The following is a 230686-nucleotide window of genomic DNA, read 5'->3' as shown; positions in this document are numbered from 1 at the left end:
CAAAACCTACTTGAAAGGTATGTGAAATAGATCCAGTTTTCAAATCTTCACCAACCAAATCGAATTGTAATACGCTATTATCATCCTGTCTTTCAGAAATTGCATACCCACGTTTACGTTCGTTATAAATTGGATTATCCAATTCATCTTCAATAACACCTCCTAAGCTGGCACCTTTATCGTCTAAATCTAAATTAGATTTATAAAAAGCTCCTACTAAATTCAATTTATCAGTTAATTCACGATTAAATCTAATAGCATAAGTGGTGTTTTTTGTCAATGATCTGTCATTTTCAAAACCTAGAAACTGGTTATAAGGCAAATCATAAATTGCATTAACATCATTATCGGCAAGATTAACAGTACCTACATCTGGAGTTCTACTATCGTCAAAATAATCCATTTCAAGGGTTATAGTTGTTTTATCATCTACTTGCCATTCTAAAGATGGATTAATATAAAATCGATTCATAGAAATACCAGATCTGTAACTATCGGACCGTTCAATGGCACCATTAATTCTAAAAGCTACATTTCCTTTTTCGGTTAAAGGACCGAAAACGTCGAAAGCCGTACGCAGTTGTCCATAAGAGCCAGCACGCACATAGGCATTTCCTCCAAAATAATATTTAGGCGTTTTAGTTACAATATTAATAATTCCACCAGGACTCCCTAAATCGGTAGCAACACCCTGAGTTATGGCAGCAGAGCCTTTTAACACTTGGATATTATCTACACCTTGCATATCTGTTAAAACTCCTACTCCTCTAAAATCTGAATGAATACGAACCCCATTCTTCAAAATAGGAATTCCTCTAAAACCACGAGAAGACATACTTTCTCTTTTGTTTCCATAAGTCGCAAAGGTATAAACACCAGGAACGTTTTTAGTAGCATCAGAAATGGTAAGATTTCCTTGTTGGGTAATTAATTTTTCTGAAACAATAGATATACTTTGAATTTGCTCATAAGGAGCTAGTGGCAATCTGGTAATCGCTTCTATTTTATCTGGATGTTTATAACGATTTCCAAAAAGCTCCACTTCATCCAAATATAAATCGCTTTCCATATTAAAATTTAAGTTTACAACTTCATTCTCCAATAATTGAACGGTTTTACTTGACGTTATATAACCCACGCTTGAGACTTGAATTATATAGGTTCCAGCACTCAGATTAGAAAACTCAAAATACCCATTTTCATTGGCTGTTGTTCCAATATTGGTACCCACAAGCAACACATTTGAAAACGATATTTCTTCACTATTATGACTCTGTATTTGTCCGGTAATTTTTGATTGTGAAAATGACATTTGAACTGCCAATACAAAAAGTAAAGTAAGTTTATGATACATGATTTTATTTAGATTGGTTTTAAATTGAGTGCAAATATAAAACCCAAAAGCACATCCACAAAGCTTATTTAGACTAAATTTAAATAGTATTTCATAAAATACTCAAACAGTGAAAAGTACCTTTCTAAAAAACCATATAAAGAAAGATGAAGTTGCAGATAATGTCAAAAAAAAGGTGGAGAAACCAAAAAACTTGTAAAGGGATTTTATCCCTCAGAAAAGAAGAACAATAATTATTTGAAGGGAAAAGTTGATAGATATTTAAATGGGTTTGCAACTAACTTATGATTTTAAATTACCTGCTAAAACAACTTAAGCATTTAGTGATATATAATCTGCAAAGAAAATAAATAAGAAATTTATTTATAAAAAAATAAAATCCAAATGTTTTACAACATTTGGATTTATGATATATCTATTTTTTTTTTAAATTAAGACTATAATAAAAAACGGTAATTCAATGATAGTAAAAAAGATTTTCTATTACCTAAAATTCCAGCTTCACTTCTTAACATCCAATGTTTATTATACTGAAATTGGGCCCCAATAACACCATTCCATTTTTGCTGTACTTGTTTATCTATGCCATATTTAATGATCGCATTTCCATCAGCTGCTTCAAGTCTATCTATAATTGGAGTTAAAACACGGTCTGCAACAACCTTTTCAGCTATTGTAGCTTCATTATCATACCAATTATTATAATTGGCTACTACTTCGTCTCTTTTAGTTCCATCGGCACCTGGTAAAGCTTCACTTAAAGAAATTTGTCCAACGGTATTACTACCTGTTTCCATAAAGAATCCCCCACCCCAAACAGCAATATTTCTTTCTGGTTTATTTTTAAAAACAAAACTATGTCCTGCACGAATTCCAACAACTCTAACTGGGACCGCCTCATCTAACAATTCGGGTTTGTTCCAAGTAAAATTAGCATCCACAGAGAAAAATATAGGTCCTACTGCTCCTGCCGCCATGATTCCAATTCCATAAGTAGACACATTTTGTTCTACCACTGATGTCAAACTAATTGGGTAAACCAAATTCACCTCTGTTTTAGAGTGTGCATAACCTAAGATTCCATAAACATTTAAAAAAGGAAAAACCCAAACATCTGGTCGAAAATTAACCGAGTATGAGGTATTAACATTTTCACCAAACTGTATTAAATCGACAGGTGTTAAGCCAATATTAACATCACTTGTTTCCAAACCTAATTGAAGATTAGTAATAGAAATATTTTGTTCCATCCAAACATAATTACCCATGACACCTATAGGATAAGGAATATCGAATCCTTTGGCATAAGCTTTTTGACCCCAAATAGGAAAAACCTGGTCATATTTCACCTGTTTTAAACTATCTCTATAAGCTTCAAATCTTGGACTAAATTCTTTTGTTGGCACTTGAGCCGAGATGGTCTGCCCAAAAAAGCTCGCCATTAAGCATATAATAATAAGTTGTTGTAATTTCATTTTTTTAACTTTTTAAATCAGACGTAGTTGGTATTTTTACCGCTTCCTTGCTCTCACGTTCTTTCAAACTTTTCTTAGCACCTATTGGTAAAGTTACGGCCAAAAATAAGGAATTATTTTTAGTACTTGAATTCCCTTTGTAAACATTTACAAAACCTTGAAAATATTTAACTGCAAAACTCATTCCCCCAATTTTATCCATTTTATAACCAGCACCAGCTCCTACTCCCGCTTCAATTGGATTAATTGAATTCTTGTTATATTGTTTTATAGTAGTATCTATATGGTCTCCATCGTTATCATATTCTACCCATGCTTTATATCGTAATCCAAATTCAGGACCTGCTTCAACAAAAACATTTTTAGTTATCATATATCTAGCGAAAACGGGTACCAAAAAGTAATTAATTTTTTGACTATAAATTCCTTCAGAGTCTACATAAGTTCCATCTGGGGTGATTAAATCAACTCCTGCTGCTTCCAAATCGGATTCACTTAATTCATTAACTCCTAATTTCGATTTCACAAGTACCCCTGTATAAATATGGAACTTTTCTTTTACTGTAAAATCAAAATAAAACCCAAGATTGAAAGTAGAGAATCTATTAGAAGCGTCCAATCCAGAAATAGAAGGCCAGTTAACACCACCTTCAATACCAAACTCTAAGTCTGGAGAATTTAATTTATCTCCAAATATCAAGGATAAAAGGACTTGAGAATTCACCGTATTAATGGCAAATAAAAGAACCAGACTACATAGTATTTTTTTCATGATTATTATTTTTAAGGAACCTAATGGGGTTAATATTTTTAAAGTTTAAACAAAAAAAACCATTCAACAAATGAATGGTTTTTTTATTTAATAGAAAATATTATTTTTCAATTTTATTGAGTTTTTTACTCATTTCCATAGAAATTGCAGATTTATCAAATTTGATTTTACCAGCTAATGTTTCAATAACACAACTGCTATCAGTCTCGTTTAATTCTACAATTTTACCATGCATGCCACTTTTGGTAATTACTTTATCGCCTCTTTTTAATTCTAAAGCGAATTTTTTTTCTTGCTTTTGACGTTTCATTTGTGGTGCAATCATAAAGAAATAGACAACTACAAACATTAATATAAACGGCAAAAAACTAGTGATTCCTTCTCCCATGTGGTAAATTAATCGTGGTTATGTCCTTCGTGTCCTGGTTGCGTACTAGATTTAACAGGAGCCCCTGCAGCTGGTGTTGCCATAGCTCCACTTATTGGTGTTTGAGCTTGTACTGGCTTCAATGGTGCATTTGGATCTGGCTTAACAAAAGCAGAAATTTTTACTACTTCTTTACCTGTTTCTGTATTTGCAGTTACCGTTACTGTTTTAGATACTTTATTAGCACCTGTTCCATTAAACTTTACTGTAAAATGACCTTTTTCACCTGGGTTTAAAGGCTCTTTACTCCAATCTTGAGGAACTGTACATCCACATGAGCTTTTAATATCTGTAATAACCAGTGGAGAATCTCCAGTGTTTGTGTAATTAAAAACTGTTTCCACATTTTGTTTTGATTCAATTTCACCAAAATCGTGATCTGTTTTGTCAAAAGTTAATACAGGAAATTTTGAAGAATTTGCATCTCTTTCTGCTGCTACTACAACATTCTCTTCATTAATTTTTTTTGAAGCATCATCCTTACAAGATGAAAATGCTATTAAACATAGAGCTGAAAGCCCTAAAATCGCTTTTTTCATAATAAATTGTTTTTTTTATTTAATTTGTAAAAGTAATAATAATTTCTAATTACATCAAGCCTCTACCTGTTTTATTTAAAGTATCGCTTTCTTGATATTCCTTAATAAGTTTATCTAAAATACCGTTTATAAAAATACTACTCTTAGGTGTGGAGTATTCCTTGGCAATTTCTAAATATTCATTGATGGTAACTTTAACTGGAATTGATGGAAATTTTTGAATTTCACAAATGGCCATTTTCAATAAAACAGTATCCAAAGTTGCTATTCTATCTGCATCCCAATTTTGAGTTTTATCTTTTATGATTTCTGTGATTTTCGATTGGTTTAATAGTGTTTTTTTAAACAATTCTACCGCATATTCTTTATCTTCTATATCTTTATATAGTTTTGGTAAAAAGTGGATCGAGAGAGATTGCTGCTTCACTTTGCGCAAAAGTTTTAAGATGGCTGTATTTACAACTGGTAAATCGTCAATCCATGTTAAATTCTTATCTTCTAAATAATCGTAAAGCTTATTATTAGGTGCGATAATATCAGTAAAAACATCGACAACAAAGTCCCTGTCTTCACTAAAACTAGTAGTTTTGGTTTGCATATATTGCTCATACAAATCGCTTGCAAGAATTTCTCGGAAAATAATATCAACATATTCAGAATCTAATTCCCAATTGTTAATATGCCTTTGTTCTAATTCGTCTTGAAGTAAAACATTGTTTTTTAGCATTAAAAGCACTTCATTATTAATCAGCTTTTTATTAGGATTTTTTTCCTCTTTAGTTGCTAAGTGTTTTTTGCTGGATTTATCTAAATGATCTTCAGACCTTTTTTGAACTTCAATAAGTAAAGAAATTAATAATAAATACAGGTTATAAATATTATCTAAACTGTGTAATAAGAACTTTTGTTCTTTATCGAAACTATCACTTTCTCCACCTTTAAAGGAGTAAATAGTTTGCATGACTTTTATTCTAATGTGTCTTCTATTAAGCATATGTACAAAGAACTTTAATATGTTTTTTTTTACATCCCTTTTTCGGGAAATAACAACCTGTTTAAATTAAAAAAGGCGAAAGTTATGCAACTCTCGCCTGGCAAAAATAATATTATTTTAAAGAATTATCTCTTATTCTCTTTTTTTCTTATGTCAATTCTGTTTTGAGCAATATTTAATGCGGCATGATTGGTAGTAATATTATGTGTTTTCGCATTCGTTAATATTTCCAAAGTTGTATTGTAAATATTTTCGGTTTTACGCATAATTTCTTTTTTATCGTAACCTTCTAATTCTGCATAAACATTAATAATACCTCCAGCATTAATTAAAAAATCTGGTGCATAAACAATATCTCTTTCTTGAAGAATTTTTCCATGTTTTGCTTCAATAGCCAATTGGTTGTTTGCTGCTCCAGCAATAACTTTAGCTTTTAATTTATAAATGGTATCGTCGTTTATAGTTGCTCCAAGTGCGCAAGGTGCATAAATATCCATATTCTCTGAATACAAATCGCTACCGCCGTATATTGTTACACCATATTTATTTCTGATGGCTTCCAAACGTTCTTGATTAATATCTGTGATAGTCACTTTTGCACCTTCATCAACTAAATGTTCTACTAATGCTTCACCAACATTACCAATACCTTGAACAAAAATGGTTTTATCTTCTAAAACATCTGAACCAAATTTAAATTTAGCAGCCGCTTTCATTCCCATAAAAACACCGTAAGCAGTAATTGGAGATGGATTTCCAGCACCTCCTAAAGACTCAGAAATTCCAGTAACATAAGGAGTTACTTCTCTAACTAAATCCATATCTGAAGTTTGCATTCCTACATCTTCTGCAGTAATATATCTTCCACTTAAAGAATGAACAAATTCACCGAATTTCTTCATTAATTCAGGAGTTTTCTGAGTTTTAGCATCACCAATAATAACAGCTTTTCCTCCACCAAGATTTAATCCTGTGATTGCCGATTTAAAGGTCATTCCTCTAGAAAGACGAAGAACATCGTTTAAAGCTTCCCATTCATTGCTATAATTCCACATTCTAGTTCCACCAAGTGCTGGACCTAATACCGTATTATGGATTCCAATTATTGCTTTTAATCCTGTATCTTTGTCGTTGCAAAACACAACTTGTTCATGATTATCGAATGAAAGTTGTCCAAAAACTGGATCAACTTTGTGAAGTTCATTTGCGTTAATAACGTCTGTAACCATTATATTTTAAATTTTAAGTTATCGGTTGTTTTTTGTATATATTTAAAAACAACGTGCAAAATTAGTCCATTATTAAAGTATACACAAATTAATAATGAAAAAATGCGAAAATGTTAAAAACTTTATCTATTTCAATTAGTTAAATGAAAGAATTACAACACCTTAATAAGTATTTTTTTAAGTATAAATGGCAATTGATTGTTGGTGTATCCATGACCATAGTCTCAAAAATATTTTTATTGTTCACACCAGAACTTATAGGTTCTTCTATTGACATTGTAAATGAATATCTGGAAGGACAAGTAACAGACATTGCAGTAGTAAAAAAAGAATTGTTGATTAACATTATTTATATCATTGGTGCGGCCCTAATTACTGGGGTTTTAACTTTTTTTATGAGACAAACCATCATTAATGTCTCTAGATATATTGAATACGACTTAAAAAATGAAGTCTATAAGCAATACCAAATTTTACCTTTAAAGTTCTATAAAAACAATAGAACAGGAGATTTAATGAATCGGATTAGTGAAGATGTTGGTCGCGTACGTATGTATGTTGGACCTGCCCTTATGTACAGCATCAACACCATTACTTTATTTGTAATCTCTATTGGATTTATGTATAAACAAGCGCCATTATTAACGCTTTACACCATTATCCCTTTGCCAATTCTCTCTTTTATAATTTATAAATTAAGTAAAGAAATACATAAAAGAAGTACGGTTGTTCAACAATATTTATCTCATTTATCGTCGTCAACCCAAGAGTCTTTTAGTGGTATTTCTATTATTAAAGCCTATGGTCTAGAAGCTATTACTTCAAAGAATTTTAACGATTTGTCAGAAACAAGCAAACAAAAACAACTAAGCCTTGTTAAGATAAATGCCTTTTTCTTCCCTATGATGATTTTACTTATTGGTATCAGTAATCTAATTGTTATTTATGTAGGTGGACTACAATATATTAATGGTGAAATTAGTTTAGGGGTTATTACAAAATTTATTATTTATGTAAACATGCTTACTTGGCCAGTCGCTACTGTAGGTTGGGTTACTTCCATGGTTCAACAAGCAGAAGCATCTCAAAAACGTATCAACGAGTTTCTAAAAATTATACCTGAAATAAAGAATACTGCTCAAGAACCTTCACTTATTAATGGAGATATTGAATTTAAAAACGTTCATTTTACTTATAACGATACCAACATTGAGGCTTTAAAAGGGGTTTCATTTAAATTAAAACATGGAAAAACTTTAGCGATCATTGGAAAAACAGGCTCTGGAAAATCTACTATTTTGGATTTAATAGGCAGGCTATACGATATTGACAAAGGAGACATTCTTATAGATAATATACCCATTAAAAATATTAATCTAACAAGTTTAAGAGATAGCATTGGGTATGTACCTCAAGATGCTTTTTTGTTTTCAGACACGATAAACAATAATATTAAGTTTGGTAAAGAAGACGCTACGCAGGACGAAGTTATTCAAGCAGCAAAATACGCCCAAGTTCATAAAAACATCATGGGTTTCAATAAAACCTATGATACGGTATTAGGAGAAAGAGGCATCACGCTTTCCGGTGGACAAAAACAGCGTATCTCCATAGCCAGAGCTATTATTAAAGATCCTAAAATATTATTATTGGATGATTCCCTATCTGCTGTAGATACAGAAACTGAAGAAAAAATTCTGAAACATTTACAAAACGTAGCAAAAGATAAAACCACCATTATTGTAAGTCATAGAGTTTCTTCAGCAAAAAATGCAGATCAGATTATTGTGCTTGACGATGGAAAAATAATGCAATCTGGAAGTCATGAAACTTTAATAGATACAGATGGTTATTATAAAAACCTTTATTTAAAACAATTAAGCGAATCGGCTAAATAATCATTAAATTTCAGAGGGTTATAAATTAGGAGTAGAAATATTCATCATATAATTAGAATCAGCTTGAAATATTTAACTGAAAATGTTGGTTGGTAACTGTTTTTTTTAGATTTTTGGAAAACTATAATAAACAACAATACGATTATGAGTAATAATGACATGATGGAGAAAGAAGAGATTTTTTCTAAAGTATTAAGAGCAGGAAGAAGAACTTATTTCTTTGATGTTAGATCGACAAAGGCAGAAGATTATTACCTAACTGTAACTGAAAGTAAAAAATTTACAAACGATGATGGATCGTTTCATTATAAAAAACATAAAATCTATTTATATAAAGAAGATTTTACCGAGTTTAATGCTATTTTAAATGAAATGACAGATTATATCATTAATGAGAAAGGAGATGAAGTGATAAGTGAACGTCACCAAAAAGACTTTAAAAAAGAATATGATTCTGACCAAAATGAAGTTGACAGCTCTATTGAAAACACTTCTACAGAAAAATTTACTGATATTGATTTCGACGATATCTAATAGAAATACACCTTTAAAAAAGCCATTACTTAGTAGTGGCTTTTTTTTATGTTTTAAAGTTAAAGTTTAACACTCAATAAAGCTATGAGTAAAACACACATAACATAGGCTAACCCAAATACGAATCCAAAGCTAAACCCTATAATTAAACAGCAAATTAATATCCAAAAAGGAACCAAAGTTATGGCTATTGCAAATCTAGCAGTTGCTACAAATTCCACTTCTTTAATTGTTGGCTTAACATAATATTTCCAAACTATAAAAGGTACAAACAAGTTTAAAATTAACAATCCAATAAAAAACTTTTTAAACAAATTTTTAGTTTGTTTAGGTTTGCTTTCACAGAGCTCAAAATTTGATTGGATACATTTATTAACTTCTTTCGGATTCAAAAAATCAACATTTAAAGCATTTAGTTTTTCTATGGTTTCTGGATAAACATCAAAATCAATATGTGTAGTTAATCCTTTTATTTTTTCCTGAATAGACTGTCTTAATGAAACAATCTCTTCATTTGAAAAATCGGAAACTAATGATTTTGCAGGAATAGGTTTTCCATAATACAAAGACACGCTATCCCCAAAAGCACTAATTTCCTTATAGTTTATTCCAATAGGAACTAACTCTAAATCTAAATCTGGATAGGCACTTAAGGTTTCGAAAATAATTCTTGTGAATCCTTTACTTAAAGACCTAACCGAACGGTTCTTATGATGATTCCCTTCAGGAAAAAGTGCAACAACCTCATTGTTCTTAAGCTCCTCCGTACATCTTTTAAAAATGGCATTGTTATTACTAATGGTGTTCCAACCATCTCTAACTCTATATACAGGCAACATATTTACACTATGCAACAATTTTGACACTAATGGTTTATTAAACACACTGGCACGTGTTAAAAAATAAGAGAATCTCCCAGAAGTTGTAGCTATTAATAAGGCATCAATCAAAGCATTCTGGTGATTGGACAAAAAGATAAGAGGCTTGTTTTTAGGCATCTTACTCTCCTTAACAACAACCAATTTTTTATAATAAAAAAACAATCCTATTGTTAAATAAATTCTAACCGTATGTAACCAAATTTTTTTCAAGAGACTTCGCGTGTTTTACTTTTTTTATTAGACCAATAATATGAAATAACCAAGCCAGAAATAATGTGCCAGATTCCCCAAAAGGCGGCCATCATTGCCATACCACCTAAGCCATTAAAAAAGGTGAAAATTAATAATAAGCCCAAGCCAGAATTCTGAATTCCAGTTTCTATGGCCAAAGTTTTCTGATTTTCGAATGATAATTTAAAAGCTTTAGCAACACTAAATCCGAGTAATATAGCTAAGAAATTATGAAATATCCCAATACCTATTACATGATGTACATAGACTTTGAACACATCCATATTATTAGAAAATGCAATAATAACAATCGCAACAAAAACAATAATAGATAGTGGCTTTAGACGTTTTGATACCAATATGGCTAGTTTTTCGTTTTTTGCACGAACTAACATACCAAGAAGTAAGGGAATTCCTAAAATGAACACCACAATCTTCAATAGTTCCAACGGATTTAGTTGAACCTCTTTTAATAAATTAGATGTTGGCTCGTATAAATATCCATAGAACTGAAAATTGAAAGGTGTCATGAACATAGCTAAAAAAGTTCCAAAAGCTGTTAGACTAACGGAAAGTGCCGTGTTACCCTTTGCCAGATGTGTCATAAAATTAGAAATATTACCTCCAGGACAGGCTGCAATCATCATCATTCCAAGCGCGATACTCGGTTGTGGCTTTAAAATCAAAATAATTAGAAAAGTCATAAAAGGTAATAGAACAAATTGTAATAAAATTCCAATTAAAACGATCTTGGGTTGCTTAAAAACACGCTTAAAATCTGCTTGTTCCATTCCAAGAGCAACTCCAAACATAATAAAGGCAAGTGCTATGTTTAAAACCCAGAGACTTTGGCTATCGAAATTAATTATTACTTTGTCAAGTTCCTGCATAAATTATGAGACAGTTGAGCCATTTAAAACTTTATTTTCAGGATTTAAAAGAATGACATCTTTTCCATTTACAGCTCCTAAAACCAAACATTCACTCATAAAAGAAGCTATCTGCTTTCTAGGAAAATTTACAACGGCAACAATTTGTTTGTTCAACAAATCTTCTTTTTTATAAAGTGTTGTTATTTGCGCTGATGTCTTTTTTATACCCAAATCTCCAAAATCGATTATTAATTGATAGGCAGGATTTCTGGCTTTAGGAAAATCTAATACTTCTAAAATGGTTCCTACCCGTAAATCTATTTTTACAAAATCTTCAAACTGAATTATATCACTCATTTTTAATGAATAGTTGGTTTTTCTTATTACCAAAAATAGTTATTTTGACTAATAATATCGCAATATAAGTATATCCAACTTAATCTAATCTATTTGGAATACTGATTATAAAATTGTAATTTAATTTTTTAAATAAAAAATATAATAATGGCCAATACACCTTCAAATATGATTCCTTTAGGGACTCAAGCTCCAGATTTTAATTTAATTGATACAGTTTCAGAAAACCAATATTCTTTAAACGAATTAAAAGGAATAAACGCAACAGTCATCATGTTTTTATCCAATCATTGTCCTTTTGTAAAGCATGTATCTAAGGAAATAAGCGATATAGCAAAAAACTATAAAAGTGGAGGTGTTAATTTTATTGCTATCTCGAGTAACGATGTCGAGAATTATCCTGAAGATTCACCAGAAAAGATGAAGCAAAATGCTATCGATGAAGGATTTATTTTTCCGTATTTGTACGATAAATCTCAGAAAATAGCAAAAGCTTATGATGCTGCTTGCACACCAGATTTCTATGTGTTCGACCAGGACTTAAAATTAGTTTACCGAGGACAATTAGACGATTCAAGGCCAGGAAATAAAATTCCTTCAACTGGAACAGATTTACGACATGCCATACTTTGTTTAATTGATAAAAAGGAAAATACACGAACTCAAAAACCTAGTATTGGTTGTAATATTAAATGGAGAAGTTAATTACTTATTCTTCTCTTCTATCCATTTGCTCATGTATTTGGTACTCTGCAATGTTTGATGCATTAGCATTTGACCAATAACATTTTGCTGTCTATGATGTTTCAAGTTTGTAATAGTGGCATTTATATGAGTAATCACTTCTAATTGTATGGTTTCCTTATTGAATCTGCCATTAAAGGTTTTGAATCCATTTTCCTGCTTTTCTTTCCAAATTAGGTCATTAGTATATAAACTAACAGCTTGATTGGCAAATTCTTCTGGATCATCAATTATAAACCCATTAGCATCAAAATCGCCAAACATGCCTTCTCCTGCTATATTGGACATAATGCAGGGTGTACCACTTTCCATAGCATCAATTAATTTACCCTTTAATCCAGCTCCAAATTGTAAAGGCGCTAAACAAACTCTTGCTTTTTGCATAACATCTTTAACCTGCTCTGCAAATCCTTTTATAAGAAATCCGTCTTTTTCATTATGTAATTGTGTTACTTTTTGAGATGCATAAGCGCCATAAATATGTAATTCAGCCTTTGGAAGTTGTTTTCTAATTTTAGGCCAAATGGTTTCTTTTAAATATAAAACCGATTGATAATTCGGTGCATGTAAAAAATTTCCGATTGTTATAAAATGCTGTCTTTCCTCAAATTCAGGAAGAGTTTCAATTGTCAATTCCGTCAATTTATCCTGCATAAAAGGCACATAGGCAAGCAGGGAAGAATTCACTTTTAAATCAGACGTTAATAACTGCATCTCGTATTCTGAAATAATAATACTTAAATCACTTCTGTAAATACTTGCTAATTCACGTTTAAAAGTATCATTAAGTAAATACCCTTTATCGAATGGCATATTATCCTTAAAAGCTTGATATCTTCCTTTCCTTAAACCATGCAAATCTTCAGTATCGATTAATCGCAAGGCATTCGGGCAATTTTCTGCAACGCGCCATCCAAACTGTTCTTCCATCATAAATCTATCGAACAGAACCACATTGGGGTTTAGTTCTTTAACAAATTCATCAAAACTGGAATTATTAAGGACTATGTGAATCTGTTTAACACCAATAGATTCAAGATTGAAGGCATTATCACTTTTTGCACACGGACTTGCAAAGGTAACATGATAATTATCGGATTGAAACATCTCAATTAATTGTAACATCCTGCTTCCTGCAGCCGAACTTTTGGGCTCTGGCCAAACAAAACCAATAATTAAGAGCCCTCTCTGTCCGTTGGACATCTCTCCCAAAGGGAGAGAATTTATGTTGTTAGAATCTATCAAATATTATGAAGAATTATATAAATATATTTATGCATTAACTTTTTTTGATTTTTGTTTTCCCCTTTGGGGAAATGTCTGAAAGACAATGGGGCTTTTATTCAGGTTTAGGTAATAAACTATACTTAAAACGTACTTGTTGTGCCCATTCAACTATTTCATCTATTTGTGCATCTGATAGTTTAGCTTCTGTATGTGTCCAAGTATATGAAGGCAGAGGCATTTCTCTTTCATCAACCATTTCAATTAATTCTTCAAACTTATGATCTTTTTTCTTTACAGATAAACCTTCCCAATTAGAAAAATTAAAATGTTTTTTCCCATCTTTAACATGGTCAGCCATCCAGTAATTTACTGGAGTAATATTATTGTACCAAGGATATCGCGTTACATTTGAATGACAATCATAGCAACTTTCCTTTAAAATAACTTTTACGCTTTCTGGAGGATTCGTTTCAGCTAGAAAAGGTTCAATAGAAACTAGATCTCCTTGATTTTTATCTGGCCCGAAAAACTGAGCCACAACAAATACAATAAGTAAAAGCAGTAATATTTTTTTAATGATTTTCATTTTGATTAATTTTAAAAAATAAAAGTAAGAATTTATAGTGACTAAAGAACAACTTTACAACGAATTAAATTATGTCAACCACACCCGTGAAAAACGTTCCTATTATGCGAATCTTATAATTAACAATCCAGAATTTCTGCCAGATTTAATTGAGATTCTCTTTATGGTTGACGATAAAATCTCATGTCGAGCCGCTTGGGTTTTAGAGTTTGTTTTTAATGAGAATTTAGACCTCCTCCTTCCTTACTTAGATGTTTTTACGGAGAATATCAACAAAGTTCATTTAGATCCCGCTGTGAGACCAGTTGCTAAAATATGTGAATATGTGGCTAAAGCTTATTTTTCAAAACAAGAAAACAATATGCAAGTAAAGTTGAAAACCATTCATAAGGAACGCATTATTGAAACATGTTTTGACTATATGATTAACGATGAAAAAATAGCACCAAAAGCCTATTCCATGAATACACTTTACCTATTTGGAAAGGAATTTGACTGGATCCATCGGGAATTAGTAACCATTATAGATCGTGATTTCCAAATGCAAAGTTCCGGATTTAAAGCAAGAGCCAAGCAGATTCTCAAGAATATTAAGAAGCAATAGAATTACTTCAAAATTCATAAATCATAAATCGTCTATCGCAAATCATTTCATTATCTTTGCATCTTTAAAAAACCACACAAAACATGTCTTTAACATCTCTTAATGCTATTTCTCCAATCGATGGTCGTTACAGAAATAAAGTAAACGAATTAGCGCCTTATTTTTCAGAAGAAGCTCTAATAAAATATCGCGTTCAAGTAGAAATAGAATATTTTATTGCACTTTGCGAGCAACCTCTACCTCAACTTGAAAGCTTTAATTCTAATTTATTTGAAGAGTTACGCGCTATTTATAAGAATTTTACAACGATAGATGCATCGGCTATTAAAGAGATTGAGAAAGTAACCAATCATGATGTAAAAGCTGTTGAGTATTTTATAAAAGATAAGTTTGAAGCTTTAGGTATTTCAGAATATAAAGAATTTATTCATTTCGGTTTAACATCTCAAGATATCAATAATACAGCTATTCCTTTAAGTATTAAGGAAGCTATGAATGATGTTTATGTGCCTGAATTTTATATTCTTCACAATAAATTAAAAGACTTGTCTAAAGACTGGGAAAATATTCCAATGTTAGCCAGAACTCATGGACAACCAGCCTCTCCTACGCGATTAGGAAAAGAAATCGAGGTGTTTGTAGTTCGTCTAGAAGAACAATTCAATTTACTAAACGACATTCCAAGTGCTTCCAAATTTGGTGGAGCAACTGGAAATTTCAATGCACATAAAGTAGCTTATCCAAATATAGATTGGAGAGCTTTTGGAAAGAATTTTGTTCAAGGAAAGCTTGGTTTACAACATTCGTTTCCTACAACTCAAATTGAGCATTACGACCATATGGCCGCTTTATTTGATTGTTTAAAACGTATCAATACTATTTTAATAGATTTAAATAGAGATGTCTGGACCTATGTGTCCATGGAGTATTTTAAACAAAAAATTAAAGCTGGGGAAGTAGGTAGTTCTGCGATGCCACATAAAGTAAACCCAATTGACTTTGAAAATAGCGAAGGAAACTTAGGCATTGCAAATGCTATATTTGAACATTTGTCGGCTAAACTCCCAATTTCAAGATTGCAAAGAGATTTAACAGACAGTACTGTTTTACGTAATGTTGGAGTTCCTTTTGGACATACGCTTATTGGATTTAAATCTATTTTAAAAGGTTTGAATAAATTACTTTTAAACGAAAGTAAATTTGCTGAAGATTTAGAAAATAATTGGGCTGTAGTGGCAGAAGCTATTCAAACTATTTTACGTCGTGAAGCCTATCCTAATCCATATGAAGCCTTAAAAGGTTTGACTAGAACCAATGAGAAAATCAACCAAGCGTCTATTTCTAATTTTATAGACACTTTAGAAGTTTCAGAACTTATTAAAAAAGAGCTTAAAGCAATAACTCCAAGTAATTATACTGGAATATGATCTTTACAGACAAACAATCCTTAATTCTTTGTGTCATCGTAGCTTTAGGGTTTTCTATATCTGGAATTATAGGGATTTTAGATAATTTTGTAATTGTAGCAGTACTCATTATATTGTTTTTATTGGTTGTATTCAATTTATTTAGAAACAAGCATTTCTTTGATAAAGATGAAGTTGATGCCTCTAATAAACCAGATTCATAGAAATAACACTCGAACAAGACGACATGTTATAAAACAAAAAGGCTCCTAAGTTATTTAGGAGCCATTTTACTTTAATCTACGAATCTCTTTTATTTAAAAAAACCAGTAATACTTTCAAATTGAGAACTATCTATATCTGCATTTTGAATTGCACTTACAAGGGTTGCCATTTTTTCTGGACGCATATCGTTTCCTAAAATTCTAACAATACCAAAACCCATATTTTTAGAGCTAGTAAACACGATAAACTCGTCGGCTATATCATCGTCACCAATATATTTAACAATTATTTTTGCTGCAGGATCATTAACTTCCATAAGTTCAATGTACTTCTCGTTATTTAAAATGGCATTTACTTTAGAAAGTTCTTGAGCATAAGTCTCTTGATTAGTTTCTGTAAGCTTAAAACCTAAAAAGTTTAATTTTTTTACCGAATTATAGGCTTCCATTTGATCTTCTGATAAACTAGCTTCATCAAGATTTACAATTGTCGTTGGAATATCTACAGAAATAAAATCTGTTTTTTCCTGATTGTCTACAAAATACGTTTGTAAAGATTCGCCATTATTACAGCTTACTAGCATAACACATGTTAGTAAACCGAAGATATATTTTTTGATTGATTGATTCATGGGGCTTATTTTTTATTTTTTTTCTCTAAATGCTCAGCACCTTGGATGTTCATTTTTTGAGTAAGCTTTGAAATCTGGTTTAAATCGATATCACCTGTTAAAGACACAACAACTGTTTCGAACTCGCGTTTTTCGCCATTCATGTTTACATCCATATCTTTAGTAACAGCACTTAAACCGTCAACAAACATTAAGAATTCACTTACGTGGTCTTCATCTTTACCTTGTTTCACATAAAATGTCATGTTAACACCATTATCTTTTACTACCATCAATTCTTCAAGGGCATTTTTATGAGATTGAACCCATTTGGTAACATCTCCAGAAATAGCTTTATTACCTGTTGTAATAACTTTAAAACTGGTAATACTGTTTACCATATCAAGATACTCTTGTGCTTCTGGATCATCCGAATTGATATCCATTTTAGCTAACATTTGAAACATTTTAGGTTTAATAGACACATAAGTTACTTCTGGATTATCGCTGTATTTAGCAAAAATATCCTGTGCCATGGAGGTTAATGGTAATAACATAATTGCCATTAAAAAAAGGATTGCTTTATTTTTCATTGTATTTGTTTTTAATTTATTTATTGTTTTCATTTTATTCTTTTTTATTATTTAAAAATTATTTTACTCTTAGTTTCCATTTCGCTTAAGTAACTAATCTTAGAAATACCAGAATCCAACTGATCGAGGTAACTAATTTTTCCAGTTCCTTTATTTAAACTATTAGAAATTAATTCTAAAGATTTAACTACTTCGTTATAAGCCATCATGGGATCATCATAAGTTCCTAAATCATCTTCTTGTTGAAACATAGGCTTACCAAAATAGAAACCTAACATAAGAACCGCTACTGCTGCTACCGAAATCCATTTATAATCGAAGATTTTTCTAGTTTTTAATGGAACGCCTTTGGTAAACGTTTCTTTTTTACTAATTGAAAAATAAGCAAACATGGGCTTATACATTTCTAAATGTGGTGCAATAGTTTCCTGAGAAAAATAGTTTTTTAACTCTTGCTCTTCTTTTAGGCTTGTTTCACCGTTTTCGTACTTTTCAAGTAACTTTTCTATATTATTTAGTACCATAACTATGCGTATTGGTTAATTGTTCTCTTATTGATTTTCTTGCTCTGGATAAAGCCACTCTAACTGCTGTATTATTCATATCTAACATTTTCGCTATTTCATCCAAATCGTATTGTTCTATATCTCTTAATTGAATCACCATTTTTTGTTGTTCTGGCAAATTCTCTATAATTTTTGCTACCCAATTAACACTATCATTTAATTCTATCTGCTTTTGTAAAGACGTATTATGGTCTTGATAATTACTATGTACAATTTTTAAATTCTGTGCATGTTTGGATTTTAATTTATCCAAACAAAAATTCTTAGTCATTGTCATAGAAAATGCTTCCACATTTTTATACTCTCCAATTTTTGTCTTATTATTCCACAATTTCAACAAAATCTCTTGAGTAGCATCTTCAGCTTCTTCTCTCGAAACCAATAAGCGTTTCGCTAAACGAAAGACCTTATCTTTAAACGGCATGACAATATTTAAAAATTCTGCCTGTGTCATAGTTTTGTTTGGTTTGTAACAAGTTGGTTTATGCCTGCTTATTATTACGACGATGTACTTCTTGTTTTGTTACAAAAAATTTTTAGTCTAAGATAAAGTAAGTACTTTTATTCCTATTTCCATGAAAGAAAAGTCGCTATATCAATATGAAACCTAAAAAATTATTTATTTTACTATTCTCAATTTCTTTTTTAACCGTTGGATGTTTTGAAGATCTGGACGACAATCCCGTTTCTACTACAGATTTAAACGACTTTGTTTGGAAGGGCTTAAATGCTTATTATGTATATAAAGACGACGTTCCCAATTTAGCCAACAATAGGTTTAATGATTCTGAATATGACACTTTCATAAATAGTTTTTCTTCCCCTGAAGCATGTTTTGAAAGCCTCTTATACCAAAGACAAACTATTGATAGATTTAGCTGGATTACCGATAATTATATTGAACTACAACAGCAACTTAATGGAACTACTTATAATAATGGGATGGAATTTGGCTTGGTTAGGTTTTCCAGTACAAGCTCTGAAGTATTTGGTTATATACGTTATGTGTTACCCAATACGGATGCTGAAAGTAAAGGCTTGCAAAGAGGAATGATCTTTCATGCCATTGATGGTGTTTCTATAAATGTAAGTAATTACATAAATTTATTAAGTCCGAATAATTATACCATCAACCTAGCTACTTATAACGATAATGGAACTCCTGAAACAGATGATGATTCCATTGATCCAATAAATCAAAGTGTAAACTTATCGAAAGCGCCTTATACAGAGAATCCTATTTTTATTTCAGAAGTACTTCAAGTAGCAAACCAAAATGTGGGTTATTTAATGTACAATGGCTTTACAAGAGATTTCGACACGCAATTAAATGACAACTTTAATTATTTTAAATCTCAGAACATTCAGAATCTAGTTTTAGATTTAAGGTATAATTCTGGAGGCTCTGTAAATACAGCTATTTTGTTGTCTAGTATGATTACAGGACAATTTACTGGACAGGTTTTTAATACAAATCAGTGGAATAGTGAGATTCAAGCGCAATTAGACCCAAGTGATTTAATCAATAATTTTACAGATAATGACGATGGAAGCACATTAAACAGTTTAAATCTTGGAAAGGTTTATATTCTAACATCTTTAAGTACAGCTTCGGCTAGCGAATTGGTAATTAATTGCCTGAACCCTTATATCAATGTGGTTCAAATTGGAACCACAACCACTGGAAAATATCAAGCGTCCATCACTTTGTATGATTCCCCCGATTTTAGTAGTAGCGATGTTAATCCTATTCACACCTATGCCATGCAACCCTTGGTTTTAAAAACCTTAAACTCGGTTGGTAATACAGATTATATTGATGGCCTTGAGCCGGATTTTACAGCAAAAGAAAATTATGGAAATTTAGGTGTTTTAGGAAATCCTGAAGAAACTCTTTTAGCTATTGCTCTACAACACATTCTTGAAAATGGCAGAATCTCCTTGCCTCCTTACAGTTCTCAAGAAATAGTTGGAGACAGTAAAGATTTTACTTTAACAAAAAATAGGATGTATGTTGATTAGAAATAAAAAGACCTGCCAGGTTTTAAAAACCTGGCAGGTCTAACATCTTTAATTTAATTGACTTTAATTAAAATATATTTTTGAAGCAATTTTTCCAACTTCAAAAGTATGGACTAAAGCATTTGAGGTTAAATCGTAAACAAGCAAATCACTTAAAGATGCATAATCTTTAGCATCTGTTATATATAACATGTTATTATTCACGGCCATTCCATAAGTTGTAATGACTCCTAAATTAATAATTGAAGACATTGGTAATGAAGTAGCAGTTTCATTCATAACAAAAACTTCATTATTAGATTGATAATACACATTTCCATTATCATAACTCATTTGACTAGGGTGAACACCACTTGCGAAAGTCATATTATCAGTTACTGTATTTGTTGACATATCGATTTTAGCTATCGAGGCCGTAGTTTCATCTCCTGTCCAAGCTGGTTTTCCTTCACATAAAACCATTAATTCTCCCATGTTGTTCACAATCATTTCATCTGGAACATCATTAACAGTAATTGTAGAAACAGCATTTGTTGATGCATTTATTACTGAAATAATATTGTTAGAATTATAACCCCCTTTATGAGAAACATACAATTCATTTCCATTAGCAATTATTTGTTCTGGTCCTTCTCCAACAGGAATCGTTGTTTCAACTGAATTGGTCGATAAATTTATCACGGCAATATAGTCGTCGCTTGTATCAGTTCCATCTCCCCAATTGCTTACATAACCTTTGCCATTTAAAAAGGCCATATATCTTGGTGTATGCAAACCAGCCGTTATAGAACCTTCTTTTACAAAGGTATAACGATCAACAATATTGATAATATTTACGTTATCTGAAACAATATATGCTTGGCCTCCATTAAAACCTATAGATTGCAAATAAACTCCTAATTGCTCATTATTTACATTAAAATAAATATCATTTTCTGTTGTAGAAAAATCATTAGAAATATAAGATACGGAAGCTGGACCTCCTTCTGCACTTACTAAAATACCGTTTTCATAATCCCCTAAAGGAGCAATTTCAGGTGAATCGATAAAATCGTCATCATCACTACAAGAAGTGGCTAAAAATCCACATAAAAAGATTAAAGTTAAAAGTTTAAATACGTTTTTCATTTTTTTAAAAATTAAGGTTTATATAAAAATTATAATTAACACCAGGCATATAGCGGTCTGCTACACTCTGATAGTTTTCGTTAAAAATATTATTGACTTGAGCTCCAAAAGTATATTGAAAGTTTTTCCCTAAAGCATATTCTACACCAACATTAGATAATAAATAAGGATCTAATACATACTTCGGATTGTTATCTGACAAAGTAAACACCTCTCCAACATAGATCGTTTGGTAATAAGCAGACAACCGTTTGTACTGATAATTCAAGATGGCTGTAGCCTTATTGTATGGCACATAAATAAGTTGTTTTTTGGTTTCTTGATTCTCTGAAACCGTATAAGCGTAGGTTCCTGACAATGTTAGGATATGAGATTGAAATTGTTGCTCGACCTGCAATTCAGCTTCTACTCCATAACTTATTACATGATCCGTATTTACAGGTTTCCAGACACTTCCTGATGGAAGCCAACGTATCATATTCTCGATATCGTTATAAAAACCAACAACTGAAAAAGAGAATTTATTGAATTCTAATTCATTCCCTAATTCGTATTGATTTGCAGTTTCAGGGTTTAAATCGAGATTCCCACTTCCAAACCAAAACAAATCGTTGTAAGTAGGAATTCTAAAATTCTTAGATCCATTAATATTTACGGTGTAAAAAGGCGTTATTCTATATTGTAGTCCTAGACTATACAACAACGGACTTTCGTAATTAGTTGTAATTTCTTTTCTTAAGCTTCCTTCAAATAAAAACTTTTTGAAAGTCTGCTTATACAATAAGCTAAAACCAGAAATAGTACGATTATTTTCGGCAATATCCGAACCTTCTCCATTTGTATAATTAATATCTAAAACACCTTGTACATTGGCTTTCTTAAAAATTTGATAATCTAACTGATACTTTCCAATATATGATGTTGCTTCCCCAAAACTAAAGGTGTTCTTATCTATATTTGAAAAATACTTATACTTTTCAGTAATATTTGCGACTCTTAATGTGGAAATAAACTTTCCGTAAAAACCTTGCCATTCTAAAAGCGCTCTCGTATTAAAATCTTGATATTTTGTAGGTGTTTCCGAAGGGAATATTAAAGAAAAATGACGTTCAGAATCGAACACATAACTGTAGAGCTTAAGAACATTCTTATCATTTATTTTATAACCAATGTTTGCTGAAAATGTAGCATTCCTAAATTCCCCGTTCAAATTGGTTTTTTCGCTATCTACATAAGGATAATTATTAGAAGAACTCGTTCGGCTTAAACCAACTTCAACAGAAAAATTTTCGGAAGACATACTTCCGTTATATCCAACATCCCAAGTATTAAAACTTCCATATCCAACGTAAAGACTATTTTCTAATCCAGCATTAAATATTAAATCGTTATTTAAATGAATAGTCCCACCAATGGCGCCACTTCCGTAAAGCACACTTCCTCCTCCACTTCTAACGGTTATGTTATCGAAATTCCGGATGTTAATCGTATTAAAATCCGTCTGCCCATTAAATTGAGAATTGATATTAATCCCATTCCAAATAACTGCTGTTTGTTGTGCTGTAGTTCCTCTAAAAGAAGGTGAAGAAACCATACCAAAACCATTCTCTTTAAAATAAATGGAGGCATTATTATTAAGCAATTGTGTTAAAGATGAAGCGCTTCTAACTAAGACACTATCATTAAAAACTTGAGTTAGTTGTGTATCTGAAAATGTTTCTAAATACCTATCGGATTTTAAAACAACTTCGTCCAGATTCTGTATAGAATCTAATGGTGCTTGAGACCAAACACTTACCTGACAAAAAAGAAAAAAAATTAAAACCTGTTTCATATCCTTAAAGTTCTTTTCCCGAAAACTTTTAAATTAAGTTGATGAAAATGGCAGGTCTCCTGACTTGCGTCTTCATGTTGGTCTTCCCACCCAAAATTGGACAGTGACTTGAAGTTTAACATGAAGCGTTGTAGCTTACAGTTGCGGGAACAGTACTGGAATGGATTATAAAAATCGCACCAGATTCCCTTTTAATCCCTCAAATAAATTTGATAGGAACCAAAATTCTCTGCAAAAGTAATTTAATTAAAATGTATATCTAATTAAAAGTTACTTTTTCTTAGTAAGCTTATAGATGAGATAAATAAACCCAATTAAAAAATGGAATATTATGATTCCACCTACTATATATATTGTTAAATTTGAACCGTCTCTCATGGTTTTATTTTTTGCAAAATTAGAAACCTTAGTTTCAATATACAGTTACAAATGTTACATAAATTATGATTTCTAGATATCTTTTAATTAGTCTTTGTCTCCTTTTATATAATTGCAAGAACAAAGATTCTATTCCTGTTATTGAATTAGATTCGACCCCGGTAACTTTATCCTATGCAGAAGGATTTGAAATAACACACCATGAAAATTTCACAACTTTAACTATTAATAGTCCTTGGCCAAAAGCTGAGAAGACCTATAAGTATGCTTTAATTGATAAAAACATGGCTCCTAAAATCACTTTAAACAAAGCTGATTTTGATGGAATTATCACCATTCCTATTGAAAAAATGGTTGTAACATCAACCACACACATTCCAGCATTGGAACTTTTAGGCGTTGAAGAAACCTTAGTTGGATTCCCCGGAACAGATTATATTTCATCTGAAAAAACAAGAGTAAGAATTGATAATGGCACTATTAGAGAATTAGGTAAAAACGAAGGTATTAACACCGAAGTTCTACTTGAAATACAACCAGACGTTGTTATTGGCTTTGGAATTGACGGAAATAATAAATCCTTCGAAACCATTAAAAAATCAGGTATTCCAGTGGTTTTTAATGGGGACTGGGTAGAACATTCTCCTTTAGCAAAAGCAGAGTGGATCAAGTTTTTTGGTGTTCTTTATAACAAACAAAAAGAAGCTGATTCCGTTTTTAAATCGATTGAAAAAAATTATTTAGAAGCTAAATCCCTGGCTTCAAATGCTAAAAACTATCCAACCATTCTAAGTGGCGCCATGTATAAAGATATTTGGTATTTACCTAATGGTACTAGTACAGAAGCACAAATTTTAAAAGATGCCAACGTAAATTATTTATGGAAGGAAACTGAAGGAAGTGGAAGTTTATCCCTAAATTTTGAGGTTGTTTATGATAAAGCTAAAAACGCCGATATTTGGATCAATCCATCTTATTACACATCTTACGAAGCTTTAGAAAAAGCCAACGAACATTACACTAATTTTGATGCCTTTCAAAATAAAACCATTTACAATTCAGCAAATACAACTGGAGCAACTGGAGGTGTTTTATATTATGAATTAGGAATAGCCAGACCCGACTTGGTACTAAAAGACATTATTAAAATCTGTCATCCAGAATTATTACCAGGCTACCAACCATTTTTCTTTAAACAATTAGACTAATTGCAAAAAACCAGCACATATAAAATTCCTTTTTTAGTTTTGATACTTGTATTAATTATCTGCTTTTTTGCAAATATTAGTTTGGGTTCCGTTTCTATTCCTTTTAAAACAATTTTTGAAAGTTTAATTGGTACCACAGATAACTATATTATTCAAAACTATAGATTACCAAAAGCTTTTACTGCCATTTTGGTAGGTTCTGGATTAGGAATCTCCGGACTATTAATGCAAACGCTTTTTAGAAATCCCTTAGCTGGACCGTTTGTTCTTGGTATTACTTCTGGAGCAAGTTTAGGTGTTGCCTTGGTTATTTTAGGTTCAGGAATTTTTGGAGGAATTTTCGCAACCCTATTAATCTCCAAATGGAGTATTGTAATAGCCGCAAGTTTAGGAAGTTTTCTAGTTTTATTGGCTGTATTAATAGTGTCTTCTAGAGTAAGAGACACGATGGCTATTTTAATTATTGGATTGATGTTTGGGAGCATAACATCTGCTGTTGTTAGTGTTCTCTCCTACTTTAGTTCTGCAGAACAATTACAACAATACATTTTTTGGGGATTTGGAAGTTTAGGAAACTTATCTTGGAGTGAACTTGGTGTTTTCTTTATTATTTATTGCATCGGAATTATTCTAAGCATCATTTCTATTAAAGGCTTAAACACCTTACTACTTGGAGAAAACTACGCTAAAAGTTTGGGATTAAACATTAAACAAAGTCGTTTATTAATAATCATTGCAACAAGTTTTTTAGCTGGAACGATTACTGCTTTTGCTGGCCCAATCGCATTTATTGGTTTAGCCATTCCGCATTTAACTAGACAGATTTTTAATACTTCTAATCATAAAATATTATTACCAGCAGTTTTCTTATTTGGCGCTATTGTGATGCTAATTTGTGATAGTATTGCACAACTACCAACAAGCGATTACACATTACCAATTAATGCTATTACCTCTCTAATTGGTGCTCCAGTGGTTATTTGGTTGTTGGTAAGGAAACGGAAAATGATTTTTTAATGACTGAACAAAACCAACATATCATTTTACAAACAGAACACCTTTCTATAGGTTATAAATCTAAAAAGAAAGAATCTGTTATTGCTTCCAACATCAATATTCACCTTGAAAAAGGAGAGCTTATTGGTTTGGTTGGTGGGAATGGTATTGGAAAATCAACTTTATTACGAACCCTTACAAATGTTCAAAATAGTTTAAGTGGTGAGATTTTTATTAATAACAAGCTACTTTCTGAACATACACCTGAAGATTTAGCAAAAACCATGAGCCTTGTTCTCACGGAACCTATTGCCTCAAAAAACCTAACCGTTTTTGAGTTGGTGGCTTTGGGAAGGCATCCTTATACCAATTGGGTTGGGAATTTATCTTCTGAAGATATCCATATAGTAAATCAAGCCTTAGAGCTTACAAATATTGAAGCATTAAAACATAAAAGGTGTTTCGAATTAAGCGATGGACAACTTCAAAAAACATTAATTGCACGTGCTTTAGCTCAAGATACCGATTTAATTATTCTGGACGAACCTACCACCCATTTAGACATGTATCATAAAGCCTATATTTTAAAATTGCTTCAGAAATTGGTAAAAGATACAGGGAAAACCATTTTATTTTCTTCACATGAAATAGATTTAGCCATTCAACTATGCGATAAAATGATAGTTATGACTAAAGATAATGTGGTTACAGATTCTCCTTGCAACCTTATTTCAAAAGGAACTTTCGAAACCCTCTTCCCAAAAGATTTAATTGTTTTCGATGAAAAAACAGGCAGTTTTAGGGTGAAGAAATAGTATTCAGTCTTTCATTAGCTGTCTCAATTCTATAAATCTAAGTTTTTAATCTCATTTACAAATCTTCTGTATTTAGTAATCTGACTTACATCCAATTTTTTTTATCTTTGATGAAATTCAATTTCCTTACATGACCAACAACCTTATTCTTATTCTAGCCATTCTTGTTTCTGGTGGCCTTGGTACCTATATTGGCATGGCTTTTAACAAGCTAAAGAGTAAAAGTGAAAGGAGCACACTTGAAGAACGTCAGAATCAATTAAATAATTCTATTCTTGATTTAAAAAATAATATTTCTAAAGTGGAAGATGAGCGAAACGATATTCGCAATGATAGATATTTCCTAAATTCTCAGCTAACCAGACGCAATACGGAATTCGATAATCTTCAAGAGAAATTACAAGAACAAAAAGCCGAAGTAGAAAAGCTACAAGAAAAATTTTCTAAGGAATTTGAAAATCTAGCCAATAGAATTTTAGAAGAAAAGTCGAAGAAATTCACCACTCAAAACAAAGACAATTTAGATGCTATTTTAAAACCACTTGAAGAAAAAATAAAGCATTTTGAAAAACGTGTTGAAGAAACCAATAAGGAAGATATTACCAGAAGTGCCGATTTACGTAGACAAATTCTAGGTTTAAAAGAGCTCAACGAACAGATGAGTAAAGAAACCAATAATTTAACCAAAGCTTTGAAAGGCGATTCTAAAATGCAAGGAAATTGGGGGGAATTGGTTTTAGAGCGTGTTTTAGAACGCAGTGGATTAACAAAAGACAGCGAATATTTTGTGCAACAAAGTTTTACTACAGAAACTGGAAAGCGTGTCATGCCAGATGTTATAATTTCCTTACCAGGAGATAAAAAATTGATTGTAGATTCTAAAGTGTCTTTGGTTGCTTATGAACGTTATATAAACGAAGTAGAAGACTTAGAAAAAGGAACCCATTTAAAAAACCACATTCTCTCTGTAAGAAAACGTGTCAGTGAATTGGGGGAGAAAAACTACCATCAAATTTACGAGATGGATAGTCCTGATTTTGTTTTACTATTTATCCCAATAGAATCGGCTTTTGCAATTGCTTCTATAGAATATCCTGCATTATATTCCGATGCTTTCGAAAAAAATATTATTATTGTTACACCAACCACTTTGCTTGCCGTATTAAAAACAATTGATAGCATGTGGCAAAATGAAAAACAAAAAGCCAATGCTATTGAAATTGCAACCCAGGCTGGAAGATTATACGATTCTTTTGTAAATTTAACCGAAGAACTTATCAAGGTTGGAAACCAAATAGGAACGGTTCAGAAATCTTACGAAAACGCCATGATTAAACTTACTGGAAAAGGAAATCTAATTAAGCGTGTTGAAACGTTAAAGACCTTAGGTGCCAAAGCCAGTAAACAACAAAACGAAAAACTATTAAAACGCGCTGAAAACACAGACGATTAAACACTAAATCTCATGAAAAAATTTCTAATAAAATTCTCAATTGTCCTTATACTGGTTTTAGCTTGCTATTCTGCTTTTATCTATTTTGCCACGTATAGCGAAGGGATTCGTGCGGGCGAATTGGTTAAATTTAGTAGTAAAGGTGTTTTAATAAAAACTTGGGAAGGCGAAATTAGTCAAGGAGTTTCTGAAGGACAATTATTTGAGTTCTCAGTTCAAGATAAGGAAAAAGAGGTCATTCAAAATTTAAACGATTTTCAAGGAAAATATGTAAAACTTCATTATTTTGAACGTTATAAAAGCATCTTTTGGCTAGGAGATACTAAGTTTTTTATTACTAAAGTTGAAGAAGACACCCAACGCAATAACAGACGCTTTTAAATGAAAACATCTTTCAAACCATCCTCAGATTCCCGTATTTCAATTTCCGAATTAATGAAACCTTCGCATTCCAATTTTAATGGAAAAATTCATGGGGGTTACATTCTCAATTTAATGGATCAAATTGCTTTTGCTTGTGCCTCAAAACACTCAGAAGCCTATTGCGTTACTGCCTCTGTTGATACGGTCGACTTTTTAAATCCTATTGAAATTGGAGAACTAATAACCATGAAAGCATCAGTAAATTTTGTAGGAAACACCTCTATGGTTGTTGGGATTCGTGTTATTTCCGAAAATATTATAACTGGAACTATAAAACATTGTAATTCCTCCTATTTTACAATGGTTGCAAAAAACGACGTCAATGAGTCTGTTGTTGTTCCTGGTTTAATTTTGAGGAGTCAAATTGAGGTTAGACGCTTTTTAAAAGCCATCGAGCTTATTAAAACAAAAAGAACCAGACATAAAGAATTTAATGATAAAGACTTTTCTGCTGAAAATTACCTGCATACCTTAGAAGCTTTCAAGGTTAAAGTAGAATTCTAATTTACTTATAAAACTGATTATCAGATAAAATAATTTATTTCCTTCAAAATTTATTTGATAATGTCTCAAAACATACTATCTTTAATATCACGTATTAAAAGGATAATTTATATTATCACGCAATTAAAGGATAATTTGTATTATCACGTAATTAAAGGATATTTATAAATATCACTTTATAGAACCATATATTCCAACAGTAATAAATTATGACTAGCGTAATAACAGGAGATATTATAAAATCTAGAACTATAAACAATCCCAAATTGTGGTTGGAGACTTTAAAGGACGCACTTTCAACCTTAGAAGAAGACAACTCTTTATGGGAAATATATAGAGGTGATGGTTTTCAAATAGAAATTAAAAATGTTCAGAAAAGTTTTGAAGCCGCCCTGTATCTTAAAGCGTGTATAAAAACTATTAAAGGTTTGGATGTAAGACTTTCAATAGGAATTGGTTCTAAAACATACCAAGGTGAAAACGTGACAGAATCTCAAGGGGAAGCTTTTCAAAACTCTGGTGAGACTTTAGAAACCCTTAAAAAAAGCAAGCAGAATCTTAAAATAACTACTTCTAATAAACTTTTAGATGAAGAACTGAATCTCTATTTTAAATTAGCGATTTGGATCATGGATCGTTGGACCGTAAACCAAGCTGAGATGGTTAAGTTAAGTTTAGAAAACCCTAAAGCTCTTCAAGAGGATTTGGGTAAAATACTAGGCATTAATCAGAATACGGTTAGCAGAAGACAGAAACGAGCTAATTTAGACGACATTCTAGACTTAAATACAATGTATCAACAAAAAATAAAACAGGTAATATGATTCTTTTGATAAAACTTTTTTTAGCCCATTTAATTGGGGATTTTGTTTTTCAATCTAAAAATTCAATAAAGCAAAAAGAGAAGAACAAATTAAAATCTCCTGAACTTTACATTCATATAGCTATACATGTTGCCTTATTATTCTTGATATTATGGAATTTATCTCTTTGGCCAATAATTCTAATCATTGGTGTTTCTCATTTCCTTATAGATGCTTCTAAAATCGTATTTCAAAAGAAGAAAACTAAAAGACGCTGGTTTTTCATAGATCAACTACTTCATATTATCATGATTTTCTTGGCCTATTTTTTATTTACGGAAAATCAATTTGACTTCTCATCCATTATTACCGAAAACTCTTTATTACTAATAACCTGTGTGCTATTTTTAACTCGTCCCGTATCGATACTCATGATGATCATTTTTAGCAAATGGGATATTAAAAAACTAACTGCAGGAAATGAGTCACTTGAAGATGCAGGTAAATACATTGGAATGCTTGAACGCCTATTGGTCTTTGTATTTATTATTACAGATCATTGGGAAGCTGTTGGATTTTTAATAACAGCCAAATCTGTGTTTCGATTTGGAGATTTAAAGGAAAGCAAACACCGAAAACTAACAGAATATATTCTAATAGGAACTCTTATTAGCTTTGGGATAGCCATACTAACGGGGATTCTATATTTGTATTTGGTATAAAAAAAAATACCATCAGAAATTATCTGATGGTATTAAATATGTTGCTTTTAAAAAGAGTCTATTTACTCAAATACATCTTTCTTCTTGCGTATAAATTGTAAAAATCATCGTCTTTTAAACTATCTATAAAGAGAATACTTTCCCCAGTACTTTTCATTTCTGGACCAAGTTTCTTATTCACATTATGAAATTTATTAAAAGAGAAAACGGGTTGCTTGATAGCATACCCTTTTAATTCTGGCTTGAAGTCAAAATCTGTGACCTTCTTCTCACCTAGCATCACTTTTGTGGCATAATTAACATAAGGTTCTCCATAGGCTTTAGAAATAAAAGGAACGGTTCTAGAAGCTCTTGGATTGGCTTCGATAATATAAACAATATCATCTTTTATGGCAAATTGAACATTTATTAGTCCTACGGTATTTAGAGCTAATGCAATATTCTTTGTATGATCTTTAATTTGTTGCATTACAAATTCCCCTAAATTAAAAGGAGGCAACGTCGCATTACTATCACCAGAGTGAATACCACATGGCTCAATATGCTCCATAATTCCGATGATGTACACATTTTCACCATCGCAAATAGCATCTGCTTCAGCTTCAATGGCTCCATCTAAATAATGATCTAATAATAATTTATTTCCAGGCATTTGTCTTAATAAACTAACAACATGCTCTTCTAGTTCTTGTTTATTAATAACAATCTTCATGCCTTGACCTCCTAACACATAAGATGGTCTTACTAAAATAGGGAAGTCTAAAACATCAGCAATTGCTGCAGCTTCATCTGCTGTTGTTGCTATATCAAATTCAGGATAAGGAATATTAAGCTCTTTAAGTAGGTTTGAAAACAAGCCTCTATCTTCAGCTAAATCTAAAGCTTGATACGTTGTTCCAATTATTTTAATACCATATCTATCTAACTTCTCAGCAAGCTTTAAAGCCGTTTGTCCACCAAGTTGCACGATAACGCCTTCTGGTTTTTCATGCTTAATAATATCGTAAATATGTTCCCAGAAAACGGGTTCAAAATACAACTTATCTGCTGTATCAAAATCGGTTGAAACCGTTTCAGGATTACAGTTTATCATAATGGTTTCGTAACCACATTCCGCAGCAGCTAAAACACCATGAACGCAACAATAATCGAACTCGATACCTTGTCCAATTCTATTTGGGCCAGAACCTAATACTATAATTTTCTTTTTATCTGAAACAACGCTTTCATTATCTGCAAAACGTTTTCCATCTGTGGTTTCTACATCACTTTCAAACGTAGAATAATAATAAGGCGTTTTTGCTTTAAACTCCGCGGCACATGTATCTACTAACTTAAACACACGATTGACACCTAATTCTTCTCTTTTATTATAAACCTGACTTTCTAGACAACCTAGCATGTGTGCAATTTGTCTATCTCCATAACCTTTTTGCTTGGCTTCAAGCAATAAATCTTTTTGAATGGTGTCTATTTTGAATGTAGAAATTTCTTTTTGAAGCAAATATAATTCCTCATACTGCTTTAAAAACCACATATCAATTTTAGTGATTTCGTGAATTCTACTTAACGGAATTCCCATTGAGATAGCATCATAAATAATGAAAACACGATCCCAAGAAGCATACGTTAATTTCTCTATAATTTGGTTGTAATCTTTATTTTCTTTTCCGTCGGCACCTAAACCATTTCGTTTAATTTCAAGAGATTGTGTTGCTTTATGCAAGGCTTCTTGAAAAGAACGTCCAATTCCCATAACTTCACCAACAGATTTCATTTGAAGTCCTAAAGTTCTATCACTGCCTTCAAATTTATCGAAATTCCAACGAGGAATTTTAACAATCACATAATCTAACGTTGGTTCAAATAAAGCTGAAGTAGATTTTGTAATCTGATTTTGTAATTCATCTAAATGATATCCAATAGCCAATTTAGCAGCTATTTTTGCAATAGGATAACCAGTAGCTTTACTTGCTAAAGCTGAAGAACGAGATACACGCGGATTAATTTCAATAGCAATAATATCTTCATTTTCATCTGGACTTACAGCAAATTGCACATTACAACCTCCTGCAAAATCTCCAATACTTCGCATCATATGGATGGCCATATCACGCATTTTCTGATAAGTTCTATCACTTAATGTCATTGCTGGAGCAACAGTAATGGAGTCTCCAGTATGGATTCCCATAGGATCCATATTTTCAATAGAACAAATAATTACAACGTTATCATTTGAATCTCTTAAAAGCTCCAGTTCATATTCTTTCCAACCAATAAGTGCTTTATCAATCATTACTTCATGAATTGGAGAAATTTCTAATCCACGAGTTAACAATTCATCAAATTCATCTTCCGTATGCACAAAAGAAGCTCCTGCGCCACCTAATGTAAAGGATGCTCTAATAACCAAGGGAAAACCAAATCTCTGAGCAATTTCTTTTCCTTTAAGATAAGAAGTAGCCGTTGCTTGTGGAGCCATTGGAATGCCAATTTTCAGCATTAACTCTCTAAACTTCTCTCTATCTTCAGTAATATTTATCGCGTCTATATCAACCCCAATAATATCTACATTAAAATCTTTCCAAATACCTTTTTCGTCTGCTTCAATACATAAATTTAAAGCCGTTTGCCCACCCATTGTTGGCAAAACTGCATCAATTTGAGGATGCTCCTTTAAAATTTGAACTATGGATTTTGTAGTAAGAGGCAACAAATATACATGATCTGCCATAGAAGGATCTGTCATGATAGTTGCTGGATTAGAATTGATTAAAACAGTTTCAATTCCATCTTCTCTTAAGGATCTCAATGCTTGTGTTCCAGAATAATCAAATTCGCATGCTTGCCCGATGACTATTGGACCAGAACCAATAATTAGAATAGATTTAAGGTTTGAATTTTTAGGCATTTTGTATAGTAATATATTGTTATCGTTGTGTTTGCAAAATTACTGAAAATTAGATATAAAAAAAGGCGTTACCGTTAAGTAACACCTTTTATATATTAACAATTGTTAATCATTATTTTTTATGTCTTGCTTCAGAAGAAACAGAAATTTTCTTTCTTCCTTTAGCTCTTCTACGTGCAAGAACTTTTCTACCATTGGCAGAAGCCATTCTTTCTCTAAAACCATGTTTGTTTTTTCTCTTTCTCTTTGACGGCTGAAACGTTCTTTTTGGCATTGTCTTATTTTTTTAAAATCTCTATATAACTAAATAATCTGTTTTATCTCTTTGTCTAAAACTGAGCGCAAATATACAAACCCTTTTTTATTTGACAAACCTTATTTTAAAAATATTTTTTCAATAAAAATTTAGTTTCTTTGCACTTCCAAAACAAAGCATATATAATGAACCCTTTTGTTGTTAAAATAACAGTCTTTTTTCTAGCTGTTTCTAATTTTGTTTTTTCACAAAACACATTAGAATACAAACTTAATATAGGTGATAATCTGTCTATTACACAGGTTTCGACGCAACAAATAATTCAAGACATTACAGATTCAAACCATGAAATGTCTAACAATATAGAATGTGATTTTAATTTAATTGTAACTGCTAAAACAGATAGTTCTTATCTAATAAATTTTAGGTTTATGCGATTTAAATTACAAACTACATCCAATATTTATGGTGATTTAATGAATATAGACACAAATTTGGAGATCAAAGATGACGATTTTGAGTCAAAAATGTTCTCTGGCTTAACAAATTCTGTCTTAAAAATTGAAATGCTCAAAAACGGCAAAATCCGAAACGTATCAGGAACAGATGCTATGATTCAAAAAATGGTTTATAATGCCGGAATTGAAGATGAATTTACCAAAGAACTTACCATTGAAGCTCTAAAAAAAGAATATGGTAATGAAAGTCTTTCTAAAAGTTTTGAGCAAGTGACTTATTTTTATCCTAAAAAGAAAGTTTTGGTTGGAGATCAATGGACTAACAAATATACAGGCGATCTTTTAGCAAACAACACTTGGACTTTAATAGACTTAAGTAAAAACATTACTTTAAATGCTAAAAGTAATGTAACTATGGCTTCTGAAGAAGGATCCTACGTTATGAATTTAAAAGGAACTCAGGAAACTCAAATTATTGCTAATAAACTATCCGGTTTCCCCGAGTCAATAACTGTAAATTCTACTACCAAAGGAACTACTGTTATGAACCAAATGGAAAACATAGAAATACCGACAACAATTATTTCGAAAACAACTTATAAAACAAAAAAAAATGTACAATAAAATATTTAAATTAATTATCGCAGGATTGATAATCGCTTATGCTATTTTCCAATTTACTGAAGGCCTTATAGGAAATGGTATTATGTTTCTATTACTATCTACCATATTCATTTTCTTATATTTTAAAAATGAAATTATATTATTAGCCTTTTTACGTCTTCGAAAACAAGATTTTGTTGGTGCACAAAAATGGTTGAATAGAATTAAAAACCCTGAAACTGCTTTAATTAAAAAGCAACAAGGTTATTATAATTTTCTTAACGGAATTATGGTTTCTCAAGACAATATGAATGAAGCTGAAAAGTATTTCAAAAAAGCCATTACTTTAGGTTTATCTATGGATCATGATATGGCTATGGCTAAATTGAATTTAGCTGGAATTGCCTTCAGCAAAAGAAGAAAACAGGAAGCACATTTACTTTTAAAGGAGGCTGAAAAATTAGATAAACGCGACATGCTAAAGGAGCAGATTAAAATGATGAAAGATAACATGAAGCGTGCTCAAGCACCTACACAACATTATGGTCAAGGTGGCTCTATGCGTGCTCAAAAAAGACGAAGTAACTAACCGTTATTTCATCTTTTAATTTGTTTAAATTAAATTTCAGATTTTTGAATTATTGAATTTGAAGAATTAAAGGTTATAAAAAGCATAACACTTATAAATAAGAGAAGCAAGTACCACGTATTTCCAACTAAATCAAAATAACCAATTTGACCGTTGGAAAAACTTAAAATCATTAAAACTTGTGCTCCATAAGGTAATAAGCCTTGAGTTATACAAGCAAAAACATCTAATACTGAAGCTGTTTTTTTATTATTTAAGGAGTATTCATCATTGATTGTTTTTGCCATAGTACCTGCTATAATTATAGATACGGTATTATTAGCTATTGCTAAATTAATAGAACCGACCAAAGCTGCTATCCCAAACTGAGCCGATTTCTTACTTTTAATTAAAGTTTTAATTTTATTTAAAACATAATCTATGCCCCCGTTTTTTTCAACAAGAGCGGCTAAACCACCCGTTAGTAAAGACAATAAAAAGATCTCAGTCATATTTGTAAAGCCAGAATATACAATTTTGGTAGATTCAATAATCGAATAATCTCCATACATAACACCTAAAAATCCTCCAGAAATAATACCCAAAAAGAGAGTAACAAATACGTTTACCCCGCTAACAGAAAGTAAAACAACTAAAATATAAGGTAGTATTTTTATAATCGAATAGCTGTAAACCACATTTTCTGGAAAATCAGATTCTAAACCGAATCCTTGATAAACTAAAATAACCAAAGTTAAAATTGCTGCGGGAAGGGCAATTTTTATATTTTCTTTAAATTTATCACTCATTTTACAATCTAGAGACTGTGTTGCCGCAATAGTTGTATCTGATATTACAGATAAATTATCTCCAAACATGGAGCCACCTAGCAAGGCGCCACAAAGCACTGCTAAGGAGATTTCACCTTGACCGGCAAACCCAACAACAATTGGAGCTAAAGTAACAATAGCACCAACAGAAGTACCAGTAGAAATTGATAGAAAGGCTGCTATAACAAATACCCCAAAGTAGATATATTGGATTGCAATAAAATCTAAACCAAGATTTACTATAGAATCGACACTTCCAGTAGCCTTAGTAACAGCCGCAAAGGCACCCGCTAATAAATAGATTAAGCACATGGTTAGGATCTTACTGTCTCCGCAACCCTTTAAAAGTGTTTCAATTTTAGAATTAACCGACTGCTTAAACATGATAAAAGCAACCACAATGCCTAATATAACCGCTATTGGAGCTGGCAATAGGTAAAAATCATTGTTGTAGATACCTATTCCTAAAAAAGTAAAAACAAATACGAATAATGGAATTAGGGCTTTAAAACCTGATGATGCTTGCTTAATTTCTGTCATTTAGACTTTTATTTTAGAAAGAAGACAAAAAGCAAATAGTATAGGAAGTGTGTTAACATTTTTTCCAAAATATTGGCTTATCGCTTTAGCACCTTGCTTGTTATTGCAGGTTGCTATCTCCTTTCGAGATTCTTGATAATTATTTTAAGTCGGCAAATATAAAGTAATAAATAACTATTAAACCTCTTAGATGTGTTAATTTTTAAGACACTTTTTATTAGGCTAAATACTAGTGGCGTATTCAATCAAAAAAAACAGCTCTAAAATTAGAGCTGTTTTTTTTTGTGATTTTCGGAATAAAAAAGACTCCTTAAGATTTTGTTTTATAATATCCTTCTTTAGGGATTTCTATAAAATATTGTTTTCTAGATTTATTATCTAGTTTAGGTTCTCTTAGCCAAGGATTATGGATTTTTAATATCTTATAGTTGATATCGAATCCTTTAGCAAAAGAAGCGAAATTCGTTACAGCTGTGTCCACTTCCACTTTGTAAGTTGGGATTTCGGTATAAAGATCTTTTTCTCTAAAATTGAAACCATATCTATCTGGGTTCGACATAATTTCTTTTAAAGCTACAATTCTAAATAAGTATCTACCAGTTTCTTCACCTAACAATAAGTCGTAATAATCTGTAACATCTTGTTCTGACAACCTCTTAGAAACACCATAATTTCCAGCATTATATGCCGCAGCCGCTAAAGTCCAAGAGCCTAATTGTTCCTTCGATTTCTTTAAATATTCGCAAGCTACTTCTGTAGATTTCTCTAAATTGTAACGCTCGTCAACATTATCGTTTATCTCCAAACCATATTCTTTACCAGTGGCAGGCATAATTTGCCAAACGCCTCTAGCACCAGCCGGAGAAACAGCGTTCACTAAACCACTTTCAATAACTGCTAGATATTTAAAATCGTCTGGTACACCATGCTTTTTCAAAATAGGTTCAATAACAGGGAAATACTTATATGCTCTTTTAAACATTAACAAACCGTTGGATTGCCAATAGGTATTTACCAATAATTCTCTGTCCATACGTTCATAAATATCTGGATCATCTAATGGAATATCCTCTCCAGCAAAATTTAAATGATCTGGAATTTGTAGCGCATAAACATTATAGTCGTTAATTATTTTTTTTTCAAAATTCTCGTCCGTTGGTGCATCTTGCATCGCATAAACAAAAAGCATCATCATACTAGACAATCCTATGAAAGCTAATATATTCTTACCCCATTTCATCATAAAAAGTTTTTATAAATTTAATAAATATACAGCAAATTTCAAGCCAATTATTCATCTAAAATTAATTTTGGTAAATTTTCGTTAAACCATTTATATTTATTGATAATCATTATATGAGTTCCTCCTTTTACGGTTATACATTCGCCTAAACAACGATGTGGAAATACCATATCTTTATCACCTTGAATATGAATGGCATTCTCAAGAGGTTTGTCTTGATTCCAGCAAACTACTTGCTTAATTGACCAATCTAAATATTGCTTATTGGTAATAGAAAGGTATCTTCTATATAAAGCAACTCTTTTCTTAACGGATTTTCCAAATGTATATTTTGCCAAGGCATCAATATTATTTACTAAACTTGTTGGCATAATTTTATATGCCTTCGTAAATTTGGCCAGTTTCATTCGTTTTGGCAGTTCGTGTTTTGTCTTGACACTTGAAATTACAATTAATTTTCTTAGACTAAGATACTTACTCATTTCTTGAACCAAAATACCACCAAAAGACACACCAATTAACACCACATTGTCATGAATAATATTCTCGTTCATTCGCTTGGCATAGTGCTCAATCGTCTCATTTACAGAAGGAATCAACCATTCTAGCATATGCATTTCAAATTGATTTTTAGGCAATTCTATGTTCTCATATATCAATGAGCTGGCGGCCATCCCTGGCACAAAATAAACATGTATTATATCTTGAGTCATAAGCTTTTATGTAGGTTTAAAACGAATTTATCTAATAAATTTTCGTAAATTTGCATTACAAAACTATTGAAAAATAGCACTGTCTCCTAAAATTCCTTTTAAATAAAAAACATTCTTATTATGATAGAAGCATCTGAACTGGTGGATAATGACTTTTTACGTCAGTATGAATTAAAAATTGATGACCATTTGGCCAAAATTGAGTATTCATTACAAGAAAGAAAGATTTTTTTAACGAAATTAATCATACCTGATGAAATTAATTCAGAGGAATTTCAAAATGAATTTTTAATTACAGTCTTTCACGATATTGAAGAACGTAATTTAAGCGTGGTACCTACAAGTCCTGAAATAGCTAAATTTGTTAGAAAAAATAGAAAATACAAACGCATGCTTCCTGTAGGATTAAGAATTTAGATATCCTTTCATGAAATGTCATAAAAAAATCCGAAACTAAAAATAGTTTCGGATTTTTTTATTGAATTCAATACTATAATTAAGATCTAATAAATGTGTATGTTATATTTTGGTTTATGGTCACTACATTAGTATCCATATCTTTGGCTATAAAACCATTTTCTATAGTTAATAACAAGGTGTTACCATTGATTAAAAATGAAGATTCAACATTGTCTAAAGAAATAGCTCCTATCCCACCACTTAATGTGTAAGTAATTGGATCAAAATCTCTTTCGTCTCTAGTTGAGCTTGATACCATCATGATTAAATTTCCATCCTCCATTCTAGTGTTATAGGTAATCTCTTCACTAAAAAAGATTGTTCCGTTAGAATCATCCAAAATTTCTATATTAGAATGAGCTAAAAAACCTGGTGCTTCAAATAAAACATCGCTAAAAACGCCATCATTATTAACATCGATAGGCGTTTCCAAAGTTACCTTAGTCAATCCCCAAACACCTTGAATAGTTGAAGATTCATTTTCAGACATTTCATTATCATCACTAGAACATGCTGAAAAAGATAAAACCAATACTATTACAGATATTTTTAATAGGATATTTTTCATAATCACTTTAATTTCTCTCAAAAATAGATTACAAAAATAAATAGGACAATTAAATTAGGTATACAACCCACAAACTCGTTAAGGCACGCATAGCTAAGGGAAAAATCAATTATAACTGATTTCGTTCACAAATTCTAACCTTACCAAACCGTCTTCGCCAATTTCTGTTAATTCAACTTCATGTAACGTATTTACCAATTCTGGATTCCAGGGCGCTTTTACTTTAACATAATTCCCGGTAAACCCTTGTATATACCCCTCCTTGTTCTCACTTTCAAACAAAACTTTTCTTGTTGTATTTAGTTGACTCTCATAAAAAGCACGACGTTTTTTTGCAGATAAACCTCTTAGCATCTTACTTCTTTTAGCTCTAACCTTTTTAGGAACTACTTCGTCCATGTTTGCCGCTAAGGTATTATCTCTTTCGGAATATGTGAAAACATGTAAATAAGAAACATCCAGCTCATTTAAAAAATTGTAAGTCTCTAAAAATAATTCATCAGTTTCACCTGGAAACCCAACAATTACATCTACTCCAATACAAGCATGAGGCATTAACTCTTTAATTTTGGTAACACGATCTACATACAATTCTTTCAGGTATCTTCTTCGCATAAGTTTTAGTATTTCATTACTACCACTTTGTAAAGGAATATGAAAATGAGGGACGAAGGTTTGGCTTTTAGAAACAAAATCTATCGTTTCGTTTTTCAATAAATTAGGTTCAATTGAAGAAATTCTTAATCTCTCTATACCTTCAACCTGATCTAATTTTTTTACTAAATCTAGAAAGGTATGTTCGTGTTTTTTATTTCCAAACTCACCTTTTCCATAATCTCCAATATTAACACCAGTAAGTACAATTTCCTTAATATCCTTTTTGGAAATTTCTATAGCATTATCTATAACATTCTGTAAAGTATCACTTCTAGAAATCCCTCTAGCTAAAGGAATGGTACAGTAAGTACATTTATAATCGCATCCATCCTGTACTTTTAAAAAAGCTCTAGTTCTGTCTCCAAAAGAATAACTGCCTACATAGAAATCGGCATCTTCTATTTCGCAAGAATGAATTTCGCCTAAATCGTTTTTAGTTAAATCGTTAATATAACTGGTAATCTTAAATTTTTCAGTAGCACCAAGAACCAAATCAACACCATCTACATCTGCAAGTTCTTGAGGTTTTAATTGGGCATAACAACCTATTGCTGCCACAAAGGCCTCGGGATTTAATTTTTGAGCTTGTTTTACAATGCTTTTAAAACGCTTATCGGCATTTTCCGTTACAGAACATGTATTTATAACATAAATATCTGCCACTTCATTAAACTCGACACGATCGAACCCTTCATCTTGAAAATTCCTGGCAATAGTTGACGTTTCGGAAAAATTAAGTTTACAACCTAAAGTATAAAATGCGACTTTTTTTCTCATAAATATTTTGATTCTTTCCGTAAAACAAACATGAATGCAAAATTAATAAAAAAGAGCGCCTTAAATAATTAAAGCGCTCTTTTTTTAAAACTATTTATACCTTAAACCTAGTTTTTAACCATCTTTTTAGTAATACTTCCTTCGTCGGTTTCTATTTTTAATACATAAATTCCAGGATTTAATTTAGAAACATCCAATTTTGATTTGTTCTCTACTTTTAAAACCTCTTGTCCAGTGATGGAATAAATGGTAACCCTGTTTACCTGTAATGAATTGTGTAAATTAATATTAACCTCATTGCTCATAGGGTTTGGATAAATAGACACATTGGATAATGCATATTCATCAACACCTAAAGAACATGTCCCATTAAAGGTATAAATTCCATCAACTCCACTAGTTGTAACAGCCCAAATGCCACTAGTGTTGTTATTTTTGAATGCATAAGCGTTCCCAACAACCGAACTCGTTCCTCCACCAATCCCAGTTTCAGATCCAGCCACATTACCCATATTAAACCCAACCCAAAAAGTTGCTCCTGAAGTACCAGCCGTATTATCTAATACAACAGGAGAAGTAAAAGTAAAGGTTACATTAAACATAGTGTAAGTGGAAATGACTCCTGTTTGAGTAACTGCCGTTGGCGCCATTGTCTCTGTAGTAATAATGGTTCCCGGACCAGGCGTTCCAGAAGCGTTATAAACACTAACTGTTCCAGTTGAATTAAGAGCGGCACCATTATTAGAAAGGAATAAAACAGTAACACTCTCTAAATTAAATTGGGTCCCTGCCTCCACAAGAAGGTCTAAGGCAACACTTTGGTTAACTCCTTCTGGATTGGTATTTATAACCGTAGTTAAAGTTGGAGCATTGCTTTGCGAACAATCAGTTTGAGCGTTTATTTGCAAAAAAAATATTCCAAAAAATAAAAATAGAATGTAATTTTTTTTCATGATTTTAAATTTAAGATTTATAGGTCATAAAATTACTAATTCATTACTAGTAAATAAAATTTAGTATCACAATATTTTGATTTTTCCCACAGGAAAAATAGGATTGTTATATCAACAAAAAAGAGCGCTTTAATTGAATAAAGCGCTCTTTTAAAAAATAAATTATTTAGAAAATAATACTAGTTTTTGATAATTTTTCTAGTAATACTTCCATTATCGGTTTCAATTTTTAATAAATAAATTCCAGAATTTAAATTAGAAACATCTAGTTTCGTTCTGTTTTGAACTTCTAAAACTACTTGACCAGTAATAGAATAAATTATAGCGTTGTTAACTTTTATAGCATTAGGTGATTCAATGTTAATCACATTGTTTACAGGATTTGGAAAAATAGATAAGCTATTTAAACCAAATTCTTCAATTCCTAAAATATCACCAGAAACTACGATATAAAAAAACGCACCTGGAAAATCCCCAAGATCAGCTGGATTACCGTAAGTATCCAAACTACATGCATCCGATTTAAGATATGCAATAGAAGTTTGTTCTGCAGTAGCCCCAATATATAGTGCAGTAGCGTCAGTAACACCTTGAACTAATTCTACTACAATATACGTTTCTGTTGTTGCTAATGTTATTGGCGTAGTAAAACTATAACTGATAACTGACGCAGCAGGAGTAGTTGCAGGAACATTTACAACTTGAGTACCTAATAAAGCACCTGGTAAGCTTGTTGGAAAATTCCCATCAGAACTATATACATTTACTGTAATGTTTCTTTCTATACCATTAATAGTTTCAATACCAAATTCTCCACTAGTTAGCTGAAATTCTCCTGTAACTCCAAAATCAGCTAATGTAAATTGTCTTGCAAAGTGATTATCACCACCAGGACAAGAAACACTTGCTCCAGGTATTATTGTACTACCTACATTATTTGATAAAGTTATTTGTGCATTGGTTGTGTAGACAAACAAAATGCTTAATAATAATAATAGAATGTAATTTTTTTTCATAATTTTAAAGTTTTATATTAATAATTTTATAAATATAATATATTTAATTAATAAATGAAATATTGCGTAATACTTTTCCTCTTCTTTTTTAACTGTACCAAAACTAAAAAACAAACTCAAAACGTGTTTCGTTATAACGAACATAAAAATATAGGTTCTTTAGATCCTGCATTTGCAAAAGACAATGCAGATATTTGGGCTGTCAATCAATTATTCAATGGTTTAGTACAAATGGATGAAGCATTAAATGTAGAACCAGCCATTGCAAAAAGCTGGAATATCTCTGATGACGCACTTACCTATACTTTTACTCTTAAAAATGATATTCTTTTCCACAAACATCATTTATTTGGTATAGACTCCACTAGAACTGTAAAAGCATCAGATTTTGAATATAGCTTTAATCGCTTATTAGACCAACAAATTGCATCTCCAGGGAGTTGGGTTTTAAATAAAGTTGAAAAATTTGAAGCGATAAACGATACTACTTTTCAAATTCAATTAAAACAAGCATTCCCTGCTTTTTTAGGCCTTCTTACAATGAAATATTGCTCGGTTGTTCCACATGAAATTGTGGAACATTATAAAGGTGATTTCCGCTCCAACCCAATAGGCACTGGTCCATTTAAGTTTAAACGATGGGAAGAAAACATTAAATTGGTTTTTAGAAAAAATGAAACTTACTTTGAAATAGATGAAAAGGGAAATCAATTGCCTTATTTAGAAGCCGTTGCTATAACTTTTTTACCCGATAAGCAAAGTGAATTTTTACAATTTGCTCAAGGCAATTTAGATTATGTTTCAGGTTTGGATGCTTCATATAAAGATGAAATATTAACAGCAAAAGGAGATCTAAGAGAGCAATATGTTAATGATGTTAATATGATTAGAGGCCCCTATTTAAACACTGAATATTTAGCTTTTTATATGGATTCTAGTCTTCCTGAAATTCAATCCTCAGTTTTAAGAAAAGCGGTAAATTATGGTTTCGATAGACAAAAGATGATGATTTATCTTAGGAATGGTATTGGAATTCCTGCAAATGGAGGTTTTATTCCTAAAGGATTACCTGGCTATAACGAAACAATAGGTTTTACTTATAACCCTGAAAAAGCAAAACAACTAATTGAACAGTTTAAAACGGAAACAGGTATCAATAATCCAGAGATAACTATTACAACTACAAGTAATTATTTGAGTTTTTGCGAATTTATTCAACGCGAATTACAAAAAATTGGACTTACTGTTCAAGTTGATGTTATTCCTGCAGCAACCTTAAAGGATGCAAAAGCAAATGGTAAATTAGATATGTTTAGAGCTAGTTGGGTAGCCGATTATCCAGATGCTGAAAACTACCTATCTTTATATTACAGTAAAAATTTTGCTCCAAACGGACCAAATTACACCCATTTTAAAAATGAACAATTCGATTTGTGGTTCGAACAATCATTTACCGAAACAAATATTACAGAAAGAGAAAAGCTTTATTCAAAAATGGATAGCTTGGTTATGGACAACACACCCATTGTCCCACTTTTTTATGATGAAGTAGTTCGATTTACAAGAAAAGATATTAAAGGCTTGGGCATAAATCCTATTAATCTATTGGATTTAAAACGAGTCCAAAAAGTAAAATAAATTTCCATCTAGAAAAACAGATTACCCTTAATTTTCAATAATTCCAATTCATTTTATACAGGTAACTTTAATTTAACCTACATAACTTTTAAATAAGCTTCTTGTAGCTTTTTGGTAATAATCACTTAATCCTTATCCTCTTTTCTTAAGATAGTTTTACATAAAAATAAAACTCTCTCATGAAACTAATTTACTCCTTACTTTTTTTGATGTGCTACTCAACATTCACAAGCGCTCAAAATCTTGACCCTTACCTTCAATCTGTAACACCTACATCTATTTATGTTAGCTGGAAAACAGACTCAAACACAGAAACCATTGTAGAATATGGTATTGAAGAAAATAATTTAAATACAACTGTTACTGGTAACACAAATGCTTTTACGGATAGTGGATACACTGGCAACTATCTATATCACAATGCTAAACTTATTAACTTATCACCAAACACAAAGTATTATTACAAAATTAAAACTGGAAGTTTAGAATCTGAAACTTTCTCTTTTAAAACCCTTCCAAACCCTGGTGAAGCTGCCACCGAAGATGGTCATATCCGTTTTTTAATTATGGGCGATAATCAATTAACTGCTTCTAGATACGACTCGTTAGTTTCAGCGGCTCACAGAAAGATTAAGCAAAAATGGGGTACCAATTTGGATCCTGAAGATAATGTTGCCTTAACTTTTATGGTTGGGGATCAAGTTGATATAGGAAACTTAAATCAATACGAAAACATTCATTTTAAAAAGAACACCAAATTATCTTCAAATCTTCCTATTCATACTACTGTAGGGAATCATGAAACTTATGGCTCTTTAGGCATGGAGGCTTACTATGATCATTTTTATTTAGATGGCTATACATATCAAGGTATTTCATCTGGAACAGAAAATTATTATGCCATGCAGGCTGGAAATGTTTTGTTTATCAGTTTAAGTTCAGAACATACAAGTTCGCAGCAATTAAGTTGGTTACAACAAATAGTTAGCGCTGCAAATACAGATTCTACAGTCGATTGGATTATTTCATTAAGTCACAGACCTTATCAAGCAGAACAATATGTTGGAGATATTTCACCTTGGGTAAGAAATTCGGCTGTACCACTTCTTACATCTTCCTCTAAATTTATTTTACATATTGGGGCACATCATCATTTATACCACAGGGGCCAATTAAAAGATTCACCAGCTTACAACATTATTTCTGGTGGAACTGCTTGGGACCAATATTGGGGAATGGCAACCGAACAAGATTTTGAAGATGTTCAAAAAACCATTAACAATTGGATGTATCAAATTATTGATATTGATGTAGAAAATGGTACCATGGATGTAGAAAGCTATTCCATTGGGAGTATTTACAAATGGAAAAACAATCAACTCATGGATGAATTCCATAGATACAAAAATACGGCGACTCCAAACCAACCTATAATTGAAAATGAATTTACCGCTGAAGAAACCCTTCCTTTAACAATTGCAGGTTCTGATTATCAAACCTCAACCAATGAATTACTAAATACATCGCAATTTTTAATCTCAAAAACTGCCGATTTTAATGTCATTGAAAAAGAAGTATACCGAGATTATGAAAACCTGTTTGGTATGTTTGAAACACAAAGTGACTCCACCGTAGATATTAATTTGGGTCTCAATATTAAAGTTATGACTATCGCCGAAAACGAAATCCCTAATGGTGATTATCATGTAAAAGTTCGCTATAGAGATAGAAACCTAGAATGGTCTTCTTGGAGCGAATCGAAATTATTTACTATAACCGGTAGCTCATTTGCTAACACAAGTATTACTCTCGATGCAGAAACGTATGATGTCAATAACACTATAACTATTCAATATGCAGATGCACCACAATCTACTAGCACATGGATTGGACTATATCTTGATACCCAAACACCTAGTGGCTCAAGCCCATCTCAAACTTGGAGTTATACAGATGGAACGGCAAACGGAAGTCTAACTTTTACGCTTCCAAACTCTAGTAGATATTACGCAGCAATTTTTGAAAATGGGGGCTACACAGAAATTGCCGATAGACAATATTTCTATGTTGGGGCTGTACCAGAATTAATTACAGATGCGGAAGAATATAGTATTGATGACACCATCAACATTTCATTTACAAATGGACCACAATTAACCAATGACTGGATTGGAATATATAAAATGGGACAGACTGCAGGAGAAAATACTTCCGCAAGTTTTCAATATGTAAGTTCATCAACCGAAAACATGAGCTTTACAGGTATTCCAAAAGGCTATTATTTTGCTGAATATTACATTCAGGACAGTTATAATGCAATTGGTAACAAGGTTTTCTTTAAAGTTGGTGATATTGTAACTGAGTTATGGATAAACAAACCCGTTTATGATTTAGGAGAAGATATTGTTGCTACTTGGACCGATGCTCCTGGAATTGTAAAAGATTGGTTAGGTATTTATCCAGAAAACACAGATCCTAATGTAGACCCTTTAATAAGCTACACTTATTTTGATGGCTTAGCAGATGGAACTATAGGCGTTACAAGTCCAGAATTACCAACGGATGAAGGTAATTACTTTCTAGTTATGTTTACAAATGACTCATATAATGAAGTTTCTAATAGAGTTGATTTTCAAGTTGTAGAGCAAACATTAGGTACAGATGAATATTCTATTGACGAAGGTATACAACTTTATCCTAACCCTGCTTCAAGCAATAAACCAAGTGTTATTTCTTCTAAATATCCAATCGATAAAATTGATATTTACAACACTACTGGACAATTAGTTTATTCTACTAAAAACGTAAATAACAATAAATATTCGTTAATTACTCAAGATTTACCTACAGGTGTCTATATTTTAAAAATTCACTCTAGAAAAGTATATACAACCAAATTAATTGTAAAGTAATTAAATAAAGATTGACACAAAAAAAGCGACTCTTGTAATAGGAGTCGCTTTTTTTTATAGCTTCTAATCTTCTATGTTTTATTTTACACATAGTCTTCAATAGCTACAAATTGATCTGTATATTCTATATTTCTTATAGAAGCAACTACATTATCTACTTCTATTTTTTTACTGGCCTGGTTGTAAATAAATAATTATTCCATTACAAAAAACGCATCAAACACCTAATATACATTGTTTTATGATGAAGTGGCTAGGTATTAAACTTATTAGATTTAAAACGCGTTATGAAAAATTGATTTCCTCCTCTTCTTTTTCTAACAACTCATGTTCTTCCTCTTTTTCATTTACTACACCATAAACTATAAAATACAGCCCTACCCCATAAAAGAACATAATAGCAAAATCTTGGAATGGTAAATCAAATTTAAAGGTTTTAATGGCCATTAAACCCTCACTAAATGAATATAATAAGACTCCAAAGAGAACACAAAAATAACTTTTTTTATTAAAAACATCCTTTCTTAAATACGCAAACTGAAACATCAATAATGTTAAGAAAAAGGTGATTAAAGCTGGGAAAAAGAAGTTATTGAGATTATTTAAGAGAATTGCCGTAAAAAAAATAATATAGCAAAATAATATAATAGTTAACGGAACTAATCTTGAAATTTTAAAATCCCTTTTATGAGAAAATTTAAAGCAGAAAAATATTTTACCAATTGAAAAAACAAGTAAACTCAAACCTATAAAAATAATATCTACACTATTAATTATAAGTAAATCTCCCACAAAAAAACTAAGAATCGCTAAGGACATCCACAATTGCTTTCTTTTATTATTCCCAGTTCTATTAAAAATAAAATATCCAAACAAGAGCAATAATAAAAAGGGCTTAGAAATTAGCCTATATGGAAATGGAGGTAAATTTAATTTTACAAGTATGTCAATTAAAAGCATTGTAAAATACAACAATGCAAATTGTTTATGATTAGAAAAGAGTTGCTTAATCATCACCGAGTATTTGAAAATATCGGTAAAAGTAACAAAATTATCGATTAAACGTCATTTTGCCCTAGGAATTCGTACTTAATAAAGTGTTAAAAGAGCGCATCCATTAAAACCTACATAAGATTTTTTGTTCTATTTAATTAATAAATAGCCATAACTAGTTATTTTTTAGAATATTAAAAATTAGTCCGACTAAAATATTTTTTAATAACGGTTAATTATTGCCTACGATATTTACTTGTTTCTTCAAATACGTGTTCTAAAATAGCCGCATCCTCCGTAGTAAATTCAATATCTCTTCGAGACATAACTACTTGGGCTACTTCAAAAGCTTTCTTAGTTAAATAAGTAGTAAACCCAGAACTTCCTCCCCAAGAAAAACTAGGAACAAAATTTCTTGGAAATCCGCTCCCAAAAATATTAGCACTAACACCAACAACAGTTCCTGTATTAAACATGGTATTGATACCACATTTGCTATGATCTCCCATCATTAATCCGCAAAACTGCAACCCAGTTCTAGAAAAGCTTTCAGTTTCATAATCCCAAAGCCTCACTTCAGCATAATTATTCTTTAAATTGGAATTATTGGTATCTGCACCAAGATTACACCATTCTCCTATGACAGAATTTCCTAAAAATCCATCGTGACCTTTATTTGAATAGCTAAAAATAACTGAATTATTAATTTCACCTCCTACTTTACTATATGGACCCACTGTTGTGGGACCATATATTTTAGCTCCCATTTTTACAGTTGCATGTTCGCACAAAGCAAAAGGACCACGAATAATGCTTCCTTCCATAATTTCGGCATCTTTACCTATATAAATAGGTCCATTTGTAGCATTAAGAGTTACAAAATCTAATTTTGCTCCTTCTTCAATAAAAATAGACTCGGCGTTTATGGTATTTACTGTTGCTGGGATAAGTTGAGATTTTCGATTATTAGTTAATAATTCAAAATCTTCCAGAATGGCTTCTCCATTTTTTGAAAAAATATCCCAAGAGTATTCAATCTTTATAATATCGTCAACATATTCTATAGCTTCATAAGATTCTAAGTCAATATCATCTTGCGTGTCTTTAGTATAAAAAGCAATTACATCTTCGTTATTGAAAATAGCTTGATTTTCCTCCAGGTTTCTAATCATTTCAACCAAGGCTTGGTTTGGCAAGAAAGAGGCGTTGATCATGATGTTTTCATCCATTTCCACCATGGGAAATTTGTCAGACAAATAATCTTCAGTAACTGTGGTAGTGGTGAATTCAAGATAAGCTTCCCATTTTTCTCTAATGGTTAAAATACCTATTCTTATATCTGCAACTGGGCGTGTAAAAGTAAATGGCAACAAATTATTGCGCGAAGGACCATCAAAAAGAATATAGTTCATGAGAAGGATAAATTTTAAAGTTTCTGCATATCAAACAGTAAACTCGCATTAATTAAATCAAAAGTAACTTAAAATTAGAAAACAAAAAAAGCCTTAAAGAAAATTCTTAAGGCTTTTATAAATATGCTGCGACTAAGTTTATTTTTTAAACTTAGCGTATTTGTTTTTAAATTTATCGATACGTCCAGCTGTATCAATTAATTTAGATTTTCCAGTGTAAAATGGATGAGATGTTCTTGAAATCTCCATTTTTATTAATGGATATTCAACACCTTCTACTTCTAATGTTTCACTTGTATTAGCAGTTGATTTTGTTAAAAACACATCTTCATTTGACATATCTTTAAATGCTACTAATCTATAATTTTCTGGATGTATACCTTTTTTCATCGCTAATCGCTTTAATTGTATTCTATTTTCGAGGTGCAAATTTAAGTAATTTTTACTAATGAACAATACTTTTGATTTTATTTTTTCAAGTTTTATTGTTTTTCAAAAATAAGCTGTAACGTTTTGCTATATTTGTTTACTAACTAACTGTAAAAATAACTAACTTATAATTAATATGGAAACTTCAATTAAATCGAATGGAATTAACTACGGTCTTTACTTAGGAGGGGCTTTATCTTTACTAACTGTATTTGCTTATGCTGTAAACATAGGCTTATTTACCCAATGGTGGTATGGTGTAGGATTAATGATTTTGGTAATTATCTTTGGTATCATCTCTGCAATGACCTCCAAAAAATTGTCAGGAGGATTTATTAATTTCAAAGATGCATTTTCATCTTATTTTTTTACTGTAGCCATTGGTATTATAATAAGTTCTCTTGTTAGCTATATTATATTTAATGTTATTGATCCAGAAGCGGCAAATATTCTAAAAGATAAATTATTAGATACACAAGTAGAAATGATGCGTAGTTTTGGTGCTCCTCAAGAAACTATTGCCGAAGTAGTTGAAGAAATGGAAAAACAAGAAAATATGTTTTCTTTAACCAAAGTATTGCAGTCTATCGCTTTTCAGCTTTTAGGTTTTAGCGTTGTAGGACTTATTGTTGCCCTAGTAGTAAAAAAAGAAGACCCTCAAGCTTAAATAATTTCTTTACTTTTGAGCTTTCAATCTTGAAACACGATACATGAATATATCTGTAGTTATACCACTACTTAATGAACAAGACTCATTAAACGAATTACATGATTGGATTGCAAAGGTTATGCAAACCAATCATTTTTCTTATGAAATCATTTTTATTGACGATGGTAGCACAGACGATTCTTGGAAAATCATAAAACAATTAGCAGAAAAAGATGTTAATGTTAAAGGCATTCGGTTTTTAAAGAATTTTGGGAAATCGCAAGCGCTTCACGCTGGTTTCAATAAAGCTCAAGGCGACGTTATCATTACTATGGATGCAGATCTTCAAGATAATCCTGAAGAAATCCCAGAACTTTACAACATGATTGTTGTAGAAAAGTACGACATGGTATCTGGCTGGAAAAAGAAACGTTACGATTCTGTAATATCTAAAAACCTTCCTTCAAAATTATTTAATTACGCCGCTCGTAAAACTTCTGGTGTAAAACTTCATGATTTTAACTGTGGGTTAAAATCTTACCATAAAGATGTTGTTAAAAACATTGATGTTAATGGCGAAATGCATCGATACATTCCTGTTTTGGCCAAGAATGCAGGTTTTACTAATATTGGTGAGAAAGTTGTACAACACCAAGCCAGAAAATATGGGGTAACAAAATTTGGCATGGACAGGTTTATCCATGGTTTCTTAGATTTAATTACTATCTGGTTTTTATCGCGTTTTGGAAAAAGGCCTATGCATCTATTCGGAGCTTTAGGCTTTATCATGTTTGCAATTGGATTTGCATTTGCAATCTATATTGGAATCGATAAACTTTTCTTTCATATAGATGGAAGATTAATTACTCAACGTCCACAATTCTATATTGCTTTGGCAACCATGATTATTGGAACCCAATTTTTTGTGGCTGGTTTTTTAGGAGAAATACTTCTAAGAACCAAAGAAGAAAAAAATCGCTATTTAATTAAGGATGAACTAAATATCTAGGCTTTTAGATAATTTAGATAGCATTTTACTTTTATCTTTTTTGAAATCCTTATTTTTGCATCACATTTTTTTAATATGATATACATTGAACCTGAATTGTTAGAAAGAGTAAATACGTGGTTAACCCCAGCTTTTGATACCGATACACAAGACTATATAAAAAACTTAATCGCAACCAACCCTGAAGAACTTAAAGAGAGTTTTTATAAAAATCTTGAGTTTGGAACTGGTGGCATGCGTGGGGTTATGGGAATTGGCACCAACAGAATCAATAAATACACTCTTGGAAAAAATACTCAAGGATTAAGTAATTACTTACATCAATCCTTTCCAAACGAACCTATAAAAGTAGCTATTGCTTTCGATTGCAGACATAACAGTCAGTCCTTGGCAAAACTAGTAGCTAATGTTTTTTCTGCAAATAACATTCAAGTATTTTTATTTGAAGACTTACGTCCTACTCCAGAATTATCCTTTGCTTTAAAGCATTTAGGTTGCCATTGTGGCATCGTGCTTACGGCATCGCATAATCCGCCAGAATACAATGGGTACAAAGTATATTGGCAAGATGGTGGCCAATTGGTACCACCTCAAGATGCTGAAATAATAAACGAAATAAACAATTTAGATTATTCTGAAATTAAGTTTGAAGCCAACGAAACTTTAATTGAATATATAGGAAAAGAAGTTGACGATGTCTTTATTAAAGCGTCTATAAAAAACGGAAGTTTTAATACACCTCAACAAGCTAAAGACAATTTAAATGTTGTTTTCACCTCGTTACATGGAACGTCTATTACTATTATTCCAGAAACTTTAAAACAAGCAGGATACAACAACGTAAGTATTGTTGAAGAACAAGCTAAACCAAATGGCGATTTCCCAACAGTCAAATCTCCTAATCCTGAAGAGCCTGAAGCTTTAAAAATGGCTTTAGCCTTAGCGGATAAAGTGCATGGAGATATTGTTATAGGAACAGATCCTGACAGTGATAGAATTGGAATAGCTGTAAGAGATTTAAATGGAAATATGACCTTGCTTAATGGAAATCAAGCCATGGTAATGATGACAGATTTCTTATTAAAACAATGGCAAACAAAAGGAAAAATTAATGGTAACCAATTTATAGGGTCTACCATTGTTTCCACTCCAATGATGAAAGTGTTGGCAAAAGCCTTTGATGTTGAATGCAAAATTGGCTTAACAGGATTCAAGTGGATTGCTAAAATGATTAAAGACTTCCCTGAACTCGATTTTGTTGGTGGTGGCGAAGAAAGTTTTGGTTTTATGGTTGGCGATTTTGTTAGAGACAAAGATGCCGTAACCGCTACTTTACTTGCTTGTGAAATTGCTGCTCAAGCAAAAGCTAAAGGCAGTTCGATGTATAAAGAATTAATTCAATTATACGTTGCACATGGGCTTTATAAAGAACGCTTAATTTCAATCACTAAAAAAGGAATTGAAGGCGCTCAAGAAATCAAGCAAATGATGATTGATTTTCGTAAAAAACCACTTACAGTTATTAATAATTCGAAAGTTATTAGAATTGAAGACTACCAAAGCTCTATAATTAAAAATCTCCTTTCTGGTAAGGAAGAAACCATTTCTATTCCAAAATCCAATGTGTTAATTTATTACACAGAAGATGGCAGTCAGATTGCTTTGCGTCCAAGTGGAACAGAACCAAAAATTAAATTCTATATTAGTGCAAATACAACGTTAAGCAAAGTCGCAGATTTTGAAATTACGGAACAAAAATTGGAAACCAAGATTGATGCTATCATTAAGGATATGCAACTTAATTAAATGAAGAAAATAATAAGTCAACTTGCACCTTATATTAAGAAGTTTAAAAAACATGTTTTTTTAAATGTCTTCTTTAATTTATTATATGCTTTGTTTAGTGCACTAGCTTTTATCTCTTTAATGCCCATGTTAAATGTTTTATTCGATAAAACATCTGTGGTCACAGAAGCTCCTATATGGAGTGGTATTTCAGGTATAAAAACATATGGTGAGCAACTTTTAAACTATAGAGTTAGCAGTTATTTAGTGGAAGGAAATGCACAAATGGCTTTATTCATTGTTATTTCATTAGTTATTTCAACATTTTTACTTAAAAATCTGTTTGGTTATTTGTCCATGCAACATATGATGTATCTTAAAAACGGGGTTCTTAATAACCTAAGAAAAGATATGTACAACAAAATTATTGAGCTTCCTTTAAGTTTTTATTCAAAAAGACAAAAAGGCGATGTTATGGCTAGAATTCTAGGTGATATTAGCGAAATGCAAAATTCATTCTTTATTGTACTAGAGCTTGTTGTAAGAGAGCCAGCCACCATTATATTTTCTTTAATTTTTATGTTTGCTTTTAGCTGGAAATTAACCCTATTTGTGTTACTATTTATACCTATTGCTGGACTTTTAATTTCTAGATTGGGAAAAAGCTTAAAGAGTAATTCATTAAAAGCACAACAAGAATCTGGAAAATTAATATCCATTGTTGAAGAAACTTTAACCGGTTTAAAAATTGTTAAAAGTTATAATGCAGAACCTATCTTCAGAAATATTTTTGTCAAATCATCTGATGAAATACTTAGATTATCTAATAAAATAGGTTTAAAAAATAATCTAGCTGGACCTGTTAGTGAAGTCTTGGGCATTACTACTATTGCTGTTTTATTATGGTATGGTGGGCAACTGGTGCTTGTAGATAAAGTAATTGAAGGTACCGATTTTTTAGTGTTTATGGGACTGTCTTATGCCATACTAACTCCTGCAAAAGCGATAAGTAAAGCTTCTTATAAAGTGAAAAATGGTATGGCAGCAGCCGATCGTGTTTTCGAAATTTTACACGAAGACGATAATTTGGCCGATATCCCAAATGCGACTATATTAAATGGTTTTAACAACGAGTTAGCTGTTAATAATATTTCATTTAAATACGATAACGAGCTGGTTCTTAAAAACTTTAGTATAAAGGTTCCAAAAGGAAAAACCATTGCTCTTGTTGGGCAATCGGGTTCTGGAAAAAGTACTATTGCTAACCTAGTTACCAGGTTTTACGACATTAACGCCGGAAGCATTACCGTAGATGGGAATGATATTAAAAATGTCACTAAAAAGTCATTAAGAGGTTTAATGGGTTTGGTAACACAAGACTCCATTTTATTTAATGATACCATAAAAAACAATATTTTAATAGGTAAACCAAATGCTACTGATGAAGAAGTAATGGATGCCTTAAAAATTGCCAATGCCTGGGAATTTGTAAAAGATCTACCAAAAGGTATTGAAACCAATGTGGGAGATGCTGGAAATAATTTCTCTGGAGGACAAAAGCAACGTTTAAGTATTGCAAGAGCAGTACTTAAAAACCCTCCAATTATGATATTAGATGAAGCTACTTCTGCTCTAGATACAGAAAGTGAACGTTTGGTACAAATTGCTTTAGAGAATATGATGAAAAACAGAACCTCTATTGTTATAGCTCACAGATTATCGACTATCCAGAATGCGGATGAAATTATCGTGATGTTAAAAGGGGAAATTGTAGAACAAGGCGCTCATCAGGAATTGTTAGACAAAAATGGAATGTACAAGAAGCTTGTGGACATGCAAAGCTTCGAATAACACGTTTATAAAAAGGAAATTAGAAAAAAGGACTATATTTTCATATAGTCCTTTTTTGTTCTTGTTAGGTTTGGGGAAAACTAACAAATAAGTAGGTTGATTCCTGTAAACATAAAACAAATTGCGATACTAACCAAATAAAAAACACAGTTAATCCTTGTAAAAATGCTTTTTGTCGATGTTTTTTAAATTAATTTACTGATTAACAATATTTTAACTTTTTCAATGTTTTTCACATTAAACTTTTATTACTTTGTAAAGTCTAATTTAAAATCATCAGGTGATAGACGAATCTAAATTATTAGAACAACTTCAATCCAACCAAAATAAAGAAGCTGCTTTCAGGGAGTTAATGACCCTTTATAAAGAGCGATTATATTGGCATATAAGACATATAGTAAAATCTCATGATGATTCAGACGATGTCCTTCAAAATACTTTTATAAAGGTTTATAAAAACATACAAAGCTTTAAAGGCGAAAGTAAACTCTATTCTTGGATGTACAGAATTGCAACCAACGAATCTTTAACCTTTATAAAGAAGAGAGCAAAACAATCTCAAATTTCAAACCAAGAAATGCAACAATTAGCTATAGATAACCTGAAGGCCGATGTTTATTTTGAAGGAGACGACATTCAATACAAATTACAAGAAGCCATAGCAAAATTGCCCGAGAAACAGCAACTAGTATTTAATATGAAGTATTTTCAAGACATCAAATATAAAGACATGTCCTTAATACTTGAAACAAGTGAAGGAGCTCTAAAAGCATCCTACCACATTGCCACCAAAAAAATACAAGACTATTTAACTAATCATTAAACTATTAACCTTTTAAATAGTCTAAACGATAAGATGAAAAAGAATAAGATACATAACATAGAGCATTCAGGGCTTAAAACACCTGAAAATTATTTTTCCAATTTGGAAGATACTATTATGGCACAAATTCATCTAGATGAAAAAATAAACAAATCAGTTTTTAAAACCCCTGAAATTTATTTTGAAACTCTTGAGGATCGCGTGCTTCAACAAATTTCGAATAATAAAGAAACTAAAGTAAGGTCTTTAATTTCGACACGCACTTTTATTACCGTATCAAGTATTGCGGCAACCATTATATTATTATTTAATCTCCAAGTTTTTGATAACAACATAACCTTCGACTCCATAGAAAATGAGGCGTTAGAGAATTATGTTTCTAACCAAGAATTTGAAACTTCCAATATGGAAGCCGAAATAATTGAAGATATTGACATTTCAACTTTTATTTTAGGAGAATCCATAAGTGATGCCTCACTTGAAAACTATTTATACAACTCATCAGATTTTGAAGATTACATATCTGAATAACATTATAAACTAAATGAAAAAAAGTATCCTATTATTGTTGTTTATACTCCTAAGTCTAACAGGTTTTTCTCAGGATAAACACGAAAAAATTAAAGCACTTAAAATCGCTTACATTACAGAGCAATTAGATCTTTCTAAATCTGAAGCTGAAAAATTTTGGCCTATTTATAATAAGTTCGATGAAAGCAAAAGTGCTTTGAGAGAAGAAGCTCATAAAGACAAAAGCGATATTGATTATACTAATTTAACTGAAGTGGAAGCCAACGCTATGCTTGTTGAAATGAAAACCTTCAATAATAAAAGAAGTCAGCTTTATAACAATCTTATAACCGATTTACAAAAAGTTATTTCGGCAAAAAAAATTGTGCTTTTAAAAAAGGCTGAAGACGATTTCAATAAAAAAATGTTTGAAGAATACAGAAAAAGGCAACATTCTGAACATAAAAATAAACCATAAAAAAAGGAAGCCCAATGGCTTCCTTTTTTTATCTAAAATTTAATTTACTAATTCTTCCTTGGCCTGCAGCGTAAGCTACGCTATCGTTTAGGAAGCGAATTGTATAAAAACCTTCTTTACTTAAATTTTTCCAAGTATTACCTCCATCATTACTATAGTCTATTCCTTTAAAGCCTACAGTTACAAGCTCCTTTCCTTCTCTATTTGGAATATACTGTACGCAACTTCTATAGCCTGGATTTTGCCCCTCTGCAATTAAGCTCCAAGTCTTACCGCCATCTATTGTACTTATCTTGTTAGCCTTATTGTTGTCAGGATTGGTGTAATCTCCTCCAATGGCATAACCGTTAAGTTCATCATAGAAATCTAAAGAATAAATTCCTTCTGTTTCCTTTTCGTGAATTATAGGAGTTTGTACCACATCCCAAGACACTCCTTTATCTTTTGAAGAATAAATTCTTCCTGCTGTAGTTGCTATCCAAGTGTTATCTCCAACTATAGAAATGTTTGTATTACTAGCTGCGAAGGCACCTTCTCCTTCAATTCCTTTTGGAAGGTTACTACATGGAATTTTATTCCATGTTTTGCCACCATCTCTAGTTACAATAATACTTAAACATGAATCTGTAGTATCTCCAATAGCAATTCCTTCTTGATCGTTCCAGAAAGCCATGGCATCATAAAACACCTTTGGATGCTCTTCTAGATAAACTAAATTCATATTACCTTGATCTCCCGTTTTAAATAATAAAGCAGGATCACCAACGCTTAGCATGAAAAAATCTGTAGTGGTATGGGCAATCGATCTAAATTCCAATTGTACTGAATCGATAGTAGACTCTTGTTTGGATATTTGCCAATTTCTTTTAATTGGACTGTAAAGACCATAAGCACCATTATTGGAAGCAAAAACCAGACTTTTATCATCTAAAATATCAATGGCTCTAATACTTAATAACGAATCTTCGAGGAAGTCACTAATTTGAACTTCACTTATAGTTCTAGGAACAAATATGGGTTTTTCGTCTTGTTTACAGGATACAAAAAATAGGAGCCCTATAAAAACAAAGAATGCTTGTTTCATGTTGATTTATGTTTCCATAAAAGTAAAAAAAAGCTTAGCCATTACAGCTAAGCTTTCAAAAAAAAATAAACCAAACTTAATTTCTTATAATCTTTAATGTTGTTGTATTATTAACATGAACCATATAAACTCCTTTTGAGTAAGAGGAAAAATCTAATTCTATACGATTACTGTTATTATATTTATTTTGAAATAATAGTTGCCCTTGCATGTTATAAACTGTAATACTTTCTATACTATCTGAGGTATTCTGAATAGTTAAAAGATTGTTTGTAGGGTTAGGAAACACTTTTAAAGTGTCTAATAAGCTATAGTTTTCTACAGATAATGTTTCATTATTGGCTCCAAAAGTTGGCGCTTGGATAACAAAACTTCCTGTTCCATTTGGAATTCTGGCGTAGCCCATATCATCTTCTTGTTCTCCAAAAGTAATATCTTCGATAATGGTACCATCTGCATAAGATAGAATAGCACTCTCTCCTCCTGCAGAAAATTTGATATCTGCATGTAAACCATCTTGATCATCATCTTTATCACACCAAACTATTAAATAGCTATTTGGGGCAATAGTTATTCCTGAAGGAAATTGCCAAGCTAATAAGTCTGTTGGATCATCAGACAAGTATAAATTATCTAAACTCAAGGTTTCAGAACTATTATTATACAGTTCTAACCAATCGTCATACTCACCATCTTGATCTGTAACAGTTGTTTCATTGGAAGCCATAATTTCATTGATAACCAAATCTCCAATTGTTAAAGTTTGGTAAGTAGCATTTATCGTATAAAACTCATGTTCCGCTCTCGCAGGAGAAAAAGCTCCAATATTGTTGTTTTCAGCATAAATATAATACTGTGTGTATTCCTCTGAAATTGTTAAATCAAGACCATAAACACCGTCGTTGGCATTGCCATCGTTATGTGCTCCATCATCGTACATTAAAGTTTTTGTAAAAGGTGCATTTTGATTGGTTCTATATCCTAAAAATACGGCGTCTGAATTTGTATTAACAACATTACTAGTAATATTTATTACAGAACCAATTTCAGGATTAGAATTATCTTCCATTATATCACTAATAGTTGGTTGAGTAACTGTAAAATCTGACAAGGCAGAAAGGTAAGTTCCTCTTGCATTCATTAAGAGTGTTAAGCCACTAGCAGTGTTCGTTCCTAAATTAACATCAGAATTGATATTACTATTAAATTGTGCATATGTATAAAATTTATTTACATCTGCCTGCACTGATGCATCAATAATACTTTGATAATCATTAGCTAATGTTAAGTAATTTGAATTTGTTATTTGCTCAGTTAATATGGTTTTATAATGAGCTAAATACATTTTTTTATAACGAGGGATTGCCAATAATTCAGAAACTAATGGGAAATCGCTACTCGTGTCATGCAATAAATGGTCCAATTGCGCCTTTTCAGTAGTTGAATTTAATCCACTTCCTGGGCCACCTGGACCTCCTGGCCCACCACTACTTTCTCCAGTTTGACTAAATGTTCCGAAGGACATATTTAAATCCCAAACTACAGCATTAAATCTATCAGAATCATCTTTATATAAGTAATAATTTTGTTTGAATTGTCCGATGTAACTATCTAAATTTACCATAACATTATCGAAAGCAAGCATCCAAATAGCTCTATCTACATCCAACACTGTTTCAATATCAGTCACATTATTATTCAATGTATTTGTTAGTGTTATTAAATCATCCCAATGAGCTTCGGCAACAGTTGGATCGTCATCATCATCTGATTTTATTTCATAAGCATCATCATAACTTGAACTACTGGTTCCTAAATAAGACAAGTTGGGCAAATTTGTAGATTGTGGCCCTGCACCATCTGGAGGACTACAACTAAAAAAAGCATTCTCATTTGATCCAAAATGATTATTGACAAACTTTTTAGAAATTGACTCTACATTTGTATACAACCCAATTAAAGTACCATTAACATAAATATTGGCATAATTAGCTTGTGGTGCATCCATATAATTACGAACTATATTATAGGCTACTGCTTCTCTTACAAATGAAGGATCAAAAATAACATTGGACAGTTTGATATCCGTATATCCTCCATAATTTTGATCTACATAGGTATCTAATTCAATATGAAATGGATTTTTAGTCTGATTGGCATTATAAGAACTATTCCCTTTATATTTAACGCCTACTTGATTAAAAGTAGTTCCGTTAATTGTTACAGAAACAGCTTCTGTATAATTATTATCTCCGGCCTTCTCTGCATCTAGTAAGGCATCCCAGTTGCTTTCTGCGAAAACTATTTCGATGGTTTGAACCGTTTCTGCGTCATAAAAATCTTGCGAATACATATTTGTAAAAGCGAGTAAAAGCAATAGTAGAGTAGTTATTTTTTTCATGTTTTTAATTATAATTAATTTTCTAATTTAAGCGATTTAATATCTGTAATTAATTGTGCAACCGAAGCTCTATTTAAACCATTATAAATACCTCTAATATGTTTGTTTTTATCTATTAGTAAAAAGTTTTCGGTATGCAGAAAATCGTCAATATTTTTTGGTTCTCCTAAATCATTTTCCACAAAATATTGATCTCTTCCTAAACTGTAAATTTCATTTTTATCCCCAGTAACCAAATGCCATTTATGGTCCATAACATTATAGGTTTTAGCATACGTTTTTAAAACAGACACAGAGTCTGTAGTTGGCATAACGGAATGTGACAGCAACAAAACATCCTCATCGTCTTTAAAGGCTTCCTGTATTTTAAACATGTTATCAGTCATTTTCGGACAAATACCAGGGCAACTAGTAAAAAAGAAATCGGTTATGTAAATTTTATTCTCAAACGTATTTTGATTAACTGTTTCACCTAATTGATTTGTTAGTGAAAAGTCTGGAATTTTATGAAATGCTTTTTCTTCCGTCGAATTTGGTGTCATCCAATTTGGAGTAAAAGATTCCTCATTATAATATGGCAAATAATCAACTCGGCTGTCTTCCACAACAACCATATTTTCTTTTTTCACATCCTTATTACAGCTTATGAAAAATAGAACCAAAAGAATACTTAGATATTTCATAAAATTAAATTTCTTTTCTTATTACAACTTCATCTTTTAATTGATAGCAGGAATTAGCTCGTCGCATGCCAAAAATACGTCCATCTTTTGCTTCGTAGTTTACATAAAGTTTTCCGTTTTCCAGCCAAGCTTGTTGTAGGCCATCCTCTTGGTTATTTAATAAATTTCTTATTTTAGAAATCTTACCAGTAGAAAACCAATGGCGTTCTTCACCTTGCTTTTTTCCTTCTACATAATTAGTTTCAGAAGCCAAAACACCATTAATCCACCAAGATTTGTAAGATCCTTCCAGTGAGTTTTGATTATAATTGGATTCTAATTTAAGTTCTCCGTTATCGAACCAAACATGGTAAACGCCTTCTTTTTTACCATTAAAAAAGCCTGTCTTTTCTTTTAAAGAATTATTGGCATAAAACTGAACCGCAAAACCAGTAAAAGGTGTTTGATTATAAGTCCAAACTCCAGTATTTCCATTTAAAATTAAACTATCCTTATTAATAATTCGAGTTGTATCTATTTGTACTTTATTAAAATTACTAGTAGCAGTATTCTTCTTATGCGTTGTAGAATTACAACCCATAAGAAAAACTGAATAAAATAATAAAGATAGTTTAAATGCTTTCATTTAGTAACCTTGGTAAGGTCCAGCAAATGCTATGTATGAACCAGTATTAGAATATAATTCGTTAATTATATGATAGTGATACTCTTCAACACCATCTGTATATTGAGTTGCCGTTGTATGACCACCAGAAGCATCTAAATCTGTAGGATAAGTTCCAGTTTCGATACATTTTCTTCCATAAAGAAAAACACCGTCTAGTAATACTCCTACTAAGTTTTCATCGTCGTCAGTGAATGCTTTTGGCTCTAAATGATAATGATACACTCCTGGACCAATATGAGCTCCTGTCCAATCTAAACTAGCTGCTGCAGCATCCAAAGCTCCACCACCTTCTTGATCATTAAATATCGAAGCGCCACTAACAGCAATACCTATGGTATCGAAATTTGTGCTTACTGTACTCCCTATTAAATTTGGCACGGCATCTACTGTAATAGTTACAGCATTGTTATTACTCGACATAATAGAAGGTGTTAATGCTACATCAGGCTCGTCTCTATACAACTCATTACCAACACCCCAGTATACTGTTTCATGATCTGGTAACCCCGTTGTTTCTATGGTTACTGTTGCTCCATTATTAGATAAATAAATATCTGTAGCTTCTGTATTAAATGCGGCATAAGCAGCATGTAATTGTGTTACAACTTCATTTTCTTCATTCTCTTCATTTACTTCTTCCGTTGAGGAAACGTCATCATCACTAGAACAAGCGATAAATCCTGTTATTAAAAACAGAGTAAGAAACGTTAATTTAAATAGGTTTTTCATAAGTTATATTTTTAGGTATGTAGTTTTAGATGATATATTTTGAAATAACTTGCGCTATTTTAAAAATTAAATTCTTCCACCTTTTGGTTGTTGTTTATTTTGTTTTTGAATATTTTCTAATTCTTCTTTAGAAATAAAACCATCAGTATTTACATCAATTTTTGTAAAATCCTGTTTTATTGACCCTTTAACCTCATTAGCTGAAAGTTTTCCGTCTTTATTGGAATCCATTTCATTTAGAAGGTATTTAAAGCTTGGTTTTCCTCCCTGAGCTTGTCCGTTTCTAGGCCCTTGCTGTTGTTGCTCAACTTCCCCCATAACACAACGGCCTATATAAGGAAACTCATTAGTCACTAAATACATATATTTTCCATCTATTGTAATTCCATTACATTCATCTAAATCACCAGAACCATTTACATATTCGTAATCAGAACCATAAGTACCATCATGATGTCCTCCAACCGAGATATCTATAGTTAGATGTGTTGTATAGGTGCAATCCTCTCCTTCTCTATTTCCATCTAACAATTTAAAACTTGGTTTATATTTTCCACTTTTTGAATAATACATAGGAAAACCATCGTGTGCAAAACCAATATGTACTAAATCTTCTCCTGTATCAAAGGTTTCTATAATGGAAGTTGGTGTACCATGATAATGATATTCTCCAGTTGGTTGCACATGTGCGTGATTAAAGTCTAAACCTAAATCGATAACATTTTGTATGGCTTCAACACGGTAATTTTCTCCTGTTTCGCATTCAACAACCTCTGCTGTTCCAGGTTCAAATTTAATACCGTTTAATGCTATTCCTGGCTCTCGCATCCATTGTGCTTTTCCTGTGTATTTTGCATTTAAAGGAAATGTATAGGTTTTATTTTGTGCCGAAATTGTATTGGGATTACCTTGATTTGGAAATTCTCCAGTTTTATGGTTTGGGATAGAATTGGTAACCATAATTCGTGTTTTTGCAGTAATAGTCACTCTAGTTTTGGTTCCAAAAGCTACATCTTCTAAATCGTAATCATCAAAATAATTAGTCACATTTCTAGAAACATCTTTGCTTTCATGAGAATGATTTTGTAAACCATCATGACTGTGGGCGTCCACTTTACTTTTGCAACCAAAAGTGACACCTAATAAAAGAACCGATATAATTATATAATATGTTTTCATTTTAAATTATCTATCTCTTTTTTTACGTTTTGGTTGCTCCTCGTTTTCTTCAAAGAATCCTTTTAATTCTTCTATATCAAGTTCACGATCTTGATTTGTATCTATAACAGTAAAATTATTTGATAATTCTAACTCTCCTTTAGCTGCTATTTCTAGTTCGTTTAAGGTACCATCGCCATTATCGTCAATATCCTTAATTAGATTTTTGGCTGATATCTGTTTAGGCTTCCCTTCATTTATAAAGGCTTCTAATTCTTCTAAATCGATATATTCATCATCATTAGAATCAATCTCATTAAAATTTTCTGCTATTTTGCCTCTTTCATCTTTAGAAACTTCATCCATATCAATAAGCTTATCATTATTAACATCTAACATTGTAAATATTTTGTAAGCGTCTGGTTTTCCTCCACCTTCAGGAGCTTGACCTTTACCTTTGCCTCATCTTCCTCCTCCTCCTCCCCCTGGAGGTCCTTGAGCACAGATGCCGATAGTTAGTAGTAATGTAAAAATGGTGATGGTAACTTTTAAATAGTTATTTTTCATTTTAGTTTTTATGATTTTAAATTAAGTTATAATTTTAAAAAAAGCTTCGTCAGTAATAACGAAGCTTTTAATAAGACTAATTCAAACTATTTTTACTTCATATATTTCAATTATTTATTTACTTGCTTTTTCTTTTTGGTTTTGGCGCATTATCTAATTCTTCTTCTGATAAGTACCCATCCTCATTTTTATCAATAGTATCAAAGCTATCTTTAAGTGGCCCTTTTACTTCTTTTTCTGATAATTGCCCATCTTCATCAGAATCCATCTGTTTTAATAATTCACTGGTTGATGGTGGCGATTTTTGTTGTTTGTTTTGAGATTGCGCATTTGTGTCAATTGACATAAAAACGGTTAATCCAAAAACTAATACGATTGTTTTAAATGTGTTGCGGTTCATCTCTTTAAATTTTTATTTGTTATATACCTTTAGATGGCAATAGATTAAATTACTTGTGGTCGTTCTTGTTAAATAAAAGCCAAAAAAAAAGACCCTCAAGAAATTGAGAGTCTAAAATGGTTTTATAAATAATTAACCTTTTGGAGGTGGCATTTTCCCGCCTTGTTCTGAAGGTGGAGGTGGCCTATGACCATCTGGACCTTTTCCTTGCGGAGGTCTATTTTCACTGTCTCCTCGACGAAGCGCATCTTTTATTATTTCTTCAAATTTTTGTTTTTGCTTATCATCACATAATTCTTGAATGCTTCTAAAATGAGAAAAGGCCTCAATTTCTTTAGCTTTTTGCTTTTTGCCTATTAAGGTCGCAATAGAATCTACAGTTTTGTTATCAATAATAACATCAGAAAGATTATTAAATAAAGCATCTTTTAATTCCTTTAAATCATCATTAATACGCATCATTTTTTGGTGATGCTTCTTATTGACACCTTCCATTTCCTCTAATTGTAACGCATTAAAATTTAATTGCTTCATGACAAAGCTCATTGGATCTCCACCTCCTCTTTCAACAGTATCATTGGTGTTTCCTAAGAAATAAAAAAGAAAAAATCCATTAAAGACAATTAAAAAAGCTAATAAAATATATAAAATTGTATTTTTTTTCATAATCATTAATTTAATAAATAGGTGTCGTTATCTGTTGATAAGCCATATGTTTCTGCAAAATCTTGCACATTGCTATTATAGGTGTTTGAATTTATTTTAACATAAGCAAACACATTTAAAAGCACAAAACAAACTAAAGTAGCAAATTGCAGTTTTGGTGAAAACCAAGAAAATACAAAGGACTCTTTTTCTTCTTTTTCAGAAAACAGAAGTTGCATGGTTTTATCTTTAAAAAAAGGTGAAACCTTAGTGTCGGTAATAGAATCAAAACTCTTTAATGTGTTTTGAACTTTTTGATTTATGTCGTTATTTGTTTCCATAGTTAAAATTTAGATGTGATTTTAATTAAAAACTTGCGCTTAACTTTCATTTTTATAATAATTATAGAGTAATTTTTTCAAATTATTTTTTGCCCTAAACATTAAGGATTCTACCGAAGACACACTTTTATCTATAACATCGCTAATTTCTTGATAGCTTAAACAATCTATTTTATGTAACGTATAAACCACTTTTTGAGTTTCTGGAAGTTTGTTAATAGCATAATATAAGGTTTCACTAGTTTCTTTATTTTCTAATTGAATTCCTGGGTGATTCATTTCCGTAAAGTAATTTGTTTTGTCTAGTGGCATGCCATTACCAGTAATGGACTGTAAAAAAGCAAAGCGTTTTTTAGTATTTCTTTTTCTTATAAACTCTAAACATTTGTTTGTAGTTATCTTATAAATCCATGTAGACAATTTAGAATCGCCTTTAAATTTATGGATGGAATTAAAAACTTCTATAAAAACCTCCTGAGCTATATCTTCAGCATCTTCTCTATTTGGCACAAAAGACAAACATGTTGCAAATACTTTATTTTGAAAGTTTTCTATAAGCATGCCATAAGCATCTTGCCTTTTATTCTTTAAGTTTTCTATAAAGTCGTTTTCAGTCAAAAATTAATTTTTTAATTAGCCATCACGTTTTAGATGCGATTAAAATAAAAAACTTGCGGTAAGTAGTAAATTATTTTAAAAATATACTCTTTAAAAGTCTAATACAAAAAATATTCGTGTATTCATCTCAATTAACGTAACTTTGCAAGCTTATAAAATTAAAATGAGATTACACAGGAATTTATGTTTTGCAACCATTGATGGATTAACATTAATCTTCAATGAAGGTAAATATGCAGACAAAGTTATTCAACAATTATTAAAACGTGATAAACGTTGGGGAGCTCGAGATCGTGCTTTTGTTGCTGAAACCACTTACGAAATAGTTAGATGGAAGCGTTTGTATTCTGAAATTGCTGAAGTAAAAGAACCATACAGCCGTGAAGATTTATGGCGTGTTTTTGCTGTTTGGGCAACTTTAAGAGGTATCAAACTACCAGATTGGAAATATTTTGAAAATACACCTTCTAGAAAAATTAAAGGGCGTTTTGACGAACTTTCAAAAATTAGAAAATTCAAGGAATCTATCCCAGATTGGTTAGACGAAGCTGGCGAAAAAGAACTTGGAAAAGCTGTTTGGACTAAAGAAATTGAAGCTTTAAACCAACAAGCAGATGTTATTTTAAGAGTCAACACTCTTAAAACTACAAAGGAAAAACTGCAAGCTGAATTATTCGATTTAGAAATAGATACCGAATTTATTAAAGACCATCCTAGCGCTTTAAAGTTGAAAGAACGTGCTAATGTTTTTACTACTGAAGCCTTTAAGAATGGACATTTTGAAGTTCAAGATGCGTCTTCTCAATTAGTGGCTGAGTTTTTAAATGTAGAACCAGGAATGCGTGTTGTTGACGCGTGTGCTGGTGCAGGTGGAAAAGCTTTGCATTTAGCTTCTCTTATGGAAAACAAGGGTCAGATTATTGCTATGGACATCTACGATCATAAATTAAAAGAATTAAAACGTAGAGCCAAACGTGATGGAGCTCATAATATAGAACCTAGACATATAGATTCTACCAAAGTTATTAAAAAACTATATGATAAAGCAGATCGTGTTCTTATAGATGCACCTTGTTCAGGACTTGGTATTTTAAGAAGAAATCCGGATGCTAAATGGAAATTACAACCAGAATTTATTGAAAATATTAAAAAAACGCAACAAGAGATTCTTCAACAATATTCAAGAATGGTAAAACCTGGGGGTCAAATGGTATATGCAACCTGCTCTATTTTACCTTCGGAAAACAAAAATCAAGTAGATACTTTTTTAGCATCTGAAATGGGAGAAGTTTTTACTTTTGTTAAAGATAAAAGTATCTTAGCTCACAAATCAGGATTCGATGGATTCTACATGGCCTTATTAGAAAAGAAAAAATAAAAACACATGAAGCACTTTTACTCCTTACTATTATTATTAGTCTCAGTTACAGCTTTTGCGCAAATCCCAAATGGATATTACGATACGGCAACGGGATCTGGATATACATTAAAAACGCAGTTATATAATATTATTGATAATCATAACGATCAAGGCTATAGCGCCATGAATGGATTTATTTCTACCTACGATCGTGATAACTATTATGATGCTAATGGAAGTACAACTATTTTAGATGTGTATTCTGAAATCCCTAATCCAACTAGTAACACTCCTAACGATCCATATAATTATACACCTGTTACTAATGAATGTGGGAATTATAATAGCGAAGGAGATTGTTATAACAAAGAACATATTATTCCACAATCGGCATTTGGTGCTGCGACTCCAATGAGAAGTGATGCACATCAATTATTACCAACAGATGGTCGTGTTAATGGTTTTAGAAGTAGCTACCCTTTTGGTCGTGTGGACGATAACAGTTTAGTATCACAAAGTAGTATTTCAAATCCAACATCTAATGGTTCAAAATTAGGTGGGAATATCAATTCTGGATATTCTGCAGGGTATACAGGAATAGTTTTTGAACCTATCGATGAATTTAAAGGCGATATTGCTCGAATTTATTTCTATTTCGTTACGCGTTACCAGAATCAAGTTGATAATTGGGATGCCTATGCTATGTTTGATGGTAGTAATGACCAAGTACTTTCAGATCCATTTTTAAATATTCTAATAACTTGGCATAATGCAGATCCTGTTTCTCAAAAAGAAATAGATAGAAATAATAACATATACTATCACCATCAAGATAACAGAAATCCATTTGTTGACCATCCAGAATGGGTAGCACAAATTTGGGATCCAACTCCAGATACTGAGGCTCCAACAAATCCAACAAATTTAATAGCTTCTAATCCAACAGACGTTTCAATAGATTTAAATTGGACAGCCTCTACAGATAATACAGCAGTTACTTCTTACGATATTTATGTAGATGGAACTAATAGTTTTAGTTCTTCTACCAATTCTTTTTCAGCAACTGGTCTAAGTCCTGATACTGAATATTGTTTTACAATTAAAGCAAAAGATGCTACTGGAAATGAATCAGAATTCAGCAATCAAGCTTGTGAAACAACTACAGATAATGGAGTTGGGGTGAATTGTCTAGTTGAAACTTTTCAAAATATTCCAGCAAATGCAGGTGGTTACGCAACAAGAGACTGGACTGGCGACAATGGTGGTGCTTGGATCGCTACAGACGCTAGAACAGATCAAACTTTAACTGATAGAGCTATAACAATTAGAAACGGAAGCCTTACTGCTCCAACTATCTCTGGAGGAATTGGAAGCCTTACGGTCTCTACAAAACGTGTTTTTGGAGGTTCATCTGGAACTTTCAATTTAACTGTAAATGGAGATTATGTGAATACTATCGCATATGGCGCTCAAGATGTTGTTGAGACTATTACCATTTCAAATATTAATATTGAAGGTCCTGTTTCCATTGTAATCGATGGAAATAGTGTAACATCTAATAGAGTTGTTTTTGATGATTTATCATGGACTTGTTTCACAGAATTAAACGTAATGGGTTATCAACTTAATGATATTTCTATCTATCCAAACCCTGTTTCTAACACTTTGAATATTCAATTAAACAAATCTGAAGAAACACAAATTGATATCTTCAACATTCTTGGAAAAAGAGTTCTGACTAAAACAATAAGGCAATCTCAAAGTATAAACGTTGAAAATTTAAATTCAGGAATATATATCTTGAAGATAAAACAAGGTGATGCAACCATAAGTAAAAAGCTTATCAAGCAATAAATTTTAAAAGCGACTTTAACGAGTCGCTTTTTTTTTGCATTATATCGTCGTAAATATCACAAAACTTTCAATAATTTAAATAGTAATTATTACACCGAAAAAAAGTAAATTTGCACTTTTAAACAACGCGCCTACCGAATAGGTAGACAACTCTAACTCATACAAAATGATTCATTTCTTCGGAAACCAAAACAGTAAAATCTTTGCTGTTCAAGCAACAAAAGAATTATCAACCGAAACCATCGCTAAATTAGTGTGGTTATTTGGCAACCAGCCAAAAATAGAACAAGCATCTCTCGATGCTTTTTTTGTTGGGCCTCGCGCTGCCATGATTACACCTTGGAGCACCAATGCTGTTGAAATAACCCAAAACATGGGGATTGAAGACCTCATTCGTATAGAAGAATTTCAAGTTTCTTCAGAAGATTCCAATGATTTCGACCCGATGATTTCTGAAAAGTACAAGGGATTAAATCAAGATTCATTCACCATACAGATTCAGCCAGAAGCCATACTTAATATAGAAGATATTGCAGCTTATAATCAAGAAGAAGGCTTGTCTTTAAACGATGAAGAAATCGAATACTTAGAAGGCGTATCTAGAAAAATAGGTAGAAAACTGACAGATTCTGAAGTTTTCGGATTTTCTCAAGTTAATTCAGAACACTGTCGTCATAAAATATTCAATGGCACATTTGTAATTGATGGAGTAGAAAAACCTACCTCTCTTTTCAAATTAATTAAAGAAACTGCTAAACAACATCCAAACGATATTGTTTCAGCTTATAAAGATAATGTGGCTTTTGTAAAAGGACCACGAGTAGAACAATTTGCTCCAAAAACAGCAGATAAACCAGATTTTTACCAAATAACAGATTTCGATTCTGTCATTTCCTTGAAAGCAGAGACTCATAATTTCCCAACAACTGTTGAGCCTTTTAATGGTGCTGCAACCGGTTCTGGGGGAGAAATTAGAGATAGACTTGCTGGAGGAAAAGGTTCTTTGCCTTTAGCCGGAACAGCTGTTTATATGACGTCTTATTCCAGATTGGAAGAGAAACGTCCTTGGGAACAAAAAATGGAAGCACGTCCTTGGTTATACCAAACACCTATGGATATTTTAATAAAAGCCAGTAATGGCGCATCAGACTTTGGGAATAAATTTGGACAACCGCTTATTTGTGGTTCTGTTTTAACTTTCGAGCACGAAGAAAATTCGTCATCAAGCACTTCTAAAGCCAGAAAATTAGGCTACGATAAAGTGATTATGCAAGCTGGAGGAATTGGTTACGGTAAAGCAGATCAAGCTTTAAAGGACACGCCAAAAGTAGGTGATAAAATAGTTATTCTTGGGGGTGAAAATTACCGTATTGGAATGGGTGGCGCAGCAGTTTCATCGGCAGATACAGGTGAATTTGCTTCAGGAATCGAATTAAATGCCGTGCAACGTTCTAATCCAGAAATGCAAAAACGTGCTGCAAATGCCGTTCGTGGGATGGTGGAAAGTGAAGAAAACTTCATTGTATCCATTCACGATCATGGTGCTGGTGGACATTTAAATTGTTTATCCGAATTAGTAGAAGATACTGGTGGTAAAATCGATTTAGATAAATTACCTGTAGGTGATCCAACTTTATCAGCAAAAGAAATTATTGGTAACGAATCTCAAGAACGTATGGGATTGGTTATTGCAGAAAAACACATAGATACTTTACAAAAAATTGCCGCACGTGAACGCTCTCCAATGTTTACGGTTGGAGAAGTTACAGGAAACGACCGTTTTACTTTTGAATCTAAAACTACTGGAGAAAAACCAATGGATTTAGCCTTAAAAGACATGTTTGGTTCTTCGCCTAAAACAATTCTAACAGATAACACTGTTGTTAGAAATTATAAGAATCCGCGTTATAAAACCAAGAATTTAAAAATTTATTTAGAGCAAGTTCTACAATTGGAAGCTGTTGCCTGTAAAGATTGGTTAACAAATAAAGTAGACCGTTGTGTTGGCGGTAAAGTTGCCAAACAACAATGTGTTGGTCCATTGCAAATACCGCTGAATAACGTAGGTGTCATGGCCTTAGATTATAAAGGAAAAGAAGGGATTGCTACTTCAATTGGGCACTCGCCTATTTCAGCATTGATAAACCCTCAGGCTGGAAGTAGAAATGCCATTACAGAATCTCTTACTAACATTATTTGGGCACCTTTAAAAGAAAATTTAAAAAGTGTTTCTCTTTCTGCAAATTGGATGTGGCCTTGTAAAAATGAAGGTGAAGATGCACGTTTGTATCAAGCTGTGGAAGCTATTTCAGAGTTTTCAATTGCTTTAGGAATTAATGTGCCAACAGGAAAAGATTCCCTTTCCATGAAACAGAAATACCCAAATGAAGACGTTATTTCTCCAGGAACGGTTATTATTTCTGCTGCTGGAAATTGTAATGATATCACTAAAGTGGTGGAACCTGTTTTACATGTGGATGGTGGAAACATTTATTACATCAACATATCTCAAGACGACTTTAAATTAGGGGGAAGTTCTTTCAATCAGTCATTAAATGCTATTGGAAATGAAGCTCCAGATGTTACCAATGCCGATTTTGTAAAAACAGTATTTAATACCATTCAAGAATTAATTAAAGCTGATAAAATCAAGGCAGGACACGATGTTGCTTCAGGTGGAATGATTACAACTTTATTAGAAATGTGTTTTGCTAATGTCAATTTAGGTGCAGATTTCGATGTTTCTACTTTAAATGAAGAAGATTCTATAAAAGTATTGTTTTCTGAAAACTCAGGAATTGTTTTTCAAGCAGATGCATCCGTAGAAACTATTTTATCAGAAAACAATATTGAATTTTTTAATATTGGATCAGCAAATAATTCAGGAATAGTAACTATTAAAAACCGGGAAGACAATGTCACTTTTAATGTTTCTGAAATGAGAGATGTTTGGTATAAAACGTCTTTCTTACTCGATCAAAAACAAACAGCAAACGGCTTAGCTAAAAACCGTTTCGATAATTATAAAAATCAACCTTTAGAATATGTTTTTCCTAAAGATTTCACAGGTAAGGTTCAGTCTCGACTTGACCCAACACGACGTCCGAAAGCCGCCATCCTCCGTGAAAAAGGTTCAAACTCTGAACGTGAAATGGCCAACGCCATGTATTTAGCAGGTTTTGATGTAAAAGACGTGCACATGACAGACTTAATTTCTGGGCGCGAAACTTTGGAAGATATCCAATTTATTGGAGCTGTGGGCGGATTTTCAAATTCTGATGTCTTAGGCTCTGCAAAAGGTTGGGCTGGTGCTTTTTTATATAATGAAAAAGCCAATACAGCTTTAAAGAATTTCTTTAAAAGAGAAGACACACTTTCTGTAGGTATTTGTAATGGCGCACAACTTTGGATGGAATTAGAATTAGTAAATCCAGACCATAAAACTCATGGTAAATTAACATATAACGATTCTCATAAACATGAAAGCTCCTTTACATCGGTAGCCATTCAGAAAAATAATTCTGTGATGCTTTCATCTTTAGAAGGCAGTAAATTAGGGGTTTGGATTTCTCATGGAGAAGGTAAATTCAGTTTACCAGAAAAAGAGACGAAATATAACATTGTTGCAAAATATGGTTATGATGAATATCCAGCAAATCCAAATGGATCGGATTATAACACTGCAATGATGTGTGATAAAACTGGAAGACATTTGGTTACAATGCCACATATTGAGAGATCTACTTTTCAATGGAACTGGGCTAATTACCCAAAAGGAAGAAAAGACGACGTTTCTCCTTGGCTTGAAGCCTTTGAAAATGCAAGAAAATGGATTGAAAATAAAAAATAATTTCTGTTATATAATTATAAATCAAGGAGCTTACATCTATTAAGCTCCTTTTTTTTATGGTGCCATTTGGATATTACTTTTATTTCCCTAATTTGCAAACTCCTAACTTCATATACAAATGGCTGAAATTTCAAGAATATTCGATTTTCCTTATCATCAACTAAAAACTTATAATTTAGAAAAAGCATTGACTTCTAAATTAAATGGAGAATGGCATTCCATATCTTCTCAAGAATACGTTGATCAAGCAAATGCTATAAGTAGAGGCTTATTGAGATTAGGAATAAAGCCTAATGATAAAATTGCAGTTATTTCTACAACCAATCGAACCGAATGGAATGTTTTAGATATTGGCGTTTTACAAACAGGTGCACAAAATGTACCCATTTATCCAACAATCTCTAAGGAAGACTACGAATACATATTAAATCATTCTGAAGCAATTTATTGTTTTGTCTCTGATGCTGAAATTTTAGAAAAACTAAATGCTATTAAAGACAAAACTAAATTAAAAGGGATTTACTCTTTTGATGACGTTTCCAATGAAAAAAATTGGAAAGAAATATTAGAATTAGGAAAAGACACCAGCAATCAGGCCGAAGTTGAAGAAAGAAAAACAAATGTCACACCAGACGATTTGGCTACATTAATATATACTTCAGGAACCACAGGGAGACCTAAAGGAGTTATGTTAACCCATAACAATTTAGTTTCTAATGTACTTGATAGTGAAAAACGTGTGCCATTTGATTATGGACAGTCAAAAGCCTTAAGTTTTCTACCTGTTTGTCACGTTTTTGAACGTATGATTCTCTATTTATACCAACATTGTGGTGTGGAAATATATTTTGCAGAATCCATCGAAAAAATGGGTGATAACTTAAAAGAGATTCAACCTAATGTCATGACAGCCGTTCCTAGGCTGTACGAAAAAGTTTATGATAAAATTGTTGCGAAAGGAAGTGATCTTTCAGGCATTAAAAAAGCGCTTTTCTTTTGGGCTGTAGATTTAGGTTTAAAATATGAGCCTTATGGTGCCAATGGATGGTGGTATGAAACACAACTTAAATTAGCAAGAAAACTTATTTTCAGCAAATGGAAAGAAGGTCTAGGTGGGAAATTAGATCTAATGGTTTCTGGAAGTGCTGCCTTACAACCAAGGCTTACTAGAGTTTTTGCTGCGGCCGAAATGCCAATTATGGAAGGCTATGGTTTAACTGAAACCTCCCCAGTAATTTCGGTAAACGATTTAAGAAATGGAGGTTTTAGAGTAGGAACTGTTGGACGAGTTATAGACCACGTTGATATTAAGATAGCTAAAGACGGCGAAATCATGGTAAAAGGCCCAAACGTTATGAAAGGGTATTTTAAAGATCCTGAAAAAACGGCTGAAGTTATGACCGACGGATATTTTCATACAGGAGATATTGGAGAAGTAGACAAAGATGGTTTCTTAAAAATTACAGACAGAAAAAAGGAAATGTTTAAAACCTCTGGAGGAAAATATGTGGCTCCTGCCCTATTGGAAAATCAATTTAAACAATCCCGATTTATAGAACAGATTATGGTTATTGGCGAAGGCGAAAAAATGCCGGCCGCCTTAATCCAAGTCAATTATGAATTTGTTGACGAATGGGCAAAAAGACATAAGCTTACATTTAATTCTAAACAAGAAATTGTATCTAACCAAAAACTTAGAGATCGTATCCAAGAGGAAGTAGACGAAGCTAACCAAAAATTTGGGCATTGGGAACAAATTAAAAAATTTGAAATCACTCCGGATGTTTGGTCTATTGAAGGTGGACACCTTACTCCAACCATGAAAATGAAACGAAAGGTTATTAAAGAAATCTACAAAGACCTCATCGAAAAAATATATCGCCCTTAAAATTTAAACTCCTTATTCTAATAAGGAGTTTTTTTATATCCTTATGTTAATTTTTTGCAATTTATTATGCACGCATAATAAATTTTTATATCTTTGGTAATATCAAAGATATATCAATGAAGGATAAAACTATAGATTATGTACTAAGAACCACTTGGTTAGCTGTACAAAAAATGTATAACGAAGAAGCCACGAAATTCGAAAGTACCATGGCTACAGGTTTTACATTACTAAGTATCGATCCAGAAGAAGGTACTCCTTCTACCTCACTTGGACCAAAAATGGGTATGGAAGCTACAAGTCTTTCCAGAATTTTAAAAACAATGGAAACTCGTGGTTTAATAGAAAGAAAACCAAATCCAGAAGATGGAAGAGGTGTTCTTATTTATTTAACCGATTTTGGTAAAGAAAAAAGAGGCTACTCTAGAGATCGTGTTTTAAAATTTAACGAAGCCATTAGAAAAAACATTCCGTTAGAAAAGCTAATAACCTTTTATGAAGTAGCAGATACAATTAATGAATTGGTTTCAAATAAAAAAATCTACACCAACGAAGTAAACAACATAAATATTAATAGATAAATCATTTAGAATAAAATGAGTACAAGACGCATAAAAAAAATAGCAATTATTGGTTCCGGAATCATGGGATCTGGTATTGCATGTCATTTCGCCAATATTGGTGTAGATGTGCTTTTACTAGATATTGTTCCTAGAGAACTTAACGATGCAGAAAAAGCTAAAGGTTTAACTTTAGAAGACAAAGCAGTTAGAAATAGAATTGTAAACGATTCTTTAACGGCTTCTTTAAAATCCAAACCCTCTCCTATCTATGATCTATCTTTTGCTAGTAGAATTACTACTGGTAACTTAGATGATGATATCGCCAAGGTAAAAGATGTCGATTGGATTATGGAAGTTGTTGTTGAAAGACTAGATATTAAAAAACAAGTATTCGAAAAACTTGAAAAATATAGAACGCCAGGAACTTTAATTACAAGTAATACGTCTGGTATTCCTATTCATTTTATGAGTGAAGGGAGAAGTGAAGATTTTCAGAAACATTTCTGTGGAACACACTTTTTCAATCCAGCTCGTTACTTAAAATTATTTGAAATCATTCCTGGACCAAAAACAGATGCTTCTGTTCTTGATTTCTTAAATGAATATGGCGAAAAATTCTTAGGAAAAACTTCAGTTATAGCTAAAGACACTCCTGCTTTTATTGGGAATAGAATTGGAATTTTCGGAATCCAAAGTTTATTTCACCAAGTAAAAGAAATGGATTTAACTATTGAAGAAGTCGATAAATTGACTGGCCCTGTTATTGGACGACCTAAATCGGCAACTTTTAGAACGGTTGACGTAGTTGGTTTAGATACCTTGGTACATGTTGCTAACGGTATATACGACAACTGCCCAAACGACGAAGCTCACGAACTTTTTAAATTACCAGGTTTCATCAATACCATGATGGAAAATAAATGGTTAGGAAGTAAAACTGGACAAGGTTTCTACAAAAAAGAAGGGAAAGACATTAAAACTTTAGATTTAAACACCCTTGAATATAGAGAGAAAAAATCGGCAAGATTTGCCACATTGGAATTAACAAAAACAATCGATAAGGTTGTTGATCGTTTTCCTGTTCTAGTATCAGGAAAAGATAAAGCTGGCGAATTCTACAGAAAAAACTTCGCCGCAATGTTTCAATATGTGTCAAATAGAATTCCTGAAATCACAGACGAATTTTATAAAATTGATGATGCCATGAAAGCTGGATTTGGTTGGGAACATGGTCCTTTCCAAATTTGGGATGCTATTGGTGTTGAAAAAGGTATCGCTTTAATGAAAGCTGAAGGTTTAGAGCCAAATGCTTGGGTTAATGAAATGATTGACTCGGGAAATAAATCTTTCTATTCAGTAAAAGAAGGCTCAACTTATTTCTACAACATTCCTACAAAATCACAAGAAAAAATTCCAGGACAAGATGCATTCATCATTTTAGATAACATTAGAAAATCTAAAGAAGTCTTTAAAAACTCTGGTGTTGTAATTGAAGATTTAGGAGATGGCATTTTAAACTGCGAATTCCAATCTAAAATGAACAGTATTGGTGGCGACGTTCTTGCTGGATTAAACAAAGCAGTAGATTTAGCTGAAAAAGATTTCGCTGGATTAGTTATTGGTAATCAAGCCGCTAATTTTTCAGTAGGAGCTAATATTGGAATGATTTTCATGATGGCTGCCGAACAAGAATACGACGAGCTTAACATGGCTATCAAATATTTCCAAGACACCATGATGCGTATGCGTTATTCTTCTATCCCAACTGTTGCTGCACCTCACGGTATGGCTCTTGGTGGTGGATGCGAACTTTCAATGCATTCAGATATGGTCGTTGCAGCTGCTGAAACTTATATCGGACTTGTAGAGTTTGGTGTTGGTGTGATTCCTGGTGGAGGAGGTTCTAAAGAAATGGCTTTAAGAGCATCTGATACTTTTAGAAAAGGTGATGTTGAACTAAACGTTTTACAAGATTATTTCTTAACCATCGGAATGGCAAAAGTAGCAACTTCTGCATACGAAGCGTTCGATTTAGGAATTCTTCAAAAAGGAAAAGATGTGGTGGTTGTTAACAAAGACAGACAAATTGCAACAGCAAAAGCATATGCAAAAATTATGGCAGATGCAGGTTACACACAACCGGTTAAACGTACAGATGTAAGAGTACTTGGAAAACAAGCCTTAGGGATGTTCTTAGTGGGAACAGATTCTATGGAAGACAGCAACTACATTAGCGAACACGACAAAAAAATAGCTAATAAATTAGCTTACGTTATGGCTGGAGGCGATTTATCTGAACCAACACTAGTAAGTGAGCAATATTTATTAGATCTAGAGCGCGAAGCTTTCTTATCACTTTGTACTGAAAGAAAAACTTTGGAGCGTATTCAACATATGTTGAAAACTGGTAAACCTTTAAGAAACTAGAAAAAAGAATAAAGAGAAAAGATAAGAGAGTCATTTAAAGTCTTTTTTCTCTATTCTATATTCTCTTCTCTTAATCAAAAAACAAAAGATATGAGCAAACAAGCATATATAGTAAAAGCATACAGAACAGCAGTTGGGAAAGCTCCTAAAGGCGTGTTCCGTTTTAAAAGAACTGATGAATTGGCAGCTGAAACCATCAAACACATGATGAAAGAATTGCCTCAATTAGATGTCAAAAGAATAGACGACGTTATAGTTGGTAACGCCATGCCTGAAGGTTCACAAGGATTGAATATGGCACGATTTATTTCGTTAATTGGTTTAGATAGTGTTGATGTTCCAGGCGTAACAGTCAATCGTTTTTGTGCTTCTGGCATCGAGACCATTGGAATAGCTACAGCAAAAATTCAAGCTGGTATGGCAGATTGTATTATTGCAGGTGGAGCAGAAAGTATGAGTTCTGTACCAATGACAGGTTTTAAACCAGAATTAAATTACGATACAGTAAAAGCTGGTCACGAAAACTATTACTGGGGAATGGGAAATACGGCTGAAGCTGTTGCAAAACAATTCAACGTATCTCGTGAAGACCAAGATGAATTTGCATACAACTCTCATATGAAAGCTTTAAGAGCTCAAGCAGAGAATCGTTTTCAAGATCAAATTGTTCCAATTGAAGTAGAAGAAACTTATGTGGATGCTAACGGAAAAAAAGCAACAAAAAAATATATTGTAACTAAAGACGAAGGTCCTCGTGCTGGAACTAGCAAAGAAGCTTTAGCAAAACTAAGAGCTGTATTTGCTGCTGGCGGAAGTGTAACTGCTGGTAACTCTTCTCAAATGAGTGATGGAGCGGCGTTTGTAATGATTATGAGTGAAGACATGGTTAAAGAATTAGGACTTGAACCAATTGCTCGTTTAGTAAATTATGCTGCTGCAGGTGTTGAACCTCGTATCATGGGAATTGGACCTGTAAAGGCTATTCCAAAAGCTTTAAAATTAGCAGGTTTAAAACAAGATGATTTATCGCTTATTGAATTAAACGAAGCTTTTGCTTCACAATCTTTAGCTGTTATTCGTGAATTAAACTTAAACCCAGACATCATTAATGTGAATGGTGGAGCTATTGCACTTGGTCATCCACTTGGTTGTACAGGAGCAAAACTTTCAGTTCAATTATTTGATGAAATGCGTAAACAGAATATGGTTGGCAAATATGGCGCTGTAACCATGTGTGTTGGTACTGGACAAGGTGCTTGCGGGATATTTGAATTTCTTAAATAAGAAAAAAGATAATTGAATAGAGATAAAAGACTAATTACAGAAATTTAAAAATTTGGAAACTCGGTTTAGAGATTACAAACGATGTTTCTGATATGTTATTAGACTTTCCAAAGCACGAAAGATATGATTTAAGTTCTCAAATTATGAGATGTTCAGTTTCAATGCTAAGTAACATTGCTGAAGGTTCTCCAAGAATTGATAAACCATTTAGTCATTTTCTGGATATATCACTTGGATCTTCTTTCGAATTAGGAACTCAATTATTAGTAGCAAAACATAGACAATATATAAATAACGAATTATTAAAAAAACTTGAAGATAAAATAGAAGAATTCCAAAGAATGACTATGGGATTCCAAAATGGACTTAGTTGAGTCTATTTTCTATATTCTATTTTCTATAATCTATTTAAAAAAATAATGGAAACAACAGAAAAAGACATACTAAGAGGAGGACAATTCTTAGTGAAAGAAACAAAATGTGAAGATGTTTTTACTCCTGAAGATTTTTCAGAAGAGCAAAAAATGATGAAAGAAGCTGTCATGGAGTTTAACGACCGTGAAATAATTCCACATAAACCTAGATTCGAAGCTAAAGATTACGCGCTTACAGAAGAGGTTATGCGTAAAGCTGGGGAACTTGGGTTTTTAGGGGTCGCTGTTCCTGAAGCTTACGGTGGATTAGGAATGGGATTTGTGTCTACAGTTTTAACTTGTGACTATATCTCTTCCGGAACAGGTTCATTTAGTACGGCATTTGGTGCTCATACAGGAATTGGAACGATGCCAATTACTTTATATGGTACGGAAGAGCAGAAACAAAAATATGTTCCAAAATTAGCTACTGGTGAATGGTTTGGTTCTTATTGTTTAACAGAACCAGGAGCAGGTAGTGATGCCAATTCTGGAAAAACTACAGCGACACTATCTGAAGATGGTAAAAGCTACAAAATTAATGGTCAGAAAATGTGGATTTCAAACGCAGGTTTCTGTCATTTAATGATTGTTTTTGCACGTATTGAAAACGATAAAAACATTACTGGATTTATTGTTGAATATGATAAAGCCAATCCAAATGGAATTACTTTAGGTGAAGAAGAACACAAATTAGGTATTCGCGCCTCTTCAACTCGTCAGGTGTTTTACAGCGACACAGTTGTTCCTGTAGAAAATATGCTTGCTGGACGTGGTGAAGGTTTTAAAATTGCCATGAATGCTCTTAATGTTGGACGTATTAAACTTGCGGCAGCTTGTTTAGATTCTCAAAGACGTATTTTATCAATTGCAGTACAATATGCAAATGAACGTAAACAATTTAATACACCAATTGCAGACTTTGGTGCCATTAAGTACAAATTAGCTGAAATGGCTGCCAGTGCTTATGCTGGAGAAGCTGCAACCTATAGAGCTGCAAAAAATATTGAAGATAGAATTGCCATGCGTCAAGCTGCAGGACTCTCTCATCATGAAGCAGAGCTTAAAGGTGTTGAAGAATACGCTATAGAATGTTCTATCTTAAAAGTAGCGGTATCCGAGGATGTCCAAAACAGTGCAGACGAAGGAATCCAAATTTTTGGTGGTATGGGATTCTCTGAAGAGACGCCAATGGAAGCTGCTTGGAGAGATGCTAGAATTGCTCGTATTTACGAAGGAACAAACGAAATTAACAGAATGTTATCTGTTGGAATGCTTGTTAAAAAGGCAATGAAAGGTCATGTAGATTTATTAGGTCCTGCTTCAAAAGTTCAAGAGGAACTTATGGGAATACCATCTTTTGATACACCGGATTATTCAGAATTATTTGCTGAAGAAAAAGAAATGATTGCAAAACTTAAGAAAGTATTCTTAATGGTTGCTGGATCTGCTGTTCAAAAATTTGGACCAGATTTAGATAGTCATCAACAATTATTAATTGCAGCTTCAGATATCTTGATTGAAATATATATGGCTGAATCTGCTTTATTAAGAACTGAGAAAAACGTGAAACGTTTTGGGGAAGCGTCTCAAACTGTGCAAATTGCAATGGCTAAATTATACTTGTATAACGCTGTTTCAATTGTAGAGAAAAACGGAAAAGAAAGTATTATTTCTTTTGCTGAAGGAGACGAACAACGTATGCTACTTATGGGACTGAAACGTTTTGTAAAATATGCAAATTATCCAGATATCGTGGATTTACGTATTGCCATCGCAGAAAAAGTAAAAGCTGAAAATAAATATTGCTTTTAAAAAATAAGTTTAGTTAGAAGGAAAAAAGTCGTTTTTAATAGAAACGGCTTTTTTTATTTCCTTAATTTAGTGGAAAATTTTTTACATGAAAAATGCCTTCCCACTTTTTGCCTTTATATTCTTATTTTCGTTCACCATAAAAGGACAAGAACTCCTTACTGAAAAAAATAATTTCACCCATCAAGATACCTTAAGAGGCAGTATCACTCCAGAACGTGAATGGTGGGATTTAACTTATTATCATTTGGATATAAAAATATTACCGGAAACAAAATCTATTTCTGGTAAAAACACCGTTCAATATAAGGTCTTGAAGCCCTATTCTTTAATGCAAATTGACTTACAAGAGCCTTTAATAATCACTAAAGTCGTCCAAAATGGTGAAGAATTAGATGTTAGACATGATGGAAATGCACATTTTATTACTATAGTTGAAGAGCAACAAAAAGGAAGTATCCATTCTCTTGATGTGTATTACGAAGGAATCCCTAAAGAAGCTGTTAAGGCTCCTTGGGATGGTGGTTTTACTTGGTCTGAAGATAAAAATGGTTTCCCATTTATTGCAACTTCTTGTCAAGGTTTGGGAGCCAGTGTTTGGTGGCCAAACAAAGACCATATGTACGACGAGGTTGACAGCATGTTAATTAGCGTAAATGTTCCTAAAAACCTAACAAATATTTCCAATGGAAAGTTGAGAAGTATCGAAAAACATAATGACAATACAGTGACTTCCAATTGGTTTGTAAGCAACCCAATAAATAATTATGGTGTTAATGTAAATATTGGAGAATACGAGCATTTTTCTGAAGTGTACCAAGGCGAAAATGGACCTTTGGATATGGATTATTATGTATTACCATATAATTTAGTTCGAGCAAGAAATCACTTTAAAGATGCTCCAAGAATGATGAAAGCTTTTGAGCATTGGTTTGGACCTTATCCATTTTACGAAGATGGTTATAAATTAGTTGAAGTTCCTTATTTAGGAATGGAACACCAAAGTTCTGTAACTTATGGAAATCAATACAAAAATGGATACTTAGGTAATGATGTTTCAGGAAGTGGTTGGGGATTAAAATTCGATTTCATTATCATACATGAATCTGGACACGAATGGTTTGCAAATAATATTACCTATAAAGATATTGCAGATATGTGGATTCATGAAAGTTTCACTTCATATTCAGAAAACCTATTTGTAGATTATTACTATGGAAAAGAAGCCTCTTCAGAATACGTTATTGGAATAAGAAAAAACATTACAAACGACAGCCCTATTATTGGCCCTTACAATGTAAATAAAGAAGGTTCTGGAGACATGTACTATAAAGGTGCCAATATGTTGCATACGTTAAGACAACTTATTGATAACGATGAAAAATGGCGTGAAATGTTACGCGGTTTAAATAAAACTTTTTATCATCAAACCGTTACTACCCAACAAATTGAAAATTATTTAAGTGAACAAAGTGGTATTGATTTAACAGCATTTTTTAACCAGTATTTAAGAGATATTAAAATTCCAACTCTTGAGTATACTATTGAAAACAATCAATTAAAATACAGATGGACCAATATTGTTAAAAACTTCGATATGCCAGTTCAAGTAACCATAGACGAAAAAGAACAATGGATTTATCCAAATGCAGAATGGAAAACAATAGAAATTGAAGGAACTACATTAGAAGTAGACCCAGATTTTTATGTTGAAGTTATAAACCCATAATTACCATGTCCCTTCCTGAGTTTTACTTTAAATCGGATAAAGAATGGCGAGATTGGTTACATATAAACCATGATGTCTTTGATGGCATTCATCTTATTTTTTATAAAGTAGAACATGAAAACGAAAGTATGCGTTGGGAGGAAGCCGTAAGGGTAGCCCTTTGTTATGGTTGGATAGATTCTACAGTTAAAAGTTTAGGGAATGGAAAAAGGCGACAATATTTCACGCCTAGAAATCCAAAAAGTGTGTGGAGTGCTTTAAATAAAAAACACATTCTGGATCTTGAAAAAGCTAAATTAATGCATAAAAGTGGTTTAAATTCTATAAAAACAGCCAAACAAAATGGATCTTGGGAAGCTTTAGATGAGGTTGAGAAAGGAATTATTCCAGAAGATTTACAACTTGAATTCAACAATAATCAAGAAGCCTTTTCAAACTACTCTAACTTTGCTCCTTCTTATAGAAAAAACTATTTATATTGGTTAAATCAAGCAAAAAGAGAAACTACCAGACAAAAGCGCATTATAGAAATTATTAAATTATGTGAAGCAAATATTAAAAGTAAAGGTGCTAGATAACTTATTCAACACGTTTTAAACCTTCCATATCTTCAATTTTAATTTGTTTTCCAGAAGTAGAAATTAAACCATCTTTCTTAAATTGAGATAAAACTCTAATGGCAGACTCTGTAGCTGTACCAACCACACTTGCATAATCTTCTCTTGAAAGAACGACATTTAAAACACCCTCTTTATCAACTCCAAAACTATGATGGATATAAAGAAGTGCTTCTGCTAAACGTTGTTTTACAGATTTTTGAGCCATGTTAACAATCACGTTGTCCGACTCTTTTAAATCCAGAGCCATTTGTTTTAACATGTCCATCGAGAAATTAGAATTGTTTTTTAAGTTTCCAAAAATTTCAACTTTTGGAATAAAACAAACTTCCATATTGTTTAAGGCAACAGCGCTTAAATTTACTGCCTCATCACTAATTAAAGAGCGTTGCCCAAGTAAATCACCTTTAACAACCAATTTTACAATTTGGTCTTTTCCATTGGCACTTAATTTGGTAAGTTTGCAGATACCGTCTTTTACACAATAAACGCCATTTAGGGTTTCGCCTTCTTCGAAGATAACTTCTCCCTTCTTAATAAATTTAGAAGTTTTACACCCTGAAATGCCTAACAATTCCTCCTTAGACAAAGACTTTAAAGAACTAAATTCCCTAACAATACACTGTTCGCACTTACTCATACCAATTATATTAAGTTTTGTAAAATTAATGAAAACATGACAATTATCATGTCTATATTCTTAGTATCTTTTAACCTTTGTAACGGGTAAAAAGAGCAAATTATTTATGGAGCAAAAGTCGTGTTTCCACTGTGGAGATTCATGTGAAAGTCATGCTATTATTTTTCAAGAGAAACCTTTCTGTTGTAATGGTTGTAAAACCGTGTACGAGATTTTTTCTGAAAACGATTTAACATGTTATTACGATTTACAAAACTCTCCAGGAGCTATTCCTAAAGAAATTCAAGGGAAATACGATTTTTTAGACCAGCAGAATATTATTGATAAGCTGTTAGAATTTAATGACGACCATACTCAAATTGTTACTTTATACATTCCACACATTCACTGTAGTTCCTGTATTTGGATTTTAGAAAACCTCAACAAATTAAATCCTGGTATTTCCGCTTCCCAAGTTAATTTTGGAAAGAAAAACGTACGCATTACTTTCAATTCAACTAAATGCTCCTTAAAAGATGTGGTTTTATTGGTTAGCTCCATTGGTTATGAACCTTACATTAGTTTAGAAGACTTTAAAACAGGAAAAGACAACATAAACAGGTCATTAATTTATAAATTAGGGATTGCCGGTTTTGCTTTTGGAAACGTCATGTTTTTATCGTTCCCAGAATATTTCGAAGTTGGCGAATTCTGGTTAGAACAATACAAGCACTTGTTTCGCTGGCTCATGTTTGCATTTTCACTTCCAGTAATTTTTTATTCGGCTCAAGACTATTTTATTTCAGCCTATAAAGGACTTCGCTCAAGGATTTTAAACATTGATGTGCCAATTGCGCTTGGGGCAGCTGTTTTATTTATTAGAAGTACCGTTGAAATTATCTTCGATTATGGTTCAGGATTTTTCGACAGCTTAACCGGCTTAATATTCTTCTTATTATTAGGAAGATTTTTTCAGCAGAAAACCTATGCCTTTTTATCTTTTGAACGTGATTACAAATCGTATTTCCCAATTGCAGTTACTAAAATAACTTCCGATGGAAAGGAAACACCCATTCAAGTTTACGACATTGAAAAAGGAGACAGGTTACTTATTAGAAATGAAGAATTAATTCCTGTAGATGGCATTTTAATTAACGGAAATGCATCTATTGATTACAGTTTTGTTACTGGAGAATCTGAAACGGTTTCCAAGCAATCTGGCGATAAACTATTTGCTGGAGGGAAGCAAACATCGGGAGTTATCGAGATGGAGGTTTTAAAATCTGTAGAGCAAAGTTATTTAACGCAACTTTGGAGCAACGATGTGTTTAGTAAAAACAAAGAAGATGGTTTTACAACCTTAACCAATAAAATTAGTAAGAAATTTACCATTGCTGTTTTAAGTATTGCTTTTATTTCCACAACATATTGGTTGTTTGTTGATGCGTCTAAAGCCATTAACGTTTTTACAGCTGTTTTAATTATTGCTTGTCCTTGTGCCATTGCCCTCTCTGCTCCTTTTACCTTTGGAAACCTGCTCCGCATTTTTGGGAAGCTGAAATTTTATGTGAAAAATGCTTCCGTTATTGAACAATTAGCCGAAGTAAACACCATTATTTTCGATAAAACCGGAACTATTACCACTAATAAAAAAAGCACAGCTACTTATGATGGAGACATATTAAGTGCCTCAGAAGAAATGCTTTTAAAAAATACGCTTCGTGGCTCAAATCATCCATTAAGTAGATCTTTGTATGATATTTTAGAGGAACATAACATTATTACCTTAGATCATTTTGAAGAGCATGTAGGTAAAGGCATTGAAGCCTCACATAATAACAATAACATTAAAATTGGTTCTGCCAGTTTTGTTGGAAGCATTGCTGACTCAACTGTTTTAAACACCTCTGTTCACATTAGCACAAATAATATTTATAAAGGAAAATATACTTTTTACAATAATTACAGAACAGGATTGTCCAAACTTTTTAATAAATTGAAAAAAAATTACGATTTAGTAATTTTATCGGGAGATAATGAAGGAGAACTAGAAAATTTAAAAAAATTATTACCTTCAAAAACAAAGATGATATTTAATCAAAAACCAGATGATAAATTAGATTATATAAAATATCATCAAACAGAAGGAGCCAAAGTACTTATGATTGGTGATGGACTTAACGATGCTGGAGCATTAGCACAAAGTAATGTTGGTATTTCTATTTCTGAAAACGTGAATGTATTCTCTCCCGCTTGTGATGCTATTTTAGATGCTTCAAAATTTAATCAATTATTTATGTATATTAAGGCTTCCAAAAGTGCCATAAAAATAATTAAATGGAGTTTTGTTTTATCATTTTGTTATAATGTCATTGGCCTTTATTTTGCCGTTACTGGACAATTAGCTCCTGTAATTGCTGCCATTTTAATGCCTTTAAGTTCTATAAGTATAGTGATATTTACAACCATTGCAACAAATGTTATAGGACGAAAGTTAGAATGATTACAAATTAATTGAACATGACAATTATCATGTTTTTTAAGCAGGCTCAAATGTATTTTTGAACCCTAACTTCAATTAGGTATGAGTGTTATTTACATCTTATTAAGTATCAGTATTATAGTTGCTGTATTCTTTTTCATTGCTTTCATATTAGCAGTGAAAAGTGGACAGTTTGATGATAGTTACACACCATCTGTAAGAATGTTGTTTGAAGATGAACTAGTAAAAGAACCAAAACAATCAATAAATAAAGAACCAAAAAAGACTAATTAACTATTATGGAAGTACAACAATTCTATTACGATAATAAAATCGTAAAAAATTTCCTTTACGCTACAATCCTTTGGGGAGTCGTGGGAATGTTGGTAGGTTTATTACTAGCATTTATGTTTATATTCCCAAATATGACAAGTGGCATTTCATGGTTAAGTTTTGGTCGTTTAAGACCTTTACATACCAATGCTGTTATTTTTGCCTTTGTAGGAAATGCTATATTTGCCGGTGTTTACTATTCGACTCAACGATTACTTAAAGCTAGAATGTTTAGTGATGTTTTAAGTAAAATCAACTTTTGGGGTTGGCAATTAATTATTGTGGGAGCTGCTATTACACTTCCTTTAGGATATACCTCTTCTAAAGAATATGCCGAATTAGAATGGCCATTCGATATTGCAATAGCTGTTATTTGGGTTGTGTTCGGTGCCAATTTAATTGGAACCATGATTAAAAGAAGACAGCGTCATTTATACGTGGCACTATGGTTTTACTTAGCAACATTTGTTACAGTAGCGGTACTTCATATTTTTAATAGTTTAGAACTTCCTGTAAGTGCTTTTAAAAGTTATTCTGTTTACGCAGGTGTTCAAGACGCCTTAGTGCAATGGTGGTATGGACACAATGCGGTTGCCTTTTTCTTAACAACTCCTTTCTTAGGGTTAATGTATTATTTTGTGCCTAAAGCGGCTAACAGACCTGTTTATTCTTATAGACTTTCTATCATTCACTTCTGGTCATTAATCTTTATTTACATTTGGGCAGGACCTCACCATTTATTATATACAGCTTTACCAGAGTGGGCTCAAAATTTAGGAGTTGCATTTTCTATTATGTTATTAATGCCTTCTTGGGGTGGAATGATAAACGGCTTGTTAACCCTTCGTGGTGCTTGGGATAAAGTTCGTACAGATCCTGTTTTAAAATTTATGGTTGTAGCTATTACCGGATATGGTATGGCAACGTTTGAAGGGCCTTTATTATCCCTTAAAAACGTGAATGCTATTGGTCATTACACCGACTGGATTATTGCGCACGTTCACGTTGGAGCTTTAGCTTGGAACGGATTTTTAACCTTTGGTATGATTTATTACTTAGTACCAAAACTATTTAAAACAAAACTATATTCGATTGCATTAGCTAATGTCCATTTCTGGATTGGTACCTTAGGAATCATCATGTATGCATTACCTTTATATGTAGCTGGGTTTACTCAAGCTAGTATGTGGAAACAATTTAATCCTGATGGAACTTTAGTTTATGGTAACTTTTTAGAAACTGTTACTGAAATTATGCCAATGTACTGGATGCGTGCCATTGGTGGTACTTTATTCTTAACAGGGATGTTAATTCTAGTTTACAACGTCATTGCTACCATTAGAAATGGTAATGCGGTAACTGACGAATTAGCAGAAGCTCCAGCTTTAGAACATGTTTCTAAAAAACGTGTTGCTGGCGAAGGATGGCATACTTGGATTGAGCGTAAGCCAATTAAACTTACTATATATGCTACAATAGCAATTTTAATAGGTGGAGTTGTACAAATTGTTCCAACTATTATGATAAAATCAAATATTCCAACCATATCAAGTGTTAAACCATATACGCCTTTAGAATTAGAAGGAAGAGATATTTATATACGTGAAGGATGTGTTGGTTGTCACTCTCAAATGATTCGTCCGTTTAGAAGCGAAGTAGAACGTTATGGAGAATACTCCAAAGCTGGAGAATATGTTTACGATCATCCATTTCTTTGGGGATCCAAACGTACAGGACCAGATTTACATCGTATAGGTGGAAAATATTCAGACAACTGGCATTTAAACCACATGTACGACCCACAAAGTACGTCTTCAGGTTCTATCATGCCATCATACCAATGGTTAGTTAGAAATGAATTAGATAAATCGATTACTGAAACCAAAATGAGAGCTATGGTAACCTTAGGTGTTCCATATACAGATGAAGAAATAGAAAATGCCCAACAGCACATGTTGGAACAAGGAACTCAAATAGAGAAAAACCTTTATGCAGATCCAGATTTTGCTGAAACTTATGAAGTAGACAAACAAGCTGGTGGTGCTGATTTTATTGAAATGCGTAATCGAGAAATTGTAGCAATGATTGCTTATTTACAGAGATTAGGTACAGATATAAAAGCAACAGACATAGAAGTTATAACCACACAAAATTAATAAGTCATGTTAAAATTTGTAAAAAACTACATGGATAGCATTGCTGGAATAGAGATATATCCAATCATATCCTTACTGATATTTTTTACTTTTTTTGTTGTACTCTTTTGGTGGGTTTTCACTGCCAAAAAAGATTATATCAACGAAGTAAGTAACATCCCATTAGATAACCAAAAAGACCAAATATCATGAGAAATTTAATCCCTTCATGGGTAAGAGTACCAGTCTTATTCTTTATCATTTTCGGACTAGTAGAGTATTTTGTGAATTCAGGGAAACAACCTGCATTTATAGAGTATCCCATGGTACTTTTATTCTTAATATTAATTCTCTTTGTTATTATAGCTATTGAAGCTATAGTAAGCTCTTTAGGGAATATTCTATATCAAAGTTTAGATGAAGAAGGCAAAGCACGTTTTGATGCAAAAGTAGACAAAACACCTAAGTTCATTACATGGATACAAAACACGTATAAAAAATCTTTAGGTCAGAAGCCACTTCAAAAAGAGCACGAAATTATCCTAGATCATAGTTACGATGGTATTCGTGAATTAGATAACGATCTTCCACCTTGGTGGACCTATGCTTTTATTGCATCTATTATTTTTGCTGTTATCTACTTAGTAAGATTTGAAGTTTTTGATGGGTATACCCAATACGATGAGTTGGATACTGAATATGCAGAAGCTAAAATAGCCCTTGAGGAATACAAAAAAACAGCTAAAGATTTAGTAGATTTTAATACTGTGGAATTACTAACAAGTGCTTCCGATTTAAGTAATGGGAAAACTATTTTTGAAACCAACTGTGTTGCCTGTCATATGGCAGATGGTGGAGGCGGAATTGGACCAAACCTTACCGATGAAAATTGGATTTTAGGAGGTGGTATTAGTCATGTTTTTAAAACAGTCTCTGAAGGTGGTAGAAACGGAAAAGGTATGATTGCCTGGAAACAAAGTTTAAAACCATCAGAAATTGCTCAAGTTGCTAGTTACGTTTTACAATTTCAAGGTACAACTCCTGCTAAACCAAAAGATGCAGAAGGTGATATCTGGGTTGAAACAATCGAATAATAAATTACATATTAGAATCAAGAATTAAGACTTCATCTTCCAACCAAAGGTCTTAATTCTTGACTCTTTAATCTCAAATCATGGAAATTCCAGAAAACGAATCTTTTAGAGACTCCATTGGCACGCTAACTGAAGATGGAAAACGTGCTTGGGTGTATCCTAAAAAACCAAGTGGAAAATTTTACGAGTATCGTAAAATAGTTAGTTATGTATTATTACTATTTTTAATTGGAGCTCCCTTTATTAAAATAAATGGCAACCAATTTTTAATGTTTAATATATTAGAAAGGCGATTTAATATATTCGGATTTCCATTTTGGCCACAAGACTTTCACCTCTTTGTAATTTCAATGATTATTGGAGTTATTTTTATTGCACTATTTACTGTTAGTTTTGGTAGAATTTTCTGTGGTTGGATCTGTCCACAAACCATATTTCTAGAAATGGTTTTCAGACGTTTTGAATACTGGATTGATGGTGATAGAAACAAACAGCGAAAACTAGATAATCAGGCTTGGAATGCTGAAAAAATTAGAAAAAGACTCTTAAAATGGTCCATTTTTCTAATCATTTCATTTATAATTGCAAACGTATTTTTAGCTTATTTAATTGGAAGCGATAAACTTTTGCAATACGTAACAGAAGGTCCATTAGAACATACAGGAACCTTATTTCCTCTAATTATTTTTACCGCCGTTTTCTACTTTGTATTTGCATGGTTTAGAGAGCAAGTATGTATCATTGCCTGTCCTTATGGTAGATTACAAGGTGTTCTTTTAGATGATAAATCTATTATTGTTGCCTACGACCATAAACGTGGGGAAGGTGAAAATGGTAGAAAAAAATTCAGAAAAGATGAAGATAGAGAAGCTTTAGGACATGGAGATTGTATCGATTGTTTACAATGTGTCCATGTTTGTCCTACAGGGATAGATATTAGAAATGGTACGCAATTAGAATGTGTAAACTGTACAGCTTGTATAGACGAATGTGACCATATCATGGAAAGCATCAATTTACCTAAAGGTTTAATTAGGTATGCTAGTGAAGACGAAATAGAGAAGAAAGAAAAGTTTACAGTAACTCCTAGAATGAAGGGCTACATAGCTGTTCTAATTATATTAACAGGGGTTCTTATGGGAATGATGTCTTTAAGAAATGACGTTGAAGCTACTGTTTTAAGACTCCCTGGACAACTTTACGAACATAAGGAAGGTAATATTATCAGTAACGTTTTTACCTATAAATTAATTAACAAAACCACCAAAACTATTGAAAATGTTAGTTTTAAACTACGAAAATATAAAGGTGAAGTCATATTAGTTTCAAATTCTAATACGTTTATTGTCCCAGAACAAGGTTTAGCGGAAGGAACACTTTTTATAGAAATAGACAAAAAAGAACTGAAAGGAGATAAAAATAAATTGATGATTGAAGTTTATAGTGGAGATGAATTAATTGAAACTACAACTGTCAATTTCTTAGGACCTAGAAGTTATCATTAATACAAGTATTAGTATTCAGTAGGCAGTCTACACTTTAATAGATACGGTAGGTTTAATGAACTTAATAGTTTATTATTTAAACAATTATAAGATTCCCTCCTTAGAGGGAATGACAAATATATTTTGCTATGAAAATAAATTGGGGAACAGGAATCGTTATTGCTTTTATAGGTTTTATTAGCTTTATTTTATATTTTGTTATTAAGATGAGTACGGATAGTGCTTACGCGCACGATTTAGTTATTGAAGAATATTATCAGGCAGAATTAGGATTTCAAGATGAAATTGATAAAGAAAGTAACTCTAACAAACTAACTGAAAATATTAATTGGAAGAAATCTGAAGAAGGGTTAGTTATCATTTTTCCTGAAAATTTAGATACTCAAAAAATTACAGGAATAGTTTCTCTGTATAGAACTTCCAATAAAAACTTAGATTTTGAAATGCCTATTTCTATTTCTAACAATCAAATGCTTATTCCAAATAATAAATTATTAGACGGAAGATGGAATCTAAAAGTCGATTGGAAGTACGAGGATAATGCCTATTTATACAAAAAAGAAATTATGTATTAAGTTGCCTTAAAAAGCCAATACATTCTATTCTAAAAACACAATTATTTATGCTTTGGTCCGCTCTTTTATTAGGTCTTCTGGGTAGTTTCCATTGCGTTGGCATGTGTGGTCCTATTGCCTTTATGTTGCCCGTAGACAGAAGTAATTCTGTAAAAAAGGTGGTTCAAATTTTTACCTATCATTTTGGAAGATTATTAGCCTATAGCTTGATAGGCCTTATTTTTGGATTGGTTGGTAAAAGTCTTTACATTTTTGGCATGCAACAGCAACTTTCTATAGCTATAGGAATCTTGATGATAGTAGTTGTGCTTATACCAACAAGAACATTTAACAAATACAATTTCTCAAAACCTATTTACAAATTAATTTCTAAGGTAAAATCTGCTTTAGGACAAGCCCTGAAGAAAAAAACAGCGGACACCTTTTTAACCATTGGCTTTTTAAATGGACTCTTACCTTGTGGTTTAGTTTACATGGCAGTATTTGGATCTTTAGCTACAGGCAGTGCTTTACAAGGTAGTTTATATATGTTTTTATTTGGCTTGGGCACCATTCCCTTAATGACATCCGCTATTTATTTAGGCAAATTTTTAAATGCAAATATTAAGCAACGTATCCAAAAAGCGATTCCTGTTTTTGTTGTTATTATCGGTTTACTTTTTATTATTCGTGGCTTGGGATTAGGCATTCCTTACCTCTCTCCTACTCCAGTTGTTGAAATGGTTGAAGGGGAAATAGATTGTGAATAGATTAAAATACTAATCTTATATTTTTTCGAACTCCAGAAATAGTATAAGGGTTGGTAACATATTAAATACCACTTATAAAACTGCCATAGGGATCTTTAAATTGAATGCCCTCAGAGAATTTGAATTTACTCAACAATTTATACTCAACTAAGGCCCACAAAACAAATTCCTTAACAAAGTAACTATCTTCCTGAGATACATTCGGTTGATGTTCCTCCATTAAATCGTTTAAAGGGCTAATGGCATCAAGCAAGCTACGGTACTCTTTATCATTTAAATCATCCAACAATTCAAAACCTTCTTTTTCGTTAAAAAACCAAGACACGATAGCATCGTAAGGGGTTTCTTCGTCTTGTTTTTGTAATTTTTCAATGCTTGGAAAAAACTCTGGAAATAAACTTTTTATGGCTTCACCTATAAGATTGTATGCAACAACAGCAGCACCTTCTTGTTCGCCTTCATAAACCAGTTCCACTTTTCCTATTATTGCTGGAAGGATACCAATAAAATCACCTAAGCGTAAAGTGGTATGTAAATCTCCCGTCTTTAGTGCTCTTAATTCTGCTGCACTTAATAAGTTTTCTAATGCTGAAATACTTAATCTGGCACTCACACCACTTTTAGCGTCTATATATTCGCTATCTCTCGCTTCAAAAACAATTTGCTCTAATAAATCTCGTGCCAAATCTGGTACTAAAATATGATCTTTTTGGTCCTGAACTATACGAGCTTCTTGCTCAGTAATTAAACGAGCTGTTTCAATATCCACAGGATAATGTGTTAAAATCTGACTCCCAATTCTATCTTTTAAAGGCGTAACAATACTACCTCTATTGGTATAATCTTCTGGATTGGCAGTAAAAATAAATTGCATATCCAACGGCAAGCGTAGTTTAAAACCACGAATCTGAATATCACCTTCTTGTAAAATATTAAAAAGCGCTACTTGAATTCTGGCTTGTAAATCTGGTAACTCATTGATAACAAAAATACAACGATTAGCTCTAGGGATCATACCATAATGAATTACTCGATCATCTGCATAACTTAACTTTAAATTTGCTGCTTTAATAGGATCTATATCTCCAATAATATCAGCCACCGTAACATCTGGAGTTGCTAATTTTTCGGCATAACGCTCACTTCTGTGTAACCAAGAAATAGGTGTATCATCCCCTTCTTCAGCAATACGTTCTATGGCAAAACGAGAAATGGGTCTTAAAGGATCGTCATTGACTTCAGAACCAGAAACATAAGGAATATATTCATCTAATAAATTTAGCATTAAACGAGCTAGTCGTGTTTTTGCTTGTCCACGAAGTCCTAACAAATTAATATTATGTCTGGATAAAATAGCTCGTTCCAATTCTGGAATAACCGTGTTTTCGTACCCGTGAACCCCTTCAAAAGTGGTTTCTTTGTTCTTTATTTTTTTAATAAGATTATCTCGTAACTCGTCTTTTATAGATTTAGACTGATAACCTACTTTCTTTAATTCGCCTAATGTATTTATTGTTTCTATTTTCATATGTTTCCTTTAGAAGTGAGATTATAGAAAATAGAATTAATAACCCAAATTCCTATACTCTATTTTCTTTATTCTTTTAATTAACCCTTTATCCTTTTTTTTCTATTGGTTTCGTAATCTTCAAAGATCATTTCTCCCAATCCTTTTAAACCTGTATAAAAGGCTTTCCCTTGATTGGCTCTTGTAAATTCTTGTACAAATTGCATTAAGTATCTATCTTGAGCAATCATAAATGTTGTAATTGGAATGTGCATTTTCCTAGCTTGTTGTGCCATAGCATAGCACTTATTTGTGATGTAAGGATTCAATCCATTGCTATCTTTATAATATTGGCCGTCTGGCATACGCAAACAGCTAGGTTTTCCATCCGTAATCATAAAAATCTGCTTGTTGGTATTTCGCTTTCTTCGTAGTAAATCCATTGCTAATTGTAAGCCAGCAACTGTATTTGTATGATAAGGTCCTACTCTAAGATATGGTAAATCCTTAATTTCTATTTGCCAAGAATCATTTCCAAAAACAATAATATCTAAGGTGTCTTTTGGGTAACGTGTGGTAATTAATTCTGCTAAAGCCATCGCTACTTTTTTAGCTGGTGTAATCCGGTCTTCACCATAAAGAATCATACTATGACTAATATCAATCATCAAAATGGTACTCATTTGAGATTTATGAAGGGTTTCTTCAATAACTAAATCATCTTCAGTTAAATTGAAATTATCTATCCCATGATTGATCTGCGCGTTTCTTAAACTTTCAGTCATAGATACTTTATCCAAAGCATCGCCAAATTGATAGTTTTTAAAGTCGCCCGTATGCTCATCACCTAAACCTACACCCTTACTTTTATGATTCCCTTGTCCGCTACGCTTTATGTTTCCGAAAATCTGTTCTAAAGCTTGCTGACGAATGGCTCGCTCAGTTTTTGCGGTTATGGCCATGCCTCCTCCTTTCCCATCGGGATCAATTTCTTCTCTAATGAAACCTTTCTTTTTAAGGTCTTCAATAAAATCGTCTATAGTATATTCGGCAGTTGTTAATTTGTATTCCTTATCTAATTCTCGAAGCCAAGAAATAGCTTCATCAAAATCTCCAGACGTATGGGTAATTAGTTCTTTAAAAATTTCAAAGAGCTTTTCAAAAGGCGATTGATTAGGTGCTTCGTAAGATTTAAAAACAAAGCCTCTTTTAATATTAGTAGAATTTTTCATAGCACTATAAAAATAATACTTTTTCGAACTACAACTATTAGCATTAACATATATTTTAAGAATCTAAGGATAGATTTTAATTATCTTAACACTTCTTTTTTAGCTATACACAAAACAACGCATCCAGAAAGCTACTCCTATTTTTGCAGGTATTAATAGTTTATTTTTTATTACTCGTGAGTAATAATTAGGCTTTCTTCACTTCTACTCTAATCCAGATGTTAAATGTCTTCAGGTGAAATTGAATGTCCACAAATTCCACCTAAAGTCATAAAAAACTGAACTTCTTAGTTGATTACATAAGACACGTTCATATAAAAGTTTCTACCAGGATTAGGGATGCTGTTCCAATCTGAAAAAGTAGTATAATTGGTGTCCAGAATATTTTCAATGCCATATTTCAATATCATTTTATTCTGTTTGAGATAAAACATGTTTCCTAAATTCAAATTTAAAATAGCGAAAGAAGGTGTTTCGTTTTCTCCATAGAAACTGCCATACTGCGTTTGATTTCCATTTCCATTCAATTGTATGGCCGCATTAAAAAATTCTCTGGAATAATTGATTTCAGCGAGGTAAGAAAACGGTTTAATAAATGGTAAATTTTCATCATTACTTCCTTTTCCATAATTGTAACCCAACGTACCATTTACAGAAAAAGCATCAGAAATATGATAGGTAGAATTTACATAAATATCAAAAATACTAGCATGAGCTAAAGACTGATATACTTTAACACCATTGGCTCCAATAGTCATAGCGTTTAATGAAGGATCAATTTCACCAATAATATAATCTGTTAAATAAAAATAAGAAGTTTCGAAACCAATCATGAATTTATTTTTATAATAATTAGCAGCAACATTGGCTTCTAAAGCTTTTTCATTTTTAAGGTTTGGATTTCCTATGTAATCGTAATTATCATAACTATTATATAAAAAGAAGCCATAACCTTCGCTTACTGAAGGAGCTCTTTCCCCATAGCCTGCCACGAAAGTTACATCATAGTTATCCTTTTTAATTTCATAGTCAGCAGAAAGACTCATTAAAAAACGATTTTTAGAATCGTTTAAACCCGGATAAAATATTTGCAAACTTTCTAAGCCTACGTCGCTTGCAATTGTATTATTATGAAATCCAAGACGTGCAGAACCAGATAAGGTTTTACCTTCGTCCAAAGAATAAGCATCTTTTGCATAAATGCCTGTATAATATGTCTGGATATCTGGCCACGTATACATAAACATGGCTGGCTGATTGGAATCGTTTGGATACATGGTCATTTCAGCTAAAGAACGGTTATAAAACCCACTTAAATTAACCAACATATCGTGCTTGTTTTCTTTTAAAATGACCTTGGAGTAAAACCCATAGGTATCGCTCCAACCTGGCATATCCATTCTAATGGCAACATCTGGACGTTGAGAATCGTCCATAATATGGGTAATGGTATTAAAATATAATTTAGATTCCCAAGATTTAATTCTAGTAGAATCGTTTTTATAGGTATGAGATAGAGAGCCAATTAATGCTTCTGCCAGAGATACATCCATAGGTAGAGCTGGGTATCCAACATTTGTAGCTTTATCATAAATAATATTAGCATCTAAAATGTGGTTGTCGGAAAGTTTATAACCTCCTTGGAAAGACACATTGTATTTTTGAAATTGAGAATACAACACTTCCTCATGTCCACCAGCATCATAATTATCCGATTTTCTAAAAATCCCATCCACATTGGCATAAAATTTATCTCCTACGTATTCCACTTCCAGACCTGCAATTCTGTAATTTCCATTGGTTTCGTAACCTAGATCGGCACTAGATTTAAAACCTGTACCGTTAAATTTTGACTGTGGCATCTGAAGATCGATTCCTCCACCTACACAATGACCGTTTTCTGTACCTTCTTGACCAGAATCTACACTAACTTTATCTAAATTAGAAACATCTACGTAAGAGGTAATCGGATCCATTTTATCTGTACAAGCACCAAAAATTTGCATGCCATCTATAGTAACCACCAATCTTTGGCTATCCATATTGTTTAAAGCAGGTTCCCAAGCATAATTACCACGTCTTATCATGGTTATTTTGTTTGATTTCTCTAGATATTCATCAATACTAGACAAAGTTTTTTCCTGTCTGTAATTGCTTAATTTTCGTTCACCAATTAATATCACTTCTTCTAATTGTGTGGTGTCTTTTTCTACAATAGCCTCTAATTCTTGTGCAAAAGTTATGGCACTAAAAAGGAAACCAAGACAAAATATGGTATATTTTTTCATGGGAATATTTTTAGGAAATGTATAGACAAATGAATAAAACCTCAATCTGTCTATACATTTAAAAATTGCTTGTTTTTATTAAAATTCAAGCTCTAAATAAAGACTACTTTGAGTATTTTCTTCGGTAACTGCTTCACCTTTTAGGATGTTATCCATAGCATCCATGAGTTCCAAATTAAGTACCCAATAACCTGTCATGGTTAAAGACAAATTACCTTGATAATTTTCGTTTACAGAACTATAAGTTAAGTCTGTATTGTTTGGAGAGGTGTGATTACCCATTCCTGGCATTCTTGGGTCAAGCGTTACGGTGAAATCTTCTACCGCAGGAAAAGACATCATGCTTTCCATTTTATACAAACCAACTTTCATGGTATTAATACCAATTTTTGGCGCTGTTGGCTCTAATAATGCCAAGACATACTTTACATTATCACTACCCGTAAAACTAGTTACATTTTGGTTTTCATATTGCATAACAGTAATGGTATCTGTTACGCTATAATCTACGTTATCTATTGTGTAATTTAAAGTTAAAGACCACCCTGAACCATCAGTATTTGTCATTTGATAAATAATGTTCCCTTGGTAAACTGTATCTTTTCCAGGTACTTTTGCAATGGCTGAATTTGGACAAGAATGTTGCATCATTGGCATTTGCATCATTGGCATCCAACTAATTGTAAAATCCTCATAAAACGTATCCGTTGTATTGTCTTTAATTCTAATGCTTACATCGTTATAACCAGTATAAAAATATCCAGAATTGTTATATAATTCAATCGTGTGATTGCTGTTTTCAATCTCTTGAACCATGGTAAGTCCGTCCACTTCATTAATTTCAGGAACGGTATCGTTATTATCATCATCTGATGAACAAGCTGTAGATAAAAGTGCTATAAATAGAACTGGTAATATATATTTTAATTTCATTTTAATATTTTTTAGTTTAAAATTTCATGTAGCATGTTAACCTAACCTATAGAAACAGGTTAGAAATTGCTTAAACTCTTAGAGTTTATTAAATAAGAAAGATTAACTAAAAATTGGTGGAGGTGTATCGATATCTAAAAAGGTTTTAACAATTTTAGGCGATTTATGAGAAAGTAAAATTTGTGGTAATTTGTATTGTGTACTTTGCTTTTCTAAGTTATAAATGTCTGAAACACAAAACACATCTAAATTTATTCTTTTACTTACTTGTAAAGGTATTTCACCATTAGAATTTTGAGTGTTTTCTGAAAGCTGTTTGGATAACTGACATTTACCATTACAACCCTTTTGATCTTCTTTTTGAATACAAAGGGTTTTAGCTATGAAATCCTGATTTACCAAAAAATCTCCAACAATAACAAGCGTATTTATATTATGTGCGAATAATATAAACACAAGAACAAAGGCTGTTATTTTATGTGTTATTGCAGAAATCATATGCAAATTTAAGTAAGATTCTCCTTTGAAAACATGATTAAAGTCAGAATATTTGGTTTAATTTCGAAAAAAAAGAGCTACATCTAATATGTAGCTCTTTATATATTTTATACTCGTTTTTTACATTTTAAATGTCATAACTGGTAAGATGGCATGATTTGCAATATCTTCGGAAATACTTCCTTCAAAGAAATGAGAAATACCAGTTCTACCATGAGTTGACACAGCAATTAAATCTGCTCCTAATTTGTTTGCAAAATTTAACACCCCTCTTTCAACCGTATAATCAGACACAAAATTAATATGTTTCAAATTGTCTAAATTACCATCGGCTTTCATTAAAAAGTCGCTAACAGTTTCATCTATTTCATTTGTACTTCTAAATCTATCTGAAGGTAAATTAACATGTAACAAATGTAATTTAGCATTCAAAGTATTAAATAATTTTGAAGCTTTTTTATAAACAGCTAAAGATTCTATTGAAAAATCGCTAGCAAAAACTACATTCTTTAAGTCGTTTTTATCCAGTTTATGTTTTAAAACTAAAACAGGAACATCTGCATTTCTAACAACCTTTTCAGTATTCGAACCAACAAAAATCTCTGAAAGACCACTGGTACCATGAGACCCCATGATTATTAAATCTGCTCCTTGTTCATTAGCTACATCATTAACTTCACTAAACACTTTAAAATGCTTAACAATTGGTGTAATATTAGCATCCTTTAAATAAGGCTTGTCTAAAAATTCATTGAATCTTTTTTCAGCAAGTTTTAAAAAGAAAACAGCTTTTTGCTGTTGTTCTGAATCTGTAGAATTAAGTACAGCATCAGACATTTCTAACATATGTAAAGCTAAAATCTCTGCATTATTAGGCTTTGCTAATTTTACAGCGGCTTCTAATGCAAATTCAGAATGTTCTGAAAAATCTATTGGGACAATAATTTTTTTCATTTTAAAGGTTTTTTAGTGGTTTAACAAAAATCGATAAACAACTCTTATTTTATCAGTTTGTCTAAGAAATATAAGTAGCTGTTTGTCTATATACCAAAGGTACAAAAAGCTAACTAAAAATCTTTCTTTTTAGCTTTAAAAACAATACGAAAAACGGGTAAAATAACCCAGACTGCTAGCATGCCAATAGAAACAACTAAACCAAAGTTAGTGCCGAAAAATTGTTTAAAAACAGCTCCTGTATATCCTAATAATGCAGAGATATCGAGTTTTAATAAAATAAGGGTTCTCGAAAGATCTATTGGATTTAACATGGTTCCAATAAGCGATAATTTATCTAAAGGATAATCTTCGAACATGATTAAAGACATTAGAAAGATACCATCGTAAATAATAGCCAAAAACAACCACAACAAAATGGCATAACCAAAACCTTTAATTTTATTTTCGTTTGATAAAGCAATATTAAAAGCCAATGCTGTGAAAATAAAAGTTAGAAAAGTTCCAGTTATTAAAAGGAGAGAGAAATCCCAAATGGCAGACGACATAAATAAGCCGTAAAATATAAACGGAAGTCCTAAGCCTAAAATCAAACTCATGGATAGCGAAATAGCAACACCTAAATACTGACCTAGAAAGATGGAAGATCGTTTTAATGGTTGTGCTAATAAAAGTTCTGTAAACTCTTTGGAATTATAATAATACATGACGCCAAATATGGTTCCAATTAATGGTACCAAAACAATGATAACATTCATTAAGGTAATTACTGCCTTAGAGAGATCATTATTTAAAAATAACAACACAATTCCAAGTAATAAGTAGAATGCAAAATACACGTAACTCCAACGGCTTCGCATTAAATCGTAAAAACTATATTTTAATATTTTAAGCATGGTTGTCTGTTAATATAGATGCGATAGCATGTTCGAAATCTGGTTGATTGGTCTTTGTTTTAAGCTCATTAATAGTTCCTTTAAAGTAGATTTTACCTTCTAAAAGAAATACAATTTCGTCGGAAATTTCTTCAACAAAACTCATAATATGAGAGGTTATCAAAATGGTTTTCCCGTTTGCTTTTTCAGTTTGGATTAATTTTTTTAAACGCAATAACGAAATTGGGTCTAATCCAGAAGTTGGTTCATCTAAAATTACCAAAGGACTATCGAACATAAATGTTAATACCAGGTTTACTTTTTGTTTTGTTCCTCCAGATAGGTTTCCTAATTTTTTGTCTAAAAAAGGTTCTAGTTTAAAGAGGTCAATTAACTCTTGGTCTTTAGTCGTATTTCCACGCAAGTCTTTAATCATTTTAATTAATTCCTTAACTTTTAGATTGCTTGGAAAGTTGGCTATTTGTGGTAAATAATCAATTTTATATCTATATTCTGAACCACTTTTTACATTATTACCCAATACCGTAATGTTTCCTTTATTAGGAATAACCATTCCTAATAAGCATTTTATAAGGGTTGTTTTTCCAGAACCGTTGGGTCCTAGAACTGCAAAAATACCACCTTCTTTAATTTCAAGATCTAAACCAGCTAACACCTGGTTTTTGCCGAATTTTTTATGTAAATTTTGAATGCTTACCATTCTATTCTTTTCATTTTAGGGTTATTATCTAATAAATTGTCTGGGGTGAAAACAGGAGATACTTTTTCAGAAAAATCAATGATATCTATAAACAAACTACGCAATAGAATGATGGTTTCTGGTGTTCTGTTTACAATATAAGAAAACAGTTTTACGGGTCTATATGGAATATCTCCAATGCCATTTTTATTTAAATCGTAACCGGTATAATTACTCCAATAATTTTTATCGAAAACATTGTCGTTAACATTACTATTGTAAGCAATATCGAAAGAGTTATATAAAAAATTATTCTCAGTAAACGAATTGGTATAGCAAGCTCCTTTTACCTTAATAGCCCAACCATTATTTATAAAATCATTGTGTTTATAGTTTATCCGGTTAGAGCCTTCTATATTAATGCCAATGGTATTGTCTTCAAAACTATTTCCAGTAATTTCGGCATCGTTAATTTCTTTTAGAAGTAAGCCGTAAGATGCTGTTCCCCAATTTTCCTTGAAGATGTTGTTGTACATTTTTATGCGTTTTGAAAACATAACTGCAACTCCAGCTCCATTGTTTTCAAAGGTATTATCCTGATAAACATCGTCGTTAGAAAACATAAAATGCAATCCGTAGCGGATATTTAAAGTACTTACATTGTTTTTTATTAGGCAATCATCTGAAAATTCCAAATAAATACCATCTCGAACATGCTGGACAAAATTGTGTTCTATTTCCACATTTTTACTATACCATAATTGAATGCCATTTCCTGAATTATATTCTTCTACCGCATCGCCAATAATTTTATTATGAAATATTTTTCCGTACTGAGATTTTTCAATGTAAATTCCGAAGAAAAGCTTTTCTAATACGACATTCTGAATTACAAAATACATACTTCTTTTAACACGAATGGCGGCATAATCTTCTGTATAACTTGTACCAACATTAATAATAAATAGCCCATCAACAGTAACACTATCTGACACAATGGTGATTATTTCACCTTTCAGTTCGCCATCTATAACTGGATAATTTTCTCCTATAATCGTTAAGGGTTTATCGACTAAAATATTGTATTCTTTATAAGTGCCTTTTTTTATAATTAGGGTATCGAAATCTTTGGCCGCTTTTACGCCATCACTAAAAGTCTTGTAAGTGCAGTCTTTACAAACCTCAACAGTTTGCGCCTGCAGAAACCCAACTATTATCATAGCAAAAAAAGTAACAATCTTAATTTTCATGCTAATATTAATTTAAATGAATCAATAATTCATTCCAGCCATATAAGGTTCCTTCTTTTTCAGCTTGAACTTTTAAGGCATCTTCCTTTGTTTTGAAAGCCGTTAAAAAAGCTCCCATTGGACTTGGGATTTTTTTACTTATTAAGAAAGTAGCTTTAGTAGCGTCGATAAGTGTTTCTGGTTCTGTATAGATATTTGTTAGATATAGTTTTACTTCGGAAGTATCGAAATCCTTCATAAAGTTGATCATACATTCTGACGCATCAAATTTATAAACTTTACCTTTATTTGTGACAATCTCAGTTGCGTGAACTTTATCTACAATAGTCATTTGACAAAATTGACAGCCATCACTACCATAAACAATTGGTTCTGGCCCAACATTACAGCTGGTTAATATCAATAGCCAAACTACTATGGAAAATTGTTTTAATCTTAGCATAATTTTAGTGTTTATTTAAGATGTTGTTAGCTTAGCAGTTTTCAAGCTAAACCTTCTACCTAACCAAAAGGCGACAAGTGTTAATGCCATTCCTAAAAACATGAGATATCCTCCAATATGAGGTAAGGAAGTGACATCAAAATTTAGTAATTTTTGATAACCGAATAAAGGTGGTTTATAAGACATAGGAGATCCATCTGGATTAGTCACCTTAATAATAGCATGTGGATCTAAGTCGCTTCCATAGGATGTTAACCAATTATTAAAATCGTACATACCTAATATGCCTAAAACAGACATAAGTATAAACCATCCTAAAAAGAATTTGTAGCTTATTTTACCAACAAATCCAAGAATACCAATAAGTACTCCTAACAGACTCATCCCTAAAATAACTATAGGAAAAACCGTAAACTCCCACATATCTTCAGCTTTAGGTATCGTTTTCATTCCAATATAATGATTCAAACCATCGATGTTTTGAATATCGAATTCCTCGACACCTTGTATACCATTAAGATGTATATTCATTCCTAAAGGATCTGGATATTGAGGAGCACCAAGCATGATGTTCCATAAAGGAAATTTAAAAAGTCCTAATAACAAAAGCGATCCTATTATCATTATAATACCAGCTTTCTTCATAATATTACTTCCTGTAAAAACAGGAGTCTTTTTTAATTAATACTTAGGTTTTACTTCAGGTATTCATTCTTACAACATTCCTATTGTAGTTTCAGCACTCATTTGATGAATTAACCTGCTATTTGAGATTCCTACTTTCGCAAGAATATTTGTGTTTAAAAAAGAAAGGCGAGAGCGATAATTCAACTCTCGCCTTGTTATAGGAAAATAAACACTAAAACAAAATTTTCCTAAATCATTTTATTCAATATCTTCTCCCATGGACCATTTTATTGGTGTATCAGAATTTGCTGGAGATACTCTAATGTAACCTTGCATTTCTTGATGTAATGCAGAGCAGAAATCTGTACAATAGAATGGCCATACACCTACTTTTGTTGGTTCCCAAACAGACGTTTTAGTCTGTCCTGGCATTATTAATAACTCAGATGTATTTTGACCTAACACGGCAAATCCATGAGGTACATCAAAATCTTGTTCTAAGTTTGTAACGTGGAAATATACTTTATCTCCTAATTTTATACCTTCTATGTTATCTGGTGAGAAGTGACTTCTAATAGTTGTCATATAAATATGCACATTACTTCCATCTCTTACCACTTTTGTATCTCCATCAGATTTAGCAGCATATGGATGCTTGTTATCCGCTAAATTGTATATTTTTTGAGAGTTTTCTTTAATAATGTCTGCTCGCATTGCAGCAGCATAATGAGGTTCACCATGTGTTGGAAAGTCTAAAAGTAATTCCATTTTTTCTCCAGATATATCATATAATTGAGCAGAGTGCTCCATTTCTGGACCTGTTGGCAAATAACGATCTTTGGTTATTTTATTCATGGCAAACATATATTTACCTTGTGGTTTTCTAGAGTTTCCTCCAGGAATGGTTAAGTGACCTACAGAATAGTAAGTAGGTTTTCTATCTATTACTTCCCATGTTCCTAATTTCCATTTCACTACTTCAGAAGAAATAAAGAACGTAGTATATGCGTTTCCTTTATCATCAAACTCCGTATGTAATGGTCCTAATCCTGGTTGGTTAACAACACCTGCCAAAACATCTTCAAAGTTTAGAATTGGAATACCGTAAGCCTCTCCAGCAAATTTTTTGCCTTCAATAGCAGCTAACATTTTAGTAAAAGAATGCACTGTTAAGTTTGCAGATAATTTTCCATTACCAACAATATATTCTCCAGATGGGTCTACATCACAACCGTGTGGCGATTTTGGAGTAGGCAAGAAAAATACTGCTCCGGGAACTTCAGATGGATTAACCACACGTACTTCTTTGATCATAGTAGAAGTTGCTGTATGTGTATGCTCATCGTATACATTATGAGCGTAATCTGTTGGCATCATTGTTCCACCACCGTTATTAACATATTCTTCAATTTTTTTCCAGTTTATTGCTGCAATAAAATCTTTATCGTTTTGAGAGGCATTTACCTCTAATAAGGTATTAGCTTCTTCAGTATTATATGTAGTAAAGAAGAACCAACCATGAGATTTTCCACGTCCAGGATGTGATAAATCGTAGTTAAACCCTGGCATAAGCACTTGAAATTTGATAGCCATGTCTCCAGTTTCAGGAGCTACACTAATAAAAGATAAGGCACCTTTAAAATTACCTTTGTAATCTTTAATTGGCATATCTCGTTGCGGAATTGGCACTGAAAAACGGGTTCCCGCAACAACATACTCTGTGTTTTCAGTTACAAATGAAGAACTGTGATTACCAGCACTGTTAGGTACTTCGATAATTTCAGTTGTTTCAAATGTTTTAAGATCTATTTTTGCAATTCTTGGCGTGTTATTTTCATTTATAAAGATAAAACGACCATCAATCTCACCATTGGTTTGTGAAATATCTGGATGGTGAGAATCTCCCCAAGGAATGAAGCCATGAGAGGTATTTAACATAGGTTTCGTCTCTTCAGAATAACCATATCCAGATGTTGGAAACTGTGAAAATACAGGGATTTCTTTAAACATTCTACCAGATGGTAAACCGTAAACAGTTAGGTTACCACTGTATCCTCCAGAAAGAAAAGCGTAAAATTCATCGTACTCTCCGGGAGCAACATACACTTTCTCAGCTATATTACTTGCTAAAGCACCGGATTTAGAATTTGATTTACTTGCGTTGTTACAACTTGTAAAGGCTATAAATACCGTTACCATTGCAACTACTGATTTTATTATATTCTTCATTATTTTAGTAATTAAATTAGTGTTATACTATTCTGATTCTCCTGTAGGTGGTGGTGGCAATAACACCTTATCTATAACATGGACAATACCATTTCCCGCACGAATACTGATTAAGATATTTGCGCCTCCAATCATAGGTTTTCCATCCACAATTTCGATATCCACATATTGGTTATTTGCCTGTCCTAACTTTGGAAGTTTTGTTAAAATAGAAGTGTTTAAATTCCCTGGTGTTACATGGTATTTCAAAATATTAGCTAAAACATCCTTATTTTCAGGTTTCAACAAATTTTCCACTGTTCCTGCTGGTAAGGCGGCAAAAGCGGCATCTGTAGGTGCAAAAACGGTAAGCGGTCCTACATTTACCAAGGCATTTTCTACCTGAGCTGCTTGTACAGCTGCTACAAGTGTTTTATGATCTGGAGATGATATGGCTATTTGCAAACAATTAGGCGTTCCTTGATCGTCTGTAATAAAGGCCTGACCTTTATTATCTGCTGGTTCTTTCACTTCAGTATCTGCTACTGAATTTTCTGAAGAAGCTTCTTGATTCTCATTCTTACAAGCATAAAATAAACTCACACATGCAAAAAGAAAAAATAATTTTTTAGCTGTTTTCATATTTTATTTTTAAAGTGTTCTGAAGTATTCTAATACAGCTCTTGCTTGGGCTTCAGTTAAATTTTGATTTGCCATTGGAGCACCGTTGAATTCCATTAATAATTCTTTAGCTAAAGGATCTTCTTTAACCATTACTTCTGGATTTAAAATCATGTTCATTACCCATTCTGGCGATCTAATTTCTAGAACTCCTTTTGGAGCTGGACCGATAAACTTTTTGTCCGGTCTATGGCAAGCTGTACAGTTTTTTTTGAAAATCTCTTCTCCTTCAGCGGCCATTGCTTGGTCTATTTCTGGTGCTAAAACAAGGGACTTAACTGGGCCAACACCTTTATTAGCTAGATCTACTCTTTCAGAAGGAGGGACAACCTTGGTAGCTTCTGTAGATGTGTTACTAGTTGCTTTTTCAGTAGGCGCTTTTTTATCATAAGAGAAGCCTTCTTCTTTTTTCTCTTCTTTTCCTCCACAACTTACAAGTAGTGAAATAAATAAAACGGTAATAATCTTTAGTGTTAATTTCATGATATATATTTGATTTAATACCACAAATTTAAGAGCTATCTGTAAAACAAAATATGACATTCATCATATTTAGGACAAAAAAGTCTTTTTATTTAAGTTTTTCTTAACTTTTACAATAAAATAGCATTTTACCATTTTTAAACAACTGATTTACAACAAAAAAAAAGAGCTAAACTTTTGTTTAACTCTTTTAAATTTTTAAATAATTTTTTACAATCTTTTATATTTTAAAGGTCATTACAGGTAACGTAGAATGATTAGCAATATCTTCTGAAATACTGCCTTCAAAGAAATGCGCAATTCCTTTTCTGCCATGGGTAGCGACGGCAATTAAATCGGCTCCAATAACATTCGAAAAATTTAAAATTCCTTTTTCAATGGTATAATCATTCACATAATTAATTTCATTCATTTTTTCGATTCCACCATCTGCTTTTCTTAAAAATGATGCCACTTTCTTTTCTATTTCTACGGAGCTCTTAAACTTGGAACCTGGTAAATTAACATATACTAAGTGCATTTTAGAACCAAGTTTGTCTCCCATTTCTTTAGCTTTTAGGTACTGTTCAATAGCATCTTCTGAAAAATCGCAAGCAAAAACCATATGTTCAAAATCCATTAATATAGGATTGTGTTTTATTATTAACACCGGAATTTCAGAATACCTAACCACTTTTTCTGTATTAGACCCTATCAATACTTCTTTAATACCACTTGCTCCTTGAGACCCCATAACAATTAAATCGGCATGGACTTCCTTTGCTACTTCATTTACTTCACTAAACACTTTAAAATGCTTCACTACTGGAGTGACTTTAATCCCTTTTAAATAGGCTTTATTTAAAAACTCATCAAATTTCTTTTCTGCTAGTTTTAAAAAGAAAAGAGATTCCATTTGTTTCATATCATCAGCTTTATTAATAACAGCATCTGAAATTTCTAACATATGTAATGCTATAATTTCTGCGTCATTTTTTCTTGCTAATATGGAAGCTGCTTCTAAGGCATATTCTGAATGCTCTGAGAAATCGACTGGTACAATTATTTTTTTCATATTGTTAGGTTGTGTTATTATATTGTCATTGAGAACAATTGAGTTTCTGGCATTTTTTCTTGTAATAATAAATCGAATGCCATACAAATGTTTCTCACAAATGGTTTTCCTTTTTCGGTTACTTGAATGCTCGTGTTATTCATTTTTAACAAGCCATCAGCTTCCATTTCGATAAGCTTTTCTAAAACTTCGGGAAGCTCTTCAAAATATAGATCTTCCGTGTCCCACGACGTTTGAAACAGACACATCAGGTTTAAAATATGTTTTCTGATAATTAAGTCTATATCGTTTAAGATATGACCTCTGTAGATAGGAATAATACTTTCACTTACTAAATGATAATACTCTTCTAGTCCTTTTACATTTTGTGCAAAGCCATACCAGCTATCGCTAATAGAAGACACTCCCAAACCAATCATTACTTGTGTTTTAGAAGCTGTATAGCCCATAAAATTTCTATGTAATTTTTGCTCTTCAATGGATTTGAACAAAGAATCCGATTTCAATGCAAAATGATCCATGCCAATTTCCACAAATCCTGCTTCACCCAATAATTCTTTGCCTAACTCGTATTGTTTTCTTTTAGTTTCTGCGCTTGGTAAATCTTCGTCCTTAAAACCACGTTGTCCATTTCCTTTAATCCAAGGCACATGAGCATAACTATAAAATGCCAAACGGTCTGGCATAAGTTCCTTAGTTATTTTAATGGTTTCTTGAACATGTTCAAGGGTTTGGAATGGTAATCCGAAAATAATATCGTGACTAATGGAGGTATATCCTACTTCCCTAGCTTCTTCTGTAACACGTTTTACGTTTTCAAAAGGTTGAATTCTATGGATGGCTACTTGTACAACTTCATTATAATCTTGAACACCAAAACTAACGCGTCTAAACCCTAAATCGTAAAGCGTTTGCAAATGGGCTTTAGTTGTATTATTTGGGTGTCCTTCAAAACTAAATTCATAACCTTCGGCTAAAGTGGCTCTTTTTAACAGCCCATCAATCAATCGTTTTAAATTAGCCGTAGAAAAAAATGTAGGCGTTCCACCACCTAAATGGATTTCCTTAATATTTGGTTTGGTATCAAATAAATTGCAATACAAATCCCATTCTTTAAGAACTGCCGTAATATATGGCGACTCTACTTCATGCCTTTTAGTAATACGTTTGTTACAACCACAAAAGGTGCATAAACTTTCGCAAAATGGTAAGTGTAAATAAAGACTTAAACCTTCAGTAGCATTACTTTCATTGAAAGATTGAATTAATGTTTCCTTCCATTTTTTAGACGAAAAGGTATGATTATCCCAATAAGGAACAGTTGGATAGCTCGTGTATCGAGGCCCTGCAACGTTATATTTATTTATCAAAGAATTTTTCATACCCTATCAATTCAGATACAAAAGTATGTGTAACCCTGATTTTAAAACATGACTTTTATCATATTAGCCGGTGCAAAACTTTAAAAATATCTAATTATTATGTAACTTTGAGTAAACATTAAACAAAAATTTAAAATGAAAAAATCCATATTATTTACACTACTGCTGACTTTAACTTTCGCGGTAGGATGTAAAAACGACAAAAAAGAAAACACTGAAACTGAGGTAATTGTTACTGAAGAAGTAGCTATTGAACCTGTCAAGGAAAAAGCAAAAAAAATAAAAATTAAGCTTGAACCAAAAAGTGATAGCAATGTAAATGGTAATGCTATTTTCACCGAAGCCGATGGAACTGTTACTTTGGTTGCTGTATTTGACGGTCTAACCCCAGGAACTCATGCCATACATTTACATGAGAAAGCAGATTGTTCTTCTCCTGACGGAAAATCTACTGGAGGCCATTGGAATCCAACCAATCAGCCACATGGAAAATGGGGAGATGCTAAAGGTTACCACAAAGGAGACATTGGAAACTTTGAAGCTGATGCTGATGGAAATGGAACCATTTCTTTTAGTACGGATGAATGGTGTATAGATTGTGACGACCCAAACAAAAACATTGTTGGAAAAGCTGTTATTGTACATCAAGGTACTGACGATTTCAAAACGCAACCAACAGGAGACGCTGGTGGACGTGTAAGTTGTGGTGGTGTTCTAACCTTAGAATAAGTTTATAAAGTATTATAATAAAAAAGCCCTTGTTAATGTTGACAAGGGCTTTTTTTGTGCTTTATAATTAGCTTAAAATCTATAACTAACATTCGCTTTTAAAAAGAAAGGAGTTCCAGGGGTAAAATGAATTTCTTCTACAGGATTTAATTCGTTTTGCAATCTAGATTCCGTTGCAAATTGGGTTTCATTCCATTCCGTATCAAACAAATTTTCAATAGCAATACCTAGCACCAGGTTATTGGCAAACTCGTAATTCATACTTAAATCTGCAATAAAATAACCTTCGGCAATTAATGAGTTATCCTCGTTAGCTGGTCTATCGTCTATATAACGAAAATCAATTCCTCCAGAAAATCCTTTAAAATTATTTACAGATAATCCTCCTGTAAGCGTAAAATCTGGTGCTAAAGGAATGTAATCTTCCCCTGAAGGCTCATCCACACTTCTTGCATGTGTAAGAGTAGCATCGGTATTAAAATACAACCAATCTGTAAGTTGATATCTAAGTCCTAAATCCAAACCATAACGTCGAGACTTTCCACTAGGTTCAACAATTCCTGCATCACCCACATAAACAAACTCTTGCTCTAGGAACAAATACCATAAAGCCGAATTAAAAACCAGTTTTGGAAAAGGTTTCCAAATAGCACCAAGATCTGCGCCGTAAGCTCTAGGCAAAATATCTTCACCTTGTTGTTGTACTATTACTCTAGCATCGTTAGAGTGAAAACCTATTCCAGTTTTTAAGAACCATTGTAAATTCTGATTCTGATTGAAAAAGAAATTCAATTTTGGACTCACAATGGTTTTTGTTTCAGCAAGTGTTTCATAATCCATTTGCAAAGCATCATTGTATAAAAAATTAAAATAGTCCAAACGCAGTGCTGGAGCTACAATAAATTTTCCAAAATCGAATTCGGCATTGATATAGGCATACAGGTTTGTTTCATTTACATCTCCTAAAGCCATATAGCTTAAGGTTTCATTTCTATTTACGGTATGCGATAATTCTACATCGTCCACAAAATCGTATCTCAAACCAAATCCACCAGTATAAGTAGCATCTACAGAACCTAATTTAGAGTCTTTAATAAATTCAGTATTGAATCCAAAAATATCTCGGACTTCCTTCTGTTTAATCTGGTCTCCATTGATCGGGTCTTCAAGAAAGAACGTAAAATTAGAATACAGTTCAAAATCATATTGAGAATAAAACACATTCGATTTAAATTGCAAATCATCACTTAAAAGCGACGTGTACTCCACGTTCAAATTTGTTCTAGACGTATTCCCTCCTTCAGTATCATCAATAGAACCCCAACGGTCTATCAAACCACTATCAATAGCTCTTTGTGGAATCTGTCCTGAGGCATCCCAGCGACTTTTAAAATAGGAAAGGGTTACAGATAATTTATCATTCCCTTTTAAATAGGTAGAATATTTTCCAAAAAGATTAATTCGATTAAAATTTTGAGGAGAATCATACGGGCCATCAAACTGAATATATTCCAAAGCAACATAGGCATTTTGGTTAGGTGTGCTTCCTAATAAATCGAACATAGCAAGCGTTCTTAAGGAATTATATTGTCCGTAGCTGAAACTTATTTCACTATAATCAATATCATCTTTGGTCTTAAATTCCACAAAACCAGCCGTATTAAAATCGCCTTTATCAGCATAATAAGGTCCTTTTCCAAAATTGATATTATTAATGGTTTCAGGAATTAAAAAGTGTAAATCGCTATAACCTTGTCCGTGAGCATGTGAAACCATGTTTACTGGAATTCCATCGACAGAAAGATTGATATCTGTACCATGATCGATATCGAAACCACGAAGAAAAATTTGTTCAGCCTTTCCTCCTCCTGCATGTTGCCCAATAATTAATCCTGGAACCGTGCGTAATATTTCTTGTGAAGAATTAACTGGATTGGTTGCCAAATCTACTTTCGAGATGCTATTTAAAGCGTCTATTTGCTCCGTAATAACCAATTCGTTTAATAATATGGTCTTACTTTTTAAAGTAACAGAAAGTCCGCTGTTAAAATCACTTTCAGCTAATACAATATGAAATTTTTCATAACCAAGTAAACCAATAGTTAAAGAATCTCCAATTCTATTATTTTCTATCACGAAAGATCCATTTGCAATGGTATGCGCATGAGAGGCTGAATTCGTATTATAAACGTAAACATTTTCAAGAGGTTGTTGGTTATCAGTATCTGTAACAATACCTTTTACTTCTTGAGCATTGATTTTACAAAATAAAAAGAGGAATAATAGCGTTGTAATTTGCTTCATAATTAATAGTTTTTAGTTGGTAATCGATTAACTGGTAAAAATAAGACTACATAATCAAGGGTATTTAATGGTTAACAGATTTTTAACAATTAACCGCTAACCCCATATAAAATGGCTTTTTTAAAGTCATTTTAGTTCCAATGTAGTTCTTACTATTACCTACGAAAAAAGGATCAAGTCGGTTTTAAAAAAATCCAATAAATAAAAAAGAACTAATTAATAAGTCTTAAAATTTTATTTAGTAATTTAGAAATCTATTAAAAGACTATATGCAGATAGAGCAACTTGTTTCTAAATTTCAGAATAAAGACGAAAGGGCTTTCGAGACCTTATACCAAATGTATAGTGAAAGTATGCTTGGTGTTATATACAATATTGTACGAGATCATGATATGGCACAAGATGTTATGCAGGAAGTCTTTATTAAGGCTTGGAACAGTGCAGAAAGTTACTCTCCAAAAAAAGGAAGGTTTTTTACTTGGTTGATAAACATTTCTAGGAATGCGGCAATCGATAAAGTCCGTTCTAAAAGCTATAAAAACTCTGGTAAAAACCTCAACGCCGATTATTTCGTAGATATTATACAGGACCATGATAGTTTGGACGACAAGACTGATGCCATTGGCATAAAACAGTTTGTAGGCAAGCTGGCAAAAAAGTGTATTGAAGTTATAGAGCTTTTATATTTTAAAGGTTATACGCAAAAAGAAGCTTCAGAATCATTAGAAATGCCAATTGGAACTATTAAAACAAGAAATAGAAATTGTATAAACGAGCTAAGACTCATGCTCGACGTTTAGTATGGATATTAAAGAATACATAGAATCTGGAATTTTAGAACTGTATGTTGCAGGCGCTCTTTCTGATAAAGAAAATCAGGAAATCTATGCGCTATTATTAAAACATCCAGAATTACTAAACGAAGTTATAAGCATAGAATCTGTCATAGTAAAATTAACTGCAGCCGTGTCTCCAACAAGCACCAAACACCTCTTTAAAGCTGTAAAAGAAAAACTAGGTTTAAATAAAGAAACTCCTGTTAGACCTTTACACAAACCAGAAACAAACTGGTTTAGCTATGTTGGTTGGGCAGCATCTCTGGTTATTGGATTGGGATTATTTTGGTTTATAAATCAGAATAATGAGCTTCAAGAACAATTACAAACCGTTGAAACTGATAAGGATTTACTAGAAATAACCTTAGAAAAATACAATAACGATTTAACAACATCTAAACAATTAATCACTTTTTTAAGAGATAAAGATATTATTGCTGTCCCACTTGCTGGACAAGCTGTATCTCCAGACTCTTATGCCAAAGCCTATTGGGATAAAAAAACCAATACAGTAGTTTTAGATGTACAAGGTTTACCAGAACCACCAAAAGGCATGGTTTACCAGGTTTGGTCTTTAACATTAAACCCATTAACACCAACCAGTCTTGGAACTATAGACCGTTTTAGTACAGACGAAAACAAACTCTTTACTATTAAAAACGCTAATGCCTCTGAAGCATTTGGAATTACCCTAGAACCAGCTGGAGGAAGCGTATCTCCTAATCTGGAGCAACTTTACACGCTTGGAGTTGTAGAAACATCTTAGGGATTTCAATACTATTTACAGAACAATAACAATTCTAAGATACTCATTATCCATTAAAATATTATGGATAATGAGTATCTTGGTATTTATATAATACGTTGTACACAATTTAAACCAACCTAATGGAAATGAACAAACTACTAATGTTTTTACTACTTATTATTTCTTTGAGCAGTTGTAAAAACGATAAAAAGTCAGACTACAATGACGAACAAGACAAAACAATAAAAGGAGATTATTATGAAAATCTAAATGCATCTGACCTTAACGAAAAAGGAATAGAATTAAGCAAAAGTGGGGACTATGAATTAGCCAAAGAAGTTTTTTTAAAAGCATTGGAATTAGAACCAAACAATCCAACTACATTAAGTAATTTAGGTTTAAACAGATATTTAGATTATGACTATGTAAATGCCATAAAATATTATCAAGAATCTTACAAAATTTCTGATTCTACATATCATATCGCTGCAATTAATTTAGGACTGACTTACTTTTACAGTAAAAAATTTGACAAAGGAATAGAAATCACCAATTATGTTATTAAAAACACAAAAGACAAAGATATTTTGTCGTCTGCTTATGTTCATAGAGCATTGAACTATCTTGGAAAAGATGAATGCGGCAAAGCTCAAACTGACTTGAATTATATTATTGACAATTTTCAAGGAATTGGAAATACGGAATACCACATAAAAGACTTGACTGAAAAAATAAAAAACTGTTGTCCACACTGTAGATAAAAAATGCGTAGTTTAGTGCTAAATCAAAGGAAAGTGCGTACTTGCTTTCATTTACAATACCATTGTAAAACATTTGAATGAAACAATTTCTATCAATCTTATTCTTGCTTCTGATATATAATTTATCAAACGCTCAGCATACTATTAGATTTAAAAAGATTGTAAAAGATCTCAAACAAATTGAATCAAAGCCTGACACAATTTATTATGGAAACGGACAAATTTGGTGGAAAAGTACAATAACCACTTACGAATTTAATTCTGAAATGTATTCCATTCATACAGGAATACAAACTCAATATTATAAAAACGGAAAAATTGCCAGCGAAGTAGTATTAGATAATTATGGCATCGTTTTATCTTGGAATGCATTTGACACCGACGGAAATAAAACTTCAGAATCAATTACAACCGAAATCGACTCAAACGCTAAAAATCTGACTGATTTTTTTGAATCTGATAAGCATCTTGATTTGAAAAGAAAAGTCAAATATTATAAATGCTCATATAAATTAGGAGTTTGTTATTTGTTTAAAGAAGGACAAACAATAAACGGAAAGAATACCGGACTTTGGAAAACTCACACAGAATACGGAGCATTAAAAAAAGAAAAAACATACTGAACAAAATAACTAAAGAGATATAAATAATATCATGTTTAATAATTAATTGGGAGTTATATCTGTTGAAATTCAACCTCTAACTTAGTTAGTTTGAGAATATTTGTAACATCAAATAAAAAGATGATATACTTGAGTTTCATTTGAAAAATAAACAAGTTTATTCAAAACAAAAACGCCAAGTTTAAATAAACCTGGCGTTTTCACAAAAAACCAACAAAAAACACTATCAAATCCCTCAATTCGTTATTTCTTTTATAAAAAATGGCTGTTTTGTTGGTTACGACTACTTCAATTAATTTTAATTATATTTTTTGAATCTCTCTTTCCATTAGTGGTCCTAATTCAAAAGTACTTTCCAGTAATTCCTTTTTTAAACCTTCAGCTTCAGCAATTTTTCCATTGGCTTTGTAAATTTCAGCTAAATGATATAAGGCTTCCGGCTCAAACGTTTTATCCGCAATATGTTCTTCAGCAATTAATAAGGCATTTACATAATTCCCTTTGTTGTAATAGGTCCAAGCTAACAAATCGTAAGATTGTGGGGTTGGTCTATTGGCAATTTCAGTATTTGCAATTTGCAAAGCTTCATCCCATTTTTGCAAGTCTTCAGCATATAAAATAGCATTGTACTTATTGTACATATTACCATATTTGGTGTTTGCCACTGCATTAAAATATTGGCTTAAATTTTCGTCTTTCGCTTCTAAATTATTTTGATATTCTGCTATCTCTGCTTTAAATAAATAATAATCTGGAGCATTGTGTTCTTGGGAAATGGTGTTTAATATACGAAGCGCTTCATCTGGTTGTTTTTCGTAAGAATATACAATCCAAGCAATACCTTTTTTAGCATATGCATCGTCTGGGTTTAAGGCTAAGGCTTTCAAATAATATTTGTAAGACTTCTCTATTTCTCCGTTGTGTCCATAAAAATCGGCAATATTAGTATAGGTCCATTGCATAAAACCATCCACTTTAGAAGCTTCTGAAATAGTTAAAGCCTGTTCCATATATTTTATGGCAGCTTGTAAATCTCCCTGGTGATCGCTCCATTTTGATAAACGAATTAAATAATCGAAATCTGATACATCCTTAATTTTATAGAGATAAGTTTTTGCCAATTCATAATTTCCTAATTCTAAATACACATCAAAAAACATTTTTTGAGTTCCTTTTAAATTATCTCCATTAGTTTCTGCTGTCTTTAAAAGCTCTAAAGATTCTTTAAACTTGTGTTGTGAAATATAATTTCTAGCTAAAGATCGCAAATATCCCGATTGCTTATAGTTAGTAAGTTTATTTACTTGTATTAGGTTTTCTTCTGCAAGAATTAAATAATCGATATCTCCAGTAGTATGAAATATTTGAGATTGAGCCGAAGCAATTTTAGCCATATAAGGATACTGACTCGGTTCTTTTTCTAGCTTTTTCTCCCAAAAATTAAGATCCTCAGTGGCCTTTTGCAACGACTTATTTTCTTTTTTTTCTAAATATGGATTATAATCATCCACACTTGTAATGTTATTTTGGTTTGTTTGACAACTTGTTATAAACAGAAGCAATAAAACCATTGATGCGAATTTGTTATAAGTGTTCATGTTGTTGTTTTTTGTTGTTGTTTTTTTGATTGTAGGTCTAATAAATAGCCATTAGAGGATGTAAACCACCCTCTAATGGTTATTAAAATATTACCAAGCCGAAGCTAAATAAGGGAATGAGGCAGAAAAAGGTTTGTCGTTTGCATCTACGTTATCGTTAGATAAAGTTGGATATTCAGGATTTGTTAATCCTTCTTCCCCTCCAAAAATCAAAATCAATTCTACAGTAATCACATCATCTGCTAAAGCGCGTCCTGTTAATAAGGCTCCCGAATTTGGATTAAAAAAGGTCGTTTCACCATCAAGAGATAAGCTTAATACATCTGTAGCCAATAAACCTGTAAAGGTTGCGGCATCCAATCCAAGGGCATTCATATCTCCAGGATTAGCAAAAGCAGGACTTAAGCCCATTAAATTATCTTGAAACATGCTTTGAAAAGCAGCTCCTTGTTGTGAAGGTGGTGTTACATTGAACATATCTTTAGCTGACGAAGACACAAAAACGGTGTTTACAGCTGGTCTTCCCATCTGATCTTGTTGTGCATAAATACCAGTAAAATCTTGCTCTGTAGGCGTTGGAATTACGGTGTTCATATCGTCATCGTTTGAACAATTGAAGGCTAATCCAGAAATCATTAGGACTGCAACGATGTTTTTTATATTTAATATAGTTTTCATAATTATAGTGTTTTTAAAGATTATTATTGTTTTCTTTTAGATTCTACCCAAGTATTTACTGTTCCAGAACCACCGATAAAACTTTTTGGCACCTCTACTACAATAGACATTACATTAGATCCGGCAAAGGTATCTGAACCTGGATTATTAAATCCTGTTGCATTTCCAGCAAGTATTTCACCAAATTGTGCGAAATCCATAAAAAAGGGATCATCACGCGGTCCAGCAAAAATTTTCAAACCATTACTATTTTTAACAATGGCTTGAGAACCATAAGGTGTTATATCTACTACAGATTGTGCACCTGAAGTTTCAATAGAACTGTTAAGTCCGGCAGTCCCAGGGCTTACTGGTCCAAAAAAGTACATTTTACCATCTCTAGGAATGGCTTGAATTACTAAGTCTTCTACATTATCACCCGTAGTGTCAATGTTAATTTCAATCAATACATTTTCGTCAAAGGAAGCATCTGCAGTTGCTGAAGGACTTAATAGGCCTTGAACATTTGCAACAAATACAACATTGTTGGTGTCTTGCCCTTGAAAGGCATAAAAATCTGTGATATCGCTTGTACCACCTTGCACTGCAGGAGCATCAATATGATCTGCTGCTACCATAAAGAAACCAGCTACAGCTACTGCGCCAATTCCTAATAATACTTTCATTTTTTTCATAATAGTGAGTTTTTTGTTAATTAATATTTGTCTCTCAGCAATACCTACGAGAAAAAGGAAAGGGCGGTTTTATATTTTTTTAGATTATTGCTCTTTACATGAAAAAATAAATTCATTATACAGTCTAAACACCTATTAATCAGTGTTTTAAAAATTAAAAATTATTTTAAAAAAAAAGAAATAATTACACAACTCATCATATAAATACAACATTTCAGACATTCAAATTTCATAAACCAAGGCTATAGCCCGTATTTAGGACTATTAATTACAACTAAAGAATTATGGAAGAGACTATTAAAATTTTCATTTATATACATGCTTTCTTTGGAGGAATTGGATTAATTACAGGAATGGGAAGTATCCTTGTAAAAAAAGGGAGTCGACCTCATAAAAAAATGGGAAAATTATTTTCAATAGGAATGATTATAAGTTCGCTAATTTCTATCCCTATTTCATGGTTACCAAACCACGAAAACATATTTCTTTTTTTAATAGGACTCTTTACAATATATCTTGTAATATCAGGAAATCAAATTTTGACCTTCAAATCAAAAACTAAAAAACAAGCAAAACCTCTAGACAACATAATATCAGGAAGTATGTTAGTCCTTTCAACCTTTATGGTGCTATTTGGAACTTATGGGTTATTTAAAGGCAATATGGTATATATTCTTTTTATCTTTTTTGGAAGTTTAGGTTTACTTTTAACCATAAAAGATTTTATTTTTTACAAAAACTTCAGAAAAACTAAAAATGGGTGGCTAACTAATCATGTTGGTAAAATGGTTGGAGCCTTCATTGCTTCTGTTACTGCCTTTATTGTTGCCGGTTTAGGCATAGGGAATTTAATAGCTTGGACTTTACCTTCTATTATAGGAACCGTGTATATAATATATTGGAGAAGAAAACTGACGGTAAAAACTGCGTAAATCATTCTTCTAAATAAAAGGCATGAAACAGAAATCGCTTTTATAATTTTTAGGCCTTAAACTTTTGTTAGATTTTCGATTTATAAATTATCTTTACACCAAAGAAATATTCGAATCATGAATCCATCGGCAAGTGGCTGGATAAAAAAATTACTCAAAGAATTAAGTAACACGGCTCTTTGGGATCAAACAGACTATAATACGTTTTATGATTCTTTAAGGGAAAGTGGTTTTATTTATGGAAGCAATGTTCAAGTAGTTAACAATTACATTGTTTATTCTGGATTGACAGAAGAGGAAATTTGCAAAGTAAATTTTTTACTTGCCTTGAATTATATTTATCAAGAAAACAGTTCGTCAACCGATGATTTTGTTGAAAGTGTTATCAATTTTTACACTGAAATAAACGCCTACTCTACCTCTATTTTTTCTGAAGTATTAGGTGGAAAAAAAACAAGTGCCTTATTAGAAAAAATAGTTCATAAGCGCATTCAGATTGACGATAACTTAATTGATAGAAGTTTTAATTATTTTATTACCAACGCTTTACTTTTTACAGATATATTAGCCTATAAAGCGTATTTACAAACTCAGGAAATTTCTGAAAAGCACATACAACACCTAGAATCTGCTATAGAAACCATAGTTAGTAAGGTTTTAAATTCCAAAGCAAAGAAAACAGAATACGACAACAGTTTAATAAAATTAGTTGAACAATCTATAAGATATAAGTCTCATAAAACTCTAAACTTTCAGGAGGCTTTAGAATTTATAAATACGGATTTAGAGAAATATTACATCATGGATATTGCCTCTATGGCAACTTGGGGAGATTTAAAAATCGATGACAACGAAAAAAATCTACTTCTAAAATTAGGTGGAAATTTAAATTTAGAAGAACAACGCATTACTAATTCCATCAATTTTATTGAGAAATTCTATAGTAATAATAAAGATAAAATTGCTTTATTAAGCTCTCAAAACATTGTAAAAACTTTTTATTCTAACTCGAGTAAAATGGTCACTAAATTAATTTCCAGAAATAGCAAACGCCTGCAGAAGGAGCTTTCAGAAAGTAAGGAATTAATGGTTCTTTTATCAAAGTCGACTGTTAGAGATTTAAACGAAAAGGAACAGAAAAAAGTTCAAAGCCAATTATTGGATATTTTTAAATCCATACCAAGTCTAGCTATTTTCCTACTTCCTGGTGGCGCTTTGTTATTGCCTTTAGTTATTAAATTTATTCCAAAACTATTACCTTCATCTTTTGATGATAATAGGATTGAAGATTAGCTTATTCCAACCAGTTTTTAAACTCTTTAACACGCTCTCTGGCTACAATAACTTCTTGTTCCTTATACGAAAGTAATTTTATTTGTAAACGCGAATTCGTATAACTAACCATGTCTTTAATGGCATTGATGTTCACGTAAAAGGTTCTGTTTACCCTAAAAAACAATTCCGGTTGCAACTCCTCTTCCAATTGTTCTAAAGTTTGATCTATTAAATAGTTTCGTCCATCAATAGTATAAAGGTAAGTTCCTTTATTCTCACTGTAAATACATTCAATCTCTTCTATGGATATCAATTTTAAATGCTGACCTACTTTTACAGAGAACCGTTTTTTATATTCCTTTTGTTCTCTTTCAATAGGATTTACTAAAAGTTTTTTTATATCGTCGAAATTCAATGCTATAGGCTGAATTACCTTCTGATTTAATTTAAATTTTTGAACAGCCTGTTCCATTTCTTCCGTATCAATTGGCTTTAACAAATAGTCAACACTATTTAATTTAAACGCTTTAAGTGCATATTCATCGTATGCCGTTGTGAAAATAATAGCCGATTTCACTTGTACCAAATCGAAGATTTCAAATGAAAGCCCGTCACTTAACTGGATATCTAAAAATATCAAATCTGGATGTTCATTTTCTAGAAACCAAGCAACAGATTCCTCAACAGAATGTAACATGGTTTCTGCTTGAATTCCTATTTTATCAAGCATTCTCTGTAATCTTCTTGCCGAAGGTTTTTCATCTTCAATAATTATGACTCTCATATTTTAAAAGGTTGGTTGGTTTTATTCAATTAAAGTTAAGTGCTTATTCCCAATGTTTCTTATCGCTATCCATTAACTGCTTAATTTTTCGTTCTTCCCAGTTACTTCCTGATATAAAATCTGGTAAAAACACACTTAATCCGTGAATGGCTAAACCTATTCCCCAGAAAAACAGCGTAAAGAAATTTTTATATTGAAAATAGCTCTCTCCAGGTTGCAGATCTTGAATGTTAATAATAACAATCATGATATTTATAACCACATATACCAATAGATGTGAATAAAACCCTTTAATTTTTTTTACTCGTTTTCTGGCTCTTTCTAATCGATCTAGTTCTAAATTATCTCGTTCCATTCTTATTTCCATTTACTTTGATTAAACTCGTCTTCCTTTTCTAAGATTTCTTGAATCTTTCTATCTTCCCATGTTTTACCATATCCGAATACAGCAAATCCATGAAAAACTAAGCCCATTCCCCAACCAAACATCGGGAACCAAAACCATTGAAAATTCCATGAGGTTTGGTAATTAATAAAAAATAGAAGTGGAATAACAAGGGAATAAGAAATTAGATTACCATAAAACCCTTTAATTTCTTCTACCTGTTTTTTAGCTCTGTAATAAGCATCTTCTCTACTATGTGATGTTCTTGTTTCCATATTGGTAATTTGTTTAGTTAGCATGGGTATTGCAACTGCAAAACTCTCTGCTTGTTGATTGATGATGACTTTTCGTTTGGTTAATAATTGGTAGCGCTGGGTAATATTATTTAAACCTACACCACTACTCTTTTTAACTATTTGTTTAATCTGTAAATTATTTTCTACTACTAAAAGGCCGTCTTTTTCGTAAACTTTAATGTGTAAAGGTTTTTTTTCTGTTACCATATTATGTTTCACAGCATTTTCTAATAATAGCTGAAGCGATAACGGAACTACTTTACTATCTGGATTTGAAGCCTGTTCTGGAATATCAAAAATAATACTATCTTCAAATCGCATTTTTAATAAGGACATATAGGTTTTAGCAAATTTCAATTCTTCGTCCACAGATACCAAATCCTTATTTTTTTGTTCTAGAACATACCGATAAATTTTAGATAAAGAAGTTGTAAAATCTTGAGCTTTATCTGGGTTTTCTTCAATTAAACTAGTTAGGACATTTAAACTATTAAACAAAAAATGAGGATCTAACTGGTTTTTTAAGGCATCGAATTTTGCTGTTTGTGTTTGGGCAACTATTTGAGACTCCTTAACCTTCTTCTCCTGATTCTTTTTAAAGAAATAAACAGCATGAAATGTAATGACGATACTTAATGTAATCCATAATCCAAAGGTGTAATTTCTATAAGATTCGTTTGCTATAAATGCATCAAACGATTGATCTGCATAAAACATGGCAGTTAGCATTCTTAGAATAAACAACCCTATAAGAGTAAGAACAATAGAACCAAAAATACCAACAACAATTCGCTTTATACTATCATTATCTTTCCATGGAAATTTTTCTAAATAATCGAAAAAATACATGTTTGAATACCCCAAAACAAAGGCATATAGTTGATATAATGAAAAATGAACTAGTAATTCCCTAAAGCTTTCAAACTCAAATCCTCTAAAAATGGCATTGCCAATTATAAAGACTAGACAACCAATGCCAAATGTGATTATGATATTTTTCGTGTTTTTACTCATATTATTATTTACAATCTTTCAATAATTCTTCAGCGCGTTCTTTTCCCCAATTTGGAGCAAACTGGGATTCAGGTTTAAAGGTAGCAAAAAGTTCTAAAGCCCTTTCTAAATCTTTACAAAATGGCTGAATATCCTGACCAAAATAGCTAGCGCCTCCAATTTCCCAACCAGCCTTATTTAAAACGACTCGTGGGTTGTTTGGTGCTAATTTTTCGGCTTGATTGTATAAGGCTATCACTTTCCCGCCGTACATCATGCCATAAGTCATTCCGTCACTTGCTACATAAACAGTATATAACAAAGCTTGCATCACCATTATTTCAGGATTATTTTTGGAAATAGCAGTAGCATCGTTTAAAAAAGTTTGAGCCAGATTTAGTTGGCTTTCCAAAACATTTTTGTTGTCTAACTTAGAGAAACCATCCAATATTAGAGTTTCGGCTGCATAATATGGAGGCAACCAGTTTTCTGGTTCGGCAGAAGCAATGCGTTCAAATAATTGAGATGCTTCAATGGCATTTATTTCCCATAAGGCGAATGCTTTCTCCATGCCTTTTTCGTAATTAGTTTGTGCGTATAAACTTCCGGTTAGAGAAATTGCAAGGCCAATAATAAAAAGTTTAAAGTATGTCATTTTTTTAGGTTTCATGTTAAGGCAAATATCCTCCTAATAAACCCGCATATGAAAAGTGTTTTCCTGAACTGTAATATCTTGCTTCTGAATTGTATTAAAAAGTCCCATTCTAGGAAACATGCATGGCTTTTTTCAAACGCTTCACAAAAAAGCACTTTCATATTATATATGAAAGTGCTTCATCTTATCTTTAATATACTAGTTTTTTATTAATTCTGAATTTGAAAATTAACAGGAATACTATAAGGAACCGTTACAGGATTCCCACGTTGTAACCCAGGTTTCATTTTTGGAAGTAACCCGATGATACGTTCTGCTTCTTTTTCAAGCATTTTATCTGGCCCTCGAGATTTAATATGACTTACGTTTCCATCTTTATCTACTACAAAAAGCACAATAACCCTTCCATAAACGCCCAGCTCTAAAGCGGCTTCTGGATAGCGAAAGTTTTTAATAATATGATCATTGATTTTTTTACTAAAACAGTCTTTTAGTTCTTGGTTCGTCGTACCAATACATCCAGGGAAAATAGGCACTTTCTCCACTACTGAAAATGGAACAGAAATATCTTCTTCAACTTCTTCAACAAGAACCTCTTCAACTTCAACAATTCGTTCTTCAATTTTCTCTTCCTGATCCGTTTCTGTGCTTTCCAATACGGTTTCTTCAATTTCTTTAGCGTCTTCTACCACTGTAATAGTTTCTGGAGCAGAAAGTACTGGTGGAGGTGGTGGTGGTGGTGGCGTATTTAAATCGGTAATAGGAATATCTTCTTCAAATAGATCTTCCATTTGAATGTTTTCTATAGTTGTATTTGTAGTTTCATAGGTTTTATGCTCTAAAGTAAGATATGTAAATAGCAACATAACATTTAAACCCAAAGCAAAATAAAGCCCACTATTTCTACCAACAGCTATTTTAGGATTCTTTTTTGGTTCCATGATAATACAATTTAGCTTCTTAAAGTTAAGACTCTAAATATCAAATTACTATGACATAAATCAGTTTGAAAACCAAAAATCGCGTAGAACTTAAATGTTATAAATTATTTAATTGGTTGTCTGTTCCTTTTTCGCTGATGGTCCAAAAGAAGCCCACAAAAAAGAATTGATCTGCTGCTGGTCTTAAAGTGCTACTGGCATAATTACCATGACTGTCTGGAACCTTTGCATATTGATAACCATCTATGTTTTTTATACCTAAGACATTGTTTACGGAGAAATATAAAATTTTTTGCTGACTAATTAAATAAGCCCAATTAAGACTCAAATTATTATAAGATTTTGTTTCCTGATTTAGAAACCCTCCAAGATTCGGGTTTGTATAAGATCTACCCGAAGCAAAAGCATAACTCATTCCAACTTGACTTTTCCAGTTTTCAATCCAATATTTTGTAACAATAGATAAGTTGTGGGTATTCACGAAATTTGGGGTTGCCTCTATTGGATAATTTTCATAATCTCTTTCACTGTCCAAAAAACTATAACTTATCCAATAATCTAAGTTTTTAATGCTTTTGTTATCTCTCCAAAATAAGTCTAATCCTGCAGCATACGCTGTTCCTGAATTATTGTAAGAACTTGAAAAATCGGCATATTCGGTGTCGTATTTTATCAAATCAGTATAATTTTTATAATAAGCTTCTGCTCTAAAAATTTTGCCATCGTTATTTAACTGATAATTTAAAATATAGTGGGTGTTTTTTTGAGCTGATAAGTTTTGTTCAAATTTTAAAATTGCATTGTTTGGGTTTTGATAGAAATTCCCATAAGCAATAGAAATTTGACTAATATCTGATGTTTTATAAGCCAACGATAATCTAGGAGATAAGGTTAACTCCTTAAACAACTCACTATATTCCAATCTCAATCCTGCTTGCAACGCCATGTTTTTTGAGAAAAACACATCTGCTTCAGAATAAGCCGCAGTTATGTTATTATTAAACCCATACGAGATGCCGTTTATAACAGGGTTTTTGAACTCTTCATTAAAATTAGTTGCGAAATATTCTCCTCCAATGTTTAATTTGAAACGGTTACTAAAATGATGCTTTAATTTAAACTTCGCATGGTAAGAGTTTTCAGCATTTTTAATATCATCTGCTATTACAACAACCTTACTCTTATTGTAAGTATAACTTAGACCTCCAAAAACAGACCAATTATCTGCTAAAACCCCCGTGTAACTACCATTAAAATAAAGGTTTGTGTTGTTTAGTTTGTTGTAAACACCATCTGTAAAATTAATATCCTCTTGAATTAATTCGAATCCACTCATTTCAAAAGCTGTATATAATTTTAATAAGCCACTATCAAATTTCTTTCTAAAAACAGCCTCTCCCGAACCTCCTTGGAAAGGTTCAATCCAATCGTTTCTATCTGGAAACAAAGACACATAAGGTGCTAAATTAATATAAGAACCATTGACACTTAAAGAACTGTTTTCCCATAATTCTGTATGACCTAAAGTAGCACCAACACTCATGATACCAATATCTGTTTTTTCCTGGTCTGGCTCATCTATTGTGTTTAATAACAATACAGACGACAAAGCTTGGCCATATTCTGCCGAGTAGCCTCCAGTTGAAAATGTAATACCATCAAATAAAAATGGAGAATACCGACCTCTAGTAGGCGTATTACTAGAAGTTGGAACATAAGGTGTAAACACACGAATCCCATCTATAAAAATCTGAGTTTCGCTAGCATCACCTCCTCTTACAAACAAGCGTCCATCTTCTGCAACTGTGGTTGTTCCTGGAAGAGTTTGCAAAGCTCCTACAAAATCTCCCATTGCTCCAGCAGTAGTAACAATGTCTAAGGGTTTTAAAACAGAAATTTTACTATTATCTCCAGCCGAAAATGTTCCTGCAGATATCACAACAGTATCCAAGGCATTCAGGTCTTCTCTTAATTTAATTTTTAAATTGTTTAATTCGGAAATATCGTTTGTTAAAGTGAAAGTCTCGTAAGAAACAAATGAAATTTTCAATGTTTTAGTTCCAATTTCTTCTGTTTTAAATGAAAAGTTTCCATTTTTGTCAGTAGTAGTTCCATCATACGTACCTTCTAAATAAACATTAGCTCCTTCTACTGGATTATTTTTAGCATCTGTAACCTTTCCGTTGATAATAGATTGGGAAACACCAGAAGTTAATGTAAACAAGAAAAATATTAAGAGTGATAGTTTCATTAGGATGGATTTACGGTTCGTTTTTTTTAATGATGAAACAAATCTCTCTTGAAATCCATAGATTTAAAACTAAAATTGACCGAATTGTAAAAATTCAATGATGAATTGAATATATTTGATTTCAACCTAAATTTCATGCTAACAAAATCCGAAAAGTCATTTTCCATCTTATTCATCATACTTCTAGCGTTAGAAATTTTGACTTCTAGCATTGAAAGTATTTCAGGTTTAAATTATATAGCAAAGCCTGCTTTATTGATTTCTTTGATTATTTTTTTCTGGAAACATAGTTCTCATCTTGATAAAAAAATGAAATTGATGATCTATTTAGCTCTGATTTTTTCTTTACTTGGAGATATATTACTCATGTTTGTAAACGAGTCTGCTAACTTTTTTATCGGTGGCCTACTAGCATTTTTAACAGCACATATTTTTTATGTTTTGGTGTTTTTAAAACAAAGAAATAAGACAAAAAAACCGATCCCTTTTATGGGCTTGATGCTACTCTATGGATTACTTTTATTTTATCTTTTAAAAGATAGTTTGGGAGACATGCTACTACCTGTAATTCTATATATGCTTGTTATTTTAAGTATGGCTACTACCGCTTTTTTAAGACAAGGCGCTGTGGTAAAAAGCAGTTATCTAATCGTATTTGTTGGGGCTATTTTATTTATGATTTCGGATAGTATTCTGGCTTTAAATAAATTTTATCAGCCCTTGCCCTATTCAAATTTTAGTATTATGTTTACCTACGGATTTGCACAACTTTTCATTGTTTTTGGACTTCTAAAACAACGATAGATTTTATTTATACCTGAAAGTGTTTTCATTTAAAATCAAATACTTAAACACAACTGTATAAATAATTAATTCACCTTCTTAAAGGGTCTGATAATAAGTCTTGCTGCTTTATCGAAATTGATATAATTATAGACCCAATTAAACAAAACTACGATTCTATTTCGAAAACCAACTAAAGACATAAGGTGAACAAACATCCAAATAAACCATGCAAAAAACCCAGAAAATTTATACGCTTTTAAATCCACTACGGCTTTGTTTCTTCCTATAGTCGCCATAGAACCTTTATCTCTATATTTAAACTTTTTCAAAGGTTTACCTTCAATTAATTTCATGAGATTTTTTCCTAATAATTTACCCTGTTGAATAGCAGGTTGCGCAACTTGAGGATGGCCTTTGGGATATGCTTCGGTTTCCATTAAGGCTATGTCCCCAAGAGCAAAAATATTTGGATAACCTTCTACTTGATTATAATTATTTACGCGATATCTATTTGCTTTTTCAACAAGCGCATTTGCATCCAAACCTTGAACTGGATTTCCAGTAACTCCCGCAGCCCAAATTAAGGTTTCTGTTTCTAAGATTAAATCTGTGTTAGTTGAAACCACTAAACCGTCATAGTCCTTTACAAACGTATTACAATGAACAATAACTCCTAATTTTATTAAAAACTCTAAAGCCTTTTTAGAGGCATGGTCACTCATTGGTGGCAAAAGTTTCGGACCACCTTCTAGCAAGTGTATTTGCATGTCTTTAGAATTCAAATCGTGGTAATCCTTAGGAAGGATGTGGTTTTTCAATTCTGCTATGGCTCCTGCAAGCTCTACTCCTGTTGGACCTCCACCAACAATTACAAAGTTTAATAAAGCCTCGCGTTCATCTAAAGATTTTGCAATGGTCGCTTTTTCAAAGTTTTGCAAAATAAGACTCCTAATATCTAATGCCTGCGGCACGGTTTTCATTGGCATGCTATGATTTTTAATAGCTTGATTGCCAAAGTAATTAGTTTTTGTTCCAGTTGCAATAACTAAGTAATCGAAAGTTAAGGCTCCAATATCAGTGTTTATTTGATTAATATTAGAATCTATAGTTGAAACTTCTGCCAAACGGAAAAAGATATTATCATGTTTTTTAATAATCTTCCTTAAGGGATAAGCTATGGAGTCTGGTTCTAAACCTGAAGAAGATACTTGATAAAGTAATGGTTGAAATGTGTGATAATTACGTTTGTCTAAAAGCACGACTTGTACTTTTTTATTAGCAAATTGTTTTACTAGACTAACACCTGCAAAACCTCCACCAATGATAACAATACGTGGATTATTAGATTTAGGAATATTCATAAGAATAAAGAAAGTTTTCAATAACAAAGATACTATAAACACAACTTAAAGACTATTTTTAAAGATTGTTTAGAGATTTTGTAACAAACAAAAACAAAAAGCTACATATAAGGTAGCTAAACCACCAATTTGAATAAAGAGTTAGAACATAGTTTTGTAGAGGAATTAGAGAAAAATCAGAACATTGTGCATAAGGTTTGTAGAATTTATACCAACAACCAAGATGCGCATAATGATTTATTTCAGGAAATTACCATACAACTTTGGAAAGCCTATCCTAAGTTTAGAGGAGATTCTAAATTTAGTACTTGGATGTATCGTGTTGGACTAAATACGGCCATAACTCTTTATAGAAAGCGAAAACGTTCCATAAGAACTGAAGATTTTGACGCTTTTGAATTCAAAATAAAATCAGAACCATACGACGATACAGAAGAAGAGCAATTAAAATTGTTATACAAAGCTGTACACCAATTAAATGACATTGAAAAAGCGCTTGTCTTTCTATATTTAGAAGACAAAAACTATAAAGAAATAAGTGAAACAATAGGAATTAGTGAAGTTAATGCGCGAGTTAAAATGAATCGCATAAAAACAAAGCTTAGAACTATTTTAAATCCGTAATCATATGGATGAATTAGAATTATTAAAAAAGGACTGGAAGAGCAATGAAGATACGAAGTATCCGAAACTTTCATATAAAGAAATCTATAAAATGATTTTGAAGAAATCTTCTTCGATAGTTAAATGGATTTTTATAATTAGCATATTAGAGTTTTTGTTATGGACAGGAATCTCTTTCTCCTTTAAAAATACAGATTATAATAAACGTTTTGAAAGTTATCATGCAGAAAACATCATGATTCCTTTGCTTATATTAGGATATATTATTTTGGCCTATTTTTTCTATAGATTTTATATAAACTATAGAACTATATCGGCTACTGATAGTGCTAAAATTTTAATGGAAAACATTTTAAAAACAAGACGAACCGTAAAGCAATATGTAGGATTTAACCTAATATACATGGCCGTTTCGGCATTTGTTGCTTTAGGGGTTCAGTTTGATAGAGATAAAGAAATGATCTCTCTTATGGATAAAGCATCGGCTAATGGAGAGATATTTAAATTCTATGCCATGACCATTATTCTAACCTTAGTATTCTTGGGTGTATTAATAGCCATCATACTAGGATTTTACTACCTGATATATGGTATATTATTAAAACGACTTAATTCAAACTATAAAGAACTCAAAAAACTGGAAGTCTAATAAAAAACTTCTTGAAACTGGATATCTAGATAGATAACCTCAAGGCGTAGCCTCGTGGAATTCTTTAAGTTAATAATGGTCCTCAAGGCGCCATTTTCTTAATTTATTCAATTCTTCCTGATCTTCTACTTCTTTTATAGGAATTACTTTTAAGAAAGATGGATGCTGTTCTATGGCATATTCTATTTTTTCAACAATATCCGCTATACTTTCATTTTCGTAATCAATAACCAAAGGTTGCTTAATTTCAAAAGATTGAAGGATGTTCTTCTTTTTAACACGAAGACCTTTTTTATCAAACGAACGTCTAAAGCCATCAATAACAATAGGGACAACAATAGGTTTATAATGCTTAATAATATGAGCAGTTCCTTTTCTAATAGGCTTAAAAGGTGTTGTGGTTCCTTGAGGAAAAGTAATCACCCATCCATCGTCAAGCGCTTTTTTAATATTAGAAATATCGCTCATCTTCACTTGTCGGTTAACATCTTCACCTTTGGCTCTCCATGTTCGTTCAATACTAATAGAACCTGCATAAGCTAGAATTTTAGGCAACAAGCCCGACTTCATGGTCTCTTTTGCAGCAACATAATAGATGTTCAATTTTGGGTTCCATAAATAACCTATATTTTTAATATTGTCTTCTCGATTACTTAAACTGGCATTAAAAACATGGAACATGGCGACTACATCGGCGAAATATGTCTGGTGATTAGAGATAAAAAGCACGTTTGTGTCTGGTAAATTCTTTATAATTTCGGAACCTTCAATTTGAAGTTCATTAAACCCTCTAAATCTGCGATGGGTTAAAGAACCTATAATTCTAATGACCCATTTTTTTACAAATAGTATATGTCCGAAAGGATTTCTTTTAAACAATCCCATAATTTTTTTAGTGTTAGGAAATACAAAGGTAATAAAACTGTCCTTTTACAAGAGTTCTTTTAACAAGTCTTTTATTTCACTGAGCATCATGGCTGTTGCTCCCCAAACCACATGTCCATTTAAATTAAAAGCAGGAACAAGCACGTCCACATTATAAGATGTTGAAACTGTTTTGGTTACAACATTATTCTCATTAATAAAATCAATTAATGAAATCTCTAAGATAGCTTCAACCTCCTCGTCTTGTTTTATAAATTTTGGCGTCATTCTAGAAATTCCAATAAAAGGTTGCACAAAAAAATTACTTGGTGGAATATATACTTGTGTTAATTTTTTTAAAACCTCAATATCATTTTGTGGCACCCCAATTTCCTCGAATGTTTCTCTAATAGCTGCCGCTTTTATAGAGCTGTCTGTGATTTCCAATTTTCCTCCAGGAAAACCAACTTGAGCAGAATGAACTCCTTTATAGGTTTTTCGCAAAATTAAAACCAAATGTGTTTGTTGCAAAGTATCTGGATAAAATAAGGCCATGACTCCCGCCATTTTCGCATCTTTTATCTGGTGACTCTGCTTTTCCTCCAAGGCTTCCCTAAAAGGTGGAGACATTTTTAACTGAGATGGTTCGGCTGGAAGTGGGATATTTTCTATTTTTGAAATCAGCTTACAAAATTTATCAAATTCCATGGTTTCTATTTACATATTAAACTGAAAGCAATCATTAATAAACCAGACATTATAAACATCTAAAGTTATTTATGAAATATATTTTTCTAATGCTATTTAGTTTCGTTTTATTGAATTGTGAAGATAAACAATCTGATAAAAAAACAAATACATCATCTCAAGAAACAAGTAAAATAAATAAAAAAAACAGTATCCCAGAAAATGAACTTGATGTAGAAATTAAAGATACTACACGTTTAACGGACGAAAACGCTATGGAATTTTTTCTTCAGTATGAAAGAGAAAATCCTGAAAACAAAGTTCGCATTACAACCAATCTGGGAGATATTGACATTTTGTTATTTAATGAAACGAAATTTCATAGGGCTAATTTCATCTTTTTAACGAAGCAAGATTATTTTGATGACACGCAATTTTATCGCGTAATTAATAATTTCATAATTCAAGCCGGGAATTCTGATAATGCAGAAGTTTCAAAAAAGCGCAATAGGATTGGCAGATATCTTTTACCTACAGACACCAAGCGAGGTTTTAAGCACGACAAAGGTGTTATTAGCATGCCAAGTAGCGATATTGAAAACCCTTATAAATTAGCCTCTCCATTCGAGTTTTTTATTGTGCAAAAAGAAGGAGGCGCCCATCATTTAGATGGAGATTATACAATTTTTGGAAAAGTGATTAATGGTATGGATGTGGTTGATAAAATCGCCAAACAAGAAACAGATGTTGCGGATTGGCCATTACACAATATATACATCGAAAAAGTAGAAATTATTGAATAGTTTTTCAACTTCGACTTCAATTTCAGTTTAATTCATTTTTATACAAGCTTGGTAGGCTAATTTTAAAACGAATAGCCAAAAGCCTTGTCAAGATAACGATACTTCCAGCAATTACAAAAGCTAGATCAATATCTATTGGGAGTTTTTTAATTAAAAAATATGAGAAACCACCCAAAATACAAGCAGTAGCATAAATTTCTTTTCTAAAAATAACTGGAATCTCATTACATAATATATCTCGAATAACACCACCAAAACAAGCAGACATAGTTCCTAAAGACACACAAATAATGGGACTTAAACCCGCAGAAATTCCTTTTTCTACGCCCACTACTGTGTATAATCCAATTCCAATGGTATCAAATAGCAACAATGATTTTCTTAAGTAATCGATTTTTTTTCTAAATACTACAGCAAATACGGTAGAACCAAAAATAACATAAACATAGGTCATGTTTTTCATCCAGCTAACCGGTGTGTCTCCTATTAAAACATCACGCAAAGTTCCTCCTCCTACTGCGGTTACAAACGCAATAATCAAAATACCAAAAGGATCCATTCTTTTATTTAAAGCAACTAGAACACCCGAAATTGCAAAAGCAATGGTTCCTAAAATATCAATGGCATAAAACATTCTTACTTATTTAATCAATATAATTAATGAGCAAAATAAAGATAATTACAAACCATTTAAAAGGTTTATGTTAAAAATCTGAATACAAAGAGCCAATAATTAACAATTCAAGGATATGAACCTACAGTTCAGTATCTTTACTTAGATTCCTTTTAACTTTTTGCAGATATTTGAAAAGTATTAATCAATTAAAATTTTATAAATATGAAAACACTAGCTTTAATTTTCTCACTTATTTTAACCACAGCTTTTTGTCAAGCTCAAGACGACACCGAAACATATAGTATTACTGTAAAAATAGATAATGCTTTAAACGATGAAGGAAGTATGCTGATTGGATTACATTCTGAAGATACTTTTATGAAAGGACAAGGTTTAGAAAACATAAAAAGTGCCATTGTGGATGGAAAAGTAGAAGTTACTTTCGACGACTTAGTACCAGGAACCTATGCGATTATGGTATTTCATGATGCAAACGACAATGGTAAAATGGATTTTGACGCTACTGGTATGCCTCTAGAATCTTATGGCATGTCCAATAACCCAATGCTTTATGGTCCACCAAGTTTCACAGACGCCAAATTTATATTAGAAAACGACGATTTAGAATTACTGATTAGATTTTAAGTTTCAAAACTTTTTATAAAAACAAAAGCGACTTACTTCGACTACGCTCAGTAACCGAAAAGTCGCTTTCGTTTTGCTATTAATTGTAATTTAATTTATACGGTTTCGCCTAACCAAGCTTTCATCATCCAAACCGTTTTTTCTTGTTCGGTAATAAAGTCACTCATCATAGAGTTCGTTCCTTCATCGTTTGCTTCCCCAGATTTATCCAGTAGGTTACGTTCTATGTGTAATAATTCTGCTAACGATTCAACTATTAGTCTTACTGCTTTCTCATCTTGAGATATATTTTTTCCAACTGGTACTTTTGCCAATTTTGTATAATCCTCGAAGGTGTGTAGCGGTGTTTCACCTAAAGTTAAAACACGTTCAGCTATTTCATCTACTTTTAAGTTGGCATCTGTATATAGTTCTTCAAACTTCACGTGTAAATCGAAGAAGCGTTTTCCTTTAATATTCCAGTGAATACCTCTTAAGTTTTGATAATATATTTGAAAATTAGCTAATAAGCCATTTAAATCTTTCGCTATGTCTTTAGTCTTTTTTTGATCTAATCCGATACTATTAAGTGTCATAATCTACGTTGTTTTTATTGTTCATTCAAAATTACAAGATATTTAACAAAATTAATCATAAATTTTATTGATAGATTTTATATTTTTATAGTCTAAATTGATACTTATGACTATCACTCAATTATACTATGTTTTAGCAGTTGCCGAGAACCAAAATTTCACTAAAGCGGCACAAAAATGTTTTGTTACCCAACCAACTTTAAGTATGCAGATTCAAAAACTGGAGGATGAATTAGACATACTAATTTTCGACAGAAGTAAAAAGCCCATTGAACTAACAGATGTAGGTAGAAAAATAGTAAACCAAGCTAAAAACATTGTTAACGAGTCTTATAGAATACAAGATATTGTAGATCAACAAAAAGGTTTTATTGGTGGCGAATTTAAATTAGGTATCATTCCTACCATCATGCCGACACTTCTACCTATGTTTTTAAAAGCTTTTATAAAAAAGTATCCAAAAATTAAACTTAAAATAGAAGAACTAACCACAGAAGATATTATTTCCAGATTAAACGAAGGACATCTGGATGCCGCTATTGCAGCCACACCACTAGAAACAGAGAGTATTAAAGAACGTGTATTGTATTATGAGCCCTTTGTAGGTTATATTCCAGAACACCATAGATTACACAGCAAACAAAAGATTAGTACCGCAGATTTAGACATCGACGACATGTTATTATTGGAAGATGGACATTGTTTTAGGGATGGCGTTATTAATTTGTGTAAGACATTTAAAAATCAAGCAGATACTAGTTTTCAATTAGAAAGTGGCAGTATTGAAACACTAATTAAGCTATCCAATGAAGGTATGGGAATGACACTTCTTCCCTATTTACACACTTTAGATTTAAATGAAAAATGCAAACAAAATTTACATTTCTTCAATGAGCCAAGCCCAGCAAGAGAGGTGAGCTTATTATATCATAAAAGTGAATTAAAGATGCAAATAATAGAAGCGATGCAAGATGTTATTTCGGGTATTATTAGAGGAGCCATAAAATTTCAAAATGTGGAAATTATCAGTCCCTTGCCGAAATAATTTAAAGTTCCAGAATTTCAAATAAAGGAATAAAAAAAGCGACCTGTTGGTCGCTTTTATTTTTATTATTCTTTCAAATAGATTAGACATTGATTTAAGTCGGGATTTTGCTGTACAAGAGATTCTATAAAAATCTTTAGTTCTTCAATTTCATACGGTAATAATCGTTGAAGGGCTTTTTGTACTTCTTTGCAAAACAACGTAGCATCAAAACTTACCTTATTTAGTACAGTTTTGGTGTACTCGAACATTGCTCTAGCCATGATATTTTTTAGGTTTTGGGTTTAATAAAAGTAGATTTGTTAATAGGCTATCATTTAGTTTAGTTTTATAAATTTAATAAAAAAAAGGGTCTCTTTTTAAATTAAACATAATTTTAACAATCCTTTTGGTGTTAAAATTTATTATCTCCATCTAATAAATTCCCTAACCCTCCAAGGATGCTACCTTCACCTTTATCTTTTCCTCCACCTTGAGGTGCAGAAGCCAAAACGCGACCTGCTAATCTGCTAAACGGTAAAGACTGAATAAAAACGGTTCCTGGACCTTGTAGTTTCGCAAAAAACAAGCCTTCGCCTCCAAAAATGGTATTTTTTATACCTCCAATAAATTCTATATCGTAATCTATATTTTGGGTAAAACCAATGATACAACCTGTATCGACTCTTAAAACTTCGCCAGATTTTAATTCTTTTCTAACCATGGTACCTCCTGCATGAACAAAAGCCATTCCATTGCCTTCTAATTTTTGCATGATAAAACCTTCGCCACCAAATAGGCCGCGACCTAGTTTTTTACTGAATTCTATTCCAATACTCACTCCTTTAGCGGCACATAAAAAAGCATCTTTCTGACAAATAAACTTGCCATTAAAAGCAGTTAAATCAATTGGAATTATTTTTCCTGGATAAGGTGATGCAAAACTTACTTTTCGCTTTCCAGAAAGGGTATTGTAAAAAGCCGTCATAAATAAACTTTCTCCCGTAAGAATCCGTTTTCCAGCTCCAAGAATGGAATCTAAAAACCCTTTATTCTTTGATGAACCATCTCCAAATATGGTTTCCATTTGGATGCCATCGTCCATCATCATAAAACTACCTGCTTCAGCCACTACAGCTTCTTGCGGATCTAATTCTATTTCAACAAACTGCATTTCTTCACCATAAATCTTATAATCTATTTCGTGTGCTAGCATAGTACTGTATTTTGTTAAGTTGTCTAATGTATTAGTTGCCTATTATGATGATTTGTTACACATTTCTTTAAAACCTCAACAATTATTGACTTAAAATTGTTGCCTGATTATTAAAAATTAATATCTAAGATTTTAATTTTAGAGTCCATTCAAACTTAAAACTAGAAACTTCTATACCTTCTGCATTGGTGCCATTAACATGCATCCAAATAGTTTGACCTTCGTCAGTTTCAATAGCCTTTTTTATAATTTCTTCCACCTCTAGGCCTTGATTACAAACAAACGTAATTCTACCGGTGGCCTTTTTATGAAAACTCGCATTATTATTAGCTACCAACATAGAAATATTCTTACCACTAGCTCTAATTTGTTGCATCATTAACGCACCTGTTGTTAGCTCTGCCGCCATGCCTTGAACAGCCCAAAACATAGAATTAAATGGGTTTTGATTAATCCATCGATGTTTTACGGTAACGACACATTTTTCATTATCTAGGTATTTTGTTCTAACACCAGTTAAAAAGGCTGATGGTAATTTTAATAACAAAAAGAAATTGAGTTTTCTGGGATTTATTTTCATTTACAAATAGGAGATTATTATTTTTAATTAAAAAACTACTTTTTTTCAACTATAAAAGATGGAGGGAATTCGGTTTTAAAAAAACCATTCCAACTGCTGGCAAACATTACTTTTGTTCCATCTCTATTAGGTACTGCTTGCGCTTGTTGTTTGTAATTATCTTTATAAGTTGCATGATGCAAACCAAATTTCTCGATTGTATTGCTTCCATCTAATTTAATCGCAAACACTTCCTTTTCTCCAATGGTCTTACAACAACCTTCACTTACATAAGCCCAACCTGGTCTGTTAGTATTTCTACAACTTATATGACCATGCCAAACACCATAAGCTTTAGTATAAGTGAAAATAGGAGTTTTTAAGCCATCACTCAATCGAACCATCATTAAATAATAATGTTTATCTCTTTCCGAATCGTCACCAAACGACACATGAACTTCGTTTCCTTCTGTATCCACTCCTAAATCTGAATGCGTATTATAATCATCCAGATGTCTTTCGTTAGTTAAATCTATATCATAGACTTTCATGCCTTCTCTTTCTCCACTTCCATGAGTTCCCCAACTAACCACAGCATAATTACCTAAAGGACTTACAGAAAACCAATCAAATTTATCTTTTGAACCTATATGTTTTGTACCCACTATAGTTGAGTTTAATATATCGAAAACTATTAGGGTTATATCATCAAAATTTTCACCTATAAGTCCAATATATCTGTCGTCATTAGACGTATTTCCTTCACCGAAACCATATTTAATCTCTTGATATTCACTAAAAGTGTACAGGGTTTGACTTGTATTTATAATAATATTATAGGAAACTAATTTGTTTTTAGACGTGCCATACATGATATTTGGGTTAGTATTTGCCCAAGTTGCTGAACTTGGAATATCTGCCCATTGTACAAATTTATACGTATTCGCATCAAGAATGGCTGCAGGATATCCAGAGAGTTTTATATAGGTTTCATCACTATTCCAAGGCGAGTCTTTACTATAGTGATGACGCAACTTTTGGGTATCTCCGCCAAAAACTTCAACATCGCTTATTCTGGTTACTTCCAAACCAAACCCATTTGTAAATGGTACCAAATATTCTGGCGAATTCGTTGGGGGTTGATAGACTTCCCAAGTTGTTTCCATAATATTTTCTGCTACCGGAAATGTTTGTGAAAAACAACTGGAACAGACCAAAAATAGGACATAAGTCATTTTTCTCATCTTAATGAAATTTTAAGTTTAGCATTTTGAACCATGGTACAATTTAACAAATATAACTGAATTACCATTTGTTAAATTTTTGTTAAATTTTAGTACTTTGTATTGCATAATACCTTCTTTAAGATATATATTTGCATAAGAAACTATTATATGCTTTTAAAATGATCGATACTAACCAAAGAAATATTGCCACGTTTATTCACTTATCAACCTTCTCTAGGTTTATTTTTCCACTAGGAAATTTTATTGGACCAATTGTATTGTGGGTTGCAAATAAGGATAAATCTGACTTTATAGATTCTCATGGAAAACAGGCTTTAAATTTTCAGCTAAGTATTTTACTATATGCTATTCTTTTAGGTATGCTAACCATTCCTTTTTTTGTGTTTAACTTTTTCGATGGTTTCAACTTTTTAGATATCGATGCTTTTAACAGCATCCATATTAGCTTAACCAAACCTTCTCCTCTGCTATACATTACTGGTGGATTAGGATTTGTAGCAGTAATTGGTTTTATACTAGAATTAGTTTTTATAGTAAAAGCAAGCTTGGCTGCAAAGGAAGGTCAAGATTACAAGTACCCATTAACAATCAACTTTTTAAAATAAATCATCAATCCTCCTTCAAAAATCAACTTTACAAATTGTTGGAGAAAAATCAATAATAAAAAAATGAACAGTTTAAAACAATTAAAAACGCTTAGAATATGACACAAGTATTATTTAAAGCATCAAAAAAAATAGTAGGTCTAAAATGCGAATTGCATGAAACCTTAATTAAAAATAGCATAGACATATGAAAATTGAAAACACAAAGGCACAAATGAGAAAAGGTGTCCTAGAATACTGCATATTATCTGTCTTAAAAGATGAGGACGCTTATGTTGCAGAAATTTTAGGAACTTTAAAAGACGCCAAGTTGTTAGTTGTTGAAGGAACCATCTATCCATTACTAACACGCCTTAAAAATGCTGGACTTCTTAATTATAGATGGGAAGAATCGACCTCGGGACCACCAAGAAAATATTACGGTCTTACAGAAACAGGCAAATTGTTTCTAAACGAATTAAACACCACTTGGAGTGAATTACAAAATGCAGTTAATATAGTAACCAGTCAAAAAACTACAACAAAATGAATAAAACAGTCAACATAAATTTAGCAGGTATATTTTTTCATATAGATGAAGATGCATACGTAAAATTACAACGCTATCTTGAGGCTATAAAACGTTCATTTACCGACTCTCAAGGACGTTCTGAAATCATTTCTGATATTGAAGCAAGAATCGCCGAACTTTTTAGCGAACGCATAAAACATGAAAAACAAGTTATTGGAAATAAAGAAGTTGAAGAAGTAATCACCATTATGGGACAACCAGAAGATTATTTGGTTGATGATGAAATCTTTGAAGACGAACCAAAATCTTCTTATCAAAGCAGACCATCTGGACGCTCTAAAAAATTATTTAGAGACACAGACAACTCTTATATTGGAGGTGTAGCATCTGGAATTGGTCATTATTTAGGTATCGATCCACTTTGGGTACGTTTACTATGGATCTTACTTGCCATTGGTTCTGGTGGAACATTTATCTTTATATATATATTATTCTGGATTTTAGTTCCGGAAGCAATGACAACTGCCGACAAGTTAACCATGACTGGCGAGCCTGTTAATATTAGTAACATCGAAAAAAAAATTAAAGACGGGTTTGAAAATGTGTCACAAACCGTTTCAGATACTGTAAAAAACATTGATGTTTCTAAACAAAGTAATAAGATAAAATCCAGTTCCAAATCTTTTTTTGATACGCTTGGAGACATCATTATGTTTTTTCTAAATATTTTCGCCAAATTCATTGGAATCATTTTAATTATAGTTGGAGCTTCTACATTAATTGGTTTGATTATTGGCTTCTTTACAGTTGGAATTTCAGATATTATTAATGTTCCGGGCTTCGATTTTATTGATGCCGCCAATGCAGCAAACACACCCGTTTGGCTAGTATCCTTATTATTGTTTTTTGCCATTGGAGTGCCGTTTTTCTTTGTATTCTATTTAGGATTGAAAATTTTAGTGAATAATTTAAAATCTATTGGTAACATTGCTAAATTCTCCCTATTAGGCGTTTGGTTATTAGCTATTATAAGTTTAATTGTTATTGGTGTTAAACAAGCCAGCGAACATGCTTTTGATGCAAGTGTTACAGAAAAAGTAAGTCTGAATATTAGAGCAAACGACACTTTAAATATTAAAATGTATGGCAACGATACTTATAAGAAAAGTATTCATAGAAATGGTGGTTTCCAATTAGTTTATAATGAAGAAGACGAAAAAATAATATTCTCTTCGGATGTAAGACTCATTGTAAGATCCACAAAAGATAGTGTGGCTTCAATCAATATTGAAAAAAGCGCTGAAGGCAGCAGTTATCAACAAGCTAAAGAACGTGCAAAAAACATTCAATATAACTATACGTTAAGGAATAACGAATTGATGTTAGATTCATATTTAACAACTGAATATGAAAACAAATTTAGTGATCAAGAAATAGAAATTATTCTATATCTCCCAGAAGGAACCACTTTAATTGCAGACGATAACACTTCTAGTTTCCATAGTAATACGAGTCGATATAACGATATTTTAGATAATGGCATGGAAGGATTTCTCCTAAAAATTATTGATAATGGCATTCTTTGTGAAGATTGTCCAGAAGATATAAATATTAATATAGACATCAATAATAACAACTCCAGGGTTAAAATAGACGAGAATGGTGTAGATATTATATCGAACGATTCTAGTTTAAAAATTAACGAACAAGGTGTAAAAGCCGAGAGCGAAAGTGTGAGAGTTGATATAGACGAAAACGGAATCAATATTACAACAGATGGAAACTAATCAATTCATCTATAAAAAAGAACAGTTCAGGAATATTTCGTTTCTAAACAGTTATAAATAATCAATCTTTGAATTACTAATCAACCACCCTCCTACGCTTCTAAGCTTCGGAGGGTTAATCAAAAATCGAACAGATATGAGTACACTAACAAAAATTTCAGCATCCATTATTCTAGCCATCCTAATGATGTCATGCAATTTCGACATGGGAGTTAAGGGAAACGGCGAAGTTTCCACAAAAGAAAGAGCATTAAATGAGTCTTTTAATGCTGTAAAAGTAAGTCGAGGCCTCGATTTATATTTAACACAAAGCAACGCAGAACGTTTAACAGTTGAAGCCGACGAAAATCTTCATGATATTATTACTACAACTATTGAAAATAATGTTCTGGTTATTTCTACAAGTGAAAATATTGGAAGAAGTACTTCGAAAAAAATTCATTTAAATTTTAAAAATCTTCAAGTTATTACAGCTACTAGTGGCAGCGAAGTTTATTCAACAAATACCATAAAGGCTACAGACTTAGAATTAGATTCGACAAGTGGCAGTGATATGGAATTAAATATTCATACCGATACGGTTATTTGCAATTCCACCAGCGGCAGCGATATGGAGCTTTCTGGAAAAACAACAACCTTTATTGCGGAAGCTTCAAGCGGAAGTTCTATTGAAGCTGAAGATCTAGAGTCAATCAATGCACAAGTTGTAACTTCTAGTGGTGGAGATATTGTTGTTAACACCCAGGAGCTAACTGCGAAAGCCTCTAGTGGCGGAGATATTAGATATATAGGGAATCCCAACATTCTTGAAAAAAGTGATGGCGTTTCTGGGACTATAAAAAGAGATTAATATAATTATAAAGAAATTTTCACCTTATTTGGGTTGGAATAGTCTTAAAAAATGACACCTTACTTTTCCCAAAGTTCCTAAAAAACAAAAAACCCGAAAACTTTCATTTTCGGGTTTTTAAATATATAAATTATTCTAATTAATTATAGTTAGAAGTAGATACTTCAAACGAAGAGTCTTTTGCAGCCAACCATCTTTCTGCATCTAAAGCGGCCATACAACCAGTTCCTGCTGCCGTAACAGCTTGTCTGTACACATGATCTGCTGCGTCTCCAGAAACAAAAACACCTTCTATATTAGTTTTAGATGTTCCCGGTACATTAATAATATAACCCGTTTCGTCTAAATCTAAAAAACCTTTAAAAATATCTGTATTTGGTTTGTGACCAATAGCTACAAAAAATCCAGTTACTGGAATCTCGTGCTTTTCATTCGTTTTGTTATTAAAAACACGTACACCCGTAACTACTTGGCCATCGCCTAAAACCTCATCAGTTTCAGTATTGAATAAGATTTCAATATTCTCTGCGTTTTTTACACGAGCTGCCATAATTTTGGAAGCTCTAAACTCGTCACGTCTTACCAACATGGTTACTTTTTTGCAAAGTTTAGATAGATAATGAGCTTCTTCGCAAGCAGAATCTCCTGCACCAACAATAACGACTTCTTGATTTCTATAAAAGAAACCATCGCAAACGGCACAGGCTGAAACACCTCCACCTAATTTTAAGTATTTTTGTTCAGAATCTAAGCCTAAATACATTGCCGAAGCTCCTGTAGAAATAATAACTGTATCACAATGAATTTCTTTAGTATCATTAACCCAAACTTTATGTACGTCACCAGAAAAATCAACTTTAGTTACCCAACCATCTCGCACATCTGTTTCAAAACGTTCGGCTTGCTTTTGTAATTCTATCATCATATCTGGGCCAGTAATACCATCTGGATATCCTGGAAAATTCTCAACTTCATTGGTTGTCGTTAATTGGCCTCCTGGTTGTGTTCCTTGGTATAAAACAGGTTTCATATTTGCTCTGGCAGCATAAATTGCTGCAGTATATCCTGCAGGTCCAGATCCTATAATTAGACACTTTACTTTTTCTATTGTTTCAGACATAATCGATTGTAATTTTATATTACAAAAGTAGAATTTTTAAAAGAAACCTTACATGAAACTTATTAAAAGTTATTATGACGATATAAGCCTTTATTATTTACATTCTTCAATGTGTCTAATTCTAAGACTTGTTGTCCTTTTCTAAATCCTTTCTATCTTTCTTGGCTTTTTCTTTCTCATGATACAAAAGTGGATGATCTTGTTTTAGGCCAACAATCAGAATGATATTACTCACTGTATTATACAACATTAAAATAACCACCACCATTAAACCACTTAACATGGAAGACATAATTAATGTTGCCCAATAAATAACTTTAAACCAAATGGTTGGTACATTGTCTGCTTCTGTAATAGGAATATTAAACAACTGAAATAAGATAAGGGTAATAATAAAAAGGAAAGTGTCTATTTTAGCAATACTCATAACTCCTAAATAATGACTGTCTTTTAACTTAGATTTTGTTCCTGAGCTAATTCCTAATAAGGTTAAAAGTAAGGCCAAAATGGTTGCAGATGCTAAAATTATGGTATTACAAAGCATGTTAATTCCCATTAAAGAAGAACCTAAAAGAATTCTTGCTTCATAACCAGAAATATTACCTAGTAAAAAAACACTTATAGCGATTATTACAAACGTTATGATTCCGCCAAAAATGGCACGTTTATTTTGTTTTAAAAATTCTTTCATGGTGCTTAAGCATGTTTAAATGAATTAAGATTATAATTTTTACAGTTAGATTATCAAGCCATTAAAAAGTAGATTTATTTTCTAAAAAAAAATTATGGGAACTATTGCCACAAATCAAAATCAAGTAATTCTTTATTATCATTCTGAAACATCTTTAGGTAAACAAGCCTATGGCTTTTTACAAGCAACAAATAAAAAGATATTGGCTATTGATATTTCAAAAACTAAAGTTACTGGAATGCAATGGCTTGAAATTTCAGAGAATTTAAATACCATTCTTTCTAAGCTTGTTAATCAAGAACATCCAAATTTCAAGGCAAATTTCGATTCTGGAATTAATTTAGATAAAGAAGATTGGATAAAAGTGATCCAAAATTATCCTGAGACCTTGCGTTGTCCTATATTAATTGATGGTGATAAATATTATTTAATTGAAATACCTTCCGAGATTTCTAAACTTTTAGAAAAAGAATAAATACATAAAAGTCTCTTTATAAGGATATCAAGTCTTAGATATCATCATTGGAATGATCATTCTGCTTTGGAATCCTCTTAAAAAAGTCATCAACATCTGTATCACTTTTGGCTCCGTAACTGGCAGTAACCATTCCTTTAAAATCATCATCTGTTTTTATAATATATAAAATTGACATGTCCGACGGATTACTTAATCCCTCAAATCGATGTTCTCTTTCTATAGTAATTTGTTCAGGTTGATACGTGTTTTTACTCTCAAGCTCAATTAATAAATCGTTTTCACACTTAAAATTACTTGTATAACCTTTGTCCTGATATTTTTTTATAACGTCTAATTCGTTTCTTTCCTGTTGCATAATTGTATGTTTTTTTTAAATGAAAAAGGCAGATTCGCTATTATAAAATCGCTTATCTGCCTTTACTACCAAACCAACTAACTAATTTTTATAAATTTGTGTTTTTATTATTAGTGTACTACATCGTCAACTGCATCTCCTACTTCATCTGCAGCGTCATCTACTGCATCTCCTACATCGTCTGCGACGTCTTCAATACTATCGTTTTTTTTCTCTCTACAACTTGGTAATACCAAGGACATAGTAAATGAGAATAAAAATATATAAAATAATTTTTTCATGATTAATGGTTTTAAGGGTTAGTGTTTATACTCTAATTAAATTTTCTTCTTTCCCATGAATAATGAGACGATAAATAGCACGATAAAAATGAAAAATAAGATTTTAGCAATTCCTGCTGATGCTCCAGCAATTCCACCAAATCCTAAAACTCCGGCTATAAGTGCGATAATAATAAAAGTGATTGTCCAACGTAACATAATATTTGTTTTTATGGTTAATATTAGAAAACTGGCTATCAGATTTCTATAATATAAAGGTCGTTAAAACTTAAAGTTGTGTTTTGCTTTATCGATATAACCTTTAACTCAAATGGATTTTTTTAGGTAAATTTTAAAATTAACTTGTTTACTTAAAAAAGCATTTGGAACAAAAAAAAAGAGACCTTAATTAAAAGAATCCCCTTTTCAAAATAACTACATGGATATTTTATTTTAAATCTTCCAAACGTTTAATAGTGTTCAGTTCTTGAGAAATGGTGTTTTTTTGTTCCATCACAATTCCTCTAGTAGTTGGAGGTAAATCTACCTCGCTAAGAACGTCGTTATACTCTTCAACAGAAGCTTTTTCTCCTCTAATTGCTTCTTCCAGCATGGATTCTTCATTGTCTGTTGAAAAGATGGCTTTTACATCCATCCAGGTTCTGTGTGCAGATCCTGCAACACTACCACCTTCTTTTGGTTTTTCACCATAATTTGTAATCTCAGATTTTAACTGATGACCAAAATTATAACGTTCTGCCGCTTTACGACTGAAATAATTTCTTAATGCTGTATTTTTAGTATGTTCTGCGGCTTTTTTATAACCAGCTTCAGCATCGTAATTTTTTTCTAACAAATTGTTAAGTTTGCTTCCTACTTCTTTTGTGTATGAGTTCATAATAATATGTATTAAGGTTTTGAGCAATTTTTTTAGAGATGTTTGCTGTTTTACATCTTAACGTCTATGATATAAGACGAAACTATTATTGATATAATAAAATTAAGGAAAGAAATGCGCATTGGTTAATCCTAAAAAATCAAAGTTTAACGCAATTCAAAAATGAATTTTATTCTATACAAATATTAAAATCTAAAGAATAGATCCAATTATGTAATAGTACTGAAATTGAAATTATTCTATTAAAAATGTATAGGTATGGGAAACCTAAAGATTAGCTTCCATGTACTTTTTAGATGCATTTGCGAATATAAAGTTGCCTTTTTTAAGCAATAATGCATATCTATTTTATAAGTATTAGTTAAGGATTAACTAAATATCTTGTTTTTTGTATTTTGATCTAGCATTAAGACCTCAACATAATTAAAGTCTAATAATTAACGTTTAAAGAAAATCTTTTTTATTAACATGATCAAACCATATTTACTAGCTCCCTTAATAATTGGTTCTACCCAATTTAAAGGCCTAAAATCTTCTTTGAACTCTGTTTTTAATAATTTCAATTCTTCCCAAGCAACTTGTCTTTCTAAATCTAAAAGCTGTAATTCGGTTTCAATCTGTTCAAAATTTTTGTATGATGGTTTCATAAATTATTGAAGTCTTTTAAAATTCATTTAAATACTCGATGTTCTTTTTAAGAAAAAAATTTGGAACCAATTTTCTGCAGAACTAATTTATTAATGAAAGCTCTTGACATGAACAAAATAATTCCAATTAGTAGAAAAGATCCTCCTACTATAAGATATCCTAAAAGTAAATTTTCCAAAATCTCACCAATAGCCATCGCTCCAGCAATTGCACAAAAAATAAGTCCTAAAAACACAAGCATGCTTACAGCAACTAATTTTGTAATAAAACTGACCGATAAGGTTATCTGCTGAAATATTTTCAACTTAAGATACTGGCTAGACGCTTTAAAATACGCTTCACCAATATCTGTAGCTTTATCTGTAGATTGACCTAAAGATTCAAAAACATTCATAGTTTATACTGTTTTTTGAAATTGCTTATTTTTTGCTTTCAAATCTTTTAGTTTAGCTTCAAGAGTTGTAATTACATCTTCAGCTTTATAACTTGCATCAGTTACTATAGATTCTACTTTATCGTTTAAACTGTGTTTTTCTACACTAACTGTATGAGCAATTTTATCTCTCAAACCTGCTGCTGAAGAACTTAATTTCTCCTTTTGCAATTCTGCTTGATCTGCAATACGTTGTCTTGTTACACTTCCTTTTTCTGGAGCGAATAATATACCTAAAACTGCACCTAGTGCTGCTCCTGCTAAAACTCCTAATCCTGTACTTCCGTTATTTGACATAATTCTTTTTTTTTAAGTTTAACTATTTGTTCTAAAACAAATTTCGGAATAAACTACGAAGTGTATTAACGCTAAAAAGTAAATTATTAACCTTAACAGTTATACCCATAAGAGTCAATTGTTTTATGGAATAGGTTAAGCCATTGGCTTTTAAAAAAGGAACTTTAATAATTAATAAAAAACATCATTATGTCTTCAATAATTAAAACAATTAATCCATATAACGGCGAAGAAATTAAGGAGTATAAACAATTTTCTAAATCAAAAATAGAAACTTGTTTGGCTCTTTCAGAAAAAACATTTGAAACATGGAAACATGTTGAAATTTCAGATCGAACCAAGCTTCTAAAAAAACTATCAAAAAACTTGATTAAAAATAAACAAGTTTATAGTGAGCTTATGACTGAGGAAATGGGCAAGCCTATCTCGCAAAGTAATACTGAAATTGAAAAATGTGTGTTTTTAGCCGACTTCTACGCTAAAAATTCAGACCAATTTTTAGCAGACGACCTTATTAAAACAGATGCTAAAGAAAGCTTTATAAGTTATGACCCCTTAGGTTGTATTTTAGGGGTTATGCCTTGGAATTATCCATTTTGGCAAGTCCTTAGATTTGCAATCCCAACCATAACTGCTGGTAACACAGTCCTCCTGAAACATGCTAGTAATGTTACCGGATGTGCCTTAGCTATCCAAGATTTATTTGATGCTAGTGGCTTTCCAAAAGGCTGTTTCCAAACACTTATAGCAGATCATGACCAAATAGACGCATTAATTGCAGACCAAAGAATTAAGGCCATTTCCTTAACGGGTAGCGAAAAAGCAGGAAGACATATGGCTGAAATTGCTGGGAAAAATCTTAAAAAAGCCGTTTTAGAACTTGGAGGAAACAATGCATGTATCGTTTTAGCTGATGCTGACTTAGATAAGCATATAGAAACCATGGTTGCCGCTAGAATGCAAAATACAGGTCAGAGTTGCATTGCTGCCAAAAGATTTATTGTTGTTGAAGCGATCTACGAGGAATTCTTAGAAAAATTCACAAAAAAAGTGAATGACCTTAAAATTGGAGATCCTAAGGAACCAGAAACCAGAATTAGTGTTTTGGCTAGAGTAGATTTAGCAGACACTTTAAAAAAACAAGTCGATAGTTCTATTAAGAAAGGAGCCAAAGTAGTGATAGGAAACAGAAAAGACCAAGCTTATTTTGAACCCACTATTATAATAGATGTTAAACCTGGAATGTCTGTTTTTGATGACGAAACATTTGGCCCAGTTGCCGCCATTATAAAAGTAAAAGATAATGATGAAGCTTATCAAATGGCCTCCAACTCAAAATTTGGTTTAGGAACAATGGTTTTTACAGAGAATTTTTTAGAAGCTAGAAAACAAATATCTCAAATTTCAGATGGCGCATTTTTTATAAACGAACTTGTAAAGTCAGATCCAAGATTACCTTTTGGAGGAACCAAAGCTTCTGGTTATGGAAGAGAACTTTCCAAAGAAGGTATTCAAGAATTTGTAAATAAAAAAACAGTATATATTAACCATTAAAAACGAAACATTATGCCAATTATTAAAGATGAAGATTCAAATACAAAAGATTATTTATTACAAGATGATAAAAAAACCAGGTTTGGTGCAACATTCATCATTTTGACCTTGATTATTTTAGCCATTGCTGTTGTAGCTTCTGGCTTATATTTTAAATGGTTTTAATATTAACCATTTCTTTTAAGCACAAAAAAGCTCAACCTAAGTTGAGCTTTTTGTTTTAAAATATTGTTAAACTTAATGTTTTGAACTTCTTACAAATTATGCTGAAATCAACATTGATTGTTGTGCACATTTATAATCTTTTGGGCTACAGTTATATTTTTCTTTAAATATTTTCGAAAAATAACTTCTACTAGTAAGACCAATGGTATAAACCACTTCAGAAATATTCATATCAGTATTTTTAATTAGCTCTTCAGCATTTTTAATACGAATCTCTCTAATATATTCTGTAACGGTATGTCCATGCATCAATTTAAAACCTTCTTGAAGTTTTGATGGAGAAAGTCCGAATTGGCCATACAATTGTGTGATTGTTATTTGAGTTTCAGAATTCTCATTTATAAATTGAGAGACTTCTTTAATAACATCCATATCTCTATGGGTTAAAGTACCTGTTTGTAAAAAGTTATTTTGAAGATCGTCTTTATGTTGTTGAATTTCCAAAGCTAAAACAACATGAACCAATCCTTGTATTAATAAACTTCTTACAATCCCATCTTGAGAAATAGCATTCAGTTGCTCAATTTTTTCGGCAATCTTTAAGTTATGAGATCCTATGTATAAATAATTTTCTGCTACATCATTCTTAAAAAATGTTTCACGTAATTTTTGTTTTAATTCATCTGTTCCAGCATTCAATCCCTTTTTAGTGGTTTGAACCGTAATTAAGGTAGTTTTTAACGCTTCATCCTTTTTAAAGTACAAAATATTCTCATCCATTTTCTTACTGGTTAAAATACCTGTCTGGTAGCTTTCTAAGGTGCGTTTTTCACCTTCAACACCAAAACTATGTGTTAAAGTACCTTTAGAGCAATATGTAAAATAAATTGGGTTTTTTTCTGGTGTATTTATAGACAATACCAAATCGTGATAAAAAACCATATCAAATTCTAAATAGGATATTCCACCTTTTAAAGACATTCCTTTTATAATACCTTTTCCTATTTCATTATCTATTATTAAGGTATGTTCTTGTAGTTCTCTTGTTAATTCTCCACCCAAATTAGCTTTTAATTGTTCTAACATGGTTTTAATAACACCTGATTTTAAATATGCTGTTTTCATTGGATTGTGATTTAAGTTTTGGTTTGATTTTTAATACATGATAAAGGTCGTAACAGAGACAGCATATTCTATTACACAATTTTTGCATTATGTTATACAACTATTGGATTTAAGGTTAAAATGTGTTAATAAAGCTCCAAAATTAAAGGAAAATGGTTTTTCGGGCTAAAAGAAAGTAGAAAAATCGTGAAAATATTATTACTAGTAGAGAGGAATAAAAGGGTGAATTATTGGACTTATTTAAGGTAAAAAAAGGGTTTTAAGCAGGTAAATAAACTATAAACTGAGCACCTTCGCCCAATTTTCCTTTGGCATACATAAAACCATTATGGTTTTCTACAATTTTTTTACAAATGGCCAAACCGATACCAGTACCTGAATATTCAGTTTTTTGGTGCAAGCGTTGGAAGACCTCAAAAATTTTGTCTGCATACTTTTCGTCAAAACCAATACCATTATCTGTAAATGTTATTTTATAATAGTACTTATTGGTTCTAATTACATTTTCCGGGAGATCAATAGCCGCAATTTTTTTAGAAGTAATTTCTATTATAGGTGTGTCTATAGTAGACTTATATTTTAAAGCATTTGAAATTAAGTTGGCAAATAATTGCTCCATTTGAAAAAAGACACCTTTAATCCCAGGCAGGTCGTCTAATTTAATTATGGCATTAGCAACTTGAATGTTTGTTGCTAAGTCTTCTAAAACCTTTTCTTGAACAAGGTTCAAATCGATAGTCTCAAAATCTGTCCGCGAACTATCGATTCTAGAATAAGCCAATAAATTTTGTATCAGCGACTGCATGCGTATTCCTGCATTTTTTACTTTTTGAAAATATTCAATGCCTTTACTAGAAAAGTTCTCTGATTCTTTATCTTCAATTCTTGAAATAAACAACTGAATTTTCCTAAGTGGCTCTTGTAAGTCATGACTTGCAACACGATTAAAGGATTCCAGTTCGGCATTGCTTCGTCTTAATTCTAGATTACTTTTTCTTAATTCCACTCCAGCTTCAATGGTTTTAGTAACATCTTGGACCACGCCAATCATTATGTCTTCTTCACCTTTATTTAACAGCTGTCCATTGGTTTTAAAGTGTTTTACATTGCCCTTTTTAGTAATTACGCGATAGGTATATTCTGTAGGTATTGCATTGTTATTAGATTGATTTGATTTCTCTTCTACTAAAACCAGATCGTCTGGATGAATAAACGATTTATATGTTTCATATGAAATTTCGAAGACACTAGTTTCCATTTCTAACATATGTAATAAATTTTCTGAAATTTCAAACTTATCAGAATCCTTATACCATAGGAAACTACCAATTTTTGCTATATTTTCTGCATCGTTTAAAATGGAGTTTCTAATAACAAGCTGCTCGTTTAGTTTTATAAGTTCATTTGCTTTTAGTTTCTCTTCAGTAATATCTCTAGTTGTAACGGTTACTCCATCGTCTAATTTGATAGCTGTGGCACTAAACCAAGTTGTAATACCATTTCTTTCATAAGGCGCCTCGTATTCCTGGGGTTTGTTTAGTTCTATAGCATTAACCAAATTTTCGAAAACATGATTTTCGAAAACATTAGGAAAAACTTGGGAAACCAATTTGTTTTTTAAATCCTCGGGAATATCCCCAGTTACAGGATTAATCCTTTCGTTTACAAAAAGAATTTCAAAGTCGGTGATTACACCCTTTTCATTACGAATGCTTTTGAAGTGCATGATAACATGCGAGATACTTTTAAAAATATTACCCAAAAAAGCACGACTATCTAATAGTTGAAGGTTTTGTTTCTCTAGTCGTTTATTAAAGGTTAATTGGATTTCCTTGGCTTTTTCTTCTGAAGTTGTATTTCTAGCAGTTTCCAAAATACCATTACCTAAAGGTGTTACTAGAGATTGAAACCACATTTTTTCATCTTGAACAATTATGTGCCTATCTGAAATCTCCTTAGTTTCTTCATTATAAGATTTTTTCATTTTTTCCAGCTCACCATTATTTAATAAAAATGGAAACACATGGGAAACTTGTTTTCCTACAATATCAATGGGTTCCAAACCAAAATAATCGCGATTGCAGTCGTTGGCATAAATAATCTTAAAATCTACTACATTGTTATTTTTATCGAAAATGGGTTCATAATAGTTAACAATATTATCTGTTGTAGACAATACATTTTTTAAAAAAGCTTCAGATTCTCGAAAACGGATTTTATTTTTATAGATCCTAATAAATGAAAGAACAAACACTAATACTGAAATAAACGTAAGCATTAACAATGTTAGAGGAGCTAAAGCTTTTTCAGAATCGTAAGCTTTTTCACGTTCTTGAATTAAGTTTTGCTCCGCAGAAAGCATTTGATTTGTTAAACCACGAATATGGAACAAAGTTCCATTAATCTTCATTTTTTGTGATTGCTTATATGAAATAGCTTCTTGACTATTTTTATAATTTACAGCGTCCAACTGTTGTAGTTGACTATATAATCTATCTAATAAAATACTTAATGATTGTAAGCGTTCTACTTGAATAGCATTATCTGCAGTGAGATTTTTTAAATTATCTATAATATCAAGCCCTTCTTGCCTATAATCCTTGAAGACCTGACCAGAACCTCCAGTTTTTAAGAGCTCTCCTCTAAATTCTTCAGATTCAGCTTTTGAATAATGGGTTGTTAAGATATTTAAATTATTATAAACCCGAAGCGTGTGTTTAACAAGTTCGGAAGATTTTTGCATGTGTAATATTTGCATATAAGCCATACTAGCTGTTGCAACAAGTAAAACCAGTGCTACAATTAATAAAATGATATACGCTTTAGAAGTGGTATATACACGCTTAAAATCCATAATAATATAAGGCTTTAGATTCGGAAAAGAAAAGTCTCCTTATTCAAATTGGAGGTATGATATTGCCAATTTAGTTGTAGCACTTTCTCAACCACTTCTCGCAATTTACTAAAGTTATTGGGCTTATTTACATAAATATTTGCCCCATTTAAGAAAGTTTCCTCAATATCCTTTTCTGAAGACGAGGTAGAATAAATAGCCACGCATAAATCTTTAAGCCTTGGATTACTCCGTATTTCTAAAAGACATTGTTGGCCATTTTTAATTGGCATGTTAAGATCTAAAAAAATAAGATTTGGAAGAACAATGTTAGGCAAGGTTAAATAATCCATTAATTCTTGTCCATGATTAAAGAGCGACAATTTGGTACGGATAGCAATTTCGTCGATAGCTTCGTTAAATAACATTCTATCATCTTCATCATCATCTGCCAAGGCTATGTTCAATATTTTATCACTCATTTAATTCTATTTAATAGATGGTTTTATAATTGTTGTTTCTTTTTCATAATTCTTAAAAAAAGACTAGGTGTTAATCCAGTTGTTTTTTTAAACTGCCCAGATAAATGAGCCACACTGCTATAATCTAAGCGAAAAGCAATTTCGGTTAAAGTTAAACTTGTATTGCACATAAGTTCTTTGACAAGATCTACTTTTTTAAGAATCATATAATTTTCTATTGAATTATAGGTGTTCTCTGAAAAAGCAGTTGATAAATGTGCATATGAATAATGTAATTTATCTGAAAGATAGGAAGAAAGTTTTTCTGATCGCAACTCTTTATTTTGCAAATAGTCGTCTATGGCGTTTTTAATTCTTTCAATTAAAGTAACATTTTGTTTCGATAATATTTCTATGCCATATCTTTTTAAGGAAGCTGTTAACATATCCAGCTTGTCCTTAGATAATTTTCCTTCTATGTGAATTTCTCCTAAACTGCCAAAAGAATATGCAATATCCAGAGCTTCGAGCTGCTCTTTTAAAAGTGTCTTATATACCAAATCGAAGTCGTATTTTACAAATAGTGTCATTGATAAATAGATGCTTTTATTTCTATTTTTTACAGACTAAAGATATACCATTTCGATATGATTCTTCTAAAATTACAAAATTATTTTCATCCTTAACAAACTTTCTTAGTATTCTGATTTTTAAGCTTAATTGAAAGAATTGTAAGGATTTATTTAATTCTCTTCCTTTTTATCGTTAACCATATGTATAGAGTTTTTACCAAAATCCAATGTTCTAATTGGAAAGGGAATATTAATATTGTTGGTATTAAAATGGTGTCTAATAAGTTTAATGGCTTTATGTGATTCGGCATAATTTTCTCTACTACTAACCATGTCTATCCAAAAACGTGTTATAAAATTAATAGAACTATCTCCAAATTCTGTAAAGTAAAACTCCACTCCTTCTCCATCTTGTTGTTTAAAATTTTCAGAAATAATTTTCGTTACCAAATCCTCTACTTCTTGTAAATCACTCTCATAACCTATACCACAACTAACCGTAATTCTACTTCTTTTGCTGAGGGAATAATTTGTAAATGGATTAGTTATAAAAGTATTATTTGGAATTATGGTATAATTATTATCTGGTCTTCTTACAACTATGCTTCTTAAGCTAATTTCGGAAACAAACCCTTTAACACTATCTGTTTCAATATAATCGTCGATTTTCAATTTAGGCATAAAGGAAAGTATTAAGCCTCCAATGGTATTGCTTAAAGTTCCTTGAAGAGCTAAACCAATAGCTAAACCAACTACCCCTGCTCCCGCAAGAACACTAGTAAGTACTTTATTCAATTCTAATACGCCAAGAGCAATAAAAAAACCGAATAGTATTACAATTAAAAAAACAATTTTTGAAATGATATCTTGAATCGATTTTTGACCAATATGCTTTAGCAAATATCTTCTTAAAAGATTTCTAATAACCTTAGCTATAATATAAAAGCATACCATGATTAAAATAGCCATGATAAAATTTGGCAATTTTAATATAATTGCCTCTAGCCAACCATCTAGCTTATCCCACAACTTATTAAGAGCTTCTTCTATAGAAAATGAATTATTCATAATTAAATTTTATAACATTTTAGTTAATAAGAATGTAGCAACTATCCACAATATGATGCTTAAACCACCTCCAATGTAAAGAAAATGCTGAAAGCGATAATTACCTATGCCGTAAATTAAGGAATTAGTTTGATAACCTACAGGTGTAAAGAAACTAAAGTTTGCTGCAAACATAACTGCTAGAATAAAAGGTTTGTAATCTAAATTCATTCCGTAGGCCACGGAAATGGCAATAGGTGTCATAATAATAGCTGTTGCGTTGTTACTCACTACACCACTTAAAACCATAGTTACAAAAAATATGGTACCTATAATAATATAGTTAGGCTGGCCATCTAAAAAACCTAATAATTTCTCTGAAATCCACATATCTGTTCCTGTATTATGCATAGCAAGTCCCAAAGGAATCATACCAGCTAACAAGAAGAAAATTTGCCAATTTACCTTTTTATATATGGTATTTAAGTTTAGATTTTTCGTGACCAATAACAAACATATTCCCGTTAAAGCGCTAACCATAATTGTTAATAATCCTGATGCAGCCATCGCAATTACTAATAAAAGGACGAAAAAAGAAAAATACTTTTTACGTTTAGATATTTTATCGATTTTATCTAATTGTTGCAAAACCACCACGTTTTCAATAGCATCTAATACATATGATTTTTCTTTAGATATTTCAACCAACAGTCTATCTCCAGCCTTTAATTTTAATTTATCTGTACTGCTATGAACCATTCTTTCATTGAGATTAACCAATGTCTTTCTTTTTTTAATGGCGATTGGAATGGCATCCTGAATCATAAAACGTCTTAAGTTACCAAGCGTTTTGCCTAATAAGGCAGCTCCTGGAAGCATCAGTAATTCAACAAAAATATGTTCATCTACTTCAAGTTTATTTTTTCCTTCTTTATTTTTTGTGTTTTTATCTATTATTTCCTCTTCAGCATGGTCGGTTTCATGAATGATACTCATGTTTTCAGATTTGCTTATACGCGACAAGTTTTCGAGATCACACATTAAAAGCAATTCATCATCGGCCTTAATGGTTATGTATCTTCCAGGAGAATTATGAACCTCGTTATTTCTTGTTAGACGCAAAAGTGATACATCTGGATTATCATGTAAAAAGCTATCATGGATTTTTCTCCCTACTAATTTAGAATTAGCGGTTATACGGACACTGGTAATATAGTTTTCAATTTTATAATCTTTATTCAGGTTTTGTTTGTCTCCCCAAGGCAACCAACCTAAAGTTAGTGTTAAGTAAACAATAGAAATGCCAAGAAAAATAAGTCCCAAGACTGAAAACTCAAAGAAACCTAACTTTTCGACACCGAGATCTTTTGAAACTGAATTGACAATTAAATTTGTTGATGTCCCCATTAAGGTACAAGATCCACCTAGAATACCAGCAAATGAAATAGGTAATAAAAGTTTAGATTGTGATATATTGTATTTTTCGGAAAGTTGGTTGACCATTTTAATAAAAACAAGAACCACAGCAGTTGTGCTAATAAATGCAGAAATTCCAGCAGCTACCACCATAAAAACAGGAGCCATAACAAAAAGAGGTAAAGATTTCACTTTTCCCATGCCAGATGTCAACCAGTTAATTACGCCATTTTCTTCCATGGCAATGGCCAAAATCATAAGTGCTAACACAGCAATAGTTGCGCTGTTAGAAAAACCACTAACACCTTCTTCTGGAGTAACTAAACCCAATAAAATAAGCAAAACAATAATAAAAAATGCTACTTTATCTACAGGGAAAATCTCAAACACAAAAAGTACTACTGTTGTTAGTAATACAAGAAACATTAAAATAATTTCCAAGCTCATCTATTAGTTTATTAAGTAATTTAAAGTTCAGTTAATTAAATTACTAAATTAACGTGAGATTTTCAATTTGAAAACGATGTATTTATAAATGACTTAGGTATATCATTTAGTTTGATAATAAATCAATATTCTTTGGAGGCATTAACTAAGTCTTTTAATTTAATTAATTCCAGAGATTTTCCATATATAGCTTTATCTGGATCCATAATATTAGAAGCACTTAGGTCGCCAACATAAAGCGCATCAAAACCAATGTCTTCAATTAACTGTCTTCCTATAGTTTTGCTTTCCTCATCTTGTGCCGCATAAGGAATAGACAATTTATCTTGACTTCTAAAAGCTCTATCACGTAAATCTTCAGCTTTAATCGTATTAAAAGCCTTAATTGTTTTAGCTGTGTTAAATTTCATAGCTGTATATTCCGAAGCATTATAATTGGCATCTCTAACTTCTTGAGCCATTTTGCCATCTCTTTCAGGATATGGGTTTGTGGCATCAATAATTATTTTATTACCATATTCTCCAGCATACAATTCTGATATGTTATCTATAGCCTCAAATGGAGTTGCTAAAAGATACGCATCTGCATTAGCTTCAAAAGCTTCGGCAACACTTACAGCTTTGGCATTATTACCTGCATCACGAGCCAAACTGGCAAGTTGATTTGGATGTCTTGAGCTAAAAAGCACTTCATGACCAGCTTTTGCCCAGTACTTTCCTAGATTGCCACCAATTTGTCCGCTTCCTATAATTCCTATTTTCATAATATTTTTTTTAGATTTATAATTTATATCCCTAGCTTCCATTGATTTTTAAAAGCAAATGCTTCTTGAGAAATTCTCTTACGTTTTTTTGTTTCCAGGCCCTGTAAATCTTTTGGGAGATCTTCTAACTCTCCACCATAATAACCTAAAGCAATAGCTGTAGAAACATGAAAACCTTCTGGTACATCGAATTCTTTTTGTGCTTTCTGCCAATCTACTCCAGCCATGTGATGAATAGCTATGCCTAAGTATTGGGCTTGAACCGTCATAGAGCCTAAGCTTAAACCTAAATCGTGCAAAGCGTGAAAATTCTCTTTACCTTCCTCTGTCTTTTCTTGATAAGCAGAAAGCAATAAAACAGGAGCATTTTTAGTCCAAGATTTATTAAAATCGCTTAAACAATTGAAAATTTTAGTATAAGCTTCTGTTCCTTTTTCAGCGTAAATAAAACGCCAAGGTTGAATATTGTTAGAACTAGCAGACCATCGTATGGCTTCAAAAAGCTGTTTTAAATGCCTGTCTTTTATCGATTCATTTTTAAAAGTTCTAGGACTATATCTTTGTTTTAACAGGGCAAAGATTTCATGATCAGTATCTGCAATGTTCTCTAACCTTATTTGTTCTGCTTTATTCATCTTTTCAACTTTTAATAATCCTTCACTGCAAATTATTTAATAAATAAGGCTTCACTTAACCTAAAGCAATAATTTATTAATGCAATTAATTAAAGACTACTTAAATCTTTTGAAGCATATTCTTTTTTGTAAATACGAACGAATATTAAAAATAAACTAATCAACAAGGGTCCAAAAATCAACCCGATAAACCCAAACAAGGGAATTCCTATGATTACACCAATTAGGGTTATTAAAGGATGGACATTATCTAGTTTTTGAAGTATAAACAAACGAATAATATTATCAGTAGAACCAACCACAATAAAACCATACAGCAGAATTCCCCATGCTTGAAATGAATCTCCGTTAGAAATGGTTAAGATAAAGACAGGAATAACACCCAAAAACGTTCCTATAAAAGGAACCATAGAACCTATGGCTACAATAACGGCCCAGAAAAAAGGACTTTCTACTCCAAAAATAAAAAATCCAATTAAAGCTACGATACCTTGCGCCACGGCTACTAAAGGAATTCCAAAAGCATTGGCACGAACCATTTGTCCGCTTTCCTTTCCTAATAATTTTAAATTTTCTCTACTTAAAGGAATGTATTCCATTAAGGATTCTTTAAGTTGTTTGCGATTTGTTAACATATAAAAAAGCAAAAAGTACATAATGGCAATGGCAATGACTGTATTAAAAGTACCACCTGCAAACCCTGTCAAACTATCGGACAACCAACTTGAAATTCCAGTGGCATCAATTTGAGACGTCAGATCAAAACCCAAACGACTTTCCAATGTTCTTAATTGGACTTTAATGGCTTTTGTTACTGCTTCACTATTATTAGCCGCTTTTCCTATTTTATTACCTAGCATTAATACAGCTCCGGCAATAGGAATTAGAATAGAAATAAAAGATAGGAACAATAAAGTTCCAGCTGCCAAATTAGGATTCCAACCCCTTCTAACTAATTTAGACATTGTACCTCTTAAAAGAAAATAGAAAGTTATGGCGCCTAAAACTCCCGAAAAGTATGGCATCATTTCCCTAAAAATCAATACAACTATTAAAACTATCAACAGAAGTAAAAAAATTTGACGTAATTTTTTGGCGTTTATCATAAAAACTGAGTACTTAAAATTGGTTTAAAATTTGTCTGGTTTTATTTAAATTAAATTATTAATTGTTTCGCAAAGCAATAATTAATTCGACTTTGTCCATTTTAGAACGTCCCTTAATTTCTACATTTTTAGCTTGTTGATATAATTCGTTTCTGGTCCAGTCCTCATAGGGTTTTGCATTCCCTCCTTTATCTCCAGCCTCTGGTGAATTAGCAATCCTAGCTGCTTTTTGTTTGCTGTAGCCTTTATCTTTAAGTGCTTGGTATTGCTGTTCCTTTTTAATATTAGGAATATCCATAATTTTGGTTTTAAAAAATCTAATGGTAAATAATGTATAAAATTGTCCTCGTAATTTCGCAATGAGCCATTTTTGGGACAGATCAAATGTCAGGTTATGGATTTGCATGGATTAACACAATCAGGAAAAATATTGCTCTCAAAAAAGTATTTTTAAGCGGACGTAATTGGTTCAATAAATTATTTTTTTGAGTCAAACCAAACTCTGTATATATTATAAATTGCAGGTATTAAAACATTATTAATTAAAAAAATAAAATCATGAACAAAGATCAATTAGAAGGTAAATGGAAACAAGTAAAAGGTGAGTTCAAACAAAAATATGGTAAACTTACAGACGATGATTTAACGTATACTGAAGGAAAATTTGACGAAATGGTTGGAAAACTTCAAGAAAAAACGGGAAAGAAAAGAGAAGAATTAGAAGATGAAATTAAAAATTGGAAATAATTATTAATTTATATCATTAAAAATTCTTTCATAAAAACACCTCTAACGAATAGTTAGAGGTGTTTTTTTTTATCAAACAGAACCAAGACATCATTATTTAAAGAGATGGACCATTTGGAAAAAATCAAATTACAAAAAAGCTAATTAAAGTTTACTCATTATTTTTTTTATTGGAGCTTGGTTGGATTCCTAATCCATAACGTTTGGCATAAACCCAGGTAAATTGTGCTCCAAAAAATAAAATTAGACAAGAATATGAAACCCAAAGCAAAATTAAGACTACAGTTCCAGCTGCCCCGTATGTAGAACCGGGATTTGCCTCTCCAAAATAAAGTCCAAGCAAGAATTTTCCTAGAACAAACAAAACGGATGTTATGATTGCTCCAATCCAAACTGTTTTCCATTTAATTTTGGCATCCGGTAAGAATTTAAAGATCATGGCAAACAGAACCGTTATAATTCCGGTGGAAACCACAAAATCCATAATAAAAGCGATATAAACTATTAAATCTGGGACTAAGCTAGTTATGTATTCATTTAATACAGAAATAGCCGTGGTTACTAAGAAACTTATTAATAGCAAAAAGCCCATAGCTAAAATAAAAGCAAAGCTTCTGGCACGACTCCAAAGCATTTTCACAAATGGCAAACTGTTTTCCGAACCAACCTGCCAAATTTTATTAAGTGATAATTGTAAATGATAAAAAACCCCTGTAGCTCCAAAAATTAAGGTTACTATTCCCAGAATGGTAGCTAATGTGCTTTTATCTTCATTTTGAGTTTCAATCATCATGCTTTGTATAGACTCAGCAGCATCTCTTCCTAAAGCACTGGAAATTTCGTTTGTTAATCTACCTTGCACTATATCGACTCCCCAGACTGAACCTACCAAATTGATAATAATAACTAATAATCCGGGCAAGGAAAGTACAGCATAATAGGCTACAACGGCGCTTAACCTAAAAGGGTCGCTAGCATCCCATGCCTTATAAGTTTCAACGATAAGAGATGGTAAATCTTGAATCTTGAATTTTTTTGAATTGGTCTGAGTCATGTTATAAAACTATTATTTAATAAGCTTACTTGCTAACTTAAAACGAATTTTGGTTAACTCATAAGGATTATAAAGTTCTTCTATTAAACAAGAAAAAGTTGGCAAATTGCCAACTTTTTTCTCAATAATATATCATGTTTTTAAGTATTACTTAAATGGATGATATTCAAATTTCTGACCACCTACAGAAGTTTCAGCCATTAAACCTGCTTTAGGCATAGCAAAAACTATAACGTTATCATCATAATTTGCATCTTCTGAGACCCCCTTATCGGCTATAACAGCTGAAGCCTGAGCTGCAAACTCATAATTTCCTTGTTTAAATTCATTTAGGGCTTCATCTGTTTCAAAAAAGATAACTTCCGTTAGTGCCTGACCACCAGCTTGAATACCAACACTTAATTTTTTAATATTTGACATTCCAATAGCTACCCCATTTTCGTAAACAACACCATTCCCCATGGCACCACCTATAATTAAAGCCCCTTTTCCAATGCTAGGAAAGATGACATATCCAGAAGCAGTGTCAAAGAATTTTTCAAGACCTGGGTCTTTTTCTAGTAATGCTGTTTTAGCTTTTTGGGCATCTGCCATAACTTCCTTGTCTTTACTGTTTTGAGCAGTTACACCAACCGTTATTAATAGAAGGCAAACTGCCATAATTGTTTTTAGAGTTTTCATATATCTGTTTTTAAATTATTCTCTTCAAATATATTTATAAAGTGTCTTAGGGAATGACTCAAAAAATTTAAATGTTAGCTCAAAAACATTAATATTTCGCCATAACACCCTGAAATTCAGATTTTAAATTTTATTTTTTTGATACACCACCCAATTGTACTTGGAAGATTTACTTATAGTATGAAGTACTATTTTTATTTAAAATAAAATCAGAATAATTTCAAAAAAAAAAGGAATCCAAATTGGATTCCTTTTTCAATAATATCAGTTTGTAAAGTTTATTTAAAGAATCTTTTTGCCATTAAAAACATGCCATATTTACCTGCCATTTTTAGTCCAGTTTGCAACCAATTTGCAGGTGTTAAACTTTCCTGAAATTCGCCTTTAAGAAGTTTCATTTCTTCCCAAGCAATATTTTGTTCTAGACTTAATCGTTTTAAATCGGTTTCAATTTCTTTAAAAGATTGGTATTGTTTCATATGTCTTTTTTATTGTAGCTGCATTTTCTATGAAATAAATTCCATTAGATAAATGGTGCAACATGAATTTTCTTAAATTATTAATCGAAAAATTTAGATGACTTAATCGAAAAATTTAGATGACAAACTTTTGATTACTTTTTTATTGATTAGATTTCTCTTGTAATACGTTATGAATGTAACTATTAGAAATAATCCCGCAACAATTAAATAACCCAAAGCTACATTGTCTAACCATTGGCCTATAGCCATGGCTAAGGCAAAAGACATAAAAAACAAAGCTATTAGCAATAAACCTCCAATAATCAGCGCTTTAGACACCAACGTTATGGAAACACTTATTTGTTGAAATATTTTTAATTTTAGATACTCCTGAGATTTTTGCACATAAACTTCACCAGCATCCGCCATCTTTCCTGAAGTTTCATTTATATTTTCGAATATATTCATTCAATTTAAGATTTTTGATACTTTTTGTTTTTTGCTTTAAGATCGCTTAACTTATTTTCTAAAGAGGTAATGACATCCTCAGTTTTATGACTAACATCATTCACAATACTATTTAATTGATGATCTAAACTTTCTTTTTTATGGGTAACGGTTTCTTTAACCTGATCCCTTAAGTGATGTGCACCTTCCGTCATTCTATCTCTTGCAGTCGCGGCCTCATCTGCTAATTTTTGTCTCGTATTCGATCCCTTGTCTGGTGCAAATAAAATACCTAAAGTGGCCCCAATTGCTGTTCCTGCTAACAATCCTAATATTGCATTACTTTCTTTTCCCATGATAATTTAAATTTTAAAAATTATTAATTTTTGTTTAAAAAGAGATGATAATAAATAAATATCACCTTAAAAAATCAAACACAAATCAATCTTATAAGGCTCATGCAATTTAATTAATTTCACCGACATTTAATTAATTTTAGTATTTGATTTAACATATAATACCATACTTTCTCCAATCAAGCATCCTAATTACAAGTAATTTAACATTTGTTTAAATTGTACAGATTCTATTTAATACTATTTAGTGATCTGTTTCAAAAATAAATTAAAAACTTTGACTTAGTTTTTTTTATTCAATACATTGTAAGCTTTATCGAATCTATGCGTGAACAACAAGTTAGTATAACTGGAGGAAGTGGTCATTTAGGCACTTGTCTTATTGAATTATTATTAGAAAAAGGGTTCCTAGTAAAAGCCTTGTATCGTAATTATAAGCCACCTATTTCACATCGATCTTTAACCTGGGTTCAGGGTGATGTTTCAGACAAAACTATTTTAAAGCAATTAGTGCAAGATTCCACTGCAATTATCCATTGTGCAGGCATGATATCTGTTGGAAAGGTAAATAAAGAAGACGTTTATAATACCAATGTTATTGGTACAGAAAATGTTATAAATGCTTGCTTAAATTCTGATATAAAATTCATTTTTATTAGTTCATCAAATGCTGTTAAAGAAACAAAAGCGAATGAAATTTTTGATGAAAACCGACCTTATAAAACCAAAAACGATTTTCTTTATGGTTATACCAAAGCATTATCTGAACAGCTGGTTTTAAAAGCTGTATCAAATAACAACTTGGATGCCATTATTATTAGACCCACTTCCATAATTGGTTGTCCTGACCATAAACCTTCTCATTTTGGGAAAACTATTTTAGATATTTACAACAAGAAGATTCCTGCATTAACCACAGGTGGTTATGACTTGGTTGATATTAGAGATCTTTCAGAAACCATAATAAACAGTATTCAATTAGGTGAAAAAGGTGAAATCTATTTAGTAGGAGGCAACTTTTACAGCTTAAAACAGATAGCTAGAATTGTAAATCCTGACCACAAATTTATTTACATCTCATTAAACTTATTAATTTTTCTATTGCCATTAATTCAAATTTATGATACTCATTTCCCTTTGGAATGGCCAATAACCAACGAAAGTTTAAAAATTCTTAAAAGAGCACCAAAGAAAGTAGATTCTAGCAAAGCAATTAAAGAATTGAAGCATAAAATTCGACCTATAGAAGATACGTTAACAGATTTAATAAATTGGTTTAACAAGCAAAATTTGTCATGACATTAAGCACGTTTCATATTATTTGCATTATTTGGGCTTCCATTGGCATTGGCTCGTTTATTTTATTACAATTTGTAACAGCTCCTTATGGCAGACATATTAAAAAAGGTTGGGGACCAGAAATTTCAAACAAAATTGGATGGGTTTTAATGGAAATTCCATCTTTTTCTATCATTCTATATTTCTTCATGACATCTAATCAGAGTAAATATGCATCCATGCTTAGTATCTTGTGGCTTATCCATTATTTTAATAGAACGTTTATTTACCCTCTAAGAATACGCACAAAATACAAAAAAATGCCCATTACCATTGTTGTTTCAGCCATCGCTTTTAATATGGTTAATGCTGGATTAAATGGTTATTTTCTAGCTAATTTTGAAGCATACACTATCGATGCTTTTAATAATTGGCATTTCTACTTAGGATTAACGCTTTTCGTTTTTAGTTTTATAACCAATCAAATAAGTGATAACATTTTAATTCACCTTAGAAAACCTGGAGAAACGGGTTACAAAATTCCAAACGGATTCCTTTTTAAATATATTTCATGCCCGAATCATTTAAGTGAATTACTACAATGGACAGGTTTCGCTATTATGGCATGGAATTATCCTGCCACAACCTTTTTAATATGGACAGCGGCCAATTTAATACCTCGAGCTTTGGCTCACCACAAATGGTACAAAGTCCATTTTAAGGAATACCCAAAAAACAGGACAGCCTTGTTTCCACGATTCTGGTAAGGGGTGTTGAAATTCAATCTTAATAAATAAGATATTTTCTAAGGACAACCCTTTTAAAGCTAAATTTTATTAACGATATTTATAGGCTTTTATAGCTGTAACTTAAAACATACCAACACCTTTGAATACAACAAAAATTTCTGACAGCATTGTTGCTTTACGATGGCCAATTATTATAATAGTAACCATTTGCACTCTGTTTTTTGGGTATCATTTGAAAAGTTTAAAAATCGATGCGGATATTTTAAGCTCCTTACCTGATACCGATCCAAATGCTTTACTTCTTAAAATAATTAGTAAAAATTTTGGTGGCAATAATATTGGTGTCGTAATCTTAGAAACAGATAATATTTATCAAACCAAAGTTCTGGAAGATATCCGTTCCATTACTGATACTTTAAGTGTTATTGATGGCATTTCGTCTGTTTCTAGTTTAACCAACATCATCAATATAAAAGGAAGTGAATATGGCATTGAGATAGGCCGCTTGGTCGATGAAAACAACTTCCCAAATAGTCCTGAAGCCTTCGAGTTGTTACGAAACAATGTCATGTCTAACGCAATGTACAAAGGCTCTATAGTTTCGGAAGATGAAACCTCCTCTTTAATTATTTTCAACTTAGAAGATGGTGCCAATGTAAATGACATTGCTGAAAATGTTATTAGCAATGTCTCTAATTTAAAGCTTTCCGAAAACATTTATTATACAGGATCTCCTATGTTGGTAACCTCTATTTCAGATTTAATGAAAAGAGATTTCGTGTTACTTTTACCAATTGCTTTTTTAGTTATTGGTTTCATACTGTTTTTAAGTTTCAGAACTATTAACGGTGTTATTTTACCATTATTAACAGCCGTTATATCAATTGTTTGGAGCTTGGGAATTATGGGATTGATGGGATATAGTATGTCCATGATTTCAAATAATATTCCAATTATTTTATTAGCTATTGGAAGCGCCTATGCCATTCATGTGGTGAATAGAATTAATATAATAAGTAAAACAGAAAACCAAGATGTTGTAAGTAAAGCGCTTGCCTATGTATTAATTCCTGTAATATTGGCTGCCATTACAACCATGATTGGATTTGTGTCCTTTGTATTTGGTGCTTATTTACAAATGATTGTCGATTTTGGAATTTTCACTTCTTTAGGAACTTTATTTGCCTGTTTACTCTCTCTTTTCTTTGTTCCCGCTATCATGGAAGTGTTTAAATCTAAAAAAGAAAAAGACATTTCTAGAGCTGAACGGCCTTCATTTTTATCAAACAACGTTTTAAAACCGTTGAACACTATTTTATTTAAATACCCAAAATTGATTTTAAGCATTTGGTTGGTTCTAATAGTTATTAGCATTTTTGGCGTATTTTCAATTAAACGAAGTGTCAATATTCAAGAATATTTTAAAGAAGGAAACCCGACCAGACAAGCCGAAAAAATAATGGTAGACAAGTTTGGTGGCACCAAGCCTGTATTCGTTTATTTTGAAGGAGACATGCAGGATCCTGAAGTCTTGAAAAAAATGATAGAAACTTCAGAATATATGGAGCAAAGTCCAGACATTTATACGTCCATGTCAATTGCTCATTTAATTTCTGAATTGAACTTTGCGATTACTGGAAACAGAAAAGTTCCAGATGATGCCGAACAGATTCAACAGCTTTGGTTTTTATTAGATGGAAATGAAATTATGTCCAGATTTGTCAATAAAGATTTAACAGAAGGCATTATTATTACCAAGTTTAAATCGCCAGACAACGATTCTAAAAAAGAATTTGCTAAATACATGAATGCTTTTATTGAAAGTAATTCCACAGAAAACTGTAAAATTCAAATTACAGGAATGCCATTTGTAGATATTACAATGGATCAAAGTTTAATTAATAGCCAAATAGGCAGTATTTCGATCGCTATCATTTTTATGATTTTCATTGTAGGGTTAATCCTTAGATCTTTTTTAAGTGGTATTTATGCTTCCATTCCAATAATTGCAACCATTATTATTTTGTTTGGGGTTATGGGAATAACAGGAATTTCACTCAATATTGCTACCGTTCTTGTAGCAAGTGTTGCCTTAGGGATTGGAATTGATTATTCCATACATATTATTTCGCATTACAATCATTCCATAAAAAGTAATAAATGCCTAAAGGAAGCCATTACAGAAGCTATAACAGTAAGTGGCTCTGCCATTATTATTAACGTGGTTGCAGTATCTGTTGGTTTTATGGTACTAATGTTTTCTGTAATGGTTCCTTTACAATATTTTGGAATACTTATTGCTTTAAGTATGATAAGTTCTGGACTTGGAGCCTTAACTTTGTTGCCCGTGATCTTGATTCTTTTAAATAAAAATAAATAAAATTCATGTTGAAAAATCTATTAAAACCCTTCGTCTTCATTGCATTTACAATTTTAAGCATCTCCCATTTGAATGCTCAAGATGCAAATACCGTTCTTCAAAACGTAGACAAGATAATGTCTGCTCCTAAAGACAAGCAAGGAACTGTTCAAATTATTGTAACGGACAAATCTGGAGATGAAACTGTTCGAGAAGCAGAATTGAAGCAAAAAGGAATGGATAAAAAATTATATAGATATACCAAACCAGAAAACAAAGCTGGGATTGCGACCTTATCACTTCCAGATGACAAAATGTGGTTATACATGCCATCTTTTGGAAAGGCGGTTAAAATATCGCTTTTAAGCAAAAGTCAAGCGTTTACAGGAACGGATTTCTCTTATGAAGATATGAGTGGTATTCCATATAGCTCAAGATATACTCCTGAATTCCTTAAATCTCTAGATCCGAAGGCATATTTATTGGAATTGACTCCTAAAGACAAGTCCATGGAATATTCTAAAATAATAATGACCGTTGATAAAGCAAACAATTACCCAATGGTGATGGAATTTTATTATAAAGGTGATGAGATAAGAAAAGTAGCCACTTACAAATATTTAAAAAGCGGCAAATATTGGTATGCTCAAGAGGTTACCATGAAAGATATTAAAAAAGAAAGTTCAACAAAAATTGTTATGTTAGATCTTAAATTTGACCAAGGTATTTCAGACGATATTTTTACAGTAGAAAACCTAAAACAATAACCGATTACTATTTTATAAAACTGTACTTTTTGTTTTTATATTTAGGTTTGTTGATAGCTTCCCTCAAATTTAATAAGGTATAATATGGAGAATCGTCGACAACCATATTGGCCATCCATGCTGGAATCTCACCTCCAGGATTGACTTCCATCATAAAAGTTACTTCCAATTTTCCCGAGTTCAATTGCGTAGCGCTCCAGTATCCATGTCCTTTAATTGCTACTAAATCTGGATCCACAACTTTGTAATTTTCTAATAAGTTAATTTTAACTAATAGTGTTTTTGTTTTAGAATTCCATTGGAATACATTTTTATAAATACCATCTCTATTTTTATAAGGAAAAGGAGCTTTGGCCTCGGCATAATATATTTGAAGTGAATCTCCAGATCTTTCAAATAACCAAGCTGTTTTAATTTTATAACCCCAATCCAAAAGTCCATCTACATCATACATAACAGATGCAAATTCTTCCACCGTATTATCAAGCAAAACGGTTGCCTTAAATGGCTTGTAGCCAGAATCCCCCGCTTCCTTTGTATAAACTTTTATACCACTAGCATCTTTTTGAAGACTCCAGCCATCTTGCATTTGAGCCATCGAAAATTGAAAAACACAAAGTAATAACAATACAATCAAACTTTTTATTCTATTCATCTTTTACAATACTTATATTATTAGGTATGACATAATTCCATTCTTCCATTGAAAAACGCCATTCATTTTTTAAAACATTCATTTGAGATTCTTTAATGGTATGCGTGTTTTTTTTATAGCTTTTCATACTACTTAAATAAGCTTCTATATTTGGTAAAGCTTCCTGATAACCATTTATTCCCAAATCACTATATATACGTTTTACCTCATCAATCGGATTGATTTCAAATTCATCAAATTTAATTTCAACCAAATGATTCTTAGGAATTAAATCTCTCTGCTCTAAATAGTCACTCATTAAATCCTTATAAACTTGAACGATATGATTATCTACAACTTCTTTAGATATATTCTGTAGTTGCAGATGAGGCATCATTTTGTTAAAGAAATTTTGAGTAGACAAAAATACTTCTACTGGATTTCTATGAATATGAATAAACCTTGCATTTGGAAACATCTGCAATAATTCCTTTACGCGACCTGTATTTGGTGGGTTTTTGGATAAAAATCTTTCCTTATTGGTGTTTTTAATTGCTTTCTTAATAAGCAATTTATACTCATTTTTCCATTTATCTAGTTGCTTCTCTTTAATTCCTGAAAAACGAATAAAACGTTGGTAGTATTCTGGGATTTTTGTTGGAAACATCCAAAAGTAATAAAAGCTAATAGGGGTTTTGTCTCCCAAAGCAAATTCTTCTTCTTGCGGTAAAGACGACCCTAAGGTTACATTATCCCCTGCTCTTTTTCCCGGAATTAATAAGGTGGCAAAACCTTTAAATAAAAGACGTCCTAATTTATTGAAAAGTGTATCTGGAAAAACACTTTGATAAGTAGTTGTGTAAGCCATTTGAGAATCTTGGCTTAGTACATTATGTAAATGGGTTGTACCACTTCTCCAATGTCCTAAAATAAAAATAGGATCCTTCTCTATATTTATATTTTTAAACCTTGGGTTGATAAACAATCTTTCATAGGTTCTAAACGGAAAATTAATAAGATTGACTATTAAAATAATAATAGTTCTTAGATAATATTTAAAGTTAATTTTATTATCACTTATTAATTTTAATACAATATGAAATGAATACCCAACAGCTGGTGGCAGTAAAACTCCTTTTTTGCTATTCTTTTTTTGAGACATGAATCAAATTTATCAAAAAAAAACCTTGAAGATTCAATTTCTCCAAGGTTTTTGTATTGTTTATTTATTGTAATAATTAATCGTTAGTTGGAGTTGCTTTTTTGCTTCTATTTTTAAACGTATAAGCATAAGCTAAAGAAAACGTAAAGCTTCCCATATGAACAGTACCATAAGTTTCTGTATCGTTTTGTAATGGAATAAATCCATAAGAACCACGCATATCAAATATTAATTCGCTGGTATCATTTAAATTATAAGACACACCACCACCAAACATGGCTCCAAAATCCATGTCTGCAAGATCTTTATCGATGTCTGTAGTAGCAGTCATGTTTTGAGCAGGAAGATCTACCATAATAATAACTGGATTTTCATCAGTACCTGCATTATAAGGAACTTGTACTGCCATTGTTCCAGCTTCATCATAATAAAATTTACTTTCACCTGAAGTTTCTTGTTCTGGACTTAAAATAAATTCTACATATAAACCTGCATTTGCATATACTCCCCATTTATCACCTAAATTCCATTCGTATTTAGCTAAAACTGGAATTCCTATATAATTAAAAACAGCTCTGTTATCAAAATTAGCATAAACTGGAACACCACCAGTTAGTTGACCTAATTGTGGATCTAATTGTGCAGGAGGAATTGGTTGCATCCCATTTCTTTCTCCACCTTTTGTTGCATAGTACAATTCTGTTTTAATAGAAAAGTTTTCAGTTAGACCATAATCTAAAAAAATACCACCATCAAAACCAGCTACTGTTTTATAATCTTTACTGTAGATGTTGTCATCTGTACTTTGAAGGTTTGGTAATCCAACACCTAGGCGGACACCCCATTTAGTTTCTTGTGCAAAAGTTCCTGTCGTAATTAAGACAAGAGCTAACACCATTAGTTTGTTAAAATGTTTCATTTATTATTGTTTTATTTGTTGGTTAATTAGCGGCTAATATAGGAAAAATATATAAAAAGAGGTACCGATAAAAAACACGATATCAGCCATCCTATTTTTTCGATTTCAAAGGAAAAAAACGAGATACTTTTTTTTGATACTCTTTATATTTAGGGTATTTGCTATTACTAATTTCTTCGCTAAAATCTGAACTTCCTTGAAAAAGCACTATCAACAACAGGCAACCAGCAATACTCCAATTAATCCATTGTCCAGATGCTGAAACGCTAAATAAATAGAAGCTCACCCAAACACTCTGTTCGGCAAAATAATTTGGATGTCTAGAGAAAGCCCATAAACCTTTATCTAAAAACCCCTTTTTATAATCCCCAGTCAAAGGCTCATTATTTCTAATCATTTGATGTTTTTTACTTTGAAAACGCCAATGTTGCTCGTCTGCAATAGTTTCATAAACAACAAAAAACAACATGAAGCCGGCTGCTAAATAATCTAAAAATCCAAGAGGAGTTTCATTAAATTGTAAAGCGACAAGTACTGGAAGTGTAAATAATAAAATTAAAATATTCTGGTAACCCGAAATGAAAAATAAATTAAAGAGCGTCCATTTCCATTTAGCTTGGAATTCAGGTTTACTTCTTAAAACCTGCCATCTATAATCTTCTGTACCTTCCCAAAACCTAATTGTAAAAGCACCGTGTCTTGAAAAATTATAGGTTAATCTTATTCCCCAAATAGTAACTAATATGGACATAAGTATTAAGCGAGGAGAATAGTTACCAAAATCTGTAATTACCCAAGTGTAGGCTATGGGTATCAAGCTCCATAATTTATCGACCTGACTTTTATTATCTGTTAATTCTCCAATAACAAAACAATAAATAATAACTCCTAGATTAATATATAAAACAGTTTTTAGGGCTAACCATTCTGTTTCGTTTAATGGGGTTCCGAAGAAATAACTGATAATTGGAACTACTAATAAGGTAGTAATTAATAGCGTTGCAACTTTTATAATATTCATTTAAACTTTTATTTGGTGGGAATAAAAGTAAACAAATTTTTGTAAAAAAAAGAGCTTGAGAATTAACTCAAGCTCTTTAAATACTAACTATTGAAAAATATTATTTTATTTCAACCAATTCTAAATCGAAAGTAAGGTCTTGACCAGCTAAAGGGTGATTTCCATCTACAATAATATGGTCATCATTAACAGCTGATACTCTGAATTGATTTTCAGAACCATCAGGATTTTTAGACGCTAAGCCCATCCCTACTTCAGGAGCCATATCTTGTGGTAATTGTTCTTTTTTAACTTCATGAAATAATTCTTTTTGAACTTCACCATAAGCCTCAGTTTGAGGAATGTTTATAGTCTTCTTCTCATTTAATTTCATATCAATGATCGCTTTTTCGAAACCAGGAATTAACATACCTTGACCAAGAGTTACTTCTAAAGGCTCTCTATCAGCAGAGCTATCAAAAACTTGACCATTGCTTAATTTTCCTGTGTAATGAACTTTTACTGTATCATTTTCTTTTACTTGACTCATATTATATATTTTCTTGTTTAATAAATCTATGCAAAACTATAAATTTATTGAAAGACCATCAACCTTTTATGGGTTAAATCCTTGAGAATTAAGATAAAATTAACGAAATACCACTAAGAAAAGAAAGAATAACCAACTTCTTGCAATTTAATAGGTAGGAAAGCAGAATTATCTTTCAGTCTTAGTATTATTAGCATAACTTAAGTCTAATTAAAAAGCTTTACCGTTTTAAAACAAAAAATCCAACCACTTTCGTGATTGGATTATTCTTGGTCGGGGTGGCAGGATTCGAACCTGCGGCCTCCACGTCCCAAACGTGGCGCGATAACCGGGCTACGCTACACCCCGAATAGTTATCAAAAATTTGAGGTGCAAATATATGGCTTTTCTTTAACAACAAACAACTTTTATTTCTAAATTTATAGAATAAAGATTTTAACTATGAAATTACAATATTCATCCTTCATTATTTTTAGCTTAATAAGTATTTTATCTTGTGGACAAACAAAAAAAGAAACAGCTTCATCAGAAACCTATCAAGTTGTTGTCTCTGAATTAAATATCCCCTGGGGCTTTACTTTTTTACCAGACAATTCTATATTAATAACCGAAAAAAAAGGAGAACTCATTCACTTTAAAGATGGAAAAAAAACACTAATTGAAGGGTTGCCAGAAATAGATGTTCGCGGACAAGGTGGCCTTATGGATATTGAATTACACCCCAATTACACCAAAAATGGATGGATTTACTTTTCTTACGCATCTCCTGAGGGAGAAGGAAAAGGTTCTAACACGGCTATCTTGAGAGCAAAACTTGATGGCAATAAATTAGTTAGTAAAGAAATAATCTATAAAGCATCCCCAAATAGCACAGGTGGACATCATTTTGGTTCCAGAATTGTTTTTGACAAAGCGGGTTACTTATTTTTTACTATTGGAGAAAGAGGAGATGAAGAAACAAATCCTCAAGACTTAACCAGAGATTGTGGTAAAGTTTATAGGTTGTATGATGATGGTAGTATTCCAGAGGACAATCCATTTTACAAAACTCCAAGTGCCAAAAAAGCTATCTTTTCTTATGGAAATAGAAACCCACAAGGCATGAAAGTCCATCCCGAAACTGGAGAAATCTGGACCCATGAACATGGCCCAAAAGGTGGTGATGAGATTAATATTATCAAATCCGGTAAAAATTACGGATGGCCAAAAGTCTCTTATGGCGTTAACTATAGTGGCACAAAAATAACCGATTACACCAGTCTTCCAGGAATGGAACCTCCAATACATTATTGGGTACCTTCCATTGCTCCTAGTGGTATGGCATTTATTTCTAGTGAAAAATATCCTGGTTGGAAAGGTGACTTACTAGTTGGATCCTTAAAATTTCAATATGTTAGCAGATGTATTTTAAAAGATAACAGTGTTATAAGTGAAGAAAAATTATTGGAAGGACTTGGAAGGGTTCGTTCCATAGAACAAGGCCCAGACGGTTATATGTATGTTGGAATTGAAAATCTTGGTATCGTGAAGCTTTTACCTGAAAATTAATAAATTTTATGGTTGGTAAGTTTCAAAGATACCTCCTATATTTCCAATGTAAATACCTAAATTTGTGCTTTAAATAAAACAAACATTCATGCTGATTATAGGAATTGCTGGGGGAACTGGTTGCGGAAAAACAACCGTTGTAAATCAAATTTTAAAAGAATTGCCTGAAGGAGAAGTTGGAGTCATTTCTCAAGATTCTTATTACAAAGACACAACTCACTTAGGCTTTGACGAGAGAGTAAAAATCAATTTCGACCATCCTCGGTCTATAGATTTCGAACTCCTTGAGTCTCATTTAAAGGACTTAAGAGAGGGAAAAGATATTCATCAACCTGTCTATTCTTTTATCAAACATAATAGAACTGGCGATACTATTTTAACGCATCCTAGAAAAGTGATGATTGTAGAAGGGATTTTAATTCTTACAAACCCAGAATTAAGAGAGATGTTCGACATTAAAATTTTTGTGCATGCAGATAGCGACGAACGTTTAATTAGAAGGCTAAAACGTGATATTACAGAACGTGGCAGAGATATTGAAGAGGTGCTTGCCAGATATCAAAACACATTAAAACCAATGCATCAACAGTTTATTGAACCTATGAAGGAATATGCAGATATTATTATTCCTAACAATAAGTACAATACAGTAGCTGTAGATATTGTAAAAACTATTATCAATCAACGCTTAGTATAATGGCTAATAATTCGAGCAAATATTTAAAACCGTTTAAAAACATTTTTGTTTTAATACTTGTTGTATTTGCTGTTTGGATGATTTTTTTTGATGCCAATTCTTGGTTAATTCACAACGAATTAAACTCTGATATTGACGAACTTGAAATTGAAAAAGACTTTTATAAAAACGAAATCACCAAAGACAAAAAAGCAATAAAAATATTAAGTACCGAGGAAGGTGTTGAACAATTGGCTCGTGAAAAATATTATATGAAGAAAGATAATGAAGAAATTTTCATCATTGAGTACCAGGATAGCATAGCAAATAAAGATAAAAATGAGCAATAAATTATTTGAAGAATTTAGCGAAGTTTCATCTAAAGAATGGAAACAAAAAATTCAAGCAGACTTAAAAGGAGCCGATTATAACGAAACCCTTATTTGGAAAACAAATGAAGGAATTGATGTAAAACCCTTTTATCATGCTGACGAATTTTCATCTATGCCAAATGTGTCTTCTTCAGAAGCTACGCAGTGGCAAATTTGTGAAACCATCTTTGTTGCAGATGTTGAAAAATCAAATGTTCGGGCTAGAGGGCTCTTGAATAAAGGAGCCGAAAGTTTAAAATTTATTATTCCTTCAGAAGATATTTCAATTGAATCGCTTTTAAAAGGAATCGACTCAAATAAAACACAGTTATTTTTCGAACTTCATTTTGTGTCTGTTACTTTTACTAATCAACTTTTAGAAGTTGCTTCAAGAGACAAAACAATTATCCTTACTGATATAATTGGAAATCTGGCAAGAAGTGGCAATTGGTTTTCGACATTACAGGAAGATCATAAACAATTTGAAGCTATTGTTACTAATACGGCAACCATTAGTGTTGATGTGTCTTTATACCAAAATGCAGGAGCTACAATTGTACAGCAATTAGCTTATGCTATGGCTCATGTAAACGAATATTTAAATCATTTAAAAGATAAAGAATCTCTTCAAGTAATCTTTAATGTTTCAGTTGGCACCAATTATTTCTTTGAAATCGCAAAACTGAGAGCCTTAAGAGTGCTTTGGCAAACTTTGGCTTCAGAATATGGCATAAATTCAGAATGTCACATTTTTACAATCCCAACTAAACGCAACAAAACCCTTTACGACTATAACACCAACCTACTTCGCACAACAACAGAATGTATGAGTGCTGTTCTTGGTGGCACAAATACCATAAACAACTTGGCTTATGATGCTATTTATCATAAAGACAATGAATTTGGAAACAGAATTTCTAGAAATCAACTTTTAGTTTTAAAACATGAAAGCTATTTCGATAAAGTGAATAATCCTTCAGATGGTGCTTATTATATTGAAAGTCTCACTCAACAATTAGCAGAAAAAGCCTTAGAATTATTTAAGGATATTGAAGCAAATGGCGGTTTCTTAAAACAATTAAAGGAAGGAATTATTCAAAGAAAAATTAAAGATAGTGCCGAAAAAGAACAAACGAAATTTAATAATGGTGAAGAAACTTTATTAGGAACCAATAAACATCCAAATCCTGATGATAAGATGAAGGATGAATTAGAAATATATCCTTTTGTAAAAACCAATCCTAGAAAAACGTTAATCGTACCTATTATAGAAAAAAGATTAGCAGAAACTTTAGAACAAAACAGAATAAAAACTGAGTAAAATCATGAATAAAACACTATTAAAACTTTCAATTATCACCATATGTCTGACACTTTTAAATTGTAAAAAGGACTCAGAATCCTTTAATAATTTTAAGTATGCAACTGAAGAAAATGTGTTGGTTTGCGAAAATTTAAACACCAAATTATATCTTGAAGCTTTGCTTTCTTTTGAAGATGATATTACCGATAAATATAATCCATCAAACAAAGACCTTCGTAGATCTTACTCTTTTTTTACTAGAGATGCGATAGCTGGAAATGCAAATTATCAAGACATCGTATCACCACATACCATGGAAGTTTTTGAAGCTTTAAAAGACGATCAAGACCTTTGGAATGCTGATAATAGTATAAATTACAACTCAGATATTATGACTTGTGTGAGCAACAATTTTAAAAATAAAGGATTACAAACCACTTTCCACGCATTGATTTCTGCAAACAATATGCGTTCAGATTATTTTAGAGCTCCACTTAATAAACATGTAAAAAATTCGAATCAAGACAGATATATGGCAACCTACGTAGCTTTGGATTTGTTTTATGCAAACTTATTTGATGTAGATCCTACACAAGTAACTGAAAAACCAAAGACTCAAAATACTGCAACATCCGAAAACAACGCCAATAACGTTATCTTAAAAGACGAACAAAAAGCTGAATAAATTCAAACACGATTAAAATGTCTAGAAAAAATATTCAACATATCACGCTTCAAGAAGCTAAAAGTCCTAAACTAAAAGCAGATACCATTTTTAAAACTGCTGAAGATATAGATGTAAAATCCACCTATTCTAAAGAAGATTTAAAAGACGTAGAACATTTAAATTTTGTAGCTGGAATTGCACCGTATTTGCGTGGACCTTATAGTACTATGTTTGTTAGAAGACCATGGACTATTCGTCAATATGCAGGTTTTTCTACTGCTGAAGAAAGTAATGCATTTTACAGAAGAAATTTAGCTGCTGGTCAAAAGGGCCTATCCGTGGCTTTCGATCTTGCGACGCACAGAGGTTATGATTCTGATCATGAACGTGTGGTTGGTGATGTTGGAAAAGCAGGTGTTGCTATTGATTCTGTTGAAGACATGAAAATTCTCTTCGACCAGATTCCTCTAGATAAAATGTCGGTTTCCATGACCATGAATGGCGCCGTTTTACCCATTATGGCATTTTATATTGTTGCTGCTGAAGAGCAAGGAGTCAACCCAGAAGATTTAGCTGGAACCATTCAAAACGATATTCTTAAGGAATTTATGGTTAGAAACACGTACATCTACCCTCCTACTCCCTCCATGAAAATAATTTCGGATATATTTGAATATACTAGTAAATACATGCCAAAATTCAATAGTATCAGTATTTCTGGGTACCATATGCAGGAAGCTGGAGCTACCTGCGATATCGAATTGGCTTATACCCTTGCAGATGGACTAGAATACATTCGTAAAGGGTTGGATGCTGGTATGGACATAGACACGTTTGCGCCTAGATTATCTTTCTTTTGGGCCATTGGCATGAACCATTTTATGGAAATTGCAAAAATGAGAGCTGCTAGAATGTTATGGGCCAAAATGGTGAAACAATTCAATCCTAAAAACAAAAAATCTCTAGCTTTAAGAACTCACTGCCAAACCAGTGGTTGGAGTTTAACAGAACAAGATCCTTTTAATAATGTTGCCAGAACCTGTATAGAGGCTGCTGCGGCTGCTTTTGGTGGTACACAATCTTTACATACCAATGCCTTAGATGAAGCTATTGCCTTACCAACAGATTTTTCTGCAAGAATAGCCAGAAACACACAAATATTTCTTCAAGAAGAAACCAAAATCACTAAAACTGTCGATCCTTGGGCAGGCAGTTTTTATGTTGAAAAATTAACACATGATATTGCCCAAAAAGCCTGGGAACTTATTGAAGAGGTTGAAGAACTTGGTGGCATGACCAAAGCTATTGAAGCTGGAATTCCAAAATTACGAATTGAAGAAGCTGCTGCAAGAAAACAAGCTAGGATAGATTCTAACCAAGATATTATTGTAGGAGTTAATAAATACCGATTAGACCAAGAAGATCCAATTTCCACCTTGGAAGTGGACAACCAAACGGTTAGAAACTCTCAAATAGAACGTTTAAATACGATAAAAGCCGAAAGAAATCCTATAAAAGTAAATAAGGCATTAGCCAATTTAACAGAAGCAGCAAGACTTTGGTCTAAAGATTCTAAAGATTCGCTTTTGAAAGGGAATAATAATTTATTAGCTTTAGCTGTTGAAGCGGCTCGAGAAAGAGCTACTTTAGGTGAAATAAGCGATGCTTTAGAAATAGTCTACGGACGTTATAAAGCACAAATTAAATCCTTTTCTGGCGTGTATAGTAAAGAAATTAAAGATGATTCCTCTTTTAGCAAAGCAAGAGAACTTGCCGATAAATTTGCCGAACAAGACGGCAGAAGACCACGTATCATGATTGCCAAAATGGGTCAAGATGGTCACGATAGAGGAGCCAAAGTGGTTGCAACTGGTTATGCCGATGTTGGTTTTGATGTGGACATTGGACCACTCTTCCAAACCCCACACGAAGCTGCCAAACAAGCAGTAGAAAATGATGTCCATATTCTTGGGGTTTCATCCTTGGCTGCTGGACACAAAACTTTAGTACCACAAGTTATTGAAGAGCTTAAAAAATATGGCAGAGACGATATTATGGTAGTTGTTGGTGGCGTGATCCCAAAACAAGATTACCAATATTTATTTGATGCTGGAGCTATGGCTGTTTTTGGGCCTGGAACCAAAATTAGCGATGCTGCTATTCAGATTTTAGAGATATTGATTGATTAAAATAGGTAACAAAAAATAATGAAATCCCAATAACAAACTGCTTAACACAAGTATTTGTGATTATATAATACGTTGTAGCCTTTTGAGGAAACCATCAACTAAAGATTAAATACTCAAAAATATGACTGAAATGACATACAAAATATCCTTTTTATTAGGATTAGTTTTCATTCTAATAGGTCAGATTATAATGTCTCAAGGGAATGATTTTGTGTATGCTCAAAAACCTATTGATTTTGCACATTGGTTTTTGTTAGTTGGAGTGGTTTTACTAATTCCTCAAGTAGTTTCTTTTCCTAAAAAGATATTTAGCTTAATTGGAATACCTTTAACTTTAATAGGCATTACGTGCATTATTGGAATGTGTGTTTTGGATTTTATTTGGTGGAGCTTTCCAAATGAAGAAATGCGTAATGAATTCACTAATCATATCTCACAAGTCCCATCAATTTGGAAAACTTTCATGACCATAGGACCAAGCTCTAAAATTTTTAAGCTTGGTTTATTAATTTTAAGCTTGAATTACTTTCAGAATAATAAGATAGGAATAGTAATTATTTTAATAGCTAATCTCATTTTGTGGCATATTATCCCATTGCCTTTTCGACTGATTTTCGGATATGCGATAACCCTAGTCGGTTTCAGTATAATTTTAATCCAAAGTGGTAAGAAAAACGTGATACTATAAAGAACTGAGTTAAAAAATAAGCAATTTCACTTGACACTTTATCTCCTTTTTGAATAAAACCCAATTGTTCTCTTAAGCCCTTCTTCAGTTGAATATTTTGGTTGAAAATCAAAATCATTTAATGCTTTCTTTGAGGAATACGTAAAATCCGTACACGTATAAGTTACAGCAAACCGACTAAATTTTGGATTATAATGTTTAATTGGTCGAAATAAAACAGCAATACCTTCAGACATACTTCCAATAGCATAAGCTAGCTTTTTAGGTATCCAGGCATTTTTTGGGAAAATCTTATAACCTGCTCCTTCAACAATGTTGTCAAAAAAATGAAAGAAATTATGTCCTTCACTATCAGTAATAAAATAGACTTCTTTCTCAACTTTTTGGTTTCCTGTCCACAAAGCATTTGCAGCTAATACATGTGCATAAGCCATATTGCCTACATAAACATGTTGACATTTAGCTTTCCCATTTCCTAAACGCACATAAAAACCACTCTTTGCCATATCAATTAATGGATCCATGTGATACGGATCGGCTTCGCCATAAACATCTGAAGGTCTTAAAACACATGTTTTTAAGGTAGATGAATGCGCTTCCAAAACGGCTAATTCTCCCAATTTTTTAGATTCGCAATATACAGTTGCATGTGTTTCAGGATAAGGTTGAGATTCATCAATATCTATCAAAGGAAAACCCGTAAAAACAGCATCTAATGAACTTGTATATACCAAATAATTAATGTTGTTTGTCTTACAAGCTTTAATGATATTTATTGTGCCTTCCACATTAATATTCAAAACTTCTTGTCTTGTTTTAGTTCCCCAATCAATAATGGCAGCAGTATGAATAACAAGATCAGCATTTTTACTAGCTTCTGCAACAGCTTTATAATCACAAATAGAACCTTGAATAAAATGAATAACTTCATTTTCAACTCCTTGATATGGCTGTTTATCAAAAACGGTAATTTTCGATGGTTTTAAAGGAGAATCTTCAGCTAATAATTCTTCAACAATCCGACTTCCAATAAAACCAGATCCTCCAGTTAAAAATATATGTGGTTGCTTGTTTTCCATATGCTTTTCATCAATTTATTAGTATCTTGCTCGTAAATACAAGCAACTAAATTACTCATAATAATTGGTTTTGAAAATGACAAAAACAATATACTTAATAAGAGGTAAAAAGACAGAGAGTTATAAAGATTTTAAAGACTATATTCTTCTAATAGCAAATAATTTAGTTGATAAAAACCCAACTATTTTAGCAAAAGTAGTTTTAACCGAAACGCCTCCTCCTACTATTTCAATCATTCCTTTTAAAAAAGACAAAGTGGCTTCAATATCTATAAAAAGTTCAGAAAAAGACTATTTTGATGATTTGATAAACGCAAAAGGATTTGCAGGAGCTTTTGATGTTACAGAAGCACTTCCCGTAGCTTATAATAAAAATTGGGCTGATGGAAAAGTAACTCCAGGCATCTGTTTGTTGACCCTTTTCAATCAAAAAAAATCGATTGATTACAATACGTTTATCGATCGTTGGCATCATAGTCATACACCTCTTTCCTTAAAGATTCATCCACTTACCCATTATGACAGGAATGTCGTTGATGAACGTGGACCAAATAACACTGAAAATTGGGATGGTATTGTTGAAGAACATTGTAGCACCAAAGCTGAATTATTAAATCCTGTAAAATTTTTTGGAGGCCCTCTTAAAATGATTCCAAATATGATTTCAGTTTATACAGATACTAAATCGTTTTTAGATTACGGAACTATTGAAACTTATTTAGCTGCAGAATATCATATAAAAAGTTAGTTTTTACTTTGATGTTTAAACATGGTCAGCATGGTTTTATTTGCTATCGAAGCAGCAAATTTTCGAGGTAATAATCGTGTTAAAATAAAGTAATTCATTCGGTTAGAAAATCCAGGAATATACAAGGCTTTCTTTCCTAATGAATTTAAAGCGCTTTCGGCAACATCTTCAGATTTCATAACCAAAGGTTTTATAAGTCCATAAGTCGGCTTATTTTTTAAATAGGTTGGCGTTAAAGTAGCTCCAGCAATACAAGACATGACATGAATATCTTTTGGTTTTAATTCGTAGTGCAATCCTTCAGCTAAATTCCATGCAAACGCTTTTGTAGCGGCATAAGTTGAAACCAATTGCATACCAATTAATCCTGCTAACGAAGACATTAATAGGATACCTCCAGCTTGTTTTTTATCGACTAATAATTTTGAAAACTGGTGGACTAATTTTAGTTGAGACCTTGTATTAATATCAATAAAACAATCTAATTCTTCTTCAGAATGATTCACGAAAGGTTTAATTAAACTGTAAGCTGCATTGTAAATAAGTAAGCGACAATCTACTTTTTGAATGTCATGCATCATTTTTTTTACAGCATCAGAATCTGATAAATCCAGACATAATTCTATAGTTTCGATATTAAAATCTAATTCAAGTTGTTTGGCTAATGTAGAAAGGGAATTTTGCTTATTATCCACCATAATCAAGTTGATGTTCCTTTTTGCTAAAGCTATGGAGTAGGCTTCTCCTAAACCTTCAGCCGAACCAACAACAATTGCCCAACTTCCGTATTTTTTTTTGAATAGATTGACATCCATATTTATAAAATTCCTTTACTTTTAAGAAAATTAAAAATACACTAATTTCAACCAATGCGTAAACTCCTTTTTGCTTTTTTAAATATTTCGAAATTTTTCAGATCTATTAGATTATCGCTTTCTGGGAAAACAGAAGATGATATTTATAATGAACGCATTGTATCAGGAAAATCTTGGGATGAGTATTGCGATCAATTAAAATTAGCTGGCACCAACTTAAAAGCTTCTGGAACACCTCAAGATGCTTTTTCACAGGCTGAAGGCGTTCGTTATTTAACACGTTTAACCCGAGTTTCACTAGAAGCTTTTGTGGAATATGCCGATCCTTCTTTTCCTATTTTTAAAAGAATGGTGCATGAAACTGTAAAAATGGGAGCTGATAATCCTGATAATTATTATTTCAACGCGCAAATTAGTGGTGAATTTGAATATAAAATCATTGGAAAAAGAAACACAGCACATTATATTGGATTTTTTACCCAGAATGGAAATTATGGAACAACAGGAGGCTTATCGCCATGTGGGGCTTTGGAAGGAAAAGACTTGATTTTAGAAGCCGATGGGAGTTTTGAAATTATTTTAAGCAAAGAAAAAAAAGGTAAGAACTGGCTGAAACTTGAAGACGAAACTGGCATGGTCATGGTTCGTCAGACGTTTTTAAATCGCTTTGAAGAAGTGCCTGCAGAAATTACCATAGAAAATTTAAACGGAAAGAAATCACCCGATGCTATTACCCCAAAATTGATAGATGAAGGTTTAAAAATGGCTGCCATGTTTGTTGCTGGAGCTCCCATATTATTTACACGTTGGGCCAAAGGATTTAAAAAACATGCTAACACCTTACCACAATTCGACCCGAAAGTATCGAATGCGGCAGGAGGCGATGCTAATATTATTTATTATCATAGTTATTGGAATTTAAAAGAAGATGAAGCCTTGGTAATTACGGTTAAACCACCAGCATGCGATAGCTGGAATTTTCAACTAAATAATTATTGGATGGAATCTTTAGATTATCGTTACCACACTATTTGCATTAGCAAAGGCACAGCCGAATATGAACCTGATGGCAGTATAAAAATTATAGTCGCACATAAAAATCCTGAATTAAAAAATTGGTTAAATACCTGTGACCATTTAGAGGGAACTATGTGTTGGAGATGGTATCGATTAGAAAAAGAAGGAACAGAAATTCAACCGACTTGCGAAGTCGTAAAATGGAATAGTTTAAAATAATATGAACGCAGGAACGACATATACTTCGAGTGATTTCAACAAACAACCAGGTTGGTTTAATCTGATAAATAGTGTTTGGTTGAAAACCTATCCTTTAGGAACAAAATCGACTTTAGAAATTGAATGCTTAAAAGAAGCAGCAGTAAAAGCAACAGGATTATCTGATTTTGGTGATTTTTGGGAAGAACCATTGAAAGTAATGCTAAAATCTATCAATGAAGAAGCTAAATTACACCCAATTGGACAGTTTATTGCAAGACAACGCATTATTAATTTATTGGCTGTTAGATTACGGGCAGAAGAGTATTTCAAAAGATATCCTGAAATTTTAGAACAAGAATTATATCCATGTATGGTTATTGTTGGTTTACAACGCACTGGAACTACAAAGTTACAACGCTTGTTAGCTGCAGATCCAGACAATCGTGCTCTCTTAAGTTGGGAAGCTTTAAATCCAGCGCCAATAAAGAACGATGATAAAACAGGAAAAGAGCGCCTTAAGATTGCCCATACAAGTGTCAAAGCCTTGAAACATATGTCTCCTGGATTTTTTGCCATTCACCCTCTTGAATCTGAAGCTCCCGAAGAAGATGTTCTGCTGTTAGATGTTTCATTTTTAAGTACAACAACAGAAGCAACCATGCATGTTCCAACCTATGCTGCTTGGCTAGAAAAAACAGATCAATCACCAGCCTATGAATACATGGTAAAATTACTAAAGTTGTTACAATGGCAAAGACCTGCGAAACGTTGGGTTTTGAAAACACCTCATCATTTAGAGTTTTTACCAATGGCTAAAAAACATTTTGGAGAGGTTCAATTTATTTGGACACATAGAGATGTTCAAGAATGTATTCCGTCCTTTTTAAGTATGGTATCTTATTCTCGCATTTTATTTAGTAAAGAAGTAGAACAAAATGAAGTTGCAAAACACTGGGTGCGGAAAAACGGATATATATTGCAAAAAGCACTGGATTACCGAACCAAAAATGAAGCAGACGTTATATTTACTGATATTTCATATAAGGCATTAGTCAGAGATTCTTTAGACGCTCTTGAAAAAATTTATACTGATCGAGGGGAGATTATTTCACCCGAATTAAAAGCCATTTTTGAAAAATCAAATAATGAAAATCCAAAAGGAAAATATGGCATACATAAATACCATTTAGAAGATTTTGGTGTAGATGAAGCGTATATTAGTGAGTCTACAAAGGAATATCAAGCCTTTCAACAAACATTAGAACAGTAAAAAATGAGTAAAAAAATTAAAAAATACGATAGTCCGATTCAAGCAACTGTTAGCGGAATTTTAGATTTATTCAAAAAAAGAGAACGAGTTGGAATATTACATTCGTCTGATAATCTGACTGGAAAAAAAGTCCTGATTACAGGTTCAAGTTCTGGTTTGGGATTGGCTGTAGCTAAACAATTAGCAAAATTAGATGCTGAAGTTATTATGGCAGTTAGAAGTGGCATTCCTGAAAAAGGTGAAGAAGTTATGAAAGCTTCAGGAAGTGATAAAATTAAAATGCTTTCTGTTGATTTATCTGATTTCAATTCTATAAAAAACTTAACTTCAGAAGTAAAATCCAAGATTGGAAAAATAGATGTATTGATTTGTAATGCTGCTATTGTAGTAAACGAAGCCAGAAAAACTTCAGATGGGTTAGATGAAATGTTTACCGTGAATTATTTATCAAAATTTGTTTTGGTTAATGGCTTATTAGAAGGAGATTGTTTTAATACGAAAGTAGCTTCAATTCCAAAAATTATTTTTATTTCATCTGAAAGTCACCGTAACCCAAAAGCTTTTGAATGGGATACTTTTGGTGAATTCCAAGATCATAAAATGGCTAAAACCGTTGAGCGTTATGGCTATTACAAATTATTACTAACCACATTTGCTCAAGAATTAGAAAGAAGATTGAATACCGAAAAGGTAAACTATTCTGTTTTCGCTTTGTGTCCAGGACCTATAAATTCCAACATTGCACGCGAAGCTCCTAAATTGGTGCAACCTGTTATGAAATTGGTTTTTAAAATCTTTTTTAGTTCACCTGAAAAAGCAGCAGAACCAGTAGTGTATTTAACGGCTTCAAAAGATGTAGAAGGGAAGAATAAAGATTATTTATTTTTAATGAGCAGAAGAGAGGTTGACGACAATGCTTCCGATCCTGAAAATGGAAAACGTTTGTGGGAAATGACCGAAACTTTATTAAAAGAGTCTGTTCAATAGAAAAACCAAATTGATTGTTCTATTATTTGTGAGTATGCTCTTGTAATTAAAGATAATTGAATTAAATAACGTCCAGAATAAAAGTGTTTTACTAAAATTTGTTCCTAATTTTACAGATAGAATTCTAAAATTAAAAGTAAGCACGTGCTTTCAACCAATTTTAGTTCCGAAAATTTCTAAAAAACAAAAACACAAATATTTAAGAATTAATTATTATGAGAAAAACAGTGAATTTAATAATAGGAATATTAGCACTTGGAATTGTTTTTTATAGTTTTTTAGGAAATTCGGAATATACAAGCATATTCGGTTTTGAACTGAATATTTGGATTTATAGATTAATATGGAGTGTGGTTGCCATTCTAATTTTTTACGAATATTCAAAGAAAAAGAAAGTCAGTTAAATTATGATTCTCACATAAATAGGATTGAAAATAATATCGAAATTTAACTAACCCATTTCCATTTAAATTACTTCACCACTTTAATTTCTTTTTGTCTTCCATTTACATATCTAAAACCATTAGGACCTAAAAAACCAGCTTCTTCTAGCATAATACGGATGTCTTTATTCCATTCAGGAATATTTACGGTAGTGTTTAACTCAATAGCATAAACTGTATTTTCATGAAGTGGATAATCTCCAGCTACCGGCACTCCATCTTGAGAATCCCACATTCCAATTGTTGTTCCTGAACTATGTCCATAATTCCCTAAGGGATGTGAGTAAATGGCTGGACGCATACCTTCTTCTCTTCCCTGTGCTAGTGACATTGCTAAAACCTCATTACCTGTTCTCCCTTTTTTAATGTTTCCTGTAAAAATATCTTGAACTCGGTTTCCTTCTGCAAATGCCTTCTTTAAAAATGTTGGAACTTCAGTTTCACCTTCTTTTAATACATAAGCGTGACGTTGGCAGTCTGTATTTAACGTAATGTAGGTGATACCAAAATCGCAGTGTAATAAATCGCCCGGAATAATTACTTTTTCTTCCTCATCTTTAGAAAATGCTGAAACCTGACTTTTTAATTCTTCATCGTCACGTTGTATATCGATTGTTGGATGAAACCACGTTTCTAAGCCAAGATCCGTCACTTTTTGACGCATCCACCATACCACATCATCAGTTGTAGTTACTCCTGGTGTAATTACAGCTGTACTAAAAGCTTCATCAATAATAGCACTTGTAATATCTACAAGTTGGTTGTACAATTCCATCTCTTTAGAGGTTCTAGTTTCGATCCAACCAATAGCTAATTTTTCTGCCGAAACGATACGTGCTTCATATTTAGCAGGAAGAATATCCATAAGTTCAGTGTAATCGGTTTTTACTAAACCATCCACTATTCCATAATGTTCAGAGACATTGATTCCAATAGTTTTAGGATCGCGCTCCTCAATTAATTCTACCAAACGAGCCCATTGGTTTGCTTGTTTCTCTTTATCCCAGGCGGATGTTATATTTTCTCCCACATCATAGCGAGCAACAGCCAATCTTTCTGTGGTATTAGTTGTTTTGTTTTGGTAAAAAACTAAAATAGTGCGACGTCTTGCATTGAGCCAAGTAGCTGGTAACATGGTTCGCATTACAGGATCTTCGTTGTATTCTCTTCCAATAACCAACCACATATCGATATCATTTTCATCCATTAATTTAGGTAGCACATTTTCAAAACGATCTTTTAAAATGGCATCTCGCATGTCTGCACGATCTCTTTCAGGAAGAACTTGTGCATTAGTTGCTGAAAATTTTAAAAGAAAAACGAGACAAAAGCCGACTAAAAGGAAGGAATGGGTTTTCATAGTTAAGTATTTTTGCTAAAGATATTAAAAATGTTAGTGTGAACGGCTAGTAAAACAAACAGCATTTAAAAAAAAAAATTAAGATGTTTGTATCCATATTGAAAGCCAAATGAAAAACGATTACCTCTAATAAATATATAAAATTGTTATTTGGAGCTTTACCTATGGCAGTTACTCGTTTGATAGCTTCCAATTTCTCTTCGGAAAATCCTTGACACCAAACACGCAACTAATCATTTAAAAATCGATATCCAAAAACTTCAAATAACTTACCTTAAAAAGGGTTAAAAAAGACTTCAAAATCTTTAGAAAACAAAAAAATGGTTAACCTTAATGCAACTTAAAAATCACATAACACTTTTTTAACTCTAGATGAACTTATTGAAGAATTTTGTTAAATAGATGCCTTAAACGCGCTTCATATTCCTGTTGATAATAAAATTTTATTACGTAGTAGTACAGGTTGTGTAAAAATAGCTACGGCTCACGCCATTAAAAATTAGTATAAAAAAATAACCCCTTGAAAGGCACTTCAAGGGGTTCACTTAACTAATATCCCGATGACACTTTTATAACTCGTTTTCATCGGTAAAAAACAAGGACTATCTACGCTTTCTTGTTTGCATTGCTTCTAATTTTTGTTTGATTTTTTCTTGTTTTTTTTCTTTCAAATCTACTTTAGGAGCTTTTAAATTTTTTCCTTTAGCCATGATATTATATTTTAATTATTAAAAATTAATTGAAAATAAAACGGCAACCCTAATAATTTAACCTATTCCCTGCGAGTTTAAACTAAGTGTATAACACATAGCATTATTAATTGATGGAATAAAGGTTTCGGGTTGTTTTAAGCACACTCGTGAGTGCTTAAAAATTCGGAAAGATAATTTTAGGTTTTCTAATTGGAGCTATGGGTTGAAGGGCGTGATTTAAATATTCAAACCCAACAAGTCTTGCTTTAAATGAAGCAAAATGAAACTGGACATGTTTTTTATAAACGCTTACCATAATAACACTATTTGTCAATCTCTTGACTGTATTTCTGTAACGTTGCGAACATATACAATATTATTGACATTTCAAATATTACCCTTCAAATTAACCATTCTTTTAAGAAAAATTAATCATAATATCGTTGGATTAAAAGATTTAACTAAATTTAATTCGGATGTATTTGTCCGTAATAAATATTTATTATACATTTGTACTCTAATTAAAGAAATAATATGTTTTCTAAAGCATGCGAATATGGTATTAAAGCGTCTATTTTTATATCGCTTAATTCTTACGAAGAAAAACGAGTAAGCTTAAAAGCCATTGCTAAAGAAATAAATTCACCCGAAGCTTTTACTGCAAAAATACTACAGGATTTGGTAAGACACGATATTATCAATTCTGTAAAAGGTGCTCATGGCGGTTTTGAAATTGATAAAAATGCTATTTCTAGCATCAAATTATCTCAAATAGTAAATGCCATAGATGGAGATGATATCTATAAAGGTTGTGGCTTAGGCTTACACACTTGCGATGAAAATCATCCTTGTCCTGTGCACGACAAATTTAAAAGTGTTAGAGACGAATTAAAGAACATGTTAGAACAAACAAATTTAGAAGAACTGGCATTAGATATTAAATCTGGTATCGCATTTTTAAAGACTTGATTTAAAATGAATACTTATAATCCCAATCTAAAATTGGGATGAGTTGAACTTAAAAAAATTTGATTTAAAATAGGATAAAATTATCCGAATAACAATTTATTATGGAAACATTAAGCAAAGAAACACAAAAACAAATTGGAGAATTTGTTGCCCAAGATTACAGAACTGCAGCCATATTTTCAAAATATGGAATTGATTTCTGTTGTAAAGGACACAGAACAATAGAAGAAGTTTGTACAAAAAACGATATTGATAGCAATCTGCTTTTAACCGACTTAGAAAAAGCCTTATCGACAAACACAGACCAATCCATAGATTACAAATCTTGGCCTTTAGATTTATTAGCAGAGTATATTGAGAAAAAACACCACAGATATGTAGAAGAGAAAACACCTGTAATCCGTCAGTTTTTAGATAAACTTTGTAAGGTTCATGGTAGCACTCATCCTGAATTGTTTAAAATAAATGAACTTTTTACAGCTTCAACAGGAGAATTGGCTTCACACATGAAAAAAGAGGAATTAATTTTATTCCCTTTCATTAAAAAAATGGTAAAAGCAAAATTAGATCAAGGAGCAATTGTTTCTCCACAATTTGGAACAGTTGCTAATCCAATTGCTACCATGATGCAAGAACACGAAAATGAAGGCGAGCGTTTTAGACAAATTGCTGAATTAACAGACAATTATAATCCGCCAGCAGATGCTTGTAACACATACAAAGTAACTTTTGCCATGTTGGACGAATTTGAAAAAGATTTACACTTACATATTCATTTAGAAAATAACATATTATTCCCTGAAGCAGCCAAATTAGAGAAAGCTTTTCTATAAGAATGATTAATAGCAAATGTGTTTTCTAAGACATAATCTGGAAGTCATTTTCCCCAGTGGCTACCAGATTTAAAATAAATATGGTTGATGTTACTAATAGTAATTTCTAAAAACACTTCTCCCGTAACTGATTATAGTTTTAAATTTGTTGATGAGTAAATTTATGTTCATGTAGTTATTAATACCTGAGGAGTGTTTTCCTTTTTAATTACTTTTACCATTAATCTTCTATAAAATATATGCCCAAAAAGCTTGTAATTACTTGCTTAATCAATTTTTTAATTGCTGCCCTTTTAGGATTAGCTTTACGGTACACCTATATATTTCCAATTTCTTTCAACTATAGGTTTTTAACTCATGCACACTCGCACATAGCCATGTTGGGCTGGGTTTATTTAATGATTTTCACCCTTTATGTACACTATTTCATTCCAGATAAAAAGCCCATTTACAACAAGCTTTTTTGGATTACCGAAATAGCTGTTATTGGCATGCTACTAAGTTTTCCTTTTCAAGGTTATGCAGTTGTATCCATCACCTTTTCTACTTTACATATATTCTGTAGTTATTATTTTGCCCGACTTATCTGGAAAAACCATCAAACAGATTCCATGGTTACCCAATATTTGGTTAAAGCCTCACTCATTTTTATGGTTGTTTCAACTCTTGGTGTGTGGGTACTAGGTCCTGCTGTTGGGATTCTTGGGCAAGCTTCGGCATTTTATCAAATTGCCATACAGTTCTTTTTGCACTTTCAATTTAATGGCTGGTTTTTAATTGCCGTTATAGTTGTGCTATTCCATAAACTTCAATTGAAATACTCAAAAGATTTTAGACTGTTTTTTAAATTATTAGTCATTTCAACTATTTTAACTTTTGCCTTACCAATCAATTGGTTTGTTCCACACATCTCTTTATTATGGATAAATGGTCTGGGAGTTTTGCTTCAACTTGCTTCTTTATTTCTGTTTATTAAACTTATAAAACAACCATTAAAAAGTATGATAGCTACAAGTTCCAAAATCATTAGATTCATGCTTCGCTTCGCTTTATTCTGTTTTGTATTAAAAATCGCATCTCAAAGTGTGTCTTTAATTCCAGAGATTTCGAACACGGCATTTCAACATAAAAATCTAGTCATTGGTTTTATACATTTAACTATGTTAGGCGTTATTTCGGGGTTTTTATTCTCTTATATTTTACAAAGCAACTTAGTAACCCAGAATAGAAATTTAAATATTGGGATGGCTATTTTTGTAATAGGATTTATTCTAACCGAACTTATTATAATAAGTCAAGGCTTTATGTTTTACTTCGGAATAGGATTATTACCAAACTATTATCTCTTATTGTTTATAAGCAGTATCTTACTTCCTTTAGGAATTGTAAGTCTTATTTTTAATATTTATAGAACTCGATTATTATGAAATCAAAACCTCAAAAACGACATAAAGCTCTTCAGCCATTAAGTAGAGAGCACCATCATGGCTTACTCCTATCATGGAAAATAAGAAATGGTTTTAATAAAAACATCGACCCCAAGCGCATTAAAACTTATACCGATTGGTTTTTTGAAACCCATTTAATTCCACATTTTGAAATGGAAGAAAAACATATTTTTTCTATTTTAGATAGCGACAATGAATTAATTAAACGAGCCTTAACAGAGCACAGACGCCTTACAAGATTATTTTCTGAAACAGAAGTAGAAGCCAAAACTTTAAGTAAAATTGAAGAAGAATTAGAACAACACATTCGCTTTGAAGAACGCGTACTTTTTCCTGAAATTCAAAAATTTGCTACTGAAGAACAATTATTACAAATAGAAAAAATCCATCATGAAGAGCCTTTTGTGGACAAACTTGATGATGAATTTTGGAAATAAAAAAACCTGCTAGGTTTTAAAAACCTAGCAGGTTTAAATCTAAATTTTAGAAGAGGTTTAATTAGTAGTCTCTTCTTTCTTAAAAGATGTTTTAAATAAAGAAGGCTTCACAGTTATCATAACCCAAGCCCAGTTATTTGTTTCGTCTTTGTCACCTCCTTTTATAACTTGCATACTTTCTGTAGCAAACATTTGAGAATAACCTATTTGAAAATTAATGTCTTTAGAAAATTTATAGCCAAGCATGAAGTCTATTTCGGTTCCTAAGGTATTGCTCATTTCATCTCCCATGTTATCTACAATTGTTGCTGCAGAAGAAAAGAAATGTGGTACTAACGTAGCCGAAAATTTATTTTTCTGGTAAGCAATCGTTGCATTTAGATCTACTAAACCAACTGTGTTTATATGATTTCCTACATAAAAATAATCCATCCAACCATTAAATTTATGATTGGTTCCATACCAAGGATTAAAAGATTCTATTTTATTATCTGTTGAATTCATATCTGTTCCAGATAAATACTCACCACCTAATCCAATATCTAAATTGTCTGTAATGGCATAATGGGCATTTAAAGCAAAGTCGTAAGCACTTAAATCTGCAGTCGCAATTTTTCCTGTTTGAAAGTAGAAGGAAGCATCGGCCTTCAATTTATCCTTACCATAAGTTGCATGAGCACCAAACGTCTGGTTATAATCTACTTGTTGTTCTTCGTCTGAATCTAAGTAAGTCAAACCGTTATTAAGAGCTAAAATACTTAATCCAACGTCACTCAAATTGGTATGGTACCAGACATACTGAAAAGATTTGTAGTTATTAATGGTATAATCTACTTCAAATAGAGATTCATTCTCGGCACTTAATGCTAGACCAAGATCTATTCTGTTGTTTTCGTTAGGCTTAAATGTTACAATAAGCGCGTCGTGGCTACGTGCTTGTTGCGTCCAACCCACATTACCAAACATACGTTGATCGTCGTAAACAATTTCTTGACGTCCCAATTTTACAGAAAATTGGCTATCTAGCATAAGCTCAGCCCAAGCTTGGTGGATGGCTGTTCCATTTGTATCAGATAATGCCAAAGTGGAAACATCTCCCCAAACTCTAACGTTTTGAAGACTAAAATAGACGTTTAACTTTTCGCTATTATAACCAAAATTTAAACGAGTTCGTTGAGAGACAAAGGTCGCCGCGTTTAACGAATCGACTGCTAAAGTTTTATAACCATTTCTGTATTCAAATCTAGGGCGTAATTCTGCAGAGATTTCAAATTCTTGAGCATAGGTTGTCATGCCTAGCCCAATACATAGTATTGCTAGTAATTTTTTCATTTGTAATGTTTTAAGATTTTTTTGCGTTAATAAAACGCTTTCAAGTAGTTATAGCATACTAATTACTATTGAGTTAATTCCAAGATGCTTTCAACGGTTTCTTTATTATCTACTCCCAAACCTTCTTGTTGATGTATGAGTTCTCCTCCGGAATTAAACACACTTATAATATTTGAATGTGAAAAATCTATTGGTGAAATTTGCTTGTATTTCATTGCAAGAACATTTGCAAATTCCCTGACACTTGCTTCTGTACCTTGTAAAAAGGTCCATTGTTCGCCATCCATAAAGTTTTCTATAGCGAATGCTTTTAAGCGCTCTGGCGTATCTGTATTTGGATCGATACTTACTAATACAAAACGAAGATTGTCTAAATTATCTTTAGGTATTTGCGCTTCAATGTTTCTCATATCGGCTACCAATCTTGGACAAGCTGCTTTACAGGTAGTGTAAATCATGACCATGACTAAGGTTTTTCCTTTTAAATCTTCAAGCTGAATTTCTTCGCCTTCTTCCGTATTCCAAGTTGATGTTAAATTAAAAATCGATTCCTCTGAAATTCCATCTTCATCAATTACTATGTCTTCTTGCATTTCAATAGGTTGCAAGTCCATATTGCAAATAGGACAAGATCCTGCTTCGGCATAGGTTTTTTCACCTTCGCATTTCATTGGACATTGAAAGCCTGTTAATTCGTCTGAAATTTTTTCAGTTTTATTGGAATTACAGGAAGCCAAAGCCATCACCATAATAAAAACAGAGAAGTATATTTTTAAGTGTTTCATGTGTTAATTTTATTATTTTTTAAAAGTCACATGGAACAGCCAATTAATCATTCCTCTAGTATTTAACTTTTTAAACATGGCTGTTTCATTTTATTATTGATTTATATCTTGCACACATCTAAACCCTAAATTCTTCATAGAATATTTAGCTTTTAAACTCCCACGAATGGCATAACGCATAAAGGCGGCATAGTTCATTAAATCTGTAGCATTTAAAGAAGCGCTTCCACAAAACAGATCACTATCTTTATCGACATCTTTTCTGGATTCTCCTGTTATTAATACAGAATTAAAATCTAAAGTCCATTCCCAAACCAACCCATGTAAATCGTAAACTCCCCAAGCATTTTTTGGTGATTCTCCAATTATATTTTCGTTAGAACGTGGGGCCTCGTACCAAGCAAGAATTTGTTCGTTATAAGAAGGTTTAACACGAGCGTCTTTTGTAGTTTCATCTGCCATAGCAGCATATTCCCATTCATCGACAGTAGGCAAACGCTTTCCCTGACATTCGCAATAAGCTTTTGCCGCAAACCACGATACATAAGTAACAGGGCTGTTACTATTTTGATCATCTTTTAGCTCTAAATTATTTTTCCAATTGGCCAAATAACTATCATCTGCAAACAATTTTATAACATTCGATTTCTGCCATTTGGGATATTTTTCTACAAAAAGCTCATAATCCTTATTAGTAACAGGATAGATATCCATGTTAAAATCTTTGACTTCAACTACTGTAGAATCTCTTCCATATAGAGGCAAATACCTGCTTCCTTTAATAAAAACCATGCCTTCAGTCTGTCCAAACATGAAGGTTTGAAACACACAACATATAATTATTAAACTGAAGGCTTTGGTTTTCATTTTATTGGATATTTAAATTTGAATTATTTATTTTTAATTTTGTCAACCATTTCTTTGGTTACTACTTTTTTCGAGTTACCCCAGGAGTTATAAACATAGGTTAACACATTTGCTACTTCATCAGAAGATAAAGACTGACGTGTCATAACACTGTTATATTTCTCACCGTTTACAGTAATTTCTCCTGTTAAACCGTGTAATACAATTCCAATAGCTCTATCTACATCAGCATTTAAATAATCTGATTTTGCCAATGGAGGAAAGGCATTCGCGATTCCCTGACCTTCTGCTTGGTGACAAGCAAAACAAGTTTGCATATAAGCTTGTTTACCAAATTCCATTTGCTCTTCGAAGGATTTTGCAGGAACTTCAGATTCAACAATCTCGTTTGTAGTAGGCATGGTTTGAATTCCAGGACCTTCAGGCAAATAAATATCATCTCTAATTTCTCCAGAATAGATTTTCTTATCTTCTTCTCCTTCAACTTTAAGCATTCCTAAAGCACCTTTATTAAAAGCTCTAAAAATAGAGTGATCTACAAGAATAAAAGTCCCAGGAACATCTACTCTTAATTCTACTATAACTGCTCCACCAGCAGGAATAAGTGTGGTTTGAACATTTTCGTTAATTAAATCGCCACCTTCAACATGTACTTTATCGAAAATCTCTCCAATTAGATGAAATGAGGACACTAAATTTGGACCACCATTACCAACAAATAATCTGACTGTTTCTCCAACATTTGCTGTAATAGCATTATCTCCTGTTAAAGCTCCAACTTTCCCATTAAAAACAACGTAATCGGCATTTTCATCAACCGCTTTTTGCATATCAAAAGGTTGTAAACCTCTTTCTCCATTAGCTCCTTTAGTATAGAAGTCTCCTTGCATGATGTAGTATTCTTTATCAACTTTAGGCAGACCACCAGCTGGTTCTACTAAAATAAGACCGTACATTCCGTTAGCAATGTGCATTCCAACTGGAGCAGTTGCACAATGGTACACATACAATCCAGGATTAAGGGTTTTAAAAGAAAACACTTTTTCGTGTCCTGGAGCAACAAAAGAAGACTCTGCTCCTCCTCCAGGTCCAGTTACAGCATGTAAATCGATGTTGTGAGGTAATTTATTATCGGGATGATTTTGTAAATGAAACTCAACTTCGTCTCCAACTCTGGTTCTAATAAAGCTTCCTGGAACTGTACCTCCAAAAGTCCAATACATATACTTGACACCATCAGTCATTTCACCTTCTTGTTCAAGGATCTCCATTTTTACAATTAGCTTTTTAGCTTTTCTTGCTCCTACTGGAGTTGGTACATGTGGCGGTGATGTTAATTCTGCTATCATTTCTTGATGAACTGAAATATCAGCCGTATCAACATTTTCTTCTTTTTTGTCGTTTAAACACGCAATAAAAAATAGAGGCATTAATAGCAAAGCAATAGTCCTTGCTATCTTAAATTTTCTTTTTGATTTTTGGTTTACTTTCATGGATAAATTTTTTAGTGGTTTATTAAATGTGAAATCATTAAATTCGGATAAAATAGTCCTATTAATTTCTATACAAATATATTGCTCTGAATGAAAGAAAAACATGACATATGTCATGAAATTAAATTATGAAAATAATATATTTGAATTTTAAAAATAGATAAAAAAAAATATGAAAAACCCAATCATCTACCTATTTGTTTTTTTTACAAGCTTCATGTTTGCGCAAAAAAACAATTTGACTACTATTCATTTTAAGGATGGCACGTCAAAACAATATGAAAAACTAAAATTTGAGTATAACACTGAAAATTATGTAATTGGCATAGAAGTTACAACTAATTCTGATAAAAAAACCAAAATCAATATTTCAGATATCCTTAATGCTCAAGAAGACAATAGCCATTATGTTACTAAGCAATACAATAAAAATGTCTACTTATTCGAAGAGCTTATTCTAGGTTCTTTGTCTCTTTATAGAAGTGGGGATCACTTTTTTCTCGACAACGAGGCATATGGGTTTAGAGAAATAGAAAAGAAAGTAGTAAATGATGTTACTTTAAATACATTTAATTATGGTACGCTAACCATATACATTAATAAATGCCAAGCCGCACAAGAAGAAGGATATAACAAACACGATTCCATTACTTTAAGTAATTTAATAGCCATTATAGAGACTTATAACTCTTGTGATTTAAGCGAAGATACCCAATTTGCTACAAATGTTATCACTCAGGCAAATAACCCTAAAGAATTTGTTGAGTTTGCAGTAAATGTAGGTTACAACCTATTAAACACAGATTTCAACGATTTATCTCCAGGTGTTTCTAATAGTTTTGGAACGCCAGTAATTGGTGCACAAGTATATTTTAATAACAATATGTTAAACGGTAGCTTGGGTTTTATTGCTATGGTTGATTATTCTTTTCCTCAGGAATTTAATTCATCTAGCAACGACATTTTCTTAAACACCAAAACCTCTTATGTTTTAACTATGTTAGGTGTTCGATATTCATTTAATAATATTAGTAAGACCTTTCGCCCTTATTTTGGCTTTAACGGTGGTTTTTTATTTAATTCTATGTCTTCAGTAACAAAACAAAGTAATATTTATGGTTCTACTGTATATAACTTTGATACAACCAACGAGTTGGCATACAACTTAAATGCAGGAACCTACATAAAATTTGGAAAGCAAAAGTTAGATTTTAATGTAATGTATCTACCTAAACTTGATTTCGGATTAATAGCTTTAGCGAACTTAAGAAGTATAAGCAATAATTATACTGTATCGGGTTTCCAACTGAAAGTTTCATACATTTTTTAATTTTCCTTTAAAAACAATCAACTTTTAGGAGCTAGTTTAAATAGCGGCTCTTTTTGTTAACAAATTCCGTTTTTTAAACTCGTAAATAATTGTATTTTTACCGATACTAAAACCAAATCATTAATGGGTAAAATAATAGCAATTGCTAATCAGAAAGGTGGCGTTGGAAAAACAACAACTTCTATAAATTTAGCAGCTTCTCTTGGCGTCCTTGAAAAGAAAGTGCTTTTAATAGATGCAGATCCACAAGCTAATGCTACTTCAGGGTTAGGGCTAGATGTAGATACTATCGAGATTGGAACCTACCAATTATTAGAACATTCTAAAAATGCCAAAGATGCCATATTAAAAACAAGCACACCAAATCTGGATATAATCCCTTCTCACATTGACCTAGTAGCTATTGAAATTGAGCTAGTTGATAAAGAAGAACGTGAGTACATGCTTAAAAAAGCATTACAGGAAATTAAAGACGATTACGATTTTATTTTAATTGATTGTGCGCCATCTTTAGGCTTGTTAACATTAAATGCCTTAACAGCAGCCGATTCTGTAATTATTCCTATTCAATGTGAATATTTTGCTTTGGAAGGTCTAGGAAAACTATTAAACACTATAAAAAGTGTTCAAAAAATACACAATCAAACTTTAGATATTGAAGGTTTATTATTAACCATGTACGATTCTCGTTTAAGATTATCGAATCAAGTGGTTGAAGAAGTCCAAAAACATTTTAACGATATGGTTTTTCAAACCATTATTCAAAGAAATGTGAGATTAAGTGAAGCACCTAGCTTTGGTGAAAACATTATTAATTATGATGCTAGCAGTAAAGGCGCATCCAATTACTTGAGTTTGGCAAAAGAACTTATTATTAAAAACTCCTAATAAATGGCGAAGGCAACAAAAAAACAAGCTTTAGGTAGAGGATTATCGGCTCTTTTAAAAGATCCATCAAACGACATAACATCAGTTCAAGATAAAAATGCAGACAAAGTTATTGGCAGTATTGTTGAATTAGACTTAGAATCTATTGAAATAAATCCGTTTCAACCAAGAACCAATTTCAATGAAGAAACGTTACTAGAATTAGCTTCTTCAATTAAAGAATTGGGTGTTATTCAACCTATAACAGTTAGAAAATTAGATTACAATAAATTTCAATTAGTTTCTGGAGAGCGACGTTTTAGAGCTTCAAAATTAATTGGCTTACCAACCATTCCTGCTTACATACGTATTGCAAACGATCAAGAATCGTTGGAAATGGCTTTGGTGGAAAACATTCAACGTCAAGATTTAGACCCTATTGAAATTGCGTTATCATATCAAAGATTAATTGACGAAATTAATTTAACGCAAGAGCAAATGAGCGATCGCGTTGGAAAAAAACGCTCAACCATTGCCAATTACTTACGTTTATTAAAATTAGATCCTATTATTCAAACAGGCATGCGTGATGGCTTTATTTCCATGGGTCATGGGAGAGCAATTATAACCATTGAAGACCAAGGAATTCAACTAGATATTTATGAGAAAATTATCTCTAATAAATTATCGGTTAGAGACACAGAGGCTTTAGTAAAATCATACCAAAAGGAAAAAACAGTAAGTATTCCAGAAAAACTAGAAACTCCTAAATATATTAAAAATGGTGTTAAGGATTTTTCAGAATACTTTGGACATAAAATTAACGTTAAAGTTTCTAAGAATGGCAAAGGTAATATTAGTATTCCTTTTCATTCGGAAGAAGATTTTAATCGCATTTTAAAACTAATAAATAGTGCCAAATAAATTTGTAATATTAGCCGTTTTTTTATTCACCTTTAGTTTATCAATGGTAGCTCAAGACGATAAAAAAAAGGACGAAAAGAAGAATGAGAACAACATTCCAACTGAAGAGTTGGTTGTTGAGGTAGCTTCTGTAACTAAGGTTCCTATCGATCCTTTGTCTCCTGCTCGTGCCGCATTTTACTCTGCTGTATTACCTGGTTTGGGACATGCCTATCTAAAAGAATATTGGAAAATACCTGTTGTTTATGCAGGCCTTGGTGCTGGTATTTATTTTTATGTTGATAACAATAATCAGTACAATCGTTATAGAGATGCCTATAAAAGTCGTTTAGCAGGTTTTGATACAGATGAATTTTACGGAACGATATCTACAGACGGTTTGCAAGATGCCCAAGAACAATTTGGAAGAAATAGAGAAATATCTCTTTTAGTAACCATTGGTATTTATGCTTTAAATATTGTCTGGGCTAATGTTGACGCACATTTAGCACAGTTTAATGTGGATGATAATTTATCACTAAGACCACATTACCAGATGAATGAATATGATAATACTGGGGATCTAGGCTTAACACTTAATTACAAATTTTAAGATGAAAATTGCTTTACTTGGCTATGGGAAAATGGGTAAAACTATTGAACAAATAGGCTTACAACGTGGACACGAAATAGTTATAAAAACGAACGATGAGGATGGTTACGATTTGTCTCAAGTAGATGTCGCCATAGATTTTAGTGTTCCAAAAGCGGCCTTTTTCAATATAGCAAAATGTCTAAAACAAGGGATTCCTGTAATTTCAGGAACTACCGGATGGTTAGACAACTACGAAAATGCCGTAAAACTTTGTAAAGAAAATAAAGGAGCTTTTATTACGGCCTCTAATTTTAGTCTGGGTGTCAACATTTTTTTTGAGCTAAACAAAAATTTAGCAAAAATGATGAGCCAATTAAAACAATATCAAGTTTCTATTGAAGAAACGCATCATACCCAAAAACTCGATGCTCCAAGTGGTACTGCTATTACATTGGCTGAAGATATTATTTCTCAACATCAAGCCTATTCTAAATGGTTATTAAACGATACAAAAGAACAAAGTATATTAATTACAGCTAACCGAATAGATGATGTGCCTGGAACACATAGCATTGAATATAAAAGTAAAACAGATTCCATAAATTTAACACATACCGCGTACAGCAGAGAAGGTTTCGCCCTTGGGGCCATAGTTGCTGCCGAATGGATTCTAGGTAAAGAAGGTGTTTTTACCATGAATGATGTGTTAAATATTGGTTAACACCCAAATAAAAAGTAACATTTTTTAGTGTTTTTGCACTTATAAAAAACAAAAGATATTATTATGACATTAACGCAATTGTTTATTTTCCTATTAGTAATTCAAATAATTCACGGATTAGGAACTTGGAAATTATATATAAAAGCTGGCAGACAAGCTTGGGAAGCCTTTGTTCCTGTTTATAATGCTGTTATTTTAATGAAAATCATCAATAGACCTTGGTGGTGGACCATTTTACTATTCTTACCTATAGTAAACCTTATTATGTTTCCTGTGGTTTGGGTGGAAACAGCTAGAAGTTTTGGAAAAAACACGACTACAGATACTATTTTAGCAGTTTTCTCTTTAGGTTTTTACAATTACTATCTTAACTACGCCTTAGATTTAAAACATATAGAAAACAGAGATTTACACCCTAGAACTTCTGCCGGAGATTGGGTAAGCTCGATTCTTTTTGCTATTGTAGCAGCTACAATTGTACACACCTACTTTATTCAACCTTACACCATCCCAACCTCTTCTTTAGAGAAGTCTTTATTGGTTGGAGATTTTCTATTTGTAAGTAAGTTTCATTATGGAGCTCGTGTGCCAATGACTACAATTTCGGCACCTATGGTACATGATACGATCCCTTTTTTAAATAAGAAATCTTATTTATACAACGATAATGTAGAGAAAAAAAATACTGCATTTATAAATAAACTGTCATTACCTTACATGCGTATTCCTGGTTTTCAGAAAATTAAACGAAATGACATTGTTGTATTTAACTGGCCAGTAGATACCATGTTAACCATGCGTGGAACGGACAGAAACCGTTACAAACCTATAGACAAAAAAACCAATTACGTAAAACGTAGTGTAGGTATTCCTGGAGACACCTTGGAGGTTCGTGATGGATACGTCTTTATTAATGGCAAACAAAATGAATTACCTGATAGAGCAAAAATTCAATTTTCTTATAAAGTTGAAACTAAAAATGGTCCTTTTAACAATGAGCAATTAACAAAAAGATACGGAATAACAGACTTACCGCAATACAATCAAGATTATTCTATAAGTTATTTCCCTGGAATAACGGAGGAAGGCTTAGAGCAATTTAAAGACCATCCAAATGTAAAAAGTATAGAGCCTTTGAAACGTGAAAAAGGACAACGTGAAGCTAGTGTGTTTCCTCACGATCCTAATTACGATTGGAACAACGACTTTTTTGGACCACTTTATATTCCTGAAGCTGGAGCAACTATCGATTTAAATTTAGAAGTATTACCATTATACAAACGTGCTATTACAGAGTACGAAGGCAATACATTACAAGTAAAAGGAAACCAAATTTTTATAAATGGTGAAGTTGCAAACACCTATACGTTCAAGAAAGATTACTATTGGATGATGGGAGACAATCGACATAACTCTCAAGATGCTAGGTCATGGGGATTTGTACCATTCGATCACGTGGTAGGAAAACCTGTATTAATCTGGATGAGTTGGGATAGATTTGGAAAACCTCGTTGGGAACGTTTCTTTACAACCGTTCATGGAAGTGGAACTGCAACATCTTACTTCATTCCATTTTTAATTATCATAGCTGGATTGTTTGGATTTAGCCAATGGAGAAAACGTAAAAAAGCCAATAGCTAATTGTTTAGTCGTAAAGCTGTTTGTCGTTTAATTGAATAATTTTTAGCAACTTAACAACAAACAGCAAACAACAATAAATGAACATACTTATCCATCCAACCTACTTCCCCAACGTTGCACATGTTGCTGCAATGGCTCAGGCGAACGAAGTAACGTTTGAAATGGACGATAATTATCAAAAGCAAACCTATAGAAATAGAACTTATATCTATGCCGCAAACGGCATCTTGCAATTAAGTGTTCCTGTAATTCATTCGCAAAAAGACAGACAAAAATATCGTGATCTTAAGATTTCTAATGTTGAAAACTGGCAAGCCATTCATTGGAAATCTTTAGAATCCGCATATAAAACCTCCCCTTTTTTTGAATATTATGAAGATGAACTACGCCATTTATTTACAGAGAAAGCAGACTATCTTTTAGATTTCAATTTAAAGTGTATGAACACTGTTTTCGATTGCTTGCAACTGGATTTAAAGAGTTCTAAAACCGAAATTTATCAAAAGACTTTAGAAGATAAATCAGATTACCGGTTTCTAGTAAATGCTAGAAAACAAATTTCATATAATTTTGATACTTACACCCAAGTATTCAACGACAAGCATGGTTTCATTCCTAATTTAAGCATTCTGGATGTCTTGTTTAATGAAGGTACAAATGCTTTGAATTATTTAGAAAGTCAATACAAACACATTTCATGATACAACCTGTAGTACATTATGGCATTCACTTTTTATTGCCTTTGGTTGTGGCCCTACTTTTCTTTAAAAAACATTGGATCAAGGCCTATTTAATCATGCTTTGTGGGATGTTCATAGATTTAGATCATCTTTTGGCCAATCCCATGTTCGCTCCAAATAGATGTAGTATCAATTTTCATCCACTACACACCTATTACGCTATAGCAGTTTATGTACTTTTATTATTTCCAAAGAAAACCAGATTGATAGGTTTAGGTTTGGTTATACATATCTTGGCCGATAGTGTAGATTGTATGATGATGTAATTAATTTGAAACGAATTTCAAACCAACAATGGAAGCAATTAAAGTAACTAAAAAGAAGACTCTCCAAAAACTAGCTGGTTCTTTAAAAACAAAAATACCCACAAGTACGGTTCCCACAGCGCCAATTCCCGTCCAAACAGCATAAGCTGTTCCAATTGGTAATTCTTGAGTTACTTTAACAAGCAGATACATACTTATAGCTAGACAAATTAAAAAGCCTGCGTACCAATAAGTCATTTCAGTGCCAGTAGATTCTTTTGCTTTTCCTAAACAGGCCGCGAAAGCCACTTCAAATAAACCAGCAATAATTAATAAGATCCAATTCATTTGTTTTGTTATGGATGAAGTTTGAAGGTTGCTAAAATGGGAAAATGATCTGAATATTTATTATCAAACGCCTTAAAATCTGTGAATTCAAATGAACTTTCAGCTAAGATAAAATCTATTCTAATTGGGAAAAATTTAAAGTCGTACGTGCGTCCAAAACCATTTCCTGCCATTTTAAAAGCATCTTTTAATTCGCCTTTAACCTCTTTATAAACATAGGAAAATGCTGAATTATTAAAATCGCCACAAATAATCATTTTATAAGGACTACTTGCTTTATGTTTCAAGAATATTTCAGTTTGCTCCTGTTGCATTTTAAACGTTTGTTCCACGCGCTTTAAAATCCATTCGGAATCTTCTTGTTTTAGCTTTTCAACATTGGCATCAATACGAAGGGATTGTAAATGAACATTGTAAATACGAAGTGTGTCCTTACCCTTAACAATATCTGCAAAAATGGCATTATTAGACGTATTAGGAAACTCAACAGAACCCGAGTTTATAATTGGATATTGTGAAAAAATAGCCTGTCCGTATTTTACTTTTTTCCCCGAAAGCTTTTCAAACTTGTATTTAAAAAATGACAAATCGATATTTTTATGTGGATGATATTCCTGCATACTAATAACATCTGGAGATTTTGATTTTATAAAATCTACCATCTTATTTTCAACACCTTTTTCTGGAATCCATTCGTATAAATTAAACAATCGAACGTTGTAATTCATTACAGAAAGATCTGTTTTTTCAGGTTCCAAATCTGAAGAAGAAAACTTATAAAAGGAACCTAAAGTAAAATACCCAATGGTTAAAACCACAAAAGACATTATGAGTTGCTTTTTAAGTTTTATCAACCAATAAATAAAGAAAACCACATTGATTAAAATTAAGAAAGGAACTCCTAAACTTAAAACGGAAAGCAATGCGAAGGTTTTTGGCGGAAAATAAGGAAGTACATACGAAAGCAAAAGCATGGTTGCCACTAAAGCATTAACTATATAAATTAATTTATCTATATGCTTTAGGTTTTTCATATATATTTATTCTCTTATTTACCTGCTTTAAATAAAAACTCTTTCTCTTCTTTGGTTAAACTATCATAACCACTTTTACTAATTTTGTCTAAAATAATATCAATCTTTTTCTGATTGTTAAACTCGTTAAATTCATCTTTAGAATAACCGGCAACCTTTTGAGATTTCTTTCTATAAACGGTTTTTAATGGCGATTTATTAGATTTTTTAAACAAATTTAAAAACCAATCCATTAGTTTCTCAAAACCTTTACCGATATCTGTTCCTTTTTTTAATTGAACAGCATAAAAATAGCCTAACAAAGCACCTCCAATATGAGCCAAATTTCCTCCGGCATTTAATCCGAAAAGGCCTAAGGCATCAATAACTACAATCCCAACACCAAGATACCAAAGTTTTAAATTGAAAGTAAAAAATCTAACTTCAGTATTTGGCATGTAAGCACATAGAAAAATCAAGAGAGCTCTAACTCCCGCAGATGCCCCAACAAGGCGACTACTGCCTTCAAAAATCACTGGAAAAACATTGTAACCTAATAGAAACAACAAACCTCCTGAAATAATTCCTAGAAAATACACATTCAAACCTAGTTTTACTGAAAACAGATTCATAAACATCCGACCAATAAAGTAAAGCCATAACATGTTAAAGAGAATGTGCCAGAAATCGTAATGCACAAATCCATAGGTAATTAGACTCCAAGGTTTCAAAATAAAATCTAAAGCGTTACTCGGTAGTTCAAGCCAACTTAAACTAGAATTTATGGTAAAGACAACTTTAATAAATAACCCGATAAAAAAGATAATTAGGTTAATACCTATTATTTTTTCGAATACGTTTAAGTTTTCAAGCTTGTCTTGTATGTCTTTGTTAAGTGTTGTCATTTCTAATTCCAACGATTTTTATTAAACTGTGTCTTCTTCCAATACCACATGATGATGAAACCTGTTAAAGCGCCACCAATGTGAGCCATATAAGCTGTATTACTAGGGCTAAAAAATGATTGTCCTGTTATAGCTGAAATAACATCAAGAAGAATAATTCCCGGAATAAAATACTTGGCTTTAATAGGAACTGGTAAAAAGATTAGCATCAATTTGGCGTCTGGATTCATCATACCAAAAGCAGCTAAAATTCCCATAATGCAACCCGAAGCACCAACCATAGAAGCGTGAAAGATTTGAAATAGGTTCTGTAAAATACCCAATTGAGTATCGTTTACATTAGCCGTAGTCTGACCGGTGTTTAGCATCTCAACTACCATTTCATTTGATAAACCAGAATTAATCAATTCGTTATAACCAGGTAAGAAATTAAAATAATAAAAGCCTAATTGGAATAAAACAGCACCAAGTCCTGCGGAAATATAAATAAATAGAAATTTTTTCGCTCCCAATTGACGTTCTACTGCAGTTCCAAACATCCAAAGCGCAAACATATTAAATAGAATATGCATAAATCCACCATGCATAAACATGTGTGTAATTATTTGCCAAGGTTGAAAGGCAGGATTCTTTGGAAAATGTAAAGCAAACCAATCGTAGAATAAGGTATTCTCTCCAAAGGCTAAACCCCCAATGGCTAGAGTCCCTATAAACATGACGACGTTTATAATAATTAAATGTTTTACGGTATCTGTAATATTATTCATCATAAGGCTTAATACTTATATAAATTTTTTATCTAACTCGTCTATACTTAACGTAATGAAAGTCGATTTATTTGTAGGCGACATATTTGGTTCTTTACAACCAAACAAGCTGTTGACCAAATGTTCTTGTTCCATAACTGTAAGGCTTTGTCCTGTTTTCACTGCCAAACTTTTAGCCATGGATTTTGCCAACAAATCTGTAGGACTAAAATTACTGTCTGGTACTTCGTTTTCAATATCGTTTATTAATTGTTCTAAAATGACTGATGCTTCGCTTCCAGGAACATGAATTGGAACTCCTGAAATTTCAATGCCATCCTTAGTGAAACTTGAAAACAAAAAACCAGTATGTTCTAAATCTTCTTTAACTTGTTTTAAAATTTCAATTTCTTGAGGTGTAAAATGAAGTTGCACAGGAAAGAGAAGTTGCTGACTCATACTTTCCTTAATGGTCATATTCTTCAGGAAATCTTCGTATAAAACTCTTTGATGAGCTCTATTTTGATCGATGACCAACATCCCAGATTTAATGGTGCTAATTATATATTTATTCTGAATTTGAAATGTGGTTTGTTTGGTTTCAACCTGAGTCTGATCATTGAAGATAGATCCTGTTTGTGGGTCACTTTCAAATTGAATGCTACTAAAATCTTGTTGTGTTTGTGTGCCTTTAGACTCCAAACCTACATACAAACTATCCCAATTTGTTGGCGTTTGTTTTTTAAATGCGGTAGTTTGTCTTCCAGAAAACTGTTTTTCTTGAAATGGATTATAACTTCTATCTACTTCAACTTTTGGAACACCTGGACTGTGAATATCCTTGTAATTATATGGTGTATCTAAATTAGAATCTCTCTCAAAATCCAAAACAGGCGCAATATTAAACTGCCCCAAACTATGTTTTACCGAGGCTCTTAAAATAGCATAAAGCGTATGTTCATCATCAAACTTAATTTCTGTTTTAGTTGGATGAATATTGATATCTATGGTTTGAGGATTTACCTTTAGATTTAGAAAATAACTTGCATGTGTATTATCTTTTAAAAGGCCATCGAAAGCAGATGCAATAGCATGATTTAAATAGGCACTTTTTATAAATCTATCGTTGACAAAAAAGAATTGTTCCCCTCTGGTTTTCTTAGCGTATTCTGGTTTTCCAACAAAACCGGAAATTTCAAGAACTTCGGTTTCTTCATTGACAGGAACCAGTTTTTCATTGGTTTTAGCACCAAAAATATTTACAATTCTTTGTCTGTAATTGCTTTCCGGAAGATTAAAAACCTCACTTCCATTATGGTACATTACAAATTGAATATTTGGATGTGCTAAGGCAACTCTATGAAATTCGTCAATAATATGACGGGTTTCTACTTGATTCGATTTTAAAAAATTACGCCTGGCAGGAATATTAAAAAACAGGTTTTTAACAGCAATGGAACTTCCTTTTGGAGTCACCACCACATTTTGAGAAACCACTTGACTTCCTTCTATAATTAATTCGGTTCCAACCTCATCTTGCTCCTGTTTGGTTTTTAATTCCACATGAGCAATAGCGGCAATACTAGCTAAAGCTTCTCCACGAAATCCTTTGGTGTGTAGTTGAAATAAATCTTCGGCAGTCCTAATTTTTGAAGTGGCATGACGCTCAAAACTTAATCTAGCATCTGTAACACTCATTCCAGAGCCATTATCGATAACCTGAACTAAGGTTTTTCCTGCATCCTTAATTAAAAGTTTTATAGTAGTGGCATGCGCATCGATAGCATTCTCCATCAATTCCTTAACCACAGAAGCTGGACGTTGTACAACTTCTCCTGCAGCAATCTGGTTAGCAACATGATCTGGTAATAACTGAATGATATCTGACATGTGCTCTTTTAAAAGAAAATGGATAAATCGAATTCAATAAAAATCAAGAAGATTAATATTAAAATGGCTAAAATGATCAAAACCCTTTTATTCGCCTTTTGATCTTGATTATTTTTATAGTCGTTGAGTGCAGAAACCAACTTCCTTTTTAAACCTTTATTACTTCCAACGGTTGTTCTAAAATCGTCGAATTTATGTTTTATTTCATACGGATTGCCTTCACCTTGATAATGTCTAGGTGTGTAACTATACGTTTTGTTCTTTCTTGTTTTAAAAATCCCCATACTTATTCATAACCACTTAAAAAATACCACAATACTATAAGAGCTATCAAAAACAAGACCATATACAATGGTGAAGTTAAAATGCTACTTTGTCGCGTTTTTGATTGCTTTAAATCTTGCCATTTTGACTGAAGATCTTGCTCTAAACTGTCATCCGTTTCATTTTGAAACTTCGGCTTGATATTAAACTGTCTATTCTTTTTGAATATTGCCACGATTATAATCCTTTGATATCTTTCAAAAATACTTAAAAATCAAAGAAAAACAGGCTTTGAAATGCCAAAAATTGTTAACATTCTAAAGCATAATTACAGCTTAGGCTAATTCTTCAAAATAGTAGTTTGTAGAATTTGGTTTTTGCCTCCCTATTGACAGGCAGGGAATTTATAACTTATTGCTTATTCAAAAACGCCATTTTAATGGCAGCAATAGCGGCTTCGGTTCCTTTATTTCCATGCTTTCCACCAGAACGATCGATGGCTTGTTGCAAGTTATTATCTGTGAGTAAACAAAATATTACAGGAACATCATGTAGAATGTTTAGATCTTTAACACCTTGAGATACGGCTTCACATACAAAATCGAAATGCTTGGTTTCCCCTTGAATGACACTTCCTATGGCTATTACAGCATCCACTCCCTTTTGTTGCATTTTTTTGCAACCAAAAATAAGTTCGTAACTGCCTGGCACATCCCAACGGATGATGTTTTCTTTAGCGACGTCATTATCTATTAATGCGCTATATGCACCATTAAACAAACCTTCTGTAATGGTATCATTCCATTCTGAAACAACAATCCCAAACCGAAAATTTTTCGCGCTTGGGATTGTAGCTTTATCGTAATCTGATAAATTTTTATTTTCTGTAGCCATCTTTGCTTTCCGAAAACTCGGAGATGTTATTTATTAGCTAACGCTTGTGCTTCACCAATAAATACATCAATATTTGATGCTTCTGAAGAAGATGCGTAGTTTTCTTTAATATCGTTAAAATAAGTAAGTGCTTTGTCTGCTTTACCTAATTCAATTGCAACAATACCCGCTTTATATAAATATAATGGTGTAGTGAAATCGTTCTTTCTTAATTTGGAAGCTTGTTCGTAATAACCTAAAGCATCTTCAGTTTGATTTAATTGCACAAACGCATCACCAATACTACCTTTAGCCATAGGAGCCAAAATTAGATCGTCGCTAGAAAAATCACTTAAATAAGTAACTGCGTTTTTGTAATCTTTTAAATTCAAGTAAGCCATTCCAGCATAATAGTTTGCTAAATTAGCTGCAGGAGTTCCGCTATACTCAGAAGTTATATCTAACATTCCTAATTTACCTTCACCTCCATTAAGAGCTAAAGTATAAAGTGAATCTTTTTCAGTTCCAGTTACTGCTTGGTTAAAATATTTTTGAGCTTGGAACATTTCGTTCATAGCTTCGCTTTGTTTTGGTTTTGCAACAAATTCATTAAAACCTAAGTAACCTAACACTACAGCTGCTACTATACCTATAATAACAAAAATGTATTTTTGGTTAGCAATAACCCAGTCTTCAGTTTTTGAAGCAGATTCATCTAATGTATTAAAAACCTCAGCAGTTGTTGAGTTTTCTTCAGAATCATGTTCCTTTTCCTCTTTCGTTGCTGGTTTGTATCCTCTTTTCTTGTAAGTTGCCATATTTTTCAAATTAATGCGTGGCAAAAATATGATTTTTCTTCATATATAAAAGCCTATTTATTTGTTATTTTTCAATAATTTGCACAACTTATTATTTTATAATTTTAAAACGATATTTAAGTAACTTTTTTATGATTTTAAAATCACTTTCCTTACTAAACTATAAAAATTTTGAAAGTCGCTCTTTTGAGTTCAATAACAAGATAAATTGTTTTGTAGGAAACAATGGCGTTGGAAAAACCAATGTGCTCGATGCTATCTATCATTTGTCCTTTGGAAAAAGCTATTTTAATCCGATAGCCTCCCAAAACATTAGACATGACGAAAGTTATTTTGTTATTAATGGTGATTATGAAAAGGAAAATAACCTCGAAAAAATTGTTGTTAGTTTAAAAAAAGGTCAGAAAAAAGTGATAAAACGCAATGCTAAAATTTACGATAGATTTAGCGACCATATTGGCTTTTTACCTCTTGTTATTATTTCGCCAGCGGACGGAGATTTAATTATTGAAGGGAGCACTACAAGACGAAAATTTATTGATAGTGTGATCTCTCAAAGCGACAAACCTTACTTAAATACCTTAATTAATTATAATAAAGTGCTTGTTCAGCGAAATTCGCTACTAAAGTATTTTGCTTTAAACAATACTTTTAATGCCGACACTTTAGATATTTATAATAAACAACTTGACGGTTACGGAAGTATCATTTTTGAAAAAAGACAAGCCTTTTTAGAAACGTTTACACCTATATTCAAGGAGCGTTACAAAGTAATTAGTAATGGAAGCGAAATTGTTAATTTAATTTACAGTAGCGATTTGCAAAATGAAACTTTAGAAACGCTTTTAAAGAAAGCTATCAATAAAGATAAGGCCATACAATATACAAGTGTTGGCACGCATAAAGACGATTTGATTTTTGAAATAGAAAATCATCCCATAAAGAAATTTGGTAGTCAAGGGCAGCAGAAGTCCTTTTTAATTGCTTTAAAATTGGCTCAGTTCGATTTTATTAAAGAACAAAGCGGTGTAAACCCTATTTTATTATTAGACGATATTTTCGATAAGCTTGATGAAAACAGAGTGTCGCAAATTATAAAATTAGTTGATGACGAAAATTTTGGGCAGTTGTTTATTAGCGACACACATGCTGAGAGAACAGAGAAGGCTGTAAAACAAGTGCATCAATCTTATGAAATCTTTAAACTTTAATTTAAAAAAGAAAATAGATTAAAGAGTATAGAAAATAGACTAAAAAAAATGACGTTTGCTGTTTTCTTAATATTTAAACTATCAACCGTAAAAATCATATAAATATGAACTCAAAATACCTCTTCTTAATCCTTACAATTCTGCTGTTTGGCAGTTGTTCTAAAAATCCAGAAAAAAATATAGAACACCTTCTAGGTTATTGGGAAATTAAAGAAGTACAACTTCCAGATGGCTCAAAAAAGAACTATACTTATAACGATACTGTAGATTATATAGAGGTCTCAGATAGTCTAACAGGTTTCAGGGTGAAATTAAAACCTCGATTTGACGGTACTTATGAAACTTCGAAGGACTCGGAACAATTCACAATTAAGGTTGAAAACGACAGTTTAAACTTATATTATAAAACCCCTTTTGACAGTTGGAAAGAAACTATTTTGTTAGCAACTGGAGAAGAGCTTAAAGTAATAAACAAGAATAAAGTTGTATTTTTATACAAGAAATTTATTCCTATAGATATTAATAAATAAGATTCCCACTTTCGTGGGAAATAAATATGGCCAAAAGAAATAACGAACATATTAGCATTTCAGATGCCTTAAAAGAATTTGTTGAAACCAACAAACTAGAATACGGATTGGATGTCGTGAACGTTCAAGACACTTGGAGAGACATGATGGGAAATGGCGTAAACAATTACACCACTGCCATTCAATTAAAAAACAACACGCTTTATGTGCAATTAAGCTCAAGTGTTTTAAGGGAAGAGCTGAGTTATGGAAAAGAAAAAATTATCTCTATGCTAAATGAATCTCTTGGGAAAGAAGTGATAAAAAAACTGGTTTTACGCTAAAAACAGGTTAACAATAAGCCATAAAAAAGCCTTGTAATTATTTTTACAAGGCTTTTTTAATATTATTACTTCTCGCTTTTATTGCTTGATAAGCTTGATAACTTGTGTGGCATTTTTAGAATGAACATTCATAAAATAAAGTCCAGAGGTTACATTTGTTATATTTATTATCTGAAGATTTTGACCATTTGTAAGATCAATAGTTTTAATTAATCTACCGTTAATATCAAAAATCTCAGCTTTAACCAATTCGATATTATTTAAATTGTTAAGAGTAAATGTTCCATTTGAAGGATTAGGATACACTTTTATTGAATTTTGTAAACTTTCAACATCTGCAATAGAAAGACTCATTTCGCAATTATAAACAGAAATATCATCTATATACCAGCCTTCTCTACCATTACAGCCATCGGTCCCCATTTCCATTCTAAATTGAATGGTTGAATTTGCAATAACACCTATAGATGATAAATTGATAAAGCTTCTTCCCCAACTTCCAGAAGACGAACCTCCATCAGAACCAGTAAATGCTAGTTCACCCGCCATTGGATTATCATTTCCACTCGTATTAAGAACTCCATTATAACCATTTTCGGTAAAGGCACTTGCAGGAATTATTGTCCACGCATTTCCATCCAAGCTATATTTAATATTCGATCCGTCCCAACTATCTTCTGTAGAAATATAATGCATAAAAGTCATTTCAAAAGTTCCAGTTTGTTGGTCTGGAATATTTATCACAGGACTCTCTAATCTAAGAATCCCGTTTTGTAAAGATGTTGTACAGTTTCCGTTTATTGGATCTATTCCAAAAATAGCCTGACCTGTTCTTCCGTCCGGTAAATTAGTATTAATAGCCCAATCTCTTGCTTCCCAAGACCCTGGATTTGATGCTATTTGAGACACAGTCCAATTGTTAAGTCCAGATTCCCAATCTTCTAAAAATATTGGCGCTAATGAAGCCGATTCACAAGGATCTGCAGTAGCCGATAGAATTGGCACATATCCACAAGAATCATCCGTACGAAGTTCTACGGCTAATAACACCTTATGAAGCTCGTCATAGTCTGCAGCAGTAATAATCTCACCAGAAAGGCCAATTGCCGCAGAGGTACTTAAACCTTCAAGATCAATTCCTAATAAATCTGTACACGAAGCTTCTAACGCATCGGCTAAAGAATAAAAATCACTAGTAGCTGTTAAGTATTCACTCTGAGCTCTCCAAAAAATGTGAGCTGCTTTAGTAAAACCAATTCCATTAATGGTTTGTCCATTATAAGTACCGCCATCGACTAAAAGAGCGTAAGCATGATTAGGAATTCCAGAATTTGAATGAACTCCTCCACTATCTCCAGTACCACAACTAAATTGACCATCGGTTAATTTTCCTGGGTCACCATTGCAATTAGGATTCCACAAATCTCTAATAGCTCCACCAAAAGCAGAAGCATCTTCTCCCATTTTCCATCTGTCTGAACTCCCACATCCTGTTCTTAAGGATTGGTCATCGTCTGCATCTTCGTAATTATTAAATAAATCTACGGTTTCTCCCCAAATATCTGAGAATGATTCATTCATTGCTCCAGATTGGTAGGCATAAATTAAACCACTTGTATATTCGGTATAGGCATGTCCCCATTCGTGAGCAATTACATCGTCTGAAGCAGTTCCATTGCAATAATTTGCGGTAACCCCATTCCAGTTGGCGTTAGGACAATTGATGTTCGGATTATTATTAATGGTTCTCATTCGTGCATCTGCACCATTATAACTTGTATATCCAAATGCATTATTAAAAAAGTTATATACATGCTCCGATGCCATAACTTCATTTTGCTGCCAAATACTTAAAGTTCCTGGAAATGTATCCCCTTCTTCCCAAACAACATTGCTTGTATTATTTTCATACACAACTCGATCTAAAGCATGAGCCATTCCTGTAAATTGCTCTGTAATTTCTCCGGAATGAGCGTTAACAAACACATATTCTCTAACATCTGCATCATTTCTAACCTCAACTTCGTAAACCAAGTATGTGCCTCCAAAAGAGTTATCAATTAATCCTTTTTGAAAAAGATATAAGTTGGTATCAAAAGCAAATAAAGCAACTCCAGAATTATTTTTATCTTGTTTATTTACCGTATCAATTGCAATATTACTTGCTTGAGCTTCAGTAATAGATGGGCTTGTGTTATTTTTAATATTTGGAATATAATTACCATTTATTGCCGTTAGCTTGTTGTCTGCATTAAAATGGAAGCGTAATTGTCCATCAAAAACTAGAACATTATTTTTCTTCTGATTTAAGACTAGATGCTTAAACCCATAATTATCAACCTTTACAGGTTCGAAACTAAAAGCACTCTCAATGGTTTGAAAAGGAAATAGATCTTTATTTGCAGTTAAAAACGATTTTACTTTATTCTGAATGGTCAAACCTTCTAATGAGAGAGGATTTGCTATTGGAAACTTAATAAATTCGGCAACCCCATTTAAGCTAACAGTAACCTTAGCATTTGTTTGCGATTCCAATTTTTTGATTGCATTTTGCATGTTTTGTGAAAAAGCCATAGAGCCAAGTAACACAAATCCAACCAAAAGGATGACAGATTTTTTCATTCGTAAATTTTTAAGTTGGGCGAATTTAAAATAAAAAAGCCTGAAAAAGTAAATTTTCAGGCTTGATTATTATGTGTTTAGATTGTTTTAACTAAAACATCTCTCTCCCAGAAAAATGAAAAGCGCTTTCAATAGCTGCATTTTCATCGCTATCACTTCCGTGAACTGCATTTTCTCCAATAGAAGCTGCATATAATTTTCTTATTGTTCCTTCGGCAGCATCTGCAGGATTTGTAGCACCAATTAAAGTTCTAAAATCTTCAACGGCATTTTCTTTTTCTAAAATAGCAGCTAAAATAGGACCACGAGTCATATATTCTACCAATTCTCCATAAAAAGGTCTTTCGCTGTGAACTGCATAAAAAGCCTCAGCATCCCCTTTTGTCATTTGTGTTAATTTCACTGCTACGATTCTAAAACCTGAAGCATTGATTTTCTCTAAAATTGCGCCAATGTATCCTTTTTCAACTGAATCAGGCTTAAGCATTGTAAATGTTCTGTTAGTTGCCATCTAATTTTTTTTTAATTTTATTCTGTAAATTTTTATTTTGATAAATAGGTCTTCATGAAATTACAATTGAAACATAGACAACAAAATGAATATATTATGCTTTTGTAATTTTGTGCAAAAGTAGTGTATTTCTTCAATAAAATCATAATTTTCATTATTAAAAAATTGTATCTTCGTTGCCTATGACCAAAGACGACATTCTCAAAGTAAAACAACTATTACAAACCCCTAAGCAAATTGTTATTGTTCCTCATAAAAACCCTGATGGTGATGCTATTGGATCTACCTTAGGTTTGTATCATTATCTTATAAAGAACAACCATAAAGCAACTGTTATTGCTCCAAATGATTATCCAGAATTTTTAAAATGGATGCCTGGAGAAGCTGATATTTTAAAATATGATTCTCAAAGAGAAAAATCCGATGACTTCATTTTAAAAGCAGATCTTATTTTTACATTAGATTTTAATTCGTTACATCGCATTGGCGATATGGAAGCTCCTTTAACTTCTAGTAAAGCGCTTAAAATCATGATTGATCATCATCAACAACCGGGCGACTATGCAACCTATATGTATTCGGATGTTAGCATGAGTTCTACTTGCGAAATGGTTTTTAATTTCATTGACATGCTTGGAGATAAAAACCAAATAGATGAGGACATAGCAAGTTGTTTATATGCTGGAATTGTTACAGATACTGGTTCGTTCAGATTCCCTTCTACCACTACTAAAACACATCAGGTAGTAGGTGAATTAATAGAAAAAGGTGCCAGTCATTCCGATATTCACAATCAGATTTTTGATAATAGCAGTTATGAACGCATGCAACTTTTAGGTAGAGCTTTAAGTAATTTAAAGGTTTTACCAGAATATAGAACGGCATTTATAACCTTATCTCAAGACGAATTAAACCAATTCAACTATAGAAAAGGCGATACTGAGGGATTTGTTAATTATGCGCTTTCTCTAAAAAACATTATTTTTGCGGCTATTTTTATAGAAGATTCACAAAATAACATCATAAAAATATCGTTACGTTCTAAAGGGAATTTTTCTGTAAACGAATTTTCCAGAGCTCATTTTGAAGGTGGTGGACATACCAATGCCGCTGGAGGAAAAAGCGATTTAGATTTAAAATCAACTGTTGAAAATTTTATTAGTATATTACCAAGCTATAAAAATGCCCTAAACAATGAGTAGAATAGTTATCATATTAGCATGTTCTCTGCTTCTAGTAGCTTGTAAATCGCCCGAAGCCAGAAGACCTATATCTTCAAAATCTGGTTCTTTTATTGATGCGTCTGTTGCAAGAAACATTAAATTAAATGAAAAAGAACAAGCTTATATCAAGAAAATCATGTCCGAAAATCCTGAAGAAGAATACATTGCTTCAGAAAATGGTTTTTATTATTTTTACAATATAAAACAAGCAGACAGCCTGATATCTCCTGATTTTGGAGACATTGTAAATTTTAATTATAATATAAAAACTTTAAACGACGACGTTATATATACCAAAGAAGACATAAAAACCCAAAATTATGTCATGGATAAACAAGAGCTATTTTCTGGGTTAAGGGAAGGATTAAAACTTATGAAAACTGGCGAAACGGTTACCTTCATGTTTCCTTCACAAAAAGCATTTGGTTATTATGGAGATGAAAATAGAATTGGCTTAAATGTGCCTTTAAAATGCGAAGTCTCCATAAATTCAATCATAGATAATTAACCTCAATATAATTTCAAATAAACACTATTTTTACAACCGAAAAAATTTATAACAATGAACATTTTAAAACATACTATGAAAATATTACTTCTGGCACTTTTAGTAAGTGTCTCATCTTGTGAAGAGCAAAAATACCCGGATTTAGAAGACGGAATCTATGCTGAATTTGTAACCAACAAAGGTATTATGGTCGCAAAATTAGATTATAAAGAGGTTCCTGTTACTGTGGCAAATTTTATAGCTTTAGTTGAAGGAACTCATCCAAATCTTCCAGATTCTTTAAAAGGAAAAAAATATTATGATGGAACAACGTTCCACAGAGTTATTGATAAATTTATGATTCAAGGTGGAGATCCTACTGGAACAGGTGCAGGAAGTCCTGGATATAAATTTTCAGATGAATTTCATCCAGCATTGAAACATGACAAGCCAGGCGTTTTATCTATGGCCAATTCTGGTCCAGGAACTAATGGAAGTCAGTTTTTTATAACAGAAGCTCCAACACCAAACTTAGATAACAGACATTCTGTTTTTGGGGAATTAGTAATAGGAATAGATGTACAAGATAGCATTTCGAATGTAGCAGTAAGTCCAGGTAATAACAAACCTGTAGAACCTGTAGTTGTAGAAGCTATTAATATTATAAGAGTAGGTGCAGATGCGGAAGCTTTTGATGCTGTAAAAGTTTACACGGAAGATTTACCTAAAATTGAAGAAAGACAAAAACAATTAAAGGAAGATGAAAACCAAAAGATTAAAGAAAGCGCTAAAGTTGCTGCTGAAACTTTTGTAACTAAAAATGCGGATTTAGCTGGTACTGTTAAAATTTTAGACACAGGAGTAGTAATGATCTTTACAAAACAAGATGAAGGGGCTGTAAAACCAAATGCATCTCAAAGTGTTTTAGTAAATTATGCAGGTTTCTTTGAAGATGGTAGTTTATTTGATACTTCTTGGGCAGATGTTGCTAAAGAAAACAATGTTTATAACGAACAACGTGACACACAAGGTGGTTATAAGCCATTCCCAATGATTTACAACGAAACTGCAAGTCTTGTTCCTGGATTTAGAGAAGCGATGCTTAACATGAATGTAGGAGATAAAGCACGTGTTTTTATTCCTAGTTATTTAGGTTACGGAGCAAATGGTATGGGACCAATTCCACCAAACAGTAATTTAGTTTTCGATTTAGAAATTATGGGATTAGTTGAATAACATCCTTTAAAATATAAAATAAAAAAGCAGCTCAATGAGCTGCTTTTTTTATACTTCTAAATATCATATTTACTTCTTAGGAATCTGTTTCAAAATCTCTAAAACAAACTTCCAATATTTTTGAGCTGAAGATATTTGAGCTCTTTCGTCAGGAGAATGCGCTCCTTTAATATTTGGACCAAAACTAATCATATCCATGTCTGGATAATTTTGTCCAAGAATACCACATTCTAATCCAGCATGACAAGCCGCAACATGTGCTTTTTGTCCATTCATTTTTTCATATAAACCATCTAAAACTTTTAAGATAGCCGAATCCATATTTGGCTCCCAGCCAGGATAATCTCCAGATAATTCTACTTCGCAACCAGTTAATTCAAACGTAGCACGTAGCATGTTGGCTAAATCCCATTTAGAACTTTCTACTGAAGAACGTGTTAAACAACCAATTTTAATAGCACCATCTTTAACAATTACTCTTGCAATGTTATTAGAAGTTTCCACTAAATCTGGAATATCTGCACTCATTCTATACACACCATTTAAGGCAGCATACAAAGCTCTTGTTAAACCTTCTTGAACCCCTAAGTCCATAATATTTTTTGGAGTCTCAGTTTTAGTAACTAGGATTTCCATATCTGGCTCCTTAGTTTTAAATTCTGCTTTTATCTCATTAGCATTATCAGTCATTTCAGCGATAAAGGCTTCTTCATGAATGGAATCAATAGCAACAATCGCTTTACTTTCTCTAGGAATGGCATTTCTTAAACTACCTCCATCAATTTCAGAAATACGTAATCCGAAATTTTCAAACCCATCAAACAGCAAACGATTCAATATTTTATTGGAATTTGCTAAACCTTCATGAATTTGCATTCCAGAATGTCCACCTTGTAACCCTTTTACGGTTATAGTAAATCCAGTTTTAAACTCAGGAGTTTCTTCTTCTTCATAAGTTCTTGTAGCAGTCACATCAATACCTCCTGCACAACCAACACCTATTTCATCATCTTCCTCGGTATCTAAGTTTAATAGAATCTCACCATGAAGCAAACCTCCCTTTAAACCCATAGCTCCTGTCATTCCTGTTTCTTCATCTATAGTAAACAAAGCCTCGATAGCAGGATGAGGAATATCTGTACTTTCTAAAATAGCCATAATAGTTGCAACACCTAAACCGTTATCGGCTCCAAGGGTTGTTCCTTTTGCACGAACCCAATCTCCATCTACATACATTTCGATGCCTTGAGTGGCGAAATCAAAATTAGTATCCGAATTTTTTTGGTGAACCATATCTAAATGCGATTGCATGACAATTGCTACACGATCTTCCATTCCAGAAGTTGCTGGTTTTCTAATAATAACGTTACCAACTTCGTCTTCTATAGTTTCAAGATTTAACTTTTTACCAAAATCTTTCATAAAGGCAATAACTTCTTCTTCTTTTTTGGAAGCTCTTGGTACGGCATTTAAGTCGGCAAATTTATTCCAAAGTTCTTTTGGTTCTAGGTTTCTTATTTCTGAATTCATATGAATGTTTTTTTGAAAGTTCAAAGATACAAATACCTCGCAGGTTTTTAAAACCTACAAGCAAGTATTACAAACATTTGTCTATTTTTGAAGGATGCTAAAAAACCCAAAACCATATATAGCCTTTTTAATAGTTCCATTATTTCTTATAGTGAAACTCTTAAAGCAGTTCCCAGAAGTTGTTGAACGCTATTATAGTTTAGGAATATATCCGGTAATTTCCAGTTTGTTTCGTTACACTTTAGGTTGGATACCGTTTTCTTTTGGAGATTTGCTTTACGCCTTCGCCATTATTTACATGATAAGATGGCTTATATTAAACAGAAGACGCATTATAAGAGATACCAAAAACTGGTTGATAGATGTTTTTGCCTTTATTTCAATTATTTATTTAGCCTTTCATTTATTTTGGGGTTTTAATTATTACAGATTGCCTTTACATGAAAGTTTAAATTTAAAAGCAGATTATACAACAGAACAACTTATTTCTGTGACTGAAAAACTGATAGAAAAATCGAATGCACTTCATTTGGAACTTGCTAAAAACGATTCGGTTAAAATAGACATCCCATATAGTAAAAGTGAGATTCTATCTTTAGTTCCAGAAGGTTATGAAGCTTTAGAAAACCAATTTCCACATTTAGAATATCATCCAAAAAGCATCAAAAAATCGTTGTTTAGTTTGCCTTTAACCTATATGGGTTTTAGTGGTTATCTAAATCCCCTAACGAACGAAGCACAAATTAATAGTCTGATTGTGCCTTATAGATTTCCTGTAGTAGCATCTCATGAAGTAGCACATCAATTGGGTTACGCTAAAGAAAATGAAGCTAATTTTATTGGAGGTTTGGCAGCCATAAACCATGAAAACATTTATTTTAATTATAGCGGTTATACTTTTCTATTAAAGCATTGCTTACTAGAAATTTATAAACGTGACACCGATTTGTATTTCGAAACTTTAAAAACTATCAATCCAGGTATTTTGAAAAATTATCAGGAAGTTCAAGATTTTTGGAACAGTTATCAAAATCCTGCGGAGCCTCTTTTTAAAAGCACCTATAACAGTTATTTAATTGCTAACAATCAAGCAAATGGTATGGAAAGCTACAGTTATGTAGTCGCTTTAATTGTAAATTATTTTAATTATTAAGTTTTTCATATATTTACATAACATGGTTCATATGAAAAATTCCGTTTTAATATTTTCAATTTTTATAAGCTCTTTTTCTTTTGCGCAATCAATAGACCAAGGGACAACGCTTAAAAAAAATTATGATCTTCTTGAAGGTTTTACAAATGAGTACGTTTATTCCTTAACGGATAATAGCAGACACATTTCTTTACAAATTCAAAATTTCGATAACAGAAACCCTAATATCGAATTTTATTCTGACCCATATTCTTATAAAAAAAATAGGTTCTTGGATTTTTCTGACTATAAATTAACAGATGAGCTGAAAAATGTTATGTTAGAAATTCCTGGTTTAGACAGACCAATAGATTATGACCCACGCGATAATTAGTTTAACCATTGATTATCGATTTTATATCACATAAAAAAAGCGAGCTAATTTAAATTAGCTCGCTTTTTTTTGATAATGTTTAGAAATTCTAATTTACAAATTCTGCTTTTTCTGGCTTCGCAAAAACGCTAGATTCTATAGCTTTATCGCTAACTTGTACATTAATGAAATTAGTGCTCTTTTTAGCTTCAGTTGGCTTGTCGTCTTTAAAGCCATATCCTACAATTGTTTGTGGTAATAATAAACCGTTCACTTCTTGCCAGTTATCATATCTTCTAAAGTGCAATTCTTTTTTATCTATTCCTGGCACAAAACTTACCGTATATCCTAACCATTCCATTTTGAATGTTTCAGGATTGTAGTACAACACATAACGATCTTCTGGTGTTTCTCCAACGCCTGCATTATAGGTTACTTGAATACCTGGATATGTTACACCTTCAAAAACTAAAGGTTCTGCTTCTGCATAGTTAATCCCGTCATCTGCCAAGATAAAAGGCATGGCATAAAAATAGAACATTAGGTTATAGTAATATAAAGGATCGTAACCTTTATACTCCCCTTCAGCCTTATTTAAAAACCAAGCTTTAGAACCGTCAAAGCCTATATTTACTGTTGCACTTTCAATTAAAGCCTCTCTAGAGTATAAGTTTGTTGTAGTAACTTCATTTCCTTCTGGTTTTTCCATGGTAAATGCCAAGGTCTTCAGAGATTTCCATGCATCAATGCCACCGTGAGCATCAAATACCTTAGTCAGGTTTTCAGGGTAGTTATCTTTTTCTACTTCAACAACTTCTATTACGTCGTCTGCAGTTTCTACGACTTCCGGTTGCGTATTGTTTTGCTTACAAGCAGAAAATACAGATACTAGTGTTATTGCAAAAAGGTACTTTTTCATCAAATAATTTTTTTTATGGTTGTATTACTTTGTCGAAGTGCCAAAATAAACATTACAAAAAAAAGCCTCAGTATAACTGAAGCTTTTATAACTTAAGTTTAACGTATGTATTTATTTAATTATTAGTTTTTCTTTTATTATAAAACTTTCACCTTTTAATTCTACAAAATACATGCCTTGCGACAAATTAGAGACATTAAAACTTATTTTATTATTATTTGAAATGCTATTGATTTTACTTACCAGTTTCCCTTGAACATTATAAATATTTACCACTAAATTTTCAGCTACAGCTTTATCAAACTGAACATGAACAGTATTATTTGCAGGATTTGGATACATACTATATAGTACTGTAGAAAAATCGTTTACAGAAAGCGTTGTAACAAATTCTGTTTCAAATGTATTTGTAGTAATAGCCGGGTTAAAATCGAAATAGATATCTGCCGTATTTGGTATAATATCGCCATCTTGGTAACCCGCTAATGGTTTCACTTTAAAGTAAACATAACCATGACTATTTGGTTCATCCATACTTTCGCTTGGTAGATTAATAGCATCAAAGTTCCAAATTAAATTATTATCTGTTCGTGTTACTACATAATCATGACTCGCGTTTAACATTTTAAATGTACTAGCATCTAATTGACTATCTAGAACGTCTTCCACCCTTACTTCTAAAGCTTCGGCTGTTCCTAAATTTTGGAAGTTTATTGTATAATATAAATAATCTTGATCCGTAAAATCGTCTAATTTAATTTCTGGTCCGTGAGATTCTATTTTATTATTTGGATCGTAAGAATTCACAATGGCTTCTGTTAAGGAAGAAGCATTGTTATTTATATTAATATCCGTCTCATTATAAACGACAGAGTTTGTAATATAATCGCCAATATTTAAACTGGTCGACACATTTAATTGCACAGAAACCTGTTCTTCATATCCTGGAGTTAAATTATTGAAATTTAAAATAAAACCTGTAGGTGTATTCGTAATCGTATTTCCAGTATCGACACCCGAAACTGTATTAAGAGTGACTAAATCATCATGTGTAAATTCAATAGAACCTGAAACCGGTAAGCTCCCTAAATTCTCTACTACAAGATAGTTGATTAATGTTTGACCTGGTCTTGGTGGTACATAGGATATAATATGAACGGCAATATCATTACAATCTGACAGCTGTGTTAAAGGGAAATTTACTTCACTAATTTCACCTTCTACAGGCACAACATCTTCCACTAAAGTAAATGTTTGATTTAGACAATCTTGATAACCATCGTACATAACAAAACTAATATCATAACTATTACCTGCTTCTGTATTAGGAATAGCAAAATTTCCGTTTGAAGAATTAACGTAATTTATAATGCCATCATTGTTTACTTCATAAGTAAAAACGCCTGCATTAAAGTTCGTTTCTGAAGCGTCAAAAACAGTATTGCTATTTTCATCATAAAAGGCATTTACATGAATAACTCCAACGGCATCTTCGCAATACAAGTAAAAACTAATTGGTGTAAGAAAAGAACTATTTGCGCAACTAACACTCGCATCTGACTGCACAAAAACTGTAATAGTGTCTCCTGAAGAAGTAAATGTTAATCCTGTTAAATCTCCATTATTTCCATAAGGGTTTGCTTCATTTAAATTGGTGACTCCATCAGAATCTAAAATAAGTAATTCATCCCAGTCATTCTCTACTTTACCTGCAGTAAAAACAATTGTTAGAGGTGCGCCGTTTTCACTCGTATATGTGTATTCTGTTGTATTATTAGCTTCATAACAAAAAGTATCACTTTGTTGGCAAGCAATTGCACATTCTGTATCTATAATTAATTCTAATGTAGTAATAACTATACAACCTGCTAATAGATTCTCTACACGTGCATAAACGGTTTGTAGATTTGGAACGGTATTATAATACGCAGTAGCATTTAAAGCATTTGTAGCTATCATTGCATCTGCTTCCGTTTCATAATAACTTATTGCATAAGCGTTAGGATCTAATCCTTCTAAAATCTCTGTATTTTTTTCGGTTAGATTAAATAAATAAAGTCCATCTTCTACGCCATCATAATCACAAGAAACAAATGGAGTTGGCGTGTTAATTGCAGTTCCATCTTCTACACTGATCACAAAATTACCATAACTTATACATTCTGAATTTAATACTTGTGCTCTAACAAAAATAGTTTGGGGATTACTAGTATTAGTATAATTATCTGGTAAAGAAATTACATTCGTTTCATTGTATGCATCTTCTTGCGTTTCAAAAAAGGTAACTTCTTCTGGTTGTATGTTTCCATTTAAATGTTGTTCTATATGTGCAAATAAATCAAAGGATGAAACTCCACCTGCATCACATTGTATTAAATCACCTATATTTTCTAACACAACACCACTATTTACATTCAAAAAGCATTCCGCTATACTATAACAAGCATTTGTTTGGGCTTCTACTCTTGCGTAAATTACTTGGTTATTTGCCGTTTCATTTTCATATACATCTGGAAGCATATTGACGGCATTTTCAGCATCGCTATAAGATGTATAATAAGAAACCGTATTATCCGTGTTTCCCCCTGTAATATCATTATCCATATCGGACAATTGAAAAGTTGCAAAACCAACATTTGTTGGACACATTAAAAGTTCTGACGCATATATTTCTGGAAATAAATTCACAACTAAATTAAACATGGTGGTCTCATAACTACCTGAATCAATATCTTGAACTCGAACATAAATGGTTTCTGGATTCGAAATATTAGAATAGTACTCTGGATTTGCGATTGCATTCGTATCGTTTTCAGCATCTACTATACTTGTATAATAACTTACAATACTGCATGTACTTCCACCAGTTATAACTTCTGTCTGAACAGTTAAATCAAAGTCCACATCTGTTTCAATTACATTACAAGTCTTTAAATCTTCTAGTGCTTCTCCAGAAACAGTTACGTATAAAATAACTGTTTCGGTTACGGTTTGGTATGCTCCTAAACTTGGATCGTAATAATTTACTTCTGCTGTATAGGTTTCGTTAATGGTTGGACAAACATTAATACTCGTATCTGTAGTTATTAAAACCCCAGCTTCGTTATACCAAGCATATTCATTCTCAAAACCATTTCCAGCAGGACTAAAACGCCAAGATTCGTTAGTTGCTTCCCATGCTCCTGTATTTCTTCCAGGTGGAACTACAGCTTCCGTTCCTGCAGGGTTCTGAATTCCTAAAACAGCATTACCACTATTCCAAGTTTGGCAAACTGGTTTATCTAATATATGTACTTCTATAATATTTGTAGTTTCATACAAAACAACCATTTGTGTTGTTTTTAAATCCTCACAATCATATTGTGCTACATTAAAAAAGCTAGCTACAAACATTCTATTAGGAGCTGCTCCAAAAACTTCGTAACCAATTTCATGATCTCCATTACCTGCAGACGGATATACATCATGTCCTGCCCAAAAAATATTAGCTTGACTTAATGTTGTATTCGTATTATTAGGTAAAGATTCTCCAAAGGACCAACCATTAGGGCCACCAGCGTTACTAACATTAAAGGAAATAACACCATTAGCTCCAATGATTAATGAATCATATGTTTCTCCATAAAACGAAAAAGTAAATGGCAAAATAACTTCATCACTCCAAATATCATCTATGTTTGAAAATAGCTGGTTTTCTAATCCACTATAACTTGCTGGAGGATTGTTTGGAATACTCGCAACATTATAATTTAGAGTAGGAGACGGACCATCAAAATCTATGGTTAAGTCTGAACAACCTGTTGTACAATCTTTCACCTGAGAAATAATAGAAGACTGTGAATAATGGTTTAAACTAAATAAAAAGCTAAGTAATAATAAAAGTAATTTTTTCTTCATAATAGTGTAAATTTGGACTCACAAGATAAGTAAACTCATGGTGTTTAAACAAATTACAAGTACACAAAATTCCTACATAAAAGAATTGGTGCTTTTAAAAGATAAATCTAAAAACAGAAAACAGTCTGGTTTATTTTTAATTGAAGGTGCTCGCGAAATTGATCTAGCAATCAAAGGAGACTACAAAATAGACACCATATTATTCTATCCAGAATTATTCTCAGAAGAGCAACTTAATAGCTTAAAAGCCTCGCAAAATAATACCATAGAAATATCTAAAGACGTTTACCAAAAACTAGCTTATAGAGAAACAACCGAAGGTGTTATTGCAGTTGCCAAAACCAAAGAATTTTCGCTTAAAAACTTAAAGTTTAAAAATGAAAACCCTTTAATATTAATTGCCGAAGCTCCTGAAAAACCTGGAAATATTGGAGCGCTCTTACGTACAGCAGATGCCGCCAATGTAGATGCTGTTATTATTGCCAATCCAAAAACCGACTTATACAATCCAAACATTATTCGTTCGAGTGTTGGTTGTATTTTTACAAATCAAATTGCAACTGGAACGACTCCAGAAATCATTCAGTTTTTAAAAGAACATAAGATTTCCATTTATTGCGCCGCTTTACAAGCGAGTAAAAATTACCACACACAAGATTTTACAAAACCTTCTGCTTTAGTTGTTGGAACGGAAGCAACTGGACTTAGTGCAGAATGGACGGAAAATTCCTATCAGAATATCATCATTCCTATGCAAGGTGAAATAGATTCTATGAATGTATCTGTAGCTGCAGGAATTCTTATTTTTGAAGCTAAAAGACAAAGAAATTTTTTGTAATTTGAAATTGTCATTCCGAACGAATGTGAGGAATCTCTTTTAAGATTCTTAAGATTTCTCGACAAGCTCGAAATGACAAAAGACTAAATTTAAATATGACTGCCACTACCCTATTCTACATTATTATTAGCATTTTAATTATCAGTTTTATCTTGGATAAAATCCTTGACGCTTTAAATTCCAAACATTTTAACGATCCAGTTCCTGAAGAACTACAAGATGTTTATGAGGATGCCGAATACAAGAAATCTCAAACTTACAAGAAGACAAATTACAAATTTGGGTTATTAACATCTACATTTTCAATTGTTTTAACTCTTGGATTTTTATTTTTAGATGGCTTTGAATATGTGGACAATATTGCTAGAAGTTATTCTGAAAATCCAATTTTGACAGCTCTTATTTTCTTCGGAATAATTATGATAGGAAGCGATGTTTTAACAACACCTTTTTCCTACTATCAAACCTTTGTAATTGAAGAACAATTTGGCTTTAATAAAACTACAAAAAAAACATTTGTTCTAGATAAAATTAAAGGCTGGCTCATGTTAGCTATTGTAGGCGGTGGTATATTAGCACTTATTATTTGGTTTTACCAATTCGCTGGAGATAATTTTTGGTTGTATGCTTGGGCTCTAGTTACGGTCTTTACCGTTTTTATGAATATGTTTTATGCTAAATTAATTGTGCCTTTATTCAATAAGCAAACTCCTTTGGAAGAAGGCGATTTACGAAATAAAATTTCCAATTACGCTAAAACTGTTGGTTTTAAACTCGATAAAATATTTGTAATTGACGGCTCTAAACGAAGCACCAAAGCCAATGCCTATTTCTCTGGATTTGGAAGCGAAAAACGGGTGACATTATACGATACCTTAATAAACGACTTAGAAGATGAAGAAATTGTTGCTGTTTTAGCACACGAAGTGGGTCATTATAAAAAGAAACACATCATTTTTAATCTAATCGCCTCCGTGTTGCTAACCGGATTAACACTTTATATCTTATCCATTTTTATTTCAAATCCATTACTTTCAAACGCTTTAGGTGTTGACATTCCAAGTTTTCATATTGGATTAATTGCTTTCGGCTTACTTTATGCTCCAATCTCAGAAATAACAAGTTTAATTATGAATTGGTTTTCTAGAACCTTTGAATATCAAGCTGATAATTATGCAAAAAACACCTATAAAGCAGAGCCATTAATTTCTTCACTTAAAAAATTATCTAAAAACAGTTTAAGCAATTT

Annotated in this window: 231 protein-coding genes, 1 tRNA gene and 2 riboswitches (2 of these 234 cut by a window edge); of the genes, 104 read left to right on the top strand and 128 right to left on the bottom strand. The window is 32.2% G+C overall.

The window, feature by feature from the left end; all coding sequences use genetic code 11:
- The 7 genes from IEV77_RS16625 to IEV77_RS16595 form a co-directional block, all read right to left on the bottom strand.
- A protein-coding gene (locus IEV77_RS16625) for a TonB-dependent receptor (protein WP_188466873.1) crosses the window boundary here: on the bottom strand, nucleotides 1–1354 show its 5' portion. It extends 1025 nt beyond the left edge of the window; 1354 of the gene's 2379 nt are visible here — the first part of the coding sequence; it begins with the start codon at nucleotides 1352–1354; the stop codon falls past the left edge of the window.
- A gap of 437 nt (nucleotides 1355–1791) precedes the next feature.
- Complete coding sequence (locus IEV77_RS16620) at nucleotides 1792–2829, bottom strand: hypothetical protein (protein WP_188466871.1); 1038 nt, start codon at nucleotides 2827–2829, stop codon at nucleotides 1792–1794.
- A 4-nt stretch (nucleotides 2830–2833) separates the two neighbouring features.
- On the bottom strand, nucleotides 2834–3601 hold the full coding sequence (locus IEV77_RS16615) for a porin family protein (RefSeq protein WP_229736707.1): 768 nt from the start codon (nucleotides 3599–3601) through the stop codon (nucleotides 2834–2836).
- 100 nt (nucleotides 3602–3701) lie between these two features.
- On the bottom strand, nucleotides 3702–3989 hold the full coding sequence (gene yajC / locus IEV77_RS16610) for a preprotein translocase subunit YajC (RefSeq protein ID WP_188466869.1): 288 nt from the start codon (nucleotides 3987–3989) through the stop codon (nucleotides 3702–3704).
- An 8-nt stretch (nucleotides 3990–3997) separates the two neighbouring features.
- Entirely contained in the window at nucleotides 3998–4567 is a 570-nt protein-coding gene (locus tag IEV77_RS16605; protein WP_188466867.1) for a DUF1573 domain-containing protein, read from the bottom strand.
- 49 nt (nucleotides 4568–4616) lie between these two features.
- A complete protein-coding gene (gene nusB, locus IEV77_RS16600) occupies nucleotides 4617–5528 on the bottom strand; it encodes a transcription antitermination factor NusB (protein WP_229736706.1) in 912 nt (303 codons plus the stop codon).
- Nucleotides 5529–5686: 158 nt separating this feature from the next.
- Nucleotides 5687–6790, bottom strand: coding sequence for a Glu/Leu/Phe/Val family dehydrogenase (locus IEV77_RS16595; protein ID WP_229736705.1), 1104 nt, complete (start codon nucleotides 6788–6790; stop codon nucleotides 5687–5689).
- Nucleotides 6791–6933: 143 nt separating this feature from the next.
- Between IEV77_RS16595 and IEV77_RS16590 the strand changes: the two genes are divergently transcribed.
- Nucleotides 6934–8688, top strand: a complete 1755-nt coding sequence (locus tag IEV77_RS16590; RefSeq protein ID WP_188466864.1) for an ABC transporter ATP-binding protein — start codon at nucleotides 6934–6936, stop codon at nucleotides 8686–8688.
- Between the two features lie 144 nt (nucleotides 8689–8832).
- Nucleotides 8833–9222, top strand: a complete 390-nt coding sequence (locus IEV77_RS16585; protein ID WP_188466862.1) for a PUR family DNA/RNA-binding protein — start codon at nucleotides 8833–8835, stop codon at nucleotides 9220–9222.
- A 59-nt stretch (nucleotides 9223–9281) separates the two neighbouring features.
- On the opposite strand, the gene IEV77_RS16580 is transcribed toward IEV77_RS16585, so the two are convergent.
- From IEV77_RS16580 to IEV77_RS16570, 3 genes are read right to left on the bottom strand one after another with little or no spacing between them, the layout of a single operon-like run.
- A complete protein-coding gene (locus IEV77_RS16580; RefSeq protein WP_229736704.1) occupies nucleotides 9282–10313 on the bottom strand; it encodes a lysophospholipid acyltransferase family protein in 1032 nt (343 codons plus the stop codon).
- On the bottom strand, nucleotides 10310–11224 hold the full coding sequence (locus tag IEV77_RS16575; protein ID WP_188466860.1) for a bile acid:sodium symporter family protein: 915 nt from the start codon (nucleotides 11222–11224) through the stop codon (nucleotides 10310–10312). The genes IEV77_RS16580 and IEV77_RS16575 overlap by 4 nt, the downstream gene beginning before the upstream one ends.
- A gap of 3 nt (nucleotides 11225–11227) precedes the next feature.
- A complete protein-coding gene (locus IEV77_RS16570) occupies nucleotides 11228–11563 on the bottom strand; it encodes a tRNA-binding protein (protein ID WP_188466859.1) in 336 nt (111 codons plus the stop codon).
- 147 nt (nucleotides 11564–11710) lie between these two features.
- Here IEV77_RS16570 and IEV77_RS16565 point away from each other — a divergent pair, with 147 nt between their 5' ends.
- Nucleotides 11711–12268: a thioredoxin family protein gene (locus IEV77_RS16565; protein ID WP_188466857.1), complete on the top strand. Its 558-nt coding sequence runs from the start codon at nucleotides 11711–11713 to the stop codon at nucleotides 12266–12268.
- Here IEV77_RS16565 and IEV77_RS16560 read toward each other — a convergent pair whose 3' ends face one another.
- Together IEV77_RS16560 and IEV77_RS16555 are read right to left on the bottom strand one after the other, a co-directional pair.
- Nucleotides 12269–13552 carry a glycosyltransferase gene (locus tag IEV77_RS16560; RefSeq protein WP_308419231.1) on the bottom strand — a complete coding sequence of 428 codons (1284 nt, stop codon included), beginning with the start codon at nucleotides 13550–13552 and terminating at the stop codon, nucleotides 12269–12271.
- A 94-nt stretch (nucleotides 13553–13646) separates the two neighbouring features.
- Entirely contained in the window at nucleotides 13647–14120 is a 474-nt protein-coding gene (locus tag IEV77_RS16555) for a heme-binding domain-containing protein (RefSeq protein ID WP_188466855.1), read from the bottom strand.
- Between the two features lie 37 nt (nucleotides 14121–14157).
- Here IEV77_RS16555 and IEV77_RS16550 point away from each other — a divergent pair, with 37 nt between their 5' ends.
- The 3 genes from IEV77_RS16550 (at nucleotide 14158) to IEV77_RS16540 (ending at nucleotide 16354) form a co-directional block, all read left to right on the top strand.
- The gene (locus tag IEV77_RS16550; protein ID WP_188466853.1) at nucleotides 14158–14724 is read left to right on the top strand and encodes an adenylosuccinate lyase; all 567 of its coding nucleotides are present in this window, start codon (nucleotides 14158–14160) and stop codon (nucleotides 14722–14724) included.
- An 83-nt stretch (nucleotides 14725–14807) separates the two neighbouring features.
- Entirely contained in the window at nucleotides 14808–16151 is a 1344-nt protein-coding gene (purB, locus tag IEV77_RS16545; RefSeq protein WP_188466851.1) for an adenylosuccinate lyase, read from the top strand.
- A complete protein-coding gene (locus IEV77_RS16540; protein WP_188466849.1) occupies nucleotides 16148–16354 on the top strand; it encodes a hypothetical protein in 207 nt (68 codons plus the stop codon). The genes purB and IEV77_RS16540 overlap by 4 nt, the downstream gene beginning before the upstream one ends.
- A gap of 89 nt (nucleotides 16355–16443) precedes the next feature.
- Here the strand turns inward: IEV77_RS16540 and IEV77_RS16535 are convergent, their stop codons facing one another.
- From IEV77_RS16535 to IEV77_RS16520, 4 genes are read right to left on the bottom strand one after another with little or no spacing between them, the layout of a single operon-like run.
- Nucleotides 16444–16986, bottom strand: coding sequence for a GFO_1091 family lipoprotein (locus IEV77_RS16535; protein ID WP_229736703.1), 543 nt, complete (start codon nucleotides 16984–16986; stop codon nucleotides 16444–16446).
- Between the two features lie 5 nt (nucleotides 16987–16991).
- Entirely contained in the window at nucleotides 16992–17558 is a 567-nt protein-coding gene (locus IEV77_RS16530; protein WP_188466847.1) for a GFO_1090 family protein, read from the bottom strand.
- Nucleotides 17559–17605: 47 nt separating this feature from the next.
- On the bottom strand, nucleotides 17606–18082 hold the full coding sequence (locus IEV77_RS16525) for a PG0215 family putative anti-sigma factor (protein ID WP_188466846.1): 477 nt from the start codon (nucleotides 18080–18082) through the stop codon (nucleotides 17606–17608).
- Nucleotides 18069–18578 (bottom strand): GFO_1088 family ECF-type sigma factor, encoded by a 510-nt coding sequence (locus IEV77_RS16520; protein ID WP_188466844.1) that lies wholly within the window; start codon nucleotides 18576–18578, stop codon nucleotides 18069–18071. The genes IEV77_RS16525 and IEV77_RS16520 overlap by 14 nt, the downstream gene beginning before the upstream one ends.
- Nucleotides 18579–18724: 146 nt before the next feature.
- Here IEV77_RS16520 and IEV77_RS16515 point away from each other — a divergent pair, with 146 nt between their 5' ends.
- Nucleotides 18725–20146 carry a GFO_1087 family putative carboxy terminal peptidase gene (locus IEV77_RS16515; protein ID WP_188466842.1) on the top strand — a complete coding sequence of 474 codons (1422 nt, stop codon included), beginning with the start codon at nucleotides 18725–18727 and terminating at the stop codon, nucleotides 20144–20146.
- A 63-nt stretch (nucleotides 20147–20209) separates the two neighbouring features.
- Here IEV77_RS16515 and IEV77_RS16510 read toward each other — a convergent pair whose 3' ends face one another.
- Together IEV77_RS16510 and IEV77_RS16505 are read right to left on the bottom strand one after the other, a co-directional pair.
- Nucleotides 20210–21274 carry a YncE family protein gene (locus IEV77_RS16510; RefSeq protein WP_188466840.1) on the bottom strand — a complete coding sequence of 355 codons (1065 nt, stop codon included), beginning with the start codon at nucleotides 21272–21274 and terminating at the stop codon, nucleotides 20210–20212.
- A gap of 4 nt (nucleotides 21275–21278) precedes the next feature.
- Nucleotides 21279–23108 carry a TonB-dependent receptor plug domain-containing protein gene (locus IEV77_RS16505; RefSeq protein WP_188466838.1) on the bottom strand — a complete coding sequence of 610 codons (1830 nt, stop codon included), beginning with the start codon at nucleotides 23106–23108 and terminating at the stop codon, nucleotides 21279–21281.
- Nucleotides 23109–23140: 32 nt separating this feature from the next.
- Nucleotides 23141–23347, bottom strand: a riboswitch (cobalamin riboswitch).
- A 204-nt stretch (nucleotides 23348–23551) separates the two neighbouring features.
- On the opposite strand from IEV77_RS16505, the gene IEV77_RS16500 reads away from it, so the two are divergent.
- The 8 genes from IEV77_RS16500 to IEV77_RS16465 all read left to right on the top strand — a co-directional run bounded on the left by IEV77_RS16500 (nucleotide 23552) and on the right by IEV77_RS16465 (nucleotide 30410).
- Nucleotides 23552–24694, top strand: coding sequence for an ABC transporter substrate-binding protein (locus tag IEV77_RS16500; protein WP_188466836.1), 1143 nt, complete (start codon nucleotides 23552–23554; stop codon nucleotides 24692–24694).
- Nucleotides 24695–25711, top strand: a complete 1017-nt coding sequence (locus IEV77_RS16495; protein ID WP_188466834.1) for a FecCD family ABC transporter permease — start codon at nucleotides 24695–24697, stop codon at nucleotides 25709–25711.
- Entirely contained in the window at nucleotides 25711–26505 is a 795-nt protein-coding gene (locus tag IEV77_RS16490) for an ABC transporter ATP-binding protein (protein WP_188466832.1), read from the top strand. Before IEV77_RS16495 ends, IEV77_RS16490 begins: the two co-directional genes overlap by 1 nt.
- 130 nt (nucleotides 26506–26635) lie before the next feature.
- On the top strand, nucleotides 26636–27958 hold the full coding sequence (locus IEV77_RS16485) for a DNA recombination protein RmuC (RefSeq protein WP_188466830.1): 1323 nt from the start codon (nucleotides 26636–26638) through the stop codon (nucleotides 27956–27958).
- 12 nt (nucleotides 27959–27970) lie between these two features.
- The gene (locus IEV77_RS16480; protein ID WP_188466829.1) at nucleotides 27971–28339 is read left to right on the top strand and encodes a DUF8785 domain-containing protein; all 369 of its coding nucleotides are present in this window, start codon (nucleotides 27971–27973) and stop codon (nucleotides 28337–28339) included.
- Nucleotides 28340–28885, top strand: coding sequence for an acyl-CoA thioesterase (locus IEV77_RS16475; RefSeq protein ID WP_188466827.1), 546 nt, complete (start codon nucleotides 28340–28342; stop codon nucleotides 28883–28885).
- Between the two features lie 209 nt (nucleotides 28886–29094).
- A complete protein-coding gene (locus IEV77_RS16470) occupies nucleotides 29095–29709 on the top strand; it encodes a transcriptional regulator (RefSeq protein WP_188466825.1) in 615 nt (204 codons plus the stop codon).
- Entirely contained in the window at nucleotides 29706–30410 is a 705-nt protein-coding gene (locus IEV77_RS16465) for a DUF3307 domain-containing protein (RefSeq protein ID WP_188466824.1), read from the top strand. Before IEV77_RS16470 ends, IEV77_RS16465 begins: the two co-directional genes overlap by 4 nt.
- A gap of 58 nt (nucleotides 30411–30468) precedes the next feature.
- Here the strand turns inward: IEV77_RS16465 and carB are convergent, their stop codons facing one another.
- Both carB and rpmH read right to left on the bottom strand, forming a co-directional pair.
- A complete protein-coding gene (gene carB, locus IEV77_RS16460) occupies nucleotides 30469–33321 on the bottom strand; it encodes a carbamoyl-phosphate synthase large subunit (protein ID WP_188466823.1) in 2853 nt (950 codons plus the stop codon).
- 112 nt (nucleotides 33322–33433) lie between these two features.
- The gene (rpmH, locus tag IEV77_RS16455; RefSeq protein WP_109682791.1) at nucleotides 33434–33595 is read right to left on the bottom strand and encodes a 50S ribosomal protein L34; all 162 of its coding nucleotides are present in this window, start codon (nucleotides 33593–33595) and stop codon (nucleotides 33434–33436) included.
- A gap of 167 nt (nucleotides 33596–33762) precedes the next feature.
- On the opposite strand from rpmH, the gene IEV77_RS16450 reads away from it, so the two are divergent.
- Together IEV77_RS16450 and IEV77_RS16445 are read left to right on the top strand one after the other, a co-directional pair.
- The gene (locus IEV77_RS16450; protein WP_188466822.1) at nucleotides 33763–34659 is read left to right on the top strand and encodes a DUF6263 family protein; all 897 of its coding nucleotides are present in this window, start codon (nucleotides 33763–33765) and stop codon (nucleotides 34657–34659) included.
- Nucleotides 34649–35227, top strand: coding sequence for a tetratricopeptide repeat protein (locus tag IEV77_RS16445; RefSeq protein ID WP_188466821.1), 579 nt, complete (start codon nucleotides 34649–34651; stop codon nucleotides 35225–35227). The genes IEV77_RS16450 and IEV77_RS16445 overlap by 11 nt, the downstream gene beginning before the upstream one ends.
- A 29-nt stretch (nucleotides 35228–35256) precedes the next feature.
- Here the strand turns inward: IEV77_RS16445 and IEV77_RS16440 are convergent, their stop codons facing one another.
- The 3 genes from IEV77_RS16440 to IEV77_RS16430 all read right to left on the bottom strand — a co-directional run bounded on the left by IEV77_RS16440 (nucleotide 35257) and on the right by IEV77_RS16430 (nucleotide 38532).
- The gene (locus tag IEV77_RS16440) at nucleotides 35257–36576 is read right to left on the bottom strand and encodes a Na+/H+ antiporter NhaC family protein (protein WP_188466819.1); all 1320 of its coding nucleotides are present in this window, start codon (nucleotides 36574–36576) and stop codon (nucleotides 35257–35259) included.
- Nucleotides 36577–36624: 48 nt separating this feature from the next.
- Nucleotides 36625–36720: riboswitch (SAM-I-IV-variant riboswitch) on the bottom strand.
- 166 nt (nucleotides 36721–36886) lie between these two features.
- Nucleotides 36887–37816, bottom strand: coding sequence for a lytic transglycosylase domain-containing protein (locus tag IEV77_RS16435; RefSeq protein ID WP_188467088.1), 930 nt, complete (start codon nucleotides 37814–37816; stop codon nucleotides 36887–36889).
- Between the two features lie 50 nt (nucleotides 37817–37866).
- Nucleotides 37867–38532, bottom strand: coding sequence for an alpha/beta hydrolase family protein (locus tag IEV77_RS16430; protein ID WP_188466816.1), 666 nt, complete (start codon nucleotides 38530–38532; stop codon nucleotides 37867–37869).
- Nucleotides 38533–38652: 120 nt separating this feature from the next.
- Between IEV77_RS16430 and IEV77_RS16425 the strand changes: the two genes are divergently transcribed.
- Nucleotides 38653–38949 (top strand): N-acetyltransferase, encoded by a 297-nt coding sequence (locus IEV77_RS16425; RefSeq protein ID WP_188466814.1) that lies wholly within the window; start codon nucleotides 38653–38655, stop codon nucleotides 38947–38949.
- A gap of 79 nt (nucleotides 38950–39028) precedes the next feature.
- Here IEV77_RS16425 and IEV77_RS16420 read toward each other — a convergent pair whose 3' ends face one another.
- From IEV77_RS16420 to IEV77_RS16405, 4 genes are all read right to left on the bottom strand, one after another.
- The gene (locus IEV77_RS16420) at nucleotides 39029–39559 is read right to left on the bottom strand and encodes a hypothetical protein (protein ID WP_188466812.1); all 531 of its coding nucleotides are present in this window, start codon (nucleotides 39557–39559) and stop codon (nucleotides 39029–39031) included.
- Between the two features lie 105 nt (nucleotides 39560–39664).
- A complete protein-coding gene (gene mtaB / locus IEV77_RS16415) occupies nucleotides 39665–40993 on the bottom strand; it encodes a tRNA (N(6)-L-threonylcarbamoyladenosine(37)-C(2))-methylthiotransferase MtaB (RefSeq protein WP_188466810.1) in 1329 nt (442 codons plus the stop codon).
- Nucleotides 40994–41100: 107 nt separating this feature from the next.
- The gene (locus IEV77_RS16410) at nucleotides 41101–41946 is read right to left on the bottom strand and encodes a T9SS type A sorting domain-containing protein (RefSeq protein WP_188466808.1); all 846 of its coding nucleotides are present in this window, start codon (nucleotides 41944–41946) and stop codon (nucleotides 41101–41103) included.
- A 179-nt stretch (nucleotides 41947–42125) separates the two neighbouring features.
- Entirely contained in the window at nucleotides 42126–42962 is an 837-nt protein-coding gene (locus IEV77_RS16405; RefSeq protein ID WP_188466806.1) for a T9SS type A sorting domain-containing protein, read from the bottom strand.
- Nucleotides 42963–43016: 54 nt separating this feature from the next.
- Here IEV77_RS16405 and IEV77_RS16400 point away from each other — a divergent pair, with 54 nt between their 5' ends.
- Entirely contained in the window at nucleotides 43017–44600 is a 1584-nt protein-coding gene (locus IEV77_RS16400) for an ABC transporter substrate-binding protein (protein WP_188466804.1), read from the top strand.
- A gap of 179 nt (nucleotides 44601–44779) precedes the next feature.
- A complete protein-coding gene (locus tag IEV77_RS16395; RefSeq protein ID WP_188466802.1) occupies nucleotides 44780–47512 on the top strand; it encodes a fibronectin type III domain-containing protein in 2733 nt (910 codons plus the stop codon).
- Between the two features lie 285 nt (nucleotides 47513–47797).
- On the opposite strand, the gene IEV77_RS16390 is transcribed toward IEV77_RS16395, so the two are convergent.
- The 3 genes from IEV77_RS16390 to IEV77_RS16380 all read right to left on the bottom strand — a co-directional run bounded on the left by IEV77_RS16390 (nucleotide 47798) and on the right by IEV77_RS16380 (nucleotide 50307).
- Nucleotides 47798–48472 (bottom strand): lysoplasmalogenase family protein, encoded by a 675-nt coding sequence (locus IEV77_RS16390; RefSeq protein ID WP_229736702.1) that lies wholly within the window; start codon nucleotides 48470–48472, stop codon nucleotides 47798–47800.
- Between the two features lie 269 nt (nucleotides 48473–48741).
- Entirely contained in the window at nucleotides 48742–49917 is a 1176-nt protein-coding gene (locus IEV77_RS16385; protein WP_188466800.1) for a GlmU family protein, read from the bottom strand.
- 138 nt (nucleotides 49918–50055) lie between these two features.
- Nucleotides 50056–50307: a type B 50S ribosomal protein L31 gene (locus IEV77_RS16380; protein WP_188466798.1), complete on the bottom strand. Its 252-nt coding sequence runs from the start codon at nucleotides 50305–50307 to the stop codon at nucleotides 50056–50058.
- A gap of 175 nt (nucleotides 50308–50482) precedes the next feature.
- Between IEV77_RS16380 and IEV77_RS16375 the strand changes: the two genes are divergently transcribed.
- The 7 genes from IEV77_RS16375 (at nucleotide 50483) to IEV77_RS16345 (ending at nucleotide 57451) form a co-directional block, all read left to right on the top strand.
- Nucleotides 50483–51013 (top strand): DUF4199 domain-containing protein, encoded by a 531-nt coding sequence (locus tag IEV77_RS16375; RefSeq protein WP_188466796.1) that lies wholly within the window; start codon nucleotides 50483–50485, stop codon nucleotides 51011–51013.
- Nucleotides 51014–51056: 43 nt separating this feature from the next.
- Nucleotides 51057–52004, top strand: coding sequence for a glycosyltransferase family 2 protein (locus IEV77_RS16370; RefSeq protein WP_188466794.1), 948 nt, complete (start codon nucleotides 51057–51059; stop codon nucleotides 52002–52004).
- Nucleotides 52005–52079: 75 nt separating this feature from the next.
- A complete protein-coding gene (locus IEV77_RS16365; protein WP_188466792.1) occupies nucleotides 52080–53810 on the top strand; it encodes a phospho-sugar mutase in 1731 nt (576 codons plus the stop codon).
- On the top strand, nucleotides 53811–55640 hold the full coding sequence (locus IEV77_RS16360; RefSeq protein ID WP_188466790.1) for an ABC transporter ATP-binding protein: 1830 nt from the start codon (nucleotides 53811–53813) through the stop codon (nucleotides 55638–55640).
- Between the two features lie 280 nt (nucleotides 55641–55920).
- Nucleotides 55921–56463 carry an RNA polymerase sigma factor gene (locus IEV77_RS16355; protein ID WP_188466788.1) on the top strand — a complete coding sequence of 181 codons (543 nt, stop codon included), beginning with the start codon at nucleotides 55921–55923 and terminating at the stop codon, nucleotides 56461–56463.
- Nucleotides 56464–56496: 33 nt separating this feature from the next.
- Nucleotides 56497–56994 (top strand): hypothetical protein, encoded by a 498-nt coding sequence (locus tag IEV77_RS16350; protein WP_188466786.1) that lies wholly within the window; start codon nucleotides 56497–56499, stop codon nucleotides 56992–56994.
- 13 nt (nucleotides 56995–57007) lie between these two features.
- Nucleotides 57008–57451, top strand: a complete 444-nt coding sequence (locus IEV77_RS16345) for a sensor of ECF-type sigma factor (RefSeq protein ID WP_188466784.1) — start codon at nucleotides 57008–57010, stop codon at nucleotides 57449–57451.
- A gap of 28 nt (nucleotides 57452–57479) precedes the next feature.
- Here the strand turns inward: IEV77_RS16345 and IEV77_RS16340 are convergent, their stop codons facing one another.
- The 11 genes from IEV77_RS16340 to IEV77_RS16290 form a co-directional block, all read right to left on the bottom strand.
- The gene (locus IEV77_RS16340; RefSeq protein ID WP_188466782.1) at nucleotides 57480–58535 is read right to left on the bottom strand and encodes a WD40/YVTN/BNR-like repeat-containing protein; all 1056 of its coding nucleotides are present in this window, start codon (nucleotides 58533–58535) and stop codon (nucleotides 57480–57482) included.
- Nucleotides 58536–58611: 76 nt separating this feature from the next.
- Nucleotides 58612–60936: a CotH kinase family protein gene (locus IEV77_RS16335; RefSeq protein WP_188466780.1), complete on the bottom strand. Its 2325-nt coding sequence runs from the start codon at nucleotides 60934–60936 to the stop codon at nucleotides 58612–58614.
- Nucleotides 60937–60950: 14 nt separating this feature from the next.
- Nucleotides 60951–61619 carry an SCO family protein gene (locus IEV77_RS16330; RefSeq protein WP_188466778.1) on the bottom strand — a complete coding sequence of 223 codons (669 nt, stop codon included), beginning with the start codon at nucleotides 61617–61619 and terminating at the stop codon, nucleotides 60951–60953.
- A 4-nt stretch (nucleotides 61620–61623) separates the two neighbouring features.
- Nucleotides 61624–62244 carry a toxin-antitoxin system YwqK family antitoxin gene (locus IEV77_RS16325; protein WP_188466776.1) on the bottom strand — a complete coding sequence of 207 codons (621 nt, stop codon included), beginning with the start codon at nucleotides 62242–62244 and terminating at the stop codon, nucleotides 61624–61626.
- Complete coding sequence (locus IEV77_RS16320; RefSeq protein WP_188466774.1) at nucleotides 62245–63015, bottom strand: YHYH protein; 771 nt, start codon at nucleotides 63013–63015, stop codon at nucleotides 62245–62247.
- A gap of 66 nt (nucleotides 63016–63081) precedes the next feature.
- Nucleotides 63082–64194, bottom strand: a complete 1113-nt coding sequence (locus tag IEV77_RS16315; protein ID WP_188466772.1) for a YHYH protein — start codon at nucleotides 64192–64194, stop codon at nucleotides 63082–63084.
- 6 nt (nucleotides 64195–64200) lie between these two features.
- Nucleotides 64201–64572 (bottom strand): EF-hand domain-containing protein, encoded by a 372-nt coding sequence (locus IEV77_RS16310; RefSeq protein ID WP_188466770.1) that lies wholly within the window; start codon nucleotides 64570–64572, stop codon nucleotides 64201–64203.
- Nucleotides 64573–64858: 286 nt separating this feature from the next.
- Nucleotides 64859–65140, bottom strand: a complete 282-nt coding sequence (locus IEV77_RS16305) for a CREC-EF hand family protein (RefSeq protein WP_188466768.1) — start codon at nucleotides 65138–65140, stop codon at nucleotides 64859–64861.
- Between the two features lie 132 nt (nucleotides 65141–65272).
- Nucleotides 65273–65806, bottom strand: a complete 534-nt coding sequence (locus tag IEV77_RS16300; protein ID WP_188466766.1) for a hypothetical protein — start codon at nucleotides 65804–65806, stop codon at nucleotides 65273–65275.
- A 5-nt stretch (nucleotides 65807–65811) separates the two neighbouring features.
- Entirely contained in the window at nucleotides 65812–66126 is a 315-nt protein-coding gene (locus IEV77_RS16295) for a hypothetical protein (RefSeq protein WP_188466764.1), read from the bottom strand.
- Nucleotides 66127–66165: 39 nt separating this feature from the next.
- Nucleotides 66166–66744, bottom strand: coding sequence for an RNA polymerase sigma factor (locus IEV77_RS16290; RefSeq protein ID WP_188466762.1), 579 nt, complete (start codon nucleotides 66742–66744; stop codon nucleotides 66166–66168).
- A gap of 163 nt (nucleotides 66745–66907) precedes the next feature.
- On the opposite strand from IEV77_RS16290, the gene IEV77_RS16285 reads away from it, so the two are divergent.
- From IEV77_RS16285 to IEV77_RS16235, 11 genes are all read left to right on the top strand, one after another.
- Nucleotides 66908–68122: an RsmB/NOP family class I SAM-dependent RNA methyltransferase gene (locus IEV77_RS16285; protein WP_188466760.1), complete on the top strand. Its 1215-nt coding sequence runs from the start codon at nucleotides 66908–66910 to the stop codon at nucleotides 68120–68122.
- A 6-nt stretch (nucleotides 68123–68128) separates the two neighbouring features.
- Nucleotides 68129–69958 carry an endonuclease gene (locus IEV77_RS16280; protein WP_188466758.1) on the top strand — a complete coding sequence of 610 codons (1830 nt, stop codon included), beginning with the start codon at nucleotides 68129–68131 and terminating at the stop codon, nucleotides 69956–69958.
- A gap of 166 nt (nucleotides 69959–70124) precedes the next feature.
- Nucleotides 70125–73808: a phosphoribosylformylglycinamidine synthase gene (gene purL / locus IEV77_RS16275; protein ID WP_188466756.1), complete on the top strand. Its 3684-nt coding sequence runs from the start codon at nucleotides 70125–70127 to the stop codon at nucleotides 73806–73808.
- 118 nt (nucleotides 73809–73926) lie between these two features.
- Nucleotides 73927–75696, top strand: coding sequence for an AMP-dependent synthetase/ligase (locus IEV77_RS16270; RefSeq protein WP_188466754.1), 1770 nt, complete (start codon nucleotides 73927–73929; stop codon nucleotides 75694–75696).
- A 116-nt stretch (nucleotides 75697–75812) separates the two neighbouring features.
- A complete protein-coding gene (locus IEV77_RS16265; RefSeq protein WP_188466752.1) occupies nucleotides 75813–76277 on the top strand; it encodes a MarR family winged helix-turn-helix transcriptional regulator in 465 nt (154 codons plus the stop codon).
- Between the two features lie 15 nt (nucleotides 76278–76292).
- Entirely contained in the window at nucleotides 76293–78686 is a 2394-nt protein-coding gene (locus IEV77_RS16260; RefSeq protein WP_188466750.1) for a 3-hydroxyacyl-CoA dehydrogenase/enoyl-CoA hydratase family protein, read from the top strand.
- 90 nt (nucleotides 78687–78776) lie between these two features.
- Nucleotides 78777–79970 (top strand): acetyl-CoA C-acyltransferase, encoded by a 1194-nt coding sequence (locus tag IEV77_RS16255; RefSeq protein ID WP_188466748.1) that lies wholly within the window; start codon nucleotides 78777–78779, stop codon nucleotides 79968–79970.
- 50 nt (nucleotides 79971–80020) lie between these two features.
- On the top strand, nucleotides 80021–80344 hold the full coding sequence (locus IEV77_RS16250) for a four helix bundle protein (RefSeq protein ID WP_188467084.1): 324 nt from the start codon (nucleotides 80021–80023) through the stop codon (nucleotides 80342–80344).
- A 45-nt stretch (nucleotides 80345–80389) separates the two neighbouring features.
- On the top strand, nucleotides 80390–82198 hold the full coding sequence (locus tag IEV77_RS16245) for an acyl-CoA dehydrogenase FadE (protein WP_188466746.1): 1809 nt from the start codon (nucleotides 80390–80392) through the stop codon (nucleotides 82196–82198).
- 85 nt (nucleotides 82199–82283) lie between these two features.
- Nucleotides 82284–83924: a M1 family metallopeptidase gene (locus IEV77_RS16240; RefSeq protein ID WP_188466744.1), complete on the top strand. Its 1641-nt coding sequence runs from the start codon at nucleotides 82284–82286 to the stop codon at nucleotides 83922–83924.
- Between the two features lie 5 nt (nucleotides 83925–83929).
- Nucleotides 83930–84502 (top strand): YdeI/OmpD-associated family protein, encoded by a 573-nt coding sequence (locus tag IEV77_RS16235; RefSeq protein WP_188466742.1) that lies wholly within the window; start codon nucleotides 83930–83932, stop codon nucleotides 84500–84502.
- Between the two features lies 1 nt (nucleotide 84503).
- Here IEV77_RS16235 and IEV77_RS16230 read toward each other — a convergent pair whose 3' ends face one another.
- On the bottom strand, nucleotides 84504–85181 hold the full coding sequence (locus IEV77_RS16230; protein ID WP_188466740.1) for a Crp/Fnr family transcriptional regulator: 678 nt from the start codon (nucleotides 85179–85181) through the stop codon (nucleotides 84504–84506).
- A gap of 106 nt (nucleotides 85182–85287) precedes the next feature.
- On the opposite strand from IEV77_RS16230, the gene IEV77_RS16225 reads away from it, so the two are divergent.
- The 8 genes from IEV77_RS16225 to IEV77_RS16190 all read left to right on the top strand — a co-directional run bounded on the left by IEV77_RS16225 (nucleotide 85288) and on the right by IEV77_RS16190 (nucleotide 94033).
- Complete coding sequence (locus IEV77_RS16225) at nucleotides 85288–87663, top strand: heavy metal translocating P-type ATPase (protein ID WP_188466738.1); 2376 nt, start codon at nucleotides 85288–85290, stop codon at nucleotides 87661–87663.
- Nucleotides 87664–87744: 81 nt separating this feature from the next.
- Nucleotides 87745–87936: a cbb3-type cytochrome oxidase assembly protein CcoS gene (gene ccoS / locus IEV77_RS16220; protein ID WP_188466736.1), complete on the top strand. Its 192-nt coding sequence runs from the start codon at nucleotides 87745–87747 to the stop codon at nucleotides 87934–87936.
- A 5-nt stretch (nucleotides 87937–87941) separates the two neighbouring features.
- Entirely contained in the window at nucleotides 87942–90131 is a 2190-nt protein-coding gene (gene ccoN, locus IEV77_RS16215) for a cytochrome-c oxidase, cbb3-type subunit I (protein WP_188466735.1), read from the top strand.
- 6 nt (nucleotides 90132–90137) lie between these two features.
- Nucleotides 90138–90323, top strand: coding sequence for a CcoQ/FixQ family Cbb3-type cytochrome c oxidase assembly chaperone (locus IEV77_RS16210; RefSeq protein ID WP_188466733.1), 186 nt, complete (start codon nucleotides 90138–90140; stop codon nucleotides 90321–90323).
- The gene (locus tag IEV77_RS16205) at nucleotides 90320–91204 is read left to right on the top strand and encodes a cbb3-type cytochrome c oxidase N-terminal domain-containing protein (protein ID WP_188466731.1); all 885 of its coding nucleotides are present in this window, start codon (nucleotides 90320–90322) and stop codon (nucleotides 91202–91204) included. The genes IEV77_RS16210 and IEV77_RS16205 overlap by 4 nt, the downstream gene beginning before the upstream one ends.
- An 80-nt stretch (nucleotides 91205–91284) precedes the next feature.
- Nucleotides 91285–92709 (top strand): cytochrome c oxidase accessory protein CcoG, encoded by a 1425-nt coding sequence (gene ccoG / locus IEV77_RS16200; protein ID WP_188466729.1) that lies wholly within the window; start codon nucleotides 91285–91287, stop codon nucleotides 92707–92709.
- Nucleotides 92710–92837: 128 nt separating this feature from the next.
- Nucleotides 92838–93284 carry a FixH family protein gene (locus IEV77_RS16195; protein ID WP_188466727.1) on the top strand — a complete coding sequence of 149 codons (447 nt, stop codon included), beginning with the start codon at nucleotides 92838–92840 and terminating at the stop codon, nucleotides 93282–93284.
- Between the two features lie 47 nt (nucleotides 93285–93331).
- Nucleotides 93332–94033, top strand: a complete 702-nt coding sequence (locus IEV77_RS16190; protein WP_188466725.1) for a sulfite exporter TauE/SafE family protein — start codon at nucleotides 93332–93334, stop codon at nucleotides 94031–94033.
- 61 nt (nucleotides 94034–94094) lie between these two features.
- Here IEV77_RS16190 and IEV77_RS16185 read toward each other — a convergent pair whose 3' ends face one another.
- The 16 genes from IEV77_RS16185 to hemN form a co-directional block, all read right to left on the bottom strand.
- A complete protein-coding gene (locus IEV77_RS16185; protein ID WP_188466723.1) occupies nucleotides 94095–95561 on the bottom strand; it encodes a MoxR family ATPase in 1467 nt (488 codons plus the stop codon).
- 80 nt (nucleotides 95562–95641) lie between these two features.
- The gene (locus IEV77_RS16180) at nucleotides 95642–96772 is read right to left on the bottom strand and encodes a vWA domain-containing protein (protein WP_188466722.1); all 1131 of its coding nucleotides are present in this window, start codon (nucleotides 96770–96772) and stop codon (nucleotides 95642–95644) included.
- Nucleotides 96773–97059: 287 nt separating this feature from the next.
- Nucleotides 97060–99060, bottom strand: coding sequence for a TonB-dependent receptor plug domain-containing protein (locus IEV77_RS16175; RefSeq protein WP_188466720.1), 2001 nt, complete (start codon nucleotides 99058–99060; stop codon nucleotides 97060–97062).
- A gap of 78 nt (nucleotides 99061–99138) precedes the next feature.
- On the bottom strand, nucleotides 99139–99993 hold the full coding sequence (locus IEV77_RS16170) for a hypothetical protein (protein WP_188466718.1): 855 nt from the start codon (nucleotides 99991–99993) through the stop codon (nucleotides 99139–99141).
- Between the two features lie 102 nt (nucleotides 99994–100095).
- On the bottom strand, nucleotides 100096–100491 hold the full coding sequence (locus IEV77_RS16165; protein WP_188466716.1) for a hypothetical protein: 396 nt from the start codon (nucleotides 100489–100491) through the stop codon (nucleotides 100096–100098).
- 120 nt (nucleotides 100492–100611) lie between these two features.
- Nucleotides 100612–101445 (bottom strand): universal stress protein, encoded by an 834-nt coding sequence (locus tag IEV77_RS16160; RefSeq protein ID WP_188466714.1) that lies wholly within the window; start codon nucleotides 101443–101445, stop codon nucleotides 100612–100614.
- 113 nt (nucleotides 101446–101558) lie between these two features.
- Nucleotides 101559–102341, bottom strand: a complete 783-nt coding sequence (locus tag IEV77_RS16155; RefSeq protein WP_188466712.1) for an ABC transporter permease — start codon at nucleotides 102339–102341, stop codon at nucleotides 101559–101561.
- Nucleotides 102334–103041, bottom strand: coding sequence for an ABC transporter ATP-binding protein (locus IEV77_RS16150; RefSeq protein ID WP_188466710.1), 708 nt, complete (start codon nucleotides 103039–103041; stop codon nucleotides 102334–102336). The genes IEV77_RS16155 and IEV77_RS16150 overlap by 8 nt, the downstream gene beginning before the upstream one ends.
- Nucleotides 103035–104270: a nitrous oxide reductase family maturation protein NosD gene (locus IEV77_RS16145; RefSeq protein WP_188466708.1), complete on the bottom strand. Its 1236-nt coding sequence runs from the start codon at nucleotides 104268–104270 to the stop codon at nucleotides 103035–103037. The genes IEV77_RS16150 and IEV77_RS16145 overlap by 7 nt, the downstream gene beginning before the upstream one ends.
- 7 nt (nucleotides 104271–104277) lie before the next feature.
- Complete coding sequence (locus IEV77_RS16140; RefSeq protein WP_188466706.1) at nucleotides 104278–104712, bottom strand: nitrous oxide reductase accessory protein NosL; 435 nt, start codon at nucleotides 104710–104712, stop codon at nucleotides 104278–104280.
- A gap of 15 nt (nucleotides 104713–104727) precedes the next feature.
- A complete protein-coding gene (locus tag IEV77_RS16135) occupies nucleotides 104728–105357 on the bottom strand; it encodes a hypothetical protein (protein WP_188466705.1) in 630 nt (209 codons plus the stop codon).
- Between the two features lie 240 nt (nucleotides 105358–105597).
- The gene (gene nosZ, locus IEV77_RS16130; protein WP_188466703.1) at nucleotides 105598–107568 is read right to left on the bottom strand and encodes a Sec-dependent nitrous-oxide reductase; all 1971 of its coding nucleotides are present in this window, start codon (nucleotides 107566–107568) and stop codon (nucleotides 105598–105600) included.
- Nucleotides 107569–107595: 27 nt separating this feature from the next.
- A complete protein-coding gene (locus tag IEV77_RS16125) occupies nucleotides 107596–108189 on the bottom strand; it encodes a fasciclin domain-containing protein (protein ID WP_188466701.1) in 594 nt (197 codons plus the stop codon).
- A gap of 9 nt (nucleotides 108190–108198) precedes the next feature.
- Nucleotides 108199–108711, bottom strand: a complete 513-nt coding sequence (locus IEV77_RS16120; protein WP_188466699.1) for a c-type cytochrome — start codon at nucleotides 108709–108711, stop codon at nucleotides 108199–108201.
- Between the two features lie 220 nt (nucleotides 108712–108931).
- Nucleotides 108932–109765 (bottom strand): universal stress protein, encoded by an 834-nt coding sequence (locus tag IEV77_RS16115; protein ID WP_188466697.1) that lies wholly within the window; start codon nucleotides 109763–109765, stop codon nucleotides 108932–108934.
- Between the two features lie 17 nt (nucleotides 109766–109782).
- The gene (hemN, locus tag IEV77_RS16110) at nucleotides 109783–111147 is read right to left on the bottom strand and encodes an oxygen-independent coproporphyrinogen III oxidase (RefSeq protein ID WP_188466695.1); all 1365 of its coding nucleotides are present in this window, start codon (nucleotides 111145–111147) and stop codon (nucleotides 109783–109785) included.
- 135 nt (nucleotides 111148–111282) lie between these two features.
- Between hemN and IEV77_RS16105 the strand changes: the two genes are divergently transcribed.
- A complete protein-coding gene (locus IEV77_RS16105) occupies nucleotides 111283–111876 on the top strand; it encodes a superoxide dismutase family protein (RefSeq protein ID WP_188466693.1) in 594 nt (197 codons plus the stop codon).
- Nucleotides 111877–111948: 72 nt separating this feature from the next.
- On the opposite strand, the gene IEV77_RS16100 is transcribed toward IEV77_RS16105, so the two are convergent.
- A complete protein-coding gene (locus IEV77_RS16100) occupies nucleotides 111949–114180 on the bottom strand; it encodes a TonB-dependent receptor (RefSeq protein WP_188466691.1) in 2232 nt (743 codons plus the stop codon).
- Nucleotides 114181–114449: 269 nt separating this feature from the next.
- Here IEV77_RS16100 and IEV77_RS16095 point away from each other — a divergent pair, with 269 nt between their 5' ends.
- From IEV77_RS16095 to IEV77_RS16080, 4 genes are all read left to right on the top strand, one after another.
- Nucleotides 114450–114980: an RNA polymerase sigma factor gene (locus IEV77_RS16095; RefSeq protein ID WP_188466689.1), complete on the top strand. Its 531-nt coding sequence runs from the start codon at nucleotides 114450–114452 to the stop codon at nucleotides 114978–114980.
- A gap of 1 nt (nucleotide 114981) precedes the next feature.
- Nucleotides 114982–115782, top strand: a complete 801-nt coding sequence (locus IEV77_RS16090; RefSeq protein ID WP_188466687.1) for an anti-sigma factor — start codon at nucleotides 114982–114984, stop codon at nucleotides 115780–115782.
- 128 nt (nucleotides 115783–115910) lie between these two features.
- A complete protein-coding gene (locus IEV77_RS16085) occupies nucleotides 115911–116525 on the top strand; it encodes a tetratricopeptide repeat protein (protein WP_188466685.1) in 615 nt (204 codons plus the stop codon).
- Between the two features lie 77 nt (nucleotides 116526–116602).
- Complete coding sequence (locus IEV77_RS16080; protein WP_188466683.1) at nucleotides 116603–117148, top strand: hypothetical protein; 546 nt, start codon at nucleotides 116603–116605, stop codon at nucleotides 117146–117148.
- A 302-nt stretch (nucleotides 117149–117450) separates the two neighbouring features.
- On the opposite strand, the gene IEV77_RS16075 is transcribed toward IEV77_RS16080, so the two are convergent.
- The 3 genes from IEV77_RS16075 to IEV77_RS17575 form a co-directional block, all read right to left on the bottom strand.
- On the bottom strand, nucleotides 117451–118746 hold the full coding sequence (locus tag IEV77_RS16075; RefSeq protein WP_229736700.1) for a tetratricopeptide repeat protein: 1296 nt from the start codon (nucleotides 118744–118746) through the stop codon (nucleotides 117451–117453).
- A gap of 90 nt (nucleotides 118747–118836) precedes the next feature.
- Nucleotides 118837–119424, bottom strand: a complete 588-nt coding sequence (locus IEV77_RS17580; RefSeq protein WP_188466681.1) for a DUF4331 family protein — start codon at nucleotides 119422–119424, stop codon at nucleotides 118837–118839.
- A gap of 23 nt (nucleotides 119425–119447) precedes the next feature.
- Complete coding sequence (locus IEV77_RS17575; RefSeq protein ID WP_188466679.1) at nucleotides 119448–120098, bottom strand: DUF4331 family protein; 651 nt, start codon at nucleotides 120096–120098, stop codon at nucleotides 119448–119450.
- Between the two features lie 284 nt (nucleotides 120099–120382).
- Between IEV77_RS17575 and IEV77_RS16060 the strand changes: the two genes are divergently transcribed.
- Nucleotides 120383–121030, top strand: a complete 648-nt coding sequence (locus IEV77_RS16060) for a hypothetical protein (protein WP_188466677.1) — start codon at nucleotides 120383–120385, stop codon at nucleotides 121028–121030.
- A 117-nt stretch (nucleotides 121031–121147) separates the two neighbouring features.
- The gene (locus IEV77_RS16055) at nucleotides 121148–122323 is read left to right on the top strand and encodes an LETM1-related biofilm-associated protein (protein ID WP_188466675.1); all 1176 of its coding nucleotides are present in this window, start codon (nucleotides 121148–121150) and stop codon (nucleotides 122321–122323) included.
- 1 nt (nucleotide 122324) lies between these two features.
- Here the strand turns inward: IEV77_RS16055 and IEV77_RS16050 are convergent, their stop codons facing one another.
- The 6 genes from IEV77_RS16050 to IEV77_RS16025 all read right to left on the bottom strand — a co-directional run bounded on the left by IEV77_RS16050 (nucleotide 122325) and on the right by IEV77_RS16025 (nucleotide 128610).
- Nucleotides 122325–123089, bottom strand: coding sequence for a LytR/AlgR family response regulator transcription factor (locus IEV77_RS16050; protein WP_188466673.1), 765 nt, complete (start codon nucleotides 123087–123089; stop codon nucleotides 122325–122327).
- Nucleotides 123090–123132: 43 nt separating this feature from the next.
- A complete protein-coding gene (locus tag IEV77_RS16045) occupies nucleotides 123133–123456 on the bottom strand; it encodes a 2TM domain-containing protein (RefSeq protein ID WP_229736699.1) in 324 nt (107 codons plus the stop codon).
- A complete protein-coding gene (locus IEV77_RS16040) occupies nucleotides 123447–124784 on the bottom strand; it encodes a histidine kinase (RefSeq protein WP_188466671.1) in 1338 nt (445 codons plus the stop codon). Before IEV77_RS16040 ends, IEV77_RS16045 begins: the two co-directional genes overlap by 10 nt.
- Nucleotides 124785–124788: 4 nt before the next feature.
- Nucleotides 124789–125418: a hypothetical protein gene (locus IEV77_RS16035; protein WP_188466669.1), complete on the bottom strand. Its 630-nt coding sequence runs from the start codon at nucleotides 125416–125418 to the stop codon at nucleotides 124789–124791.
- 209 nt (nucleotides 125419–125627) lie between these two features.
- Nucleotides 125628–126359, bottom strand: coding sequence for an energy transducer TonB (locus IEV77_RS16030; RefSeq protein ID WP_188466667.1), 732 nt, complete (start codon nucleotides 126357–126359; stop codon nucleotides 125628–125630).
- 97 nt (nucleotides 126360–126456) lie between these two features.
- Nucleotides 126457–128610: a TonB-dependent receptor gene (locus IEV77_RS16025; protein ID WP_188466665.1), complete on the bottom strand. Its 2154-nt coding sequence runs from the start codon at nucleotides 128608–128610 to the stop codon at nucleotides 126457–126459.
- Nucleotides 128611–128715: 105 nt separating this feature from the next.
- On the opposite strand from IEV77_RS16025, the gene IEV77_RS16020 reads away from it, so the two are divergent.
- Nucleotides 128716–129414 (top strand): lysoplasmalogenase, encoded by a 699-nt coding sequence (locus IEV77_RS16020; RefSeq protein ID WP_229736698.1) that lies wholly within the window; start codon nucleotides 128716–128718, stop codon nucleotides 129412–129414.
- 65 nt (nucleotides 129415–129479) lie between these two features.
- On the opposite strand, the gene IEV77_RS16015 is transcribed toward IEV77_RS16020, so the two are convergent.
- The gene (locus IEV77_RS16015) at nucleotides 129480–130757 is read right to left on the bottom strand and encodes an NAD(P)/FAD-dependent oxidoreductase (protein ID WP_188466663.1); all 1278 of its coding nucleotides are present in this window, start codon (nucleotides 130755–130757) and stop codon (nucleotides 129480–129482) included.
- A gap of 129 nt (nucleotides 130758–130886) precedes the next feature.
- On the opposite strand from IEV77_RS16015, the gene IEV77_RS16010 reads away from it, so the two are divergent.
- Together IEV77_RS16010 and IEV77_RS16005 are read left to right on the top strand one after the other, a co-directional pair.
- Entirely contained in the window at nucleotides 130887–131381 is a 495-nt protein-coding gene (locus IEV77_RS16010; protein WP_188466661.1) for an RNA polymerase sigma factor, read from the top strand.
- A 4-nt stretch (nucleotides 131382–131385) separates the two neighbouring features.
- Nucleotides 131386–132030 (top strand): DUF8845 family protein, encoded by a 645-nt coding sequence (locus tag IEV77_RS16005; RefSeq protein ID WP_188466659.1) that lies wholly within the window; start codon nucleotides 131386–131388, stop codon nucleotides 132028–132030.
- Between the two features lie 69 nt (nucleotides 132031–132099).
- On the opposite strand, the gene IEV77_RS16000 is transcribed toward IEV77_RS16005, so the two are convergent.
- Nucleotides 132100–132915: a lysophospholipid acyltransferase family protein gene (locus IEV77_RS16000; RefSeq protein WP_188466657.1), complete on the bottom strand. Its 816-nt coding sequence runs from the start codon at nucleotides 132913–132915 to the stop codon at nucleotides 132100–132102.
- 45 nt (nucleotides 132916–132960) lie between these two features.
- The gene (locus IEV77_RS15995) at nucleotides 132961–133602 is read right to left on the bottom strand and encodes an NUDIX hydrolase (RefSeq protein ID WP_188466655.1); all 642 of its coding nucleotides are present in this window, start codon (nucleotides 133600–133602) and stop codon (nucleotides 132961–132963) included.
- 71 nt (nucleotides 133603–133673) lie between these two features.
- Between IEV77_RS15995 and IEV77_RS15990 the strand changes: the two genes are divergently transcribed.
- Nucleotides 133674–134384: a peptidylprolyl isomerase gene (locus tag IEV77_RS15990; protein WP_188466653.1), complete on the top strand. Its 711-nt coding sequence runs from the start codon at nucleotides 133674–133676 to the stop codon at nucleotides 134382–134384.
- 22 nt (nucleotides 134385–134406) lie between these two features.
- Here IEV77_RS15990 and IEV77_RS15985 read toward each other — a convergent pair whose 3' ends face one another.
- Nucleotides 134407–135018, bottom strand: coding sequence for a trimeric intracellular cation channel family protein (locus tag IEV77_RS15985; RefSeq protein WP_188466651.1), 612 nt, complete (start codon nucleotides 135016–135018; stop codon nucleotides 134407–134409).
- A gap of 204 nt (nucleotides 135019–135222) precedes the next feature.
- Between IEV77_RS15985 and IEV77_RS15980 the strand changes: the two genes are divergently transcribed.
- A complete protein-coding gene (locus tag IEV77_RS15980) occupies nucleotides 135223–135645 on the top strand; it encodes a DUF2141 domain-containing protein (RefSeq protein ID WP_188466649.1) in 423 nt (140 codons plus the stop codon).
- 95 nt (nucleotides 135646–135740) lie between these two features.
- Here the strand turns inward: IEV77_RS15980 and IEV77_RS15975 are convergent, their stop codons facing one another.
- A complete protein-coding gene (locus tag IEV77_RS15975; protein WP_188466647.1) occupies nucleotides 135741–136220 on the bottom strand; it encodes a Dps family protein in 480 nt (159 codons plus the stop codon).
- Nucleotides 136221–136326: 106 nt separating this feature from the next.
- Between IEV77_RS15975 and IEV77_RS15970 the strand changes: the two genes are divergently transcribed.
- Nucleotides 136327–137265 (top strand): LysR substrate-binding domain-containing protein, encoded by a 939-nt coding sequence (locus tag IEV77_RS15970; protein WP_188466645.1) that lies wholly within the window; start codon nucleotides 136327–136329, stop codon nucleotides 137263–137265.
- A gap of 65 nt (nucleotides 137266–137330) precedes the next feature.
- On the opposite strand, the gene IEV77_RS15965 is transcribed toward IEV77_RS15970, so the two are convergent.
- From IEV77_RS15965 to IEV77_RS15950, 4 genes are all read right to left on the bottom strand, one after another.
- Nucleotides 137331–137528 carry a hypothetical protein gene (locus IEV77_RS15965; RefSeq protein WP_188466643.1) on the bottom strand — a complete coding sequence of 66 codons (198 nt, stop codon included), beginning with the start codon at nucleotides 137526–137528 and terminating at the stop codon, nucleotides 137331–137333.
- A gap of 131 nt (nucleotides 137529–137659) precedes the next feature.
- Nucleotides 137660–138460: a TIGR00266 family protein gene (locus tag IEV77_RS15960; RefSeq protein WP_188466641.1), complete on the bottom strand. Its 801-nt coding sequence runs from the start codon at nucleotides 138458–138460 to the stop codon at nucleotides 137660–137662.
- A gap of 124 nt (nucleotides 138461–138584) precedes the next feature.
- Nucleotides 138585–139040: a DUF4442 domain-containing protein gene (locus IEV77_RS15955; RefSeq protein WP_188466639.1), complete on the bottom strand. Its 456-nt coding sequence runs from the start codon at nucleotides 139038–139040 to the stop codon at nucleotides 138585–138587.
- A 35-nt stretch (nucleotides 139041–139075) separates the two neighbouring features.
- Complete coding sequence (locus tag IEV77_RS15950; protein WP_188466637.1) at nucleotides 139076–140263, bottom strand: T9SS C-terminal target domain-containing protein; 1188 nt, start codon at nucleotides 140261–140263, stop codon at nucleotides 139076–139078.
- 131 nt (nucleotides 140264–140394) lie between these two features.
- Here IEV77_RS15950 and IEV77_RS15945 point away from each other — a divergent pair, with 131 nt between their 5' ends.
- The 4 genes from IEV77_RS15945 (at nucleotide 140395) to IEV77_RS15930 (ending at nucleotide 144019) form a co-directional block, all read left to right on the top strand.
- A complete protein-coding gene (locus tag IEV77_RS15945) occupies nucleotides 140395–140871 on the top strand; it encodes a DUF4870 domain-containing protein (RefSeq protein ID WP_229736697.1) in 477 nt (158 codons plus the stop codon).
- A gap of 187 nt (nucleotides 140872–141058) precedes the next feature.
- Complete coding sequence (locus tag IEV77_RS15940; RefSeq protein WP_188466635.1) at nucleotides 141059–141400, top strand: PadR family transcriptional regulator; 342 nt, start codon at nucleotides 141059–141061, stop codon at nucleotides 141398–141400.
- On the top strand, nucleotides 141397–143169 hold the full coding sequence (locus tag IEV77_RS15935; protein WP_188466633.1) for a PspC domain-containing protein: 1773 nt from the start codon (nucleotides 141397–141399) through the stop codon (nucleotides 143167–143169). The genes IEV77_RS15940 and IEV77_RS15935 overlap by 4 nt, the downstream gene beginning before the upstream one ends.
- A 136-nt stretch (nucleotides 143170–143305) precedes the next feature.
- Nucleotides 143306–144019 carry a head GIN domain-containing protein gene (locus tag IEV77_RS15930; protein WP_229736696.1) on the top strand — a complete coding sequence of 238 codons (714 nt, stop codon included), beginning with the start codon at nucleotides 143306–143308 and terminating at the stop codon, nucleotides 144017–144019.
- 139 nt (nucleotides 144020–144158) lie between these two features.
- Here IEV77_RS15930 and trxB read toward each other — a convergent pair whose 3' ends face one another.
- Together trxB and IEV77_RS15920 are read right to left on the bottom strand one after the other, a co-directional pair.
- A complete protein-coding gene (gene trxB / locus IEV77_RS15925) occupies nucleotides 144159–145139 on the bottom strand; it encodes a thioredoxin-disulfide reductase (protein ID WP_188466631.1) in 981 nt (326 codons plus the stop codon).
- Nucleotides 145140–145260: 121 nt separating this feature from the next.
- On the bottom strand, nucleotides 145261–145830 hold the full coding sequence (locus IEV77_RS15920) for a hypothetical protein (RefSeq protein ID WP_188466630.1): 570 nt from the start codon (nucleotides 145828–145830) through the stop codon (nucleotides 145261–145263).
- A 94-nt stretch (nucleotides 145831–145924) separates the two neighbouring features.
- On the opposite strand from IEV77_RS15920, the gene IEV77_RS15915 reads away from it, so the two are divergent.
- Complete coding sequence (locus IEV77_RS15915) at nucleotides 145925–146305, top strand: arsenate reductase family protein (RefSeq protein WP_188466628.1); 381 nt, start codon at nucleotides 145925–145927, stop codon at nucleotides 146303–146305.
- Nucleotides 146306–146339: 34 nt separating this feature from the next.
- Here IEV77_RS15915 and IEV77_RS15910 read toward each other — a convergent pair whose 3' ends face one another.
- From IEV77_RS15910 to IEV77_RS15880, 7 genes are all read right to left on the bottom strand, one after another.
- Nucleotides 146340–146663 carry a hypothetical protein gene (locus IEV77_RS15910; protein WP_188466627.1) on the bottom strand — a complete coding sequence of 108 codons (324 nt, stop codon included), beginning with the start codon at nucleotides 146661–146663 and terminating at the stop codon, nucleotides 146340–146342.
- A gap of 110 nt (nucleotides 146664–146773) precedes the next feature.
- Nucleotides 146774–146944, bottom strand: coding sequence for a hypothetical protein (locus IEV77_RS15905; protein ID WP_188466625.1), 171 nt, complete (start codon nucleotides 146942–146944; stop codon nucleotides 146774–146776).
- 36 nt (nucleotides 146945–146980) lie between these two features.
- Nucleotides 146981–147142, bottom strand: coding sequence for a DUF1328 domain-containing protein (locus IEV77_RS15900; protein ID WP_188466623.1), 162 nt, complete (start codon nucleotides 147140–147142; stop codon nucleotides 146981–146983).
- A gap of 229 nt (nucleotides 147143–147371) precedes the next feature.
- Nucleotides 147372–147821: a ferritin-like domain-containing protein gene (locus IEV77_RS15895; protein WP_188466621.1), complete on the bottom strand. Its 450-nt coding sequence runs from the start codon at nucleotides 147819–147821 to the stop codon at nucleotides 147372–147374.
- A 437-nt stretch (nucleotides 147822–148258) separates the two neighbouring features.
- Nucleotides 148259–148468: a hypothetical protein gene (locus IEV77_RS15890; protein WP_188466619.1), complete on the bottom strand. Its 210-nt coding sequence runs from the start codon at nucleotides 148466–148468 to the stop codon at nucleotides 148259–148261.
- A 47-nt stretch (nucleotides 148469–148515) separates the two neighbouring features.
- On the bottom strand, nucleotides 148516–148863 hold the full coding sequence (locus IEV77_RS15885) for a hypothetical protein (RefSeq protein WP_188466617.1): 348 nt from the start codon (nucleotides 148861–148863) through the stop codon (nucleotides 148516–148518).
- A gap of 3 nt (nucleotides 148864–148866) precedes the next feature.
- Nucleotides 148867–149199 carry a YtxH domain-containing protein gene (locus tag IEV77_RS15880; RefSeq protein ID WP_188466615.1) on the bottom strand — a complete coding sequence of 111 codons (333 nt, stop codon included), beginning with the start codon at nucleotides 149197–149199 and terminating at the stop codon, nucleotides 148867–148869.
- 189 nt (nucleotides 149200–149388) lie between these two features.
- Here IEV77_RS15880 and IEV77_RS15875 point away from each other — a divergent pair, with 189 nt between their 5' ends.
- Both IEV77_RS15875 and IEV77_RS15870 read left to right on the top strand, forming a co-directional pair.
- Nucleotides 149389–150753 carry an NAD-dependent succinate-semialdehyde dehydrogenase gene (locus IEV77_RS15875; RefSeq protein WP_188466613.1) on the top strand — a complete coding sequence of 455 codons (1365 nt, stop codon included), beginning with the start codon at nucleotides 149389–149391 and terminating at the stop codon, nucleotides 150751–150753.
- Between the two features lie 12 nt (nucleotides 150754–150765).
- A complete protein-coding gene (locus IEV77_RS15870; protein ID WP_188466611.1) occupies nucleotides 150766–150918 on the top strand; it encodes a hypothetical protein in 153 nt (50 codons plus the stop codon).
- 96 nt (nucleotides 150919–151014) lie between these two features.
- Here IEV77_RS15870 and IEV77_RS15865 read toward each other — a convergent pair whose 3' ends face one another.
- From IEV77_RS15865 to IEV77_RS15820, 10 genes are all read right to left on the bottom strand, one after another.
- Nucleotides 151015–152043 (bottom strand): AraC family transcriptional regulator, encoded by a 1029-nt coding sequence (locus IEV77_RS15865; protein ID WP_188466609.1) that lies wholly within the window; start codon nucleotides 152041–152043, stop codon nucleotides 151015–151017.
- Between the two features lie 259 nt (nucleotides 152044–152302).
- Entirely contained in the window at nucleotides 152303–154897 is a 2595-nt protein-coding gene (locus IEV77_RS15860) for an ATP-binding protein (RefSeq protein ID WP_188466607.1), read from the bottom strand.
- Nucleotides 154898–154911: 14 nt separating this feature from the next.
- Nucleotides 154912–155358, bottom strand: coding sequence for a response regulator (locus IEV77_RS15855; RefSeq protein WP_188466605.1), 447 nt, complete (start codon nucleotides 155356–155358; stop codon nucleotides 154912–154914).
- Between the two features lie 23 nt (nucleotides 155359–155381).
- Complete coding sequence (locus tag IEV77_RS15850) at nucleotides 155382–155927, bottom strand: helix-turn-helix domain-containing protein (protein ID WP_188466603.1); 546 nt, start codon at nucleotides 155925–155927, stop codon at nucleotides 155382–155384.
- 153 nt (nucleotides 155928–156080) lie between these two features.
- On the bottom strand, nucleotides 156081–156977 hold the full coding sequence (locus IEV77_RS15845; RefSeq protein ID WP_188466601.1) for a mechanosensitive ion channel family protein: 897 nt from the start codon (nucleotides 156975–156977) through the stop codon (nucleotides 156081–156083).
- 9 nt (nucleotides 156978–156986) lie between these two features.
- Nucleotides 156987–158798, bottom strand: a complete 1812-nt coding sequence (locus tag IEV77_RS15840; RefSeq protein WP_229736695.1) for an SLC13 family permease — start codon at nucleotides 158796–158798, stop codon at nucleotides 156987–156989.
- Nucleotides 158799–158941: 143 nt separating this feature from the next.
- Complete coding sequence (locus IEV77_RS15835; RefSeq protein ID WP_188466597.1) at nucleotides 158942–159583, bottom strand: NADPH-dependent F420 reductase; 642 nt, start codon at nucleotides 159581–159583, stop codon at nucleotides 158942–158944.
- Between the two features lie 23 nt (nucleotides 159584–159606).
- The gene (locus IEV77_RS15830; protein ID WP_188466595.1) at nucleotides 159607–160218 is read right to left on the bottom strand and encodes a nitroreductase family protein; all 612 of its coding nucleotides are present in this window, start codon (nucleotides 160216–160218) and stop codon (nucleotides 159607–159609) included.
- 89 nt (nucleotides 160219–160307) lie between these two features.
- On the bottom strand, nucleotides 160308–161324 hold the full coding sequence (locus IEV77_RS15825; RefSeq protein ID WP_188466593.1) for an AI-2E family transporter: 1017 nt from the start codon (nucleotides 161322–161324) through the stop codon (nucleotides 160308–160310).
- Between the two features lie 58 nt (nucleotides 161325–161382).
- Complete coding sequence (locus IEV77_RS15820; protein ID WP_188466591.1) at nucleotides 161383–161622, bottom strand: DUF7218 family protein; 240 nt, start codon at nucleotides 161620–161622, stop codon at nucleotides 161383–161385.
- A gap of 260 nt (nucleotides 161623–161882) precedes the next feature.
- On the opposite strand from IEV77_RS15820, the gene IEV77_RS15815 reads away from it, so the two are divergent.
- Nucleotides 161883–162071, top strand: coding sequence for a CsbD family protein (locus tag IEV77_RS15815; protein ID WP_188466590.1), 189 nt, complete (start codon nucleotides 161883–161885; stop codon nucleotides 162069–162071).
- A gap of 151 nt (nucleotides 162072–162222) precedes the next feature.
- Here the strand turns inward: IEV77_RS15815 and IEV77_RS15810 are convergent, their stop codons facing one another.
- The 5 genes from IEV77_RS15810 to IEV77_RS15790 all read right to left on the bottom strand — a co-directional run bounded on the left by IEV77_RS15810 (nucleotide 162223) and on the right by IEV77_RS15790 (nucleotide 165070).
- Nucleotides 162223–163125, bottom strand: coding sequence for a YihY/virulence factor BrkB family protein (locus IEV77_RS15810; RefSeq protein WP_188466588.1), 903 nt, complete (start codon nucleotides 163123–163125; stop codon nucleotides 162223–162225).
- 147 nt (nucleotides 163126–163272) lie between these two features.
- Nucleotides 163273–163806, bottom strand: coding sequence for a lipid-binding SYLF domain-containing protein (locus tag IEV77_RS15805; RefSeq protein WP_188466586.1), 534 nt, complete (start codon nucleotides 163804–163806; stop codon nucleotides 163273–163275).
- Between the two features lie 278 nt (nucleotides 163807–164084).
- Entirely contained in the window at nucleotides 164085–164285 is a 201-nt protein-coding gene (locus IEV77_RS15800; protein ID WP_188466584.1) for a DUF6327 family protein, read from the bottom strand.
- A gap of 102 nt (nucleotides 164286–164387) precedes the next feature.
- Nucleotides 164388–164735, bottom strand: coding sequence for a phage holin family protein (locus tag IEV77_RS15795; RefSeq protein ID WP_188466583.1), 348 nt, complete (start codon nucleotides 164733–164735; stop codon nucleotides 164388–164390).
- Nucleotides 164736–164740: 5 nt separating this feature from the next.
- Nucleotides 164741–165070, bottom strand: coding sequence for a YtxH domain-containing protein (locus IEV77_RS15790; RefSeq protein WP_188466581.1), 330 nt, complete (start codon nucleotides 165068–165070; stop codon nucleotides 164741–164743).
- A gap of 324 nt (nucleotides 165071–165394) precedes the next feature.
- Here IEV77_RS15790 and IEV77_RS15785 point away from each other — a divergent pair, with 324 nt between their 5' ends.
- The 4 genes from IEV77_RS15785 to IEV77_RS15770 all read left to right on the top strand — a co-directional run bounded on the left by IEV77_RS15785 (nucleotide 165395) and on the right by IEV77_RS15770 (nucleotide 170223).
- Nucleotides 165395–166369: an NAD-dependent epimerase/dehydratase family protein gene (locus tag IEV77_RS15785; RefSeq protein WP_188466579.1), complete on the top strand. Its 975-nt coding sequence runs from the start codon at nucleotides 165395–165397 to the stop codon at nucleotides 166367–166369.
- Nucleotides 166366–167115: a DUF1295 domain-containing protein gene (locus IEV77_RS15780; protein ID WP_188466577.1), complete on the top strand. Its 750-nt coding sequence runs from the start codon at nucleotides 166366–166368 to the stop codon at nucleotides 167113–167115. The genes IEV77_RS15785 and IEV77_RS15780 overlap by 4 nt, the downstream gene beginning before the upstream one ends.
- Nucleotides 167116–167236: 121 nt before the next feature.
- Complete coding sequence (locus IEV77_RS15775) at nucleotides 167237–169477, top strand: efflux RND transporter permease subunit (protein WP_188466575.1); 2241 nt, start codon at nucleotides 167237–167239, stop codon at nucleotides 169475–169477.
- A 5-nt stretch (nucleotides 169478–169482) separates the two neighbouring features.
- On the top strand, nucleotides 169483–170223 hold the full coding sequence (locus IEV77_RS15770) for an outer membrane lipoprotein-sorting protein (protein ID WP_188466573.1): 741 nt from the start codon (nucleotides 169483–169485) through the stop codon (nucleotides 170221–170223).
- Between the two features lie 7 nt (nucleotides 170224–170230).
- On the opposite strand, the gene IEV77_RS15765 is transcribed toward IEV77_RS15770, so the two are convergent.
- From IEV77_RS15765 to IEV77_RS15740, 6 genes are all read right to left on the bottom strand, one after another.
- On the bottom strand, nucleotides 170231–170878 hold the full coding sequence (locus tag IEV77_RS15765; protein WP_188466571.1) for an START domain-containing protein: 648 nt from the start codon (nucleotides 170876–170878) through the stop codon (nucleotides 170231–170233).
- Nucleotides 170871–172019, bottom strand: a complete 1149-nt coding sequence (locus tag IEV77_RS15760; RefSeq protein ID WP_188466570.1) for a sulfotransferase family protein — start codon at nucleotides 172017–172019, stop codon at nucleotides 170871–170873. Before IEV77_RS15760 ends, IEV77_RS15765 begins: the two co-directional genes overlap by 8 nt.
- A gap of 76 nt (nucleotides 172020–172095) precedes the next feature.
- Nucleotides 172096–172938, bottom strand: coding sequence for a porin family protein (locus IEV77_RS15755; protein WP_188466568.1), 843 nt, complete (start codon nucleotides 172936–172938; stop codon nucleotides 172096–172098).
- Nucleotides 172939–173029: 91 nt separating this feature from the next.
- Complete coding sequence (locus tag IEV77_RS15750) at nucleotides 173030–173959, bottom strand: DUF1295 domain-containing protein (RefSeq protein ID WP_188466566.1); 930 nt, start codon at nucleotides 173957–173959, stop codon at nucleotides 173030–173032.
- Between the two features lie 100 nt (nucleotides 173960–174059).
- Nucleotides 174060–174488 carry an FKBP-type peptidyl-prolyl cis-trans isomerase gene (locus tag IEV77_RS15745; RefSeq protein ID WP_188466564.1) on the bottom strand — a complete coding sequence of 143 codons (429 nt, stop codon included), beginning with the start codon at nucleotides 174486–174488 and terminating at the stop codon, nucleotides 174060–174062.
- 270 nt (nucleotides 174489–174758) lie between these two features.
- A tRNA-Pro gene (locus IEV77_RS15740) sits at nucleotides 174759–174836 on the bottom strand.
- Nucleotides 174837–174929: 93 nt separating this feature from the next.
- Between IEV77_RS15740 and IEV77_RS15735 the strand changes: the two genes are divergently transcribed.
- The 7 genes from IEV77_RS15735 (at nucleotide 174930) to IEV77_RS15705 (ending at nucleotide 181930) form a co-directional block, all read left to right on the top strand.
- Nucleotides 174930–176036 (top strand): PQQ-dependent sugar dehydrogenase, encoded by a 1107-nt coding sequence (locus IEV77_RS15735; RefSeq protein ID WP_188466562.1) that lies wholly within the window; start codon nucleotides 174930–174932, stop codon nucleotides 176034–176036.
- Between the two features lie 88 nt (nucleotides 176037–176124).
- Nucleotides 176125–176733, top strand: a complete 609-nt coding sequence (gene udk, locus IEV77_RS15730) for a uridine kinase (protein WP_188466560.1) — start codon at nucleotides 176125–176127, stop codon at nucleotides 176731–176733.
- Nucleotides 176733–177062 (top strand): FtsB family cell division protein, encoded by a 330-nt coding sequence (locus IEV77_RS15725; RefSeq protein WP_188466558.1) that lies wholly within the window; start codon nucleotides 176733–176735, stop codon nucleotides 177060–177062. Before udk ends, IEV77_RS15725 begins: the two co-directional genes overlap by 1 nt.
- Nucleotides 177052–178404, top strand: coding sequence for a methylmalonyl-CoA mutase subunit beta (locus IEV77_RS15720; protein ID WP_188466556.1), 1353 nt, complete (start codon nucleotides 177052–177054; stop codon nucleotides 178402–178404). Before IEV77_RS15725 ends, IEV77_RS15720 begins: the two co-directional genes overlap by 11 nt.
- Nucleotides 178405–178408: 4 nt before the next feature.
- Nucleotides 178409–179071, top strand: a complete 663-nt coding sequence (locus tag IEV77_RS15715) for a hypothetical protein (RefSeq protein WP_188466554.1) — start codon at nucleotides 178409–178411, stop codon at nucleotides 179069–179071.
- A 17-nt stretch (nucleotides 179072–179088) separates the two neighbouring features.
- A complete protein-coding gene (gene scpA, locus IEV77_RS15710) occupies nucleotides 179089–181242 on the top strand; it encodes a methylmalonyl-CoA mutase (RefSeq protein WP_188466552.1) in 2154 nt (717 codons plus the stop codon).
- 130 nt (nucleotides 181243–181372) lie between these two features.
- Nucleotides 181373–181930 carry a hypothetical protein gene (locus tag IEV77_RS15705; RefSeq protein ID WP_188466550.1) on the top strand — a complete coding sequence of 186 codons (558 nt, stop codon included), beginning with the start codon at nucleotides 181373–181375 and terminating at the stop codon, nucleotides 181928–181930.
- Between the two features lie 38 nt (nucleotides 181931–181968).
- On the opposite strand, the gene IEV77_RS15700 is transcribed toward IEV77_RS15705, so the two are convergent.
- On the bottom strand, nucleotides 181969–183009 hold the full coding sequence (locus IEV77_RS15700) for an NAD-dependent epimerase/dehydratase family protein (RefSeq protein ID WP_188466548.1): 1041 nt from the start codon (nucleotides 183007–183009) through the stop codon (nucleotides 181969–181971).
- Nucleotides 183010–183085: 76 nt separating this feature from the next.
- Here IEV77_RS15700 and IEV77_RS15695 point away from each other — a divergent pair, with 76 nt between their 5' ends.
- Nucleotides 183086–183757, top strand: coding sequence for an EthD domain-containing protein (locus tag IEV77_RS15695; RefSeq protein WP_188466545.1), 672 nt, complete (start codon nucleotides 183086–183088; stop codon nucleotides 183755–183757).
- On the opposite strand, the gene IEV77_RS15690 is transcribed toward IEV77_RS15695, so the two are convergent.
- The gene (locus tag IEV77_RS15690) at nucleotides 183754–184572 is read right to left on the bottom strand and encodes an SDR family NAD(P)-dependent oxidoreductase (RefSeq protein ID WP_188466543.1); all 819 of its coding nucleotides are present in this window, start codon (nucleotides 184570–184572) and stop codon (nucleotides 183754–183756) included. The two genes, IEV77_RS15695 and IEV77_RS15690, sit on opposite strands and share 4 nt — an antisense overlap.
- Before the next feature lie 54 nt (nucleotides 184573–184626).
- Between IEV77_RS15690 and IEV77_RS15685 the strand changes: the two genes are divergently transcribed.
- Genes IEV77_RS15685 through IEV77_RS15675 form a run of 3 tightly spaced genes read left to right on the top strand, consistent with a single transcriptional unit; the run spans nucleotide 184627 to nucleotide 188047 of the window.
- Complete coding sequence (locus IEV77_RS15685; protein WP_188466541.1) at nucleotides 184627–185808, top strand: DUF1214 domain-containing protein; 1182 nt, start codon at nucleotides 184627–184629, stop codon at nucleotides 185806–185808.
- Between the two features lies 1 nt (nucleotide 185809).
- Entirely contained in the window at nucleotides 185810–187060 is a 1251-nt protein-coding gene (locus IEV77_RS15680) for a sulfotransferase family protein (RefSeq protein WP_188466539.1), read from the top strand.
- A 3-nt stretch (nucleotides 187061–187063) separates the two neighbouring features.
- Nucleotides 187064–188047 carry an SDR family NAD(P)-dependent oxidoreductase gene (locus IEV77_RS15675; protein ID WP_188466537.1) on the top strand — a complete coding sequence of 328 codons (984 nt, stop codon included), beginning with the start codon at nucleotides 187064–187066 and terminating at the stop codon, nucleotides 188045–188047.
- A gap of 471 nt (nucleotides 188048–188518) precedes the next feature.
- Here IEV77_RS15675 and IEV77_RS15670 read toward each other — a convergent pair whose 3' ends face one another.
- On the bottom strand, nucleotides 188519–189850 hold the full coding sequence (locus IEV77_RS15670) for a M24 family metallopeptidase (protein ID WP_188466535.1): 1332 nt from the start codon (nucleotides 189848–189850) through the stop codon (nucleotides 188519–188521).
- A 1226-nt stretch (nucleotides 189851–191076) separates the two neighbouring features.
- Between IEV77_RS15670 and IEV77_RS15665 the strand changes: the two genes are divergently transcribed.
- The 4 genes from IEV77_RS15665 (at nucleotide 191077) to IEV77_RS15650 (ending at nucleotide 194229) form a co-directional block, all read left to right on the top strand.
- The gene (locus IEV77_RS15665; RefSeq protein WP_188466533.1) at nucleotides 191077–191511 is read left to right on the top strand and encodes an RrF2 family transcriptional regulator; all 435 of its coding nucleotides are present in this window, start codon (nucleotides 191077–191079) and stop codon (nucleotides 191509–191511) included.
- Between the two features lie 101 nt (nucleotides 191512–191612).
- Complete coding sequence (gene ric / locus IEV77_RS15660) at nucleotides 191613–192344, top strand: iron-sulfur cluster repair di-iron protein (RefSeq protein ID WP_188466532.1); 732 nt, start codon at nucleotides 191613–191615, stop codon at nucleotides 192342–192344.
- Between the two features lie 239 nt (nucleotides 192345–192583).
- A complete protein-coding gene (locus IEV77_RS15655) occupies nucleotides 192584–193771 on the top strand; it encodes a hypothetical protein (RefSeq protein WP_188466530.1) in 1188 nt (395 codons plus the stop codon).
- Nucleotides 193768–194229 (top strand): hemerythrin domain-containing protein, encoded by a 462-nt coding sequence (locus IEV77_RS15650; protein WP_188466528.1) that lies wholly within the window; start codon nucleotides 193768–193770, stop codon nucleotides 194227–194229. Before IEV77_RS15655 ends, IEV77_RS15650 begins: the two co-directional genes overlap by 4 nt.
- Nucleotides 194230–194286: 57 nt before the next feature.
- Here the strand turns inward: IEV77_RS15650 and IEV77_RS15645 are convergent, their stop codons facing one another.
- The 4 genes from IEV77_RS15645 to nirK all read right to left on the bottom strand — a co-directional run bounded on the left by IEV77_RS15645 (nucleotide 194287) and on the right by nirK (nucleotide 198706).
- Nucleotides 194287–195561 (bottom strand): alginate export family protein, encoded by a 1275-nt coding sequence (locus IEV77_RS15645; protein WP_188466526.1) that lies wholly within the window; start codon nucleotides 195559–195561, stop codon nucleotides 194287–194289.
- A 65-nt stretch (nucleotides 195562–195626) separates the two neighbouring features.
- Nucleotides 195627–196346: an SCO family protein gene (locus IEV77_RS15640; RefSeq protein WP_229736694.1), complete on the bottom strand. Its 720-nt coding sequence runs from the start codon at nucleotides 196344–196346 to the stop codon at nucleotides 195627–195629.
- 93 nt (nucleotides 196347–196439) lie between these two features.
- A complete protein-coding gene (locus IEV77_RS15635; RefSeq protein WP_188466524.1) occupies nucleotides 196440–197213 on the bottom strand; it encodes a formylglycine-generating enzyme family protein in 774 nt (257 codons plus the stop codon).
- A gap of 23 nt (nucleotides 197214–197236) precedes the next feature.
- The gene (gene nirK / locus IEV77_RS15630) at nucleotides 197237–198706 is read right to left on the bottom strand and encodes a copper-containing nitrite reductase (RefSeq protein WP_188466522.1); all 1470 of its coding nucleotides are present in this window, start codon (nucleotides 198704–198706) and stop codon (nucleotides 197237–197239) included.
- Between the two features lie 172 nt (nucleotides 198707–198878).
- Between nirK and IEV77_RS15625 the strand changes: the two genes are divergently transcribed.
- The 8 genes from IEV77_RS15625 (at nucleotide 198879) to IEV77_RS15590 (ending at nucleotide 205769) form a co-directional block, all read left to right on the top strand.
- Nucleotides 198879–200036, top strand: a complete 1158-nt coding sequence (locus IEV77_RS15625; RefSeq protein WP_188466520.1) for a porin family protein — start codon at nucleotides 198879–198881, stop codon at nucleotides 200034–200036.
- A 123-nt stretch (nucleotides 200037–200159) separates the two neighbouring features.
- Complete coding sequence (locus tag IEV77_RS15620) at nucleotides 200160–200924, top strand: ParA family protein (RefSeq protein WP_188466518.1); 765 nt, start codon at nucleotides 200160–200162, stop codon at nucleotides 200922–200924.
- A 3-nt stretch (nucleotides 200925–200927) separates the two neighbouring features.
- Nucleotides 200928–201827 carry a ParB/RepB/Spo0J family partition protein gene (locus IEV77_RS15615; protein WP_188466516.1) on the top strand — a complete coding sequence of 300 codons (900 nt, stop codon included), beginning with the start codon at nucleotides 200928–200930 and terminating at the stop codon, nucleotides 201825–201827.
- The gene (locus IEV77_RS15610; protein WP_188466513.1) at nucleotides 201817–202419 is read left to right on the top strand and encodes a DUF5683 domain-containing protein; all 603 of its coding nucleotides are present in this window, start codon (nucleotides 201817–201819) and stop codon (nucleotides 202417–202419) included. The genes IEV77_RS15615 and IEV77_RS15610 overlap by 11 nt, the downstream gene beginning before the upstream one ends.
- Before the next feature lies 1 nt (nucleotide 202420).
- Nucleotides 202421–203122: a 4-hydroxy-tetrahydrodipicolinate reductase gene (gene dapB, locus IEV77_RS15605; RefSeq protein ID WP_188466511.1), complete on the top strand. Its 702-nt coding sequence runs from the start codon at nucleotides 202421–202423 to the stop codon at nucleotides 203120–203122.
- A 63-nt stretch (nucleotides 203123–203185) separates the two neighbouring features.
- Nucleotides 203186–204763 carry a signal peptidase I gene (lepB, locus tag IEV77_RS15600; protein ID WP_188466509.1) on the top strand — a complete coding sequence of 526 codons (1578 nt, stop codon included), beginning with the start codon at nucleotides 203186–203188 and terminating at the stop codon, nucleotides 204761–204763.
- 77 nt (nucleotides 204764–204840) lie between these two features.
- Entirely contained in the window at nucleotides 204841–205464 is a 624-nt protein-coding gene (locus IEV77_RS15595) for a WbqC family protein (RefSeq protein ID WP_188466507.1), read from the top strand.
- Nucleotides 205461–205769, top strand: a complete 309-nt coding sequence (locus tag IEV77_RS15590; protein ID WP_188466506.1) for a DUF6122 family protein — start codon at nucleotides 205461–205463, stop codon at nucleotides 205767–205769. Before IEV77_RS15595 ends, IEV77_RS15590 begins: the two co-directional genes overlap by 4 nt.
- Here IEV77_RS15590 and IEV77_RS15585 read toward each other — a convergent pair whose 3' ends face one another.
- The 9 genes from IEV77_RS15585 to IEV77_RS15545 form a co-directional block, all read right to left on the bottom strand.
- Entirely contained in the window at nucleotides 205770–206096 is a 327-nt protein-coding gene (locus IEV77_RS15585) for a DMT family transporter (RefSeq protein WP_188466504.1), read from the bottom strand. It lies immediately after the preceding gene.
- Nucleotides 206097–206104: 8 nt separating this feature from the next.
- Complete coding sequence (locus IEV77_RS15580; protein WP_188466502.1) at nucleotides 206105–207130, bottom strand: endonuclease/exonuclease/phosphatase family protein; 1026 nt, start codon at nucleotides 207128–207130, stop codon at nucleotides 206105–206107.
- A gap of 14 nt (nucleotides 207131–207144) precedes the next feature.
- A complete protein-coding gene (locus tag IEV77_RS15575) occupies nucleotides 207145–208014 on the bottom strand; it encodes a rhomboid family protein (protein WP_188466500.1) in 870 nt (289 codons plus the stop codon).
- A 2-nt stretch (nucleotides 208015–208016) separates the two neighbouring features.
- Nucleotides 208017–208781 (bottom strand): rhomboid family intramembrane serine protease, encoded by a 765-nt coding sequence (locus IEV77_RS15570; protein WP_188467071.1) that lies wholly within the window; start codon nucleotides 208779–208781, stop codon nucleotides 208017–208019.
- 15 nt (nucleotides 208782–208796) lie between these two features.
- On the bottom strand, nucleotides 208797–210650 hold the full coding sequence (gene mutL / locus IEV77_RS15565; protein ID WP_188466498.1) for a DNA mismatch repair endonuclease MutL: 1854 nt from the start codon (nucleotides 210648–210650) through the stop codon (nucleotides 208797–208799).
- 8 nt (nucleotides 210651–210658) lie between these two features.
- On the bottom strand, nucleotides 210659–210934 hold the full coding sequence (locus IEV77_RS15560) for a riboflavin synthase subunit beta (protein ID WP_188466496.1): 276 nt from the start codon (nucleotides 210932–210934) through the stop codon (nucleotides 210659–210661).
- Nucleotides 210935–210936: 2 nt separating this feature from the next.
- Entirely contained in the window at nucleotides 210937–211149 is a 213-nt protein-coding gene (locus IEV77_RS15555) for a hypothetical protein (RefSeq protein WP_188466495.1), read from the bottom strand.
- Between the two features lie 176 nt (nucleotides 211150–211325).
- Nucleotides 211326–211808 (bottom strand): 6,7-dimethyl-8-ribityllumazine synthase, encoded by a 483-nt coding sequence (gene ribH, locus IEV77_RS15550; RefSeq protein WP_188466493.1) that lies wholly within the window; start codon nucleotides 211806–211808, stop codon nucleotides 211326–211328.
- Nucleotides 211809–211834: 26 nt separating this feature from the next.
- Nucleotides 211835–212605, bottom strand: a complete 771-nt coding sequence (locus IEV77_RS15545; protein WP_188466491.1) for a tetratricopeptide repeat protein — start codon at nucleotides 212603–212605, stop codon at nucleotides 211835–211837.
- Nucleotides 212606–212736: 131 nt separating this feature from the next.
- On the opposite strand from IEV77_RS15545, the gene recF reads away from it, so the two are divergent.
- The 3 genes from recF to IEV77_RS15530 all read left to right on the top strand — a co-directional run bounded on the left by recF (nucleotide 212737) and on the right by IEV77_RS15530 (nucleotide 214669).
- Nucleotides 212737–213816, top strand: a complete 1080-nt coding sequence (gene recF / locus IEV77_RS15540) for a DNA replication/repair protein RecF (RefSeq protein ID WP_188466489.1) — start codon at nucleotides 212737–212739, stop codon at nucleotides 213814–213816.
- A 104-nt stretch (nucleotides 213817–213920) separates the two neighbouring features.
- Nucleotides 213921–214346 (top strand): lipocalin family protein, encoded by a 426-nt coding sequence (locus tag IEV77_RS15535; RefSeq protein WP_188466487.1) that lies wholly within the window; start codon nucleotides 213921–213923, stop codon nucleotides 214344–214346.
- A 26-nt stretch (nucleotides 214347–214372) separates the two neighbouring features.
- Complete coding sequence (locus tag IEV77_RS15530) at nucleotides 214373–214669, top strand: DciA family protein (protein WP_188466485.1); 297 nt, start codon at nucleotides 214373–214375, stop codon at nucleotides 214667–214669.
- Between the two features lie 78 nt (nucleotides 214670–214747).
- Here the strand turns inward: IEV77_RS15530 and IEV77_RS15525 are convergent, their stop codons facing one another.
- Together IEV77_RS15525 and IEV77_RS15520 are read right to left on the bottom strand one after the other, a co-directional pair.
- Complete coding sequence (locus IEV77_RS15525; protein WP_188466483.1) at nucleotides 214748–217291, bottom strand: M4 family metallopeptidase; 2544 nt, start codon at nucleotides 217289–217291, stop codon at nucleotides 214748–214750.
- A 91-nt stretch (nucleotides 217292–217382) separates the two neighbouring features.
- A complete protein-coding gene (locus IEV77_RS15520; RefSeq protein ID WP_188466481.1) occupies nucleotides 217383–217802 on the bottom strand; it encodes a nucleoside-diphosphate kinase in 420 nt (139 codons plus the stop codon).
- 182 nt (nucleotides 217803–217984) lie between these two features.
- On the opposite strand from IEV77_RS15520, the gene IEV77_RS15515 reads away from it, so the two are divergent.
- The 3 genes from IEV77_RS15515 (at nucleotide 217985) to IEV77_RS15505 (ending at nucleotide 220748) form a co-directional block, all read left to right on the top strand.
- Nucleotides 217985–219004: a DHH family phosphoesterase gene (locus IEV77_RS15515; RefSeq protein WP_188466479.1), complete on the top strand. Its 1020-nt coding sequence runs from the start codon at nucleotides 217985–217987 to the stop codon at nucleotides 219002–219004.
- Nucleotides 218997–219533 (top strand): gliding motility-associated peptidyl-prolyl isomerase GldI, encoded by a 537-nt coding sequence (gldI, locus tag IEV77_RS15510; protein WP_188466477.1) that lies wholly within the window; start codon nucleotides 218997–218999, stop codon nucleotides 219531–219533. Before IEV77_RS15515 ends, gldI begins: the two co-directional genes overlap by 8 nt.
- Nucleotides 219534–219608: 75 nt before the next feature.
- On the top strand, nucleotides 219609–220748 hold the full coding sequence (locus IEV77_RS15505) for a peptidylprolyl isomerase (protein WP_188466475.1): 1140 nt from the start codon (nucleotides 219609–219611) through the stop codon (nucleotides 220746–220748).
- A 69-nt stretch (nucleotides 220749–220817) separates the two neighbouring features.
- Here the strand turns inward: IEV77_RS15505 and IEV77_RS15500 are convergent, their stop codons facing one another.
- A complete protein-coding gene (locus IEV77_RS15500) occupies nucleotides 220818–222278 on the bottom strand; it encodes an aminoacyl-histidine dipeptidase (protein ID WP_188466474.1) in 1461 nt (486 codons plus the stop codon).
- Between the two features lie 94 nt (nucleotides 222279–222372).
- Here IEV77_RS15500 and IEV77_RS15495 point away from each other — a divergent pair, with 94 nt between their 5' ends.
- Entirely contained in the window at nucleotides 222373–223431 is a 1059-nt protein-coding gene (locus IEV77_RS15495; protein WP_188466473.1) for a DUF3810 domain-containing protein, read from the top strand.
- A gap of 31 nt (nucleotides 223432–223462) precedes the next feature.
- The gene (locus IEV77_RS15490; RefSeq protein ID WP_188466472.1) at nucleotides 223463–223804 is read left to right on the top strand and encodes a hypothetical protein; all 342 of its coding nucleotides are present in this window, start codon (nucleotides 223463–223465) and stop codon (nucleotides 223802–223804) included.
- 88 nt (nucleotides 223805–223892) lie between these two features.
- Here the strand turns inward: IEV77_RS15490 and IEV77_RS15485 are convergent, their stop codons facing one another.
- On the bottom strand, nucleotides 223893–224702 hold the full coding sequence (locus IEV77_RS15485) for a DUF6503 family protein (RefSeq protein ID WP_188466471.1): 810 nt from the start codon (nucleotides 224700–224702) through the stop codon (nucleotides 223893–223895).
- A gap of 111 nt (nucleotides 224703–224813) precedes the next feature.
- Nucleotides 224814–228599, bottom strand: coding sequence for a T9SS type A sorting domain-containing protein (locus tag IEV77_RS15480; RefSeq protein ID WP_188466470.1), 3786 nt, complete (start codon nucleotides 228597–228599; stop codon nucleotides 224814–224816).
- 37 nt (nucleotides 228600–228636) lie between these two features.
- On the opposite strand from IEV77_RS15480, the gene IEV77_RS15475 reads away from it, so the two are divergent.
- A complete protein-coding gene (locus IEV77_RS15475; RefSeq protein WP_188466468.1) occupies nucleotides 228637–229437 on the top strand; it encodes a TrmH family RNA methyltransferase in 801 nt (266 codons plus the stop codon).
- Between the two features lie 95 nt (nucleotides 229438–229532).
- Nucleotides 229533–230686 carry the 5' portion of a M48 family metallopeptidase gene (locus tag IEV77_RS15470; RefSeq protein WP_188466466.1) on the top strand. It continues 79 nt past the right edge of the window, so 1154 of the gene's 1233 nt are visible here — the first part of the coding sequence; its start codon is at nucleotides 229533–229535; its stop codon lies beyond the right edge, outside the window.

Origin of the sequence: Xanthomarina arctica (assembly GCF_014638915.1) — a bacterium.
GTDB classification, from domain to species: Bacteria; Bacteroidota; Bacteroidia; order Flavobacteriales; family Flavobacteriaceae; genus Xanthomarina; species Xanthomarina arctica.
Note: the sequence above shows the minus strand (reverse complement) of the source record. Positions and strands in the feature narration are given on the sequence as shown.

What these genes read in the sequence shown, in the direction of transcription:
- IEV77_RS16620 (WP_188466871.1), bottom strand. Translation starts at nt 2,829, where the DNA reads ATGAAATTACAACAACTTATTATTATATGCTTAATGGCGAGCTTTTTT.
- IEV77_RS16615 (WP_229736707.1), bottom strand. Translation starts at nt 3,601, where the DNA reads ATGAAAAAAATACTATGTAGTCTGGTTCTTTTATTTGCCATTAATACG.
- yajC (WP_188466869.1), bottom strand. Translation starts at nt 3,989, where the DNA reads ATGGGAGAAGGAATCACTAGTTTTTTGCCGTTTATATTAATGTTTGTA.
- IEV77_RS16605 (WP_188466867.1), bottom strand. Translation starts at nt 4,567, where the DNA reads ATGAAAAAAGCGATTTTAGGGCTTTCAGCTCTATGTTTAATAGCATTT.
- nusB (WP_229736706.1), bottom strand. Translation starts at nt 5,528, where the DNA reads ATGCAAACTATTTACTCCTTTAAAGGTGGAGAAAGTGATAGTTTCGAT.
- IEV77_RS16595 (WP_229736705.1), bottom strand. Translation starts at nt 6,790, where the DNA reads ATGGTTACAGACGTTATTAACGCAAATGAACTTCACAAAGTTGATCCA.
- IEV77_RS16590 (WP_188466864.1), top strand. Translation starts at nt 6,934, where the DNA reads ATGAAAGAATTACAACACCTTAATAAGTATTTTTTTAAGTATAAATGG.
- IEV77_RS16585 (WP_188466862.1), top strand. Translation starts at nt 8,833, where the DNA reads ATGAGTAATAATGACATGATGGAGAAAGAAGAGATTTTTTCTAAAGTA.
- IEV77_RS16575 (WP_188466860.1), bottom strand. Translation starts at nt 11,224, where the DNA reads ATGCAGGAACTTGACAAAGTAATAATTAATTTCGATAGCCAAAGTCTC.
- IEV77_RS16570 (WP_188466859.1), bottom strand. Translation starts at nt 11,563, where the DNA reads ATGAGTGATATAATTCAGTTTGAAGATTTTGTAAAAATAGATTTACGG.
- IEV77_RS16565 (WP_188466857.1), top strand. Translation starts at nt 11,711, where the DNA reads ATGGCCAATACACCTTCAAATATGATTCCTTTAGGGACTCAAGCTCCA.
- IEV77_RS16555 (WP_188466855.1), bottom strand. Translation starts at nt 14,120, where the DNA reads ATGAAAATCATTAAAAAAATATTACTGCTTTTACTTATTGTATTTGTT.
- purB (WP_188466851.1), top strand. Translation starts at nt 14,808, where the DNA reads ATGTCTTTAACATCTCTTAATGCTATTTCTCCAATCGATGGTCGTTAC.
- IEV77_RS16540 (WP_188466849.1), top strand. Translation starts at nt 16,148, where the DNA reads ATGATCTTTACAGACAAACAATCCTTAATTCTTTGTGTCATCGTAGCT.
- IEV77_RS16535 (WP_229736703.1), bottom strand. Translation starts at nt 16,986, where the DNA reads ATGAATCAATCAATCAAAAAATATATCTTCGGTTTACTAACATGTGTT.
- IEV77_RS16530 (WP_188466847.1), bottom strand. Translation starts at nt 17,558, where the DNA reads ATGAAAAATAAAGCAATCCTTTTTTTAATGGCAATTATGTTATTACCA.
- IEV77_RS16525 (WP_188466846.1), bottom strand. Translation starts at nt 18,082, where the DNA reads ATGGTACTAAATAATATAGAAAAGTTACTTGAAAAGTACGAAAACGGT.
- IEV77_RS16520 (WP_188466844.1), bottom strand. Translation starts at nt 18,578, where the DNA reads ATGACACAGGCAGAATTTTTAAATATTGTCATGCCGTTTAAAGATAAG.
- IEV77_RS16515 (WP_188466842.1), top strand. Translation starts at nt 18,725, where the DNA reads ATGAAACCTAAAAAATTATTTATTTTACTATTCTCAATTTCTTTTTTA.
- IEV77_RS16510 (WP_188466840.1), bottom strand. Translation starts at nt 21,274, where the DNA reads ATGAAAAACGTATTTAAACTTTTAACTTTAATCTTTTTATGTGGATTT.
- IEV77_RS16505 (WP_188466838.1), bottom strand. Translation starts at nt 23,108, where the DNA reads ATGAAACAGGTTTTAATTTTTTTTCTTTTTTGTCAGGTAAGTGTTTGG.
- IEV77_RS16500 (WP_188466836.1), top strand. Translation starts at nt 23,552, where the DNA reads ATGATTTCTAGATATCTTTTAATTAGTCTTTGTCTCCTTTTATATAAT.
- IEV77_RS16490 (WP_188466832.1), top strand. Translation starts at nt 25,711, where the DNA reads ATGACTGAACAAAACCAACATATCATTTTACAAACAGAACACCTTTCT.
- IEV77_RS16485 (WP_188466830.1), top strand. Translation starts at nt 26,636, where the DNA reads ATGACCAACAACCTTATTCTTATTCTAGCCATTCTTGTTTCTGGTGGC.
- IEV77_RS16480 (WP_188466829.1), top strand. Translation starts at nt 27,971, where the DNA reads ATGAAAAAATTTCTAATAAAATTCTCAATTGTCCTTATACTGGTTTTA.
- IEV77_RS16475 (WP_188466827.1), top strand. Translation starts at nt 28,340, where the DNA reads ATGAAAACATCTTTCAAACCATCCTCAGATTCCCGTATTTCAATTTCC.
- IEV77_RS16470 (WP_188466825.1), top strand. Translation starts at nt 29,095, where the DNA reads ATGACTAGCGTAATAACAGGAGATATTATAAAATCTAGAACTATAAAC.
- IEV77_RS16465 (WP_188466824.1), top strand. Translation starts at nt 29,706, where the DNA reads ATGATTCTTTTGATAAAACTTTTTTTAGCCCATTTAATTGGGGATTTT.
- carB (WP_188466823.1), bottom strand. Translation starts at nt 33,321, where the DNA reads ATGCCTAAAAATTCAAACCTTAAATCTATTCTAATTATTGGTTCTGGT.
- rpmH (WP_109682791.1), bottom strand. Translation starts at nt 33,595, where the DNA reads ATGCCAAAAAGAACGTTTCAGCCGTCAAAGAGAAAGAGAAAAAACAAA.
- IEV77_RS16450 (WP_188466822.1), top strand. Translation starts at nt 33,763, where the DNA reads ATGAACCCTTTTGTTGTTAAAATAACAGTCTTTTTTCTAGCTGTTTCT.
- IEV77_RS16445 (WP_188466821.1), top strand. Translation starts at nt 34,649, where the DNA reads ATGTACAATAAAATATTTAAATTAATTATCGCAGGATTGATAATCGCT.
- IEV77_RS16440 (WP_188466819.1), bottom strand. Translation starts at nt 36,576, where the DNA reads ATGACAGAAATTAAGCAAGCATCATCAGGTTTTAAAGCCCTAATTCCA.
- IEV77_RS16435 (WP_188467088.1), bottom strand. Translation starts at nt 37,816, where the DNA reads ATGAAATGGGGTAAGAATATATTAGCTTTCATAGGATTGTCTAGTATG.
- IEV77_RS16430 (WP_188466816.1), bottom strand. Translation starts at nt 38,532, where the DNA reads ATGACTCAAGATATAATACATGTTTATTTTGTGCCAGGGATGGCCGCC.
- IEV77_RS16425 (WP_188466814.1), top strand. Translation starts at nt 38,653, where the DNA reads ATGATAGAAGCATCTGAACTGGTGGATAATGACTTTTTACGTCAGTAT.
- IEV77_RS16420 (WP_188466812.1), bottom strand. Translation starts at nt 39,559, where the DNA reads ATGAAAAATATCCTATTAAAAATATCTGTAATAGTATTGGTTTTATCT.
- mtaB (WP_188466810.1), bottom strand. Translation starts at nt 40,993, where the DNA reads ATGAGAAAAAAAGTCGCATTTTATACTTTAGGTTGTAAACTTAATTTT.
- IEV77_RS16410 (WP_188466808.1), bottom strand. Translation starts at nt 41,946, where the DNA reads ATGAAAAAAAATTACATTCTATTTTTATTTTTTGGAATATTTTTTTTG.
- IEV77_RS16405 (WP_188466806.1), bottom strand. Translation starts at nt 42,962, where the DNA reads ATGAAAAAAAATTACATTCTATTATTATTATTAAGCATTTTGTTTGTC.
- IEV77_RS16400 (WP_188466804.1), top strand. Translation starts at nt 43,017, where the DNA reads ATGAAATATTGCGTAATACTTTTCCTCTTCTTTTTTAACTGTACCAAA.
- IEV77_RS16395 (WP_188466802.1), top strand. Translation starts at nt 44,780, where the DNA reads ATGAAACTAATTTACTCCTTACTTTTTTTGATGTGCTACTCAACATTC.
- IEV77_RS16390 (WP_229736702.1), bottom strand. Translation starts at nt 48,472, where the DNA reads ATGCTTTTAATTGACATACTTGTAAAATTAAATTTACCTCCATTTCCA.
- IEV77_RS16385 (WP_188466800.1), bottom strand. Translation starts at nt 49,917, where the DNA reads ATGAACTATATTCTTTTTGATGGTCCTTCGCGCAATAATTTGTTGCCA.
- IEV77_RS16380 (WP_188466798.1), bottom strand. Translation starts at nt 50,307, where the DNA reads ATGAAAAAAGGTATACATCCAGAAAATTATAGATTAGTAGCATTTAAA.
- IEV77_RS16375 (WP_188466796.1), top strand. Translation starts at nt 50,483, where the DNA reads ATGGAAACTTCAATTAAATCGAATGGAATTAACTACGGTCTTTACTTA.
- IEV77_RS16370 (WP_188466794.1), top strand. Translation starts at nt 51,057, where the DNA reads ATGAATATATCTGTAGTTATACCACTACTTAATGAACAAGACTCATTA.
- IEV77_RS16365 (WP_188466792.1), top strand. Translation starts at nt 52,080, where the DNA reads ATGATATACATTGAACCTGAATTGTTAGAAAGAGTAAATACGTGGTTA.
- IEV77_RS16360 (WP_188466790.1), top strand. Translation starts at nt 53,811, where the DNA reads ATGAAGAAAATAATAAGTCAACTTGCACCTTATATTAAGAAGTTTAAA.
- IEV77_RS16350 (WP_188466786.1), top strand. Translation starts at nt 56,497, where the DNA reads ATGAAAAAGAATAAGATACATAACATAGAGCATTCAGGGCTTAAAACA.
- IEV77_RS16345 (WP_188466784.1), top strand. Translation starts at nt 57,008, where the DNA reads ATGAAAAAAAGTATCCTATTATTGTTGTTTATACTCCTAAGTCTAACA.
- IEV77_RS16340 (WP_188466782.1), bottom strand. Translation starts at nt 58,535, where the DNA reads ATGAAACAAGCATTCTTTGTTTTTATAGGGCTCCTATTTTTTGTATCC.
- IEV77_RS16335 (WP_188466780.1), bottom strand. Translation starts at nt 60,936, where the DNA reads ATGAAAAAAATAACTACTCTACTATTGCTTTTACTCGCTTTTACAAAT.
- IEV77_RS16330 (WP_188466778.1), bottom strand. Translation starts at nt 61,619, where the DNA reads ATGAAATATCTAAGTATTCTTTTGGTTCTATTTTTCATAAGCTGTAAT.
- IEV77_RS16325 (WP_188466776.1), bottom strand. Translation starts at nt 62,244, where the DNA reads ATGAAAGCATTTAAACTATCTTTATTATTTTATTCAGTTTTTCTTATG.
- IEV77_RS16320 (WP_188466774.1), bottom strand. Translation starts at nt 63,015, where the DNA reads ATGAAAAACCTATTTAAATTAACGTTTCTTACTCTGTTTTTAATAACA.
- IEV77_RS16315 (WP_188466772.1), bottom strand. Translation starts at nt 64,194, where the DNA reads ATGAAAACATATTATATAATTATATCGGTTCTTTTATTAGGTGTCACT.
- IEV77_RS16310 (WP_188466770.1), bottom strand. Translation starts at nt 64,572, where the DNA reads ATGTTAGATGTTAATAATGATAAGCTTATTGATATGGATGAAGTTTCT.
- IEV77_RS16305 (WP_188466768.1), bottom strand. Translation starts at nt 65,140, where the DNA reads ATGAACCGCAACACATTTAAAACAATCGTATTAGTTTTTGGATTAACC.
- IEV77_RS16300 (WP_188466766.1), bottom strand. Translation starts at nt 65,806, where the DNA reads ATGAAAAAAAATACAATTTTATATATTTTATTAGCTTTTTTAATTGTC.
- IEV77_RS16295 (WP_188466764.1), bottom strand. Translation starts at nt 66,126, where the DNA reads ATGGAAACAAATAACGACATAAATCAAAAAGTTCAAAACACATTAAAG.
- IEV77_RS16285 (WP_188466760.1), top strand. Translation starts at nt 66,908, where the DNA reads ATGAGATTACACAGGAATTTATGTTTTGCAACCATTGATGGATTAACA.
- IEV77_RS16280 (WP_188466758.1), top strand. Translation starts at nt 68,129, where the DNA reads ATGAAGCACTTTTACTCCTTACTATTATTATTAGTCTCAGTTACAGCT.
- purL (WP_188466756.1), top strand. Translation starts at nt 70,125, where the DNA reads ATGATTCATTTCTTCGGAAACCAAAACAGTAAAATCTTTGCTGTTCAA.
- IEV77_RS16270 (WP_188466754.1), top strand. Translation starts at nt 73,927, where the DNA reads ATGGCTGAAATTTCAAGAATATTCGATTTTCCTTATCATCAACTAAAA.
- IEV77_RS16265 (WP_188466752.1), top strand. Translation starts at nt 75,813, where the DNA reads ATGAAGGATAAAACTATAGATTATGTACTAAGAACCACTTGGTTAGCT.
- IEV77_RS16260 (WP_188466750.1), top strand. Translation starts at nt 76,293, where the DNA reads ATGAGTACAAGACGCATAAAAAAAATAGCAATTATTGGTTCCGGAATC.
- IEV77_RS16255 (WP_188466748.1), top strand. Translation starts at nt 78,777, where the DNA reads ATGAGCAAACAAGCATATATAGTAAAAGCATACAGAACAGCAGTTGGG.
- IEV77_RS16245 (WP_188466746.1), top strand. Translation starts at nt 80,390, where the DNA reads ATGGAAACAACAGAAAAAGACATACTAAGAGGAGGACAATTCTTAGTG.
- IEV77_RS16240 (WP_188466744.1), top strand. Translation starts at nt 82,284, where the DNA reads ATGAAAAATGCCTTCCCACTTTTTGCCTTTATATTCTTATTTTCGTTC.
- IEV77_RS16235 (WP_188466742.1), top strand. Translation starts at nt 83,930, where the DNA reads ATGTCCCTTCCTGAGTTTTACTTTAAATCGGATAAAGAATGGCGAGAT.
- IEV77_RS16230 (WP_188466740.1), bottom strand. Translation starts at nt 85,181, where the DNA reads ATGAGTAAGTGCGAACAGTGTATTGTTAGGGAATTTAGTTCTTTAAAG.
- IEV77_RS16225 (WP_188466738.1), top strand. Translation starts at nt 85,288, where the DNA reads ATGGAGCAAAAGTCGTGTTTCCACTGTGGAGATTCATGTGAAAGTCAT.
- ccoS (WP_188466736.1), top strand. Translation starts at nt 87,745, where the DNA reads ATGAGTGTTATTTACATCTTATTAAGTATCAGTATTATAGTTGCTGTA.
- ccoN (WP_188466735.1), top strand. Translation starts at nt 87,942, where the DNA reads ATGGAAGTACAACAATTCTATTACGATAATAAAATCGTAAAAAATTTC.
- IEV77_RS16210 (WP_188466733.1), top strand. Translation starts at nt 90,138, where the DNA reads ATGTTAAAATTTGTAAAAAACTACATGGATAGCATTGCTGGAATAGAG.
- IEV77_RS16205 (WP_188466731.1), top strand. Translation starts at nt 90,320, where the DNA reads ATGAGAAATTTAATCCCTTCATGGGTAAGAGTACCAGTCTTATTCTTT.
- ccoG (WP_188466729.1), top strand. Translation starts at nt 91,285, where the DNA reads ATGGAAATTCCAGAAAACGAATCTTTTAGAGACTCCATTGGCACGCTA.
- IEV77_RS16195 (WP_188466727.1), top strand. Translation starts at nt 92,838, where the DNA reads ATGAAAATAAATTGGGGAACAGGAATCGTTATTGCTTTTATAGGTTTT.
- IEV77_RS16190 (WP_188466725.1), top strand. Translation starts at nt 93,332, where the DNA reads ATGCTTTGGTCCGCTCTTTTATTAGGTCTTCTGGGTAGTTTCCATTGC.
- IEV77_RS16185 (WP_188466723.1), bottom strand. Translation starts at nt 95,561, where the DNA reads ATGAAAATAGAAACAATAAATACATTAGGCGAATTAAAGAAAGTAGGT.
- IEV77_RS16180 (WP_188466722.1), bottom strand. Translation starts at nt 96,772, where the DNA reads ATGAAAAATTCTACTAATATTAAAAGAGGCTTTGTTTTTAAATCTTAC.
- IEV77_RS16175 (WP_188466720.1), bottom strand. Translation starts at nt 99,060, where the DNA reads ATGAAAAAATATACCATATTTTGTCTTGGTTTCCTTTTTAGTGCCATA.
- IEV77_RS16170 (WP_188466718.1), bottom strand. Translation starts at nt 99,993, where the DNA reads ATGAAATTAAAATATATATTACCAGTTCTATTTATAGCACTTTTATCT.
- IEV77_RS16165 (WP_188466716.1), bottom strand. Translation starts at nt 100,491, where the DNA reads ATGATTTCTGCAATAACACATAAAATAACAGCCTTTGTTCTTGTGTTT.
- IEV77_RS16160 (WP_188466714.1), bottom strand. Translation starts at nt 101,445, where the DNA reads ATGAAAAAAATTATTGTCCCAATAGATTTTTCAGAACATTCTGAATTT.
- IEV77_RS16155 (WP_188466712.1), bottom strand. Translation starts at nt 102,341, where the DNA reads ATGCTTAAAATATTAAAATATAGTTTTTACGATTTAATGCGAAGCCGT.
- IEV77_RS16150 (WP_188466710.1), bottom strand. Translation starts at nt 103,041, where the DNA reads ATGGTAAGCATTCAAAATTTACATAAAAAATTCGGCAAAAACCAGGTG.
- IEV77_RS16145 (WP_188466708.1), bottom strand. Translation starts at nt 104,270, where the DNA reads ATGAAAATTAAGATTGTTACTTTTTTTGCTATGATAATAGTTGGGTTT.
- IEV77_RS16140 (WP_188466706.1), bottom strand. Translation starts at nt 104,712, where the DNA reads ATGCTAAGATTAAAACAATTTTCCATAGTAGTTTGGCTATTGATATTA.
- IEV77_RS16135 (WP_188466705.1), bottom strand. Translation starts at nt 105,357, where the DNA reads ATGAAGAAAGCTGGTATTATAATGATAATAGGATCGCTTTTGTTATTA.
- nosZ (WP_188466703.1), bottom strand. Translation starts at nt 107,568, where the DNA reads ATGAAGAATATAATAAAATCAGTAGTTGCAATGGTAACGGTATTTATA.
- IEV77_RS16125 (WP_188466701.1), bottom strand. Translation starts at nt 108,189, where the DNA reads ATGAAAACAGCTAAAAAATTATTTTTTCTTTTTGCATGTGTGAGTTTA.
- IEV77_RS16120 (WP_188466699.1), bottom strand. Translation starts at nt 108,711, where the DNA reads ATGAAATTAACACTAAAGATTATTACCGTTTTATTTATTTCACTACTT.
- IEV77_RS16115 (WP_188466697.1), bottom strand. Translation starts at nt 109,765, where the DNA reads ATGAAAAAAATAATTGTACCAGTCGATTTCTCAGAGCATTCAGAATAT.
- hemN (WP_188466695.1), bottom strand. Translation starts at nt 111,147, where the DNA reads ATGAAAAATTCTTTGATAAATAAATATAACGTTGCAGGGCCTCGATAC.
- IEV77_RS16105 (WP_188466693.1), top strand. Translation starts at nt 111,283, where the DNA reads ATGAAAAAATCCATATTATTTACACTACTGCTGACTTTAACTTTCGCG.
- IEV77_RS16100 (WP_188466691.1), bottom strand. Translation starts at nt 114,180, where the DNA reads ATGAAGCAAATTACAACGCTATTATTCCTCTTTTTATTTTGTAAAATC.
- IEV77_RS16095 (WP_188466689.1), top strand. Translation starts at nt 114,450, where the DNA reads ATGCAGATAGAGCAACTTGTTTCTAAATTTCAGAATAAAGACGAAAGG.
- IEV77_RS16090 (WP_188466687.1), top strand. Translation starts at nt 114,982, where the DNA reads ATGGATATTAAAGAATACATAGAATCTGGAATTTTAGAACTGTATGTT.
- IEV77_RS16085 (WP_188466685.1), top strand. Translation starts at nt 115,911, where the DNA reads ATGAACAAACTACTAATGTTTTTACTACTTATTATTTCTTTGAGCAGT.
- IEV77_RS16080 (WP_188466683.1), top strand. Translation starts at nt 116,603, where the DNA reads ATGAAACAATTTCTATCAATCTTATTCTTGCTTCTGATATATAATTTA.
- IEV77_RS16075 (WP_229736700.1), bottom strand. Translation starts at nt 118,746, where the DNA reads ATGAACACTTATAACAAATTCGCATCAATGGTTTTATTGCTTCTGTTT.
- IEV77_RS17580 (WP_188466681.1), bottom strand. Translation starts at nt 119,424, where the DNA reads ATGAAAACTATATTAAATATAAAAAACATCGTTGCAGTCCTAATGATT.
- IEV77_RS17575 (WP_188466679.1), bottom strand. Translation starts at nt 120,098, where the DNA reads ATGAAAAAAATGAAAGTATTATTAGGAATTGGCGCAGTAGCTGTAGCT.
- IEV77_RS16060 (WP_188466677.1), top strand. Translation starts at nt 120,383, where the DNA reads ATGGAAGAGACTATTAAAATTTTCATTTATATACATGCTTTCTTTGGA.
- IEV77_RS16055 (WP_188466675.1), top strand. Translation starts at nt 121,148, where the DNA reads ATGAATCCATCGGCAAGTGGCTGGATAAAAAAATTACTCAAAGAATTA.
- IEV77_RS16050 (WP_188466673.1), bottom strand. Translation starts at nt 123,089, where the DNA reads ATGAGAGTCATAATTATTGAAGATGAAAAACCTTCGGCAAGAAGATTA.
- IEV77_RS16045 (WP_229736699.1), bottom strand. Translation starts at nt 123,456, where the DNA reads ATGGAAATAAGAATGGAACGAGATAATTTAGAACTAGATCGATTAGAA.
- IEV77_RS16040 (WP_188466671.1), bottom strand. Translation starts at nt 124,784, where the DNA reads ATGAGTAAAAACACGAAAAATATCATAATCACATTTGGCATTGGTTGT.
- IEV77_RS16035 (WP_188466669.1), bottom strand. Translation starts at nt 125,418, where the DNA reads ATGACATACTTTAAACTTTTTATTATTGGCCTTGCAATTTCTCTAACC.
- IEV77_RS16030 (WP_188466667.1), bottom strand. Translation starts at nt 126,359, where the DNA reads ATGGAACCAAAAAAGAATCCTAAAATAGCTGTTGGTAGAAATAGTGGG.
- IEV77_RS16025 (WP_188466665.1), bottom strand. Translation starts at nt 128,610, where the DNA reads ATGAAACTATCACTCTTAATATTTTTCTTGTTTACATTAACTTCTGGT.
- IEV77_RS16015 (WP_188466663.1), bottom strand. Translation starts at nt 130,757, where the DNA reads ATGAATATTCCTAAATCTAATAATCCACGTATTGTTATCATTGGTGGA.
- IEV77_RS16005 (WP_188466659.1), top strand. Translation starts at nt 131,386, where the DNA reads ATGGATGAATTAGAATTATTAAAAAAGGACTGGAAGAGCAATGAAGAT.
- IEV77_RS16000 (WP_188466657.1), bottom strand. Translation starts at nt 132,915, where the DNA reads ATGGGATTGTTTAAAAGAAATCCTTTCGGACATATACTATTTGTAAAA.
- IEV77_RS15995 (WP_188466655.1), bottom strand. Translation starts at nt 133,602, where the DNA reads ATGGAATTTGATAAATTTTGTAAGCTGATTTCAAAAATAGAAAATATC.
- IEV77_RS15990 (WP_188466653.1), top strand. Translation starts at nt 133,674, where the DNA reads ATGAAATATATTTTTCTAATGCTATTTAGTTTCGTTTTATTGAATTGT.
- IEV77_RS15985 (WP_188466651.1), bottom strand. Translation starts at nt 135,018, where the DNA reads ATGTTTTATGCCATTGATATTTTAGGAACCATTGCTTTTGCAATTTCG.
- IEV77_RS15980 (WP_188466649.1), top strand. Translation starts at nt 135,223, where the DNA reads ATGAAAACACTAGCTTTAATTTTCTCACTTATTTTAACCACAGCTTTT.
- IEV77_RS15975 (WP_188466647.1), bottom strand. Translation starts at nt 136,220, where the DNA reads ATGACACTTAATAGTATCGGATTAGATCAAAAAAAGACTAAAGACATA.
- IEV77_RS15970 (WP_188466645.1), top strand. Translation starts at nt 136,327, where the DNA reads ATGACTATCACTCAATTATACTATGTTTTAGCAGTTGCCGAGAACCAA.
- IEV77_RS15965 (WP_188466643.1), bottom strand. Translation starts at nt 137,528, where the DNA reads ATGGCTAGAGCAATGTTCGAGTACACCAAAACTGTACTAAATAAGGTA.
- IEV77_RS15960 (WP_188466641.1), bottom strand. Translation starts at nt 138,460, where the DNA reads ATGCTAGCACACGAAATAGATTATAAGATTTATGGTGAAGAAATGCAG.
- IEV77_RS15955 (WP_188466639.1), bottom strand. Translation starts at nt 139,040, where the DNA reads ATGAAAATAAATCCCAGAAAACTCAATTTCTTTTTGTTATTAAAATTA.
- IEV77_RS15950 (WP_188466637.1), bottom strand. Translation starts at nt 140,263, where the DNA reads ATGAGAAAAATGACTTATGTCCTATTTTTGGTCTGTTCCAGTTGTTTT.
- IEV77_RS15940 (WP_188466635.1), top strand. Translation starts at nt 141,059, where the DNA reads ATGAAAATTGAAAACACAAAGGCACAAATGAGAAAAGGTGTCCTAGAA.
- IEV77_RS15935 (WP_188466633.1), top strand. Translation starts at nt 141,397, where the DNA reads ATGAATAAAACAGTCAACATAAATTTAGCAGGTATATTTTTTCATATA.
- IEV77_RS15930 (WP_229736696.1), top strand. Translation starts at nt 143,306, where the DNA reads ATGAGTACACTAACAAAAATTTCAGCATCCATTATTCTAGCCATCCTA.
- trxB (WP_188466631.1), bottom strand. Translation starts at nt 145,139, where the DNA reads ATGTCTGAAACAATAGAAAAAGTAAAGTGTCTAATTATAGGATCTGGA.
- IEV77_RS15920 (WP_188466630.1), bottom strand. Translation starts at nt 145,830, where the DNA reads ATGAAAGAATTTTTAAAACAAAATAAACGTGCCATTTTTGGCGGAATC.
- IEV77_RS15915 (WP_188466628.1), top strand. Translation starts at nt 145,925, where the DNA reads ATGGGAACTATTGCCACAAATCAAAATCAAGTAATTCTTTATTATCAT.
- IEV77_RS15910 (WP_188466627.1), bottom strand. Translation starts at nt 146,663, where the DNA reads ATGCAACAGGAAAGAAACGAATTAGACGTTATAAAAAAATATCAGGAC.
- IEV77_RS15905 (WP_188466625.1), bottom strand. Translation starts at nt 146,944, where the DNA reads ATGAAAAAATTATTTTATATATTTTTATTCTCATTTACTATGTCCTTG.
- IEV77_RS15900 (WP_188466623.1), bottom strand. Translation starts at nt 147,142, where the DNA reads ATGTTACGTTGGACAATCACTTTTATTATTATCGCACTTATAGCCGGA.
- IEV77_RS15895 (WP_188466621.1), bottom strand. Translation starts at nt 147,821, where the DNA reads ATGAACTCATACACAAAAGAAGTAGGAAGCAAACTTAACAATTTGTTA.
- IEV77_RS15890 (WP_188466619.1), bottom strand. Translation starts at nt 148,468, where the DNA reads ATGAAACCATCATACAAAAATTTTGAACAGATTGAAACCGAATTACAG.
- IEV77_RS15885 (WP_188466617.1), bottom strand. Translation starts at nt 148,863, where the DNA reads ATGAATGTTTTTGAATCTTTAGGTCAATCTACAGATAAAGCTACAGAT.
- IEV77_RS15880 (WP_188466615.1), bottom strand. Translation starts at nt 149,199, where the DNA reads ATGTCAAATAACGGAAGTACAGGATTAGGAGTTTTAGCAGGAGCAGCA.
- IEV77_RS15875 (WP_188466613.1), top strand. Translation starts at nt 149,389, where the DNA reads ATGTCTTCAATAATTAAAACAATTAATCCATATAACGGCGAAGAAATT.
- IEV77_RS15870 (WP_188466611.1), top strand. Translation starts at nt 150,766, where the DNA reads ATGCCAATTATTAAAGATGAAGATTCAAATACAAAAGATTATTTATTA.
- IEV77_RS15865 (WP_188466609.1), bottom strand. Translation starts at nt 152,043, where the DNA reads ATGAAAACAGCATATTTAAAATCAGGTGTTATTAAAACCATGTTAGAA.
- IEV77_RS15860 (WP_188466607.1), bottom strand. Translation starts at nt 154,897, where the DNA reads ATGGATTTTAAGCGTGTATATACCACTTCTAAAGCGTATATCATTTTA.
- IEV77_RS15855 (WP_188466605.1), bottom strand. Translation starts at nt 155,358, where the DNA reads ATGAGTGATAAAATATTGAACATAGCCTTGGCAGATGATGATGAAGAT.
- IEV77_RS15850 (WP_188466603.1), bottom strand. Translation starts at nt 155,927, where the DNA reads ATGACACTATTTGTAAAATACGACTTCGATTTGGTATATAAGACACTT.
- IEV77_RS15845 (WP_188466601.1), bottom strand. Translation starts at nt 156,977, where the DNA reads ATGAATAATTCATTTTCTATAGAAGAAGCTCTTAATAAGTTGTGGGAT.
- IEV77_RS15840 (WP_229736695.1), bottom strand. Translation starts at nt 158,798, where the DNA reads ATGTTTCTTGTATTACTAACAACAGTAGTACTTTTTGTGTTTGAGATT.
- IEV77_RS15835 (WP_188466597.1), bottom strand. Translation starts at nt 159,583, where the DNA reads ATGAAAATAGGAATTATAGGAAGCGGACAAATTGGTGGCAATCTAGGA.
- IEV77_RS15830 (WP_188466595.1), bottom strand. Translation starts at nt 160,218, where the DNA reads ATGAATAAAGCAGAACAAATAAGGTTAGAGAACATTGCAGATACTGAT.
- IEV77_RS15825 (WP_188466593.1), bottom strand. Translation starts at nt 161,324, where the DNA reads ATGATAAACGCCAAAAAATTACGTCAAATTTTTTTACTTCTGTTGATA.
- IEV77_RS15820 (WP_188466591.1), bottom strand. Translation starts at nt 161,622, where the DNA reads ATGGATATTCCTAATATTAAAAAGGAACAGCAATACCAAGCACTTAAA.
- IEV77_RS15815 (WP_188466590.1), top strand. Translation starts at nt 161,883, where the DNA reads ATGAACAAAGATCAATTAGAAGGTAAATGGAAACAAGTAAAAGGTGAG.
- IEV77_RS15810 (WP_188466588.1), bottom strand. Translation starts at nt 163,125, where the DNA reads ATGACTCAGACCAATTCAAAAAAATTCAAGATTCAAGATTTACCATCT.
- IEV77_RS15805 (WP_188466586.1), bottom strand. Translation starts at nt 163,806, where the DNA reads ATGAAAACTCTAAAAACAATTATGGCAGTTTGCCTTCTATTAATAACG.
- IEV77_RS15800 (WP_188466584.1), bottom strand. Translation starts at nt 164,285, where the DNA reads ATGAAACAATACCAATCTTTTAAAGAAATTGAAACCGATTTAAAACGA.
- IEV77_RS15795 (WP_188466583.1), bottom strand. Translation starts at nt 164,735, where the DNA reads ATGAATATATTCGAAAATATAAATGAAACTTCAGGAAAGATGGCGGAT.
- IEV77_RS15790 (WP_188466581.1), bottom strand. Translation starts at nt 165,070, where the DNA reads ATGGGAAAAGAAAGTAATGCAATATTAGGATTGTTAGCAGGAACAGCA.
- IEV77_RS15785 (WP_188466579.1), top strand. Translation starts at nt 165,395, where the DNA reads ATGCGTGAACAACAAGTTAGTATAACTGGAGGAAGTGGTCATTTAGGC.
- IEV77_RS15780 (WP_188466577.1), top strand. Translation starts at nt 166,366, where the DNA reads ATGACATTAAGCACGTTTCATATTATTTGCATTATTTGGGCTTCCATT.
- IEV77_RS15770 (WP_188466573.1), top strand. Translation starts at nt 169,483, where the DNA reads ATGTTGAAAAATCTATTAAAACCCTTCGTCTTCATTGCATTTACAATT.
- IEV77_RS15765 (WP_188466571.1), bottom strand. Translation starts at nt 170,878, where the DNA reads ATGAATAGAATAAAAAGTTTGATTGTATTGTTATTACTTTGTGTTTTT.
- IEV77_RS15760 (WP_188466570.1), bottom strand. Translation starts at nt 172,019, where the DNA reads ATGTCTCAAAAAAAGAATAGCAAAAAAGGAGTTTTACTGCCACCAGCT.
- IEV77_RS15755 (WP_188466568.1), bottom strand. Translation starts at nt 172,938, where the DNA reads ATGAAACATTTTAACAAACTAATGGTGTTAGCTCTTGTCTTAATTACG.
- IEV77_RS15750 (WP_188466566.1), bottom strand. Translation starts at nt 173,959, where the DNA reads ATGAATATTATAAAAGTTGCAACGCTATTAATTACTACCTTATTAGTA.
- IEV77_RS15745 (WP_188466564.1), bottom strand. Translation starts at nt 174,488, where the DNA reads ATGAGTCAAGTAAAAGAAAATGATACAGTAAAAGTTCATTACACAGGA.
- IEV77_RS15735 (WP_188466562.1), top strand. Translation starts at nt 174,930, where the DNA reads ATGAAATTACAATATTCATCCTTCATTATTTTTAGCTTAATAAGTATT.
- udk (WP_188466560.1), top strand. Translation starts at nt 176,125, where the DNA reads ATGCTGATTATAGGAATTGCTGGGGGAACTGGTTGCGGAAAAACAACC.
- IEV77_RS15725 (WP_188466558.1), top strand. Translation starts at nt 176,733, where the DNA reads ATGGCTAATAATTCGAGCAAATATTTAAAACCGTTTAAAAACATTTTT.
- IEV77_RS15720 (WP_188466556.1), top strand. Translation starts at nt 177,052, where the DNA reads ATGAGCAATAAATTATTTGAAGAATTTAGCGAAGTTTCATCTAAAGAA.
- IEV77_RS15715 (WP_188466554.1), top strand. Translation starts at nt 178,409, where the DNA reads ATGAATAAAACACTATTAAAACTTTCAATTATCACCATATGTCTGACA.
- scpA (WP_188466552.1), top strand. Translation starts at nt 179,089, where the DNA reads ATGTCTAGAAAAAATATTCAACATATCACGCTTCAAGAAGCTAAAAGT.
- IEV77_RS15705 (WP_188466550.1), top strand. Translation starts at nt 181,373, where the DNA reads ATGACATACAAAATATCCTTTTTATTAGGATTAGTTTTCATTCTAATA.
- IEV77_RS15700 (WP_188466548.1), bottom strand. Translation starts at nt 183,009, where the DNA reads ATGGAAAACAAGCAACCACATATATTTTTAACTGGAGGATCTGGTTTT.
- IEV77_RS15695 (WP_188466545.1), top strand. Translation starts at nt 183,086, where the DNA reads ATGACAAAAACAATATACTTAATAAGAGGTAAAAAGACAGAGAGTTAT.
- IEV77_RS15690 (WP_188466543.1), bottom strand. Translation starts at nt 184,572, where the DNA reads ATGGATGTCAATCTATTCAAAAAAAAATACGGAAGTTGGGCAATTGTT.
- IEV77_RS15685 (WP_188466541.1), top strand. Translation starts at nt 184,627, where the DNA reads ATGCGTAAACTCCTTTTTGCTTTTTTAAATATTTCGAAATTTTTCAGA.
- IEV77_RS15680 (WP_188466539.1), top strand. Translation starts at nt 185,810, where the DNA reads ATGAACGCAGGAACGACATATACTTCGAGTGATTTCAACAAACAACCA.
- IEV77_RS15675 (WP_188466537.1), top strand. Translation starts at nt 187,064, where the DNA reads ATGAGTAAAAAAATTAAAAAATACGATAGTCCGATTCAAGCAACTGTT.
- IEV77_RS15670 (WP_188466535.1), bottom strand. Translation starts at nt 189,850, where the DNA reads ATGAAAACCCATTCCTTCCTTTTAGTCGGCTTTTGTCTCGTTTTTCTT.
- IEV77_RS15665 (WP_188466533.1), top strand. Translation starts at nt 191,077, where the DNA reads ATGTTTTCTAAAGCATGCGAATATGGTATTAAAGCGTCTATTTTTATA.
- ric (WP_188466532.1), top strand. Translation starts at nt 191,613, where the DNA reads ATGGAAACATTAAGCAAAGAAACACAAAAACAAATTGGAGAATTTGTT.
- IEV77_RS15655 (WP_188466530.1), top strand. Translation starts at nt 192,584, where the DNA reads ATGCCCAAAAAGCTTGTAATTACTTGCTTAATCAATTTTTTAATTGCT.
- IEV77_RS15650 (WP_188466528.1), top strand. Translation starts at nt 193,768, where the DNA reads ATGAAATCAAAACCTCAAAAACGACATAAAGCTCTTCAGCCATTAAGT.
- IEV77_RS15645 (WP_188466526.1), bottom strand. Translation starts at nt 195,561, where the DNA reads ATGAAAAAATTACTAGCAATACTATGTATTGGGCTAGGCATGACAACC.
- IEV77_RS15640 (WP_229736694.1), bottom strand. Translation starts at nt 196,346, where the DNA reads ATGAAACACTTAAAAATATACTTCTCTGTTTTTATTATGGTGATGGCT.
- IEV77_RS15635 (WP_188466524.1), bottom strand. Translation starts at nt 197,213, where the DNA reads ATGAAAACCAAAGCCTTCAGTTTAATAATTATATGTTGTGTGTTTCAA.
- nirK (WP_188466522.1), bottom strand. Translation starts at nt 198,706, where the DNA reads ATGAAAGTAAACCAAAAATCAAAAAGAAAATTTAAGATAGCAAGGACT.
- IEV77_RS15625 (WP_188466520.1), top strand. Translation starts at nt 198,879, where the DNA reads ATGAAAAACCCAATCATCTACCTATTTGTTTTTTTTACAAGCTTCATG.
- IEV77_RS15620 (WP_188466518.1), top strand. Translation starts at nt 200,160, where the DNA reads ATGGGTAAAATAATAGCAATTGCTAATCAGAAAGGTGGCGTTGGAAAA.
- IEV77_RS15615 (WP_188466516.1), top strand. Translation starts at nt 200,928, where the DNA reads ATGGCGAAGGCAACAAAAAAACAAGCTTTAGGTAGAGGATTATCGGCT.
- dapB (WP_188466511.1), top strand. Translation starts at nt 202,421, where the DNA reads ATGAAAATTGCTTTACTTGGCTATGGGAAAATGGGTAAAACTATTGAA.
- lepB (WP_188466509.1), top strand. Translation starts at nt 203,186, where the DNA reads ATGACATTAACGCAATTGTTTATTTTCCTATTAGTAATTCAAATAATT.
- IEV77_RS15595 (WP_188466507.1), top strand. Translation starts at nt 204,841, where the DNA reads ATGAACATACTTATCCATCCAACCTACTTCCCCAACGTTGCACATGTT.
- IEV77_RS15590 (WP_188466506.1), top strand. Translation starts at nt 205,461, where the DNA reads ATGATACAACCTGTAGTACATTATGGCATTCACTTTTTATTGCCTTTG.
- IEV77_RS15585 (WP_188466504.1), bottom strand. Translation starts at nt 206,096, where the DNA reads ATGAATTGGATCTTATTAATTATTGCTGGTTTATTTGAAGTGGCTTTC.
- IEV77_RS15580 (WP_188466502.1), bottom strand. Translation starts at nt 207,130, where the DNA reads ATGAAAAACCTAAAGCATATAGATAAATTAATTTATATAGTTAATGCT.
- IEV77_RS15575 (WP_188466500.1), bottom strand. Translation starts at nt 208,014, where the DNA reads ATGACAACACTTAACAAAGACATACAAGACAAGCTTGAAAACTTAAAC.
- IEV77_RS15570 (WP_188467071.1), bottom strand. Translation starts at nt 208,781, where the DNA reads ATGAATAATATTACAGATACCGTAAAACATTTAATTATTATAAACGTC.
- mutL (WP_188466498.1), bottom strand. Translation starts at nt 210,650, where the DNA reads ATGTCAGATATCATTCAGTTATTACCAGATCATGTTGCTAACCAGATT.
- IEV77_RS15560 (WP_188466496.1), bottom strand. Translation starts at nt 210,934, where the DNA reads ATGGGGATTTTTAAAACAAGAAAGAACAAAACGTATAGTTACACACCT.
- ribH (WP_188466493.1), bottom strand. Translation starts at nt 211,808, where the DNA reads ATGGCTACAGAAAATAAAAATTTATCAGATTACGATAAAGCTACAATC.
- IEV77_RS15545 (WP_188466491.1), bottom strand. Translation starts at nt 212,605, where the DNA reads ATGGCAACTTACAAGAAAAGAGGATACAAACCAGCAACGAAAGAGGAA.
- recF (WP_188466489.1), top strand. Translation starts at nt 212,737, where the DNA reads ATGATTTTAAAATCACTTTCCTTACTAAACTATAAAAATTTTGAAAGT.
- IEV77_RS15535 (WP_188466487.1), top strand. Translation starts at nt 213,921, where the DNA reads ATGAACTCAAAATACCTCTTCTTAATCCTTACAATTCTGCTGTTTGGC.
- IEV77_RS15530 (WP_188466485.1), top strand. Translation starts at nt 214,373, where the DNA reads ATGGCCAAAAGAAATAACGAACATATTAGCATTTCAGATGCCTTAAAA.
- IEV77_RS15525 (WP_188466483.1), bottom strand. Translation starts at nt 217,291, where the DNA reads ATGAAAAAATCTGTCATCCTTTTGGTTGGATTTGTGTTACTTGGCTCT.
- IEV77_RS15520 (WP_188466481.1), bottom strand. Translation starts at nt 217,802, where the DNA reads ATGGCAACTAACAGAACATTTACAATGCTTAAGCCTGATTCAGTTGAA.
- IEV77_RS15515 (WP_188466479.1), top strand. Translation starts at nt 217,985, where the DNA reads ATGACCAAAGACGACATTCTCAAAGTAAAACAACTATTACAAACCCCT.
- gldI (WP_188466477.1), top strand. Translation starts at nt 218,997, where the DNA reads ATGAGTAGAATAGTTATCATATTAGCATGTTCTCTGCTTCTAGTAGCT.
- IEV77_RS15505 (WP_188466475.1), top strand. Translation starts at nt 219,609, where the DNA reads ATGAAAATATTACTTCTGGCACTTTTAGTAAGTGTCTCATCTTGTGAA.
- IEV77_RS15500 (WP_188466474.1), bottom strand. Translation starts at nt 222,278, where the DNA reads ATGAATTCAGAAATAAGAAACCTAGAACCAAAAGAACTTTGGAATAAA.
- IEV77_RS15495 (WP_188466473.1), top strand. Translation starts at nt 222,373, where the DNA reads ATGCTAAAAAACCCAAAACCATATATAGCCTTTTTAATAGTTCCATTA.
- IEV77_RS15490 (WP_188466472.1), top strand. Translation starts at nt 223,463, where the DNA reads ATGAAAAATTCCGTTTTAATATTTTCAATTTTTATAAGCTCTTTTTCT.
- IEV77_RS15485 (WP_188466471.1), bottom strand. Translation starts at nt 224,702, where the DNA reads ATGAAAAAGTACCTTTTTGCAATAACACTAGTATCTGTATTTTCTGCT.
- IEV77_RS15480 (WP_188466470.1), bottom strand. Translation starts at nt 228,599, where the DNA reads ATGAAGAAAAAATTACTTTTATTATTACTTAGCTTTTTATTTAGTTTA.
- IEV77_RS15475 (WP_188466468.1), top strand. Translation starts at nt 228,637, where the DNA reads ATGGTGTTTAAACAAATTACAAGTACACAAAATTCCTACATAAAAGAA.